The organism is Bifidobacterium sp. N5G01 (assembly GCF_002742425.1).
In the GTDB taxonomy this organism is placed as follows: Bacteria; Actinomycetota; Actinomycetes; order Actinomycetales; family Bifidobacteriaceae; genus Bifidobacterium; species Bifidobacterium hominis.
Window position 1 is genome coordinate 57,672 of sequence record NZ_NJNP01000002.1, and the last position, 230,686, is coordinate 288,357.

Genomic DNA, 230,686 nt, shown 5'->3' on the forward strand with positions numbered 1-230,686 from the left:
CTCGCATTCGGCGGCCCAGTTGTATACCAAAGATGCCGGGCAGACAATCAACGCTGGACCACTCCCCTTGCGAGCTTCCACCAGTGACAGCAATTGCACGGATTTTCCCAAACCCATTTCGTCGGCGAGAATGCCACCGAAGCCTTTGTCCCACAAGGTGGAAAGCCATTGGAAGCCTTCCACCTGGTATGGGCGCAGTACGTTTTTGAGGTTGCTGGGCACTTCGTATCGTTTCGGGTCGATGATTTTCACATCGTTGACATAGTCGACGAATGATTCGCTTTTGCCGTCGTCATCAACTTGAGCGTCCAAGAGGAACGCCTGATATCCGGGAATGGTGATTCTTCCGGAATCAAGCTGTTGCTCATTAAGGTCAAAATCTGCGGCAATCTGGTCAAGTTCATGCAGATCGGCATTCTTCAGATCAACGAACGTACCATCCTTGAATCGATGATAGCGGCGGTTCCTACGGTAGGAATTCAGCAACGCACCGACCTCGTTCATCGGCACTTCGTTGGCTATCGGCGAGATCTCAACCAGATTCGAGTCAATGGACAGTCCAACCTTCACTGTAGGGCTGCTTGGCATCATCATGCCGTCGAACGCGGCCGTGGAGAACACCTGCCCGACCGAGCGCAAGATATCCACGCCTTCGGTGAGCAAGAGCAAAATCGTCTGTTCATCTTCCTCACGAACCCGCGCCACGTCAATGGAACTCCATGTCGGGAAAAGCTGGCGAACCACCTGCACCGCGAATGATTCGCGAGCCGTATCTCGTTTGATGAGCGCCGCTTTCGACCGCGAATCCGGATTAATCACGCCTCGTAGTGCTTTAGCGGTCGGCACCAACTGGAACATGAAATCGCCGTATCGTGCCACAGCCTCACAGGTGATGCCCTGCAGATCACGGTCCAAGTAGAATTCAATCTGGCAGTCGACTCCCATCCGTTCGGCGACTTCCTGCGGAATATCGAAACCAATGCCCGCTTCGGTAAGTTTTGGCAGTATTGTTCGTGCGAACATGGGCCAGTCGTTTTCCGCGATGAACACACCATCGCTAACGTTCGACGCGCACAACGTCATCAACGCGTCCACTGCGGGAAGGATGCTGTCGGCGCAACGGAAGAGTACGCTCACTGGCATCATATGGGAATCCGTCGGAGTGCCGTTATGTTCGGCACTCATGAGGTACACGCCCCGCTGCCCAACAATCCGATCCGTGATGGTACGGTTCGACGTGATACGCACGCCCGACGAAGCGCCTTCCTTCACATATTCGGCGATGAACCGAAATTGCGGATTGCCATCGAATATGGCGATAGTATGCGATCTGGACTCCCCTGGCGTGGCCACTTCGACATAGTCCGGAGCGGCGTCATCCGTATAGGCGAAATCATTCGGAGTGAGCTGCCGCGCCCTCTCACGCCCCTCATGCTTGGGAGCTTCCAGCGGCCCACGTGCTATCAGCACGTCTTCGATGTAGTCCTGTTGCGGTTCCGCTTCGAACAGGTTCAGCAGATCGCACAATTCCCCATCGGTAAGCATGATTTCACGTTCGATACGCACGTCTGGCGCGTAATAGTAGTTGTTCTGCAGCTGTGCAGCGACACGTGATCCAACAACACCTTGCAGGAATCGGAACAGCTGCAGCGAGAACGGTTCGAGCATATCCGGAGTGTGGGTGAACGAGAGTTTCTGCCCGTATGACACGTATGCTTCGTCGTGCATGTCGGCTACGAATTTGGAAATGCTTTTGATGATATAACTTGCGTCGCCGCAGCCGATTTTCAACGTCAGGCTCCACAGCTCACGGTTCATGATCAGCGTGGGCTCCAGACGCACACTTCCCGGTTTCACTATGATGGAACCGCTCTTGCGTTTTGTTTTCGCGGCCCCTTGCGTAATGACGCCTCGTTGCTCGTCAGCGAGACGGCTTTTCGCGTCGACGATGCGCTTGAGCACGTCAAGCTGCGCGCTTTGACCGGTATTGTCATTCTTCGCATCCAGCGCACGCATATAGTCGGAGAGGATATGCGAGGTCACGCCACTTCGCTTGAATCCGCGGAACCGTTCGGGCTGGTCAAGAAACAGCAGCAGCATTGCGGCGACATGCTTGCACATGCCCGTATAGCGGCGCCTCCCAGCCGGCTCCGAATCGAACTCGTCATCGTCCTGCACATGACCGAACGTCGATCCTGACTCGAAATCATCATAATCGTCGACGTAATCGTATTCATCGTCATCATCGTCGAAACTGCGATAATTTGGATTGTTGCGGTAGCTGGGCGAATATGCCGACGAATACGTGCCATAACCGTGCTGCGAACCGTTGAACGCCGGGCACGAGCAATACCTGGCCAAGAAAAGCTCATCATGCAAATCGAGCGTGGCCTGCACTTCGTATCGGCTGGACGGTGAGGTGGTGCCCCGCATATTGGCATGCAGGGTGATGCGATCGGAATCGGAGTCGTTCAGGCAATGCAGATCCGACATTTTCGCACGCCACTGGTTGGCGATTCCACGGGCACGCTGCAATACAGGCTGACTGCATTCGCTGCGTAGTTCGTCGGAAAGCCATGGCAAAGTATCCGCCAACTGAACCCCAATCGTTCGCACATTTGTTCTTATGAAAGAGTATCAGCACAGCGGAACAGGAAAGCCGTGGCTGCAATCTCAGCCACGGCTTCGCTCCATACAGGTTATATCAGCGGCAACGCTTGGTGAGCGGCTGCCATGGATCGAGTTCCACCGGTTCGGCTTCCAGCAGCGCGAGGGTGGCGTCGTCACAATTCGATGATGTCCGTATTGTCCGGATTGCTGGCCGTGGGGTTGGTTGTCGGCTTATCGGTTGGATCCGCGTTGGCCGTGGAACCGACCGATAATACCGTTGCAGGCATGAGAACCGCTATAACCTGCGCAGCTGCGCAATATCATCGCGCAGCTGGTTGACGGTGTCCGTCAGTTCCCGCACATTGTGGCGCAACTGTTCCGTTTCCGATTCCGCCTCATCCGCGCGCTTGTCGGTCTCGTCACGAACACGGTCGACGATCCATGAAGCCAGCGTCGCGGTGACGATGCCAATCAGGGCAACGCCGGTTATCATCAGTCCGATGGCGATGCATCTTCCCTGCCATGTCACCGGGGACAAATCGCCATAGCCGACTGTGGTGACGGTCACGAACGACCACCATATCGCTTCACCGAAATCGGTGATGGAAGCGCCTGGAACCCCACGTTCCACATCCAATTCGGCAAGGGCGCCGATATACATCAGTAGTGTCACGCTGCAGCATGTGTACAGTGTGATGCGCCCACGCACCGCCATGCCACCGGTACGATTAAGCACGTTGAGCACTGCCACCAGACGCAGCAGTCTCAACGGCCTGAAGACGGGCAATGCGATGGACACCAGCATCAGCAGATTGTCTTTGAACCAAGTTTTCTTATCTTCTGCCAGCAGGATCGAAACGACGCAGTCGGCGATGAACACCATCCAGATGATGTTGATCACCATTTCACACAACAGGATATGCGTCCTCGCCAGAACTTCCCACGAATACGCGAACAGGAACACCAACGCCAATGCCGTCATAAACCATTCCGTCGCACGACGCCATTTATTCAATGTCATACCCTTTCCTTTCTTCCCGACTGCCATCATACGGGTCTCCCCGCACGCGCGACCGTCAGCTTTTGATGGGCATGCGATTGTCGAGCGACTGACCGTTGACGTAGCAGCGGACGTTGCCTAATGCAATGGAGATGATACTGCGTTCGGTGATCTCAAGATGGTTGCCTCCCGCCACATGTGGGGTGATGAGGCATTTCGGCTCGCACCACAGCGGTGAGTCGGCCGGCAGCGGCTCCGGTTCGGTCACATCGAGCGCGGCGCCATGGATTCGTCCTTCCGCGAGCGCGTCGGCAAGCGCCTGACTTTCAATGGCGTCGCCGCGGCCCGCGTTGATGATGATGGCGTCAGGTTTGAGAAATGCGATGCGTTCCGCATTGAGCAGGTGGTACGTTGTCGGAGTGGATGGTACGCACATGGCGATCACATCGGCGTATTGCAGCACGTCGTCGAGGGAATCGAAACCGACCATATAATCGACGCCCGGCGCTTCGACGGCGGGATTACGGCGAATGCCAATGGTTGTCATTCCGACGTTTTTGCAGAGTCGCGCGAAGTGTGATCCGATGTCGCCGGTTCCGATGATGAGCGCCGTTTTTCCGTTGGGGCTGATGGCGCGGCCCGCGTCCTGCCACATGGCGTTCGGGTTGCTTGCCGCGTAGATGTGCAGGTTCTTCATGATGGCCCACATCATGGCGAACATGTGTTCGGAGACGCTTTGCCCGTAGGCTCCGGTGGCATTGGTGAGCATGGATCCGGGCTGTAGGATGCCGGGTCGCTGGTATTTGTCGACGCCGGCGCTCCAAGTTTGAAGCCATTCGAGTTTGGGGCATTGCGCGCATTCCTCGGGCGCGATGTTGCCGATGACCGCGGTGGCTTTGGCTTTGAGTTCCTCCGGTACTGCGGCGGTCCAGCTCATGCTTCCCCGTTGGGTCGAATCGCCGACGAATTCCTGTGGTATGTCTTTCGCGGCACGTATGAATTGCGCACGTTCGGATTCGGTCAACGGCAGGCAGTTGACAATCAGTTTGCGGTCGTTCCATATTCCCATGCGTTTTACCCTATGGCAATCGTCGGATATAGGGTTTCACGTTGGGTTTTGGGTCAGACGCCGAGTTCGTCGGTGTCAAGGATGATGGTGACCGGACCGTCGTTGGCGAGCCGCACGCGCATGTGGGAGCCGAATCGTCCTTCTTTTACTTCGAGTCCTTGCGCGCGCAGGGCGTCGTTGAATCCGTGCCATGCTTGTTCGGCGTGCGCGGGCGCTCCGGCTTTCACGAAGCTTGGGCGGTTGCCTTTGCGCACGTCCGCGTATAGCGTGAATTGGGAGATGGACAGCACACTGCCGTTCACGTCGTGGATGGAACGGTTCATTTTGCCGTTCTCGTCTTCGAAGACGCGCAGGTTGGCGATTTTGCGGGCGAGCCGGTCGATTTGTTTCGCTCCGTCCGTGTCTTCCACTCCGACAAGCAGCACATAGCCGATGCCTATATGCTGTGGTTCGAATGTGGTGTCGACTTCTCCGCTTGTCTCGTCGACCACGTCGACGGATCCTTCGCTGACCTTCTGCAATACGATGCGCATATTCCGTCCCGTTCTTTTCAGCCGGCGTAGTCGACGATGGCCTGCGTGACCTGTTTCAGGTAGTCGAGTGACGTCTGCCAATCGTCCGGCACTTCGATGGAATGGTTGGCACCAGCGTACGTGCGCACATGGTCGGTGAGCAGATGCGCTTTGGCGTCATCGTAGTATGGGTCGGCGTCACCTGCGCAGATTAGCGGCATCGGGCTGCCGGCGGTTCCCGGCAGCGGCGCGGGAATGACCGACTTGTGCTTGTCGAATGGCGGCGGGTTGAGTACCGGGGTGAGCAGCACCACGCGCAATCCTAGTTTTGCGGAATGCGGATATGAGAGTGTGGAGAGCGATTTGGTGACGACCAGCAACTGCGGCTCCTCACCCGATTCGGCAGCATGTTCGAGCGCCGCCTTGTGCCATTCGTCGACCACGCGTTCCATGCAGGCGATCATTTCCGGAAACTCGACGCTTTCCGTCAGTTTCAGGTCGAGACGGTCCACGAACCATCCGTTGGCCGCAAGCGCCTGCGCTGCCCAGTATAGCAGCGGTCGGTCTACGGTGTATCCAATGCCCGGCATGATGAGCACGTGCTTGCCGGTTTCGGTGTTCTTCACACGGTTCTTACCCCATGGCGTGACCGCCGGTGTGACGTTTTTCGTTGTTGGTTGCGTGCCATTCTTGCCCATGCTGTGTTTGATTCGCCTTTTCGTGTGTTCCGTCCGTCTTGGCCGGTCGTTGTGGCCGGCGTCGTTTCCCATATTGCATGCTAGGCGGCGCCGGCTACAATCGTTTCCGTCAGTTCACCACGCATTGGTTGTTGTGGATTTTCGTGTCCATGTCGTTCGTTTCGGCGTCGTAGATGTTCCAGCTAGGTTTCCTCATCCCATATTTCATGACGGCCTCTTTTCGGATGACTACGTTCATTGTATGAAGCATTGAACACACAGCAGTCGAAACGGCCAAAACATCAGCCGAGCAGCTCATACACATTGCGCATGGCGAGCAGCCCGTCCGTCATCCACCGGTAGGCTTCCGTCATGTCACCGGAGAAATCCACATCACGACGCACTCAAAGATGCCAGTTTTTCTTGTCGGCTTCCGGCTCGTTCCACATCACCTCGCCCAGATTTGCCAGTATCCGTTCAACGGAATCCCTCATGGTGTAGAGCTTCGCGTACTGGAACGTGTCGGCGAAGTACAGGTCGACCGTAATATAGCCGCCACGGATATTCAGCGTCCCATCTGGGTGGCAGATTTCCGAACCCACGCCGAAACTTGTCCATGTGTCGCTGTTTGTCTTGCGGCCGGATGGATCGCCATACACGTCGATGAAGTCGGGCCGTGTTGCGGCATATTTGTACAACCCATTCCAGAAGCTGCGCCGCAGCGAGATATTACTGCCGACTTACCGCAATTCGTTCAAAGTTCTGCCGTCCGCGACTTTCCACACTGTCCACCCGTTGACCTGCTTATCCTCGCCGGTTTCGAGCATTCTGGCACGGCGAAACGCGCCGGATGGACTGTCGAATATCTCGCCGTTGGCCAAGCGGATGCGATGGTCTTCGGTTACGGTAGCCGTGGCGGTTACGCCAGCGTAACAGCTTTCCAGCACATCTCCGGCCGCGAGAACTCCGCGTTTGCACAAATCAGCGAAATCAACGGCATTCTGTTCACGTTCCCCCTGGTTCACGTCCCGATTGCGCAGAGTCTGCATAACCTCATTCCCCGCTGTGGGCCGTGCCCACACCTGCAATGCGAGATCGGCAAGTCGGGTGCCTCGCTGCGCGATCGCCTGTTCGTTCCATTGCGAAGCATCGTGCAGTTCCACGGAAATGGATAGGTATTCGCTATCGTATCCGCCGACCGCACGGTTCTTCTTCTGTTCGAACGTTCCGTCGGAAAGCTCCGAATTGTATGCGGTCAGTGTCAGATTACCCAGACTGTTCACCAATAGCGGGAATCGGTCGAGGTCTGCGAGCATATTGCACCATTCGGCGTGCGCCATGGCGTTCTGCGGCATGATGTGTTCGATGGTGTATTCGCTGAAGGACCGCGGATCCTTGGGGTGGTTATAGTTCTCCAAGCCGGCAAGCAAATACTTGCATCGCCAGGCCGGCCGGTACAGGTTCTCGCCGAGCAACGCCTGTCTGAATTCACTGTCAGTAGGCATGCGTGTAGCTTTGGCGGTCTCGGTGATGAGTAGTGCGGCGAAGGTTTCGGCCAAATCATCTTCAGCCGAATCAAGTCTGACGATCAGCGACGGAACGAGCTTGTTCAATCCGTTGCTGGATACCGAGCAGATCATTCTGCGGAACAGATACGATTCAAGATCCGCAAGCATGCGCAGCAGTCCATCACAACTTACGCGATCACGCTTCCATGCCGCGAACATGTACATAACCAACGGGTCCGTAACCGTGCTGACCAGTTTTTGAATTGATTCGAGACGGCGGTCCACGTTCATATCGCCGCTGCCAGCGGCGGCAACGCCTTTGATAGCGGCATAGTATTTGGCGTATTCCAGCATGTTCGCCAGAAGATTACGCGTGCGTTCCATGCGCAGCAAGGAACTGTCGGCCGCGAAACGTTTGAATTCCGCGTACATGACGCGGCCTTTGAGCACGGGCTTTTTCAATGTAACGACCATCCAGTCGTGCAGGAATGCATCGAATGAGAGGTTGCCGAGAACACGTTCCATGGGCAGCCAATAGTCTTCGTATAAGGTTTTCTGCTCGGCCATGGAGCACCCCATGAGCATGTAGTTGCGTACCAGGTCGGAAGTCTCCAGATCAAGCCCGGTGGAATTCATTGATTCGAATACCAGTTGCGGTTCGTCACGATCTTGGTCCAAGGTGACAGACACGACTTCGAGACGCTGCAGACCGTTCCACACCACGTTCGCATCATCGATTGCGGCGACCAGTGAACGGAACAGATCGAGGTTCGTTTCCAGCCGGGAACCCATATTGGCATGGTCCGGCCGATCTGGGGCGATCGCATGGTCGCACATGCTGTGCAGCACTTCCCTATCGTCGCCGGAAAGCGTCAGCTTGTAGCGGCCTTCGCCGGTTGCGTACTTGTCGACAATATAGCCACGGTCGATAAGCATGTCTGTGGAGAATCGCAGGTTCTCAGGGTGTTCGCGAGCATATTCGGCCAGTGCGATAAGCAGCAGAGTCACCGAGGTGAGGCGCTGCTGGCCGTCGATGAGCAGACACCGGCTGACACCATCCGGACCGATGCCGCCGTCCTGCATCCACACGATCGATCCGGTGAAATGCGTTCTCTCAGGATGCCTGCCAGCCGTTACGATGTCGGCCCACAATTGCCGGCACTGCGTCTCGCCCCATGAGTATCTGCGCTGATACACCGGAACCACGAACCGAAGCGAACCGGTCAATAAGTCCAGCAGGATTTTCTTTCCAGCGTCCATGGTGCTCCTCTTCCCTTACCTCACATGCGCCGAGACGCCAGTCAGCAGCACACCCTTTTTGGCACGTGTCATAGCCACATAAATGAGACTTCGTTCCTCCCTGTAGATGTCATTCAACGCAGCCGGATCGGCACCGGCAGATTGCAACGCGGGCTTCGGCGGGCATACACCATCGTTCACATCGACTACCACCACATAGTCGAATTCCAGACCTTTGACTCGATGCATGGTGGCGATGCGAATTCCTTGCCTTTGCCTGTTTTCTGCATCCCTATCAAGCCGGTACACGCCATACGGCAAGCCGTCATCAAGCGTCTTATACCACTGGTCGATGCAGTAGCGACTTCTTGCCACCACACACACATTACGCGGATCCACACGCCCGCCGTCGGACTCATCGCTGGCCGCGTCTTCCGCCGTGCCGCACAATCCATAAATCCATTCCCTAACGGCATCCATCTCATCTGACTGGGATGCAAACCGCAGCGCTTCGGGAACGGGACCGCTCATCAGCGACCGGCTGTCGCCGGTCGGGCTCTCCCCTCCGTCCAGGTCATCGAACGTTGTGGCCGGCGAAGCATCTCCGATGCCGCGAACAGCCGCAAACACCGAATCCGCGACATCGGCGCCGGAACTACGGAAAATGGAGTCGGCGGCGCTACGAATCTGTTCGGTGGTGCGATAATTGATCCGCAGTTTGCGGGCACGTCCCTGGATACGGATGCCGCATTTCGACAGCACCGCAGTATGACCGTAGATGCGCTGCTGTGCGTCGCCGACGATAAAGATATCGTTGTCTCCCTCATCCACCAGAGCACGAATCACACGGTATGCCGGCACAGAGAAATCCTGCCCTTCATCGACCACCACATGCGCATATTTCCTCGGCGCATCACCCTGCGTAAGCAACGACACGACGTTCTGCATGGCTGTGTCCACATCATATGCGTCGTTCGCCTGCATGATGCGCCGATACGTTTCCACAACTTTCCATACGACAAGCTTCTGGGCTCGGTTCAGTCTCGTGCCACGCCCCTTGCGTAGCACGCGCATGTAATCGGCAGCATTCCGTACCTGCTGCGGCACAATCACTTGGCTGAGCTCACTTTTGAAGAAAGAAACCGTGAGTTTCGGATCGTTCACGCCGATGGACGCGATAGCCTTACGCCACGCGGTGTCAAGATCGTTGCCATAGTCGGAGATACCGTCATACCAAATCTCACCGGAATAGCCATGCCCCGTCAGCAGATCTTTTACGAGCTTGTCGAGATTGACCACGTCGATGGTATTGAATTCGTCTGGCGTGCAGATGAGTTTCAGGTTCGATGCAATATCGGTGGCAAGATTACGCGAGTATGTGGTGAACAGCACTTTCTGACGGCTACCGCTTCTCAGCAGTCTTGCAGCGAGACGTTTCGCGCGATGCATGGCCACCACGGTCTTTCCCGTACCGGCACCGCCGAGCAGGCGGAACGGACCATGGTAATCATGTTCCACATAAAGACGCTGCGATGGATGCAGGAACACACGCCACTGTTCCAGCGGCGCATCCAGAATACGTTTGAGATCCGCTTCTCCCTGCACGACCACGAAAGACTGCTGCGATGCATAGCTTGACAGGGCGGCACGGAAGTCCTCCGGATCGGCCTCTTCACCAGATTCGATGGACGAGGCAGACATCTGCTGCTCCAGCCCCAGCCTGTCGCTGGTCTTGCCTTCGGTTTCATCGAGCAGTCCGAAGACCTCGGACTTGGGAAGTCCTTCAGCAACGAAGGTAAGGTACATGAAAGCATCCTTTGGGAGCCTGGCCCCCCACCGTTCAAACGCTTCCCACGTCTTTCTCGTGCACATGACTGGCACATACATGTCAGGTACGCCGAACCGGCGCATGTCATTATCTGTCAATGCCCGATAAGTGTCTGGAAGCGGACCGGTATGAGGTTCGGGAGCTTGCTGTGGCATCTGCGGCGTCTTGTCCGTCACAGCTGAAGTTGCAATAGCTGAAGCTATTCCGTGATTCGTGCCGGCATGGTCTTCCGTGGGCTGGGGAACAGATTCCGACGCAGCGGAATCTGATTGGGGCGCGTTTGCGGCAACGCTCCCCCATCCAACTTTGTTTTGGGAATCCTCATGCATCGCTGCGTCGATTTCCTCTTGAGGAGCCATATCGTACAGCTGGATGGCCCTCGTATTCGGGTTGACGCTGATTCGCTTTGTTTCCGCCCATTTGTAAGCGTCATCGTGGTCTCCAACGTACAGCAAAACGTACACGTTGCTGCTTTTCTGGAAAGCGATGATGGCGCGATATCGCTGGTCGATGCGCGCGGAATACAGTTTTTCGTCCGCCGCATTGGCGATTCGTTCCAGATTGATTCCGGATGATCGAGGATTCGCCTGGAATTTTGTCAGAAACGTCGTGGCATGTTTCTGCGCTTTCTTAGGCAGCTCGAGCAGGCTGCGCATGAGATCGCTGCCGAGTGCGACCACGGGTTTGTTCATCGTACGTATATCTGCCATCAGCGTTCCATGCCTTCCGTCAATGAAGCGAACACCTTGTCAAGGTCATCGTTATTTTCCGTAATGATAGTCCAGCCGCGCTTGACGAATTCGTCGGCGTTCTCTCGGTCGGATTGCAAGTCGTAGGACGGGAAAAACACGATCTTCCCATCCTCCCATGCGAGCTCTGACTGCGCAATGATTTCCTCGTTCTCGTCCAGCAGCTCATATCCGAGTGCATCCGGTGCCGGTATGTCAGACTCAATAAACCGTTTGACGACCTCCTTGGTTTCATCCGCGCAATACACGTAGGTCGGATCCGCCAGAATATCGTTCCATTCGGAATCATTGTCTTTCTGCAGATCAGGAGCGTTCCGCAGGCCGTTGCGAAGCGGCTCGTACATGGATTCGTCACGTAGCGCAGCATCACCGATAGCATGGAAGTATTCCGAGAATTGCATCACGTTCGCAAAATGCCAGAAGGCTGCCCACTGCGTTTTGAACGCCTCTGCCTCGTTCTCGTCCAAAGCATCCAACGGATTATAATCATCGTTCTTTGCTTTCGCGGCATCACGCTGAATGTCCGAGAACACCATGCCGACGTGGGGTTCGGTGGTCCGCATATCCTCTCCAATGCACAAACCGGATTGGAATTTCAGTCTCGTGCAGTTCGAAGGATTCCAGGACGAGCAAATCATGAATGTCGATTCGTTCTCGCCGTGCAACGCTTCATTCCGATGCAGCATATCCACGGCCTGAGGTTCAACGTTCTTGTTTCGCGGATTCAGAGCATAGCTCATTGCCAGCGCTTGGATGGCGAATATCCGTTCGGCATCCGGTTCCGCGAGATAATATTCCAGCATGGCCATTGCCGAAACTTCGCTGGGGTTGAATTCGTCAGTCCTCTTGCCAATCGTGCTCTTGTAAGCCACCGGAGACGGCATGGACTTGGGTGCCAGCATCGGATCGGCGAGCTGCGCCACATCCTTGCCCTGCACATATCCGATCACATCGTCATAATCCAAGGACCATATGCGATAGCCTGCCTGACGAAGCGCTTCCCTCTTCAGGGAATCCTGGGCGACGATGCCTGCATGGTATTGCAGGCCATCGGTGAAGATGGCAACCGGCTTCCTTCCGTCATGCTCAACCACGTCACCAGATTCATCGATATTGCTGACCGTCAGCACGAAATCAGGCTTGCAGGGAATCGCGACCCCATCGGCCGGCCCCAACGCGACTTGTGGCTCGACGCTCCACACGCTTCCGTTCACGGTGATGGAATATCCAGGTTTGCTATTGATGAATTCGTCCTTGACGATGGCACGACGTCCCTTGGCATCGTCGGATTCCGCGAAGGGATGGGCATGCATGCACCGGAGAGCTTCGATGAACTGCTGTTCGAGTCCACTGTCGAACAGTTTGTTCGTGTTGATCTTCGAAACGGTCTTCACACGACTGCGTTTGTTGGACGGGTCGAGGATGCCCGTGAGCATCGCCAGCGCGGTCTTACGGGAAATAAGTTTCAGGTCCTGGCTTTGTCTGTATGCATACAGGCATCTGTAGCACCCGTCGCCGCCGTTCTTTGCACATTCGCAATGCTTCATGACTTCCTTTGACCTGGAAAACACCTCGAACATCGTATCCGGATCGGACAGCTGCTTAAGATAGCCAGTTCCTCCGGGCACTGTGTCGTATAGTGCAAGATAGGTTTTGCGAAGTCCGGAGTTATCCGGCAACGGCTCGTTCATGAGTGTCGCCTGTAGATGTTCCACATTGCCGAAGCGTTCACGCAGCCCAAGCATCACTGCGGCGGTCAACGACTCCGCAGCACCATCCGCACCTTGGGCATCGGCAAGCCCTGGCACGAGCATACGCAGCGCTTCCGATTTGACCTCACGGTATAGGAACAGGCACGTACCGTTCCACTCCGATTGCTCCAACTGCTGTTCCTGCGCCTTCTTGCGTTCCGGACAGAAGTAGGCGTGCCGTGATTCGCGCTCGCCGAGCAACGCGCCGCATTTCAGGCACACGTTGAAACCGTTACGTATCTCCTTGCTACCGGCGATTTCCACCGAGGCTCCCCTATCAGAAACCTGTCCGAAGTTGATTTCACGGACTGTGCCCTGCGGCGTGTAGTCGAATCCGAAGTTCGTGATTCCCTTGAACTGCCATCCCGATTGGATGTCTGCCGGATCAATGTCCACCATCGTATTCTTCAGGAACTGGGTCTTGGGTCTGCTGTCGGAGGTGTCCTCAATCAGGCTTTCGCTGTAGGTCTCATCGGATATGACGGTGTCGATGCGCAGCATCGGCCTTTTCTGGCCGTTATCGGCCCACTGCATTGACCCACAGGAGGGACAGCTGGCGAGGTTCTCGGTGCTGGAGGCGGGTTCCGCGTGCGAGCAGTTCGGGCATAGGCGCCACATTGCCAGTTCGTCGTCGGCACCGCCTTTCGAACATAGCACACGGCTGATTTTGTATTTGCGTCCGCCCGCGAAGAACGTGTTTCCCGGCGCCAGTTCCGTGATGGCCGTGGCCGCCGGGCGCACGAAATCACGCGTGGCCTTCCCCCTGCGTTTCGTCTTGTCCTGCGCGGCAGGCTCGATTCCGTGTGCCGCATCGGACGGTTCCTTGTCCTCTTTGAGGATGGTGTGGAGGGTCACACCGGTTTCCGGGAACGCATAATTGGGCAGGATACCTTCGTCGGAAAGGTAGTTGAACGTGTTGGTGTTGAGAATGCTTGTGACGATGCGGCCAAGATTGTGAATCTCATCTTCGCATTCGCGCTGCTGCTCTTCGAACGATGAGTCGGAGGGCTTCTTCTTGAGCTCGTCGAGCAGCTGCCTCGCAGCGCTCTTCTGCGATTCCAGCGTTCTGACGGTATCGTTGGTTTTTTGGAACACATCGTAGACGCGTCTGGCCATGGTGCTGCCATCTTCCGTACCGCGTACGAATCCGTCGAGCTGCGTTCGGAGTTCCTCGGAGAATGAGAACATTCTTCCGAATCCGTCGAGCAGTTCGCCGGAATGTTGGCCTGTCCAGTTCAGGAAATTCACCGGGAACCCGCTGGAGCCGCTGCCGTTGACATTATCCAAACAGTTTTTCAATTTGTCGGGTACCACATCGGCCGGTTCGCTGCCGGCATCCAGCATGGCATGCACCCAACGATCCAATGCGTAGGCGGTGAGCTGACGCTCCAACACTGCGGTCGCGTCGAGGAAGATGTGCGGCGGGTTCACCGCGCCTCCAAGCATATCTTTCGGACGCTGGTAGAAGTACGTGTCGTGTTCCTTGGTATTGGCCACCGCCAGCACCAAGGAGTTGCCGTCACGTCGCCCTGCACGACCGGCACGTTGGATGTACTGGGCTTGGGTAGGCGGAATTGACGAGAGAATCACTGTGGAGAGGTCTCCGATATCGATGCCCATCTCCAGGGTCGGCGTACAGGCGAGCACGTTCACGTCGCCGGGCTTGCGATTCTTGCGCTTGAATTCCTCTTCGACCTTGGCACGGTCGTCGCCGTTGAGCAGTCCCGTGTGTTCGGCAGCGTGGATGCGATCGGCTGGCTCCCCGCAGTACAGTTTGCCATAGTAGCGCAATTCCAAGGCTTCGGCTTCGGGAGTGCCGGATACCAGTCTGCCCGGGCATTTGTGGATACGGCAACGTGCTCCGTTCCATGCGTCAAGGTTCTGTGTGGCGCACGAATAGCTCCGTCCACACGTGTCGCAGATCAGCTGCGTGACCTTGCCGCTGACCGTGCAGCCGGACTCGTTGAGCCCGTACACGGTGCGTTCCATTTTCATGCTTGGATAACGTTGCTGCGTGATGAATTCTGCTGCTATGCACTCTTCGAGCACGATTCTCAACAGCTCGTGGTGGATGTCGCCTTCAAGGGCGCCGTCGGTGAGGTACCGGTCGACGATCTGACGGTATGCCGGCGAATTCAGGGTATTGAAAACGCCTTTGCGCACTGGTTCCTTGTCCGACAGGAAATAGGGCATACCATCCGCGTACATGCCGGGCATCCATTTGATGTTCGTGTTGGAAAGCAGGAACTTGTTGCCGTCGTTTTGCAGGAACTGGTCATAGGTCACGTCGAAGAACGCGCCTTTCGTGCGCAGCTGGTCGAGGAACGCCACGATCAGCCGGAGCCAGTCGGTCTCCATGATGGAATTCTCGTGCAATCCGATCTCGTTATGGCAACGTTCCGCAACGGCCTGTGCCACACGTTTCAGGAGAATCTGGTCGAATGCTATTGCGGCGCAACCGGATTTCTCCAATGTGCGTCCGGTACGGGAGCGCATGCCGAATTCCAGCAGCGATTCCAGTCGGAGTCTGCGCTCGATCCAATCGAGCAGCTGACGCCGGCCGGGCCCTGCGGGATTGCCTTGCAATACGGCTTCGTATTCGCGCATCCATGTCATGTTCGGCGCGATGAATCGCACGATGTATTCGTTTTCGTCCGGATAGCGGCGATGGTAGTAGCTGTTCTGCTTGTTGAGATATTCGGCGAAGGAGACGCCTTCCTTGCACTCCTCGCGCATGTAGTCCATGGCGGAGTTGCGCAGGGCGAATCGCCAGGTGCGGGAGTTAAACACGCTGGCTCGGTAGGAGGCGTCCTGCACGCTGTCGGAGAACACGATGGCCTTGCTGTCGTCGTTGAAGGAGTCTCCGGAAAGTTGGGTGAGCATCACGCTGACCTGCGTGGTGGTTCTCACGCCGACCATGGCGATGTCCTGTTCGCTGCCGCAGAACGGACACTGATAGTGTTTGCGGTTGCCGGATACAAGCTCCATGCCCCTGGCGACCATGGGTATGCGTTGCTCTCCACATGCTGGGCATTCACGTTCCGTGGATTCGAAACGTCCTACGGCCTGTTCCTTCATGCATGCATTGCAGAACCAGACCATGGCTCCGTTGTCGGCATGACCGTCAAGAACATAATCCATGGTGCAGGGCTGCAGGGTCACCAACGCATTATCGGCATGGTAGGCGAAATACTCGTTGTAGAACGTTCGGGGGTCGCCCATGCTGATACCGCCGTCTTTGCCGGCGAGTCCGATCCATGCGGTTCCTCCGCAATCACGGCAGTTGATCACCGGCATGCGGGTCTTGAGGTCGTCTTTGGACAGTTCGACGACCGGACGGTAGTCGATGTTCCCTTCCTGCGAGGTGATGTTGGCGACCACGCGGCCGAGTTCCTTGACCCATAGTTGTACCTGTACGTTCAGGAATGGACGTGTGTGGCCTTCCGAACCGGTGCGCGCGTGGGAGACGAGTGCTATCAGCGCGTCCACGCAGGCCTTCTGTTGGCGTGGATGCAAGGCGTTGAACCTTGCATCCATGATGGCGAGTCTGTCCAGCAGTTTGCGATCGATTTGCTGGGGTTCGTCGCAGATGAACGAGGACAGGCTGGCCAGGAACCTTGAATGGCGGAGGGATTCGGCGAGCCGGATGCGTGCCTTATCTGTGGCGCTTGGCTCTGTGGGAGCTTCGTCAAGCCATGCTTGAGCCGCAAGGGCAAGATATTCGCTGGGGTCAACATCCTCTTCGAGTTCGATGAGCCGGTCAGCTTGCGCGGCAGTGGGCATGGTGTCGTCGTAGTCGCTGGTGACGAAGAATTCATCGACGCGAAGACGATTCTCGGTCACCACGGATTCCGGTGTGAACGTGGTGTTGAAGATTTGGCTGGCGTACGCGCAGATGTCGCGTACTGTCTCTTCGGTGCCCATGGTGGCCGACGTGCCGACGAAGCACATGTTGTCGCTGGTGGTGTTCAGCCTGTCGGTGAGCCTGCGCAGCAGGCAGGCTAGGTCGGTGCCCTGTGCGCCGTCGAAGGTGTGCAATTCGTCCACGACGAAGTATTTGAGCGTGTCCGGATCATTGCTGTCCCAGATCCGGGAGTCTTTGGGGCGTACCAGCAGGTAGTCGAGCATCTTGTAGTTGGTGAGCAGGATGTCCGGCGGGTTCTTGAGCAGTTCCTCATGACTGGTCACGATGTTGGTGGCGGTCATGGCATGATTGTCCTTGTCGCTGCCGCCTTGGCTCATCTGGCCCACATACATGCCCGCGGTCACGTTGTTGCGTAGTTCCGGACTGTCGTGGATGAGTTCGGCCAATCGTTTCGCCTGGTCGGTGGCGAGGGCGTTCATCGGGTAGACGAGGATGGCCTTGATGCCCTTGCGTCCAAGTCTACGCTGCCGGTAGCAGTAGTCGAGGATCGGGTACAGGAAACATTCGGTCTTGCCTGAGCCGGTGCCGGTGGCCACCAGTGTGGATTCGCCGGCGGCGATGCGTTTGAATGCGCGCATCTGGTGCGCGTATGGCCGGTACGAGGGGTGCAGGCATGGGAACGGGAATTCCGCGTGTTTGCCGACCACTCGGAACGGCAGTTTGACTGATACGAACGGCTCCTGGGAAAGCATGCCTTCCTGATGTGCGAGCCTGCGGATGGAGCCACGGAACGGCTTGTTGGTCATGGGGAACGTGGTCTCCACGTAATCGGCGAGTCCGGACTGGATGTGCCGTGCAAGCACCATGGGAATCATTTGGCATCTCCGTACTTCTGCGTGAAGAACTTCCACGCGGTTTTGTAATCCTCTACGCGATTGCATTTGTCGAACGGCGCCACATATTCGATGGTCCGCTCACGTGGACCACCCGGCTGGGTGTCGTCTGTGATGGTGCGAGTGAATACTTTGCCTGCAGGCGCGTTCTTGATTCTTTCGAAATCGGGACGGTCGAAGGTCAGCTTCCCGTACCCTTTTTTGGATGAGAAAGCCACGCGCCCGTTGGCGTCATACCATGTATCCGCTTCATACTGGTTAAGAACCATGAAGGTCAATCCGTAGATGTCAATGAGCTCGTCCAAGGTGATGCCGAGCGCCATGGATGCCAGTACGTCCAGCTCCACCAATGCCTGCCGGCGTTCGTAGTCCGTACGCAATGGCGTATGCCAGTCCCACTCGTCCGTCAATGAGGTGAACGTATCGGCGGTAAGTCGAGGATCATCCTTCGCCCAGCTCATGGACGTGTACGTCTCGTCCCAACAGGATTGCCACAAATTCGCATACGGCTTGGTCAGGCAATTGAGCAGCAGACCACGGAGACGGATCTCAGGATTGAGGACACTTGCCGGAACTGGTAAAGATTCCAGCACGGATCTGTTAATGTGTGGCTTTCCAGCGGAGCGTACGAAGAAATCGTAAGGCAAGGCGGCCTCCAGGCCGCTCATGAGCGCGAGCAACGCGTAGCGCTCTGGGTGCACACCATAGCCTGCTATGGTGTGCACCCAGGCTACGCCTGGGTGAACACAGGACGCCTGCAGTGTCCTTTCGCTGCTAAGCCCGACGTATTCGCGATTACAAAGCCTATAAACGGCATCAAATCGGCCAGCAGCACCGTCTTCTTGATTCGGATCGGCCATTTTTTGCACACGCGCCTCATATTCCGCATCCGTGCATGCCTGCGAGTATTTCACGCGAGGCATATAGTCTGCTGGAATGTCGGTCAGGTCAATCGGATCGTAATCTCGATTAGTTTGACATTTTTGGCGCGCCACTTGTAAAAGTGGATTCGTGACACCTATAAATGGGCTGGAGTAGATTAGCGCTTTCGTTGAGGTTGGGAAATGAATGTCATCCTTGATGGTGCCATCCTTACGGGAATTGGTCTCATCCCACATTGGAGAGTACGTGATTCCCTCGGAATGGTTACGCAATTTCTCCGGAGAAGAAGCCATTCTTTCCAATGCAGAAAGCAGCTCAATGGCATGAATTCCAACCATCGGAGTCTGCTTCCACCCATTCTCCTGTCCATTACCCACAAGCTTGGAGAACATGGACAGTTCATCCTTGGAGATAGAAACAACACGGCTCTTGTGCCCTCGCGTATTCCATTCGCCTAGTTCGTTTTTGACTCCGGGAACGGCTCCCGAGCCATCGGACGCATAGCATTCGTCGATGGTCTTGGGATCGTAGAGGTTCCAGATGGAATCAAAACGGGGAAGATTGTAATCCGTATTCGGATTCCGATACACGTTCAGACTGAATATAGTTTCGTTATGGACACCGGCGAAAAGTTTCCTTTCATTGATGAATTGGAAATGGTACCGAAGCCTGCGATACATCTGCTCGCGTAGTATGCCCGCTCTCGTGTCACCATACAGTTCGTCTGGATGCACAAACGCACTCACCCCGTCATGCTTGCGCGTGTAATCCCAAGCGTTCGGCAGGAAACAACGGAACAGGTTCGTCTGTTGGCCTTGCAGCAGCGGATAATTGCCGATGGCGTTGTAGAACGACATCTGACCGGCCGTTGAAACATATTCGCTGATGAATGCGTCATGCGTGCGCTGGTTCTTCAGCAATTCGGGTAGTTTCTTGTTCAAATCGGATGCGCTGATCGATTGGACCGCATACTTCGGATTCACGTCGGAAATGGCATTGGCCGCCTCCCACTGAAGCTTCACCCACGGCGGGTTGCCGACCATGAAGTCGAAGCCGCCGTCTTTGAACACGTCGGCAAATTCGAGCTCCCAATGGAAGAAACGCTGCTTCTTGGCAATTTTCTTCACCAAGCGAAGCCTTTGTGCGGGTTCCCCGTCGCCTTTGCATAGCTCGTTCAAATCCACGGCATGGTCATACATGTAATCGCGCTCGTGGCTGTCGTCCATGGCATCATCGAACGTAGGCTGACCGTTGTCCATCGATGTCAGCGTGAATCCTTCTTCCTGCGGGATCTCGCCGGTAAGGATCAGCGACATTTCCGTGAGGTACTGCGATCTTGTGGGGAGCAGGTTCGCTTGGTCGATGGGCCAGAACCACAGCGAGCACCAGTAGTCCATGGCAAGTTTCAAACGAGCGTATTCGCTGGCGTTCTCGGCCTTTTCCGAATGGTAGGCAATGCGAAGCATCTCATCTTTCTCGCGAATGGTGAGGTTGTTGCCACGGAAGTATTCATTTTCGATGCCGAGCGAGCCCTGCCCATGCTTCTGCTGGTTTTCCAAAGCCTTCGCGGTCTTTTTGGAGGCGTTCGCGTCAAACCCGTAGATAATCAGATCGTCTTGAGTCGCCTTTTCCAATTGCTGGCGCGCTTTGATCTGGCCGCGCCATAGTTCGTCGATGGTCTTTGACAACGACCTCATCAGGCCAATCTCCGTCTGGGAATAAGGCTTCTTGGCAAAATTCTTCTTCCAAGCCTTGATGGTTTCCAGATGTTCGGATTCGATGCTTTTGACGATTTTGTCGTCGTACTTGCACATGTCTGGGTCCCCGGTCAGGAACTGGTAGACGCGCTTGACGGACGACGAGCTCTGGTTGAACCCGATATGCTTGGGCTCGACCTCATACCAGTGACGGTTTTTGGTCGTGCTGGCCAGATCCGACTCAAGGTATCCGACGCGGCGGCCACCGATCAGTGAATTGCCGCATTGCAGCTGGGTGCCGAACCATGGCACGAAGGATCCTTCACAGATGGTGTTAAGCCATAGGGACACCTCTCCAAGTTCCACAGCCACGGGGTTCAGGTCGATGCCGTAGATGTTGTGGTCGGCGATGTACATCTTGACCTTCTGCAGTTCGGCCTGCCGGCGTTCCGCGGGAATCGCCGCCCGTTGGCCTTCCTCAGCGACCCGTTCCTTCTCCCTGCGGTTCAGGTACATGGTGGCCAGCTGGTTGATGGTCTCGTTCAGGAAGGTCGCGGAACCCATGGCCGGCTCGCAGATCTTCAGATCCAGAATGTCGGTAGCCTGGTGGATACGTGGCTCAATCTCCTTGAGCGCGTACTTCACCAGGCATTGCGCAAGACTGTCCGGCGTATAGAAGGAGGCCGACGTTTCACGCTCCCGGCCTGCAAGCCGGTAAATGAACGTGCCCGGCTCGTAGGTGCGCAATTCGCCGGCATGCGGGCTTTTGTCCGGGTAGCGAACGCGTTCGTCCTCCGAATAGTTGTCAAGTTCGCGTTCCGGCACGAAGTAGCCGACTTTCAAAGGGTCGTAGGAATCCTTGGCACGTTTGACCTCGTAGAGCTTCTCCTTGGCGATAAAACCACGGTATGACAGCAATGCCTCATACACGGCACCCATCTGGCTGATGCCAAGGGCCGCGTAAGAGATACGCTGCCTGCGCTTGACCCCCTTACCCGTCTTGGTGACGCTCATCAGGTCTATGATGCGCAGCATCACGCTGTCGCGGAGTGCGGCATGTTCAAATCAGCGCGGTCCGCTCCGGATCGAAAATGTGCGCTTTGAGCGGTGGCACCATGAACACCGCATTGATGGCTTCCTCGCCAGCCAGCCCCTTGAAATCCTCATCCGTCTTCGGGTAACCGTTGAACACCAGATCGTCGAGTCGGCGCAATGTGTCCGCTAGATAGGTGGAATCGCCAGCCTCATCCATGCGGCCACGCATCTGTTCCGCAATATCTCGCAAGCTGTCCAGCGAATAGCCGGTGCGGTAGATGTCGGATTTCATCGGCGCGTAGCCGAGCGACGGCTTCGCTTCGATGAACAGGAGGAACAGCAGACGGTACATGTATCGCAACGCCTGCACAGTCAGGTCGCCCGCGTCGATTTCGTCGATGCTCCGCCCCTTATTACAAGTCCAGTCGTGGATGACCTCATTACCAAGAATCTCCACACATTCACGTAACGCGGAACGCAGATTATCAGACACCTCAACCGCGTTCTTCGCAGACGTGTCATCAAACGTGTCAAGCAGACTGTCACCTTTGTTCGGGCAGAGACTATCACGACGCAACAGCACAGCCATCGCCGCATACACATGATCCTGATGGCGGCTGAAGATCTCGTCTAGGTCAAACAGCATGCATTTCTTGTCATTCCATTTACGGCGGTCGATCAACGCTATCTGATGCAACCCCATAAGAAGAATCCACCGTGCCGGCTCGTCGAAATCGGCAAGCAGCATACGTGCATATTCCTCACAGGAGGTGCCGTCCTTGCCAGAGCCGTCTTCGATGGGACTTTCCAGAACGCCTGCCTCCGCACTATCGGACAGGCTCACCAAAACTTGCAAGCGCGGAGCTCCATCGGAATCATTGACCTGATAGTAGACAGGAACAGACTTCCCTGAAATCCGGTCGGGCAATCCCTCGTCTTTGGCTTGATTCCCCTCCTGCGTATAGCCGAGTGCGGCGAGCATGCCGTCGATGAAATTCCGTACCCGTTCAGCTGGAAACAGATCGTTCTCGTTGTTGTTGATGACTTCGATGAACGACTGGCGCATGTCCTTCAGCAGTCGCGCTGGGCGTTTCTCAGGAGGAAGCTGTTTCCAAGGTGCGGAGGCATTCTTCACTTCATCCGGAAAATATTCCTTCATGTAGTACGGCGTGTAGAAGTCGTTGACCGCCTCGATGCCTGGGAATGTCTCGTTCAGTTCCTTCGCCATGGTCTCCCCCTTCTATTCCTTACCTACGAATGCGGCCGCAATGCGGATCACTGGTTCGCCGGAGGCGTCCAATGTGTCCTGAACCCAGTCGGCATATTGTTCGAGCATCCGATCAACCTGTTTTGTGTTTTCCTTGGTGTTTTTGCCTTGGGATTGCAACAGTGCCTTGCGTGCATGGGACCAATGCTCGATGCGGTCCATTTGCCGAGTCACTTCTTCATCTGCCTGCGCACGATATTGTTCACCGCAATCGCTGAGCATGCTCTTGCCGCGCGATACCGCATCCTCCAACAGCAGTTGTGCCGCATCTATCTGTTCAGAGCTGGCCGCGGAATCCTCTCGATTCACATAGCGACGTTCAGTAGTTCCCGGAATCAAGTTCCCACGATATCCGGTGATACGCCACACTTCCTCAAGTGGCAGCATGCCCATGCATTCGCCATTGAGATACCGTACACCGAACCATTCATCGATCACCGGGGATGCGTGCCTGTTGGCGACCATGCCGTTCATCAGCATAATCGTCTCATCCGCATGCAGATTTCCGTTGGTCACGCCAATAATCGGGGCCTCGTCACGTTGGTACAGCAGTGAGGAAGCCTTCAACCCGACCCATTCCGTGATTGGATTCAATTCCCACAGGTATTGGACCCGACTCCATGACTCGTCGTTGATACGGGCCAGCAGACCGTTGGCTTGGTCTTCGCAGTATTTCGCGTCATCACTCCATTCAGCGATGTTATCTCGCAACACCTGCGTGTTCGGCACACGTCTGCGCAGCCACGCGCGCAACGGGCTATCCCCTTGGAACTCCACCGCGAATCCATGAGCATCACGCAACTGACGTTTCGATTTAAGACCAGCCGACTGCCGGAACTCCTCGCAGGAGAGCCCCTCATCCACATACTCATAATCCGACATCAGCGTAGAGGAATCGACTATGCCGCCATCGTCGGCGCTCCCAGCCACGCTCTCCCCTGCGGACTCGTTTTCCTCAGTGCTCGTAGTATCGGAACCATCCAGCGTAGTGAGGTTGAAAAAACTCAATGGATCGAAAACATCGTCATCCACCACAGTCTCAACGTCTCCGGAACGTTCGTCCGAATGATCGATGTCCTCATCAGGAATACAAAGTCTGGCTGCGAAATTCTCCGCTGATTCGCCGGATTCAATCGCTTCGCGGGTGAAATTTTCCTCCTGATCGACGTCGAATTTACCCATGAGCAAGGACGGATCGCCGATATCCTTACGTGCCTGGTCTTCCTTCTGCTGCAGGATCTCGAGAATACGCGCGTCACCTTGAATCTTTGCATTACGCGAGTTAATCATCATGAAACGAATATCAGGCTGTTTACGCTGCCCATAACGGTCGATGCGTCCGTTACGCTGCTGGAATACCATCAACGACCATGGAGTGTCGAAATGGATGAGTCTGTGGCTCAGATAGTGCAGGTTCAGACCTTCAGAGGCCACGTCGGAGGCCACGAGAATACGTACAGACGAGGACTTCGTACCGAAATCCTCGACGATTTTCTGCTGTTCCACATCGCTCATGCCTCCATCCATGGAGACGATAGCCTTCTTCGGTAGTTTGAGATCCTGCCGCAAGTGCTCCTCGAGATAGTTCTTCGTCTCGATGCGTTCCGTGAAAATCACGATACGGTCGTCGGCGTCTTCACCGTTATGCCAACCGTAATCGGCACTGCGCAGAAGCTGCAGCAGTCTCTGGTATCGGGAAAACTGCATCGGGCCGATTTTCTCCAAAGCAGCTTTGAGCCCTTCAAGCCTGTCGATGTCTCCGATCTGATCGGACGCATCTTTTTTAGCAAGCCGCTTCACTCGCTCGTTGATGGTCTTGATGCACGCTGCCGGCGATGAAAACAGACTCTTCTCAAGCATCGTCTTGAACAGAAAGGAATTGCTTCTCTTCTGATGCATATCCATGACGAGTTTCATATCGGTCAAGTAATCGAACGCCTCTTCCTCGGCTGTGGTGGCCATGCATTTCTCCTGCGTCACCTTGCGCTCCGGGAAGCTGCCTGACACCTCGGCCATCACGTCCTTCTTGAAACGGCGGACGTACAGGTGTTCGACATCCTTCTTGTCGTACTGCTCCGGATCGGGCAGAGTGGTTGGGTCGAGCATGTTCATCAACGAGGCGAAACTGCGAGCGCGGCCGTCATGAGGCGTGGCGGACAGCATGATCAACGTATCGGAACGGGAGGCAAGGCGCTTGGCGAGCTTGGCGCGCTGTGCACTACGGCCGTTGACGGCACGGTCGGCGACATTCTGGGCCTCGTCGATCACGATGATGTCCCAATACGAGGCATCGAGTGCCGCGCCATATTGGATGTCCCGTTTCAACGTATCAATGGAGATGATCACCTTGTCGTAGTAGGAGAACGGGTTGGCGTTCGCAGGAATCTCGGAACGAATCTGCTGGATGCGCGAGGAGTCCAGACTAATCAGCGGAATAGTGAACCGTTCCCACATCTCCTTCTGGAACTGGACCATCATGCTTTTCGCTGTCACCACGAGAATACGACGTCCTTTGCGGCGTTTGATGAGTTCCGACATCAGGATACCGGCCTCCAAGGTCTTGCCAAGACCGACGGCGTCAGCGATGAGAATTCGCTGGCGCGGTTGGGCGAGCGCCTTCTTCGCCGGAACGAGCTGGTATGGCAGGGAGTCCATGGCAGCCTTGTTGCCGACATGAATCCTCGCATCGGTCGGCGCAGTGGCACGTAACAGACTCTCGATGAACAGATGCGATTTCGCAGCTCTTGCCGAGGTGTCGGGAATGAAACGCGTCTTCACCGGATCGACAGGTGTAATTGTGTCCAAATCATCAAGGAACGTGGCCGTCACATCCCGCACCAGAGCGGAGATGCCGGTGCACGAGACGGCGTGATTCCCGAGGCTGTTCGGCTCGACCTTATCCACGAGCCATTCCTGGCCGCGAACCAGAACCCTCATGCCCGGAGAGAGCAATTCTCGTTCCGAATGCGCGCCATGCTTCATCGCCATGTGCTCCCCCATATGCTCTTAATCCCAATGTTTTCGCATATATTGTATGCCATTAGGGGTGGAAACCTTCTGCTTTTCCGCATGAATGTTAGATACACGCATGTTTTCGTGCATTGATACTTGGAATCATCTACATCTTTCGATTATCACTTCCCGAATCCTCACCTCCCCATCGCAGCTTAATGCAACAAATGCGGATGCCGAACAAATCTACCGACAGAAGAGAGTAAATCATTTAATATAGCTACACTGGTACAACATGACCGAGCAGAGCAACGCAGCAACTGAAAGTGAGATACCGGAGCTTAAGCCTCTATACCCCCAATATGACGAATCGAGCCACTCACCCTATGTGAAGAGGCTTGAAAAGGCGTTGCAGGGCGAGGATACGAAGATACACAACATAGCTCTATCAGGCGTCTACGGTTCCGGAAAAAGCAGCATTCTTGAGAAAGTCGTTAAAGACCTTGAGGAAGAGCGCCCTCATACAACTAGGACAATCTCACTGGCGCCTTTAGCTGCACAGCTTAAGGAACAGGATGATAAGAAAAACGATTCCGTCTCGGATAAGGATAAGTCCACTTCGAAAGAACCATCCGGCGCTCCCCCAAAGTCTTCCAACAATTCATCCATAACCAATCTCATTCAAAAAGAGATCATTAAGCAACTTCTATATGGAACAGACCCCGAAAAGATTCCGGCATCACATTTCCATAAGATGAACGAAATCGGATTAGGAAAGCAGATACTTTCCTCTCTTGCTTTCGGCATGCTGTTACTGTTCATTCTTAATATCTATCAATGGCCTTACAGCTATATTCAAAAACCGTTGACATGGCTACCAATCCCAACAAGCATTACCAAAATTCTTGCTGAAATCGTCATAATTTGCCTGCTATCAATAGCAACGTTCGCGCTATTTCATTATTTCGGAACCCGCATCCATCTAGCCAAAATAGATGTCGGAACAGCAGGCATTACCCTGGGAGAGAACTCGGACTCTTATTTCGATCAGTATCTTGATGAGATCATATATATCTTTGAAAAGACAGGCATTCGAACTGTATTTTTTGAAGATCTTGACCGTTTTCAAGATGCTCAAATCTTTGATTCACTACGCGAGCTGAATCAGATCCTCAATAATGATCCAAAGCTGCAACACACAGAATCGCAACACAAAGAAAAGAATTCTCAGTCCAGTACACCTATACAGTTCGTATACGCTATTCATGACGCGATATTCAGCAATCAATACGTTTCGGCTGACGAACAGGTGAACAATAAGGAATCTCTAGCTCATTCCTTCTCCCGTGCAAAGTTCTTTGACCTTATCATTCCAGTGGTGCCATTCGTTTCGGCAAGCAACTCATACCAAATCGCACTAAAAACATTGAAAGATGTTCCTGATGCGAAAGACCCCCAAATGATTAACCTTCTTGAACTCGTTGCAGATACAATTCCCGATAAACGCACCTGGATTAATATTCGCAATGAGTTCATTGTCTATAGGGAACATCTATTTGATCAATCCCCAGAAAGAAGATTCACTTCTAAACTCGGTCTCGAAGAATCACATCTTCTTGCGTTCATCATATATAAAAATTGTTATCTTGATGATTCAGTAAAAATACATGATGGTAAGAGCAAACTCGATTATTTTTATAATAACGCTAGAGAGCTAGCAAAACAGAAACTACCTAATTTGATTTATCAAAACCACAAGTTGGAAAATCAAATCAGCAGATTTACAGATGAATCAAATGCTGAAAAACGCGCACTCGAACTTAAAGCAAAGCTCTGCCATTTTATGGCCCTAATAGCAGACACTACAGAAGACAACGAGGATTCACTGAGAGTAGGACTCAATGCGAATAATGCATCAGACGCTTCCACACCGCAGGCATGGAGAGAACTGACTGGATGTGAAGAAACAGATCAAGTTTATGTTGAGTATGATCATCGTTGGGCAAGAACAACTCGGCTAATCCCATACAGCCTGTTAAAGAGAGTCATAGACACCTCACTTGATATCGGTCAATGGGAAGAATCGTAAAAGATAAATCTTACGAACAAAAACGCCGACTTATCAAAAACGATCGAAGACCTACGTTCTGGCGATTGGGCCTTTATCCTCCAATTTGAAGAGTCACAAACTAAGGAATCACAGACATCTCTCGGCAAGAATTTTTACGCCCTGCTAGGCGGAAACACATCCCTGCTATACCGACTTATCTCTCATGGATGGATCGGTCAGGACTATATGCTCTATTCCACGATATATACAGATGAAGGTATAACTAAGAACGCGCTGAATTTTATTCTTCATCATATTGACGGCAATAATCCGGACTATCAATTCAAACTTGACGATAAGGACCCTGAAGATGTCCTTCGTCGGATTAGGCGTAAAGATAAGGCAATATTCCACCAACATCGAGTATTAAACATTGATTTGTTGCATTATATGCTTTCGCACTGCGATGATTCGGAGACCAACCAAGATACCGACCAAATTATCGAGATGCTGTCCCCGTTAGGCAATGAGACCGCTGAATTCGTTTCAGCATATCTGGATCGTCTTGCTGATGATGCCAATCCATTGCTCGTCAAGATGGCAAGCCACAGCCAGAACCTGCTTAGCTTCCTAGTCCAACGAGAAACAACAGACACCGACATGCTTTGCAATCAACTTGACGTGACGCTCCACCATCTATCGGGAAAAATCCAATACACCATAGATGGTAGTCTGGCCAATTTTCTACAGAATCATTGGCGAAGCATCCCAATCTTCAGGGATTCCGATATCGCCCCGACACTCATTGAACCTATAATCCAGATTCTCAACAATGGAAAAGTCAGAATAGACTCCCTCTCCGAGCTAGGTTATAAGGATTCGAATTCCGGATTGCGACACCCCTGTGTGGAACAGAACCTATACGTATTCTCAAGAAGCAATCTTGAAACCGCGTTGGACACCATAAGCCAGTCAGATAATAATCAGGATGATTCATATAGCGGCTGCGATAGACTTCCTGCACTCAACACGATTATGCATATCAGCAGAACAGTGTATGCGAATGTGCTTGGACATCTTGAGGAATATTTCGATCTTCTGGCAGACAATGAAAAGACATTGGATTGCCCGTCCGGCCAGAATATCGCTGATGACTTATTCCACATCCTTGACGATATTTGTCAACAGGCCGGGCAAGAAAAGAGTGCAGAAAACTTATCCATACACTGCTAGATAAATGCTCGCCGTCTGCTCGTCTTCCCCTTTTTGAGGATCGTTTTGACCATTTTGAGGATCGTTTTGACGTTTACGCGGCACTCATGGAAAACGATGCGGTTTGTTTCACTCCAATAAACTTACAGTTTGCCTTCAGCTGCGGCTTTGTCGGAGAAAACCACTCGTTAGCCGAATGGATTCAAAAACATGATTCTTTTGAACAGGACTCCGAAAGAAAAGAGCTTAATAAAGAATACCTTATCGACTGCATATTAAATCTTTCACCCACCATCTTGAATATCGCCAAGAAAATACAACTTCTCCAAGAACTCGAACTCGACCATCTTATTTCTATTCCATCCCTCGAATTGGATGAACAAGTCCTTGAAGAATGCCCCAAGATATATGCTCAGCTTCTCAAAAATAAGCTCATTGCTGATACTGCGAAATCATTCAATGCTCTAGATGGATTACCATGGCTCGTGCGGGAAGCTTGGATCAAGGAATCGCAGAAATTCGGCGACTATCTTGATGATGTAAAGCTCCACCCCAATGAGGCGTGCCATATCGTCTGCGCTGAGGATCCACAATTACAGAGATTCGCAGGAATTATTATGGACAATTTCCGCGAATACACGGAAGGAGCCGACGAGACAGAGCTTCTCAACGCATCCGCTGCGCTAATCAGGAAAGGAGAGACCATCGACGAAGCAACACGTCAGGATCTTGCCAAGCATGACGATGGATTAGACAATACCCGTTCCCTTCTCGATGCCGGACTTGAACGTCAGTCAGCAATCGCCATGTTTGCCGATGCTCTTGAATATGCGACTGCCCAGGATCAACCAGAAAATGAGATTGTTAAAAACATGAAACAATTTTTCCAAAAAGTCGGAGGCGACTATCTGAAATTCACTGATCCTAATAGCAAGTGCATCATCCTTCCAAACACTGCCGAAAATCGGCAGATTATCCAAACTCTATGCAATTGGAAGTATCAACTCATACCGCAGATCGAAAAAATCGATGAGAAAAATTTAATCAAGATTAGACGAGATCAAAAGCTCTGGAACGGATTCTTCAAGCAAGATAAGTAACCTTGCAGCCAATACTTGAGTCCATTAACCAATTAGACTACAAGTAATCTACTTGAGCGATGGGGCTGGGAGCAGCAGACAATTCAGCTGCCGCTCCCAGCCCCACCTTTTTCAGTCGCCTATCTCAATCGCATAAGTCGCGACTTCATCTTTCACTGCAAAGGAATCATCTACGCCACTGTTTCCTTTTTCATGAAGTTCCTGCTCATCAAAAGCCTCACCGCAGCAATCTGCCAGACGCCGAAGCACATCAATCTCTTGGCTTGTAATCTTGCCATCGACCGCTGCCATAACAGTACATGCACGATAAATCGGAGCAGCGTCACTAATTTGACTCAGCATGCTCCAGATTTTGGAATAATCCACTTCTACAGTGTTGCGTATTTCATCTAACGTCTTAGCTGAGACACCTGACTCGCTACTGATCAAAGTCAGATAATGAAACAATGTATATTCAGCCTCATCCGGCTGTGCACCATTTGCAGCAATAATCATCCAAGCGGCCCATAATAATTCATCCAAGCAATACTCCGAAGCATTCACCATGCGCTTTGCGGATTCAATCATCTTGGCCTCTTTGCGCATGATTTCACGGGCTTTATTTGCCGTTACCTTCGTCATCCAATAATTCACACCCGTAGACAGCGGTATGCTCACCACCGGAATTGAAATTTTGATGATATTGCGCTGCAATAAATACTTGCCGATAACCGGAAGGCTCTTGGCTGCGACGAGTCTGGGACCTGAAAAAATCGCTTTTACCACTGGTCGGGCCACAGCCGGGACCCCTTTTAGAACAGCATTACCGGCATCCTCTCCAACCTGTATGGCAAAAGCTATTCTGATCAGTTTCCACAAATCTTCAGGATCGTCCAAATCCAGTGGAACGCCATATAAAACTGCAATATCATATGCCAAACGAAGCTGCAGCTGAGAAGCATAAACTAAATCCACACCGAACGCAGTAAGACCAGCTGGCCCAGTAACAGGGGAAGCACCACCAGCTGATCCTAGGGTCGCAATAACAGCTGTGGAATACGCCGCTGCAGTCAAAGACCCCTCTATCCCCGCATATTTGGCCGCTAATTTTATTCGGGCTTGGACAATTGCATCAGGAGGAAGGTTGGGATATTTTCCCCTAAAATAGTCAGCATTCACCTTCTGGACATACTTATCAAGAGAGAAGGTCAGCAACTTCGCAAACCATTCTCCATTTTTGAATTCATCAATATTGATGCCCTTGACGAAATTCTTAATATCCGCAATTTGATTTTGAACCGCCTTACGTGTGTCCTTGTCACTTTTCGCTTCCTCAAACAGCGAATCATCGGAAGTCATAGAGCCAACCCTCTTCATTCGTATTTCTTTGTCTTCCCATCAAAGTGTAGCCTGTTCCACTTTCCATCCATTGAATCCGGGTTAGCCATGTTCTCCCTACTCTGATAAGACGCACTACGCTTAACGCCCATGGTATCTGCTCACTTACTTGTTCGATGGATGATATGCGAACAATGCGCATTTACCATAAGCCATGTTTTCTTCGCGAGCGCGAGGGACTTCCAGCAGATAGATTCTGCGTTCAAGTCAACGAATCAATCAAGGCCACTCGCGCATTTGCACGCATTTGCACGTATTTGCACGCACAAATGCGCGCACTCAGATCTTGATCACATACTTCGTCATTCGTACGGCATGTTCAATCACCAAGGAAACCAACGATGCTCCCATGAAACTCCTTGGCAGTAAAATGCACAACGAGATATTGAATCGGGGAATACGCAAGCTGCAATCGCGTCATTGTAATCCGAATCGCGTCGCAATCGCGTCATAATCGCGTCATCAAAATCCGAATCCCGTCATAATCCCGTCATGATCGGGTAGTGTCCGAAAAACATGGCTGTAATGAAAAGATTCCTCCAACACCATGAGCCAGCAGATGCCACACTGTTACGGCATGCTTCAAGTTACAATTAGCTCTTATGACTTCGACGGATAGAAGTGCAACGAAAACACTGGATGAACTTATGCAGCATCTGTGCGATAGCGGCATCGCGTGTTCTGGCGAATTGCAAAAAGAGAATTGAAAAACCGTCCTATCGACGTGCGGCATTCGTTTTCATGCTAGGTTAACAATTTAATTGCGGTGGAAGCCTTCGGGCGACACCTAGGAGGAGCCGATGCGTCGCCTTCTCCTTTTTAATATCTCCAACCCATCGGGGTTTTTCAGTCATCTATCTCAATCGCATGAATCGTGACTTCGTCGTCTTCCGAGGACTTAGCTTTTCTGAATTCCGGGCGGAGTTCCATACCGGTCTCATCGAACTCACCATTTAGATTGCGCACGAGCACATCGGCCAATCGACCACTCGAGTTCTTGGCCATGTTCTCCTCACTCTGATAAGACGCACTGTGTTTAATGCCCATGGTATCTGCTCCTTCATTCGTTCGATGGATGATATGCGGCATGTTCAAATCGCCAAAGAATGTACAGTCCTATCCAAGGCTACGTTTACGTCCTGAAATGCGGTGGGTCTCTTCTTCTCTGTAACAACGGTGGAGCATTCCTTGAGACACGCTCGAATCGGCCAAGCGAACCAACTATGCTATCGTAATTAATAACAGTAGCCTCCAAGCCTCTTAACAATGCTCAAATCCGGGGGCTCTTTTTTTATCAAGCCACGCAAGGATAAGTCATGACGAAGCAGCCAAAAACAATACAAGAGATGATGACGCTTCTAGTCGAAGAACGAGGCTTGGATATCACCGGATTCTCCGATTTCAGTACCGTCCTTCTTGATTGCAACTATTACAGATTGTCCGGCTACTTCCGAGCCTTTCAGATTGATCCTTCCCATGGCAATAATCGCTTTCGAAACGGAACACACATTAGAGATTTCATGATCCCCTATTTAATGGATGAACAGCTACGTCTACTCATCCTTCGTGGAACATCATCCTTAGAACAAACGCTTCGGGCTCATTTCGCTTACTACCTTGCTCAAAACGGAGGAGCCTACTCCTACACGGAACTCAGCTCATATAAGACAATCAAATATTCCGATGGCACCGAAGCCAGAGAAGTTCTAATTGAGAACATTCACAAATGGCTTGAACGTTCCAGCGAAGTATGCATTCGCCATTATCGGAATAACAACGAGCCTATTCCCATATGGGCGGCGGTCGAGGCGATGCCCTTTGACACTCTCTCAAAAATGATTTCATTGCATACCAACACAACAGCTGTTGACGAACTCAATCAGTCGCTTTCTCTAGGGAAAAATCGTCAACGTGCTGCGCAAATCATTCACAGCATGGTGTATCTACGCAACATTTGCTCGCACCATTGCCGTCTTTGGAACAGGGAGATTGTCCTTCCTCCCCCAGTCCTTGATGCCACAGCTGAGCGCTATGGCTCATATGCTTATGAAGACCGCTCCGTCTGGAAATCTCTTATTGTTCTCATGGATTTAATCGATGGAATAAAAAAGAATTCCACATATTCATCCATGCTTATAAAACAAGCTGAGTCGAATGATAACTATTTCTGGGGATTATGTCATCCTAAACGGTGGCATTAGACACAGCCACCTGACCAATATTTGTCAGCTCCCCGAATCTCATTGTCATGAGAAAGCCCAGTATCGAAGAAAATGATAAATATGACACACCTCAGATAATGCGGAACATCGGATTGGAGGTTATGGAATTGACGAATATCACACGCTGCATTTCAGCCAGTCTGTCCTGCAGTTCAGTGGTAATGTATCGTTTTTTCACCAAGTCGATCTCCCGACCAAAAGTCGATGCAAGATCATCACGCAAAGCCCACTCATCAATCATTGGATTGGCGGTGTCGTCAAACTGATAGATGAAATCGATATCCGAATCCGCATGTCCCTCCCCTCGAGCCATGGAACCGAACAGGTACAGTTCATTGACATGATGCCGCAGCGCGATAGGACGAGCAATCTCCGCTATCTGCTGAGGCGTGGTGTCCCGCGAAATCGCGTCAAGCGCATCCTGATAACGCCAGGTAAAAGCCTGTGTCGGATTCCCCCTCACCGCGCGAGACAGCACAGGAGCGGTCACGCCCATGGATTCCGCCACGCTTTTCTGTGAGAAACCTAATCGCTTGCGCTTTTCGTTAAGCTCATGTATTGTTCCCATACCGATATATTAGCTTACAAGCTAATTACCGTCTAGAGCGTCAAACAGGGACGAACTTTATCCGTAATAATCCTCATCGCAAGCCATTGGCAAAGACCGAGGCTTCTCGCTCACTTTCGAACCCATCTGATGAACATGCACCTGATTGGCGCCCCAGATATTCGTTAAAGGATACGACAAAACATACGCGGTGTATCAGCTGCGGAAACATCAGTTTTTGTTTTTTCACGGAATTCCTCTGATTAGCCTCCATCAGTATGCATGCCCCGCAATGCTTCAGCCCCTCACAGCCCCACATGCGCCGCATGATCGCGGGCCGTACTCTCCTCATCCAAACTGATGGGCGGGAAACCGCTCGGACTATTGCGCTTCCTGGTAAATCGATCTTGCCGCGTCGTGTAATTATTCACTGATATCTACCGGATAAATCAAGCCGGCCCAGCCCGTCTTCACTACTTGATTTTCGCTACTTGTCTTATTTGTGGCAGCCGAACGCTGAAATCCGAAGTATGAGCGTTGGAATTCCAACGCTCATACTCGCCATAATCGCCAAACAGTGCCACAAACAAGCCAACAAGCATTTTGGGGAAGGCTTTTCGCGTAATGTTGCGCTCTATCATTGATAAAGGCATCCAGCAATCGCATACCGTAAGGAACCACATGCGCTATTTCACTTCGGACACGCATTTCGGCCACCCTCTGATCACCGCACTGCGCGGATTCCTGAACAATGGCAGGCTCCGCGCCGAATACCGTGATGTCTGGCAGACGCAGGGGCGTGCCGCCGCGCACACATGGATCAAACAATATGTGCGCGACAATCAGACGTCATTCAAAGCAATCTGCGACATCACACGCCATGAGAACACCATCATCGGCAACATCAACGAGACCGTCGGGCGTGATGACGAGCTATGGATTCTCGGCGATCTCTCCTACCGTTGCACCGTCGAGCACACGCTCGACTGCCTGCGCCGCATCAACTGCCGCCATCTGCACCTGATCATCGGCAACCACGACCGCAACTTCCGTCTCCGATCCAATGACGCGCTATACGAGAACGTGTTCGAGACCATCGACGACTACCGTGAAATCGACATGGAACTTCCCGTCCTCGACGGAACCGGCAAGCCGACGGCCGCAACCACACGGCAGACCATAGGCATGAGCCACTTTCCCAGACTCTCGGCATTGGCCGAAGAACACGGCAACTGGCCGGAAAACTGGAACAAGTTCGCCGATGTGGCGCCTACCACCGAAGGTTGGCTGCTCTACGGCCACACGCATCAAGGCATTCCAGACGGCACCGATCCGCTCAGCGTGAACGTGGGGCTCGACGCATGGGATTTCAAGCCAGTCAGCGAACAACAGATCCTCGCCTGGCTTGCATCCCGATGCGCCGACCAATCAAAGTGAATTCCACCCTGAGCATGGATCCGGGCTGTAGAATGCCGGGTCGCTGGTATTTGTCGACGCCAGCACTCCAGGTTTGCAACCATTCGAGTTTGGGACACTGTCAGCATGTTCCCGGATCAACATTGCCGATGATGGCGGCGACTTGAGCTTTGAGCTCTTCGGGGATGATGGCCGTCCATGCCATGTTACCACGCTGCGCCGGATCGACTACGAATTCTTGCGGCACGCCTTTGGCTGCACGCATAAACTGCGCTTGTTCGGATGGCGCCAACGACAGGCAATTGACGATAAGTTGCGATTATTCTCGATCCCACCCATCCCACCTTAGGACAGACATGAGATAAGCCTTTCGCATGTGAGTGGCGAATAGATTCAGCCGAGTCTGACTTGACCCCGACTGAATCACATGTATGCGCCCGTCTGTTCAGGCAAGGGACTCGTACGCTTGCGCATCGACCGGTTCAAGCCATTCGTTGCCCATCGCGCCAGGGTCTCCTGCCGGAACCATGAACGCACGGCATGAGATTCGAATTCCACCCGAAGCACCACTGACGGCATCATGCGCAACAAGTATGATCAGGCGCAAGACCAAGACATGCCCATCGTCGAACGTGTGCTTGAAGTAGCCGAACACCACGGAGTGCCCATGGCTCAGGTTGCGCTTGCATGGCACTGGGCCAAGGGCGTGACCGTACCTATCTCGTGGGCTGTTCGCAGCCAGAACGCGTGGATGATGCCATCGCCGCGCTAGGCGTGCAGCTTACGGAAGATGACATAGCCCACATCGAAGAGCCGTATACCGCGCATGAGCTAGTCGGTCCGCTTTCCCGCCCAGGAGAGAAGGCCTTGGCCGGCACTTTGGCTCCCACACTCAAGGAAACCACTCGAAACTAGCTTCTCTTGACTCCGCGGGGTGGTATCTGCCCTTACGTATGGCAGATTTCACCCCGCATCCCCATGCATCTCGCCTATATATGGCAGGTCTTATAGATAAAAAGCGGGTTAGAGGGTACGAAACATACCCCCTAACCCGCTTTTGCTCCTATATATAAGGCAGATAGCATCGGACAGCCTCGTGAATCTGCCATATATACATATATAGCTGAGTTAGAGGTCGAGGCTCTCCACTCAAGAGGAGACTTCACCGGCCGAGGCGTTGGACGAGAGCCGTTGTCCTTCCTGCCAATCACCGGTGCCGACCATGGTCGCCAAGTCATCACCGCTGCTGTCCAGCGGTGATGACGCAGAAGTGGCGAATAGATGACTTTCTCGCCGGTGAAGTCATTGTCAGTCACAAAATGATTGACCGGCCATACGGCCCCGCCCCACCAGATCGGATACCCGATGAACTCAGTGATTCAATCACTCACCTTTCACAATGATAAGCAGAAATGTTCAGCAGCGCCCCTCGTACAGGAAGAAGGAAAGCGAACCGTCTTCCAAACCGCCCTGAGTAAAGGAATCCCTACGTATGGTACATTCCGCTTTACGCGTCAAACCACGGTAATCATAAAAACCGTAATCACAGGTAGTGTCAGTGAAGAGGAAATACTCGTTCATTCCAGCATCACGAAACACGTCAAGCATGTGGTTGAACAGCTTACGACCGACGCCCATGCCCCGCGCTTCCGGGGAAACCACAAACAACGTTATCTCAGCCTGATAGCTTTTGCCGGCATCTCGTTTCAACACTTCATCGACCTGCAAAATCGCAATCTGATCGGCAAGTCCTCGACGGCCATCCTTACTTGCCAACAAGGGCAACGCCAAGCAATTTCGCGTAATAGCATGACGTATCCTCTGCGCTGTGGTGACACGGGACCTCAACGATCCCAATACCACGCCAAGCACCCGACCATCACGTTCAGCGACCGTAGCCTCGGTGGTGCGGGAAAGAAAATCATGCATGTCGATGGCCGCGAGTCGATGCATATTACGCAAGTGAATCGCCTTGCGCAGCTTATACTTACGCAGCCCGCGCTCATCGTTCGGAACGTTCCCATTATCATCCGACTCATCATCCGCATACCAAGCTTGTCGAACAAGTTCTTCAAGCGCAGGAAAATCCGTGCGACGCATCGTCCGAAGCATAATTGTTTCTGAAGTCATGCTCCCCCATCCTAGCCGCAGCCATGCCAAAGCTCCGTTCCTGGATGGCATAATGCACATGGTATTGCGATAGCAGGAATGCGCAGGATTTGTTGGCATTGGCGTGTGACGCTTGGGGGTCTGGGGTCACGCGCTTAGGATGAGACAGGATTGCGTGCGACGCGCAATGAATGAGAGGTTCATATGGCAACGTTGGTTAGACGAATTGCGGGCGCGCTATGCATAGTGCTCGCCGCGGTATGTGTTTGTTACTCTTTCGCAGTGCGTAACACGCATTCCGGCACAGTATTCTGGATTGTCTGGCTAGCATTCGCGGCGCTGTTCGCCGTGCTTGGATTCGGAGTGCTCTTCCAATGGTGGGCGATGCTGCCAAGACTGGTCAGAGGTGTGGCGATCGCAGTCGCATGCGTCGGTCTGGTCGCATTCGGCACGGTGGAAGGTTGCATTGTCAGCAAAATGCATGCGCAAGGTGAACCAAATCTCGATTATGTGGTGGTGCTTGGAGCTCAGGTGCGCAAGTCCGGGCCAAGCCTTGTGCTTCGTTACCGTCTTGACAAGGCTATTGAGTATTTGGACGCGAACCCGAATACCACATGCATAGTCTCCGGTGGAAAGGGACCGAACGAGCCGTTCCCCGAAGCCCAAGGCATGGCTGATTATCTTAAAGAACATGGCATTGACGAGCAGCGCATTCTTGAAGAGCCGGATTCGAAGACCACTGAGGAAAACATTGTCAACAGCAAGAAGCTGATCAGTGACGATAATGCTTCCGTAGGGGTAATCACCAACAATTTCCACATGTTCCGCGCGTTGCAGATTGCCGACAAATATGGTTTGGACAACGCCCAAGGCATTGCGGCCGGTTCCCCTCAGGATATGCTTGTCAACAACATGGTTCGCGAGTTTTTTGCTGAGATTAAATTCCTGCTGTAACTCATGTTTCGGCAGTCTCTGTCTTGCCCTGTTTAAGGATGCCGAAACCGAATACGAAATAAATTGAGGGGTGGAATCCCATATGGATTTCACCCCTCAACGCTTTAGAAAGATGACTCTCGCGAGTCAGGCATTAAGCGAAGCTCACTCTTCGGAAGCAAGTTCGTCAGCCACAGCGGCGGCTGCGGAAGCAGCTTCAACGCTCTCGGCTTCTTCATCTTCAGCGGCTTCGCCAAGGAAGGCGCTCAGGTCCAGGGTTTCACCCTCGGACTTGAAGGTCACGGCACGCATGCCGGCGAGCAGGCCCTTGGAACGGCCGACTTCCTGCACTGCGGAGCCGAGCTGTCCGTTGCGCATGATGGCCTGGATGAAGGCGTTCGGATCCATGCCGTACTGCTGGGCGATGGAAGCGAGGAAGTTGAACACGTCGGCCTGGGAGACCTTGACATCCAGCTTCTCGGAGAGCACGTCGAGCACCATCTGGTCGCGCAGTTCCTTTTCGACAGTTTCTTCGGCTTCTGCCTTCTGCTCCTTGGTGGCGTTGGCCGGATCAGCGGTCACACCCTTGAGCTGCTGCTCAACCATTTCAGCCTTGACGCCCTTCGGCACCGGAATCTCCAGGCCTTCTTCGAGCTTTGCGATGAAAGCGTCGCGGGCTGCGGTAGCCTGACGGCCTTCGGCATCCTGGGAAGCGGCCTTCTTGAGATCTTCCTTCAGCTCGTCGAGGGTATCGAACTCAGATGCTTCGGAAGCGAAGTCATCGTCGAGCTCCGGCAGCTCTTCAGCCTTAACGGAGTTGACCTTGACCTTGATCTGAGCCTTCTCGCCCTCGTGGTCGCCAGCTTCCAGCGTGCCTTCGAAGGTGGTCTCTTCGCCGGCAGACAGGCCTTCGAGAGCCTCATCCAGACCGTCGAGCATGGTTTCGGAGCCGAGCTCGTAGCTCACGCCTTCCTGGGAGTCGACCACTTCACCGTTGATTTCGGCGGTCAGGTCGATGTTGGCGTAGTCGCCCTTGGCGGCCGGACGGTCCACACCCACGAGGGTGCCGAAACGCTGGCGCAGGGCTTCCAGACGGTTGTTGATGTCTTCGTCGGTGATTTCAGCCTTGGCGACCTCAATCTCCATGCCGTCGATTGCCGGCAGCTCGATGTCCGGGCGGCGCTCAACGGTGGCCACAAACTTCAGCTTGGTCTCGTCCTTAGCGGATTCCGGCACTTCCTGAACGTCGATTTCCGGCTGGGCCATCGGGTGGATGCCCTTTTCTTCGAGAGCCTTGGAGTACAGCTCCGGCACACCGTTGTTCACGGCTTCGCCAGCAACGGCACCGAAACCGATGCGCTGGTCGATAATCTTGCCGGGCACGTGGCCCTTACGGAAGCCAGGCACGTTCACCTGCTTGGCGATTTCCTTGCGAGCATTGTCGAGATACGGGTTGAACTCTTCCGGATCAACGGTGACGGTGAGCCTCACCTTGGTCGGCTCAAGATTCCTGACGCTGATTTTCACGCTTGCGCTCCTGAAAAATACGGTTCTTCACATTTCTGCCGTTAGGCAACCTCTACATAATAGCGCGACTCACGGACTCTGCAACCAGCGCGACCTGCCACGCCCTCGCGCCCTGTTCGGTGAGGAATTGCGCGACATCACGTTCCTGCGGCTCATCCGTCCAGCAGAGATTACGCAAATACTGCGGTTTGATGATGACGTCCGCAGGGGTACGCGTGTCTTCCGCTATCTGCGCCACCATCTTGCGTGCCTTGTCAAGCGTTGCGAGACGTTCCGGATAACGTTCCCTCCAGACTCGCGTCGCCCGTGGAGCGGACGTGGTCTGTGCTTCCTGATTTTGAGGATTGTTGTCTATGACCGGCCATTCGCTTTCCGGCAGATCAAGCGCCTGTTGGATTATTCTCTTCCACATGCTTGGCTTGATTTTGCGTTGGATGGGCGCGTAGCGTTCGAACATTTTCTCCTGTTCGGCACCGGCCTGGATGCGCACACGCTCGTTGATGGAACGAACCGCTCTGAATTGCGCCGCATTGTGCGGTTTGCGCTCCGCCACTTCAATGATGGTGCTGTCGGCAAGCAGCAATGTGGGTGCGATATCGTATTCGCGAGCCAGTTCGTCTCGTTTGAGCCACAGGGCTTTTGCCACGGCCAGAGCCTGGCGGTCCTTCATGATCTCGGTGATATGCGAGATGCGCAACCATGGGATGGGATGCTCTTTGCGCGGCGCGGTTCCTTCGCGCAGCGCGTAATCGAATTCTTCCTCGGCCCATTCGATCTTGCCTTGCTTTTGCAACTCGGCGCGCATGGTCGATTCGAGTTCGATCAGCAGTTCAACGTCCAGCGCCGCATAATTACGCCAGTCACGCGGCAATGGACGATATGACCAATCAGCTGCGGAATGCTCTTTCGCAAGCGTCAATCCCAGATAATGTTCGGTGACAGCGGCCAATCCGAAACGTTTGAGACCCAGCAGCCGCGCGGCGATTTCCGTATCAAACAAACGTTTCGGCTGCAATCCCAAATCAGCGAATCCCGGCAAATCCTGCAACGAATCATGCAGAATCCATACCGCGTCGCCTACGGCAGCATTGAAATCGTTCCAATTAACACCTTCGGCAACCAATGCCTGTGGGTCAAGCAAACCTATGCCGGCACCGTCCCTTTTGAACTGCACCAACCAATCGTCATGACCGTATCGGAAACCGGATGCTCGCTCCGCATCCGCAGCCAAAGACCCATGCGAAGACGCCAAAGCGCTACAGTACTCGCGAAACGCCGGTAGGGTGTCGATCACATCGGGCACGCCCTCACGCGGCTCGGCCTGCAACCTTGGCTCGTCAGTCAACGGAATAATCCTCCTCGGATTGCGTCATGGACCGGAGGAATTCCGCCCATGCACCCACCTGAGCGCCTGCGTCAAGACCTCCATCGGCATAGTCTAATGGCGTCCAAGACACACGAATCTCACACCCGGTTTCTGGAGCGTCGGACTGAGTGCCAAACGTCGTGCTTTTCGTGACTGTGACGGTTCCCGAAACATGTTCGACATCGTACGAGCCGACACGGTCCATCATCGCATCCCAATACATGGACGGTGTCAGACAATCGCCTTCGCCTCCAGACAACGGCAACGCGGCGAAAGCGACGCAACGCCAATGCGAATGCCAGTCATTTCGGTATTTATGCGAATACAACACCATGATCCAACCGGTGGAACGCGCCTCGTCGCATTGCATCTCAACTCCAATGCCGAAACTCGCCATGGCGCACGGCACTGGAATCTCACGATACGACACGCTTGGTAATCGAGGCATGCGTTCTACGGAAAGCACGGCGTCCCATACCTTGTCTGGCACGCCGGAGGGTCGAGTCAACATTGATTCAGGAGGGGCTGCGCAGGCGCACGATCCCCTACCTGTGGCACGCGCTTCGTTGGGCGTGCCTTGAGGAAAAGCATAGATGTCCGCCATGATTCAAGACTACGGCAGCGACACCGTTTCCATGGTATTTCACAGCATTTCGCCACGCGTCGAATGTGAAGATTTTTCCGCGTGGCGAACGCTGGTTCAACAGTTGCGCGAATATTCCTTTTTCGATCGCCGAGGCATTTTCAAACGACTGATTTGCCTGGGATCGTTGGCTGGAATATGCAAGGCTTCCCGTTTAGTAGACGGTGAAACCATGCGATTGGAATTGTTCCACTACACGCTGTTTCATTGCCGCGGACGGCCCTTTCTGATCTTCCAGCGGGTAGGGAATGCCAAGCATATGCCATTTTGGACGGCCCAGCTGGTGAAAACCGAGCACGTCGATATGTTCCACGGCGTCGCCGAACGATTCGCAGATCTTCGCCACGTTCTCAACGTTTTCCTCAGACGAGGTGAGCCCTGGCACGAGTACGAAACGCACCCAGATCTTCTTGCCTGCCTTGGCCAGTCGCTGTCCGAAATCGATTGTCGGCTGCAAAATGCCTCCGGTAACCTTCTTGTAAGTTTCCTCGTCACCGGACTTGACATCAAGCAGACACAGGTCGATATCGTCCACCATGTCGTCGGTATAGCTTGCGCCAAGGAATCCGGAAGTGTCGAGGCATGTGTGCACACCCATCTCCTTGGCCGCATGGAACACACGGGAAACGAATGCCGGTTGCATCATGGACTCGCCGCCTGAGAAGGTGATGCCGCCATGCGTCGCCTTGAAAAGGTCAGCATAACGTTCGATCTTTTTGACCATGGCTTCGTAGTAGACGGGTTTGCCATCACGCATTTTCCACGTGTCTGGATTCTGGCAGTACTGGCAACGCAATGGGCAGCCGCTCAGGAAAACAGTCATACGTGTCCCCGGACCGTCGACGGACGTGTTAATGTCCCAAGAATGCACAAAACCGATATCACCGCTTTTCAGCGCGTTGATGCGATCGCGACGATCCAACCCGATCGGCGATTCAAAGCCCGACAATCCTCCCATAAGCGTCTGGTTGACGTAGCTTTGCGATTCTCTGAGCATGTGCCTGGTTGTGGAGCGAAAATGTACGTTCTCAGACATCCGTGTCCTTTCGTTGTATCTCTCCAATGGGTTTCCCCATATTGTACAGGGAAAACAAGGGGCGAAGCCTTCACGCTCCGCCCCTTGCACTCTACCGCTTCACACGGTGCCGTTCAGTCTCAGTCGACGACGGCGCCCTGGTGGAACGTACGGGAGATCACGTCGAGCTGCTGCTCCTTGGTGAGCTTGACGAAGTTCACCGCGTAGCCGGAGACGCGCACGGTCAGGTGCGGGTACTTTTCCGGATGCTCGACGGCATCCTCGAGCTGTTCCTTGCGCAGCACGTTGATGTTGGCGTGGTACAGACCATGGCCATTGCCGGCGTCCAGAATGCCCACAAGGTTGCCGATGCGCTCATCCTCGTCGCGGCCCAAGCCATCAGGGGTAATGGTGTTGGTCAGCGAAATGCCGTCAAGAGCGTCGTTGTAGTCGATCTTGCCGACGGAGAACATGGACGGCAGCATGCCATGGGAGTCCATGCCGTTCTCCGGATTTGCACCCGGAGCATACGGGGTGCCCTTCTTGTGGCCGGACGGGAAGGCACCGGTGGCCTTGCCATATTCCACGTTGGAGGTGATGGTCAAGATGGACTGGGTCGGGACCGCTCCGCGGTACACCGGCAGGCGCTTGACCTGACCCATAACGGTGGAGACGACCCACTTGGCGATCTCGTCGGCACGATCATCATCGTTACCGTACAGCGGGAACTCACCCTCGGTGCGGTAGCCGACGATCAGATCGTCATCGGCGCCTTCAACGTACTCGTTCTCATGACCCGGCGTGGTCTTGGCGTCCTTGTTGTAGATCGGGTAAACCTTGGCATACTTGCATGCGGACAGGGAGTCGGCTGCGATGGACAGACCGGACATACCGCAACCGAGGGTACGGTACACTTCCTTGTCGTGCAGAGCCATCTCGATGGACTCATATGCATACTTATCGTGCATATAGTGGATGATGTTCAGAGCCATGACGTAGGTCTCGGACAGCCATTCGAGAGCCTTCTCATAGTTGGCCTTAACCTTCTCGTAATCCAAGGAGCCGTCGGCTTCCGGCTGAACCGGCTCGATAACACCCTTGTCGATGACCTGCATGCCCGTCATCTCGTCGCGGCCGCCGTTGATGGCGTACAACAGAGCCTTGGCGGAGTTCACACGAGCTGCGAAGAACTGCATCTGCTTGCCCACACGCATCGGGGAGACGCAGCATGCGATTGCAGCGTCATCGCCCCAGTGGGAGCGGATTTCCTTGTCAGACTCGTACTGGATTGCCGAGGTGTCGATGGAGATCTTGGCGCAGAAGCGCTTGTAGGCTTCCGGCAGCTTCGGATCCCAGAAGATGGTGATGTTCGGCTCCGGGCCAGGTCCAAGGTGCTCGAGAGTCAGGGTGTCGAGCAGACGGAAGGAGGTCTTGGTGACCAGCGTACGGCCATCATCGCCGAAGCCTGCGTCGGACCAAGTCGCCCAGTACGGATCGCCGGAGAAGATCGCGTCGTAATCCTTGGTACGCAGGAAGCGCACGATACGCAACTTCATGACCAGGTTGTCGATGATCTCCTGTGCGTCGGTCTCGGTGATCTTACCGGACTTCAGGTCACGCTCGAAGTACACGTCGAAGAAGGTGGAGACGCGGCCGAACGACATTGCGGCGCCATCCTGGCTCTTGACGGAAGCGAGGTAGCCCATGTAGGTCCACTGCACTGCTTCCTGAGCGGTCTGTGCCGGACGGGACAAGTCAAGACCATACTCGTTACCGAGGTTGATCAGCTGCTTCAGGGCCTTGATCTGCTCGTCATGCTCCTCGCGGAAGCGAATCCAGTGCTCGATCTCCGGCTCGGTGAAGTCGTTGCGATACGGCACGGAGTCCTTGTCACGCTGCTTGAACTTGATCAGGGTGTTCACACCATACAGTGCCACACGACGGTAATCGCCGATGATGCGGCCACGGCCGTAGGCATCCGGCAGGCCGGTGAGGATCTTGTTGTGGCGGGCAACCTTGATCTGCTTGGTGTACACGCCGAAGACGCCGTCATTGTGGGTCTTGCGGTACTTGGTGAAAATCTTCTTGATTTCCGGATCCGGCTCCTTGCCGGCTTCCTTGATGGCCTGCTCGACCATACGCCAACCGCCATTCGGCATCATGGCACGCTTGCAAGGAACGTCGGTCTGCAGACCGACAACCACATTGTCAACTTCCGGAGAATCGATGTAACCGGCGCCGAATGCGTCAATGCCAGCCGGGGTATGGGTGTCGACGTCGTAGACGCGCTGCTTGCGCTCTACTGCCAGATAGTTGTCATCAAGATACTGCCACAGGTGCTTGGTCTTCTCGGTGGCGTCAGCCAGGAAAGACTCATCGCCCTCATAAGGCGTATAGTTCTTCTGAATAAAGTCACGGACATCAATGTCCTTCTGCCAGTTGCCCTCAGCGAAGCCTTCCCAAGCCTTAGCCTGAAGCTCTTCCGGGGAGACTGCCGTCGCATCAACTGCTGCCATTTCCACTCCTTCTGGGTGTTGGTTTGGCGACGCATCGTTACGTCGTCGCTAGTTACCGATTCTAGCTGCATAAACCTGTATAGAACCTGAGTTTGAGAGGAAATAAAAGTGACATATGTCACAATTGCGAAGTATAAAAAAAATCGCGGTGCCGTAATCCAGACACCGCGATTTCATATATCGAATCAACTACTTTTCATCGGAAGACCAGCGTTTCCATTCGCGATCCTGTTCTTCCCATTTGATGTTGCGTTCCTGCACAATCTTCCATGCATCGAGCGCGTCTTCCCTGGTTTTGTATGGCCCCATACGATGGCTCGCCGGTGAGATCATACCCAGTTCAGGCTGTTCGGTGACCGTATTGAAATACCATTGCCTTTCCATATCACTCCTTACGAAGCACGTAACGAAACAATAGCTCGCCGCTGTTTTACTCGCGGAACGCGTTGGTGATCGGCAAGCGGCGATCACGACCGAACGCCAATGCCGTCACTTTCGGACCAAGCGGGTACTGACGTCGCTTCCACTCGGCGCGATCCACCAATCGCATAACCGTATCGACGGTGGTCTCATCGAAGCCGTCGGCCAGAAGATCCTCACGACCATGCGCATGTTCAATGTACATTGCCAACACCTGATCGAGCAGCTCATATTCCGGCAGCGAATCGGAGTCTTTCTGCCCCGGGCGAAGTTCGGCGGATGGAGCCTTTTCAATCGAATTGACGGGAATCATCACGCCGTCCGGCAACGGCGTTCCCGCAGACCCCTGCTCGTTGCCCACGATATGCAGTCCGCCAATGCCCATGCCTTCGGCGGCAGCCTTGTTGCGCCAGCGGGAGATCTCCCACACACGGGTCTTGAGCAGATCCTTGATCGGAGCGTATCCGCCGACCGCATCGCCGTAAATCGTGGAATAACCGCAGGCAAGCTCCGACTTGTTGCCCGTGGCGACAGCCAGAAGCCCCTTGGAATTCGAATATGCCATGACAATCACGCCGCGAATACGCGCCTGCAGGTTCTCAGCGGCCACACCTTCAAGATCGAGCTGCTTCTGGAAGGAGACGAACAGCGGTTCGATGGGCTGAATGTCGTAGTGCGCTCCAATATTCTTCGCCAGATCGGCGGCATCATCCTTCGAACCGTCAGACGAGTACATGCTCGGCATGGAAATGCCATACACGTTAGCTCCTCCCACGGCGTCCGCGGCCATGGCCGCCACCAATGCGGAGTCGATGCCGCCGGAAAGGCCAAGGCACACGCCCTTGAAATGGTTCTTGGCCATATAATCCTTCAAGCCAAGCACGCAGGCGGTGTACACCTCTTCGTCCGGATCGGGCTTGGCTGCGATAGATCCAGCTTTCTGGCGTTCGGCAGTGGTGTCGAGGTCGAAGAAGCTCAGATCCTCCATGAACATCGGCGAACGTTCCAGCAGCGTGCCATCGGCATCGACCACGAAGCTGCCACCGTCAAACACCAGATCGTCTTGGCCTCCTACCTGGTTGAGATAGATCATCGGCGCGTTCACTTCGGCCGCACGGCGTACCGCAAGGTCGATGCGGGTGTCGGTTTTGCCTTCCTCATACGGAGAACCGTTCATGGTAAGCAGCAAATCAATATGCTGCTCGGAAAGTTCTGCCACAGGGCCGCCATCCTGCCAGATATCCTCGCAAATAGCCACACCAATACGTGCGCCATCCACATCAAGCACCATGGACTTATCACCAGGACTGAAAATGCGGAATTCGTCAAACACACCGTAGTTGGGCAGGAAGTGCTTGTCATAGCCGGCCCAAACCACGCCATTATGCAATACAACAAGTCGATTACGCGGCTTAGACGTTTCACGATCAGTGCCGACCGTGCCAACCACCACAAACAGGTCGCCAAGCCCATCGGCAGCCAGTTCAGTAGCAAGCCAGTTGGCTTTGTTCCATGCGGCTTTGCGGAAGGTGGCCCGCAACGCGAGATCTTCAATCGGATAGCCAGTAAGCGTCATTTCAGGAAAAACCACGACTTGCGCATTGTTGTTGGCTGCAAGATGCGCATAACGCATGACCTTGTCTGCGTTGGAGTCAAGATCTCCCACACAAGTATCGATTTGGGCGAGGGCGAAGCGAATGTCTGTCATAGTTGACTAGTGTATTGCGATTTGCGTATCAGATATGCAAACGGCACGCATATGGCGAGAAAAACCACATGCGTGCCGAATGATCATCGTGCATATCGCATATATCTTCAGCTATCTTCGATCACAGGAGAATTGGGCCGAAGATCGACCAGCTTACGCAAGTTCGTTCAACACGGTAAACGCTGCGTTGGCATAGAATTCCACGCCCGCCTGCAAAGATTCGTCCAATCCCACGAAGTTCGGGCTGTGCCAGTCGGGGCATCCTTCCTCACCATTGGAGCCGATGAAGGCGAACACGGGCAACGCAACCTCGGTGTATTCGCAGAAGTCCTCCCCCGCCATCGACGGGTGGATCGGCTCAAGTTGCGCATATTCCCGCACGCCATCGGCCACGATCTTCGACAGTCCCTCGTCGGAGACCAGCGGATCCTGGAAATCGTCCCAGTCGATGTCGGCGGTGATCCCGTAGCCAGCTGCGATGGCGTTGACCTGTTCCTTGAAGCGTTCACCGACCATGATGCCGTCTGACTTGTGGAAGTAACGCACGGTACCTTGGAAACTTGCCTTGGCCGGCACCACATTCCATACATGACCGCCATGCAGTTCGGTGATGGAAAGCACCAATGGATGGAATGGCGACACATTACGGCTCACGATGGTCTGCAACGCGAGAATCATCGTGGCGAGCGCTTCGATAGGACCGGTGCCCTTGTGCGGGTAACCGGCATGCGTGCCCGTAGCGTGGAGCGTGACATGGAATTTCACGCATCCGGCCATCATGGGGTCAGGGCCGATGGCAATCTGCCCGGGCGCATAGTTGGGGTTGTTGTGCGCGCCGATGATGGCGGAGACATCGGCCAACAGTCCCGCGTCGATCATGGCGCGTGCGCCGGTGCCTGTTTCTTCGGACGGCTGGAACAGCAGTTTGATGGATCCCTTGATTTGTTTGCGGTGTTTGGCAAGCCAGAATGCCGCTCCCAGCAGATATGACATGTGCAGGTCGTGGCCGCAGCCGTGCATGACTCCATCGTTGACCGAGGAGAATGGCAATCCCGTGTCTTCCTGAATGGGAAGACCGTCGATGTCGGCGCGCAATGCGATGCGCGGTCCGGGTTGTTCTCCGCGGATCAGCCCGACCACACCCGATTCGAGCGGATTGTTCAGGATTTCGATGTCGTGCGCTCTGAGCAGTTGCTCAATGTAGGCGCTTGTTTTGAATTCCTTGAAGCTGCGCTCCGGATGTGAGTGCAGGTAATGGCGGATTTCGATGAGTTCCGGCGTGATTTCGACATGTTCAGTCATCTTGCGTGAATCCCCCTTGGTTGCTTCTCTCCATTAAGATTAAGCGGCTTTCACCGTTGCTGTCAGCGTTTCAGCAGGTGCTTCGCGATGGCATTGGCGACGCCCTGCACCACCTGAACAAGTACAATCATAATGATTACCGCCGTCCAAGTCACAGTCTGGTCGAATTTCTGGTATCCGTAGGCGATGGCGAAATTACCAAGACCGCCGCCGCCGATGTATCCGGCCATGGCCGACATGTCGAGCACGCCGATGAACAGGAACGCGTAGGCAAGAATCAGCGGCGCGAGCGCCTCCGGAATAAGCACGGTACGCACGATGGTGAATTTCGAGGCCCCCATGGCTCGTGCCGCTTCGATCACACCGGAGTCGACGGGAACCAGATTCTGTTCGACAAGCCTGGATGTGGCCATGGTGCACATGATGATCATCGGGAAGATCGCGGCGGCCGTGCCGATGGAGGTGCCGATGACTTTGATGGTCAACGGTTGCATGGCTGCGAGGAAGATGATGAACGGTATCGGTCGGATGATGTTCACGATCACGTCGAGGATGCGGTAAACGACCGCGTTTTCGAATAGGTTGCCAGGACGCGTTCCGTAGAGTACCACGCCGAGGACCAGTCCGAGAATACCGCCCACGATCATGGTGACGAGCACCATTTCCAAGGTTTGCCCGATGGATTCAAACAGGAGCGGTCGTAGTACCGTCCAGTCGCTACGGCTTGCGAGGGTTACGCCTTCAATTTGTGTCATGCCTGCTCCTGTCCGGCCTTGATAAGGGCCTGTTCATATGGTGTCGGCTGTGCCGCGGTACCGAAATCGACGATATCGCTGTTTTGCGCCAGTTCGTTCAGGAACGATTCGACATTGTCTCCGCCGAATTCGTAGGTGATCGCTCCGATGGCCACGCCGTTGACAGTGTCGATACCGCCGTACAGGAGGCTGCTTCGTACGCCGTGTTTGGCGATAAGTTGTGAGATGTTCTGCCCGGATGCCGCGATGACGGTACCGTCTTCACGCTCTTCGACGTCATGCTGTCGAATAAGCACTGTGACGATGTGTCCGAGATTTTCCTCATGCATGGTGTTGATGCGCGACTCTTCAGGAATACCACTGATGGCGGTGGAGATGAATCGTTTGGTCACCGGCTGTCGCGGGGCCGCGAACACGTCGTAAACGCTGCCGGATTCCACTACTTTGCCGGAGCTTATGACCGCCACACGGTTGGCGATCTGCTGCACGACGTTCATCTGGTGGGTGATGAGCACGATGGTGATGCCCATTTCCTTATTGACTCGTTTAAGCAGCGACAATACTTCCGTAGTGGTTTCCGGATCCAGAGCGCTGGTCGCCTCGTCGGCAAGCAGGATCTTAGGATTCGTGGCCAATGCCCTGGCGATGCCGACGCGCTGCTTCTGGCCGCCGGAAAGCTGCGACGGATATTTGTTCGCATGGTCGCTTAAGCCTACGAAGTCAAGCAATTGCGCCACGCGCTTGTCCTGATAATCCTTGCGCCAATGGTCGAGCTGCAACGGATAGGCGATGTTCTGCGCCACTGTTTTGGTGGAGAATAGGTTGAACTGCTGGAAGATCATGCCGATTTTCTGTCGAATCGGACGAAGCTTGGATTCGCTGAGCGACGACACTTCGGTGCCAAGTACCGTGACCGTACCCGATGTCGGCTTCTCCAAAGCATTTATCAGGCGCACCAATGTGGATTTGCCGGCTCCGGAATAGCCGATGATGCCGAAAATGTCACCTTCATTGATGGTGAGGCTCACATCGTCGACGGCGCGAGCAACGGTCGTGCCGCGTTTGCCGCCGTCAGTGCCGCTGCCACGCTGCCGGAACTCCTTGACCACATGGTCGAATGTGATGATCGGTGTGTGTTCTGTCATACTGCCGCTTTCATTAATGGTTTTTCAACCCTTGACCATACAACCACGCCTGACGTTGGTCGCACATACAGGAAAGCCCCCTCCTTGGAGGGAGCTTTCCGAAAAGGACTTACTCGGCGTCCTTGGCTTCCTGTTCGATCGTCTTCAGGTAATCCTGAAGTTCGGATGTGCTGAACTTGTCGGCCAGAACCGCAGTGCCGCCGGAATTCTCCTGCAGCTTGTCAAGCACGCTCGTGGTCTGGAAGATCTTAACGACCTTCTTGTAGACCTCGTTGTTCACGTCGGCCTTGCGAGTGGCAAAGATGTTGATGTACGGACGGGCTTCTTCGGATTCGGCGTCATCCTGGTAAATGGCGTCGGTGGCCTTCAAACCAGCGTCGGCGACATAATCATTGTTGATGACGCCTGCCGCGACCTGCGGGTCCTTCAGGGAGTTGGCGACCTGTTCGGCCTTCAGCGGGGTGACCTTGACCTTGGACTTGGATTCGTCGATGTCCTGCGGAGTGGAGAACGGCGTCCAATCGCCCTTCATCGTCACCAAGCCTGCAGCCTTGAGCACGCCGATGGCACGGGCCTGGTTGGTCTCGTCGTTCGGAATTGGGATGGTGCTGCCTTCAGGAATCTCGTCGACGCTCTTGTACTTGGTGGAATACACACCGAGCGGGTAGATTGCCACGCCGCCGATCGGCTGCAGATCCTTGTTGTTCTGCACATTGTAGTTGGCCAGATACAGTAGGTGCTGGAACTCGTTGAGGTCAAGCTCACCGGAGTCGACGGCCGGATTCTCGGAAGTGTAATCCTGGAAATCAACGATATCGACGTACAGGTTCTGCTTTTCGGCCTGCTTCTTGAATTCCACCCACTGCGGATCGGTGGCGCCCACCACACCGATCTTCACCGGGTTGGCCTCGGTTCCCTTTTCTGCGGTCTTGTCGGATCCGTTGAACGCACGAACTCCAAAGAACGCTCCGATCGCGACCAGTGCGACCACCACGACGGCGATGATGATGTTACGTACCGTGTGATTGACGCGGACCGGTTCTTCCGGCAATCCTGCCGGCTGCTGATTTGCTTCTGCCATGATGAATCCTCTCTTCTTCTTCCTCATTGCTTTGCATGGTTTCCAACGTGTCTGTGATGGACTACATGCCATCGCGTCGTGTCCAACCATACGCGACGCTTCCGCTGCGAGACGCCGAAACCTAAAAATTGCCTTATCGGAGTTCGTTATAGCGGGCGTTCAATCGCAATGATTCCAGCATTTTCATCAATCCTCCGGAATGCATGGAATCATGCACAATAGTGGCATGCACAGGTGTGTCGGCAATCATGTCCGCTCCCTACACTGAAACAAGCGAGCAATTACGAAATTGCATATTCGGAAGGTGTTTTCCATGACCGCAATCGACATCAAGGCTGCGTTTTTCGATATCGACGGAACGTTGACGAGCTTCACCACGCATGTTGTGCCGCAATCCACCATCGACGCATTGCGCGCGCTACAGGCCAATGGCGTCAAGATCTTCATCTGTACCGGCCGCCCTCCAGCACAGATGAGCGTTGTTCTCAATACCATTCCCGTTGATTTTGATGGCATTGTCGGGTTCAACGGACAATACTGCGTTGACGGCAGCGGATTTTTGGAAAAGCATGCGCTTGACGCAACCGATGTGGCCACGATCGTGCGTTGGCTGGATGAGCATGAAGACATCGTCGCCTGCATCGGCGAAGAGGATTACGTGTATTTCAACCACAGCAACGACCAGATGCGCCGCACATGGGCAAGCTTGGGCAAGACCGCACCGGACGTATTCTTTGACGATCCGCATGTACGCACGGCGGAACATGAGACGTTCCAGATGAGCCCCTACATCAGTCGTGACCAGGAAGCCGAGCTGTTGTCGCTGCTACCGAACACACGTGGCGTGCGCTGGCATCCTGATTTCGTTGATTTGATTCCCGCCGACGGAGGTAAGGATCGTGGCATTCAGCGTTTTCTCGACCATTATGGCTGGTCGAAGGAGCAGACGATTTCGTTCGGCGATGGCGGCAATGACGTGGATATGCTGCGCTTTACCGGCATCGGCGTGGCGATGGGCAACGCCACCGAAGAGCCGAAGGCGGTGGCCGATTACATTACCGATGACGTCGATCATAATGGCATTTGGAATGCTCTCAAGCATTTCGACATCATCTGACGATCTACCGTTGACCGTATTTCATTTCACTGCAGCAAGTAGATGCATGCGGCATCACAAGTTTCCCATCGCTCTGTCTCTGCAATAAAGCAATCGACCAACACTTCCAGATCATCGGAAGACGGCATTTCGGGCTGCGCTCAATGCGCAAATCCTCAAAGTCATGCAAATACTAGTTAACGCAATACTATTTGGTGGATTTTGTTCCCGATGTTTTTCGTATAGCACCCTAGGTCAACCCTTTTTGGTATTTTTTCATTGGATATGCCATACGATGGGATATCTTTTCGGAGAATATGAGATTATTAAGGAAAATATGGTCAACTACCATAAAGTGATTAATGCTGCAATCGCAACGCTTGCGACTTGCGCCATGTTGCTGCCGGTAGCGGGCAGCGCCAATGCTGATGAGCCCTCGAATACCGCCGCACTTGGTGCCGGCTATACCGCTACCAAGATTTCGCACCCCAATGCAGGGCTGGGCGAAGACGACGGCATCGTGAACGTCTTGAACGGCGAATCCACTGATGACCTCACGCAGGGTGAGGCTGAGCGTGGTCAGAACTATTCGTGGTCTTCGGTCGGTTATGGCGATTGGATGTACGTGGGCACCTGCTATTCCGCAATGGGTTCCACGCTGAAATACATGGCTAACACCATGGGCACCAAGTATGCCAGCATCAAGGCCGCTTTGGATGTTGCGTTCAACGGCGAGCTGTTCCTCGACAATGGCGAGAACCACAGCTTGCTGCTCAAGATCAACGTCAAGACCGGTGAAGTGAAGATCATCGTCAATGCGATTGGCGGAGAGCATGCGGTCAACGGCTATCGTGCAGCCGTTGAATTCCATGACAAGCTGTACTTTGCTGCCGCCGCAAAGGGTCAGCCGTACCTACTGGAAGTTGATCCGAACAGTGGTGATGCCACTGAAATCGTGTATCGTTCCGCTGCCATGACCACTGGTCTGAAGAAGGGCTACACTGCTGGTATCCGTGGTTTGACCGTGGTCAACAATCAGCTTATCGCCAGCATGATCACCGATAACGGTGCCACTATCGTGGCTTCTTCCAACCCGTCAGCAGGCCAGGATTCTTTCGCCACTATCGCTACCCAGACCGAGGGCCTGTACAACTATCCGGCATGCGCTGTGACTGACAACGTATTCGGTGGCTGCGTGTGGGATATGGTCGGATTCAAGGGTAACTTGTATGTCACCGTGGTGACCGGCAAGGGCAAGAACACCAAGCAGTCCTTCGCTTTGCTCCGTGGCACGCAGGATGCGAGCACCGGCAAGTGGACCTTCAAGCCGCTGGTCGGCAATCCGGCAGACGGCGCCAAGTACGAGTGGGGCTTCGGAGCGAGTCGTTCCGGCGCAGCCAACATGGTGGTATACAAGGGCCACCTGTACATCGGCGGCTACAACGATCCGATGAACGCTCTGCAGAAGGCCATGCAAATGGACTTCTCCGACCTGTACAAGGATCTGGAGAGCCCAGTCAACCTGTGGCGTATGGACGTTGACGAAGACGGCAACGAAAACTTCGAAATGCTCGCCGGCGAAGCCAACAACAAGTACTTCGGCGATTCCAAAGGCACCATCGATGGCAATACCATGCTGTCCGGCTTGGGCGACAGCGACGAGCAGAGCCGTCACCTGAACCAGTATGTGTGGCGTATGCAGTCCTACAACGGCAAGCTGTACGTCGGCACCTTCGACATCAGTGATCTTGCCTACCCGGCAACCCAATTCGCCAACGGCGACATTCTGAAGCGCACTCCGGAAGAGTGGCGGAAGCAGATCGAATACATCAAGATCTTCTTCGACTCTCTGAAGAAAAATGATCAGAACGGCACTTCCAATACTACAGACACGGACTCTCAGGAAGCAACCAAGCCTTCCGAGTCCGAATCTCAGGAAACCACCAAGCCGAGCGATGATGACATCATGCCGTTGAACGAAGGCGAAGCATCTGAGAGCGATCAAGCCGCACAGGCAGTTGAAGAAGCCGGCAAGACCGACGAAGTGGTTGCTGACGTGGCCACCATGCAGCAGCTGCTGGAAGACATGGGCGCTGATCTCAACTCCAAGCAGACCGACGTGGTCTCCCCTGACGGTGTCGCTCCGCAGGCCGCTGAAACCTACACGCTCGACGATCGTTACCAGTTCCTCGCATCCCTGCAGCGCCTGCTCGACCTGTACAACAAGAACAAGCAGTATCTGCCGGAATTCATTACCAACGAGCTCGATAAGTAGCTTACCGAAGAGAATCTGGAGAACTTCACCAACTTCGTGGGCGTGCTCAGCTACCTGCATTACTCCAACGATGAGACTCGTGGCTTTGACCTGATCGTCTCCTCCGATGGCACGAACTTCCAGACCATCAGCCGTAACGGTTTCGGTGACAACAACAACCATGGCCTGCGCGTGTTTGCCGTCACCGATTCCGGTCTGGCAATCGGTACTGCAAACCCGTACCATGGCACTCAGGTGTGGCTGCTGAATGATGGCGAAATCAAGAATGCTGAGCTGACGAATGGCGATGCATTCGACTACGACAAGTATGACAGCGATAAAAAGACCGCCAATGCCAACGGTCTGACCGTTGCCATCAACCCCAATGGCAATACCGTGGAAGACGTGCAGTACGACTACCAGTCGCTGACCGCCGGCACGGATTACACCGTGGCTGATGACGGTTCCATCGTGTTGAGCAGCGCATTCCTCAATGGTCGCGAAACCGGCAGCACCGGTTCTGTGGTGGTGTTCTACAACCAAGGTGCACGCGTGCGCTTCACTGTGGCCATCAAGGACAGCACGCCGAACGCACCGAAGAAGGATGACAACAAGCAGAACACGAAGCCTGCCGCGCACAAGAAGGCAAACACTGCCGACGTTGCCAACACCGGTTCCAACGTGATCGGCGTTGTTGTGGTGGTCGCCGTTCTGGTTGTTGCAGCAGGAGCATTGTTCGTGTTTAAGCGCAAACGTTCCTGAATTGCCAGAGCATGTTCTTAGGATTCATTCCTAAGTTCGTTCATAAATAAAATCCCGCATGATCCGGTCCGCCGGAACCATGCGGGATTTTTATTTTGCAGGAATCGCCCATCTCACGTCATGTCAAACTGCCATCACAAGCTGATTTCAATGTGCGATATGCAACCATGTGGAAGTTCCGATACGGGACCCATTGAAAATGGCACGCAATCCTACAAATAACAGATTCACCGCAAGCCACAGCAATGCCATACGCAGCGCGGAAGACGCCTGCATCGCATCGCATATCCAACCAATCGCAGCAAGACAGGGTACATATATTGCAGCTGTCGCCGTACACGTCAATGCAAGATAACGGTAATCCCCTGCCCCAATCAAAATGCCATCAACAGCCCACATCCAACCAGCCAACGGCAATGTCACGCCAACAACCATCATACCGATGGTGATCAGATGCTGAATCTCAGTAGACTGCGAAAACAGCGGGGACGCACACCATCCGGCAATCATCAAACCAATACCGATTACCGTTCCTCCGCATAATCCTGCCCTGCCAGCGATTCTCGTCAAACGCATGGCTTCATCCTCTTGACGGGCACCAATCTGCGCGGCAACCAACGTCTGACCGGCAATACCAATGGCATCAAGCATGTTCAACACGAAATTCCAACTGGAATTCACCACCTGATACGCAGCCAACACTTCCACGCCCATATGCGTAGCCAGCACCACATTCGCCACCAGGCATGCACGCAACGCAAGCGTGCGCAAGAACAACACCGCACCATCGCCAGCACTGTTCAACACTCCTGACAAACGCGGCCGTAAACGGGCACCTTCCGCACGAGTCCACAACATCGCAGGAACAATAAGCAACACTGCCATGAACCATTGCGAAATCAGCGTGGCCACTCCAGACCCAAACACACCCCAACCGAATCCGAGAATAAACAGCAAATCCAGCAATGTATTGAGTATCGCACCCAGCGTAGCAGCTACCAACGTGATGCGAACCTTCTGCAGTCCGCGGAAAATACCGTTGGCCGCATACACCAGCAACATGCCGGGAATACCGAACACCACGGCACGCACGTAGTCAACCGCATTGTGCAAGACGCTCCCCTGCGCCCCCATGGCCATGCACAACGGGCGTGCAATAACGAACAGCATCACAGACACCACCACGCCAATGATTCCAGCCAACCACAGGCCATCAATGCCTGCTTCCAAGCCTTCTCTCCGCTTGCCGGCGCCCAAAAGACGTCCCACCTGCGATGTGGTGCTATATGCAAGGAACACGCATAGCCCCACAACAGTGAGCACGATGGTTGACCCGACCGACAGACCGGCGAGCGCTTGCCCGCCAATATGCCCGACGATGGCGGTATCGATGAGTACGAATGCTGGTTCGGCGATAAGTTGCCCGAATGTTGGTATGGCTAGTGTGAGAATGGTGCCGATAGTGGTGCATGATGCGTTGTTTGCGGTATCTGTTTCGTGAGTATTCTGCGAAGTTGATGTGATCATAATCGTAAGCGTCTGGCGTGTTAGGAACTGCATGTGCAGTGTAAGGTCACGTGTTTCATCATCGCCGTTGATTGCTCAGATTTTGGCTATGTCTGTTTTGCGCTGTTGAGAATGTCGTTGAAGGTTTTTCGCTTATTGTCTGCATGAAAACATAGTCGAATCCGCCTCTACGGAGATGATGGATTCGACTATGTTGAAGTACAGATTGATTTCACCGTCAAGACCTTTGCGGCCGCGGCTCTCTGTGCCGTTCCCGCAATTAGGAGTAGCTATGCGGAACAAGCGTTTTTCCTGGAAACGCGCCTTCGTCTCTCTCGCCATTTCGCTCGTCGTCTGTCTGCCCCATCATCGTTGTCATGGCAATCGTAACGAAACAGGAGCTTCCCGAATTGTTCCTGAGATATCTCCCCGCCGAGACATCCGTACTGATCGTCCTCGCAGCAGCCATAGGATTCACGAACATGCGGAATACCTAAGTTCATCCCGCACCGGAGACCAGGTCAGGAACAGAAGTCAGTATCCGGCCTTGATGGCTGTGATGGTGAGCTCGCCGCGGTTAGTGTATCCGAGTGTGGTGAAGATCTCGGATATGTAGGAGCGCACGGTGGCTTCGCTCAGACCGAGCCGTTTGGCGATGGTCTTGTTCGGCAGCGCCTGGATGAGCAGATCAAACGTGGTGCGCAGATAGCCCGGAAGGCGTTCCACCCTCTCGCGGAAGGCGTCATATTTGGGATCGTTCTTCCCGGAGTTCAGATAGCTGTCGGCGAGGATACCGGTCGGGCGCGGTCCAAACACCGAGTATCCCGCGTGCGCTTGTCTAATCAGTTGGGCGAGTTGCGCGGAGGGGATGTCCTTGGTCAAGAACCCGCGCACGTTCAGAGCCAGCGACCTGGCGAGCGATTCCTCATGCTCGAACACGGTGAGCATCACCACCACGACCGACGGATACAGCCTTGCCATCTCCTTGGCAGCCGCCAGCCCGTCGAGGACGGGCATGTCCACGTCCAACAGGGCCACGTCCACGGCCCGTCTGGAAAGCTCGCGCAGAGCCATGCTGCCGTTCTCGGCGACGGCAACCACGTCGATGCCGTCTTGGCGGTCCAGCAGGCCTGCGAGCCCCTCACGGACGATCACGTCGTCGTCGGCAAAAGCAGGACGCGGATTGGTTCACTCATCAGCAGCCCCTTCCCCTTGGATTTTCGGATCCGGTATGGACGCGTTGACGATCCACCGTCCGGAACGCGAGACGAAGGACAACCGTCCTCCCTCGGACTCGATCCGCGACTTCAGGTTCGCAAGGCCGAAGCCTCCCGTTAGCGCGCCGTCCGAAGAGCTCCCGCTGATGTCGTTGGCCATCGTCAGCGACAGTCCCCCACCGTCGATCTCCGCGAACAGGTCTACCGTCGTCCCCCTCCGCGCGTATTTCAAAGCGTTCGCGGCGGTCTCGCTCACGAACAGTGATCCCGTGAGAATCGTCTGCCTCGAAATCTCGCCGTCGATGTCGCCCGGCATATGCGCATCCAACTCGAGTGCCCCTGATCGCAGCATCAGTCTGGATTCCTCCACGGCGGCCGCGAGACTCGGCGCTGCGGCGTCGAGGCTGAGTTCCGAGATCATAGGCCTGAGACGGCGTGAGGAATCGTGCGCGAGATCGGCTATCGGAGCGATCTCGCCGGACAGGTCCGGGTGCGCGGCGGCGAGGCTCTCCAATGAGATGGAGATGCGGGCGAGGTCCCTGGCAATCGTGTCGTGCAATCCGGCGGCGAGCTTGGCCCGGATGGATTCCACGGCCCTGACCGTCCCCATCCGGGATTCCTCCAGCTCCCGCCGGGACAGTTCGGCCCCGTCCATGAACTTCCTGACCGCGAAGCCGACGACAACCGCGACGGAGGACAGCAAAACATCGCTGGCCATGCGGGCAAGCACGCTCCCGTTCTGCCAGAACATCAGCAGAACGTAGCCAGCGAGTAGCAGCGCAGCCTGAGCCGTGCGGTGACGGATGATCCACACAGCTGCAACCAGAAATACGCCAAGCACAGGAAATGCAAGCGAAGAGCTAAACGCCCCCATCGCGGCGAACACGGCTACATACAGCAAATCCCCTGTGATACCCAGCCAAGGTGCCACGGACAATAGGGCACACAGCGCGGCAAGTATCAGAATGTCGTGAGTTCCCAGCGGAGCTGAAATCGCATGGAAGACGACCTCCAGAACCACGATAGACACCGACATAAACAGATATGACAGCCTAAACCCACGCGGATACGGACGCACGGCGTCCAAAAAAACGACGATGGTGATCTCATCATTGCTTCCTGCAGATATCCAAACTCGGGAATAACTTGCACAGCAGATTGTCGTAACCGAGCACGGTCGCACGGGAAGACGAGTCCTGGTCCGGTTGGATAACGGAGGCATCGGCGGCGGGCGCTGCAGTCCCCCACCCCAGCGCGCATGCCGTAAGCAACACCGCAATCCGATAAGCCATGGTCCTTCTTCTTCGCATAACCGTCCTCCATTCCCCTCAATCATGAATAAATGCCTTATTTACCAGATGCTACACGGCGAAAACATATTCCGACACCGACGAACATCAGGCTCGAATCCCGTCACCAGTCAGTGCCGAACTACCCATATTCCATGATTCACTAAAGATATCTCTGCATCACAGCGTTCGAGAGGAGATGCCATGGAAAAGGTACCACTCTTATTGGCTGCGGAACCACACCATGAGCAGCCGAAATCTCTTGATGCAAAACGATATCCCTCTACAAAATCAGTTCACTGTTTCGAATGGTATGCGATTTCCAAAACCGAAGTTGCAATCAGGGAAGGAATCATAATGGAAAAACAAGCATTGGCAACATTGGCGACGATCACAGCAATCAGCGTCGCAATCATCACCCCGACCTCCGCACTGGCAGACGGCATGAAATACAATCAGGCAGTATATGAGGAAATAGGGATGGATAGATCGGAAGTGATTGATTGGGTCCAGGATCCGAAGCGGAATGTATACGGGAAAACCGAGGATGAGACGATGCAATATCTCATTGCGTCGGCAAAGGAAGAACAAACGTCCAACATCCGAATGGATACAACAGCCGCACGCGGTTCATGGTCCAATCAATGGTTTGCTAAGGGAGGCTGGATTGCACGTAATGGCATGTGGTCGTTATCCTTACAACCCACTTGGTGGGCAGCAACGGCTACACCGACAAGATACTATTACGCAGAATCAGCATGGGCAACGGTCCCTCCCCAGTTTAGCTCGAGTCGTCATTGGACGGCCTATCCAACAGCTTCAAAAATGATGAAGGAACAATTCGACTGCCATGTCAGGTATGGCAATCTCAAAACACCGTATAACCTCGAACCATCCAGAACATCGATAAGCCAAATTACCTGCAACTGAAGTAAGGACGGAATCATGCGTAGCGAGTTCCCCGGTCTGTTGTATTGCACGGGTGCATTAATCGCAGTGGCCTCTTGGTCTCTTTTTATGTTCTCGAAAAAAGTTCATCGGGAAGGCCGAACGGTATCCATCCTGCGGCTGTCCGTCATTTGGATACCGTTCCTCGTGAGTTCGGCGCTGGCTCTCGCATCGTATCCGGTTTTTGAAATGTACTCAGGATCCATGGAGCCGGATGTTATCGATTTCTACAGTCAGCCGTTCATACGGCTACTGCCGGCAGCGACCTGCATAGTGAATCTGTGCGTATCGACATGCTGCTCCATGGCCCTTGTCAGCAAGCGCAGAAAAACCGAGCATCGAAACATCTGAATCACAGCGTTCGAGAGGAGATGCCATGGAAAAACCGCTGCTTCTGCTGGCCTTGGTGCCGCTGGCCGTCGGACTGGTCCTGATATCCGTCGCAATCGGATCCAAAAAACTGGGAAGACACGCAAAAGGACTCTTTTTGCGTGTTTTCTCGGCGCTCATGGTTATTGCCGGCGCGTTGATCATCGCGAGCCAACTCGCATGACATCTCACGTTGCGGCTCGGCTTCCCGGCTATCGGCCGCGGACATTCCACGGCTCTCTGCGTCATTACCGCAATCGCACCATCGCCGGTCTCAAGCCCATGAGACACTTGGAGCCATGACTACAGTTATCATGCACACCACTGAAGGCGACATCAAGATCGACCTGTTCGACGACAAGACCCCGGAAACCGTGGCCAACTTCCTCGGCCTCGCCACCGGCGAAAAGGAATGGGCCGACCCATTCACCGGCCAGCCGAGCCACAAGCCGTTCTACGATGGTCTGACCTTCCACCGCATCATCAAGGATTTCATGATTCAGGGCGGCTGCCCGCTGGGCACCGGCACCGGCGGTCCGGGTTACAACTTCGATGATGAAATCGTTCCTGGTCTGACCTTCGATCGCCCGTACCTGCTGGCCATGGCGAATGCCGGCCTGCGCCGCGGCATGGACGGCAAGATCCACGGCACCAACGGCTCCCAGTTCTTCATCACCACCGTGCCGACCGAATGGCTCAACGGCCATCACACCATCTTCGGCGAAGTCGCGGATGACGAGTCCAAGGCCGTTGTCGACAAGCTCGATTCCGTGGCAACCGATCGTTCCGACGCTCCGCTCGAGCCGGTCGGCATCACTTCCATCGAAGTGTTGAAGTAAGTTTCGCATCAACAAGCTTCATAGCAAAATAATGAAAAGCCCCTCACTTGAACCGCACCCCGATTGTTGGACTGAAGAAATTCAGATTCGATGATCGGAGGTGCGGTTCTTTCGTATGCGTGAGGATCGAAGGAGACGTTACGACGACGGGTTCCGCCGCGAGGCGCTGGAACTCATCAAGGCCGGAGCCGGCGGGAACACGCTCGCCAGACGGCTTGCCATACCGGTGTATACCGCGAGAAACTGGATCAGGCTGTACAGGTCCGGCGGCGAGGAGGCGGTCATGGGAGGCAACGGCAGCAGACGCTACGACTGGGAGACGAAGGTCGCAGCCGCGCGCGACCACGTCGAGAACGGCATGACCAAGACGGAGGTCATGGCGAAGTACGCGATCGCGAGCATCGCGCCGTTGGAACGCTGGTGCCGCGAGTACCGGGCGGGAGGCCCGGAGGCGCTCAGGCCGAGGCCCAAGGGCAGGCCCAGAGGCTCGAAATCCAAACCGAAACCCGAACCCACGCGCGAGCAGGAGCTCGCCGAACAGGTCGCCTATCTGAAGGCGAAGGTCGCGTACCTGGAAAAACTCCGGGCCCTGCGGGCGCAGAAGTCACGAGACGCGAGAGAAGCGCCGTCGTCCGACTGCTCGCAGGGCGGGGACACCGGCTCGACCACCTCCTCGAGATAGCCGGGCTGCCGCGATCCACGTACTACCATCACCTGTCGCGCCCGGCGCACGTGTCCAGGCCGGACGTGGAGCCGATGGTACGGGAGATATGGGAGCGCACCCCGAACGGGTGCGGCCACCGGCAGGTGCGCATGTGCCTGGTCCACGAGTTCGGCACGCGCATATCCGCCAAAACCGTGCTCGGGGTCATGCGCCGCATGGGACTGAGATGCGCCATCCGCTCCAGGAACCCGTGGAGGAGGTACAGCTCGTACAGGGGCGAGACGGGCGATCACGTGCATAACCTGCTCAAACGCGACTTCGACGCGGCCCGTCCGTTCTCCAAGCTCGGGACCGACGTCACCGAGTTCAAGGTCGCGGGCGGCAAGGCGTACCTCGCGCCCGTGTACGACATGGCCAGCAAGGAGATCGTCGCCTGGGACGTGAGCCGCAGTCCGGACCTCGGGCAGCAGAGGCGCCTGCTCGCCATGCTCGCGGAGCGCCTGCCCGCCGGCGCGGAGCCGATCCTGCACAGCGACATGGGATGGCAGTACCAGCACCAATGGTGGCGGGACGAGCTCGAACGCCTCGGCATCCGCCAGTCCATGAGCCGCAAGGGCAACTGCCTGGACAACGCCGCCACCGAGCAGGTCTTCGGCCACTTGAAGGACGAGTTCTACCGAGGCCGGGAGTTCGACTCGTACGAACAGTTCAAACGCGAACTGGACGCCTACATCATCCATTGGAACACCAGACGGCGCCAGATACGACTCGAGGGACACACCCCGGAGGAGTTCCGGAGCATGTCCCTCGCGGTCTAGGGCTGTATCCTAATTAACAACGTCCAACAAACGGGGCGCAGTTCAACTTGAGGGGCTTTTCATTATTTCCGAGAGGATCTGCAGCAGTTCAGATGAGTCTCACGACCGCACTGATTGTGTCAGATTTTACGCAAGCGTGGTTCGGCGGAATCCTTGGCACCGGTGATACGGTACACGTCGAACACGCCTTCGATCTTACGCACTGCGGCAAGCAAAGTGTTCAAATGCTGCGGATCAGCCATTTCAAAGCTGAACTGGCTGGTGGCCACACGATCGGTACCCGTGGAAATGGAGCCGGAAATAATGTTCACACCATGATCGGAAAGCACACGCGTCACATCACTCAGCAGATGCGGGCGATCAAGCGCCTCCACTTGAATCTTGACCATGAACACGCCCTTGGTGCTGGTCCACTGCACATCGACCACGCGTTCTGGCTGACGCTTCTGCAAGTCCAGCATGTTCTGGCAGTCCACACGATGCACGGATACGCCCTGATTGCGGGTGATGAAGCCAATAATCTGGTCTCCAGGCACCGGCATGCAGCATCGGGCAAGCTTGACCCAAATGTCTCCCACGCCTTTGACGGAAATACCCAGCGAGCTGGTGGTCTTCTTGGTGCGTTCCACCTGCTTGAGCGGCAGCGCCTCCTGTTCCACTTCTTCGTTCACTTCGTCGCTGCCCGCATCGCGAACCAAGTGCGAAATGACGTTCTGTGTGGAGATCTGCCCTTCACCGATTGCCACGAACACAGCCTCAGCATTGGCGAGATTCAACTCGTCAGCAATACCGACCAACGCTTCGGGAGTCAACAATGTTGCGATCGGAAGGTTGCGCTTGCGCATGGCTCGCGTCAGTTCATCGCGACCTTCTTCAATAGCTTCGGTACGACGTTCCTTGCTGAACCATTGGCGAATCTTGTTACGGGCTTTCGGGCTCTTCGCGAAGCTCAGCCAGTCACGAGACGGACCAGCTGATTCGGACTTCGACGTGAGCACTTCAACGGTGTCGCCGTTTTCAAGCTTGGTGTCGAGCGGCACCAAACGGCCGTTCACACGAGCACCCATGGTACGGTGACCGACTTCGGTATGCACCGCATAGGCGAAATCAATCGGTGTCGCCTCGGCAGGCAACGATACGATCTTGCCTTTCGGCGTGAACACGTAAACTTCGGAAGCACCCAGATCTTCCTTCAGAGAGCCCAGAAACTCGTTGGAATCCGGAGTCTCACTCGTCCAGGCGGCAAGCTGCTGAATCCACTTGAGATTGTCGGCTTCGCTCAACTCCTGATTCTCGCCACGCTTGCGATCGGACTTATCAGGCGAGCTCAACGCGCGACCGGCCTGACCGTTCTCCTTGTACTTCCAATGCGCGGCGATACCGAATTCCGCACGACGATGCATATCCCACGTGCGAATCTGAATCTCGACAGGCTTGCCGCCAGGGCCAACCACCGTGGTGTGCAAGCTCTGATACATGTTGAGTTTCGGCATGGCGATGTAATCCTTGAAACGACCTGGAACAGGGTTCCAACGCGCATGCACCGCACCCAACGCAGCATAACAATCCTGGATCGTATCGACGATGATGCGTACACCCACCAAATCGTAGATATTCGCAAAATCATGTCCGCGTACGATCATTTTCTGATAAATCGAGAAATAATCCTTCGGACGTCCCGTCACGTACGCCGAAATGTTCTGCTCGTCAAGATCTTCGTTAATCTCAGCAAGAATCTGCTTCAAATACACGTCTCGCTGGCCCGCACGACGTGCGACAAGCACCACGATTTCGTTATAGATTTTCGGATAGAGCACTTTGAAGCTGAGCTCTTCCAATTCGGTTTTGATGGCATTCATACCGAGACGATTGGCAAGTGGCGCATACACGTCGAGCGTTTCGTGCGCTTTCTTCTGTGCGCTCGGCGTTTTGACGTAACGCCACGTACGCGCGTTATGCACGCGATCGGCAAGTTTGACGACCAGCACACGCACATCCCGGCTCATCGCGACCACCATCTTGCGGATGGTTTCAGCCTGAGCGGAATCGCCGTATTCCATCTTGGAAAGCTTGGTGACGCCATCGACCAAACCTGTCACGGTATCGCCAAACTCGGCACGGCACTCGTCAAGCGTGTAGTCGGTGTCTTCGACCGTATCATGCAGTAGGCCCGCGGCCACAACCAGCGGCCCCATGCCAAGGTCCGCAAGAATCTGCGCCACAGCCAACGGATGGATGATGTACGGTTCGCCCGACTTGCGCCGTTGTGAAGAATGCTGCTTGACTGCACGCTCATAAGCACGTTCAAGAATGCTCATATCCTCATCGGGATGATGGTATTCGCACATCTTCAGAATCGGCTCAAGCGGATCAAGCGGATTCGTGCTGATCTCGCAGCCCAACATTCGGGCAGAACGAACCTCGTGTTCAATGTCTCCCATCGTCCACCTCCTCGCTCGCAATGCTCCCTATACTACCCGTGCATCACGGTATGTCCGAGGTATCCGACCGCGTGTTGCACGGCCAGATACCCCCGAAAACCATTGTGTCGCCAGCATTTGCGGATTCTTGGCACTTATGCCTCCGCATGCTCGGTTCAGGAAGCCACGCCGGTGGATCCGAAGCCACGCTCAGCACGGTCAGATCCGGGCAACGTCTCCGCTTCGATGAACCTAGCCTCGACATAACGCTGGATGACCAGCTGCGCGATGCGGTCCCCCGGGTGGAACGTCACGGTGTGTTCCGGATCAAGATTGATCAGAGGCACCTTGATTTCGCCACGGTAGCCCGCGTCAATGGTTCCAGGTGCGTTCAACACGGTAACGCCCTGTTTGACGGCAAGACCGGACCGTGGATGTACCAAGGCCACATAACCCGCTGGAAGCGCTATCGCCACTCCCGTAGGCACCAGCGCCCTCTGGAACGGCTTCAATGTGACTTCCTCGGTGGTACGCAAATCGGCGCCGGCATCCCCGGCATGGGCATAGTACAGTTCCGCCGGTTGGTCGGGATTCAGCGACTTTACTAGAACCTCGACGTTTTCCGGCTCGTTGTATGTTTCGTCGAACGCCATCAGGCAGCGCACTCCTGACACACCGGCTGGCCATCGTCAGTGGTGTATGCGAGCTGGCTGCGATGCTTCACCAGGAAGCATTCGGAACAGATGAACTCGTCCCCCTGCATAGGAATGACGGTCACCGAAGCGTCCTCGTTGCTGAGGTCTGCGCCCGGCAGCTCGTAATCCTCGGCGATGGCATTCTCGTCATCGTCCATGTCGTTGGAAGTGTTCTGGGAGCTCTTGCCCAAAGCCTGGAGCGACTCCTCGTCCTCGTCCTTGTTGCGCGGGGAATCATAATCCTGTGCCATCGAGATTCCTTTCGTCATCTATGGTGCTTATGCGCCATAGGATACATGACTTTTACCCCGCATAGGATACACGATTCGAAATACTCGTAAAATCCGACACGTGGGGCACAATAGAATAAACAGTAATTCTTGAAGGAAAGTGGTGTGTTGTGCCTGAGAATTTACTCGAGGAAGCGCGGTTCGATCATGTTAATGATGCCGGTGAACTCGTTTTTGTTTCAGGTGCCGGAAAGTTCTCTGTAAAGGTCGATGAAGCGCTTGAAAGAGCCGTTTTGGAAGCCAAGCAGATTCGTTCCGAAGTGCAGGGGAAACAGCAGACGCACACTCCGATCACCCTGCCGATTTCACAGATTCAGTCGTTGATTCGTGCCGGCGCCGATCCCGCGCGTGTTGCGGAAAGATATTCGTTGAGTGAAGCGCTCGTTCGGCGTTTCTCGGCTTCGGTCGAAACGGAGAAACAATATGCGATTGAGCAATTCCTCGCCGTTCCGGCACCGAAAGAAAGCCGTGTACGTACGCTTTCCGAACTGATTGAACGCACATTCGCGGCGGCGCGGGTGCGTTTGGAAGACGTGACTTGGAAGGCCACCAGACTTGGCTTGGAACCTTGGAAAATCAGCGCTCAGTTCGTTTCCTCCGGCCATACTGTCTGCGCGGAATGGTCGTGGAACATGCATGACAACGCCGTAAGCTGTTTGAATTCCGCTGCACGCAAGCTCATCGGGGAGCAAGACACACCGAAGGAAGGACACGCCGAGAAACACGCCGACGAGAATTTCCTCGCTTCGCTGAATCTTCCGGGAAATTCCGCCCGATCGGCACGAATCGAACAGACCGTATCGGCATGGAACACGCCTGAACCGTCCATGCCGGTGGCACGCCCTTCAGCGGCACCTTCCGTTCCAATCATGCCAATCGGCGCGCCTAACGAATTCGACACGCCGAACACATCGAGCATGACCGCCGACGTCCCGCCGTCAAGCCAACCGGAAAACACCATGACGACAACCGACGCCAATGCAACAGGCAATGCTCAGAACACCGTCGCGCCCACATCGGATACCGCTTCGAACACCGCAAACACGAATCAAACACCTGATCCGCACAGCCAAAACACCACCAAATCGAAGCGGCGCGCCGGACGTTCCGCCGTGCCAAGTTGGGATGAGATTCTGTTCGGCGACTGAGCCAAACCCTGCATGTTAGGCCACGTCGATCAGACAGGGGATATCGGACTCGAGCATGGTGAGCGAGCCATGCACGCTCGGCAGATGCATCGCCTTTTCCACCTGAGTACGGGAATCCACGATGGTGACGGCCTTCGTGGCCGATACGATCACATCACCAATCATCGGTTCGACGCGCGAGACCACAGGTCCGTACACACCCTCCGCAATCGCCTGCGATCGCGTACGCACTTGTGCCCGGTCTTCCAACACGTCACGCCACCGTGTGGCGATGTCTTCCGGGGCCTCGCCCTGTTCCGCATAGAGCATGACGCAACGCGGTTCACCGCCGACATGGGCGACGCCCTGCATGAGCCGCTGATCCTGTGCAATGTCAATCACGGATTCGGGATCAGTGGTGATCATACCGTGATCCGCCACAATCACAATCAATGTGCCTTTGGGCACGCTGCGGCGGAGAAGGCCGAGCTGAGCGTCAACACGCTCGTACGTGCCAATCCATTTGTCGGAATCCCAACCGTAATTATGCCCGACCTTATCGGTATCACGCAGATACAGGTACGTCAGTCCGGGATTTTTCGCCGCCTGAGCCGCGACTGCGACACGCTTGCGCGGATCATCGTTGGAAATGTAGTCACTGCCACGCAAGGCAGCCTGCGTCAACGCGGAAAACGCGAATTTCGGCAATCCAGAACTGGTCACACGAACACCTTGCGCGCTTAGCTGTTCAAACATGGTCGGCTGCTGCTGCAACTCAAGCGGAGGAACCGCATTTTTGAAGGAAATCAGCTGGCATATTTCACCGGTTTTCGGATTGAGCTGCGTATAGCCGGTCATACCCGTCATACCGGGGCATGTTCCCGTACCGAATGTAGACATGGCCGCGACGGTAGTGCTCGGCATGCATGTGGCGATGGGACGTTGATTGGCGGACTCGTTCATGAGGGACCGCAAGTAGGGCGCATGTCCCAGTCTCATGTTGAGGTTCCAGTAGCCGAGACCATCCACGAGCACCACGACCGCGGACGCCGCGTCCGGCAGTCCAAGCGCTTCCTGCAGACCTTTCGGGTCAGAATGAATGTCCGTTGGCATGGGGCAGCCAATGGCGTTGGAAACCGCAGGAAGTACTGACGACAGGTGCAACGCTCCCCCACGGGCCCCTTCAGATGGCATGTCATCTCCGTAGCATGCCGGTTCGGTCATGGTAAGCAGCTCTTCGTCGCTTGGCACTTCAACACTCATGACTCCTATTCAAGCACCGCGGTGGTACCGGCTGGTAACATTGCTAGGTTGATTACCATTACTTTTCCGTGAGGAGATTCACCGCATGGTGTCGCACCGCAAACCGGCAAAACCAGCCTTTGACCCGCGTACGGTCAAAGAGAACATCGTCGAAACACCGTTGAACGAGGAGATGAGCAAGTCCTTCCTCGAATACGCGTATTCGGTGATCTATGCCCGCGCATTGCCCGACGCCAGAGACGGTCTGAAGCCGGTGCAGCGCCGCATCATCTACCAGATGGGTCAGATGAACCTCAATCCGGATCGTCCGTACATGAAGTCGGCTCGTGTGGTCGGCGAGGTGATGGGTAAGCTTCACCCGCATGGCGACTCCGCCATCTATGAGGCAATGGTTCGTCTTGCGCAGCCGTTTGCGATGCGATTGCCGTTGGTGGATGGCCATGGTAACTTCGGTTCTCTTGACGACGGTCCTGCGGCCTCCCGTTACACTGAGGCGCGTATGGCCCAGGCTGCGCTTGGCATGAACGCGAATATCGCCGAAGATACAGTGGATTTCACACCGAACTACGACAACAAGCTGCAGGAGCCAACCGTTTTGCCTGCCGCGATTCCGAATCTGCTCGTCAATGGCGGTTCCGGCATCGCCGTTGGCATGGCCACGAATATGGCAACGCACAATCTGGGCGAAGTGGTTGACGCAGCCAAACATTTGATGCATCATCCTGACGCCACGTTGGAAGAGCTTATGCGCTATGTTCCAGGTCCGGACTGGCCGAGCGGTGGCGTGATTGTGGGACGTAAGGGCATTCGCGAGGCCTACGAGACCGGTCGTGGCGCGTTGACCACGCGTTCGGTGACGCATATTGAAAACGTAACCGCTCGCAAGAAGGCAATTGTCGTAACGGAACTGCCGTTCATGGTCGGCCCGGAACGTGTGTTGGAACGTATTTCCGAGGGTGTAAAGAATCGCAAGCTGGAGGGTATTTCCGGCGCAATCGACCTGACGGACCGCCATAACGGTACTCGTCTTGTCATTGAAATCAAAACCGGCTTCGACCCGAACGCCGTGCTTGCGCAACTGCTCAAGCACACGCCGCTGCAAGACAATTTCACCATCAATAACGTGGCGTTGGTCAACGGTCGCCCACACACCATGGGCTTGAAGGAAATGCTTCAGGTGTGGGTGGACCATCGTCGTGTGGTGATTCGCCGTCGTAGCAAATTCCGCAAAAAGAAGGCGCTGGAACGTCTGCATCTGGTCGAAGGCCTTCTGCTTGCGATGGTCGACATTGACGAAGTGATTCAGGTGATTCGCTCGTCTGACGATGCCGAAGCAGCAAAGACGAAGCTCATCAAGGTGTTTGATCTGGATGAGATTCAGGCACAGTACATTCTCGATTTGCGCTTGCGTCGCCTGACGAAAATGAGCCGCATCGAGCTTGAAGCGGAACGCGACGATTTGAAGCAACGTATCGAGGAGTTGGATCGCATTCTTGCCTCCTCTGAGGCTCTTGACGGCGTGGTGATCGCCGAAATGGACGAGGCTGTTGCCACGTATGGCACGCCACGTCGCACTGTGCTGTTGGATGAAGATGCTGACGGCGGGCTTGTGCCCGTTACGGCGCATGGCGATGATGGAGTATCCGCCTCCGCTGTGGCTGCGGCGCGCGCCGCAGCCACAGTGTCGTCAGCTGCCGCCGATGTCGCCGCCGCCGCGAAGGCCGCGAAAAAAGCCGGCGAAGACAATGCCGCAGCCATGGCTTTGCAGATTGATGACGAACCGTGCGCTGTGATGTTGTCAGCCACTGGTCTGATCGCACGTACCTCCGAAGACGCTTTAGAGCGTTGGGAGAATCGCTCTTCTGCCGACCAGCGTGTAAAGGATGATCAGATTATTTCGATCTTCCGCACGACCACGCGTTCTTCATATGGTTTGATCACATCTGCCGGCCGTCTGATTGTGGCGCATGTCGTGGAATTGCCGGTTGTGTCTGCAGATGGGCCGCTCCACGTGACTGGCGGCGTTCGCGCCGAAGAATTGATCGGTATGACGGAAAACACCGATCCAATTCGTGGTGAACGTGTAATCGCCGCGATCGCCATGCCATCCGCCGACGATTCCGGCGATAATGCCGTAGAGTCCACTCCTCTCGCGTTGGGTACGCGTAATGGTGTAGTCAAGCGTTGGAATCGTGAATCGCCCACCACCATGGATTCATGGAGTGTCATCGATTTGAAGGATGATGATGAAGTTCTGGCCGCCGCCGAGGCGCGTGACGAGGATCGGCTGGTGTTCGTATCCACCGACTCCTCCCTGCTGACGTTCGAGGCGAAGAACGTACGCCCGCAGGGACGCGCCGCCGGAGGCATGGCAGGCATTCGCCTGGCTGAAGGCTGCTCAGTGGCTGCGTTCGCTGTGGTTCCCGCCAGCAAGGTGGCATGGAATTATGAAGAAGGCGAGAATGGCCTGTTCTCCGCGTCTGGAGCTGTGGTGTTGACGATTGCAGGTGATTCCGAAGCGTTGCCGGGTACGGAGAATGGTTCCGCGAAGGTAACCCCGTTGGAAATGTATCCGACGAAGGGCCGCGGTACCGGTGGCGTTCGTTCGCAGCGCTTCCTCAAGGGACAGGATACGTTGATTCTCGCATTTGTGGGCACATACCCCGTACACGCTTCCACGCAGGGCGGTGCCGGCGTGGAATTGCCAAAGCCGGATATGCGTCGTGACGGTTCTGGTACGGAACTTTCCACGCCAATCGCCATTGTCGGCTAACCCATTGCAATATGACGTGCCCGCGTTTTGCGAAGTTTGGAATCGTTTAGGATTCCGTTCGTGGGACGCGGGCATTGTTGTCCTGCGTTTTCGTCCGCGCTGTCACTATGCATTAGCGATGATGATCTTTTTCAACAGTAAAGTTTCATGCCTTGCGGACTATCGACGAAACCTGCGGCGTAAAGGATTTGCCGGTATTCATTGCGTGCTTTCAATGATGTTCCGTTCATTTCGCTGAAGCTGATGCTGCCGCTGGGTTGGCGCTGCAATACATAGACAAGTTCGGCGCATGACGGTCTTAATATTGTTTCGTCTGCGGTGAAGCTGACAATTTTATGGCTTTTTGGCACGGAGAACAGTACCGGTTCGCCTTGTTTGAGCACAATGATGGAACCGGATCTGCGTGCTGGTTTGAGGTAATCCTGTTCTGGCCAGGCGATTGCGGAACCAGTGAGATTGGCGGGATCGGTCACGTCGAGCGCAACGCAGGATTGACTGTGCCATTGCGTGTCGCTGCGCAGCGCGTCGACGGTGTCTCGTTCCGCGAATTGTGCCGCGCCAAAACCTTTCACGAACATGCCTCGGACCAGTGTGCCATGTTCTTCCATTCGTTTGAGTACCGGATAGAGCGCTGAAAATCCTCCGGCAATCCGTTCCTTATCAACCAAAGGAGCGGCAATCACGCCGTATCGGTCCAGTAATGAGTCGATGAGCGCCAGCTCACGCTCCTCTACACTTGCCGTATGCGCCATGTCAATGCCGGTATCGCTGTTTTCGAGCATGCCCGGCTCGATAACACCGTCTAGTGGTTTGTTTGGCATAACGGTTCGCCCGTCGCCACAAGATACTGCGGACCATAATCCACTCAGCGCCAATGGTGTTGGAGGACGCATGGTGACGCGTCTACGCGCGGCACGACGGGGTGCGTGAACGGTTTTGCCTCCGTGCAGAAGCGCTCGTACTGGTGCGAACGAACTGTTCGTCATTTTCCCCTGCCATACCAGTGACCATAAGGCTTCTTCGAACTGCCGCTCGCCCCATGCCGGAAAGATGATTTCGCCCGTTTCGGGGTTCACCTGCGCTTCGGCATGCTCAAGCCAGATGGTTTTTGTCACGGCTGAAAGCAGTTGAATAGGAAACGCTCCGCCACCGCTTAACGCCGTTAACACGGCATCCGGCATGGTCAACGTTTCATTATCGTTCAGCTTATCCACCGCCGATTCAGGCTGGTTGAGCAGCAAGGAACCTGCTGGATAGAAGGCGATCTCACCAGCTTCTTTGGCGTTGGATCCACTTGCTTTCGAACCGACCCACACCACATCCGACGATGAGATGAGTTCGTCGAGCATACTAGGCTGATAGTCACGCACACGTGCCGGGAATACCATGGACTCCCATACCGAAGCGTTCAGGAACACGCCTTCCAACTGCTCGATGACACGCATCAGACCATCAACGCCTTCGTAGCGTTCACCTCCAACAGGGCCAACGCCCTGACGATTAAGCAGAAACGCCTGATAGACGCTCGAATCGACCGGTTTGACGGCCTTTCTGGCCTTGGCAAGAGACAATGCTCGAATACGCCGGAAAACATCCTTGTGGAGCCATTGCTGAATATCGTTCTTTTCGGAAGTCTCACCTGAATCAGTGAATCTTCCCTTGATGAGTTCTCCTCGGGCATCCAGTTCATCAAGCGCATGCACCGCCTGAGCCGCGTCAATGCCCAGTTCGGCAATCATCTTGTCAGCGGTGAATGGTCCATGCGTTTTGGCGTATCTTGTTACGCGCCCGCTGATATCTTCTTCGGCGAGATCATTCCAGAATGTTCGCCCAGCAAGCTCGCCCTCCACTTGTGTAATAGCTTCGGCGTCCAACAACGATGCCATATCCGTGCTTCCTAGAAGCCGTTCGAGCACTTCCAGATCCATGGACAGCAACTGCGTGCTTCGTTCGGCCTGCGGCACGTCATACTGGTACATCACCGATCCAACGAAACCAAACAGCATGTTCTCCGCGAACGGAGACGGCGTTTCGGTAACCGCTTCCGACAGCAGTATCGTTCCAGCATTCAACCCGTTCATAATCGTGTGCAATGCGGGAAGATCGTACACATCCTGCAGGCATTCGCGCGCGGTTTCCAGCAATAGGGGAAAATTCTTACGGGTACGGGCCGCATTCAATAGTTGTGCGGCCTTCAACCTCTGCTGCCATAGCGGCACACGCTTGCCTGGACGAGTGCGCGGCAGAAAAAGTGACCTGGCCGCGCATTCGCGGAATCGGGCCATATAGAGCACGCTTTCGCCAACCTGTGTCTCAACGATGCGCTGCAATTCGTCCACGTCGAACAGCAGAAGCTCACACATCGGCAAATCGCCATAACCGTCCGGCAATCGTAGAACGATGCCATCGTCGGCCGCATACACTTGACCATCGAAACCAAACCGCTGTTTGATTCGCGCGGTAATAGCCAACGCCCAAGGCTCATGCACGCGCCTACCGTATGGCGAATGGATGATAATGCGCCAATCCCCACCTTCATCCTGACAACGTTCCACCACGAGATCACGATCCGAAGGAATCACACCGGTCGCCTCACGTTGTTCGTCAAGCAGTTTGGCAAGATTGCTTATGGCATTGCGGTCAAGACCGTCCCGTTTCAAACGTTGTGTGGCCTCACGGTCAAACCGCACTTCCGATACAGTTTGGACCGTATTCTGATCACCATTCTTTTCTGGTTCATGTCTGTGCAACCTTTGGCTGAGTTCGCGTGTCAAACGCCCTTGTGCCAATCCGAAACCATAATCGCGCCCGTCCTGGTCCCCATGCCAAAATGGCAGGCGTGCGGTACGGCCCGGTGCGGGGACCACCACTACCCTGTCTCGTGTGATCTCTTGGATCTGCCAAGTCGAAGTCCCCAAGGTGATGATGTCTCCCACACGGGATTCGTATACCATTTCCTCGTCCAGCTCACCTACCCGCCGAGGGCCCGGACCGGAGCCTTCTTCTGGAAGCACCACCGTGTACATGCCACGGTCAGGTATGGTGCCGCCGCTGGTCACTGCCAAACGTTGCGCTCCTGGACGTGCGGAAATCAGTCCCGCTTCTTCGTTATATTGCAGCGGCGGTCGGAATGCGGAAAAGTCCTCACTGTTGTACGTGCCTGTCATCATGCCGATAACCGCATCGAACATGGACCGGTCGAGATCTCGGAAAGGCGCGGAACGACGCACGAGGTCGTACCAATCATTCGTGGGAAGATCTTCCATGGCCGCGGCCGCAACGGTCTGCTGTGCGAGCACATCCAGAGGATTGCGGGGCATGCGCAATGGTTCTATAGCCCCTTCCCGCATACATTCCATGCTGGCTGTTACGCCAATAATCTGCTGTCGGGTGACGGGGAAGAACAACGCATGCGAGACTCCCCCGACATTGTGGTCGGCACGGCCCACTCGCTGCAATCCCGATGCGATCGACAATGGGGCAGCCACCTGAATCACCAGATCCACAGAGCCCATATCGATGCCGAGTTCCAAGCTGGAAGTGGCCACCACACAACGCAACTGACCGCATTTCAACTGCTCTTCGATCCATTTGCGCCGATCTTTTGACACGGACCCGTGATGCGCCATGGCAATCACATTAACATCGTCATGCGATTCAACCAGCATGGTGGTGGACCCCACCACCGAATCGTAATGCCCGGCAAATTGCTCGCGGCCTTCCGGTGAGCCCAAGTCACGGTGCTCATTCAAATCGGTTGCTTCCGTGCCCTGTTTCGACTCCGCATACATATCGTTGAGCCGTGCAGTAAGCTTCTCTGCCAATCCACGCGAGTTGACGAACACCAATGTGGTTCGGTGCCGCAACACCTCATCGAGAATGGACCGTTCAAGAGCCGGCCATACCGAACCACCTGTAGCGCTGGTGTCAAGCATATTGCGCAACGGTACCACGGCCCTCAAATCCATAGCCGGAGCATCGCCGGGGTTCACCACCGTTACCGGTTGCGAACCTCCAAGGAACCGCGCTACTTCCTCAACGGGATTAACGGTTGCCGATAACCCTATGCGCTGCACTGGATGTCCGATCATATCGTCAAGGCGTTCAAGACTTAATGCGAGATGCGCGCCTCGCTTCGTACCTGCTACCGCATGCACCTCATCGACGATCACTGTTTCCACACCCACCAATATGCTGTTCGCTTTAGAGGTAAGCAGCAGGAATAATGATTCTGGCGTGGTGACGAGAATATCCGGCGGATGGCTGACGATTTTTCGACGTTGTTCAGGTGTGGAATCACCGCTGCGCATAGCCACTTCAACATCGGGAACGGGCAGCCCCATCGCCTCGCACTGTTGAGAAATTCCCTGCAATGGCAGTTCAAGATTCTTCGTCACATCGGCGCCAAGCGCCTTCAACGGCGAAATATACAGCACTTTGACGTTACGCTTCGTTTTCTTGCGGGAACCCTTCTTCACAGTTCTTCGTTCCGTATGGCTCTCGGTTGCCGCGGTTTCGCCATGAATGTCCACTCCTGCGGAACGCGCTCCGCCCGCCATAAGCCGGTCAAGAGCCGAAAGGAACGCACAGAGGGTTTTACCCGACCCAGTGGGCGCCACAACGAGCACGTTCCCGCCGGAATGGATGGCTGGCCACGCCTGCCGCTGGGCTTCGGTGGGCCGATTGAACGCATGTTTGAACCATGCTTTGGTCGGCTCTGAGAACAAGTTCAAACATTCGTACATACGTTCGATTATTGCATCACCGTGAGACGTCACTCACCTTCGCCATCAACCCATTCGAGCACATCTCCCGGTTGGCAATGCAATGTCTCACATATGGCATCAAGCGTGGAAAACCGTATTGCCTTGGCACGTCCGTTCTTCAACACCGAAACATTGACCGGCGTTATGCCTATAGCCTCCGCCAGTTCATTGACACTCATTTTTCTTTTGGCGAGCATCACATCAAGATTCACGCGAATGGCCATATCAAATCACCGCCGCCAATTCGTCACGCTGTTCGATGGCCTGCATCAGCAGCGAGCGCATCACCACCATCAACAGTTCGAACGCTGCGATCAGCAGAAGCGTTGCCGCACCGACCGCCAGCACGACGTATGGAAACATTTGCCAGTCGACCCCCACCGCAGCCATCAGAAAGCGCGAAGGCGACAACCAGATTTGACCAACCATCACAGCGAGCACCAGTACGCCTTCAATCCCCGCATATACGAGAATGTGATTCACCCAACGCGTGGCCTTACCGGAAAAGACATCGCGTTTTTCAACCAAGGTCAGCAATCTCCACAGCGGTACCAACGCGGACTCGAAGCAAGCGACAATCAGCACTGCGGCAACCGCATACAGCCAATGCATCGAGTCAGCGTCGGCATACTTGGAAGCAACGCCAGCGGATGCCGCAATCGCACTGACCTGCAGTCCGAGGCAGCATATTGCAATTATCACAATCAGCACACGCAATACGCCAATCACCATGGAACGTTTCGCCGCGGAATTCGACATAATATCCGTCTCCTTCAATCCAATAAACCTGAATATCGATAATAATCTATCGATATTCGATATGCAAATCTTGTGAAAGTATGTTAGTCGATATTTTTCTATCGTTTTTCGATATGTACGATGACATCCAACACACTCAAGGAAGGAATTTGTTATGACGGAACCAGCCAGCACTTCCCCATCACAATCTCAACAATCATCGTCATTACGAGAAATGCGAGAGACTCAAGAAACACCAAGAGCACAAGAAAACCAACCAACACAAGAATCATCCGCACATCAGGAGGAACAGCCTTTGTCGAAACCCAAAATCACGCAGGAAGAAATAGCGCAACGCCCCCTCGACAAACGCGCGGCCATCACCATTGGCGCTGCATTTCTCATCACTTTCGCATTCGACCGTCTGATCTGCAGCATACCTCCGACATGGCTTATCGGATATGAACTGCCGGTTTTCTGGATCATCTGTGCGCTTACCGTAACCGCGCTGCACTGGAAAACCGCACGAAAACAAGTTCTTGTTTGGCTTGCTTTAGGAAGCATCGTCGCCATTGGCGTGTGGAATATACTCGCTCAGTCGACCTGGTACTATTCGGGAAACGACGAATACGCGCTCACCACGCAATTCGTTCAACCGGCGTTGCTTATGCTGCACTGTCAGCTGGTCAACGGGCGTTACGATGTTCGTCGTCCACTTCAAGTTGTCTGGAATTGGTTTACCGGCTGGTTGCAGCAGCCGTTTATTCACATTCGCGATTTTGCGGAACCGTTTTCCGTCATATTCGCAAGATTCGCAGTCGCGTCGAGACAACGTTCAAAAGTGCGCGAAATCGGCATCGCGCTGCTGATTTCCATTCCATTGCTTTTGACGATCATACCGTTGCTTGTCGGCGCCGATCAAATAGTGCAATATGAGGTGTTGAACGTTCTCCGTGATTTCAATCCGATGGCGCTCATTCTTCACATCATGTTCATCGTATTGCCGTGGCCATTGCTGTTCTCTCTGCTCATCAGTATCGACACCGAACCCACTTCCACACCGCCGAAGCAACGTTTCTCCCTCAGTTCAATAACAGCGTTCGTGGTACTGGCCGTGACCCTGATGGTGTACGCGCTGTTTTGTGCCGTACAAGTCCGGTTCCTGTTCGCAGGATTGCTCACTGACGGTTCAATCGCACTGCCAGATGGATTGACCTATAGCGAATACGCACGCAGCGGATTCTTTCAACTGTTGGCAGTCACGGCCATTAATGTGACCTTGTTCGGCTTGGCGATCACTCTCGCACCACGCACACGCACGCTCAACATCACATTGGTCGCATTGCTGGCGTTAACAACCATTATTCTGACTTCAGCGGCACTTCGACTAGGGCTGTACATCAACGCATACGGTTTGACTTGGCTACGCTACCTTTCGGCATCATTCATCGCCTTGCTTGCCACTGTGATCCTGTTGTGTCTTATTCGTTTGAAAACACAACGACTGCCATTGACCGCGACCGTGGCCGTACTGTTTATCGTATGGTATGTGGCGCTCGGTTTCAGTAGCCCTAACCGTATATGCGAAATCTACAATGCTGCTCATGGCATCGCAGACGCAGTGGCGGCAACGCCCTATCAGCCGATGGTCTGACCAGCGCACTTTTTACGCAGGCTCTCGTGCATGATCACCATCAGCACCAGGAAAACCAACATGTACAGAGGGAACCACAGCACGCTGACATGCTGTGCGATCAAGCCGAATACCGGCGGCATGCACATCGAGCCGACGTATGCGCATGCCATCTGCATGCCGACGATTGCCTGTGATTTGTCTTCGCCAAAATATGCCGGCGTGGAATGAATGACGCACGGGTAAATCGGAGCGCAGCCGAGACCGATGACCATCAGCCCCATAATAGTGCCGATATTGTGCGGCAACGGCAATAACATGCTAACGATACCGGTCAGTACGAGCGCCTGGCCCAGACGAATCATGGTCGGATCGTCGAACTTCATGGTCAGAAAGCCACTCGCCAAGCGGCCTACGGTGATGCCGATGCAGAACAGGCTGGCCCACGTGGCGGCCGTGGTCTTATCAATGCCTTTGCCGAGCACCATGTAGCTACTGCCCCACAGCATGGCCGTGGATTCCAGCGCACAGTAGCAGAAGAACATCACCAGGATTTCTTTGGCGCCGCGAATGGCAAGCACGCCTCGCACACTAAGCGGTTTGCGAGTTTCATTATTGGCTGTTCCGTCGGATTCGCCGGAAACTTCGCCCGTCTTCACCTCGGAACGCTTCTTCCACAGTGGCAGGCTGAAAATAAGAACGGCGGTGAGCGCAACCTGCAGTATGGAGATGTAACGGTAGCCCCACGACCAGCCTTGGCCCGCACCCAAAGCGAATCCCATGATGTATGGGCCGGTCAATGCGCCGATGCCCCACATGGCGTGCAGCCAGCTCATATGACGGCTCTCGTAGTGAATGGCCACATAGTTGTTGAGGGCCGCATCAACTCCGCCAGCGCCCAAGCCGTACGGGATGGCAAGCAGAATCAGCACCCAATAGTTCGGAGCCACCGAAAAGCCAAACAACGCCAACGCCGTCAAAGCCACGGAAACCGCGGTGACTTTGCCCGCCCCAAAACGCAAGGTCATACGGTCGGAAAGCAGCGCGGAGACGATGGTTCCAGCGGAAATCGTCATGGAAATGCCGCCAGCCCAAGAGATGGGCGCACCCAAATCGACACTCATCGTCGGCCATGCGGCACCCAACACCGCATCCGGCAAACCAAGACTGATGAACGCCACATAAATCACGGCAAGCAAAAGATTGACCACGTCCTACTCCCTCTTAACTGATAGCTGCCGAAGACAATATCAGCCATTATTGTAAACATATCTATCTACCGATCGGTAACTGCTCAATTGCACTATTTACCGCAGAATCTTAAATCTTTACCGCGCGAAATCACATACCTCTTCGCTAAGAAAACGCCCTCCGCAACGTCTTTGACGCAGCGGAGGGCGAACCATCGAAAAGCACCAATCAGGTATCGATCTTGGAACGGTCGAAGTCATCGGCATTCTCAACAATGAATGCCTTTCGAGGAGGCACATCATCGCCCATCAGCAGACTGAAGATCTGACTGGCCTGTTCGGCATCTTCCATACGAATACGGCGCAGCATGCGCGTGCGTGGATCCATGGTGGTGTCAGCCAACTGATCGGCGTCCATCTCACCAAGACCCTTGTAACGCTGGATGTCCTCGTTGTAGCTGATGTGCTTCTTGTCAAGCTCAGCCAATTTTCCGGCAAGCTCATCATCGGAATACGTGTAGATGTACTCCCCCTTGCGAGCTCCGGTCAAGGCGATGCGATGCAATGGAGGCACAGCCGCATACACATGGCCATGCTCGATGAGCGGCCGCATGTAACGGTAGAACAAGGTGAGCAGCAGAATGCGGATATGCGCACCATCAACATCTGCATCGGTCATCATAATGACCTTGTTGTATCTTGCCTGCTCAATGTCGAAGCTTGCACCGGAGCCAGCACCGACCACCTGAATAATCGCCGCGCATTCCTTGTTCGACAACATCTGTGACAGCGACGCCTTCTGCACGTTAAGGATTTTGCCGCGAATCGGCAACAACGCCTGGAAGCCGGAGTTACGTGCGGCCTTGGCGGTACCAAGCGCGGAATCACCCTCCACGATGAACAGTTCGGCTACATCGTCATTACCCGGCTGGCAGTCAGACAGCTTCGGAGGCATGGACGCCGATTCGAGCGCGTTCTTGCGACGGGTCACCTCTTTGGTCTTACGCGCCTGAATGCGGGCATGCATTTCGCCGACGATCTTCTCAAGTACGCGACCGGACTGTTCCTTGTAGCCGCGCTTGGATCCGGTGATCATCTCACCGAACTGCTTGTCGGTCATTTTGCTGACGATCGGCTTGACCTGCGCGGTGCCAAGCACATCCTTGGTCTGGCCTTGGAACTGCGGTTCGGCGATACGCACGGTGATGACGGCCACAAGACCGGCCAGGATATCATCACGTTCGACCTTCATGTTGGAATCTTTGAGATTCACCTTGAGCTTGCGCGCATTGTCTTCAATGGCCTTACGAATCTGCTTGGTCATTCCTAACAAGAAGCCGTCCACATGCGTGCCGCCGCCGGGGGTCTCCACCACATTGACGAAACTGCGCATGGTGGTGTCGTAACCGTTGGTCCACCGCATGGCGATGTCAACGGCGCACTTTCTTGTGACCTTCTGCGCATGCAACTCGCCGCCGTCGCCAACGGCCTGGGTTTCTTCAACGTACGTGTCTTCGCCAGTAACGCGCCAAATGTCAGAAACGGCTTCACCCTTGGACAGGTAGTCCACGAAATCCCTCACGCCACCGGTATGGCAGAATTCCTCGATACGGGCGTGAGTATACTTCGATCCCTGAGGTTGTGCCGCAACATCGGTTTCCTCGATCTGCTCCGCAGCTTCCTCGTGCTCGGCAGCGTCATGTTCAGATTCATCGCTTTCGGCAATTTCCTGCGGTTCATCACCTGCAGCATTTGCAATATCGTCGACTTCCAGCATTTCGTCGACTGATTCATCGCCGGTTTCCGGAATATTCTCGTCGATGACGGTGATTTTCAATCCCGGCACCAGGAAGCTAGTTTGCCTGACACGGTCGATCAGCTGCTCGTAGCTGAATTCTGCGGTATCGTTGAAAATCTCCGGATCAGCCCAGTAACGGATGCGGGTACCGGTGGTCTTCGGACTGACCTTGCCAATGATCTCAAGTTCGGTCGGGCGGTTCTTGCGCGTGCGCCTGAACGGCGCATCCGGCGACGGATGCTCCGGATCGACGTCGGTATACACACCCGGGTGACCCTGATGGAACGACATGTGATGGGTTTTGCCATCACGATCCACTTCCACATCAAGCCTGGAGCTCAACGCGTTCACCACGGACGAGCCCACACCATGCAGGCCGCCAGAGGCGCCGTACGAAGAGTTGCCGAACTTCGCGCCGGCATGCAGCTTGGTCAGCACCACTTCCACGCCGGTAAGCTTAGTCTTCGGCTCAATGTCGACAGGGATACCTCGTCCGTTGTCGGCAACTTCCACGGAACCGTCGGAATGCAGCGTCACAACAATATGGTTACAGACACCAGCAAGGGCCTCATCGACGGAATTATCGATGATCTCCCATAAACAGTGCATCAAACCTTGGCTATCGGTGGTGCCGATATACATGCCTGGGCGCTTGCGCACCGCGTCAAGACCTTCAAGCACAGTAAGACTGCCTGCGCCGTAATTGTCCTTGTCCTTCGCCATTTCCCTCATTCCGACTTACTTATTCGCTTCGGTCTTTCAAAAACATAAAAACGTCTTGTAGACGTAAGAAGCCGAGAAATTCGACATTCCCGCCGGATTTCTCGACTTCATTCACATATGTATCGTCTGATCACTGATCAAGGAAGTCACGCAACGTCTGCGAACGAGACGGGTGGCGCAGCTTCGACATGGTCTTCGACTCGATCTGGCGAATACGCTCACGGGTAACACCATACACACGGCCGATGTCGTCGAGTGTCTTCGGCTGTCCGTCTTCCAAGCCGTAACGCATCTTGATCACACCGGCTTCACGCGGCGACAGCGTCTCAAGCACCTGCCTGAACTGCTCCTGCAACAGCGAGAAAGCAACCGCATCGGATGGTGCGATGGCGTCGGTATCTTCGATCAGATCGCCGAACTCGGAATCGCCGTCCTCGCCCAGTGGAGTATGCAGGGAGATAGGTTCACGACCGTACTTCTGCACTTCCTGCACCTTCTCGACCGGCATGTCAAGCTCGCGCGCAAGCTCATCCGGCGTAGGTTCACGACCAAGGTCCTGAAGCATCTGGCGCTGCACACGGGATAGCTTGTTGATCACTTCGACCATGTGCACAGGCACGCGAATGGTACGCGCCTGATCGGCCATGGCTCGGGTAATGGCCTGACGAATCCACCACGTGGCGTAGGTGGAGAACTTGAAGCCCTTCTTCCAATCGAACTTTTCGACAGCTCGAATCAAACCAAGGTTGCCTTCCTGAATCAAATCCAAGAACAGCATGCCACGTCCGGTGTAGCGCTTGGCCAGCGACACCACGAGTCGCAGGTTAGCCTCCAACAGGTGGTCCTTGGCGCGCCTGCCATCGTTTGCGGCCCACTTAAGCTCGCGCTTGCGCTTGAAATCCATCTGGTCGGATTCGGTGTCCAGCAGGTGCTGGGCATACAGACCAGCCTCAATACGCTCGGACAGGTCGACTTCCTGCTCCGCGTTCAGCAGGCTCACTCGACCGATCTGCTTCAGGTAATCCTTGACCGGATCGGCGGTCGCTCCTGCTGCGATCACACGACGCTTCGGATTGCCGGACGGAGTCAGATTCTCATCATCGTCATCGTCTCGCACCACGAAAGCGCCCTTTTCCTTGGGCTCTTCCGGCTTCTTGCGTTCTTCCTCATCCTCGTCGTCATCCTCCGGCTCGGATTCCTCGTCATCATCGAGATCGTCGTCACCATCCGAATCGACGTCCTCGAGATCGGCGTCGAAATCGTCAAGATCGGCGTCGTCTACCTGAGCGTCCTCATCGTCAAGTGCATCATCCTCGAGCGGCTCCTCCTTCTTGGCAGGGGCGCTCTTCTTCGCGGTAGTCTTGCGAGGGGTCTTCGTTGCGGTGGTTTTCTTCGCTGCGCTTTTCTTGGTGGAGGCCTTACGCGTAGCGGCTTTCTTCGTGGAGGTGGTCTTTTCGGTCAGATCAGCCTGTTCCATGCTTGCCGTCGTTTCCTTGGTGGCCAAACTTATCCTCCTATTGATCCTGCCAGAAGCGTATACCACAAGGACCCACTTCTGGCAAGGGCAAATCGTCAACTATGTGAGTAAACCATCTTGCAAGGACGATTATTCCCGCATAATGAGGCCTTCACGCGCAAGTCACGCCACTTTACGGCGTGTTGCCTTAGGTTTCCGATGTCCAGGCAGGCCCGATATGCCGTTCGACCGCCGAACATACGATCGCCGCCAGCGAACATTGATCATCTATCGCGAGCGCGCTGATGGCGGCTGCCATGGCGCCTTCCTGCCCCATCCACCACATGATGTAGCTGATTACGGCGAACGGCTGCGCCCGATATGGTTTGGGAATCATGTCGATGATGTCGAACAGCATGTTGATCGCTTGGTCGCAACGTTTCATATCGGGTCTGGCTGATGGGTCGCGGAATGAATCGCTGAGCAGCTGTTCCAAACGTTGCGCGTTGATGGACTGCTTGGGTCGTTCGGCGAAATCCATAAGGAACTCCCGACTGGCGCGTTGCTCGTCGACTATGGCGGAGATGAGGAACGCATCGCGTATGGACAGCATTTCGCCCATGCCCACTGTAATTCGTATGACCGTGTCCCTATCGAGGCTGCATTCGGTACGTGTCACGCCTACTCGCCATGGCTCGTCGTTCTCCACCGACGCCTGTTCGAGTGCGTCCATCCATATGAGGAACGCCTCCGATATGAGGGAGTGTACCGCTTTGCGCGTGCCATTCGATCGGCAATCTTGTTCGAATTGGTTGATGGTTTCTTTCATTTCCATTCCGGTGATGTGTACGGTCCTGTTGGCTGTCATTGTTCTGTCCTCCTTGGCATGATTGATCGGCTTCTCTGCGCGCCGCTTGTATGGCACTATGCCTGATGCGTCGAGGCGATGCGCTGTTTTTCGAGGCCTGTGGTCGGAGGATGGGTCTTTCGGCGTTTCGCAAAATGGTTTCGCTGCCACAACTATTGCAATCATTGAGATTTGGTCTTGTCGAATGCCTGTGGATAACTGTTGGTATGACTAGCTCCTCCGATTTGGAACAGATTGAATCACGCATTGTTTCGTTAGTGAAGGATTTTGCGTTCCCTCATGCGGACGATTCGATTGCCTCTTCCTGCAGGCCTATCGCAGACATGGTCGCCACGCAGGCGGTCACTTCGAGTGAGGGTGGCAAGCGGCTTCGCGCCTTGCTGACGTTGGATTCGTTCCGCGCGTTCGCTTCGAAGGATGTGCTGGAACGCGATTTCGATACGCTACTTGATTTGGCGTGTGCCGTGGAGGTTTTTCAGACCGGCGCCCTAGTGCATGATGACATCATCGATGATTCCGATCTGCGGCGAGGCAAGCCATCCGCGCATCGTGCGTTTTCCACCGATACGCATAGTGAGGCTATCGGTCATGGTTTGGGTATCATGCTCGGCGACATGTTGGCCACGGCGAGCGTGGATATCGCGGATAAGGCCGCATCCAAGCTTACTTATGGTTCCGATGTGGTTGCGGCGTTGCTTAATATGCATCGCGAGGTCGAGGTTGGCCAGATACTCGATTTGGCGGTGGAGCTCAACTCGTTGGACGATCCGAACGAACTGGTGGAGGCTTCGTTGAATGTATTCCGTTGGAAGACTGCCAGCTACACCACCATCGCCCCTTTGGAATTCGGCATGCTTGCCGCTGGTTTAAGCAAGGATGATGCTCGAAGGCACGCAGTGGCGGTCGGCTTGCCGCTCGGTTTGGCATTCCAACTTGCGGATGACCTTTTGGACGTTGTCGGATCAAGCAGGAATACCGGAAAACCTGTTGGCGGAGATATTCGCGAAGGCAAGCGTACCGTGCTTCTCGCCGATGCCATCAACGCTGCGGATGATGGGCAGCGACGTGAGCTTATCGACATGTGGGAAGCCGATTCGCGTTCCGAAACTCAAGTGCAACGCGCCATTGAACTGTTTGGACAGACGGGAGCCATCGCGCGATCCCGCAACAGAATCGCAGATCTGTGGCATGCGTCGAAATCAGCTATCGATGCGCTTGATCTTTCTGAGTATCGCAAATCGCCGCTCGTCGAGGCCTGCGCACGTTTCGTACCTGACATACGTGCAAATGCGTGACGAGATCCGCGTATCTTCTGACCAGTCTCCGGACAGGACGCACGGTCGTTGCATAATCCGCAAACATCTGCTTGTAGACTACAAATGAGAACACGTTCAGCGTGAAGCGTTTTGAAGAAGGAACCGCAGCAATCAACCATGAGTGAAGCTCCACATGCCCCCGAAGGTCAGGTCATCGAAGGCCGGTATCGGGTCGTCAGCAGAATCGCCGATGGCGGCATGGCCACGGTGTACCAGGCGGTAGACGAGCGCTTGGGGCGCACGGTCGCCATCAAAATCATGCATACGCAGCTGGCTCAGGGGCCGCACCGTGACCAATTCGTGGAGCGGTTCCACCGCGAGGCACGCTCCGCGGCCGCCATCGCCAACCCGCATATCGTGCAAGTGTATGACACCGGCGAATTCGACGGTCTTGACTACCTCGTCATGGAGTATGTTCACGGCGTGAATCTGCGCTACGAAATGAACCAGCAAGGCACGTTCAGCGTTCGTGAAACGTTGCGTATCATCGGCGAAACGTTGGATGGCCTTGCTTCCGCACACCGCGCGGGCGTGGTGCATCGCGACATCAAGCCGGAGAACATTCTGCTCAACAACCGCGGCCACGTGCAGATCACCGATTTCGGTTTGGCCAAAACGGTTTCACAGGCAACGCTTTCCTCCACTGGCGTTCTACTTGGAACGGCCGCATATCTGGCGCCGGAAATGATTGAGAAGAATCAGGCCACGCCTCAAGGCGACTTGTACTCAGTAGGCATCATGGCTTGGGAAATGCTCGCAGGCAAGGTGCCGTTCACTTCGGACAATCCGGTGACGTTGGTATTCAAGCATGTTCATGAGGATGTGCCAAGCATCGTTACCGCCTGTGAGGGCATCAATGCCCATGTGGCTGCATTCATCGCTCACCTCACGGCGCGCGCGGTCGAAGCACGCCCCGCAGACGCTTCCGCCGCATTGGCCGAGCTGCAGCGACTGCAATCCATGCTCGCGGTCAGCGATTGGCAGTATAAGCTTCCCGCGGCAAACGTCAACGTATCGCCCAATATCGCACAAGCGAAAGATGCCGTTGCTCCGATGAATGAGGGTAATCCGACCCCGCCCGCTCCCCCTGCTCCACCGACGCAACAATTCGACGATCGCACACGCAAGCTGGACAGGGTCAAACCGAACATGACGACCGTCATGCCGGTGCAACAGCAGAACGTTGATCCCGAGGCGACAACGCGCTTATCATTGCCGCCGGATGTAGACGCCAATGCCTCAGACGACGGCACGACGTCACAATCCCCTGTCGTGCAGAACGGCGATTACGGCAATGTGGGAAAGAACAAATCTTCGAAAAAGCATCATACGCCGCTTATCATCGCAGGTGTGGCTGCACTTCTTCTGGCATGCGGCGCAGGCGGCTGGGCATGGTGGTATTACCAAGGCCCCGGCAGTTATTGGACCATGCCTCAGCCGGATGGCATGTCGTGCAGTGATTCCGTGGCCTGCCCCATCACCGGTGTGAAATGGAGCGACTATGAAAGTCTGCTGAAGGTTTCCGATATCGAATACGAAGTGTCGGAAGAGTATAGCGATTCCGTAGCGGAAGGCGATATCATCTCCACCGATCCGGCGAATGTCGGCGATCGTGGCAGCAAGCGTCGCGGCCAGAAGGTCAAGGTCGTGGTTTCCAAGGGAGTCAGGCAGGCGACGGTTCCCTCCGATATTCTCGACGCGACCAGCGCATCCGGCAAGGATCCAATCAACGCACTGAAGAAGGCCGGATTCGATAATGTCGAGCAGACCGCCGCTTCCGATGACACGTATTCCATTGAGGTGCCGCAAGGGGCGTTGCTGTCGTTAAGCGTGGATCCCGGTGCCACATTGCCGCATAATACGACGATTACCGTTACCGTATCGCAGGGACCAAAGCCAGTCACCATGCCTGATATCGTCGGCAAGACGAAGGGTGAGGCGCAGCAGGCGATGAATAATCTCAAGCTCACCGCCAATTGGACGGAATCCTTCGACGACAAGATTCCACAAGGGCAGGTGATTTCCGCTTCCGTCAACAACGGTGATACGCTGCATTGGGGAGACAGCGTCGACGTGGTGGTCTCCAAAGGACCGGAAACCATAACCCTGCCGAATTATGTGGGGCAGAAAGCCTCTGACGCCAAAGCCGCGTTGGAGAAGCTTGGATTCACGGTTAAAGTGAGTTCGCAGCTCACGTTGGATTCCAACCAAGACAAGAAGGTCGCTTCGCAGGATCCGGTAGGCGGTACCGAAGTACGTATCCGAGACGAAAATGGAACCCCGACCACCATCACATTGAAAATGTATTCCTCACTGTTCTAAAACGTAAGGGAACCGCCGGATACGGCAACGTGCTTCCCTACAATAAAGTGAGCCCATCCGGTTTCTTGGATGGGCTCACTGATGGCGTTCCGCCTCCGCTTTCTAACCATCTTTGCGGTTGCGCGGCAACGACGAAATTCAGTCCTGCTTCGGTTGCTCTTCTGCTTTCTTGGTCGCCTTCAGCAGTTCCTTGACTTTCTGAGCGTATTCGTTCACGTATTCCTGACCGCTCATCTTCTGAATCTCCATGGTCACACGGTCGGTGAGCGAGCGCAGATCATCGTGCGTAATCTGATCCACCGGCTTTTTTTCGACCTCGATCGGCTTGCCGTAAATCACCGTGGTCTTGCCTTTGTCGGGAATGACCTGCCCTGGCTTCTGCAATTCTCGGGAGCCGATGATGGCGGTCGGAACAATCGGGCATCCGGTTTCGAATGCCAGACGCGCCGCACCGGTGTGGCCTTTATAGAGACGTCCATCAGGACTGCGGGTGCCTTCGATGTGGATGCCGAACAGGTGGCCGTCCTCAATGATTTCACGGGCATGGTTCAACGCGCCCAACGACTTGGAGCCACCGGAACGGTCCACGGGAAACACGCCAACGGATGTAAACCACCATTTCTTGAACTTGCCTTTGATGCCTTTACCTTCGAAATATTCGGCTTTGCCCATGAAATGAATCATGCGTGGGCTGGTCAGTGGCAACAGTGCATCGTCGATGACGGCAAGATGGTTGGCCGCAATGATGGCACCGCCTTCGCGAGGAATGTTTTCAAGCCCTTTTGCGGTCGGCCCCAAACGGTGGATGGCGATCGGTCCTAGGCCTTTAACGAAAAACCAGTAGAGCATTCTTCACGGTCCTCCCAGCGGATGGGCATCCGCTTGATTAAAGTTATCAGTATGACTGACCTCAACAATAGCAATGCCGATGAAGAACACCCAAATGCCGAGTCGCATGATGGAGGGAATGTTCCCTCCTCTGATGCGAACGATCTGGATGCCGCTTGGGCAGAGTTCGCCAGTTCCCATGCCGACGATTTGAAGGCCGTGGAGCACTCGCGAAGTGCGAAGCGTTTCGAGAAGCATGCGCAGCGACGCGAAAAAGAGGCGCTGCTATCGATTCAGGATCTAGATCAGGGCACATTCACCGACGATATGCCGCAAAATCGTGGACCACGCGATTTCACGGGTTCCAGCTGGTTGGACACCGATAGCATGATGGACCGTTATGGAGATGATTTCGTGCCTCCGAATCCTGAAATCGGGCATGTCAAGATATCGAAACTGGTGTTCTGGGTGCTTTTGGTCGTCGGTGTCGCTGGTATCATCGCTTCCGTGTTCATGCCTGCGTTGGCGGCGATTCTGGGGTCGATTTTCGGCTTGTGTGCATTGGTTGGCGCTGCAGGGCTTATTGTGCAGCACAAAGGACACTCGCAGACTCGCTTTGATGAGTTTGATGATGGCGCGAGGGTCTGATTCTGACCTTTTTTCAGCGAGTATTTTTCAGAACATCATAAGAATCCCGGTAACGAGATTTCCATATCGAAAGCCTCGCATCAGAAAAATGCGTGTGCGGCACCGGATATTTCGATGCCACACACGCATTTGCTATTCAGTTATTGGTAAATACCGATCAGAAAGTCTTGAATCAGGCATTTTTCTTCGACTGAGCGGTGGCGATCCATTGATTAAGCAACGCGGATGCCTTGCCGGAGTCGACGGTCTCTTCGGCGATGGCGTAGGCCGCTTTGAAACGATCGGCGAGGCTGGCTTCCGTTGGCACCAAATGTCCATCGGCGACAATCGCGGATGCCGCATTGAGCAGAGCGGTAGTGCGGAACGGCACGTCCTTGCCTGCGAGGAAGTCACGGAATAGTTGGGCATTAAGCTCCGGTTCACCACCCTTGAGGTCGGCAACGGTCACTTTGGCGAGACCGAGTTCAACGGTTGGATCAAATTCGTTTTCCGTGACCTTGCCGTCCTTGAACTCCCAGACGGACACCGGGCCAGTCGGAGCCATCTCATCCAAACCTTCGTTGGAGGTGTAGACCATACCGGTCTGACCGTTCGCCGCATATACTTCGGCCATAATCGGGCTCATCTTGCGATTGGCGCAACCGACCGCCATATGCTTCGGAGCGGCAGGATTAGTCAGCGGGCCCAGCACGTTGAACACGCAGGGCACTCCCAGAGCGGCACGAATCGGACCAACGAAGCGCATCGCCGGATGGAAGGTACGTGCGAAAGCAAAAGCGATGCCACACTCATTGCCAACTTGGGCAACCTGCTCCGGATCCAGATCAAGAGGCAGTCCCAACGCCTCGAAGCAATCGGCGGTGCCGCACTTGGAAGAGGCTGCGCGATTGCCATGCTTCACGACTTTCACTCCGGAGGCGGCAGCCACCACCGCACCCATGGAAGATAGGTTCACCGTTGCAGCACCGTCACCACCAGTGCCGACAATGTCAGTGGTCTCCCCCTCAATGTCGAGCTTGATGGCGTGGTCTATCATGGCTTTGGCCGCTCCGCGAACCTCGCCCGAGGTCAAGCCGAGCTGCTGCTGAGTTGCCAGGACCGCGCCAACGTCCGCCGGATTGGCGTTGCCGTTCATAAGGTCATCGACGAACCACTCGGATTCCTCGGCGCTTAGATGGTCCCCTCCGACCAGCTTAGTGAGGATCGACTTCCATGTGATTTCGTCCATGATGCCCTCCTTGACGCTTCGGCACGTCATATCGTTGTATGATGCCGCTTATTGTATCGGGTCTACGTTTCTTGGTTTTCCAACGTCCATATCACGAACAGATGATTACACAAACCGTCCCACTTATAAAATGCACAGACAATTCCGATATTGATCTCACGTATATCAGATGGCAAAAGAACGAATTAAAAAAGCGGTCTGCGAAAAATCCGCAGACCGCCTTCGCCATGCGCGAATCATCAACGCACTATCTCATGCGTCACTGCTCGTTCTGTCCGTGGCACATCTTGTACTTGCGACCGGAACCACACGGACACTGGGCGTTCTTGCCAGTTCCCGGGAAGGTACGGCCATCCGCCCATGGGGAGTGCAATTCCGCGCTCTTCGGACGCTTGTTGGCCGGAACTTTGCCTTCGGCGTGGCTGATCGGCTGCATGCCAACGATGCCAGGTTCGTTCTTCTGCTCGTCGGCCAGTTCGTCGATGACGGTCTTTTCGGACTCATCATCGGTTTCCGGCTCGGCAGGAGCAATTTCGCCGGTAGGTTCGGTCTCGCCTTCCAGTCCCATCACCGCTTCAGCCGCGTTCACGGCCTCATCCTCGTCGGATTCGGTATCGGTGTCTTCGGTGGTGGCGACACGATCGATATCGACATGGAACAGCAGCTGGATGGTCTCCTCCTTGATCGCTTCGATCATGGAGTTGTACATCTGGTAGCCTTCGCGCTGGTATTCGACCAGCGGATCGCGCTGGCCCATGCCACGCAGCCCGATACCATCCTTGAGATAATCCATCTCATACAGGTGTTCACGCCACTTGCGGTCAAGAACCGCGAGCACGACACGACGTTCCAGCTGACGCAGACCCTCTTCACCAAGCTTGCCTTCGAAGTCGATATACTGGTCCTTGGCGTCGGAAACGATAAGCTCCTGCAAGGCCACGACGGCCTTGTCTCCCTTGAGCTTGGAGACAGCATCCTTGGCTGCTTCCGGATCGACGGCAATCGGGTACACGGCGTTCAGAGCCTTGAACAGGCCTTCCCAATCCCAATCCTTCGGCTTGTCAGAGCCCTTGTTGGCGCCCTTGATGTAGCTCAATACCGTATCGTCGATGAACTTGAGGATATCCTCGTGGATGTCCTCGCCCTTCAGTACGGCCTGACGCTCGGCGTAGATGACGGTGCGCTGCTTGTTCATCACATCGTCGTACTTGAGCACGTTCTTACGGATTTCGAAGTTACGTGATTCCACGGCCTTCTGTGCGGTGCGCACGCCCTTGGAAACGCTCTTCGCCTCGATCGGCTCGCCTTCCGGCATGCCCTTGGCCATAACGCGGGCCACAAGCTGCGTGTTGAACAGACGCATCAGATCGTCTTCGAGCGACAGATAGAAACGGGACTCGCCCGGATCACCCTGACGTCCGGAACGGCCACGCAGCTGATTGTCGATACGGCGGGACTCGTGACGCTCGGTACCAAGCACGTACAGACCGCCGAGCTCGACGACCTCTTCATGCTCGTCCTTGACCTGCTCCTTGATTTCGGCCAAGGTGCCCGGCCAACGCTTTTCATACTCGTCCGGAGTGTCATCCGGAGAGTAACCTTCGGACTTGAGCTTCGCATCGGCGAGGAATTCGACGTTGCCGCCGAGCATGATATCGGTACCACGGCCTGCCATGTTGGTAGCCACGGTGACGGCGCCCTTACGGCCTGCGACGGCCACGACGGCGGCTTCCTTGTCATGCTGCTTCGCGTTCAGCACTTGGTGAGGAATGTTGGCAACGTCAAGCAGGGACGACACGATTTCAGAGGATTCCACGGAAGCGGTACCCAGCAGCACCGGCTGGCCCTTCTTGTGGCGCTTGGCCACATCACGCACGATGGCGGCCAGCTTCTCCTTCTTGGTACGGAAAATCAGATCGTCCTTGTCTTCGCGAATCATCGGCTTGTTGGTCGGAATCGGGAGCACGCCCAGCTTGTAGGTGCCCATGAACTCCGCGGCCTCGGTTTCTGCGGTACCGGTCATGCCCGACAGCTTGTCGTACATACGGAAGTAGTTCTGCAGGGTAATGGTGGCGAAGGTCTGGTTCTCAGCCTTGACTTCCACGTTTTCCTTGGCTTCGATGGCCTGATGCAGGCCCTCATTGTAGCGACGCCCCGGCAGGATACGGCCGGTGTGTTCGTCGACGATGAGCACCTCGCCGCCGGTCACCACGTAGTCGCGGTCGCGCAGGAACAGTTCCTTGGCCTTGATGGCGTTGTTCAGGTAGCCGATCAGCGCGGTGTTGTTCGGCTCGTACAGGTTGTCGATGCCGAGATAATCCTCGATCTTGTTGATGCCTGGATCAAGAATGCCGACAACCTTCTTTTTCTCGTCGACCTCATAATCCTCGTCGCGGGTGAGCTTGAGCACCAGACGTGCGAACTGGCGGTACCAACGGGTCACGTCGCCTTCGGCCGGACCGGAAATGATCAACGGGGTACGGGCCTCGTCGATGAGAATGGAGTCAACCTCATCGACGATGGCGAAGTGGTGGCCGCGCTGCACCAAATCGGACTTTTCCCACGCCATGTTGTCGCGCAGGTAGTCGAAACCGAACTCGTTGTTGGTGCCGTAGGTGATGTCGGCGTTGTACTGCTTGCGGCGCTCCGGCGGCTTCTGGTTGGTGATGATGCAGCCGGTGCTCATGCCAAGGAAGCGGTAGACACGGCCCATGAGTTCGGCCTGATAGCTTGCCAGATAGTCGTTGACGGTGACGACATGCACGCCTTGGCCGTCAAGCGCGTTCAGGTATGCCGGCAGGGTTGCCACAAGGGTCTTGCCTTCACCGGTCTTCATTTCGGCGATGTTGCCCCAGTGCAATGCCGCGCCGCCCATGAGCTGCACGTCGAAGTGACGCAGACCCAAGGTGCGCTTGGACGCCTCACGTACGGTGGCGAAGGCTTCCGGCATCAGCTTGTCGAGTGATTCGCCGTTGTCGAGACGCTGCTTGAACTTGGCGGTCTGTCCCTTAAGCTCCTCGTCGTTGAGCGCTGCGATCTCGTCCTCCAGCGCGTTGGTTGCCTGAGCGACGTGCTCAAGCTTCTTGATCTGTCGGCCTTCGCCCATTCGCAGGGCTTTGTCAACGATATCTACCACAATCACTCCCTTTGTGTATGTGAGTTACCTTGTCCGAGACTAGTCGCTATTTAGCGATTTTCGAAAAACATCGTCCATTTTACGTAATTTCCAGCGTGTTGCATCTTCCCGCCATTTAAAGCACCTTCTCAAACATGAAAAGAGGCTCGCACGTACGACGCGCGAGCCTCCGTTCGGTCAGATCATCTCCCTATCCAACCATGTTGCATGTCTTACTTTGCCACGTTCTCCGGGGTGTCGATCTCGAAGACGCCATAGCTCCAGCCGTGACGATGGTAGACAACGGACGGACGGCCGGTTTCCTTGTTCACGAACAGGAAGAAATCGTGTCCGATCAGTTCCATCTCATACAGTGCCTCATCGATGGTCATCGGCTCCGCGATATGCAGCTTGCGACGGATGACGATCGGAGTGTCGCCTACCTGGACCTCGACGGACTCGCCTGGACCAAGTTCGGCGGCGACGGCGTCGGCCGGGCTGTTGTTCGGCTCTTCGACCTCTTCCTCAGCGGTCTCCTCGACTTCCGGAGTCGGCTCGACGACGCCAAGATCAACCGGGACCGGATCGCTGTAGCCACGACGATGATCCTTGCGACGATCACGGGTGCGACGCAGACGGAGGGTCAGCTTGTCGAGAGCCATGTCCAAAGCGCTGAACTCGTCGGCGCTTGAAGCCTCGGCACGCACCACAGTACGACCGGCGATGACAGTGATTTCAACGCGCTTGGCAGTATCGGCCTGACGCGGATTGCCCTCATGCGACAGCACAATCTGAACACGCTGCGCATCCGGAGCGATAGCGGTCACACGATTCATCTTGCTTTCGACAACGTCACGGAACCTTTGCTTGATCTGCGTATGACGTCCGGTAACGACGATTTCCATGTGGACCTCCCTAGACTCAAGCGGTGTTACCCGCTATATACGGACCAAACAGCTGCTTCGCTGTTCGGTAGTCAACATTGTAGCCGCAACATTGTGATTTCACTGAAAAGTTGACGAAAGAATAATAAAGTTTTTTTGATTTTCCTTTCGTCCGTTTTCTTGCTATCATAGTGCGTTTGAGACCTCTTGATGGCCGCGACCGATCCGTCGGTTGAGGAACTTCCGGGCTCCATAGAGCACGATGGCGGATAACGTCCGCCCAGGGAGACCTGAGAGATAGCGCAGCAGAGAACAGACCGCCTATCGGTTTCGACCGGTAGGTAAGGGTGAAACGGCGGTGTAAGAGACCACCGGGCCACTGGTAACAGTCGGCCGCATGGCAAGCCTCATCGGGAGCAAGGCCAAGCAGAAGGCGTTTGAGGGCTGCTCGCCCGAAGCCTTCGGGTAGGCTGCTAGAGCCTGGCGGCAACGTCAGGTCGAGATGGATGGCCATCCGTGCCTAAGGCACGACAGAACCCGGGGTATAAGAGGTCTCACTCCCTTATCGCATCGACCGATCCCCGTGGCGAAACAGTGTTCAAAAACCGCATAGCCACTATGCGAATCAGCCGTTTCAGACGAACAATTCCTGTGCGATTTCCCGCAGAACTTCAGGATTATGGCCTTTCCTACCACCAGCACTCCAGAACCGTCTTTTACGCACCTCGACATCCAATCCAGCAGTTTTTCTCGCCGTCCGACGTCCCAGCTCCCATGCGGCCTCGGCGAACACGCCTTGGGATTCGGCCTCATCGCACACACGTTGCGCAAGCTGGCGGTCCACACCTTTGCGTTTGAGCTCCATAACCGCTCCCCTATGCCCCATCAGTCGTGATGCGCAGTACCGCACCGCGGACTGGGCGTACGCCTCGTCATCGATGAGACGAACCCGAATCAGTCTGGCAATCACATCGTCCACTATTTCGGGAGCGTACCCTTTGCCAACGAGTCGCTCCCTCACCGCACCTGACGGACGCGGCGCCGCATCAAGCAACCGGAGGGCGGCCTCCCTGCACGCATCCAGATTATTCGGATCGTCAGGGGTTCGCGACACGCCGACCACGACACGCCCTGCGTGTCGTGCGTGTCGCGCACGCTTCGGCGTGTCTTCTTCATCATTGCGCAAAACCTGTCCGCAGCCGGATTCGATTCGGTCGTCCTGCAGCCGCCCGCCGCAGGCAAGGGCAGGGCCCCCAGCCTCGGACGATACCGGCTGGAGGCCCTGCTGTTCAAGAAATTGCTCGGCACTGATCATACGTCATGCCTTGTCGGCGGTCTTGGAAGACCTTACCGCGCCCTTGGCCGTTTCCGGCTTGGCAGCAGATTTCGCCTTTTCCTCGCCCTTGGCATCCTTCGCCGACGCATCGTCACTATCCTCGGCGAATTGGTCGGTAGGCTCAATGAGGCCGAATTCGGCTTTCACCTTATTCTCGATCTCTTCAGTGAGCTCCGGGTTGTCTTTGAGGAACTGACGCACGTTCTCACGCCCCTGCCCCAGTTGATCGCCACCATACGTGAACCACGATCCAGACTTCTTCACGACATTGACCTGCAACGCCATGTCAAGTACAGATCCTTCTTTGGAAATCCCCTCGCCGTACAGCACGTCGAACTCAGCAGTCTTGAATGGTGGAGCCATCTTGTTCTTGACGACCTTGACCTTGGTGCGGTTGCCCACAGCCTCGTCGCCGTTCTTGATGGTCTGGATGCGACGAATATCCATGCGGACGGACGAGTAGAACTTCAATGCCTTGCCACCGGTGGTCGTTTCCGGATTGCCAAAGAACACGCCGATCTTCTCACGAAGCTGGTTGATGAAGATGGCCGTGGTGCCCGCCTGAGCCAAAGCGCCAGTCATCTTACGCAATGCCTGGCTCATCAGTCGCGCCTGCAAACCGACGTGGCTGTCGCCCATTTCACCTTCGATTTCGGCCTTCGGCACCAATGCCGCCACGGAATCGATGACGATCACGTCAAGCGCTCCAGAACGAATCAGCATATCCGCGATCTCCAGCGCCTGTTCGCCGTTATCGGGCTGGGAGACGATTAGCGAATCCGTGTCGACGCCAAGCTTGCGCGCATAGACAGGATCAAGCGCATGCTCCGCATCGATGAACGCGGCGACCCCACCGTTTTTCTGAGCATTGGCCACCACATGCAGCGCCAGCGTAGTCTTGCCGGAGGATTCCGGACCGTAGATCTCCACAATACGACCCTTCGGCAAACCTCCGATGCCCAATGCCATATCCAATGCCAGTGATCCGGTAGGAATCACCTCGACATCCTGCTCGGGACGATCGCCTAATCGCATGGCTGACCCCTTGCCGAAACTCTTCTCGACCTGCGCAAGCGCCGTATCAAGCGCGGCCTGACGACGCGGGTCGATGCCGTTCGCGGACTTGTTCTGTGCGGCTCCCTTTGCCGCGCTCGTCTGTGCCATGACTACTCCTTCTGCCGACTATGACGAATGGTGGCTTCACCGTAAGGCCACAGCATTCGTTCTTGCAAATCCAACGACCGTTGTGGTCGGAAGACATGCAATCCAACGAGTCATAAACCAACATTCCTTGGAAAATCAACATTCTCACGCGACTTGAGGAATTTGGAAACAGCCCGTTTATGTTGTTGTCTGTGGATAACTATATCCCAACATGCGAACATCTGTTCGAAAAGGTGTGTTGTATTCGAAAAAACTCAACGAACCGGCATGGGAGGCGCGTTATGATCTTTGCCCCAACGTTGGGAATCCGGGATGCCCATCTGGTCGCATAGCACATTCCAGACCACTCGAGGCTCCTCGCCCGCACTGAGCGCGTCGACCGCCGTCATACCGCCAAGGCGATCAAGTACCTGATCATGAGCCAACGATCGACCATAGCTACGTCCGAGCACTTCCTCAAGCAACTGCCAAAATTCACGTTCCTGCACGCGCCCCAGTGTACACAGACTTGATTTATATACGAAAAGAGAAACGCCCAGCGAACAATCGCCGGGCGTCATCATGTCATATTCCACAAATCAGACAGTCACGGAATCAAGATAGTCAGCCACCATGCGAAGCATCTGGGCTGTGGACAACCCCAAGGACTGCGCGATGGACGACAGTAGCTCAGAGCTGGCTTCCTTCTGCCCGCGTTCCACTTCGGAAAGGTACCCCAACGACACACCGGCCTTTTCGCTGACCTCACGAAGCGTCCTATGGTCTCGCGTGCGCAGGTCACGCAGCACATGACCGATGGCCTCGCGCAACGAAACCTCCTTGGCCTCATCAGACCGCTCCGGAGCATGCTGCACAGCATGCGTGCGTACACGCTCGGAGTCCTCTTCCTGCCACATTCGCGTCAACGCGGCCTGACGCTCGTCCTTGGCTTTCTTGGCCGCACGAGCACGGAGCACCTGCTGCTGCGCGAACATCACCGCACGCCTCTGAGCTGGTGTGAGTTCCCTGACACGAGCCCCGGCAGCCTGCGCGGTTGCGGGGGCCATAGCCTTGAGTTCCCTCTGTTCTTCGGTGAGTGTCATCGTTTCCATTCATCAGCCCCTTTTCGTGCGTACGTCTGTCCATTATGGTCAACACTCATCTTTGTAGATTATTCCTGTGAATCCACTGAAAGCTCCCTCAGTTTTTGCAGAATACAATGCACGACTCCACGCCGTACGCTTTCCCTATCTCCCTGCAGGCGCAGCTCGAAAGCCTCCGTTCGCCTGGAGCGAACAGATCCAAAACCGTCCGGCAGGGAACAGCCGACGTAGGCAAGTCCCGCAGGCTTGTCTCCGTCAGGTCCAGGACCTGCAACACCGGTGGTCGACAATCCGACGACACAATCGCCGTCCTCCCGCTGCCGGTACAGCCTCGCCGTTCCGAAAGCCATCTGGCGCGCCACTTCGGGATGGACAGCCCCCTCTCGGCGCAACAACTCGGCATCCACACCAAGAATCGACGCCTTGGCGCGAATGTCGTATGTCACGGCGGAGCCAAGAAACACTTTCGACGCCCCCGGCACACGCACGAAAGCATCGGCCAGCAAACCTCCCGTCAACGACTCGGCCGCCGCGATTTTGAAACGATTAGTTTCGCAATATGCAAGAACGGCCGCCGCCAATTCATCGCATTGCGATTGGTTGGCGGCAGCCGTCTGGTTCAAGGATTCAACCATGAATACCCTACTTGGTTTCTTTTCCGGTCTTGTCTGCGGGCTTCTTACGACCGCCGAAAGTATTAACCAGATACTCGCCGCCGGAATACAGGCAGAGAATCAGCGCAAGATAAATCAGCGCGTACGTGATGATGTAGTAGACGGTCATCCACATCGGGATGTCGTTAAACCCTTTCGGAGCCAAGCTCCACATCGGCAGCATCAACATAGCCAGACCGATGCACTGGCAGAGCGTCTTGTACTTGCCCGCCTGGGATGCGGCGATAACCTTGCCGCCCGTGTCGATCACGAAGAAGCGCATGATGGTGATACCGATCTCACGAATCAGGAACAGGGCGGTCACGACCCATCCCAGCACCGGATTACCGAATTCGTTGAAGATGGCGGCAACGATCAGTGTGCCACAGGTGAGCAGTTTGTCGGCGATCGGATCCATCAGCTTGCCAAGCTCAGTAACTTGGTCGTATTTGCGAGCCATCCAACCGTCAAGCTTATCGGTGCATGCCGCGATGATGAAGATGACCGCGGCAACCCAACGCATGGTGACGTTGTCCACGCCCCACGCGCCGGCTTTGGCGTACAGCACCAAAAACACGATGACCAAGATGATACGAGAGAAGGTGACAAGGTTCGGCGGCGCATTCCAGCCGTCAAGCAACGATGATTTGCGTTCTTCTTGCTTTTCCATACCGTTCACGTTACCCTGACACTTCTACTTGCTTACCAATTTGCGTTTCACACGGAGCGTTCCCCGATCACATCGCCTCTTCGGAATCCGCTGCCGAAGAAGCTGCCGAATTCAGCGACGAGGTCTCGCCTTTGATGAAGGCGAGCACCTGCGGCAGATCCTGGGGCTGCACCAACACCTCACGCGCCTTGGACCCTTCGGACGGCCCCACGATGCCACGCGACTCCAGCAGATCCATGAGACGTCCTGCCTTGGCGAATCCGACGCGCAGCTTGCGCTGCAACATGGACGTCGAGCCGAACTGCGATGTGACCACCAGTTCCGCCGCCTGCAACAGCACGTCCATATCGCCGCCGATGTCTTCATCCGGTTCGATGGCCTTCTTGTCGGCTTCCTTGGACATTTCCTCGATATCTTCGCGGTAATGTGGCTTGCGCTGAGTGCGCACGAACTCCACCGCACGACGGATTTCCGATTCGTCGACCCATGCGCCCTGCACGCGCAACGGTTTGGCCTGTCCCATCGGCAAGAACAGCGCATCGCCCTGACCGATCAGGGTTTCCGCCCCGGTGGAGTCGAGGATGACTCGAGAATCCGTGGCGGACGAGGTCGCGAAAGCAAGTCGTGAAGGAATATTCGCCTTGATCAGACCAGTGACCACATCAACCGACGGACGCTGGGTGGCGAGCACCAGATGCACACCTGCCGCTCGCGCCAGCTGCGTGATGCGCTGGATGGAGCTTTCCACATCGTTCTTGGCCACCATCATCAGATCGGCCATCTCGTCGACGACCACCAGAATGTATGGATATGGGGCGACCTTCCGTTTCGACCCGGCCGGCGCGTGCACTTTGCCTGCACGCACGGCCGCATTGAAATCCTTGATGTGACGGAATCCAAAGAATTCAAGATCGCTGTAGCGAGCATCCATCTCCTTGACCACCCATTCAAGCGCCTGCGCGGCCTTCTTCGGATCGGTGATGATCGGCGTGAGCAGATGCGGTATGCCCGCGTATGCCGACAATTCCACTCGTTTCGGATCAACCATGATCATGCGCACCTGGTCAGGCGTCGACCTCATAATCACAGATGTCAGCATGGAGTTAATGAAACTGGACTTACCGGAACCGGTGGCACCTGCCACCAGAAGATGCGGCATCTTGGTGAGGTCGGCCGTTACAAAATGACCTTCCACATCCTTGCCCACACCTGTGAGCATAGGGTTCGGATCATTCCTTGCCTTGTCCGAACGAAGCACGTCACCAAGCACCACGGTTTCACGATCGGTGTTCGGTATTTCGATGCCGATGGCAGACTTGCCCTCGATCACCGACAGGATGCGCACGTCGGAGCTGGCCACCGCATAGGCGATGTTCTTCTGCAGATTGGTGACCTTCTCCACTTTCACGCCAGGACCAAGCTCCACCTCGTACATGGTTACGGATGGACCGCGCAGGAAGCCGATGACTTTGGCATCGACGTTGAATTGCTGGAAGGTGACCGTAAGCGCACGAATCACACGATCGTTCTCCGGCGTGTGCACGGCGTGCGGCGCGCCTTGCTTCAGCATGCCGAGGTCAGGTAGATGGTATGGGCCTTCCGGAATCTCGTCGGATTCATCGGAAACGCCTTCTTCGCTCAAACCGCCATTCAGATCGTCTACGACCTCGTTGGTCGCCGCATCGACCATGACCTGCGTTCCGTTGGATGTGCCGTTCTCATCGATGACCGCCCACGGATCGTCCGCAGCCACGCCGATTGACTTGATTTCACTGGATGGCACCGCTCCAACCATCGCAGGGACGGTTTCTGGAATTTTCGGCATGGTGCCACTTGCAATTCCGATCGGATCTGACGAAAGGGAACGCGCCACAGGCATCTGAGTCATGACGACGGTTCCGCCAGAATCCTGAGCGGAATGTTCGCTGGATGAAATGCTGCGCGGCTGCGAAACACTCTGATATGGTTCGTCAAGCATGGTTTCCGCCGTTTCGCCATGTCGTTCGGCGGCATTGCGAAACGCCTCATCGCCGTCATAGTATTCGAGTCCGCCCTGAGCGCCCTGTTTCTTGGTTTTTGATGATATCAACTGCTTTAAGCGAGAAAACAGCATCGGTTTCTTCTCTTCGGCTGCCGCATCGTCGGTCCCATCATGCGCCGGCACTCCCTCGGCAAAGGACAGCGTGGTATCTCCGATGCGCACCTCATTCGGGAATTGCTCAGTCTCGTCATCGTCCGTCTTATTTGCACCGAAACCAAAACGGGACATCAACGCGCATATTTTGTCGGGAACCTCATCAACCCGCGTACGGGTGATCAGCAACAGCGAAAACAGAATGACGACCGCGAAAATAACGATGGCAAATGCTTTGGAAAGCCCCCATGCCAACGGGCAACCAAGCACGTAGCCGAGCAATCCTCCCGATTTCTGCAGCAGTGCCATATCGAAGCCTTGGATGTCGGACGCAAGCGCCGCGTCAAGTATGGAACAGACAGACCACAAGATCATGGACCATCCCGTCGCCATACGCGCATTGTCGCTTTTGCGCTGGGTTTTATGCATAAGGCTGAACACCACTAGCATTAGGAAAACCGGCAAAATGATGCTCATCAGGCCAAACAATCCGGAAGCCATGGCATGGAGCGCCCGGCCGAACGCACCTTGCACCCGGAACCATTCCGAGGCGCAGAACAGCACCGCGAGAATCACCAGAACAAAACATGTGATGTCGCGCCTGTACTTGGTCAAGACGCCCATCACTGGCGATGGTTCGACCGCGTCCATGACCTTGGTCTCGCCGGAACGGGCCTTGCCAGCGGATCTTTTGCCGCTGGATTTCGTGTTGGAAGATGCTGTTCGTGCCATAACGGTCATGATTTTACCCATGGGATGAACCATGACATGTCATTTCCTCGAATCGCACACATTTTCTAACTTAAGGCGGAGGGGAGGCATGATACTGCGAATGAAACCCCGTTGCCAATATGGCAGCGGGGTTTCATTTCAGGCGAGGTCTCCGAGATGATGCTGGGTGTAGGCGTCCGCCTGCACGTCTATGGCGTCGTAGGCGCCTGCATCGGCATGCTCGATGATGGCCATCGCATTGTCTAGCAGCGCCGGATTGAGCGCTTGGAGCCAGTGGATGCGCGGGTCACGGCCGAACCATCCCATCTGTTTGCGTGCCAGACGCTTCGTTTTCTGTGCGATGTCCATGAACGTGTCGTTCAGGTCACGCAACCCGTCCAAATAGTCGACGACCTGCTGGTAACCGAGCGCTTTGGCTGCGGTGATGCCCAGTTTGGGGCGTATGCGCTCCACTTCTTCGATGAATCCGCCTTCGAGCATCTGCTTGGTGCGAATGTCGATGCGACGGTCCAGTTCCTCCCGAGGCAGATCGAGACCGATTTGCACGGTAGGAATGACGTACCGATAGTGCGGAAGGCTTGCCGAATAGGGACGTCCCGTCACTTCGATGACTTCCAGCGCGCGGATGGTTCGTCTCGGATTGTGCGGGTCCATGCGCGCCGCCGCTTCGGGATCCTTGGCCTTCAGCTCGTCGAACAGCGCGCCCGCACCTTCGGCTTTCTCCCGTTCCTCAAGCGCCTTGCGTACTTGCGGGTCGGTGCCGGGGAAGGAGATGTCGTCGATAGCCGCCCGTGCGTACAGGCCGGAACCTCCAACAAGAATCGGACGCACTCCCCTGGCCTGTAGTTCGGCTATTTTCTCGCGGGCGAGCTCTTGGAACCGCGCCACGGACATGGCATCGTCCGGTTCGATGATATCGATGAGATGATGCCTGACCTGCGCCTGCTCCTCCGGGCTCGCTTTGGCCGTACCGATATCCATGCCCCGATACATCTGGTATGCGTCGGCGTTGATGATTTCCGCCTGTTCGCCTTTGCGCGCCAACGCTTTGGCGACGGCAATGCCCAACCCGGTTTTGCCGGATGCGGTTGGACCGACAATGGATACGACCTTACGCTGCAAGGCAGGATCGGCATCCCCTGTTTTGCCTGTTGTTTCAGAAGTCTCAGTGTCGAACGGCATAGGTCTGCCCCGCCTTCAAATCGGGATCGGCGATGAGATTGTGGCGCCCCGCATGGGTGATGGTGGCGGTCACGAAATCGCCTACCTGCGGCATTGGCTCGCCTTCGGGCACACCGACATGCACGAGCACGCCGGTTTTCTCGCGCCCGGTGACGCGATGGGTTGCGGCATCCTTCTTGCCGGATGCGCCGGTGACCATCACTTCGACGTCACGGCCTTCGAAGGTTTTGAGATTTTCTTCGGTGATTCGTTCCTGCAATGCCACGAGTCGTTCGAACCGGTCTTGGGCCACGTCGTGCGGCACCTGCTCCATTTCGGCGGCCGGAGTGCCTGGGCGCGGCGAATAGATGAAGGTGAATGCGGACGCGAATCTCGCCTCTTCCACCACGCGCAAGGTTTCCTGGAAGTCCTCTTCGGTTTCACCCGGGAAACCGACGATGATGTCGGTGGAAATCTGCGCATCCGGCATTGCCTCACGAATTTTTCGCAGAATGTCAAGGAACTTCGCGGAACGATACGACCGGCGCATGGCGCGCAGGATTCGGTCGGATCCGGACTGCAGCGGGAAGTGCAGCTGGTGCATGACATTGGGCGTTTCGGCCATGGCTGCGATTACGTCGTCGGTAAAGGCGGCGGGATGCGGCGAAGTGAATCGCACGCGCTCCAATCCTTCGATCTCACCGCATGCGCGTAATAGCTTGGAGAAGGCGAAACGGTCTCCGATGCCGTAACCGAACGAGTTCACGTTCTGGCCGAGCAGCGTGACTTCCTTGGCTCCTTCATCCACGCACTGGCGAATTTCGGCAAGAATGTCTCCCGGGCGACGATCATGTTCCTTGCCTCGGGTGGTAGGCACAATGCAGAATGTGCAGGTGTTGTTGCATCCGACGGAGATGGCCACCCAGCTTGACACCTTCGACGCACGGTCGGTGGGAAGCTGGCTTGGGAAGTAGTTGAGCTCCTCTTTGACCTTGACCTGGGCATGGCCTTCGATACGTGCCTGATCGAGCAGCTGCGGCAGTGAGCCGATGTTCTTCGTACCGAACACGGCATCGACCCACGGCGCCTTTTTGGCGATTTTCTCACGGTCGAGCTGTGCCATGCAGCCGCCGACGGCGATCTGCAGGTTCGGGCGCTGGCGCTTCATTTCGGCCCACAGGCCGATGGTACCGTACATGCGCTCCGCCGCGTTTTCTCGCACCGCGCACGTGTTCATGACGATGAGATCCACGTCATGGTCGAGGTATTGCCCCTCGGTGGCGGGCACGTAGCCGTCCGCTTCAAGCACGCCTGAGATACGTTCGGAATCGTGCACGTTCATCTGGCATCCGAGGGTGTGCACATAGAACACGCCTTTGCCTCTCGTGGCGGTGTCTTCTGCGGTAGGTTCCGCGAGTTTCGAGGCGCGCTCCGCCTCGGTCATCATGTCTTCGTTCATAGTGTTCCATGCTATCGGCAGGGATTCCCAGCACGCGCCGTACTGTGCTTGGCATGTTGAAGGATTGAAGGAATAACGTTTTTTCAGCGCTTTTCCAGTTTTCCACGCCCCTTTTGGGTACACTATGGAACCGTGATACTTGATAGACAGAGCCGCATCAATACCAGTGAACTGCAAGCGCGATTGAAATCGATAAATTTCGACGATGGTTCGTTGCCATCCAATCAGATCACCGAGTTCATCGATCAGATGCAGGTGTACGAGGGTGCGATGTATGAGATTAGCACCAAGTTGGAGATTCTTGATTCCGAATTCCAGGTACGTTTCTCCCACAATCCCATCCATCACATGGAACGCAGGCTGAAGTCCATCAATTCCATTCTCGGCAAGCTGGAACGTAAGGAGCTGCCGCTGACGGTGGAGTCGATCAAAGACAATCTGTTTGATGTGGCCGGCATTCGCGTGATCTGCAATTATCGCGATGACGTGTATTCAGTATCGAATTATCTGTCTGCCCAGAACGATATTCAGGTGTTGCGCGTGAAGGATTACATCAAGAATCCGAAGCAGAATGGTTACCGTTCGCTGCATGTGATTTACGCGGTGCCTGTTTTTCTGTCTTCCGGACCGCATTACACGCCTGTGGAGGTGCAGTTCCGCACTATCGCCATGGATTATTGGGCGAGTTTGGAGCACGCTCTGCGCTATAAGACGGATCTGCCCGACACGAAGCTGTCGGAGCATTCGCAAACGCTGCTTGATTGTGCGAGGAGTCTGCAGAATATCGAAACGCAGATGCAGAACATCCACCGCGACATTAATGGCGCGCCTCAGGCTGGCGAGGCCCCTAAGGCCGATTGACGTCCGCCTGCCTGCATTTGACCGCGTGCAGAAGCTGGTCGATGGGCAGCTGGGCAAGTATGGTGCCCGCGAAGATGAGCGCACAGCCGATATGGGCTCGGGTGGTCATGATCTCGCCAAGCAGGAGTGCGCCGCCGACCGCGGAGAAGAACGATTCGAGCGACATGATCACGGACGCTCTGGTCGGGGTCACAAGTTGTTGCCCTACGACCTGAAGCGTATAGGCTACGCCAGCGGAGCAGACGCCCGCGTAGACGATGGCGATCCAACTTTGCGCGGCACCGGCCCAGTCGATGGATCCTTCGATGATAGAGCCGATCCAACTGAGGATCGCGGTGGTGGTGATCTGCCCGAATGAAAGCAGGATGGGGTCCATGTCTCGCCCGAAGGTGTCTATGACGAGGATGTGCCCCGCGAAGAGGACCGCGGTGAACAGCAGCACCATGTCCGCCAGGGTGATGGATCCGAATCCGTCGGTGACGCACAGTAGGTAAAAGCCGATAACGGAGATGGCGACGCTGATGACGACGCTGAGGTGCACTCGTCGACGCAGTATGACGAAGGCAAGCAGCGGAGTCATGACGATGTATAGCGCGGTGATGAAGCCAGATCGTCCCGCCGATCCGGAGTAAAGGATGCCGTATTGTTGGACGGTGCTTGCGGTGAAAAGCACGATTCCGCAGATGATGCTGACCACGATGGGATTGCCGGTCCATTTCGGCATGGCGACGATTGCGCCGTTGCCGAGGGTGATGGACGGTTTTCCCTGGGTTTCACGGCGTTTACGCTCTTGTTCCGCTATGGTGCTGCGGCGAACCCAAAGCAACGGTATCAGCGAGATGGATCCGAGGGTGAATCGGGTGGCTCCGAAGAACAGCGGTGTTGTGGAGTCCATGCCTTGCACTTGCGACACGAATGCGAATCCCCAAATGAGGGCCGCCAGTACGAGGCATGCCATGCCGCCAATCTCTTTTCTCTGCATGAGCACCCACCGTAAAGCATGTCTTTGACCAACGGATAAAGCCTGGCCACATTCTGGTCAGGCTTTATCCGTTACGTTGACCGAGGAGCAATTCCGAGGACGCTCCGTCATTTGGATTTCAGTCGCGATTGCCAAGGAGTTGGAGAATATACATGAACATGTTCACGAAATCCAAATACAGATTCAGCGCGCAAAGGATGGAAACCTTCTTGACCATTTCGGGGCCTTGGGCGGAATACTGTTCAAGCATCGCGCGGGTGGCTTGGGCGTCGTAGACGGTCATACCAGCGAAAAGCAGAAGGCCGATGGCAGAGACGATCATGAGGGTGATGTTGCCGGGGGCGAAGATCATGAGAATCACTTCGGCGATGATGAGCACGATGAGACCGACGAAAAGGATGGGGCCGGCCTTGAGCATGTTGATCTTGGTGGTGCGTCCGAACATGGTGAGCGCGAAGAAGAAGCCGGCGCACAATGCGAGGGAAATGCCGATGGTGCCAAGATCGTAGGCCATGAAGATGGTGCTGAGGGTGAAGCCCATGAGCGCCGCATACACGTAGAACATGACGTATGCGGTGGAGACCTTCATTGTATGGATGCGCGCGCCAAGGTAGATGGCAAGCACGATTTCAATGATGGCGGGGGCGAAGATGCCGATGATGCCCGTGGTTTGGATGAGTGCCAGGTATGCGCCGCTCATTTGGGTGATGATGGCGACCACGGCGGTGGCGATCAAACCGAGGGTCATGTGCGTGTATGCGCTGTTGACGGAACTGCGTTCGGCCTGCTCGTAGGAATAGGTGGCCTGCACGTTGACCGCGGCGGTACCGTTGGGCGCGTAGGCGTATTGCGGCTGCGCATTGTACTGGTTGTACTGTTGGTTGTACTGGTATTGATTGTTGAAGCCGTTATTCTGGGCGTTGTTACCCTGGGGCTGCTGACCGAATGCCATAATCGCTCCTTTTTGCTCGATTGCGCATCACGATACGGCATTTTCCTGACGATTTCATGAATATTGGCTTAATCTCGTATTTTCTTCAGAGCCCGCATAGGTTTCGCGTTCGACACGAGGAGTGTGCCGGACGCGAAAGACTGGGACATGCCATGTCAGGTGGCGAACTTGTGCGTCACTTTGGCGGTGTCGAGTTCCTGACCGTTTTGGAAAACTTTCGGACCTTCCCCCGTCGACGTACCGGTACGCACCAGAATCTGGTGCACCATACCGATGATGGCGTGCGCTAGTTTCGTCTGTCTGGCGCAGGCATCTTTCGCGTCCCAACAGTATGCGCAGGATAGCGCACCTTATTTATGGATGATCCTATGCGCGCTCGTTGCGATTTCTTCGGGCTTGATCCTTCTGTCCCGCAATAGCCACCCGCAGGCAGTGTTCTGGACCGCATGCCTACTGGTGGTGCTCCCCTTCGATTCGCTGATCGTGCTTATGGCATTGACTCCGCTGCTCGCCAGGCGTCAGGATGTCAAGATGACGCTTCGTTCCGTATTGACCGCAGCGGCGGCGACCATCTGGTCCCAGGTGCGCGATGCGTTGCAGTCTGCCGAATTGACCCGCGATTCGCTGTTGCGGTTGATTGGTGACGTTCGCGCCGCGGGCATGCGGATCGACACGTGGATCGATATTCAGCAGTTGGGCCAGTTAGATGATTCCATCAGCATGATCGCGTATCGTGTGGCGCAGGAGGGGCTCACCATGAAGCGTTTTGTCAAGTGCTTTTTGAGTTATTGACGCAAATTATCGTGAAAGTGCGAAAGTGCAAAGTGCAAAGGGTCTGCGTTTTGCACTTTCAGCTTGCGGGTTCGGGGGGGCTACTCCTTCTTGATGAAGTTGTACCATTGAACCGCCCACGCGCCTTGCGCCTAAAACCGCGCTCATGTTGCGCTTGGCGTTCTGCACCGTTCTCTCGGATATTCCGGCTTCGGCTGCGGCTTTTACAATGTCCTCGCTGGCAAGCTCTTTCCCGTCTGCAAGCAGGTCAAGTATCAGCCTTTCAGCCTGTTCGGTTTTGGTGGCGCTGTTGCCGCCCGCGCCGGACAGCAGCTCGTCGGCGGTGATGTCATATTCGCCTACCCACGAAAAGACCGTTTCGGGGTCAAGACAGAACGCCATCGGCTTGCCCTCCGGCGCAAGAGAAGATTTGTCATGCACGATTACCCGGATATTCGGCTCACGCTTCACGCACCCGATCAGCAAGACGCTCCTTGCTGCGGCGCGAAAGTCGATAGAACCTAATCCCCGGTATGCGCTCTGCCCTCCGGCTGATTTGTTTAAGTGTCCAATAAGCACAACGGCGCACCCGGCACACTCCGCAACATCGGCAAGGCGGCGGAACATGGGGCGCACTTCGTTTGCCCGGTTCATGTCGGTTTTTTAGCCCATGTACGCTTGTATGGGGTCAAGGATAATCAGACGCGCCCCGTTCTGTATGATTGCTTTCTCTATGCGCTCGTCGGACAGGGTAAGCTCCCGTTTTGCTTCATCAATCACAAGCACCCGGTCAAGGTCTGCGGCAGCTTCTATCAAGCGGGGCTTGACGGTATCGCCCAAACCGTCCTCGGCGGTCTGATAAATCACTTGAAACGGCTGCATGGGCTTCATGCCCGGAAGCGTCCCGCCAGTGGTGCAGGCAGCGGCAAGGCGCAGCGCAAATGTGGTCTTTCCCTCGCCGGGGTTGCCCTGTACTATGGTTATTTTCCCAAAGGGGATATACGGTTTCCATAGCCATTCGACGGTCTGTGTGTCAATCTCGCTCATGCGGATAATCTCAACGATTTCCTCCTGCGGTGGCTCTTTCAAGCCGTAGACTGCTTCCCGCAAAAACTTTCCGTCTGTGATTTCCGCCCGGTGCTGCAACACCTCGTTCCAATCCTTGAAAAGAGGGATAAGCCGGTGGACGGCGCAGCCCTCCGGCATGAGCTTCACGAGGCGGCTACAAGCGTCGTTTCCGGCTTCGTCGCTGTCAAGGCAGAGATAAACGGTCTTGATGTCCGGCGGTTGGGCTGCGCCTTTTTCTCCTGTCAGCAGTTCAACGGCTTCGGTGAAGCTCTTGCCGAAAACTCCATGACAAAATCAACGGGGCCGCCGCCTTTGCTTTGGCTGTGGCGATACCATTTGTTTCCCCGGACGGTCAGGCTGTCGTGCCGCGTCCAGCGGTATTCCTGTCCGGCGCGGGTAAGCTGCTCGCCCTGTGATTGCAGGAACAAAACAAGGTCAGCTTAGTTCGCCCGGTCTATCTGTTCTTGGGTGTAATACATAAGTTTTGATACCTCGCTTTCTATGGTTGAATTGTTCATAGTTTTGATGTAGAACGAAACCGAAAAATCGGAAGTTAGTGAGGTGCCGGATTGTGAATGAAAGAGAAAGAATTATTCACTTATGGTTTGAAATGTGGCTTACAAAACAGGATTTAGGTATTGATAATATTTTTGCAGAAGATGTAATTTATACTGAAAGTTGGAGTCCAAAATATAATAACCGTCAAATCGTAAAGCACTGGTTTCAGGAATGGAATACTCGTGGCAAAGTCGTTGCTTGGGAAATCAAACAATTTTTCCACAAAGGAAATCAGACGATTGTGGAGTGGTATTTCAAAAATGAAATGAACAATGGGAGCATAGAGGAATTTGATGGAATTTCCCTGGTTGAATGGACAAAGGATAATAAAATAAAATCATTGAAAGAGTTTGGTTGCAATTTGAATAATTATAATCCTTATGAGCATAGTGACTTGCCCGAATTTAGGGACGAAAGAGCAAGTTGGTTTTAATATTAGGAATCAATAGCGTCCATTTTATCGGAAAACATTTAGGACGGACAGGCAAAGCAATGCGCGTAGACATGCGCTTGGAACGCCGGTGACGTTGCAGGTCAATGCGAATCCTTCACAAGGAGTGCATGTGCATGTCAGCAATCCGACGATATCGCAATCTCATCCCGATACGGCAAATCCAAGGAAGGGGGCTGGACTTCCCAGTTTGGCGGAACGTGTTCGGAGAGCTGGTGGAGCATGCCAATATGGTTTTGACCAACATAACGTCTTCCACCTTGATGTGCGACTACCATGGGTTGGGTGAGCACCGAGCGTAACCATGACGAGCAGCCGATCACCGTCGGCGTGATTGATGATGATCCGATGATCTGCCAGATGATGCGTTTGATTTTGGAGGATTATTCCTCCGGACGCATCAGCGCTGTGTTCACCTGCACCAGCAACAGACTCAGTCCCGACGTGACGAAGCACGCGCCATGCTCGACGCTTTGCCGGAGCGCGAACGTGAAGCGGTCATCCTCGCGGCCGAAGGATTCGCAAATGCAGAAATCAGTGAAAGAATGTTCATTTCCGAACGCACGGTCAAAGCGCATCTTTCATCAGCCGCAGACAAACTCTACATGGGCCGCGTGCAAATGGCCCGCCTAGTGGAACGCGCCAACCTGCCGCCACGACTATGACATCACACACTCGTACACTTGAACACAGAGCAACGCAACGAGGGGGAACGCCATGTCAATCAACGCAACGGAAAAACCATTAGGCAAGATTTTCACTTCGGATTACCGATTCGTCATCCCATCATTCCAACGCGCGTACACCTGGCAAACGGAAAACATCGCGCAACTGGTCACCGATCTGCAGGACGCATGCCACGATCCGGACACACCGTATTTCCTCGGATCGCTAATACTCGTCCATGATGGACAAACCAAATACCAGGTCATCGACGGACAACAACGCCTCATCTCACTTTCCATCATCATTTCCGTACTACGCGAACTGGAAGACGACCCCGAACTCATCGAAAGCCTCAACGACCTCATCGTCGAACCGGGAGACAAACTACGCGGCATCAAAGCCGAGCCACGCCTCAAACTACGCGAACGCGACACCAATTTCTTCCGCATGTACGTGCAGGAAGGCGATCTGGAAGGACTGTTCGACCTGCGCGACAACGACATCGAATCGCACGCGCAACGCAACATCGCCATCAACACCAGACAAGTATTCGACGAACTCGCGAAAATGCCAACCCAAGACCGCCGCGCATTCGCCTCATACCTCGTCAACGAAGTCACCCTCGTCATCGTAACCACCGACGACCTCGCCGGCGCACACCGCATCTTCGACGTCATGAACATGCGCGGAGTGCCCCTCACCGCATCCGACGTATTCAAAGCAAGAACCATCGCGGAAATCTCCCCAGCCGCACGCAACGCCTACGCCTCCCGATGGGACGACATCATGGACCCGCTCGGCGATGACGCACAAACACTCGAAGCGTTCTTCAGCGATATCCACCTCATCATCTCGCATAAAGCCGTCTGCACGCAACTGCTTGAGGAATTCCGCAAAGACGTGCTCAAACCGTACGTCAAGAAACAGAACGTCATCTCCTTCATCGACGATCTGCTAGCCCCCTACGCCAACGCCTGGCGCATCATCGACCATCCGACCGATGCCAACCTGCCAGATGACATCATTGGCCAACTCGTATCCCTCAACGACTACCAAACCACCGACTGGAAACCAGTAGCCATGTGGGCACTCGTCAACTCCATACGCAACCTCGGCAACCCCGACACACGCATATTCTCCGCTCCAGTCACACACGCGCCAACAGCCACACGCACCTCGAAAAAAGACCTCGAAGAACCACAGCTGCACGACCTCGAACGACTCCACGACGTACTCGCGGCCCTGGAACGCGCAACCGGTGTGGATAGTCTCAACAGACAAACCCCACTCAGCCGCCGCACACGCTCAGCCAGCACCATTCGCGACCTCGACAAAAACCACACCATCCAACAAATACGAGGACTGCTCATCACCGACGAAGACCGCCGCAGCGCGCTCGCCCACCTGCGTGGCGAGTTGCAGACCAGTCCCACCATGAAGAAACTGCTGCTGGTACGCGCCAACGAGCAGCGAGCCGGACATCGTATCATCCGTCCACGTAGCCTCAACGCGTTGCCGATCATGCCGGAGCAGGTGGCTTCCGATTCATCGTTCGCCGCATGGCCTGAGGCGACGCGCGACCATTGGACCAACCGCATCGGCAATCTTGCGCTCAGCCAGGCCAACGACAAGCAGATCGCAGAATTGGCCTCCTATGAGGACCGTCGTGACCGCATGCTGCTGTCATCGAGTTCAAAACGGTTCCCACTCACCGCGGAGCTGGCCGATATCGCGGACTGCACGCCTCAAACCTTGCAGTATCGACAGGATGAGACCGTTCGTCTGATCGCCGACTATTGGAATATCCGCTATGATGCCGAACGCAATGATCTGTCCACGCTCAGCGAGGAATCGTTGAGCGTTAAGAACACGTCCACCTCGCCGACGTCCAAACGTGTGTCCATCGCGCAGGTGCTCGCCGCTGGTCTGCTCATTCCCGGCGAGACGCTGGTGTGGGATCGGCCTCGCAAGGGCGAACGTTGGGTGGCAACCGTCACCGCGGAAGGCAAGCTGCGCATGGATAACGGCAACGAATATTCCACGCCAACCGCGGCCGCACGCGCCGTCGGCGGCAGTTCGGCGGGATTAACCGTATGGAAGCGCACGTCGAACGGCCAGAAGCTCAGCGACGTGTGGAAGGCCTATCGCCTACGCAAGCACTGAAACCGCTGTTCGTTTTGATGAGTTTGCCGTTTATCGACGTTTCCTATTGGCATGCGAGCCATTCGACCGCAAGTTTCGTACGATTCGTAATGTTCGTTTTCGCGAGAATATCACTGATACGATTGCGAACCGTGCCTTCGCTTAAAAACAGTTTCGCAGCGATCTCACGATTATCGTACCCCTCGGCGACCAGTTGCATCACGTCCCGCTCACGCTCAGTGAGATTCGCGAAACGACCGGAAAAACGATTTTCCCCGTTATCGCCAGCTTGCGAAACGTGACGCTGCGTCTGACTCGCTTTATTGACATGCAGTTTCCGCAACACCTGCGCCCCCATGACGACCTGCCCTGCCATCACCGACTGCACTGCGGGAATTACCGATGAGACATCCTGTTTGATCAAATAGCCTTTGGTGCCGATTTCCAACGCCTCAGCGATGTACGATTCGTCCGCGAATGTGGTAAGTATCAGGATTTTCGCATTCGGATGGGCGTCGATGATCTTGCGTGACGCGGCAAGACCGTCCATAACCGGCATTTGCACGTCAATCAGCAGCACGTCCGGATTATCTTCTTCATACTGCCCTACCGCGGTTTCGCCATCATAGGCCGTCCATGCAATATCGGCCGTGCCTGTCGCTTTGAGAATCGTGGACAGCGACGAGCATACGATTGGATCATCATCGACGATTGCGACTCGCATCATACGTTCTCCTTCGTTGTTGCGGACGCTGCCGCATCATCGTCCGTTTTGGGAATGGACATGAACACCCGCCACCCCTCATGATACGGGCCGCACACCGCGGTACCGCCGAGCGCCCGCGCACGCTCCTCGATATCCGCCAATCCAATGCCTGAAGCATCACGCATCGTCGCCGTACGCGCGGCATCATGGAACTGGCGAAAACGAGCGGAAGCCTCCCCCATCATACCGTTGATGTTTCCTTGGGAGCCATCGCTCCACAGGGCGCCATCATCCTGTATGCGCAGCTGCCATAACGCAGGAAAATCACGCAAGGTGATATCGACATTGCGCGCCATGCTATGGCGAATCGTATTGTTCAACGCCTCGCGAATTGTCGTGGCGAAACAGCGTGACACCGCAGCCGGAGCCGCATCGATGCCGTTGCTCAAGGTGACGTTCACTGTACTGGAATCGTCCAAACCATGCGCGGACGCCTCAATCTGCGCCACGAAATCCGTGCCTTCGTCTTTCAGATCATGCACCGCGCCCCGCACCAACGTCATCGCCTCGCCCACCGTGTCGTGAATCTGCGCGAACCCTTGAGCCGCCTGCTCCTGGCCAGAAACCTGAGCCACCACTTGAGCCGCTTCGGACTGCATGATGGCCCGGGTAAGCATATGGCCGACATTGTCATGAATCTCGCGCGCTATGCGTGTACGCTCCGCGAGCGTGGCCACACGAACCGATGCGGCGCGATCTTCCTCGCTTTCCGCCAATTGCGAGCGCAGTCGGCGGATCTGGTCACGTTTGGAATCCTGAAGCCGCTTGTTCTGCCGGGTGAGCGTGACATTGCGCGCGCACAACAGGCCAACCATGAATCCCAACACTATATGCAATGCCAGCAGTACGGCGATGAGTGCAGCTCCCATATCATCCGCATGCGCGCCTGCATTACGGCAACGGACCAAGGTCGCCACTACGGGAATGATCCACGCCCATCGTGCGATGACCGTCGTGATTTGCATCGCATCGTATTGTGGCATGCTCAGCAATTGCGAACGCACGCCGGCATGGTTCCGTCCCGCACGGGGTTGTTCGACGTTCTGCGATATGGCGGGCAGCATGGCCGCGTTGTATGCGGCGACCGGCATCATCGCGCCCCATGATGGCGTGAAGCATGCGCCGCAATCCAACATCAACAGTATGGCGATGGTCCATGCCGACGAGCGCGCGTATTCCCCTACCGAGGCACAGCATATGCCCAGCAACGCGCCGCATACCAGTTCAGCCGATACGTCTCCGACGATATACAGGTTTGCGATCAGCCCGAACGTGAGGAATATGGCTTGAAGCAATAATCGCCGCATGCCTTCCTCCATCGTCGACGCTTCTTGTGGTTATGTCTTACCAGCGTAGTGTACGTTGCCGCCGTTGCGGGCCATCCTTGCCACGAAGGTGACATTTGTCATCTTCCATATGGCTGTGTTGCGCCAGGTTTATGACCTCAGACACCATGTCGTCGCCGTTTGGTCGGAGACAATGGAATCATATCGTAAACGGCGGTTATCGCTGTTGGAACATGCGAGGTAAGGAGAGCCGATGAGCGAGCGTACGGAAAGGCAAACAGGTGAGAGCTCCAGCAGCGCGGTCAAGGTGTCGAAGCTGGTCAAACGGTATGGGGATATGCTGGCGCTTGACTATTTCGACCTTGACGTGCGTGAAGGTGAGATTTTCGGTTTGCTTGGACCGAACGGTTCCGGCAAGACCACAGCGATTAACTGCATTCTCGCATTGTTGACGTTCGATGAGGGCACGGTACGTGTGTTTGACGAACCGATTGGCCCGACTAGTTATGCGCTGAAACGCCGCATCGGCATTGTGCCGCAGAATGTGGCTGTGTTCAATGAGTTGACGGTTGAGGAGAATATCGATTATTTCTGCTCGCTGTATGTGCCTGACAGGGCACGCCGTCATGCGCTGGTTGAGGATGCGCTGGATTTTGTGGGCTTGCGCGATTACCGCAAGTTCCGTCCTTCGAAACTGTCGGGAGGTTTGCTTCGTCGATTGAACATCGCATGCGGTGTGGCGCATAAGCCGGATCTGATTTTCTTCGACGAGCCGACCGTTGCCGTCGACCCGCAGAGCCGCAATGCGATTCTGGAAGGCATTCAGCGGCTTAACCGCGAAGGCGCGACGGTGATTTACACGAGCCACTACATGGAGGAGGTCGAACAGATCTGCGACCGCATTCTCATCATGGATCATGGCAGGCATCTGGCATTGGGCACCGCCGACGAGTTGAAGAAGATGATCGACACCGGAGAACGTATCAGTGTGGAAACCGATGACTTGGGCGGTGCTCACGATGAGTCCGGCACAAGGAAGACGTTGGAAGAGTTGAGAGCGCTGCCATGTGTGGTCGGCGCCGATTATGACGGTCACGAATTGACGGTGCGTTGCCGCAGAGGCGACCACAATCTTCTTGACGTGCTGACGCTGCTGAAAACCAACGGAACGAATATCGGGCATCTTTCCTCTCGGCAGCCGACGCTGAACGACGTGTTCCTCGAGCTGACCGGCACCGCGTTGCGCGACTAGTGGAAACCATGATCTGAAAGGTTTGGCATTATGCTGCAGACACTGCTGGTCAATCTGAAACTTCATTTCAGGGAAAAGTCGTCACTGTTCTGGCTGTTCGCTTTTCCCATCATTCTGGCGACCATGTTCAACGGCATGTTCGGTAATATCGCAGAAAGTTACGAATTGCACACGATCGATGTCGTCGTGGTCGACAATGACGATTGGCGCGCCTCCTCTGGCGCGCAAACGTTGGTTGACGGCATTTCGTCCGGCTCCGACGGCGATCATGAAAAGGCCAATAGTGGTGATGGTGCCATGCCAAAGCTCATCACGGCCACGAAAACCAGCTCAGTGCAGGCCGCGAATCAGCTGCTTTCCGACGGGAAGGCGCAAGGCGCGCTATCCGTCGACGGCGAAGGGAAACTGCAGTTGGCCATTTCACAGGCCACGCAATCGTCCGTCACGGATGCGATGGCATCAAGCAGCGGCTTGGACATTTCCCTGACGGTATTGGGCAATATCGTGGACTTGTACAATCGCAACACCGACGTGGTGGTCAATGCCGTGCAGCATAATCCGTCGGCTTTGCTGGATGACGCATTCACCGGCAGTATCGGATCGTCAAGCGGGTTCACGAAAGAAATCCAGTTGACGAATTTCAAACCGAGCAGCACCGCACGCTACTATTACGCGCTGCTTGGCATGGTTGCGATGATGGCCATGAATCTCGCCGTGAACGCGGTGTCGATGGCGCAGGCGAATCTTTCGGCGCTTGGCATCCGACGTTCCGTCGCTCCCCTGCCGAAATTGCAGCAGTTACTTGCCGGTTTTCTTTCCAGCTGGATCTGCTCGTTCCTAAGTCTGACCGTGGACATGCTGTACATCCGTTTCGGTTGTCAGATCTCCCTTGGCGGCCGTGAATGGGCAGGTTTGTGCGCATGTTTGATGGCATCGTTCGCCACGAGCGCGTTTGGCACATTAATCGGCGCATTGCCGGGTATTCCCGCAGGCGCCAAGCAGGGATTGTGCACGGCTCTGGCTTGCATCCTTTCACTGTTTTCCGGTTTGTATGGTTCGTTCGCCATGGCTCTGAGCGATCAGATAGCGCAGCACGCGCCCATATTGAGCACATTGAATCCGGCACAGCAGGTAACGAACCTGTTCTACGACATTCTGTATTACGACAGTTTCCTGCCGTTCCTCACCACGGTGGGCGTGCTGGCTGCAATGAGCCTGGTCTGCCTTGCCGTGGCGACCGTTCTGCTGAGGAGGCAGCGTTATGAACACCTGTAAAGCTGCGATGCGCATTCTCAAGGCACGCAAATTATATGTGATCATCTACTTGGTGCTGATCGGCACGATGATGCTCTCCATCAGCTGGCAGATCATGCGAGGCTCCTCAGCTACCGGATCGTCGACGTATGAGCCGAAAGCAGCCCGTATCGCAGTGATCGACCGTGATAACAACGCTGAGCATGTGGCGGAATCATTGCGTTCCTATCTCGCCTTGGATGGTGAGATGGTCGGCATTGACGACGATTCCGTATCATTGCAGCAGGCTGTCGCATCGAATTATGTTGATTTGATTGCGATTGTGCCAAACGGTTTCGCCGAGCACTATTTGCAGTACGCTGACGGCGGCACGGATGTGCAGCCAACCATTGACACCGTGGTCAGCTATGCTTCCGGCGCTGGATCCCTGGCCCAGCTGGAAGTCAACGAATTCCTTTCTTTGACGCGTACCTCCTATCTTGGCCTGCCGCAATCGCAACGCGAACTCGGCACAGCCATGACAACGGTATTGGATATTGCCAACGACGATACGAAACAATCGCATATCGCTGTGGTGTCTTCGCCTTCCGAAGATGAAAGCATAGCCAAACCGGGTGCGTCGGCATTCGCGGGCACGATCAAAACCGGCCTGTATCCGTTGCTGCTGGTCATGCCGATATGCACGTTCCTGGTGGTCAGCACGTTCAACGACAGTGAGATCAGGCGCAGACTCTACTCGTCGTCCGCACACACGGTATCGTTGGAAGCGCCGCAAATGTTGACATGCGGAGCGTTCGGTCTGCTGGTATGCGTGGCCTACACTGCGGTAGCGTTCCTGCTGATGGTGTTGGCTGGAGTCTCCTTTGACGGGCTCACCGTCATGAATGGCGGACTGTCGTTCGTGTCGCTGCTGACTTACACGTTCATGGCGATCGCATGCGGCTTTCTACTGGGATCGGCAGGCTTCAACGAAATGGCGACGAATGGCTTCGTCAACGTGTTCGCCCTGCTGGTCATGTTCACCTCCGGCATGTCATTTCCTGTGGACATGATGCCGGATCCCATGATCACCATCGGTAAGCTGTTGCCCGGATGGTGGTTCTGCACATCAATCGATCAGGTGTTCGGCATTGGCACCGCAGCATCCACCGGCGTGAATATCGGCCTATGGGCATCATCCATTGGCTTGGTAGCACTGTTCGGAGTGACTTTTATCTGTCTTGGCCTCACTTTCGGACGCATCCGACGCACAAGGCCAACACTCGCCTCCCCCGCTACCACACAACTCGCCAAATAACATAGGCGATCACATATGTCTTCAGCATTGCACTGATCACGTACCCCGTCGGCCTACCGCAAAAACGCGTTTATCTGCGCATGCTTCTGCGGTAGGCCGATGGCGTAACATGCATATATCGTTGAAACACTCGCGCAAAAAACGACGAACGTGAGAATCCCACCCGCACCGCAATCTCCGCAACCGGCAATTGCGTGGTCGCCAGCAATTCAGCGCCAGCGCGAACGCGCACATCATTCACAAACTCAATTGGCGACTGCCCAACCATGTCGTGAAACAACACCGCGCATTGCGTGCGTCCCACACACCCCGCAGCAGCAATCTGCGCCAACGTAACCCGTTGATGATAATGCTGTTGCACATAATCAATCATGCTGCGCAGCGCGGCAATTTTCGCCTCATCAACGCCACCAACACGAGAACCATCCCCTTCTCGTTCCTCCGCAAACGCCGTCAATGCTCGTACCATGGCATAGAAACAACTCAGTACAGTCAACGATTCACTATCGGACCACAGCTTTCTATACAGCATGTCAACCGGTTCGGATGAAACGAATTCAGAAGAAACCGGACCAGACAACGCCGGATGTTCGTTGCATGTCGAACAGCCGAATTTCGCGCGATGGATTCGTCTGATGCCGTCAACCAACGCATTACCATATTCGCTGTCGGTATCGAACACGATATATGGCATTAATGAATCCGCCAGAATCGGCGCTATGAATCGTTCGTATACCGCATTGGGCGCGCCCATTCGCGTGGGATTGAGCAATGTGCATGAGAATTCACATTCCGCATTGTCTTTGGTGAAACCGTAATGCAGTTGTCGCGAGTTAACGAATATGCCTTGCCCCTCATCGAGGCGGATTGTTTCGCCATTCACGAAATACCACATATGGCCGCGCATAATGTAAGTGAATTCGAAATCGATATGCCAATGGCATTCCGCACGCATGTTCGGATATTGGCTCAATAACGAATGCTCGGTGAATGAGAAGAACATCGGAGCGTCGTATTGCACCATTTCCGCACCATTGGGCAAACGTCCCCATCCAGTGATCGGCATGCATACACAAGAAACGTTCAAACCGCCTGTTGCCGCGCTTTCTGCTTGCGTCACGGTCATGTCGCATGCTATATCATTCACCACTGTATTCCACCATTTCGGTAAATAATGCAAATTCTGGGAACGATAATACAGGCAGATACTGTGTTGCCGGGCAATCATGCCATTGAATGATATGCGTAAGACCATTATTGACCAGAAGGGGCGTGCGGCATGCTATCGCACGACTCATAACATAGGAGCATTACCATGGCAGATACTGCAAAGCAGCCAGCGGCAGATGAGTGGGAGCGCATGCTCTCCGGTGAACTGTATGTGGCCGATAGTCCACAACAGCATGACGCGAATATGCGCAAACGTCGCTTGGTGCAGGCCATCAACACATCCAAGTACGACGCGTTCAAGGAACGTGACGAGCTGTTTCACGAATTGTTCGGTGCCTTTGGAGAAGGCGGATTCGTAGAGCCACCGTTCAATTGCGATTATGGATGCAACACGTTCATCGGCAAGAATTTCTATGCCAATATGGATTGCATTTTCCTTGATGTGGCACGCATCACCATCGGCGACCGCGTTTTTTTCGGACCTCGCGTGGGCCTGTACACGCCGTATCATCCGATTGATGCGGCCGTACGTTCCTCTGGGCCGGAAGGTGCACGCCCGATCACCATCGGCAATGATGTCTGGTTCGGCGGCAATGTGGTGGTCGGCCCCGGCATTACCATCGGTGACGATGTGGTGATCGGCGCGGGATCGGTAGTGGTCAAGGATATTCCTTCGCATTCGGTGGCAGTCGGCAATCCATGTCACGTGATCCGTGAGATCACCGATGCCGACCGCGAATATTGGGAAGGCAAGGCAGCGGAATATCGCGCTTGGAAGGGTTCGATTCAGTAAATCGTTAGTTCACGCACCGCAATTTCACTCGGGTGCGGGCATTGGCTATCATCGACCGCACCCCATCAATGTATTTCTCGTACATTTCCTACACGCACCAACCATCCTCACATCATCATGCAATCTTCCATCACTTGGCGCGAGTTTCTTCGACAGACGTTGACGCTCGCCCTGCCCATCGCGTTTCAACAACTAATGCTGGCGCTGTCATCGTGCGCCGACACACTTATGCTGACGAACGTTGGTCAAAACGAGCTATCGGCAGTGTCTCTTGCCACGCAGTTCCAGTTCATTTTCAGTTTGTGTCTTGCCGCGCTCACGCTTGGCATGAGTATTCTGGTGGCCCAGTATTGGGGTGCGGGCAACACGAATGCCGTCGAACGCATATTGGCGTTCATCATGCTGTATGCCGGCGGATTGTCGCTGGTGTTTTTCGCATTGACGCTACTCATTCCGGAAACGTTGATGTCGATTATGACGAACGACATAACGCTGATTGCCATCGGCTCACAGTATTTGCGGGTTTCGTCGGTTTCGTACCTGTTCATCGGTTTGTCGCAGATGTATTTGTGTCTGATGAAGAATGTGGGTGCGGCGGTCACCGGAATGACGATAAGCACGGTTGGCGTGATCGTGCATGTTGCGCTGAACGCGGTGCTGATCTATGGTTGGTTCGGTTTACCTGCATTGGGTATTTTCGGCGCTGCGATTTCCACGGTGATTTCCCGTGCCATTGAACTGGTGTGGTCTGTGCTTGTAGCCAGCCGCAATGGTCGCACACGTTTGCGGTTGTCGATGATGCTGCATCCGGATGTGGCGTTGCAGAAGGATTTTTGGAAGTATAGTCTGCCCGTGCTGGGCAATGAGCTGGTTTGGGGTTGCGGTTTCACCATGTACACCGTGATTATGGGTCATCTTGGTACGGATGCGGTGGCGGCCAATTCCATTGCGAATATCGTCAAGGATCTGTTGGTCTGTTTGAGTCTTGGCCTTGGCAATGCGGGCGGCATTCTTGTCGGTAATCTGCTTGGCCGCAATGCTTTCGATCAGGCGAAGGTTATGGGCGATAGGCTCTGTGTACTGGTGGCGGCAGTTGGCGTTGGAACCGGCCTGTTGATTATCGCGGTACGTCCTTTGGCGTTGCAGTGGGCGGGATTGACGCCGCAGGCCACGCATTATCTGTCGGTTATGCTGTTCATCTGCGCCTATTATGCTGCATGCGGGTGCATGACGAATCTGACTATCGCCGGCATTTTCCCTGCCGGAGGCGATTCCCGGTTCGGACTTGTCTGCGATGCGATCGTTATGTGGCTGATTGTCGTACCGGTCGGTCTGTTGGCGGCTTTCGTGTGGAAGCTGCCGGTATTGGCGGTCTATGCTTTGCTGAATACCGATGAATGCCTCAAGATGATTCCTGCTTTGCTGCATTATCGGAAGTATCGTTGGGTCAACAATGTGACGCGACAAACCGATTCCGCCGCAGTATCAAACGCATGAACAATCCGACATCAACAAAGCCCGTGTCATACTGCATTGCGCAGTGCGACACGGGCTTTGTCACTTGCCGATCTCAATCATTTGATATTTATTTCATGAGATTGCGCAGCACATACTGAAGGATGCCTCCGTTGCGGTAGTAGTCGGCCTCACCTGGGGTGTCGATGCGCACGACCGCGTCAAATTCGGTTGTGGAGCCGTCGCTATGGGTGGCGGTGACACGCACAGTCTTCGGGGTGATGCCATTGTTGAGCTCTTCAACACCGGCGATATCGTACGTTTCGGTGCCATCAAGGCCGAGGCTCTCATAGGACTCGCCTGCGGGGAACTGCAGCGGCAGCACACCCATGCCAATCAGGTTCGAACGATGGATACGTTCGAAGCTTTCGGTGATGACGGCTTTGACGCCGAGCATGACGGTTCCCTTGGCAGCCCAGTCGCGGGAGGAACCGGTGCCGTATTCTTTGCCTGCGAGCACCACCAGCGGAACATCATGTTCGATGTAGTCGCGGGATGCTTCGAAGATCGTGGTCGGCTTCTGGTCAAGGAAATCGTAGGTGAAACCGCCCGGAGTGACCTCTTCCCCCACGGACGCGAGCAACTGGTTGCGCAGTCGGATATTGCCGAACGTGCCACGTACCATGACCTCATGATTGCCTCGACGGGAACCATAGGAGTTGAAGTTCTTCGGTTCGACGCCACGGTTGGTCAGGTACTTGCCAGCAGGACTGGAAGCCTTGAATGCGCCAGCCGGAGAAATATGATCGGTGGTCACGGAATCACCAAGCAGAGCAAGCACACGCGCACCATGAATATCCTCAACCGGATCAGGAGTAGCCTTCATGCCATCGAAGAACGTCTGCTTACGCACATAAGTGGAATCCTCATTCCATGCGAACAGTTCGCCTTCCGGAACGTCAAGTCCTTTCCAACGACGGTCGCCCTCGAACACGGAAGCGTAATCCTTCAGGAACATCTCACGGCTGACGGTACCGTCCACCACGGCGGCGACCTCGCTATTGGTCGGCCAGATATCCTTCAGATACACGTCGTTGCCATCGGAATCCTTGCCAAGCGGCTGGATTTCAAAATCGAAATCCATGGTGCCTGCGAGCGCATAGGCGATGACGAGCGGCGGGGATGCCAGGTAGTTCATCTTGACATCCGGGCTGATGCGGCCTTCGAAGTTGCGGTTGCCCGACAACACGGAAGTGACGGTCAGATCGTTGGCGTTGATGGCCTCGGAGATTTCCGGCAGCAGCGGGCCGGAGTTGCCGATGCAGGTGGCGCAGCCGAAACCGACCAGCTGGTAGCCGAGCGCATCGAGATCGTCTTGCAAGCCAGCCGCCTTAAGATAGTCGGCCACAACCTGAGAGCCCGGTGCGAGCGAGGTCTTGACCCACGGCTTGGGATTCAAACCCTTGGCATGCGCGTTGCGTGCAATCAGACCGGCTGCAATCATCACGGACGGATTGGACGTATTCGTGCACGAGGTGATGGAAGCAATCGCCACATCACCGTTGGTGATGTCGAAGTCGCCGCGGAAGTCGGTGGAAACGGCAACCGGCTCCTGCACGGTCTTGTCCGTTTCGTACGCGGGCAATGTTTCGGCGAATTTCGCTTTGGATTCAGACAGTTTGATGCGATCCTGCGGGCGCTTCGGTCCCGCGATCGACGGCACGACAGTACCGAGGTCGAGTTCCAGATATTCGGAATACTGCGGTTCGACGTAGTTCGGATCAGTGGTGTCGCCCCACAGCTTGTTCGCCTTGGCATACGCTTCGACCAACGCGATCTGTTCTTCGGAACGACCGGTCAAACGCAGATAGTCAAGCGTGACGCCGTCGATTGGGAAAATGCCGCAAGTCGAACCAAATTCCGGACCCATATTGCCGATGGTGGCACGGTTGGCCAGCGGAACGGAGGCGATGCCCTCGCCATAGAACTCCACGAATTTGCCGACTACACCATGCCGACGAAGCATGTCGGTGATGGTCAATACCACATCAGTGGCGGTGACGCCTTCAGGAATGGAACCGGTCAGCTTGAAACCAACGACACGCGGCACCAGCATGGAAATCGGCTGGCCAAGCATGGCCGCTTCGGCCTCAATGCCGCCAACGCCCCAGCCAAGTACGCCCAAACCATTGACGGTGGTGGTGTGCGAGTCGGTACCCACGCAGGAATCAAGATAGGCAAGAGTCTTGCCGCTGTTTTCTTCAACCTTGGTCATGATGACCTTGGCGAGATATTCGATATTGACCTGGTGGATGATGCCCGTTCCCGGCGGTACCACGCGGAAGTTCTTGAATGCCTGCTGACCCCAACGCAGGAACTGGTAACGTTCGCCGTTGCGCTGGTATTCGATGTCCATGTTCTGTTCGACCGCGTCGGCGATACCGTACTTGTCGATCTGTACGGAATGATCGATGACCATGTCGGACTGTACCTGCGGGTTGATGACTTCCGGGTCTCCCCCAAGATCCTTGACCGCGTCACGCATGGTGGCGAGATCCACGATGCAGGGCACGCCAGTGAAGTCCTGCATGACCACACGGGACGGGGTGAACTGGATCTCATGGCTCGGCTGTGCAGCCGGATTCCAATCCAACAGTGCCTTGACATGATCATCCGTGATGTTGGCGCCATCGATGTTACGTACCAGGTTCTCGGCGAGAACCTTCAACGAATACGGCAGATGATCGATGCCCGGCAGATCTGCGATGCGGTAATATTCATAATCCTTGCCGTCCACCTTCAAGGTGTCGAGCTGGTCGTCGCGCACAGACATGCTACCTCCGAGCTTCTTGGCTGTATAACACAGCTGATTATTCGTTGCCTACGATACAGTCAAGTTAATTCAGCTCTGGCGTGTCTTCTTAAAGTATGGGACAATACTCAGAATTTTCGGCACCAAACGCAAACACACCAAGAACACGAGCGCCGAAAGCACCATTGCCACCGTCGTCGCAGCCAGCATCTGCCCGGTCGGCACCACCAGCGCGAAGAAATTCGCCACCGGTTTTACGAGCACGCCCCCGAATCCAATTGCGGCAAAGGCCAATACCAATATGCCACGCCACGAATGCAGCGGCTTTGCCACCCGCGCAAGCACGAACACTCCCATCATGAGCAGAATAATCGCGTTGACGCCACGCAGCATCGCCAACTGCGCACCCGAATCTTGCACATTCCACTTCATGAATATCGGCAGCAGCCACGACGTGGACAAAATCGACAATCCGACCGCCACACCGCAGGGCACGGCAAAATGCAGCACGCGTTTCAGGAATCCTGGAATATAACGACGCGTGTTCGGAGCCAACGCAAGAATGAATGCCGGCATGCCAATCGTCAATCCACCCACATATGTGATGTGGCGAGGCAGATACGGGAATGGCATCTGCGTCAACACCACACCCAACGAAATCAGTGCGGAATACACGGTTTTCACGAGGAATAGGCTTGCCACACGTTCCATATTGGCCATAACCTGACGCCCTCGCGCCACCACATCGGGCAGATGTGAGAACTTCGAATCGACAAGCACCACCTGTGCCACGGCCTTGGTGGCGGGCGCAGCATTGCCCATCGCAATACCCAGATCGGCCTCTTTGATGGCGAGCGCGTCGTTCACGCCGTCGCCGGTCATCGCCACCACATGCTCACCCGCATGCAACGCCTCCACGATCGCCTTTTTCTGATCGGGCAGCACACGCCCAAGCACATCCACGTTTTCCAGTACTTGCGCCAGTTCCGTAATGTCGGCAGGCAACTCACGCGCGTCCATGAATCGTGGTTCATGTTCGCCGGTCAGATGCACTTTTCTTGCGATCGCGCCGACGGTTACAGGATTGTCGCCGGAGATAATGCGGCAACGCACGCCTTGTTCACGGAACCATGCAAGCGTTTCTTCGGCGTCGGCACGAATATGTTCGGAACTGCACACCAATGCGACAGGGCACGATGCCGGATTGAGTTTTGGATCGGTTTCGTAATCGTCGGGTGCCGCACCGTCGATTCGCGCGACCAGAAGCACACGGTTGCCGTCGTTGGCGAAATCATTGACTTGCCTGAGTATGTCGGCATGGTCGCCGTTGATTTGGGAAAGAATGACTTCCGGCGCACCCATCGTCCATACTGCATTGCCGTCATAGATCGAACTCCACTTGCGTGCCGACGAGAACGGTACTCGTGCCTCGACAGTGCCATCCGCAAATCCCTGTTCCCATAGTCCAGACAGAATCGCCTGTCCTGTACCGTTGGGCTGTCCTTCGTTCGATAGGTCGAATAGAGCCTGTTTGACGTCATGCTCATTCACGTTGCCGCACATAGTGCCGGAGCTTCGAATATCCAGCAATTCCACAGAATCAAGTCGGATGGTGCCGTCGGTGACAGTACCGGTTTTGTCAAGGTTCAGGCAATTCACACGAGCGAGAGTCTCCACGGATTCCAGCTCCTGCACCAGCGTGTTCTTACGTGCCAAACGAATGGCTGCGAGCGCGAAATTCAGCGAGGTGAGCAGCACCAGGCCTTCAGGGATCATACCGACCACACCGGCCACTGCGGAAATAACTGCGGAACGCCATTCACCGGTTGAGATGGCCGCATTCCAGCCGCCAACAGTGCGTACCTGCGACCAGATGAGCAGCACGCAGAGCGGCACCACAAGGAAGGTCATGAATTTCAGAATCGTATTGATGCCCTTGTTTAGGTCGGATACGGTTTTCTTGTAGACCTTTGCCTGTGCGGTAAGTTTGGCTGCGTAGCTGTGTTCCCCGGTGGCGGTGACTTTCACCAATGCCATGCCGGAGATGGCGGTGGATCCGGAGAAAATGTCGCAGCCTTCGCCTTTGCGTACGGTCCGTGATTCGCCGGTGAGCATGGATTCGTCCAGTTCCAGTCCCCAAGTGTGCACGATCTGTGCGTCCGCGGGTACCTGTTCGCCGGAGCGGATCCACATGAGATCACCGAGCACGATATCGTTGTGTGGTACTTCAACGTCTTTGCCGTCGCGATGCACAAGGTAATCGGAGGCCACCAGAATCGATAGTTTGTCAAGCGTACGTTTGGCTTTCAGTTCGGTGCAGATGCCGATGCCGGTATTGATGATGATGATCAGACCGAACACCGCGTCCTTCCACGAACCGGTGATCAGTACCATGACCATGGCGGCGAAAATGATGCCGTTGAACAGGGTGAACACGTTGGCTCGCACGATGTCGACAAGAGATCGCGAAGTCGATGCTTTGACTGTGTTATCCAGTCCGCTTTTTTTGAGGGCAATCACTTCGCCTTGTGTTAGCCCCGTCTCTTCGATGGGAGGCATTGTTCGACTTTCGCTCATAATTGCCAGACTACCGTCACAGTCCCGTTTTCTGGTCAACTTCTTGTGAAACACAGGTAAAAATCAGGGAATTTTCAGGGTACTCGCCGAGCACTGATTTGGCATCCATCTCACGTAGGCAAGGCACAGAGCCATGTCAGTGGTCGATTGTAGTCACCAGCATCTCACGGTCGTGGGGATCGTTGTTGGCTACGGCCACGACCGCATCGTCGAGCGGCGTCGCGTCGGACATGCGGTCGTTGATGGTCATGGTTGCCGCATAGAGTTTGTTGTCTTCCGGCACAGCGATAGGATCGAGAAGCGCCACTGGAACGCCCGCTTTTCTTGCGGTTTCCAAAGCATCAGTCCAGTTTTCGGCATTGGTTTTGTCCACGTCGATTCCTGCGATGACAATGAGGTCGGCCTTGCGTTGCGCCATGTCACGCACGCCTTGCTGCGCGGTGGATTGCGCGTCCACAGTGCCTGAGACGGTAATGTACACCGGCTTGAGCTTACCGGCTTTCATGGCATCCATTGCCATGGAATCGGCAGTGACATCATCCGATCCAATCATGGCGATGGACAGGCTGTCACGATCCTCCATGGAGTGCGCCACCGCGGTACCGGGAGATTGCGTATCCCCCACCGCGGCATTCGACGGCACGCAACCAGATAGCGACGCGCAAGGCAACGCAATCGCGGTCATTCCATAAAACGCACGACGTGCGAATAACGGCATGCTCACTGCTCGTGCTTTCTGAACAGCGCCACAGTCTCAACATGATGGGTCATGGGGTAAATGTCGAATGCGCGGATATCCGCCAATTCGTAGCCCAGCGACACGAGTGTGGCAGTATCTCTGGCGAGGCTTGCCGGATCGCATGCGATATAGACCACGCTTTTCGCTTCGGCTTCGGCAATCTGCCTGCACACTTTCGCACGAGCGCCGGCACGCGGCGGATCAAGCACCACCACATCGGGTTTGGCGAGATCATTGCGCACGTTGGCAAGTGTTTTCGCCACATCGCCCACACGTGCATCGACGTTGCCCAGATGAATGTGCCTCAAATTACGCTGCGCGTTCCTTACCGCGGTTTTGCCGCCTTCGACGCTCAACATGCGAGTGCGCTCCGCCGTCAGCGTAGCCAACGGCAGCGTGAACAGACCTGAACCGGAATACAAATCCCACAGGCATGCGGATTTGGCGCCGTCGAGCTCGCCGCGTACCAAATCAATCACATGGTTGGTCAAAGCGATCGGCGCATGCCTATGCATCTGCCAGAAACCGCCTGCATCCACGTTGTATTCGAATGCACGGCCGGCAACAGTCACCTTTTCCGTAAGCTCACGGCTTCCAGCAACCACCTCACCGTTCACAAGCACGGCGTAATTGTCTGGAATCGGCGCATTATCGCGAGGTTCCGGAACGGATAGACGAATCTGGGAACCCGGCTCGAAGCCACCCTCCCATACATGCTCACGCTCGGCCACTTCCAGCAACATACGGCTGGCCAACGGCATGGTATCAATCGGAACGCGCACATGCGTGCCCCGACGGCGCATCGACGGACGGCCATCTGCATCAGCGATCATCTCGATGCGAGTACGCCAATGCAGACCTTGCTCCGCATCGTCTTCCGGCATACGCTCAATGGGCACTTCCGTATCAACGTGGCCGAGTCTTGCCATCTGTTCCGCAACCGACGCGGCTTTCCACTTGAGTTGCCCGGCAAGCGACACATGCACCAGATCGGCGCCGCCGACGCCACCGCCCATGGCAAGGGGGCCTGCCAATGACCATATTGGATCAGTACGGTCTTCGCTCGCCTCGAGCACTTCCACCACTTCGCCCGTCCAGAAGCGATCCTCACGATCATGTGGCTCGTCCAATGCGACACGGACCAGTTCTCCGGGCAATGCGAATCGCACGAACACAACACGTCCGTCAATATGACCGACACAACGGCCTTGGTCGGCGTACCGTTCAATGCGGATGGTTGTTTCCATCAGTGCTCTTCCCTCATTTCGGTGGTTTGTGCTGCCTCAGCATCGTCTTCGGAAGCTTCCTGCACCATCTTATGCCGGTGCATTGGCGTCGCCACGATCAGATACGAGACCCAGATCGCGAGCGCCCAGAACGGAATGCCCATCAGCAGACGCGCCGTTCCCAGCCAGCCGACGTGATTGCCGAAATAGAGCGGCACCTGCACGATCAGACGCAGCGCGAACACCCCGATCCACATCGCGGTGATGATGGTATAGGCGCGATTGAGCGCCTTGTCACCTCGCCAATCGGCAAGCCAGGCACGAAAATGTTCGGTCGGTAACGTTCTGATGAACTCGATGACCAATCCTAAGCCAGGCACTCGGGCCAGCAGTGAAATCGTCAGCAGAATAACGTAAAAGGCGTTGGTCAGGAATCCGAACATGTAATAGTTACGTGCCTCGTGACTGTTCCATGCCCAAATCAGGCAGATACCTACTGCCAGCAAGCCTGATACCGCTCCCATGACGGACTGTCGTTGGCACAGGCGCACGATCACCTGCAGCACGGCCAACACTGCGGACACGCCGATGGTCAGTTGCAAATTGGACGTGATGACGAACAACACCACGAACACGACGCCCGGCAGCATTGATTCGATAACGCCTCTCGGACCGCCAATGGCGTCGATCACGGAAAAATCGTCAGTATTACCGGCATCGGCAAGCGCACCAAGACCGGTTCGTTTTTTTGCTTCGGTTTCAGCCATACGTATTAGTTATCGGTTCGAGCGGCTCAGCGCACTTCGGAGAACATCGGTCCACGAGACAGCGTGGTCTTGACCTCAACCTGCTGGTCGGAGTCGAATGGACCCTTCGGCTTGCCTGGAATCTCGGTCTTCTGCTCAGCCTCTTCCGCAGCGGCCTTCGCGGCCTTGCGTTCGGCCGGAGCGACCGGCGGATGCATGGGAATCAGGTCGCGCGGCGCCAACGGATCATCGCCTCGTTCCACCACAATATCGGCGAAGAACTGGTTCAACGCCTTTGCTTCCTCACCCTCAGGATCGGTGGCGGCCTTGCCGGAGAAGATGCCACGCAGCATCCAACGCGGACCGTCGACGCCTACGATGCGGGTAAGCACCTTGCGTCCACCCTTGACGGTGACCGGCAATGCCAGTTCGGTGCCGAACACACCTTCGACTTCTTTCGCGTCCTTGTTGGCTTCAATCAGGTCGGCGCGAACGTCATCCCACAATCCGAGCGTCTTCGGAGCCGCGAACGCTTCAATCTCCACGCTGGAGGAACCATAGGTGATGGTGGTGCCAAGAACCTGCTGAGTGGCACGGTTGGCTTTCACGCGCAATTCAATGCCCTTCAGGAACGGCAGATAATATGATCCCATATCGAGGTACTCGTCGTAATCAGGAACGTTCTCATCTTCCACGTCCCACGGACCATGCTTGTCACCGCGACCCTCGTATTCAGCGGAAGGCTTCGGAAGCGCCACGCCCTCCTGAGCTTCGTCAACATTTTCAGCTGCGTCGACAGCCTCTTCGTTTTCTTCGGCGGACGCTTCAAGAGCTTCCTCGCTCTGACGCTTCTTCTTACCGAATCCAAACAATCCCATGATGTTCCTCATTTCATAACGTTTGCAACCGTGACTAGCCTAGCACCCATGCTTAATATGGGCTGGGAATCGGGGTGTGATATTCCAATTCCCAGTCTGTGCACGGTAAACAGTGGCTTAAATGTCATACATAATGCTGAGCGGCGCATGATCGGACCAGCGCAGGTCGTAGGTCGGAGCCTTATCGATCACGAATCCGCAGGCCGTTTCCGCAAGTTCCGGTGTTGCGAACTGGTAGTCGATTCTCCAGCCGACATTGTTGTCGAATGCACGACCTCGCTGACTCCACCATGTGTACGGTCCCTGGATGTCTCCGGCGAGATCACGCATCACATCCACAAATTCCAGTTCTCCCAGCCATTTGTCGACATATGCGCGCTCTTCGGGGAGAAATCCGGCATGCGTTTCGTTGGCTTTGGCGTTTTTGATGTCGAGCGGCGTGTGCGCGATATTGAAATCACCGCACAGCACCGCTTGTTTCCCACCATGTGCAGCTTCATCGCGCAATTGCTCCATACGTACCAGCATGGTGTCGAGGAAACGGTATTTCTGCTTCATTTTTTCCGGATCATCGGTATTTCCCGCATGCACATACACGCAAACCACGGTAACGACATAGCCTTGCGGAGTTTGCACGTCCGCTTCGATCCAGCGTCCAGAATCAACATCCTCATCAAGTCCCGGCAAGCCATACCGCCGTTCGGCAACAGGCAATGCCGACAGTAGACCGACACCGGCACGCCCTTTGATGCGGCAGATCTCGTTCATGCGATGCAATTCACTTTGATCAGCGATACGGCCTGCAGTCGAATATTCAAAACCGAATTCGTCAAAGATGGGATCGATTTCGTTTTGCGGAGCACGTACTTCCTGCAGGCACCATACGTCGGGAGTGTTGCGACCCGCCCATTCCTCGATGCCTTTGCGTTTCGCCGCGCGGATTCCATTCACATTAGAGGTTGTGATAGTGATCGTCATAGCGTCCTAGAGTAGCCGGAATACAAGAAAAGCCTCCGGCAATGCCGAAGGCTTTATTTTGAGACATATCGGTCGGATCAGTCAAGACCGAGCTGCAGCTTGCCGCCGGGGATGGCGTCAAGCAGATCACGAGTGTACTGCTTTTGCGGATGCTCGAAGACCTCGTCAGTGGTGGCGTGCTCCACAAGCTTGCCGTGCTGCATCACCACGACCTCATCGGCAATCTGGCGCACAACCGCCAAATCGTGGGTGATGAACAGGTAGCTCAGGCCCTTTTCCGTCTGCAGGTCATTGAGCAATCGCAACACCTGGTCCTGTACCAGCACGTCCAAAGCGGATACGGCCTCGTCGCAGACGATCACGTCCGGATCGAGAGCCATGGCTCGTGCGATGGCGATGCGCTGTCGCTGACCACCGGAAAGCTCGTTCGGGTAACGGAAACGCACAGATCCCGGCAGTTCCACCATATCGAGCAACTCACGCACACGGGCAGCACGACTTTTCTTGTCTCCAATGCCGTGGATGCGCAGTGGTTCTTCGATGGAACGGTAAATGGAGTACATCGGGTCAAGCGAACCATACGGATTCTGGAACACCGGCTGCACGTGACGACGGAAGTCAAGCAATTCCTTGCCTTGGAAGCCGGAAATGTCCTTGCCTTCATAGGTGACGGTGCCTGAGGTCGGTTCAAGCAGCTTCAGCACCATGTTGGCCACCGTGGACTTGCCGGAACCGGATTCGCCCACAATCGCCAGCGTGGTACCCTTTTTGACGGAGAAGCTCACATCGTCAACGGCCTTGAACATCTCCTTCTTGCGCGGCAGCTTGAACTCGCGCGTCAGATGATTCACCGTGATGATGGATTCGCCGGTCTTCAGAGAATCCTCATTCACCTTGTGTTCCATCACACGGCTGGCATCGCCACCATGCTCCTTGACGGAGATGATGCGCTGCGAGGCCAACGACGGCGCTGCCGACACCAGTCGCTTGGTGTACGGATGCTGCGGATGCTGCAGTACTTCCAGAGATGGGCCAGACTCAACGACCTGTCCCTTGTACATGACCACGATGTGCTGCGCACGCTCAGCCGCCAAGCCCAAGTCATGGGTGATGAACAGCACTGCGGTTCCCAACGAATCGGTGAGCATCTGCAGGTGATCAAGGATCTTCTTCTGCACGGTCACATCAAGCGCGGAGGTCGGCTCGTCGGCGATCAGCAGTTCCGGACGGCATGCCAAGCCGATAGCGATGAGCGCACGCTGGCGCATACCACCGGAAAACTCGTGCGGATACTGGCGTGCACGAGTGGCGGCATCCGGCAGACCTGCCTCAGAAAGAAGACCTGCGATGCGGTCGTCCATGGTAGAGCCGATTACATACTTCTTGGCGATGTACCAAGCGTCATCCTCGGCCACGCCGGCCTTGATCAGGTCGTCGGCCACGCGCCAACGCGTTTCAGATCCCGGAACCCACTCCGACTCGAAGTATGCCACGGTCTTGTCGAAGTCGTCGCCGGTCTTGCCGATCTTGGACAGCGCTTCCTTCGCCGCGGACAACAGCTCCGGAAGATCCTTGGAGCCAAGGAAAGTCTCATCGTCGTTGTTTTTAAGCTCGACATCAGCATCGGCGAGAGCCTTCGACAGCGAGGAACGCTTCTCATGGGCGATATCCATATTGTTGGCGACCAGCGCCTCCTTCACCTGGGTGCCGATACGCCACACCGGGTTCAGGTTGCTCATCGGATCCTGCGGGACAAGACCCATCTTGTTGCCGCGCAACTTGTCGAAATCCCTCTGCTTGTAACCGGAGATTTCCTCGCCATCAAGCTTGATGGATCCTCCGACCACATGGCCTGTGCCTGGAAGCAGACCAAGCACTGCCATAGCGGACGTGGACTTGCCGGAGCCGGACTCACCAACGATAGCCACCCACTGACCCGGGTATACGCTGAAAGAGGAGTTGCGCACCGCATGTATCGGCCGGCCATCATCAGTGGTGAAGTCGACCTGGAGGTTCTTGACTTCCAGCAGCGGACCGTTGGCGCGTTGCATGGCCTCGAGCTTGTTTTCGGTATTCATTTCAGTCATCGAATATCCCTCACTTACACTCACGCACGGCTCTTCGGATCAAGCGCATCCTTCACAGCGTCGCCCATCATGATGAAGGCAAGCACAGTGATGGCAAGCGCCGCGGACGGGTAGAACAGCACCATCGGATCTGTACGCAGAATGGACTGCGCGTTGGAGATGTCGCCACCCCAGCTGACGGTAGTGGTCGGCAGACCCAGACCAAGGAAGCTCAACGTTGCTTCCAACACGATGTAGGTAGCCAGAGACGTTGTGCCCACCACAATGATCGGTGCCAAGGAATTCGGCAGAATGTGGCGGAACAGGTTACGCCATGGCGTTGAGCCAAGTGCGGTGGAAGCCGTATTGAACTCCAGATTCTTGGCTTCCATAACAGCGCCTCGCGCAATTCGCGCAACAGATGTCCAGCCGAACAACGTCATGACCAGAATAATCTTCCAAATGGAACCGTTGGTCTTGAACATCTGCAGCACCACGATGGCACCAAGCAAAATCGGCAAAGCCAGGAAAATATCGGTCAAACGGCTGAGAATGCCGTCAACCCAGCCTCCGAAGAAGCCGCTCAATGCACCGATCAGCGTGCCCAACAGCACCACCAGCACCGTAGCGAACACGCCGACGCTCAGCGAGGTACGAGTACCATACACCACGCGAGAGTACACGTCGCATCCTTGCAGATCGAATCCGAAAGGATGTCCCTTCGAAGCCGATTCCAAGGAGTTCTCAAGCGTGCAGTAATTCGGATTCTGCTTGGTCATCACTCCTGGGAACAGCGCCACGAAGATAATGAACACAATAAGCACAGCGGAGATGATGAACATCGGGTTCTTGCGCAGGGTACGCCATGCGTCAGCCCAAAGGCTTGAAGCCGGTACGGACTCGTCGACCGAGTCAACGTCCTTAAGCGGCGTCTCCTCAAGAGGAGCAACATATCGTTCCTGTCCCGGAAGTGCGTGGGAAAGATTCGTTTCGTTCATATCAGTCATTGTTCAATCCTCCCAACTCACGCGTAGCGGATTCGCGGATCAAGCGCCGCATAGAGCATATCGACCAGCAGGTTGCACACTGCGAAAATCAACATAAGCAGAGTCACAATGGACACCACCAGGTTGCCTTCGCCCTTGAGGATGCTTTGATAAGTCAGGTAACCAATGCCGTGCACATTGAAGATGGTTTCGGAAATCATGGCACCGCCCATCAGTGCGCCAAGATCCTGACCAAGGTAAGTGACGACAGGAATCATGGAGTTACGCAAAACGTGACGATTCATGACCGACCTATTGCTCATGCCTTTGGCGCGTGCGGTGCGCACATAGTCAAGCGCGATATTGGAGGAAATCTCCGAACGACTCAATCTGATGATATATGCCATAGACACAGATCCAAGCACTATTGCCGGCATCAGTAGATCGATGAATCCTGGATTGGCGCCGGCCGTAACTGGAAGCAGACGCAACTTCACGCCTAGGAAATACTGGGCAAGGAAGCCCGTGACAAAGGTCGGGACGGAGATGAGCAGCAGAGAGATGATCAGGATCACGGTATCGCACCACTTGCCCTTGTTCAGACCGGAAATCGCGCCGAAGATCACGCCGAATACGGCTTCGAACACGAAAGCCATCAGTGCGAGCTTGATAGTGACCGGGAATGCACGTCCGATCTGGTCGATGACCAGCTGGCCGGAGAAGGTCTTGCCAAAATCAAGAGTCAGCGCATTTTTCAGGAACAGCAAATACTGTACGATGAACGGTTTATCCAGATTGTATTCGGCACGAATCTGCGCAGCGACGGCCTCATTGACCGGCTTATCGCCAAACATCGCCTTAACCGGGTCGCCCGGCAATGCGAACACCAGGGCGTACACCAAAAGCGTCGTGCCGAGAACCACAGGGATCATCTGCAGAATGCGTCGCAGAAGATATCTGCCCATTGGTTTCTCCTTTTATTGCTTATTCATTGTCAACCTTTTCAGATTATTACTCATAATCATCGGGGAAGGTTAACGATTTACCCCGCAAGTTTTGTGGCAACACACAACAAACTGCTTTATATTGCAGTTTCATGGGAATCAGCTGGGAAAAATGCATTGGTTGCCGGCATCTATCCCTGACGCCTCTTGGCCACACTGATCTCACCCTAAAAAACGGTGCGTATTACATGGAAAGGAAGGAACGGATATGATCCGTCCCTTCCTTCAATTGGCTCAGCGAGATTCACTCACGAAGATCGGCTCACTTGCCGGACTTGGTCATGTTCTCGTAGACCGGCAGGTTCTGCCAGTTCATTTCGAAACCGGAAACGCCGGTAGCAGCCACACCGTAGGCGTTGGCGTAGTACAGCGGAACGGCCGGGAGATCGTTCAACAGAATCTCCTGAGCCTGCTGGTACAGCTTGTTGGCCTCGTCGGTGGTCTGAGCGGCAGCGGCCTTGGAGCACAGATCGTCGAACGCCGAACTCTTGTAATCGCCATCGTTGGAACCATTGCCATCAGCAGCGGAGGAAGCGAAGTTGGCCACCAGATAGTTTTCGGCGGACGGATAATCCGGCTGCCAGCCGCTACGGAATGCGCCCTGCACCTTGCGATCGGACACGGCGGTACGGTAATCGTTGAAGGTCGGGTACGGGTTGGTGGCAGCCACTTCGGAACCAAGCGTGTTGTTGATGGAGTTCACCACAGCGGTGTAGGTGGTCTCGTGGCCACCGTCAGCGTTGTAGGCGAAGGTAAGCTTGTCGTCGGAAGTCCACGGGCTGATGGCGTTGGCCTTCTCCCAGAGTTCCTTGGCCTTCTTCTCGTTGTACTTCAGATTCTCGCTACCCTTGAGAGAGTCGGAATAGCCCGGGGTCAGAGGAGAGGTGAAGTCGACGGCCGGAGTACCGGTGCCGTTGAGCACCTTGTCGCAGATGTTCTCGCGGTTGATGGCCATGGAGATGGCCTGACGACGCAGGGTGCCTTCCTCGGTACCAGCCTCGAAGTGCTTCAGGCTGGACGGAATGGTGAACTGCTGGATGACGGAACCGGCCTTGTTGTAGGCCTGTACGGTCTCATCGGTTTCGAAGGTCTTGGTGGCGGAGGCCGGCACGGACTCCATCACGTCGAGGGCACCGGACTGGATGTCGGCGTAGGCGGCGTCATCCTTGGTGTAAACCTTGAAGGTCACGCCGTCGTTCTTCGGGGTGCGGTTGCCCTTGTAGTCAGGGTTCTTCACGAGCACGATCTCGTTGTCGTGATCCCAGGACTGGAACTTGTACGGACCATTGCCGACCGGAGCCTCACCGAAGGCATCCGTGTCCTTGTAGAAGGATTCCGGCAGCGGAGCGAATGCGGAATAGCCCACCTTGATGGCGAACACGGAATCGGACTGGTTCAGGTCGACGGTGAACTCGTGATCGTTGACGATCTTCAGACCTTCAAGCTGCTCGTCACCCTTGAGGTTGTCGGTGTTCTGCAGCGCGTCATAGCCCTTGATGGTGGAGAAGAAGGAGGAGCCGACCATGCCATTCTTGGCGTTGGCCACGTAGCTCCAAGCCTTGGTGAAGGACTCGGCGGTCACATCGGTGCCGTCAGTGAACTTCCAACCATCCTTGAGCTTGATGTCGTACTGGGTGGCGTCATCGTTAGCCTCAATGGACTCAGCCACTTCGTTGGAAGCATTGCCCTGGGCGTCGAAGGAAATCAGGCGGGAGAACAGCAGATCAACCGGTTTGCCACCACCGGTCTCGTTAGTGTTGCCCGGAATGAGCGGGTGCTGCGGTTCGGAATTGTATGCGGTGATGATGTTGGCACCTTCAGCGGCGGTATCGCTGCCGTTGGAAGAGCCACAGCCGCTCAGCAGCATACCAAAAGCGCATGCGGCGGCAGCGAAAGCCAATGCTTTCTTCTTCATATAATCATTCTCCTATTCGATATCACATCGGGATTGTCCTCCCGCAAATGGAAACGAGCCGACCTACTCACCGACGCATCTCTATTTGGCGATAGTGCACTATTCTTGCTCAATTGACGGACAACCTTCCCGTGAAACCAAAAAACGCATACCGTTCCTTAACGATATGACGGCGGAAAACATACGTTTTCCGCCGTCATATCGAACAATGTATCCGAAGAATAAGTCAGCTCTTCGAAATCTCGTTATACATCGGAACATTCTGCCAGTTCATGACGAAGTTCTTCACGCCGGATGCTGCAACGCCATTGGCATTGGAGTAATACAGCGGAACGGCCGGGAGGTCGTTCAACAGAATCTCCTGAGCCTGCTGGTACAGCTTGTTGGCCTCGTCGGTGGTCTGAGCGGCAGCGGCCTTGGAGCACAGATCGTCGAACGCCGAATTCTTGTAATCGCCATCGTTGGAACCATTGCCATCGGCAGCGGAGGAGGAATACAGCTGGTACAGGTAATTTTCAGGAGACGGATAATCCGGCTGCCAGCCGGTACGGAACGCGCCGGTCATCTTACGGTCGGTAACGTCGTTTCGGAATTCCTGGAAGGTCGGCACCGGGTTGGTGGTCACGTCGATACCAAGCGTGTTCTTCACGGAATTCACCACGGCTTCAAAAATCGGCTTGGCTCCGCCGTCTGCGTTATAGGAGAACGTAAGCTTGTCGTCGGAAGTCCACGGGCTGATGGCGTTGGCCTTCTCCCAGAGTTCCTTGGCCTTCTTTTTGTTGTATTTCAGATTCTCGTTGCCCTTGAGCGAATCGGAGTAGCCCGGAGTCTTCGGAGACGTGAATTCGACTGCCGGAGTTCCCAAACCATTCAGCACCTTGTCGCAGATGGCCTGACGGTCGATGGACATGGACAATGCCTGTCGACGCAACTGGCCTTCTTCAGTGGATGTCTTCCAATGTTCAAGATCCGACGGAATGGTGAACGTCTGAATCACGGAACCGGCCTTGTTGTATGGCACCACGGAGGAATCGGATTCGAAGGTCTTGCTGTCGGCGGACGGCACGGTATCCATCACATCAAGGTTGCCGGCCTGAACATCGGCATAGGCCGCGTTGGCGTCCGTGTAGATCTTGAACGTCACACCGTCGTTATTCACCTTGCGATTGCCCTTGTAGTCGGGATTCTTGACCAGCTTGATTTCCTTGTCATGATCCCAGGAACTGAACTTGTACGGGCCATCGGAAACCGGCGACTCTCCGAAGGCCTTCGGATCCTTGTAGAAGGATTCTGGCAGCGGATAGAATCCCGAGTAACCCAGCTTGATGGAGAACGCGGAATCCGGCTGGCTCAGGTCGACGGTGAACTCGTGATCGTTGACGATCTTCAGACCTTCAAGCTGCTCGTCACCCTTGAGGTTGTCGGTGTTCTGCAGCGCGTCATAGCCCTTGATGCTGGAGAAGAAGGAGGAGCACAGCTGCGCGTTCTTCGCATTGGCCGTATAGCTCCAAGCCTTGGTGAAGGACTCGGCGGTCACATCGGTGCCGTCAGTGAACTTCCAACCATCCTTGAGCTTGATGTCGTACTGGGTGGCGTCATCATTGGCAGTAATGGAGTCGGCCACTTCATTCTTGGCCTTGCCATCCTTATCGAAAGACACCAATCCGGCGAACATCAGATCGATAGGACGACCACCGCCGGTTTCATTGGTGTTGCCCGGAATCAAGCTATTCTGCGGTTCGGAGTCAAATGCCGTAATGACATTCGACCCTTTAGCCGCGTCCCCAGATGTGGAAGATCCACAGCCGCCCAGCGCCATGCCAAGCACACAGGCCGCCGCCGCAACGGCAAACACCTTGCTTTTCCTCACATTCATTATGTTTCCCTTCATTATTTTGATTACCGGTCGGTATCGTTTCCCCGTACCAGCTCCACCTAGTAAATACACCCTAAATCAAGAAGAAACACCAATTTCTGTTACAGGAATGTAACGAAATATCCATGGACCGCGTCTACGCACGGGGAAAAGCCTGACCGTATCGGGCTTTCAGCTGTTCGATGGAGACATGCGTGTACCGTTGCGTGGTCTTCAGCGAGGAATGTCCCAAGAGCTCCTGCACCTCACGCAAATCCGCTCCCCCGTCAAGCATATGCGTGGCGGCACTGTGCCGCAGAGCATGAGGGCTAATGTCGGGAACGCCGGCATCACGCGCGCATGCGTGCACCACACGACGTACCATCCGCTGATCAATGCGTTTGCCTTGCATTCCAAGAAACAGCGCTGCCGCGGACTGCTCCCCCACCAACAGGGGACGCCCATCATCCAGCCAACGACATATCGCTTTTTGCGCCGGAGCACCAAATGGCATGACTCGTTGTTTGTTGCCTTTGCCGGTCACTTTGACCGTTCGATTGGAAAAGACCACATCCGGCACATCGAGTCCCACCAGTTCAGCCACACGCATGCCCGTCGCATACAGCAGTTCCAGCATTGCGGCGTCACGCAGCTCAATGGCCTGCTGCTTCATGGTCCGCTCCTTCGAATGAGACGTTTCACCCTCCTCATCCACGCGTTCCATCAGTTGTTCGGCCTGTGATTCGCTGAGCACCTCCGGCAACGTATCGGGTATCTTCGGGGTCATGAGCACACAAGCCGGATCCGACATCGTCACGCCATGCTCATGCGTCCACGCGAAAAAACCACGTACCGCCACGGTTTTTCGGGCCATGCTGCTTCTCGCATGGTTTTTCGATGATTCTGCCATCCACATGCGAAGATCTTCGATGGTCACCTCGTTAAGATCCCTGCATCCAAGCCGTTCCAAGGCAAGCAGACATTCTTCGACATCACCTCGGTATGCCTTCCGCGTGTTTTCACTCAATCCACGGTTAGCTTTCAGATATGTATCGAATGCCTCTGCACTCTCATCGAACAGCATGCCGATCAGCCTTTCCCGAGCTCAACAGCAAGCCCGAATCCATGAATTTCTCTCCATTATGTGTCCATTCTCCGATAGAAACCGCAATCCCGACACAACTTGAAAGGAGACCAACTATGCTATCCAGTAGCGTTCGCTTAGCGAATCCGTCGATAATCGTCTATTCGAAGGGGAGATTATGCCGATTCCAAACGAAATTCCAGCAGGCGCGCGCATTGTGGTGCGCACATGCGAAGGTGTTGATCCAAAGGACCAGCGCATGAAATTCCGCGATTATGTCGGTCACGTGCGTTCTTGGGACGGGCAGACACTGGAAATGACGCGCGATGCGGCAGCCAACGGTTCGCGTCCGGAGCAACGTGTCAGCATTCCCGCCGACACCGTCGTCACCATCAAACCGGTTCCGGAACGTTCCATGACCAGGCCGCGCCCATAGCGCGTCATACTGAGGAACGCACCTGTGCCATGGCTTGACGGTAGCCGTTGAATCGCACAATATGCTCTCCCCTGCGTGCCGAATCCAGCAGCATCTTCTGCCAACCGGTCTCAGGGATTGACAGTTCGGCCGTTTCGCAACGTTCTGCGAAATCAGGTTCTTTGGCGAGAGCCTTGTATTCACGGAATGGCTGTCCCTGTACGAAGAAACGCGCCATTTCCTTATCATCGCCCGCAGTAGGCGCGCCCTGCTGCGCGGTCATGCCATGCAACACATTGGCCATAAGCGTCAAGCGATTGGCCATGTTACGCAATAACGCTTCAACGTTGGCCGCGTCCTCTTCCACCATTGCACGGGTACGGTTCGGATCGGTCAGTGCAACACGGGTCATATCTCGCCACGAGCCGGCGGCGAGCGCTGCCGCGATGTTTCGATCGGGATTGGCCACCAGCTCGTTGATCATGGCCGTGGAAATGACGTGTGGCATGTGAGAGATCAGTGCCGCGCAACGATCGTGGGTCGCATCGTCGAGTACGATGAGACGATTCGCGCAATGGTCGACGATCATTGTCGCAACGGCGCGGAAACGCTGGTATTCAGTGTTTCCATCCACGGTAATGGCCCAAAGAGCACCGTCGTAAAGCGTTGGATCCGACGATTCCCAACCGGAAAGTTCATTGCCGGCCATGGGGTGCGCCCCCACATAGCAGTGTTCCAGACCTGCGGCCCTGACCTGCTCCCTGACCATTCCCTTGACGCTGCCTACATCGGTGAGCGTGGTGACACTTGGATCGATCAGCGGTTTGAGTGCACCCAGAATTTGCGGCATGGCTTTAAGCGGATTGCATAGCACAAGCACGTCAGGTTTTGCATCAGTAAGCACAGCCAGCGTGGGCACGCATCGTATGCCGTCCGCCTCCGCGGTTTCATATGGCCGATCGTTATGGTTCCATGCGACGACCTCGCAGCCCGCATTGACGAGCCTGCGCGCCAGAGACCCCCCAATAAGTCCGAGACCCACGATTGCGATACGTTGCTTCACCACATCAGCTCCTTTTTGGCCGTTTCACTGTCCTGCCAATCGTTTAGCAGATGCTGTTCGTCAAGACGTACGCCTCCCTGGGGCAGCATCCATGAGGTGACTGGAGGATTAGGGCGTTCTCTACGCGGATATACGGCCAGAGTTTTGGCCCAGTCACCATGTTCTGCGATTTCGACCAGAGCATCGTGGAAACGTTGCTCCCACGGTGCCGCATCGAACGTCGCAATAAAACTGTAGGTGCCTGTGCGTCCTTTGATTGGCCGTGAGATGAAGCTTGTCATGTTGAGTCCCGCGTCGCGGAATACGTCCAGCAGGTTCGCAAGTACGCCGGGGCCGGTGACGAGCGGGATAAGCGTCAACACGGATTCGTATTCCATACCGGCTTGGGAACGTGGCTGTTCCAACAGTTTCTTTGCTTCTCCGCGCGGGGCGAGCACAAGGAAATCAGTTTGCGCGCCTTGATAATCCTGCACGGCGGTGCCGATGCGTGTGACGTTGTAGAGTTCACCGCAGACACTTGGCCCAAAGGCTATTTCGTTCGCTTTAATGTCTCGACATGCGGCGGCGTTGGATGGTGCTGGAACCGGCTGCAAACGGTGTTCCGCGATAAAACGTTTGCATTGCGCGAGTCCGTGCGAATGCGCGGTGGCCACGGTGGCATTTTTCGGATCGGATCCCGAACGCACGTACGCGTCAAAAGTAACATCGACGCCCACACGCGCGAATCCGGCCAGGTCTTTGGCGTCGATCAGCGCGTCCAAGTTCGGTACCACGAAGCCTTCGACATTGTTTTCCCATGCCACGACGCCCCAGCCCTCACCCTGCTGCACGGCTTCGAGAATCTGCGGTACATCGTCCAAAGCCATCAATTCGAACCCTTCAGGTTCGAGATGGGCCAGCTCCTGCGATGCATTGACCGCAGCCTGATGGGTGAAGGTGCCTTGCGGCCCCAGATAGAACAGCTTTCGTGCGCTCATTCAACCCCATTTCTTGTCTTGATGTTTCCATGCACCTTATCTCATTGACATGGAATCAGCCGCCAATCATTTCACTGGTTGGGCGATGCCAGACGTTTCGGGCCCTCTCGTTTGGGTGTCGGCAACAAACGCATCATCATGCGTCTTCTTGCGCGGAGGCGTGACGAACCAACATTTCGGTAATACCAGCATCACGATCGGAATGAGCACGACTCCGTATAGCCAAAAATATCCCGCTTGTGCACTGAAGAACGGCATGGGATCGTCTCCGCCGAATCCAACGGGAATCATGGCATCTCCGCCAGGACCATACCCAGCCATCACTGTCCAGACCACCAGAGAAGAGCTAATCAGATGCAACGCGAGGCCTGAAACGCCGTCACGCGATCGAGCGGACCATGTTGAGATGATCACCATGAGATAGGCGATCAGCAATCCGTAGGGAACGTTCATGGATGCCCCCATACGGTGAGACATGGTTCCTACCATGCCAACTACGATTCCAGAAGCAAGATCGATCAGGAATCGTCCCCATATCGGCAGGCGGTACGACCATGGCATCAATCGCGCATCAGCCACCATCCGTTGATTGGATTCATCCGTATCATGCGATTGCTTCATCTGTTGCGTCATATCTCCACTATCTCTCGCTAACCTGAAAAGAAAAAGAGACACGTGAGAACACGTATCTCTTTTCGTAAAAGCAACGCGAAAATCACTTGTTATTTTGAGCGTTGTCCTGCTGAGCCGTCAAACGGAAAGCCCAGCGGGCTCACCGTAGGCGAAGTGAGCAAGCACACTACCGTGCTTGCGAAGCCGACAGAACAACGCGAAAATCACTTGTTATTTTGAGCGTTATTCTGTCGGCGCTGCTTTGCGCGCCACTTATACCAGTCCTCACGGCTGAGAATGATCTTGCGCACGCGGATGGATTCCGGGGTGACTTCCACGCACTCGTCCTCGTTGGCGAAGTCCAAAGACTCCTCGAGGCTCATCTTGATCGGCGGAGTCAGAGTTTCAAGCACATCCGCGGTAGAGGAACGCATATTGGTCATATGCTTGGCCAATGTGATGTTCACATCAAGCTCGTCCGGCTTATTGTTCACGCCGACGACCTGACCCTCGTACACCGGAGACTGCGGCTCAACAAAGAAGTTGCCGCGCGCCTGCAGACGCTGCATGGCGTACGGGGTGGCGATACCCTTACGATCGCAGACCATGGAGCCGTTCTGGCGCGTCACAATCTGACCGGCCCACGGAGCGTAGCCGGCGGAGATGGAGGATGCGATGCCGGTGCCGCGGGTGGCGGACAGCAGCGCGGTACGGAAGCCAATCAGGCCACGGGACGGCACGGTGAACTGCAGACGGACCCAACCGGTGCCGTGGTTGGTCATGTTCTCCATACGGCCCTTACGGTCGGCAAGCAGCTGAGTGACGGTGCCCATGTACTCTTCCGGAACGTCGATGGTGGTGTTTTCCATCGGCTCGTTGATCACGCCGTCGATGGTCTTGGTGACCACCTGCGGACGGCCGACGGTCAACTCATAGCCTTCGCGACGCATCTGCTCGGCAAGCACGGCCAGCGCAAGTTCACCACGACCCTGAACCTCCCAAGCATCCGGACGCTCGGTCGGCAGCACCTTGATGGACACGTTGCCGATGAGCTCGCGGTCGAGGCGATCCTTGATCATGCGGGCGGTAAGCTTGTGGTCTTTGCCTTCAGTGCCTGCAAGCGGGGAATCGTTGATACCGAAGGTCATGGAGATGGCCGGGTCATCAACGTGAATCAGCGGCAGCGGACGCGGATCAGACGGGTCGACGATGGTCTCGCCGATCATGATGTCGTTCACACCTGCGACTGCGACGATGTCGCCAGGGCCTGCGGAATCGACCGGAGTACGCTCAAGGCCCTGCGTACGCAACAGTTCGGAAACACGGAAGTTTTCAATGGAACCGTCCACACGGGACAGTCCGTAGGTCTTACCCTTCTCAAGGGTGCCATTGTAGATGCGCACCAAGCCGAGTCGTCCAAGGAAGTCGGAGGAATCGATGTTGGCGACGTGTGCCTGAAGAGGAGCGCCTTCCTCATATTCCGGAGCCGGAATGTTCTTGATGATGGCCTCGAACAACGGTTCGAGATCTTCATTGTCTGGCAGACCGCCATTTTCCGGCTGGTTTTCGGAAGCATAGCCAGCCTTTGCCGCACAGTAAATGACCGGAAGGTCGAACAGTGCGTCTTCATCGAGGTCGATGCCTTCCTCGATAACATCCTGGGCCAAGCCGAGCAACAGGTCGGAGGATTCACCCACGACTTCTTCAATACGGGCGTCCGGACGATCGGTCTTATTCACGCACAGGATAACCGGCAGTTTGGCTTCCAGAGCCTTGCGCAGCACGAAGCGGGTCTGCGGCAGCGGGCCTTCGGAAGCGTCGACAAGGAGCACAACGCCGTCCACCATGGAGATACCGCGCTCGACCTCACCACCGAAATCGGCGTGGCCAGGGGTGTCGATGATGTTCAGGGTGATGCCTTCCGGATGCCCGTACTTGGCTGCCAGCGGACCGGTGTACTGCACAGCGGTGTTCTTGGCGAGAATGGTAATGCCCTTCTCACGCTCCAGATCATTGGAATCCATCACACGATCCGGAACTTCCTCACGCTCGTTGAACACGTGGGACTGTGCCAGCATGGCATTTACCAGCGTGGTCTTGCCATGATCGACGTGTGCCACAATCGCTACATTTCGAATATCGCCGCGAACCGCCATCGAAACCTCTCTTAGTATTACTGTTCTTGTTGCGTAATGTTCGGTACGTGATTGATTATCTGCACTTACACATAAACCGAGCCAATACTAGCGAGGTAATGCGACAGCGTCCGTGTGGGTGAGTAAACGGCAGGATTCCTCAATGGCCGCAGCAACGCGGTTGATCTGTTCGGACGTAAGCGGCGTGCGGAAGGTCATACGCAACGCCGATTTCGCAACCGGCGCGGTGAATCCCATGGCCAACAGCGTTGCGGGCGCCTCATGGCGGCCAAGCGCGCACGCCGAACCGGATGAGCAGGCGATGCCACGCGCATCCAGATCGACCAGCAGAGCCTCGCCCGACAGGCCGGGGAACACGAACGACGCGTGACCGGGAAGCCTGCGTTTCGGGTCACCGGTCACCTGCGCCCTCGGTTCGACGCGCAGCACGGCATCCATCAGCCTGTCGCGCGATTCGGTCAACGCCTGATATTGCCCGGCCATGCGCGTGTTCGATTCATGCAACGCGATGGCGAGCGCCACGGCACCGGCCACGTTTTGCGTGCCGGATCGCAATCCCCGCTCCTGCCCGCCGCCGGACAGCACCGGTTCGGCCGGCGTGCGACCGCGCAGCAGCAAGGCGCCGAGCCCTTTCGGGGTGCCGAACTTATGCCCGGATACGCTCAGCGCGTCCACATCCCAGTCGCGCATACGAATCGGGATCTGTCCGGCCGCCTGCACTGCGTCGACATGTATGGGTACGCCGTGGGCGTGCGCGATGTGCGCGATCTCATCGACGGGTTCGATGGTGCCGACCTCGTTGTTGGCGAGCATGACGGACACCAGCAGCGTACGGTTGGTCAGGGCGAGCGTACTTCCACTCCCCTGCCCGGCCATTTCGTGTTCGCCGTTGTCGATGCCGGTCATATCGCCTTGCGCGAGTTCACGCTCCAACGCCGCCATATCGATATGGGCCTGTTCGTCGACGGGGATGCGTACGACTTCCACGCCGAACCAGCGTTCCATCCAAGCTGCCGACTGCAGTACGGCAGGATGTTCAATCGCGGAGACGATGATACGCGGTTTCACCGATTCGCCGTACTTGTCGCGCAACATGCGCATCCGGGCCATGCCGATGCCTTTGACGGCGAGATTGTCGGATTCAGTGCCACCCGAAGTGAAGATCACATCATCCGGACGTGCCCCCAAATCGGCGACCAGCGAGGCGCGGGCCGCGTCGAGCGCACGCGCCGCGGTTTTGCCCGGCTGATGCACGCTCAGCGGATTCGCGTATGCCTCGGTGAGGAACGGCATCATCGCTTCAATTACATCGCGTGACACCGGTTCGGTGGACGCCGCGTCCAAATACAGTTCGTCCCCTGCTCCGTTCCTGCTCATCGCACCCAATCCAATCCCAAGTCGATGCTGCGCACGCTGTGCGTCAACGCGCCCACGGAGATCACGTCCACGCCCGTGGACGCCACTTCGGGTACGCGTTCCACCGTCATGGTGCCGCTGGTTTCCACAATCGCACGGCCATCGATCATATCCACGCCGGCGCGCGTATCCTCCAGCGTGAAATTGTCGAGCATGATGGTGTCTGCGCCGCCGTCGAGCGCCGCCGGAATCTGTTCGAGCCGGTCGACTTCCACCTCGATATGCGTGGTATGCCCCACCTGTTCGCGGATATGCCTGATCGCGCCGGCCATGTCGATGCCTTGTTCGGCAAGCGCGGCCAAGTGGTTGTCCTTGACCATCACCGCGTCGGACAGCCCGTACCTGTGGTTGTGCCCACCGCCGCAGACGACCGCGTATTTCTCGAACGGACGCAGTCCGGGCGTGGTTTTGCGCGTGTCGACGATGCGCGTGGCGGCGTAGGTGCGCGGGACGCGATACCCGGGCAGGGTTCTCGCCTGATCGGCCGCGGCCACGAACGTGTCGGTCATGGTGGCGATGCCGCACATGCGCTGGGTGAAGTTCAATGCCACGCGTTCCGCGGTGAGCAGGTCACGCACCGGGCCGCTCACGGTGGCGAGCATCCGCCCCGGTTCGAAACGCTCACCATCGGCGATTGCCGGCGTGACCACGATTTCGGGATTCTGCATCTTGAATGCCGCGGCAAACACGTCGACGCCGCTCATCACGCCACGCTCGCGGGCGACGAGACGCACCTCTCCCCATGCCTGCAGCGGAATCGTAGTGGCGCAAGTGATGTCGCCGTTGGGCGCATCCTCTTCAAGGGCGGCCTCCACGGCCTTGCGGATGACCTGACGGGTCAGCATGACGTTCCTTTCAGACGGTAGGCGATGGAATGCGCGATGGTCGGATTGACCGTCGCATAGTCGGTGCGGGTGTGCGCGCCACGCGATTCGCAACGGTTCAGCGCGGCGACGGCCTCGACGTATCCGACGGTGAGCAGATTACGGTTCTCCAGCACGGCGATGCAATCGGCATACGAACCAGCACCTGACATGCCGGGTACCGCGGCGTTCGCTCCGGCGAGCGCGTCGGCAAGATCCGTCACCGCAGCGGCAAGCCCGTCATGGTCGCGCAGCACACCGACATGCTTCCACATCTCGTCCTCGATGTGCTTGCGGCCCCATACGCCCGTGTTCGCGTTGCCATCATCATGGCTGGGCATGTCCAGCACCATCGGCTCTTGGGCGACCGGCAGGCTTGCAATCGCACTGTTGTTAAGAGTTTGCGGCTGCCATACGGCATCGTCCGTATCACGCACCGCGGCGAGTCCCGCGCGGTATCCGTAAACGAGTCCTTCAAGCAGTGAGTTGGAGGCGAGACGGTTCGCACCTTGCACGCCGGTTCGCGCACATTCGCCCGCGGCATACAGGCCGGGGATGCTGGACCGTCCGAACAGGTCGGTGCGGATGCCGCCCATCCAGTAATGCGCGGCTGGGGCGACCGGAATCGGCTCCTTGCTCCAGTCGAAGCCGAGGGAGCGCGTGTATGCGTCGATGGTCGGGAACCGGTGACGTAGGAACGCCGCCAAATCAGGGTTCTCTTTGGCCATGGGTGAAACGTCAAGCATGACCGGCTTGCCGCCCTGCGCCTGCATGGTGCGGAAGTTGGCACGTGCCACCACGTCGCGCGGTGCGAGTTCGGCCTTGTGGTCCACGTCGGTCATGAACCGGTGCCCATGCTCGTCGAGCAGTATCGCGCCTTCTCCTCGGACGGCTTCGGAGACGAGGAAGTGTTCGCCAATAGCCATGGCCGTGGGGTGGAACTGATAGAACTCAAGATCGGCGACCTGCGCTCCGGCACGCAGTGCGGCGGCCAGTCCATCGCCGGTGGCCACGGCGGGATTGGTGGTGTACGGGTAGAGTCGGCCCGCACCGCCCGTGGCGAGGATCACGCGCGTCGCGTCGATTGTGCGGGATTCGGCTTCGCCGTCCACGCCCCGCACGATGAGCCGCACGCCGGAGACATGCCCGTCGCGCACAATCAGATCGTTCAGGAACGCGTGCTCAAGCACGTGGATGCGCCGATTCTCACGAACCATGGCGCTCACATCGAGTTCGAGCACCTTGCCGGTGGCGTCCCCTCCGGCGTGCACCACGCGGGAACGGCAGTGCGCGGCTTCGAGCCCGCGCAGCACCGAACCGTCCTCGCCGCGATCCACATGCCATCCGGCGGCGATGAGTTCGCGCACGCGGCGCGCCCCCTCATCGGTGAGCACGTCCACTGCGGTGCGGTCGCATAGGCCATGCCCTGCGGCCATGGTGTCCCCGGCATGCAGCTGCGGGTTGTCGTCGCTGAAGATGGCACATGCCACGCCACCTTGGGCATGGTAGGTGTTGGACTCCACGAATTCATCCTTGCAGACGAGCAGCACGTCATCCGAGGAGTTGTTCCCGGCGATGTTCGCGTTCCCGTATGTGGTGAGGCCTTCCGCGCCTACGCGCTTGTCCCCCGCGGCCGCGAGCGCCGCGGACAGTCCGGCGATGCCGGCGCCGATCACGACGATCACGGGTGCACCTCCAGCATGCGCTGCAGGGCGATTTTGGCGTCGCGGGCTGTGGCGTCGTCCACGGTGATGCGGTTGACGATATTGCCTTGTTCGATGTTTTCCAACGCCCAGGCGAGGTATGCCGGGTGGATGCGGTACATGGTGGAGCACGGGCAGACCACGGGGTCGAGGCAGAACACGGTCTTGTCGGGGTATTGCGCGGCGAGACGGTTCACGAGGTTGATTTCAGTGCCGACAGCCACGGCGGATCCGGACGGGGCGTTGGCGATTTCCTTGACGATGTAGGCGGTGGAACCGGTGCCGTCCGCCGCATCGACCACGTCCATCGCACATTCGGGGTGCACGATGACCTTCACGCCGGGGTATGCCTTGCGGGCCCGTTCGATTTGTTCGACGGTGAAACGCTGATGCACGGAGCAGAACCCCTTCCATAGGATCATCTTGGCATTGGCGTACACGGACGGGTCTTCGGCGCCGCCGGCGGGCTTGAACGGATCCCATAGTGGCATTTCTTCCAGCGGGATGCCCATGGCGCGGGCGGTGTTGCGGCCCAAATGCTGATCGGGGAAGAACAGGACGCGCTTGCCGCGGGCGAATGCCCATTCGAGTACGGCGTGCGCGTTGGATGAGGTGCATACGATGCCGCCGTTGCGTCCGCAGAACGCCTTCAGCGCGGCGGACGAGTTCATGTAGGTAACGGGCACGATCTGCTGGCGACCATCTGAACCGGGCTGGGTGCCGCAGATTTCGCCGAGCTGCTGCCAGCATTCCTCGACCTGGTCGATGTTGGCCATGTCGGCCATGGAGCAGCCGGCGGAGAGATTCGGCAGGGTCACGGTCTGTTCGGGCGTGGAGAGAATGTCGGAGGTTTCGGCCATGAAATGCACGCCGCAGAAGACGATATGGTCGGCGTCGGGACGTTCGGTGGCGTTCTTGGCGAGTTGGAAGGAGTCGCCCACGAAGTCGGCATGGCAGATGATTTCATCGCGCTGGTAGAAGTGGCCGAGGATCAGCAGTTTCTTGCCAAGGCGGGATTTGGCTGCGCGGATGCGTTCCTGCAGTTCCTCGTCGGAGGCGTTACGGTATTCCTCCGGGAGCACCTGCTGTCTGGGGGCGTTGCTCGGCAGCGGGTCGAACATGGATGCGCCGGGTCCGTAGCTCGGCTTGGTGGTGTCGAAATGCCATGGATCCTGGGTGAGTCCGGCGTCGCAGGTGCTTTGTGCGCCGAGCTTGGCGATGATTTCGTCGACGGACGGCGAGGAGAGTGTTGCAGTCATGCTGCGTTCCTTTCATATGGTGTGTTCACGATGATGCCGACATGGCGCTGTGATGTGCCGATGCCGAAAGATTTCCGATGTGGCTCGCCGTGCCCTGTCACGACGGCATGAGCGCGGATAGCGCGTCGTCGGCAAGGGTTTCCGGTTTGCCGTGTTCCACCGTTGTGGGAAACGTGAATTCGGCGCGTGGCTCGCCGTCATGCCGGTACCGGTATATGGCCGCTGGGCGGCTGCGCCCCACGTGGAGTTTCCTGCCAGTATCTTCCAAATGTCCGGATGCGAGCATTTTTCTGCGGAAGTTCGCCAGGTCGATCGGCTGGCCGGTGACAGCCTCGTATACGTCGTGCAGCTGGCTGAGGGTAAATTCCTCGCCGACGAGTTTGGTGGCGATGTCGGGGTATTCGAATTTGCTGCGCGAGCGCCACAGGGCGTAGTCGATGATGCGTCGATGGTCGAAGGCGAGATCCGGCAGATCGTCGACCGGGAACCATTTGACGTTGTCCTTTTCGGCGAAATCCTTGGTTTCGGCTTCGCCGACGAGCGCCCAATACACGATGGAGACCATGGGAAGCCCACCGCTCGACCGTGAGGGGTCGCCGAACGTGTACAGCTGTTCGAGATATTTCGGATGCAGTTCGGTGGTGGATTCCAGAGCCTTGAACGCCGATTCCTCCAGGGAATGTCCTACACGCAGGTCACCGCCCGGTAACGCCCAGGAACCCATGAAGGGTTGTCTGACGCGGCGGACCAGCGGCAGCCATAGACGGCTGCTTCCGTTGGCCGCGCTGTCGCCATGCGGGCCGAGCGCGAGAATCACCACGGAGATGCCGATGCTCGGTTGCGCCAAACGCCTTTCCGAGACATTTCCGATGCCCATGGCCGTTCCTTTCACGGCAGGGTATTTCCCTGCTATGAGACATAGCGTAACACCATTTATAGTCAAGCCGACCATAAATGGTGTCATCATGGAATCATCGACTTCCCGCAGCCGGCCCACCGGGCATCAACACCTCTTGGCATACCCGAACAACTGGCTTTGCAGAACGAACGCACCCGCCATCACGGCAGCCGTCGCCATTGCCTGTTTACGCCGTTCCGAGGCATTTCCCATGATCCTTGCGACTTCACTCCTTCAAATTCCCGTCAATACGAATTGTTTCGAAATCACAACGTATCACTTATAGTCAATGTGACTATAAGTTGGGTGTTCCACCAATCAATCATCACAATTCAGCACACATCCAGCCAACGAAAAAGGCCCCGCAAGGGAGCCTTGAACATCTATGCGATAACGCCTTGGAAAATCAGCTCCCGGGCAACCTCACGGTATTCCTTCGCCGTCTTGTGATTCGGCGCATAGATGGTAATCGGCGCAGCAGCGACCGTTGAATCCGGCAACTTGATGGATCGCGAGATCACCGAGTGGAAGACCTTGCCTTGAAACGCCTCATAAATGCGCTGCAACACCTCATCGCAATGCAGAGTATGCGTGAACATGGTGACGAGCACTCCATACACTTCCAGACTCGGATTGATACGGGACTGCACCTTTTCTATGGATTGCATCAGCAAAGCCACGCCACGCAACGCAAAGAACTCGGCAGCCACAGGGATGATCACGCCATCCGCCGCGGTCAGCGCATTCACCGTGAGCAAGCCCAACGAAGGCTGGCAATCAATGATGATCACGTCATATTCATCCTTGACCTGTCGCAGCACGCCAGCCAGCACCTGTTCACGTCCAACTTCGGTGACCAGCTGCACCTCGGCGGCCGATAGATCGATATTGGCCGGCATGATGTCGAGGTTCTCGAAATCGGTATGTTGAATCACGGTATGTACATCCATGCGCGGATTGAACAGTGCCGTGTACACCGTATCTTCCACGGCATTGGCGTTGATGCCCAGTCCCACCGTGGAAGCACCCTGCGGGTCGAAATCGACGATAAGCACACGACGACCGTACTGGCTCAACGCACCGGCGATATTGATGGAACTGGTGGTCTTGCCAACGCCACCTTTCTGGTTGCACATGGCGATGACCCTCGCCGGACCGTGCGTCTGCAGCGGTTCCGGAGCGGGAAACGTCTCATAATCTCGTCCAAGCAAATCCGTAGGCATACCGTTTACCTTACCAACATCCTTGTGTCAACTTTCACTGTAATCCATGCTAGTCCATTGCCGCCGTTCAAAACGGCAGCAACACCATCATCTGGCGCGGGGGTGAGACGTCAGATACGTTTCAATCAGGTTTTCGGGACTGACGTGCGTGTATATCTGTGTGGTGGTGACGCTTGCATGTCCAAGCAGCTCCTGCACGGTACGTACATCAGCGCCGCCTTGAATAAGATGCGTGGCGAAAGAATGACGCAACGTATGAGGATGCAACGGCTTGTCGATGTGCGCGCGTTCCCCCGCAACCCTTATGATCTCCCAAACCGACTGTCTCGACAATCTTCTTCCGCGCTTGTTGAGAAACAGGGCGCGACGCTCTTGAGGACCTTTCGACTTCGACTCCAGTATTGGGCGTCCCGAACGCACATACCGGCTGATCGCCTCGCATGCGTAGCTGCCGACAGGAACCAAACGTTGTTTTGAACCTTTGCCCATCAGTTTGGCGATTCTGGCTTCCGTATCGACGTCATCAAGATTCGCCCCGCATGCCTCCGACACTCGCGCGCCGGTCGCATACATGAATTCAAGCAGCGCCTTGTCTCGAAGCATCACAGGATCATCCGGGACCTCCAACGAAGCGTCGCCAGGAGCTCTGTTCTGGGAAACGGGAATCGCTTCCAATAATCTGGCGACCTCATCAATAGCCAGCACATCAGGAAGGGTGTTTGCACCTTTGGGAGCCTTCACCTGCGCGGATACATCGTCGGCGACGCTATGTTCGTTCACTGCGAAACGATGAAACGCGTGGATGCTGGCCAACCGGCGGGCCTTGCTTCGGGCAGATTCCCCGGATTCGTCAAGAAAAGCGACGTAGTTCTCCACATCCTGCGTCGTCACGGACGTAATGTCATTAATACCATGATCGGCAAGCCACTGCCGATATTTTTTCAGATCGGCGCCATATGCCGATACCGTTGCTTTTGACAATCCTCTTTCAACATCGATGTGTGCAAGAAACTGTCTGATCATCCGCTCGAAATCGTTCATCACCCTCCTTCCGCCGAAGGTTGCCCGTTTGCATCGTATACCGCCGTTGCCATGGCTATGAGATGGATGGTTTCCGATGCGCAATGCAAGAACCCCCGCCCATTGCTGGAGCGAGGGTTCCCATCAGTCACGCTGAATCAGCGAAGAAGCTCAGGCTTCCTTCGGAGCGTTCACATCAGCCGGAAGAGCAGCCTTGGCCTGCTCAACGATGGCCTTGAAGGTCTCCGGATCGGAGATGGCCAGCTCGGCGAGAGCGCGACGATCCAGCTCAATGCCAGCGAGGTGCAGGCCCTGGATGAAACGGTTGTAAGTGATGCCCTCTGCGCGGACAGCAGCGTTGATGCGCTGGATCCACAGCTTGCGGAAGTCACCCTTGCGAGCCTTGCGGTCGCGGAAGTTGTAGGTAAAGGAGTGAAGCAGCTGCTCCTTGGCCTTACGGTACAGACGGGAGCGCTGGCCACGGTAGCCGGAAGCCCTCTCGAGAACGACGCGACGCTTCTTGTGGGCGTTTACTGCGCGCTTGACACGTGCCATATTTAATTCCTCAGCTTTCTATTAAGTCTTCTTATTGGCTCTCGCTATGCTCAGCGACCGAGCAGCTTCTTCATGTTCTTGCTCTGGGAAGTAGCCAGAACGCCGTCGGCCTTCAGTGCGCGACGCTTACGAGCGGACTTGTGCTCGAGGTTGTGGCGCATTGCGGAGCCAGCGTGCATCAGCTTGCCGGAACCGGTCACGCGGACGCGCTTGGAAGCGGCGGAATTAGTTTTCATCTTCGGCATTGCTGCCCTCCTTGTTTGTTACTTCGTTTCGGAAGTCTTCGGTTTGTCGGACGTCACTGCGGCCTTAGCTTCGGCTGCTGCCTGAGCCTGGGCTTCCTGCTTGGCCGCCAAGCGTGCGGCCTGACGAGCCTGACGTTCGGCACGGGACTGATCACCACGACGACGCTGCTCGGACTGGGTGTGGACCTTCTTGCCCTTCGGTGCGAGCGTCATGATGATGTTGCGGCCCTCCTGCTTCGGAGCGAATTCGACAGTGCCGTATTCCTCCACTTCGCTAGCAAGACGCTGCAGCAGCTCGACGCCACCAATTGGACGGGACTGCTCGCGACCGCGCAGCATGATGGTGACCTTGACCTTGTCTCCGCCATTCAGGAAGCGCACAACATGGCCCTTCTTGACTTCGAAGTCGTGGTCGTCGATCTTCAGACGGAAGCGAATTTCCTTGATTTCCGCAGTGCTCTGGTTACGACGTGCCTCGCGAGCCTTGATCTTCTCGTTGTACTTGTACTTGCCGTAATCGATGAGCTTGGCAACCGGAGGCTTCGCGTTGGGCGCCACCTCGACGAGATCGAGGTTCGCTTCCTTTGCCAGGTTCAGTGCGACGGAAGTCGCGATGACTCCCACCTGTTCGCCGTTCGGGCCGATCAGACGCACCTGGGAGACGCGAATCTCGTCGTTAATGCGTGGTTCGTCGCTGATGATGACTCCAATCCTCATGTTCCATTCAACGGAATGCTCCCAGATTGGCAGTTCTTCAACGTCTCAAAAGTTCATGGCACGCCAGACGCACCCATAAGGGCACGCTGAAGAACGTTCCGATACGATCTTCACTTCACTGTTTCAACACAGTGGCAAGGCATTAAGCCTGAACCCGAGGCCCTGAAAGGCTTCCAGGTGGGTATATCCCGCTTTCTTGATTTCTCAAGCCTTGTAGATAATACCACACACCACGACCACCGCGTGTCGTATTTACAAGCCCAGCTAAAACGCACCTTACAGCTACGCCGATCCGCATACTACACTGACCTTGTATGACAAATAATTCCAATACTTGCGTGATTTTCGCGGCAGGTGAATATTACGGAGAAACACCAATAGTTCCGGCGAACTCGTTCGTCATCGCCGCGGACGGCGGGCTCGATCATGCCCGCGCCCTTGACGTAACGCCCGACGTGGTAGTAGGTGATTTCGATTCGATCACGGGCAAACGCCCCACACCAGACGAGCGCACCGTCGAGCTGCCACCGGAAAAAGACGATCCGGATCTGCTATCCGCCCTCAAAATCGGATGGTTTCACGGTGCAAGGCTTTTCCATATCTATGGTGCACTCGGAGGACGAATCGACCATACGATATCCAACATCCAATTGATGGCATTGCTCGCCAATCATGGCGCCATCGGTTTTCTGCATGGCAATGATTCCATTGTGACGGCGATATGCGATGGAGATCTCGACTTCGCAGCAAACGATGTCAAACCGGGTCGCATGATCTCCGTCTTCTCGCATTCCGACACTTCCGTCGGCGTTTGCGAAAAAGGATTGAAATACAAGTTAAGCGACGTACTCATGACCAGCACCAAGGTCAACGGAGTCAGTAACGAGTTCCGGCATGGCCTGCCCGCGCATGTCGGAGTTACCCAGGGCACGCTCATCGTGACATTCCCAGCCGAGGCTCCTCTGCCGCAGGTCTCCTGGCATCATGCGTTCAAGGGCGATCTCGGCCCATTGGACACCCAAATCTCGTCTGCGCTTGTCGAATGCGGCCTGAAACCACATGCAGCGTGAGCGCTCACAGAAAATACGACGTTTTCTGAAACACACGCGCGAATGCGTTGCCTTAAGTACAGGTGACGCACTAAAGTGGGTGACGTTGGTAAACAATGGCTTCTGTGTGCCCAGCACACGTGTGGCCTACCCTAAAGGGAGAATTACATGACAGTTAAGATTGGTATCAACGGCTTTGGTCGTATCGGTCGTCTGGCTTTCCGCCGCATATTCGAGCTGCAGGCTCGTGGCGGCCAGGCCGGTGACATTGAGGTCGCTGCAATCAACGATCTGACCACCCCGTCCATGCTGGCCTACCTGCTGAAGTACGACAGCACCCACGGCACCTTCCGTCATGACGATGGCACCCCGGTTGAGGTCACCTCCACCGAAGACTCCATCGTGGTTGATGGCAAGGAATACAAGGTTTACGCCGAGAAGGATGCCAACAACATCCCGTGGGTCAAGAACGATGGCGTTGAGTTCGTGCTCGAGTGCACCGGCTTCTACACCTCCGCTGAGAAGTCCCAGGCTCACATCAACGCTGGCGCCAAGAAGGTCCTGATCTCCGCTCCGGCAAAGGACGAGACCACCCCGACCGTCGTCTTCGGTGTGAACCAGGACATCCTGAAGGCTTCTGACGTGATCGTGTCCGCCGGCTCCTGCACCACCAACTCCATGGCCGCTATGGTCAAGCTGCTGGACGAGAACTGGGGCATCAAGGCTGGCTTCATGACCACCATCCACGCCTACACCGGCACCCAGATGATCCTTGACGGCCCGCGCTTCCCGAAGGCTCGCAACAACCGCGCCGCCGCAATCAACACCATTCCTCACTCCACCGGTGCTGCCAAGGCCATCGGCAAGGTCGTTCCGTCCGTGAACGGCAAGCTGCAGGGCCACGCCCAGCGTATCCAGGTTCCGGATGGCTCCGTCACCGAGCTGACCACCGTCCTGAACAAGGAAGTCACCGCTGACGAGATCAACGCCGCATTCAAGGCCGCCTTCTCCTCCACCGACTTCTACGGCTACAACGAGGATGGCATCGTGTCTTCCGACATCATCGGCGACACCCACGGTGGCGTGTTCGATCCGACCCAGACCGACGTCAACACCGTTGACGGCGTGACCATGGCTCGTACCGTTTCTTGGTACGACAACGAGTACGGCTTCACCTGCAACATGGTGCGCACCCTGCTGTACTTCGCCGAGATCTCCGAGTGAATCAATAGCGGAACAATCCGCACGATTCTAAGTAGAACTTAGTGTAAGGGCTTTCGCTTCACGGCGGAAGCCCTTTTGTTAACCGACGCAAATACGTACCGATACAAATACGTTTTAGAGTAAAGCAACATGGGCAAGAAAAAGCATGAAAAGGGAGCCGGTTCAACACCGGCAACAGTGCAACTCGAACAAGCGGGAATCCCATTCAAGACTTACGAATATGCACATTCAAACGACCATATGGATGACGGCTATGGGGTCGAAGCCGCCACCAAACTTGGCTTTGACGAGCACCAGGTATTCAAAACGCTTATGGCCGATACCGGCTCCGAACGCGTAGTAGGCGTAGTTCCAGTAAGCGGACACATGGATCTGAAGGCGTTGGCCGCAGCGGTCGGAGCCAAAAAAGCCGCCATGGCCGACCCAAAGGTCGCCATGCGCGAATCCGGATATGTGGTTGGAGGCATCTCACCGCTCGGCCAACGCACACATCACAAAACCGTGCTCGACGAAAGCGCTTTGCAATATAGCGAAATACTGCTGTCGGGAGGCAAACGCGGCTTCTCAATCGGTGTCAATCCTAACGATCTGCTCAAAGTGCTTGACGGCGTAGCCGCGCCTATCGGCACTTGGTAAAGTACTCGACGATCGTAAGGTCCAATCAGCAGACCGGTTTCTTGCGAAGTTCACTGGGAAGCACGAAATGCATGTTTTCCTTGATGGTTTCAATGGTGGTCACATCATTGAAACCTTGACTTTGCAGCGATTCGATCACGCCTGACACCAATTCGTCAGGTACAGATGCGCCCGACGAGATTCCCACGGATTCAACCCCCTCGAACCATGCGGGATCAAGCTCGGACGCATCATCCACGCGGTAAGCCTTTCCGCAAGCACCATCAAGTACACCGTCAAAACGCGTGTTCAGTCCCTCCTGCGCAACCTCCATCAAGCGTACAGAATTCGACGAATTCGCCGAACCGACGATCACCACGCAATCCGACTGCTCGGCAACGAGTTTGACCGCGGCCTGACGATTCGACGTGGCATAGCAGATATCGGAATTCGGAGGCATCTCAATCCATGGGAACCGCTCTTTCAACGCGGTGATAGTGCCTGCCGTCTCATCCACGCTCAGCGTGGTCTGCGAAAGCAGCACCAACTTCGTGTCCGAAGAAAAATTCAGCGAATCAACATCCGACTCATGCTCAATCAGATGCACATGTTCCGGAGATTCGCCGACCACGCCAACAGCCTCATCATGACCCTTATGCCCGATGTAGATGATTTCGTAGCCTTCTTTGACGAAACGCAACACCTCACGATGCACCTTGCTCACCAAGGGGCATGTGGCATCAACAATATGCATGCCCCGAGCCGCGGCCTCAGCCTTCACTGCAGGAGACACGCCGTGCGCAGAGAAGACAATCGGAATTCCTGCGGAAGCCGCGGAATCGGGAATCTCAGCCAATTCCTGCACGAATACTGCACCTTGAGCCGACAATTCTTCGACGACATGCTTGTTGTGCACAATCTGACGACGAACATACACCGGCGGCAGATCGTCATTCCGAGATGGATTGGCAGCCTTGAGAATCGTCTGCACAGTCAGAATCGCCCTGTCTACGCCCGCACAAAAGCCACGGGGATCCGCCAGTACGATGCGTTTGGTCATGATGGCCGCCTTTCGTCACTTCGTGAAAACCTCATCAATACTAAGACATGGACGGCACGCCGAAGAAGCTGCATCGTCATACGGCGTAAAACAGGTAGACTGTGGTGTTGGTGGTAACAATACCGTTACCGGAACCTATCCAACGGCACTATGGAGTGACTATGACCTGCATCAACCTGCCTGCCCGCACCGGACAGCAATTCTCCATCTCCCATGGCGACTATGAAGCCGTCATCACCGAACTTGGCGCAACTATGCGCAAACTGACCTATAAGGGCGAGGATCTGACCGTCGCCCTTGGCCCTGATGATCTGGTAACCTGCTGCCACGGCCAGATTCTCATTCCGTTCCCGAACCGTATCAAGGGCGGCGAGTACACGTTCGAAGGTAAAACCTATTCGCTGCCAATCGACGAGCATGACCGCAACACCGCCATCCACGGCTACGGCTACCGCTCGTTCTGGAAGCTGATCTCGCTTGCCGAAGACGCAGTCACCCTCGCCTGGCGCTCCCCCAACATGGTCGGTTACCCGTTTGACCTGTATGTCACCGCCACCTACAGCCTCGCCGCTGACGGCATGCACTTGACCGTCAGCGCCTACAACAATGGCAACGCAAACGCGCCGTGGGCTTTGGCCATTCACCCGTGGCTCGCCAACAGCCTTAACGGCTATGGAGACGAAATCGACGAGCACAACGCCAAATGCAGCCTCACGCTGCCGGCTCGAACGCACGTCACCGTAGACGAGAACCTCATTCCGACCGGCACCGAGCCGGTTGACGGCACCAAATACGATCTGCGCGAAGACACTCTGCTTACCGAACAGCCGTTCGACGATGCATGGACCGATCTGGAACATGCCGAAGACGGTTCCGTCACGGCAGTGTTCACCCGTGCCGACGGCAAGAAGGTCCGTGTTGGCGGCGATGAAACCATTACTTCGTTCCAGGTGTGCACAGGCACGAAGTTCCCCGCATCCCAGCATCCCGCCGGCGTTGCAGTGGAACCGCAGACCGCTTATGCCAACGCGTTCAACACGGGTAACGACCTGATTGTGATCAAGCCGGGCGAAACCACCAGCACGTCGCTGTTCCTCGGTATGGCCGAGTGATCTGATCGTCTGAATCAACCGACCTCGTTCACATCAAGGTCCACGGATAAGCCGAAATGGTCATGTATCGAACACAGGATTTGTCAAACGTCTTGCTTGTGTGCGATAATCCCGAAGGCTTGTTAATCGTAAGTAAAGGAGTCCATCATGGGCATGCGCGGACGTAAGCGCAAGGATCGTCGTAAGAAGGCCGCCAATCACGGCAAGCGTCCAAACGCCTGATCCCTGCCAGCGTGAATAACGCTACAGAACATTGAAAACCCCGCCGAATCACCATTGATTCGCGGGGTTTTCTCATATCTCCTTTCAGTCTGTCACAAGTCCGTCGTGCCAACTGCCACTGCCGATACCAATGCCACTGTCAAACGGCATGCACGAGCTCACTCGCCACAGCAATGGTCGAGTGTGGCTTCAAGACGGTCAATCAGACTCTGCGGGGCGTGTTGCGGACGCAGATACGCGCGCATGGCCGCGATCAATGCCCTTTCATGCTCGTCGCAGCAACGTTCGGGGTCGAAACAATCACCGGAGGCGCTAACGCGCACGCTGGTATGCGTAACCCGGGTCACAACAGTGCCGTCCTCGCTGGTGGTGACAGTGGTGATATGCCGTTCGATCGATTCACTCATGCTCTGCCCTTCCCCGCCGTGGCATAGCCACGTTCCTTCGCATAGTTGGCAAGTTCTCGTTTCAACTGCGTACGCGCGCGATTGAGACGGCTCATCACCGTACCGATTTTCACACCCTGCTCGTCAGCTACCTGCTGGTATGACTTGCCGTCGATCGCAGCGTCGATGAACACCTGACGGCGTTCCGGCGAAAGCTTGGCGAGCGCCGCCATGATTTCTTCAGGCGCGTAAGCGTCCAAATATTCCTGTTCCGCTGATTTAAGCTCTTCCGGTGAATGCCCAGAAGCCGAATAGATGTCCCAATCGTCGTATTCGCCGGTGGAATCGTTGGCCCGCTGTGGTCTGCGCTTGGCTTTGGCGTATTGATTGAAGTAGGCGTTGCGCTCGATGGTCGTCATCCATGCGGCGAAGTTCGTTCCCTCTTGGAAGGAGTCGAATGCCTTGAATCCTCGTTCGAAAGTATCCTGCACCAAATCTTGGGCGTCGTCGGGATCGTTGGTCAGCTTCATCGCCTGCCGGTACAACGCATCAACCACAGGCATGGCAAGTTTTTCAAAACGCGCCCTTTTGCTTGCCATGGTTTCCGTTCGTACTTCAGTCACAGCTTCATTGTAATCACATCGACTTCCACATGCCATGCACATAGCTGACGGTAGAATGGCTGTTCGGTATCCGAAGAACAGGGAGAACACGAAACATGGCTTTGACTCTGGCATCTGCAGCGCGTCTGCTCAGCGAGTACGGATTGCTGCGCGAAATCATCCAAGGAGACGCCTGGACGCTTGACGTGCAGACCATCAACGGATTCGACAAGCCGTTCGGTTCAATCACCTACGACACCAGGCAGGTCGTATCTGGCACACTCCTGTGCTGCAAAGGCCGTTTCAAAGCGGAATATCTCAATGGCATCGATGATCGTGGTCTTGCCGCATACGTTGCGGAAAACGACTTCTCCGCAACAACAACGGCCCCTGGACTCATTGTGAACGACGCGCGCAAGGCCATGAGCCTACTGTCCGCCGCGTTCTACGGCCATCCGCAGAATCAACTGAAAGTCGTCGGCATTACCGGTACCAAGGGGAAAACCACCACCGCCTATCTCACCCAGGCCATGCTCAACGGCTGCTCCGGAGGAAAATGCGCACTATTCTCCTCCGTCGACAATTGCCTTGACGGACATACCTATGTCGAATCCGACCTGACCACTCCGGAATCCATGGATGCGTTCCGTATGATGCGCGAGGCTGTTGACAATGGCATGGAATACCTGGTCATGGAGGTTTCGTCGCAGGCGTACAAAGTCGACCGTGTTTTCGGACTCACCTTCGACGTCGCCGCATTCCTCAATATCAGCCCGGACCATATCAGCCCCATTGAGCATCCGACATTCGAGGATTACTTCCACTGCAAACGTCAGATCGTAAAGAATTGCCGTTCCCTGGTTCTCGGCACGGCATGCGCACACGCCGATCTTATTCGTCAGGATGCTGCAATCGCCGATATTCCCGTCGCCACGTTCGCTCTTGGCGAAGCATCGGCCGCAGATGTGACCGCGTGGCCGAAATCCGCCGACCATAGTAGATTCGCCATTGCGCTGGAAGGTGAACAGATTGGCTCTCTCAGCCTGCAATTGGATGGCGATTTCAATTATGCGAACGCCGCCGCGGCCATTGCCATTGCGCATGCCGTTGGATTCGATTTCCACGAAACCGCCGCGAAGGAAGCGCTGCGCAATATGGAACCGGTACGTATCGCCGGTCGTATGGAGCATTTCCACGATACGAAATCGAATACCATCGCCATTGTCGATTACGCGCACAATTATGCTTCCGTAACGGCGTTGCTCGACTATGTTGACCAACGTTACGGCAAGGACGATCCTGAAGTCACGCTGGTCACTGGATCCGCAGGCAATAAAGCGTATGACCGCAGATCAGAAATCGTCAGGGCCGCGCAGAATCGCATCGACCATCTGATTCTCACCTTCGAAGACACGGATGATGAGCCTGTGGAACGCGTCTGCCAAGACATGCTTGACAGTGTCACCAATCCTGATCTGGATGCGAGAATCATTCTCGACCGTACGGAAGCAGTGGAATCGACCGTAGCAATCGATCGTAAGAATCCCAACCGCCTCCATATCATCCTCATCATCGGCAAAGGCAACGAGCGCTGGTTCAAAGACCACGGCAAGCATGTTCCCTTCGAAGGCGACGACCACATTGTGGAACGTATTTTTGAACTTGCCTGACCTGCGGCAACAGCCGACCAACATCGAGTAATCACCAACCATAAGGAACAATCCAACAATCATGATCACTCTTGAATTCACCGACGCAGCCACCATGGAGCAGCAGGCTGTGCAGGCGGGTCTTACCCTGCCCATCGAACAGACCGCAGTGTGGGCCAAATATCAGAACACCATTGACGGACGTACGCCGTGGGGTGCGTATGTGGTGAAGCAGGACGACGCCCCAATCGCATTCATCTCATTCATAGATTACGAAACCCATGGCTACCACTATTTGAGGTCCGTTCATGGTCCGGCTTGGCTTGACAAGCCTTCCGCACAGCTGGAAAAGCAGGTTCGTGACCTGCTTGTTGAGGATGTACGCAAGCGCGATAAAAACGTTGTGTTCCTGCGTATCGATTTATGGGATTTCGAAGGCTCGTTCCCGGTGCTTTCCACCGTTCCTTACAACGAGACCGTGTATGTGGACATCACCGGTGGTGATGAGGCAGTTCTTGCACGCATGAAGAAGCGTGGCCGCCGCGACGTACGTAAGGCGTTGAGGGAGAGTCCTGCCGCTTGCGCCGATGAGACCGCGCAGGCGATGGCTGATTTCTCCGAATACTACGAGGTCATGGTTGATACCGCCCGCCGTGATAGCTTCTCCCCCGCCCCGATGAGCGACTACGTCGATATGATCAGCAATCTTGGTCCTGATCATGCTCGCGTATTCGCGGCACGTATCGACGGCAAGGTCGTGGCATGGTCCATCGTCACCATCAATGGCGATCACGCGGTCTATTACTATGCGTGCATGCGCACGGAAATCATGAGCCAGCATGTTCCTGACAAGCTGATTTACGTTATATGCTGCGCGCTTGGAGAGCAGGGCTGCACTGTTCTCGATTTGATGGGCATCGGCAACGATTTCGCCCCTTCGCTCAAGAGCCTGAATGGGTTCAAAACGAAATTCTCAGAGAACATCGTACAGATTTCCGCAGGTCGCGATATCCCAGTCAAGAAAGCGTTCTACCGTTCGCTCACATTGCTGCAGTCGCTGCGTCGCAAACTGCGCAAGTAGTGATCGCACTGCACAATAGATAGTGCAAATATCATAACAAGAAGGATGCCGCGAAACCAGTTCGCTGCATCCTTTTTGTATTGCTTATGGACTGTTTACGAATGCATCGCCGATTGCAAGGATCTCAAGCGACGATGCACCATTCACATGCGTATATGCGATTACCGCACGCCATCGGAAGATGCATCATCCGCACGTTCAGTATCGGCAGCATCTTCGGAAACGTCAGTATCTTCATTTTCAGCAAGATCAGGACCGACACTGCCGAAATCGTTGATATCGAAATCAGGATTGGCGTCGGATTCGAAATCGAGATCCGCCTCGTCCTGATCCTTACGCGGCTCCGGCTCAACAGCCTCCTGGAAGACACGTTCCGACTTCGGCTTCTTCAAATCGGGATTGACTTTCTCTTCCAGCATGAGACGCGCATCGCCAGCCGTAGTGAAGCTACCGCAAATCAGCACACCGTGACCATAGCCAACGCCAAGCTCATCATCGGCGTCAACCATATTAACAGCCTCCTGAATGGCGTCCGGCAGTTCAGGAACACACGTAACCCTTTCCGCCCCAAACACGCGCTCGGCAATCTTTTTCAGATCTTCCGCAGGCATCACACGATCACGCCACGAATTCTCCGTAACGATCACATGGCTCAATAGCGGTTCAAGCACGCCCAAATACTCTTCGACCTGCTTGTCTCCCATCATGGCGATCACGCCAACGAGCTGCTGGAAATCGTAATTTTCCTCGATAGCGGCGCGCAACGATTCCGCAGCATTCACATTATGACCGCCGTCCAAAATAATGGTGGGAGACGTACGGATCTGCTCGATGCGGCCTGGAATCTTCACCGTGCTCAACGCCTCGGCCACAAGATCGCCATCGAGCGCACCGTTGACGGGAATCACCACTTCCGCCGCACACAGGGCCGCGAGCGCATTATGCGCCTGATGTTCGCCGAATTTGGCGACCGGCACTTCCGCGTATGTGCCATTCGGCGTACGCAAGGTCACAACCTGACCGCCGACTGCCGGAATGCGGGTCACGACTTCCGCTTCGATGCCGTCCCTCACCAGATTGGCATGGTTCTGCTTCGCCGCTTCTTCAATGATCGGCATGACGGCCTCTTCATGCGGTTGACGCCCAATGACCGCAGTGCAGCCAGGCTTGATAATGCCGACCTTTTCGGAAGCGATCTGTTCCACGGTATTGCCAAGCCATGCCATATGGTCCATATCGACCGGTCCAATAATGGCCGCATCGGCATCAAGCACGTTGGTGGCGTCCCAGCGGCCGCCCATGCCAACTTCAACGATGGCCACATCGACCGGAGCGTCGGCGAACTTCCAGATGGCCATGGCGGTGAGCACTTCGAAGAAGCTCATTTTCGGCTTGTCGAGTTCTTCCATCTTCATGTCGACCATGGCTACAAGGTCCTTGATCTGATCCCAGGTATCAACGAAATCGTCGTCGGAAAGCTGCTGCCCGTCGATGGCGATGCGCTCGTTGACATGTTCAAGATGCGGTGACGTGTACAAACCGGTCCGCATGCCGTAGGCACGGCAGATCGCCTCGGCCATGCGCGCGGTAGACCCTTTGCCGTTGGTTCCGGTGATGTGAATCACACGGAACGACTGTTCGGGATGTCCCATGATGTCGAGGATCATCTTCATGCGTTGCAGGTCAAGATTGGTAGTATTGCGCTCTGATGGGCGGCTCATGATGTCGCGTTCGACGTCGATCATGCTTTCATTGTTGCGATTCGGATGTTCGAATGACATATTCTTTCGAATTCCTCCCCTACCTTGGAATTACTCACTCAATCTCCCTTATTCTATGTGCTTGCATGAACGTTGCGCGGCACAAAAAGTTATAGGATGGTTTGCGGTAATTGCGTAAGCATGGATAACAATATTCAGGAGATGTGATGAACGAAGTCATTACCGATAAAGACAAGGAGTATGAAGCCATGGAGCAGTCCAGCGCCCCCGGCCCCGATCAGGCGATGAGCGACCGTGTGAACAATCGTTCGCTGCGCCCGCGTTCCGAGGCGTTCAAGGAGTTCATGACCACCGGTTGGGATGATAATGAGCCGACTATTGAACCGTTGGAATCTTCCCATTACATTCAGGCTCGTCTTGACACGCTGGGTAAGGCTTTTCCCGGAGAGCGCATTGTAATTCCGGCCGGTCAGCCGAAGGTGCGCAACAACGACTGCGATTATGCGTTCCGTCCGGATACGACGTTTTCGTATTACACCGGTTTGGGTGAAGACTACGAGGCCGGTGCAGTACTGGTGTTGAATCCGGTTGATCCTGATTCTCCGGAGGCTGCGGCCGGCAAGACGCATGTGCCGGAATTGTTTGTGGCTCCGCGTGCGAACCATTACACGCAGGACTTTTTCATGGATGCCCATTATGGAGAATATTGGGTTGGACCTCGTGCCGGATTGCAGGAGATGACTGCAATGACCGGTATTGAGACCAATGACATTGCACAGCTGGCTGATGCATTGAGCAAGGATGTCGGTTCTGAGGCTGGTGCCGTGCGTGTGCGTGTGATTCGCGAGGCTGATCCGCAGATCACCGAAATGGTGGAGGATATTCGCGAGGCAAACGGCTTCGCCGATCCGGATGGCAATACCAATGCCGATGACAAGCTTCATGAGTTTGCCGCCGAGGCTCGCATGTGCAAGGACGAATATGAAATTCGTGAGATGCGCAAGGCCGTTGCCGCAACCAAGCATGGTTTCGACAATATTCTGCGCAAGCTGCCGTCATCGCTCGACAAGCCTCGTTCGGAACGTATGCTGGAAGGCGCGTTCAATGCCATTTCCCGCGAGGAAGGCAATGAGGTCGGCTACGATACGATTATCGCTTCCGGCGCTCATGCGCCGATTCTGCATTGGATGCGTAACACCGGTACCGTGGAGTCCGGCGATCTGCTGCTGATTGATGCCGGCGTGGAAGTCAATAGCTTGTATACGGCCGATATCACGCGCACGTTCCCGACCAACGGCAAGTTCACCGATTTCCAGAAGAAGCTGTATCAGGCGGTTTTGGATTCTCAGCAGGCAGGCTTCGAAGCCGCCAAGCCGGGTGCCACGTATTCCGACATTCATCATGCGTGCATGCGTGTGATCGCCGAGCGTCTGCATGATTGGGGTATTCTTCCGGTCGATGTCGAGGAGTCGCTTTCTCCGGAAGGACAGCAGCATCGCCGTTGGCTCGCCTGTGGTGTGGCCCATCATCTTGGTTTGGATGTGCATGATTGCGCTCAGGCACGTTATGAGTCGTATCAGGGTGCCGCGATTCGTCCTGGCATGATTTTCACGATTGAGCCGGGTCTGTATTTCCGTGAGGATGATCTGTTGATTCCACCGGAGTATCGCGGCATCGGCATTCGCATTGAAGATGATGTGCTGATGACTGAGGATGGTCCGGAATGGATTTCCGCCGGCATTCCGAAGCAGATCGATGAGGTCGAAGAGTGGATGGCCAACATGGCTGCCGAAGGCGCAAAGGCCTGATATGCCAACGCCTGAATTCATTCTCGAGTTACGCAAGAAAGTCGGTCATGATCTCCTGTGGCTGATGGGCGTCTCCGGCTATGTCGAAGACGAGCAGGGTCGCGTGCTGCTCGGCAGACGTTCCGATACCGGGGAATGGGCCATGGTATATGGCATCAATGAGCCTGGCGAGGAACCTGCCGACACGGTGGCGCGTGAGGTCAAGGAAGAAACGGGCGTGGATGTTATCGTCACCGACTTGGTGTCGGTGAAGTCCTCACGCAGGGTGCTTACCTATGCGAACGGCGACAACACCATGTACATGGATCACCTGTTCGTGTGCAAGCCAGATCCGAATGGCAATGCCGAACCGTTCGTAGGTGACGAGGAAAGCCTCAACGTGGGCTGGTTTTCCCCCGACGACCTGCCTCAGCCCTTAGCCGACACCACAGTGGAACGCATGGGCTACGTGCGCGAGTACCTTAAGAACAGGGCAAACGGAGACGCACACGCACAGTTCTCCTTCAACGGCACGATTCGCTGAACACAGTCACAATTGAATATATAAACTAAGAGCTGGTGTGACGATCATGAACCGTCACACCAGCTCTTGTGTATGTCAGGAAGCCGCGAAACTCACTCCGGAATCAAATTCCTTTGGCGAGCAATTCGTGCAGCTGGGCGCGATGTTCTCGCTGTTCACGCGGATCAGGCACCGGCAGCGATGCCAACAACTTCTGCGTGTAGGGATTCTGCGGGTTATTCATAACCTGATCGGCATCACCATGTTCCACAATCTCACCCTTATGCATCACCATAATGCGATCGGCCAGCATATCGACCACAGCAAGATCATGGGTGATGAACAGGCATGCGAAACCTATTTCCGCCTGCAGTTTCTTGAACAGTTCCAACACCTTCGCCTGTACCGACACATCCAATGCAGAAGTCGGCTCGTCGGCGATAAGCAGGCTTGGCTTAAGCGCCAGTGCTCGCGCCAAGGAGGCACGCTGACGCTGACCGCCGGAAAGCTCGTGCGGGAATCGGTTCATATACGCGCGCGGCAACTGCACCATTTCGAGCAGATCTCCCACATAGTCGCTCGCATCCGACACAGACGAGTACTTTTTATGCACAATCAGCGGTTCTGCCACATTCTCCGCGATTGTCATCAGCGGATTGAATGAGCTACCCGGGTCTTGGAACACAAAGCCAATATCAGCACGCTTGGGTTTGAACTGACGTTCCTTGACACCGTTCATTTCTACACCCAACACATTCAGGGAGCCACCGGACACCTTCTGCAAGCCCGCGATGGCACGACCAGTAGTGGATTTGCCTGAACCGGATTCGCCGACCAATCCCAGCACTTCAGAACGGCGAATAGTGAAATCAATGCCATTGACCGCCTTGAAATCAGGCTGCGTCAAATGCCCCGGATAGGTGATAGTCAGTCCCTTGGCCTCGACGGCAATGGGTTGGTCATGCCAATCCTTGCTGCGTTCAATCACCTTGCCCTGCTCATCACGAACGACCAGTTTCTGCCCGATACGCGGCACAGCTGCGAGCAACCGCTTGGTGTAATCGTCTTTTGGCGAGTAGAAGATCTGTTCGACGCTGCCCTGCTCGACCACATGACCTCGATACATGACCACCACTTCATCGGCGATATCGGCGATCACACCCATATTATGAGTAATAATCAGCACGGAAGCGCCGAATTCGTCGCGGGCAAGACGCAACAAGTCAAGGATTTCGGCCTGCACAGTCACGTCGAGTGCAGTAGTCGGTTCATCAGCCAGAATCAGACCTGGATTGAGCACCAACGCCATGGCGATGACGATACGCTGTTTTTGGCCGCCTGAGAACTGATGCGGATAGTAGTCAATTCGAGTTTCGGCATCAGGAATACCTACTTTTTTGAGGATATCCACGGACTTGGCACGAAGCTCCTTCTTGTCTTTCATGCCGTGAGCGCGAAGTCCCTCTTCGATTTGCCATCCGATGGTATACACCGGATTAAGTACCGAATTAGGTTCCTGGAACACCATGGCCGCTTCCGATCCGCGCATACGGCGCAGATCTTCTCCGGAAAGGGACAGCACGTCAAGCTGCTCATTGCCTTCACGGTTCGACAGATAAATCACGCCGGAAGTGGTTGCCGTCTCCGGCAACAGCTTGATAATCGAACGCGCGGTCACGGATTTTCCGGAACCTGATTCGCCAACCACACCTACCACGGTTTTGCGTGGGATGGTGAAGTTGATTTTGTCGATGGCTTTGATGGATCCTGCGTCGGTCATAAAGGAGACGCTCAGATCCTTGACTTGCGCAAGATTGGTTTGTTCGTCACTCATTGCGTCACTCTTCTTCCTTGGAGCCCCATTCGGAGGCGGTAAATGACGGGTCGCGATCCGTAACGGTCACTGGCTGATCGCTGGCTCCCATTGGATTCTTGGCGGCCTCGAGCTCGGCTACGACCTCGTTGCGAACGCCCGGCTTCTGGGTGGGATCAACCGAAGTATCTTCGATGGATCCAACCACCTCACCAGCGGATTTGCGTGCACGCAGACGCGGGTCGGCAAGGTCATTGAGGGATTCGCCCACCAAGGTGATGCCCAGAACAATCAATACGATGGCGATACCCGGGAACACTGCGGTCCACCAAATGCCTGCGGTGACGTCCGACACGGAACGATTCAGATCGTAACCCCATTCAGCGGCTGCGGTAGGCTCGATGCCGAATCCGAGGAAGCCCAATCCTGCAAGAGTCAGAATCGCTTCGGACGAGTTCAACGTCAGAATAACCGGTAACGTTCTGGTGGAGTTCTTAAGAAGGTGCTTGGTCATGATGCGCCATGTCGACGCGCCCACCACGCGAGCGGAATCAACGTAAGCGGATTCCTTGATGCGAATGACTTCGGATCGAATGGTACGGAAATACTGCGGAATATAAACCACGGTGATGGAGATACCCGACGCGAAAATGCCACTCCACAGACCAGACTGACCGCCGGAAATCATAATGGCCATCAGAATCGCAAGCAGCAGCGAGGGGAAAGAATAGATGGCGTCGGCGATCATGACAAGCACACGATCCACCCAGCCACCGAAATATCCGGAAACCAAACCGAGCAATACACCCGCGAAAATAGAAAGCAGCACAGCGATCACAATCGCAATGACAGCAGTACGAGAGCCCCAAATCACACGGCTGAACACGTCATAACCACCTGCGGTGGTACCCCAAATATGTTCGGATGAGGGTGCTGACTGAGCTGGGAATGAAACTCCATTGGCATCTTTGAGCTGCGCATAGCCGTACGGCGCAATCACGGGCGCAAACAAGGCCACGAGCAGGAAGAACGCAGTAAGCGACAGGCCGGTAATCAGCATGCCTTTCTGCCAGCCGACCGCTACGTGAAGCTCCTTGATGATCGGAATCTTGGTCCAGAACGGAGCTTTCCTGCTGATTTTGAGATCGTTCAGACGAGTGTCACCCGGGACGGTGACGTTATTTGCTGATGCAGTCATATCAGTACCTCACTCTCGGATCCACCAACGCGGCGATAACGTCAACGATGAAGTTGACGACGGCCACGATGATGGCGATCAGAATCACAATGCCCTGCACAGCTACGAAGTCACGCGCCTTCAGATATTGGGACAACATGAATCCGAGTCCCTTCCATTCGAAGGTGGTTTCGGTAAGCACCGCGCCGGCGAGCATCAATGCGATCTGCATGCCCATAACGGTGATGATTGGAATAAGAGCCGGCCTCCATGCGTGCTTGCTGATCAGACGCTTTTCGGAGACGCCACGCGAACGCGCAGCCTCGACGTAGCCGGAATTGTAGGTGGAAATCACATTGGTACGTACCAAACGAATAAACACGCCTGCGGTGAGCAATCCCAACGCCAGTGCAGGAAGTACGGCGTGACTCAACACGTCGGTAAGCACGCTCATATCACCCAGCTGCAGTGCATCGATAATGTAGAAGCCGGTCGGAGAGACGAGTCGGCTGAACTGCATTTCCGAAGACAACGAGCATCGACCGGATGCCGGCAACACGTTCAGCCAAATGGCGAAAATGAGTTTGAGGACCAATCCCAAGAAGAACACGGGGGTGGCATAGCACAGAATGGCAAAGGTTCGAATGCCCGCATCGGCAGCGTGATCGCGTCTGCACGCAGCTACACGACCTAAGCCGATACCTACAATCAAAGCAACAATGAGCGATAGGAGCGCCAATTCGAAAGTCGCTGATCCGTAATGAACAAGAATGCTGATAACCGGCTGATTATCAGTCAATGTAGTGCCGAGATCCCCATGGAGCAAACCCCCAAGGTAATCGATATATTGCACAATAAGAGGACGGTCGTAGCCGGCCGCATGAACACGCTTTTGCAACTCGTCAGGGGTAAGACGACCACCCAATGCCGCAGAAATAGGATCACCTGTAGCTCGCATCACAAAAAACACGACGGTGACGAGAATGAAAACGGTTGGAATAATGAGCAGGAATCGAGTCAGGACAAAACGGAAAAATCCGCCTGACAAATGATTCTTTTTGGCTTGTTTCGGCTTCGCCTCCTGAGAGACGGCCGGAGCTGCTGTGTCTGACACACGATGCTCCTTGATAAGAAGCCTGTACGGCTTTGATTTACAACAATATCGAATCACTGCGCCGTTTCAGGCAGATAATTCGGGAAATGGGGACCTCCGGCCATAGACCGGGGATCCCCAGTGGTTTTCTATGCAGACTGCGGCAGGTTATGCCGCACATCCGCACACATCACGCCTTGGTGACAGATGCGAAACGGAAACGGAAGGAAGCGTCGAGCACAACACCCTTCACGTTGGTGCCGGTAACTGCAACCTGCGCACCCTGCAGCAGCGGGATGGTGGACAGGTCTTCGGTTTCAAGGGTCTGAATCTTCTTGAGCAGATCCTCACGGGCGCTTTCGTCGGTTTCACCAGCCTGCTCCATAATCAAATTGTTGATTTCGGAGTTGGAGTAAGCGTTGTTCACGAAGTTGCCGTCACGGAAGAACGGAGACAGATAGTTATCCGGGTCGGAGTAATCCGGGAACCAGCCGAGCTGGTAGACCGGGTAGGATCCATCAGAATCCTCGGTAACAACACGGTCTTTGTTGTACTGAGTCCATTCGGTGGACTGCAGGTCGACCTTGAACAGACCACCCTCCTCGAGCTGGGCCTTAAGAGCCGCATACTCGTCGGCGGAAGAGGATCCATAGTGGTCCGGATTGTACTGCAGCTTGAGCTCAACCGGGGTGGAAACGCCTGCGTCCTCAAGAACCTTCTTGGCCTTGTCGGCGCTCGGCTTGCCACTGCCATCACCATACGTGGTCTTGAAGGTGTCTTCGTGACCAGCCAAACCGTCCGGAATGTAGGAGTACATCGGGGTGTACGTGTCCTTATAGACCTTGGTAGCCAACTCCTCGCGGTCGATGAGGTTAGCGACGGCCTGACGCACAGCCTTGGCCTTGTCGGCATTCGGCTCGTCGGACTTGGTGCCGTACGGCTGGATGTTGAAGTTGAAGACCAGGAAGCGTTCCTCACCGCCCGGACCCTTGACGACCTTGACCTTGGAGTCCTTAGACAGATCATCGATGTCGGTCGGAGTCAGAGAACGGTAGGCCACGTCGACCTGTCCCTGCTGCACGGCCATCTTCAGGTTGGAAGAATCGGCAAAGTACTTGACCTGAACAGTGCTGTTCTTGGCTGGGGTCAGACCCTGATAAGAGTCGTTCTTGGAGTAGCCTGCAACCTCATTGGCCTTGTAAGAGGTCAGAATGTAAGGACCGGCGAAAGCCTTCTTCTTGATGATGGTGTCAGCATCAGTGAGCTTGTCAGCGGAGAAGACCTCTTCGTCGACAATCGGACCGGCCGGGCTGGAAAGCACCTGCTTGAGGGTCACATCGTTCTTGACTTTGGAATGGAACACCACAGTGGTGTCATCCGGCGTATCGATGGATTCGATGTTGGCCAGCAACGAACTCGGACCATTCTCATCGTTGATCGTGTTGACACGGTCGAAGGAGAACTTGACATCAGACGAAGTCAGGTCGTGACCATTGGCGAACTTCAGGCCAGACTTGATCTTAACAGTGAACTCAGTGCCGTCGTCACTCCAAGTACCGTCATCCGCAGCGATGTCCGGAGACAGTTCAGAAGTGTTGTAGTCCTGCGCATACAGGAACGGGAACACATTGATTTGAACGGCATAGGAACCGTTGTCATAGGAGCCGGCAGGGTCAACGCTAGTAACCTTGTCTGTGGTGCCGACGGTAATGACATCCGCATTTCCCGATGCGGAACCGCTATCTTTTACTCCGCCGCATGCCGCGAGCGAGGCCAGCGCGGCAACCGAAACAGCTGCAGCGATAATCTTCTTGTGATTCACTATGGAATCCTTTCTCTTCCTGCTGTCGTAATTGGCACTCCAAAACGACGTGCCACAAGGGTAGGGCACACTTTGTTAGCGGAACATTTCACGGAAGCTCATTTTGCGACGTCACCCTTTCTCGATCTAACAAAAACTCAGCAATCACAACGGTTTTGCAGTTAATATTTTTCTGAAAAGTGTGTGTCAAATAATGAGACAGCCAATCCCATATTGAGAATCGACGGTCCTTGTGACACGCCGAAAGACGGAACTTGCATCAACTAATTAACGGCGTTAATATATCAACTAGTTCAACGAGGGTCCATGCACTGTCGCAGGGAGGTGTCATGAGTAGTTACAGCGCTCAGCAATCATCGATTTCAGAAAACAATCGTTCCAGGATTTTGCAATACCTCTACCACAACGGCATCAGCTCACGTGCGCAGATCGCCAAAGCCATCGGACTTACGCCCGCGGCCATCACGAAAATCACCGCGAAACTGCTATTCAGAAACGTCATCGAAGAAACCGGAGATATGGAAGGCGATAAGAACCGCCGTTCCATCGGACTGAACCTCAATTGCGCGAAATACCATGTCGTAGGAGTGAAATTCGCACGAAGCCTGGTTCAGATCGCAGTGTTCGATCTGAAATGCAACCGCATCTCGCTTACCGATCTGCCGACCGTCGACGAAAAGAACATTCCAGAAACGGTGGAACAGATCCGCTCCACCGTGCGCCAGCTCATTGCCGACGATCCAAGCATCGTGGCGGTCGGCATGGCCGTTCCCGGTCCATATTTAGTGGAGGAAGGCCACACCGCGCTCGTCTCATCCATGCAGGGTTGGAGGCGAGTCAACTTCATCAAGGAATTCAGCGAAGCCTTCAATGTGCCCGTATTCGTGGAGCAGGACGCACGCGCAGGCGCCCTGGCACAGTTCCTGTTCAACCCGGAGCTGTCCGAAGGATCCCTCGCCTACTATCTGCTTGGCGAAGGCATTGGCCTCGGCATCATCGATAACGGTTCAATCTATTACGGGGCGCATGGCACGGCCACCGAAATCGGCCACATCTCCGTCGACGTCAACGGCAAACCCTGCGATTGCGGCAATGTCGGGTGCCTGGAACGCTACTGCTCGGCCAATGCGATCCACGAGCGACTCAACGAGCAGCCAAGCATTGTCTCAGGATGCGAAACCATGACCCACGCACAGGCATGCACTGCACTGTTCGCCAAGGTTTCCGCGGGAGACAAGGCAGCCACGGAACTGACTTCCGAAGTCGCACGATATATCGGTTATGGCGCGGTCAACATCATCAACGCCTTCAATCCGACGCATATCGTGTTGGGAGACATCATTTCCCAAGCAGGCCAACCCCTGCTCGACGAAGTCAAGAAAGTCGTTCGTGAGCGCACCATTCCCGAAGTCGGGAACGATACCGAAATCACTCTGTCCAGCCTTCCAACGGACGCCACCGTCACTGGCGCCGCAGCCGTGGCCATCACCAGTTTTCTAGAACATCCTTCGATGTTCTTTGACGTCGCATAGCACGCCACAACCAAAGAAAGGAACACCATGTCCAAGCCAATCGTCATCTCTCTCGGCGAAATCCTATGGGATATGCTCCCCACCGGCAAGCGCGCCGGCGGCGCGCCCGTCAATTTCGCATATCATGCATCCCAGAATGGCGCGGAAAGCTTCGCCATCAGCGCGGTCGGCAACGACGAGCTGGGCAATGAGCTGCTTGCAGACGCCCACAAGGCCGGCATCAACACGCTGGTGCAGGTCAACGAATACCCGACCGGCACGGTTGATGTGGCTCTGACCAACGGCATTCCGGAATACACCATCGTCGAAAACGTGGCCTGGGATCACATCAAGCTCACCGACGAGCTCGTCGAAGCCGTGTCCAAGGCCGACGCCGTCTGCTTCGGCACCCTCGGCCTGCGCTCCCCCGAATCCCACGACACCATCGTCGAACTGCTCAAGCACACCAAGGAAAGCGCACTGAAGTTCTTCGACATCAACCTGCGCGCCAACTTCTACTCCAATGAGCTCATCGAAGAGCTGCTCGACTACGCGAACATCTTCAAGATCAACGACGAAGAGCTGATCATGATGCGCGACATGTTCTCCATTCCTAAGTGCAATGACGAAGAGGCATGTAAGTGGTTCATCGACCGCTTCAACCTCGAGTACATCATTCTGACCGGCGGCGCCACGTTCAGCACCATCACTGCCAAGAATGGCGAAGTCTCCACCCTGCTGACCCCGCATGTCGAGGTTGCAGATACCGTCGGTGCCGGCGATTCCTTCTCCGGATCCTTCACCGGCAAGCTGCTGACCGGCGCTCCGCTCAAGGAAGCCCATCGTGCCGCCGTGAACACCGCGGCCTACGTGTGCACCAAGGAAGGCGGCTGGCCGACCTACCCGGCGGAAGGCGTTCCGGATTATCTCGCCGAAGCCGGTAAATAATCCTAGTTTTCCCTTTCATCATCACCAACGAGGCCATGTCTGTTATCATGGCCTCGTTTTTCATCCTCATATTCAATCCGCAATTTGCGCAATCCCGATTGCCACGGCATACGCACCTCAACGAAGAAGATGCTCTGAACGAACCCTACACCACCATGAATGCCGTTTCGCAATCCGATATTCCACAGTCATCCTCCGATTTCATGCAGCGCATCACCGACCTGTATGGATTATTTCGATATTCGGGTCAGGCAGTAAGCCCATGTTTAGACTTCGCTCGCAGCGCAAGAAAAGCGGCATATAATTTGCGATTATTGACATTCCGTGATATCTTGAAAAGTCCGGTCTTGCATCGGGTGCTTGATAATTCAAGATTGGGGATGATCGGTTTCGACGGTGACCTGTTCGTCGCAGGGAAGCGTGCCGAGAACGTAGGGTCCACTCGTGGATGCCCCCTACAAAAGAATAAGTGCTAAATCTAACCGCACTGAGTTCGCTCTCGCTGCCTGAGCTTCGCGCCAGGATTAACCAGTGAGCAGCCGCTCCGTTCACTCCTTCTCGTCTTTGGGAGGATGTTGAGCGTCGTTAAGAAGACTTGCTTTGTCGGCTGAGCCACAGGGCCGGCAAGGGACTTTTACTGTAGATATGCTCGCCATCAGTTGTCTGCGATATCGATGGGGGCAGAAAAACCGCCGCACGGCCAGCAGACTACGCACGTAGAAGACTGAGGGTTCGGTTATCGGACCGGGGTTCAATTCCCCGCATCTCCACGTATTGAAAGCCGCCAGAGATGGCGGCTTTTCTTTTATTTCCAACGGTTTTCAAAGATCCTTGAGTTTACTGTAAACCACCCCCGCCATACCGGATATTCAAAAAATATTGACGCAATATTGTCGAAAGCCCCCTTCTTGTCTTGCTTGATCTCACATACCCAGCCCCATTACAAATCGCATATAATCCCAGCTTCAAATTCCGCGTGTCGACTTGCATTAACCGCTTAAGTGATTAACATAGTTAATACTTCAACCTAGTTATCACGTCACAGCAGACGATGTCAAGGAAGGACTTGATCGATGACCTGCACTTACTCTCCCGAAGCCTACGTATTCGGCTCCGAAGAAAACCATAGCCTGCTCAATGCGGAAACCAACGAGCTCCTGCACTTCGGCCACAACTTCCCCGTCCCGCAGGGTGGCTCCTATTGGCTGGACGACACCGGCAATCCAGATCTGACCCAAAGCATCCACACGTGGATCACCTGCCGTATGGCACATGTGTATTCCTTGGGATTCCTGTATGGCGAGCCAGGCGCAGTCGAACTGGTCGACAAGGCCATCGCCGGTCTGCGCGGTCCACTGCATGACGATGAGAACGGCGGATGGTATCCGTCCATTTCCGCAGACGGCTCCACACATGAAGCAGGCAAGGTCTGTTACGCTCACGCTTTCGTGATTCTTGCCGCCACTTCCGCCAAGCTCATCGGCCGTCCGGGCGCTGACGAGCTGCTCGAAGAGGCTCTGGCAACTTACGACAAGCATTTCTGGGATGATGAGATCGGCTTAGCCGTCGATACTTGGAACACGGAATTCACCGAGCTTGACTCCTACCGTGGCATCAACGCCAACATGCACACCACCGAAGCGTTCCTCGCCGTCGCCGATGTTACCGACAACGAGGAATACCGCGAGCGTGCGGGCCGTATCATCGACCATGTGGTCGGCTGGGCGTCCAACAACAGCTGGCGCATTCCAGAGCATTTCACCGCCGACTGGCAGCCGGACCTCGAATGCAACCATGACAAGCCGGATGACCAGTTCAAGCCGTACGGAGCAACCCCAGGCCATGGCATTGAATGGGCTCGTCTCATCACCCAGTATGCGCTGAGCTCCAAGCAGCGTTCCGAAAAAGGCAAGCAGCAGCTTATCGAGGCAGCCGAAAACCTGTTCGCCCAAGCACTTTCCGACGCATGGAACGCCGAAGGCACCATTGGCTTGGCCTACACCACCGATTGGAACGGCAAGCCCGTCGTCACCGACCGTATGCATTGGACCCTCGCCGAATCCGTGAACACCTCCGCCACGCTGGCCACCGTCACCGGCAAGCAGGTGTACAAGGACTGGTATGCGACCTTCTGGAAGTACATCGACGAATACCTGATCGACCACGAGAATGGTTCCTGGTTCCACCAGCTGAACAAGGACAACGAGGTCATCGGCACCGTCTGGCCAGGCAAGTCCGACCTATACCACGCCACGCAGTGCACGCTAATCCCGCGTCTCGATCCGGCGGTTTCCGTCGCTCCGGCGCTGAAAGCCAATCCGAACGCCTGACGGCACGCAATAATAAGCTCCCCCCTTTTTTTCTCTCTTCTTTTCTCTCCTCCTATTTGCGAAGAACCCCGGTCACGGCAAAGCGACCGGGGTTCTTCGCATACCAAACCAGACTACTCAACGTATGCAATTCCCCTAATTTCCCATGTCTTCACCACTATTTGATGATCGGGCGTAGAGGCGCGGACACGTCGACGTTGTGTTTGTCTCCGATCACATTTGGATCGTTGATGATCTTGTCGACAACGGCTTTCTTCAACTTAAGATCGGAAGAGTCACCCCATACGATCACACGGTCTCCCCCATTGATTTCCGTGGTGATGGAATCCTGGGTTTCAGCCGTCACCTTGGTAATGGAGTTACGTATAGATTCAGGAAGCGAGCTCAAAATCTTCAGTGCCTCTTTAATGGAGCGGTGGCTCAGACTCGTCTCGACATCCTTCACTTCGATGACGGGAATTCCATCCACGGAGGCACCGCTGACGGAATTCAATATACGGCCCTTGCTATCGACCGCGGTCATACTGTCTTCACCTGTTTTAAGCATCGCAGCCGGCTTCTGCGCTTTGATGGTCACTTCAAGGGAATTAGGAAGTTGCTTCTTGGATTGCGCGGTGGTGACTCCCGGTATTTCCTTGATTTTCTTCTCCACATCATTGTTTGATACCAGCAGAATCGATTTGCCGGCCTGCTGACCGGCAATATCCAATACTTGCGACTCGCTCACCCATTCGTTGGCTCCGACAACGGAAATATTGCCAGCTTCAAGACGAAACACCGATGAGAAGAAAAACAACCATATCAGCGCCACCACGACGGCCGCAACCGCGGCCGACACGAAAGCTCGCATCGCTACAACACGTGCATTCGCCTTACGTCGTTCTTTCAACCGCGCTTTGAAATCAACCACTTTCGGACGGGTGACCACCCCCAAAGTGCCAGTGGTTTCCTCCAGCGTCTTCGCAACGAAATCCTCACCCGCAAGATTGCGCGCATCCACGAAGTCACCTGACCGGGAGCGACTTGCCTTGTTCTTGCCTCCGTGCGCCATTTTGGCTTCCGCCTGCGCATGGCTCACTGAAGAAGACGAACGTCCCGCTCCTCCGGCAATGGAACGACCATTCGGCTGAGACTGAGCCGGGGAGTCGGAATGTTTCCGGCTTTGAATGCTCCTGCCGCGCAACGCATGATTTTCAGACGTCGTTTCAGAACCATCCGACCCCGTACCGGAGCTGACGACCCTTCGCGCCATCAGCCCTCACAATCCCAGCGATGAGCCTGCAGCGCGTGCAATATCACCTCGTCCATCTGCGTGATATCACCCGCGCCAACGGTGAAGATGACATCACCATGATGGGCGCGCATCACCATCATCTGCGCCGCGGTATGCATGTCTTCCACACCACGGATCCAATCCTCGGCAGGCGTATGGTCGAGCTTAAGAGCCTCATCCACAATGGTGGCCGGGCCGACCGTCGGATAATCCTCCTGCTTTTCACGTGCAGGGAAAATGCCAGTGACGATCACATCATCCGCCTTGGCCAGCGCCTCCGCGAATGCTTCCGCGAAGAACTTGGTGCGGGAGAACAAGTGCGGCTGGAAAATCACACGAATCGCCGATTGCGGATATTTACGGCGGGCAGCATCCAGCAAAGCCGAAATCTCAGTGGGATGATGCGCGTAATCGTCAACGACGGTCACCTGGCTGACGGTGCCGCGTACTTGGAAGCGACGGGCTGCGCCGAGGAACGACGTGGCCGCTTCAGCGGCCTTCTCAATGTCGACTCCCAGCAATGCTGCCGCGATAATCGCCGCAGAAGCATTGCGCGCATTGTGAATGCCTGGAACGGCGAGCGTCACGGGAACCATACGTTCCTGTTCGCCCAGCAGTCCCGCAGGCACATGCAAGGTGAAATGTTCGGCGCCGCTTTGCGCGCTTTCACTTTCCGATTCGATATGTACGAATGCCGCACCGTTCAGATCACCCAACGAAGCCGCATCCTGCGTCGCATACACGACCGTATGTGCTGCCGCAGACGCATCAAGAGCGCGCAACACAGCCAGATTCCCTTCGTCGTCACCGCACATCACCACCGATTTGATGGCGTGCTGAACATGGTTCACGAAAGCCGCCCGATAGTTTTCCTGCGTTCCATAATGGTCAAGATGGTCAGCTTCGGAATTGGTGACAATCGCGATTTCCGGATGATATTTGGCAAAGCTTCCATCGGATTCGTCGGCTTCCGCCACAAGCACATCGCCTTGGCCTGCATGGCCTCCGTCAAGTATCACGCCATCCTTGCCTTGGATGGATCCGCCAATGGCATAACTTGGATCAGCCAGATTTCCCTCACCGGCATGGGTGAGAATATGGGCGAGCATGGAACTGGTTGTGGTTTTGCCATGGGCTCCCGCAACCGTTACCGCACGTTTCGTATTCATCAGCAACGAAAGAATGTCGCTGCGGTGCACGATGCGTTCGCCCGCCGCATGCGCTGCGACGATTTCCGGATTGTCAGGCTTGATGGCACTGGAAAAAACAATAGTTTGTTTGCCTTCGACGTTTTCCTCGCGCTGCCCGAATTCGACGGCAATGCCAAGCCCCTGCAAACGATCGGTTTTGGCGCTGGGCTCGCGATCCGAGCCATCCACCTCCACACCCTGCTCGTGCAGCATCTCGGCAAGTACGCTCATGCCCGCTCCTCCGATGCCGATGAAATGGGTGACCCCCAAATCGTTCACGCCTTCCTGCTGGCTGAATGACACATGGGTTGGATCAAGAATAATGGTACCGGCCTCACGCTGGTTGTCAGTCACGACTGCTCCTCTTGCATATTATGTTTAGCTTGTTCCATTATGGTCTCACCCATGGTCTCGTACTTGGTCGATCATGGGTGAGATTCGGAACGCGACTTCAAATGCGACGGACACACCTGCCGCCGCTACGGCTTACCTTTCGTCAATCATGGAAAGTACACGCTTGGCCATGACTTCGGCGGCATCTCGAATACCATATTTCCAAGCGTTATCGCCATACCTGGCAAGCGCATCCGAATCGGCTAGCAGATTCGGCACATGACGTTTGACCCATTCGGCAGTGAAGTCAGCGTCCGCCACCATCAGGCCACCTTCCGCATCGACGACCGGCTGAGCGTTGAAACGCTGCTCGCCGTTGCCGATCGGTAATGGAACATAAATCGCAGGAAGTCCCAAAGCAGTCAATTCCGAAACGGTGCCCGCTCCGGAACGGCAGATAATCAGATCGGCACAAGCGAACGCAAGGTCGATACGTTCCAAGTAAGGCGCGACTCGATAATCACCGTCGTTGGCATGCTCTGGTCCAAGCTCACCAAGCACCTGCTCTCCGGCACTCACCGACACCAACGAACGCACCTCATCGTCTTTGCCTTTTCCCGTCAGGTGAATCACCTGCGCATGTTCCAGCAATTCCTTGGCGGAAGCCGCCACCGCACGATTCACGTTCACAGCACCCAACGATCCTCCGGTCACCACCACCAGAGGACGGTTCGGATCGACTCCCAGCTGCGCTGCAGCCGTTTGCCTTGTGGCTGCACGGTCATGTTCCATACCTTCGGCTATTGCCGCAATTTCAGCACGCAACGGCAATCCCACACGTTCGGCTTCAACACCCTTGCGTGGTTTCAAACCGGTTTGCGCGTACGCGGTGCCGATCATGGACGCCCAGCGTGCACCCAGCTTGTTGGCCATGCCGGCACGGGCGTTCTGCTCATGCATCGCAATCGGAATGCCCATCTTGTGCGCAGCCGCATACACGGGAGCCGACGTGTATCCACCGAATCCGACGACCACCTGCGCCTCGTGTCGGGTGAGAATATCACGTACCTTGGCCGTTTCAGCCTTCCACTGCGCAGGAAACTTCAATGCCGCCATATTGGGTCTACGGGGGAAGGGCACCTTTTCAATGGTTTCCAGCTCGAAGCCCGCTTGCGGAACCAACTCGTGTTCCAGACCGACTGCAGTGCCCACCACCGCAATATCGGCATCCGGCTCAAGCTCGCGAATCACATGTGCCACGGCGAGCAGAGGATTGACATGACCTGCCGTACCACCGCCGGCTAGAACGATATGCTTCTGATTGCTCATAATGTACGAGCTTAGCCCCACGGTATCCCGGCACACCATGCGCCATACCGATGCTCACAAGGATACTCACATTTCATCTACGTTTGATTACCGCCGCATGCGACAGCACCCCGCAGGCAACAGTGGCTTTTCAGACTCTCTGAATCTCCGCTTGGATCTGCGGCTGCTGTTTCATCATGCTGATGGTCACGCCCGCAGCGCCCAAACACAGAATCAACGACGAACCACCGGCCGACACGAAAGGCAAAGGCACACCCATAACAGGGAACAGCCCCACCACGACACCAATGTTCACAAACGCCTGGCCGACGATCCACACGGTAATATTGGCCAGCACCAAAGTGATATATCTGTCATGCGCTTGGATAGCCACCACCAGCATGCACCATCCAAGCACAAGGAACAGCAGAATCACCAACGAAGCGCCGACGAAACCCGTTTCCTCACCAATGATGGCGAAAATGAAATCGTTGTGCGCTTCCGGAAGATATCCCCATTTTTCTCCGGAATTGCCGATCCCAACGCCCAGCAAGCCTCCGGAAGCCATGGCGTATTTGCCATGCACCACCTGATAGCAGACACCCTCCATATCAGCTGCGGAACAAGTCTGATATGTAGCCATGACGCGGTTAAGTCGGTTCGGACTGCTGATAACAAGACCGCCGACCAAAGCCAGACCGCCACATGCCACAATAGCCAGCCATTTGCCAGGAAAATTTCCCAGCAACAACGCGGTTCCCGCAATCGCAAAGAGAATCATGGCCGTACCAAGATCCTTGCCGCCCATAACCAACAGCAATGCAAGACCAAGCCACGTAATCAACCTGCGATATGCATTGACCGGCCCCACCTTACTTACCCGCTTCTGCGCGCTAATCAGCTCCCGAGGCAGCCATACGCATAGCGCAAGCTTGACGACCTCAGCCGGCTGGAAGGTAAATCCAAAAAGACCAATCCAACCTTTATTACCCTGAGCATCAACACCTAACGGCGTAAATGTCAACGATTGCAAGAACAAGGCGACGAGCAGAAAAGCGAAACTGACCCTTCTGATAAGCTCCGCCGGAACCATCATGCAGGCCACGCCCACAATAAGTCCGAGAACGCAGAATGCGCCCTGCTTAATCGCTTGTGACCATGGAGATTGGTCATTGGCAATCATATACACCGAAGAGCTGGAAAACACCATGATCACACCGAAAATGGTGAGGATAACCACAGAGACCCTAAACCCGTGAAAACACCAAATCGGATTAAGCATGCTTCGCAGACCGACATAACCACGAAAATCGTCGACCCGTTCTTCAGCAGCAGCCTGCCTCTTCTGACGGGTACCGTCACTCTGCTTGGTTTTAGGCTTCTCCATGCTCATTCACCCAACGCTGAGCCTGCTGCGCGAACTGGTTTCCACGATCGGCATACGACTTGAACTGATCCATGGACGCACAGGCAGGCGCCATCAGCACCACATCGCCGGATTGGGCATATTCACCCGCAGCATCGACGGCCCGTTCCATAATGACGTCATTATTCGCCGGATCGATGATGGTCAACGGAATGTCGGGAGCACTCGCTGCGAACGCGTCCAAGATGGGCTGCTGATCTTTGCCGATGACGACCGCGGCTTTGATGGTGTGCGACTGTTCTGCCACCAACTGTTCGAAACGGCTGCCCTTGGCCAATCCGCCAGCGATCCACACCACGGATTTGTCTGCAAAACTATTGAGCGATGCCTTGGCTGCATGTGCATTGGTCGCCTTGGAATCATCCACGAAACGAATGCTGCCCCCATCTGGCGTGGTGGCGGTGGCGACAGTCTGAATGCGATGCCCGCCTGGCGTGAATTGTTCCAGAGATGCGATGGCTTTCTCTTTGTCTGCGCCAAGCCCCAGCACCAGCGCCAATGCGGTCAACGCATCAGCAAGCAAATGCGGGTACACCGTGCCATCAGGCTCAGTCAGATGCGTAAACTCAGACACCTTGGCGACCTGCTCTGGCATTCCAAGCTCGCCACCTGCGATGCCAGACATATCGACGATCCAACCGTCCTTCACGCCGATCTGACCATCTTGCGGCTCAGACAGAGTGAATCCGACCTTGCGGCAGCCTTCCGCCGTCTCGGCTGCGAACGCCAGCCTGGTCACACGCTCGTCATCGGCGTTATATACCAAAGCCTTCTTGACGCGGTGGAAGACCTTCGCCTTATCTGCCGCATAATTTTCAATGCCGCCATGCCAGTCAAGATGATCATCCGCGATATTGGTAATCGCAGCGCAATCCAAAGCCAGCGAATCGGTGAAATGCAACTGGAAGGAACTCAGCTCAACGCATAGCACATCATTTGCCGGATCGACCACGGCATGGGATACCGCCTTGCCGATGTTGCCGACAGCCGGTGCCGTCAGGTCACAAGCCGTCAGCATTTCCGAAGTCATTTCCGTAGTGGAGGTTTTGCCGTTGGTGCCGGTGATGCCGATCCATTGTGCTGGTTCGCCGGTGGAATCGCAATTCACTCGCAGCTGCCAAGCAAGCTCAACCTCGCTCATCACAGGAATGCCACGACGCTGCGCCTCAAGAATAAACGGAGTCCTCGGATTGAACACCGGCGAAGTCATAACCAAATCAACATGATCCCAGTCGATGCGATCAAAGGAGTGCAAATCAGCATCGGGCTTCTTTTCATCCACGCCAAGCACTTTTTCGGCGCGGGACCCCAACACTTCCATCATGCTTTGGCCAGAAACTCCAAGACCCGCCACAATCACGGTCTTACCGCTCATATCCATATCCATCATCCTTCGATTGTCGGCACCTCATATGCCTTGATATTCCTTACAGATCACAGTCATGTTGCAGCCGTTCACATATCAGCGGAACGCAACAGCCGTCACAGACCGGAACGGGAGACCCAATCGCCGTAGAAAATCACCAACGCAATTAACACGAACAGCAATTCAATCATCCAGAAGCGAATTACAACCTTGACTTCCGTCCACCCCTTCAATTCGAAGTGATGATGGATCGGAGCCATCTTGAACACACGCTTGCGAGTCATCTTGAAATAGCCGACCTGAATAACGTCGCTCATGGTTTCAATCACAAACAGGCCGCCAAGGATAATCGCCAAGAATTCCGTATGTGTGGCGATTGACATGGCCGCAAACAAGCCGCCAAGCGCCAGAGAACCGGTATCTCCCATGAAAATGGATGCTGGATTGGAGTTGTACCACAGGAATCCGAAGCACGCCATCGCCGCGCAGGCCGCGATGATGGTCAGATCAAGAGGATCGGACACCGCGTAGGCGAAGCCTTCATGTCCCAAACCCTTGAGGTGGTAGAACTCCCAAAAAGTGATCACCGCATATCCCATGAATGCGATCATCGAAGAACCAGCAGCCAATCCGTCAAGACCATCGGTCAGGTTGATGGCATTGGTCCATGCGGTCATCAGGAAGTTCACCCAGATCACGAACAACACGATGGCCACGGCTTTGCCTGCGAACTCGAAACTGAAAAACGGCTCTTCAATGAAGCTCATGCCGGCCTGCGCGCTGGGGAAGCCGGAATTCGTCGGCAGAATCAACGCCAGCACCGCATAGATGGTGGCGAGAATGAACTGGCCGATGAATTTGCCTTTGACCGTCAGGCCTTCGCTCTGCTTTTTGCGAACCTTCGCGAAATCATCGATGAATCCCAGCATACCCATCGATAGCATGGCGAACAGCACCAGCAGCGCCGACCATGACGGCACCTCTCCCCTGGTGATGAAGCGATACAGTGCCGACGAGCCCCAACCCAACACAACCGCCAGATTGATGACCACGCCACCCAACGTAGGCGTGCCACGCTTGACCAGATGGGACTTCGGACCATCTTGGCGTATGTACTGCCCGTAATTAAGCTTGTGTACCAAACGAATCAGCAGCGGTGTTCCCACAATCGTTACGACCAGCGACACCACAATTCCGATGATGAGCGAAATCACCTGATGTTCTCCGTTTCAGTCAGACATTCTTCAGATAACGTCGATTATTCAAATCTTGCCAAATGCTTTTGTTCTATTGTGCAGCCAGGGCCTGCCAACGTTCGGCCAGAGCGCTCAAGCCGGAAGCGTGGGAACCTTTAAGCAGCACCACGGCACCTGGATGTTCGATGGCGAGTCGCGTCACAAGACGATCGGCCTCATCGATATCGTGAACCCAATCGACGTGAGAAGCGTCTCCCGCCGAGGATGCGCCGTCCGCCATGGCACCTGCCAGAGCGTCCAGGGAAGCATCGGATGCACTGCCAACCGTCAGCAGCGCATCAACCCCGCCTTCCAACGCATACCGGCCGATGCCAACATGCAAATCCTTTTCATCCGGACCGAGCTCAAGCATGGCGCCCAACACCGCAACACGGAATGGCTGGCTTTCGGAACCAGCCTTCCAACGCAGCAATCCGTCAAGACCGGCTTTCATGGAATCAGGATTGGCGTTGAATGAATCATCGATCAGCGTGAATGACGTTTCCTGCTTGTTCACGATGGAAACAGCCATGCGATGGGGACTGATGGCCGTCACATCCGACAATGCGGATGCGACATCGCCAATCGACATGCCCAAACGCATCGCCACTGAAGCGGCGGCAAGCGCATTCATGACATTATGCTGACCGCAGATGTCCAAGGTGACTTCGGCATGCTCGCCATCACCGTTTTCTAAAGTGAAGGACGGATGATCCAACTCGTCGCAACGCACATGCTGAGCGGTGATCGCAGGATTGCCACCTTCACCATTCGGAAGTCCGAACCACATCACATCGCCCGGCGCGAAGGCGCTCATCGCAGCCACATGCTCGTCGTTCGCATTCAGCACGGAAAGACCGCCGGGAACGAGGCCATGAATGATTTCCGACTTGGCCTGCGCGATGCGTTCCGCAGAGCCGAATTCGCCCAAATGAGCGACACCGACTTTCAGCACAACCGCGATGTCCGGCGGTACCAGCGACGTCAGATTGGCGATTTCCCCAACATGGTTGGCGCCCATTTCCGCTACCAAAAAACGAGTTTCGGCATTTACTTTGAGCGAGGTCAGGGGCAGGCCGATTTCGTTATTGAACGATCCGACCGGCGCAACTGTTGGTCCCATATGAGACAGCAACGCCTTCATAAGATCCTTGGTGGTGGTCTTGCCGACGGAACCGGTGATGCCGACCACCGTAAACGGAGTCCCTAGCGCGCGACGGCGCTCGATATTGTGCTTGGCCAATGCCCCCAAGGCCAACACCGTATCCTCCACCACAATCTGAGGCACACCGGCGTCGGCGATCTCATGGTCGACTATTGCGGCAACGGCACCTTGAGCGCCCACGTGCGGCACGTAATCGTGACCGTCCACACGCTCTCCGGCAATCGCTACGAAAACCGAACCTTCAACGATCTGCCGTGAATCGGTGAATGCGCTGGTGGCCACCGGCGTATTCACTGCCGCAGTGCCGGCAATCAGCCGTCCCTGAACTGCCTGGGCGATCTCCTCCAAGCTCATTGGCATCATGGTCAGGCTGCTCACTGTGATTTCTCCTCTGTGTTGCTGTTCCGTTTACTGTTCATGTTGTTTACGATTATCGTGTGTGTGCTTTACGTATCCGTTCTGATTGAAACTAGTTCAGATCTCGGGATACGCGCAACGCGCTTTTGATATTGGCCTTGCGTACACCCGCCGCAAGCACCATCGATATGGACAGCGACAATGCGCTGCTGTTCGTCTGCCCGTATGCCACTGCCGCTTGCGATGCGAGCACATCGGATTCCTGCGTACGGACGGCGATATGGGTCCGCTTTCCGACGGTACATCCGAATCGCGCAACCGATTTGACGATCTCGGCTTCGCCTAGACCATTGTCATCGCAACCAAGCACATCGACACTTACCGACTGCAATGCATCGTCTTTCAATGTCTCCTCGCTCAAAGCGAGAATCACAGCAGCAGCACCGTCTTCAGCGCACACAGCCATCGTACGCTGCACGTCAAGAATCGACAATGGATAGTTCAGATCGAGATATCGTTCCAACGATTGCGAGTTGCCCGAGCTGATCACACCAACCGGATTACCAAGCATATGCAGGAAATCAGCAAGATCCCTCACTCCCTGGTCCACCGCCTGCGCATCGTTTCCCGCCACGGCGAACACCGCCAACGAATCGGACGGGCTACCCGCCAATTCGCTGGCAAGCCTACCCAACTGCTGTGCGGTCGGCTCGGCATAGATCACAGGAATCTGTATGCCTTCCGTCTTACCACGCAACGCATGAGGTACCACCGCACCATATGCGCCAAGCGCCTGAGCCTGACGCAACTGTTGCTCATCCACCGGTGCGGACGGCATGAACAACGATCCCGGCCGCACCGAATCGATATCGTCTGCAATGGACGTGATCGTCACTTCAGTGGCAAACGTAGGATCCAAGTCAAAGCCATATCTGCTGGCAAGCAGACCCAATGTCATTCGTCTGTTCATGGACTCACTGACCGCGCTCATCTTTCCGCCCTCCGTTCTTCATACTCGCATACTCACCAAGTTACTGGAATAGCATCAGTTCGCGGACTTGACGCCGGCACTTCATACTTCTGCATAAGGAATTCACCAATCTCCGCGGTAACCGGACCTGCCGTCAGACCACCAAAAACGCCTTGCGGATACTTCAGAACCACCGTGACGACAAAGCGAGGATTGTCTGCGGGAATAATCGCCGAATAATCACTGATAATTGACGACAGTCTGCCATCGGCACCAGCGACTTCCGCCGTACCGGATTTTGCTGCGACACGATAACCATCCACCTTGATGAACTGGGAGTAATGGTCGGACACGGATTCCATGGCGTTCATCACCTGAGAGGCCACCTGCTCGTCAATCACGCGCGTCACCTCACCCTCGGGCTTTTGCTCTTCGGAATGTCCCTCGGCATCGCTGATCGTCTTGATGATGCGCTGCGGCTTCTTAACACCCTTATTGGCGATCACGGCAACCGCATTCGTCAGCTGAAGCGCATCGGTCGTGTAAGCCTGGCCGAACAACACGGTGTTCTGGGTTCGCAGATCCCATTGATCGGCCGAATATAGCAAACCATCCGATTCGCCAGGAAGCCCGAGCCCATTGTCTTGGCCGACACCGAATTTTCTGATGAAATCGTATCGCTGCTCGTTAGACATCTTCTCCCCTGCGATGATCATGCCAACGTTCGACGATTGCTCGAGAATGCCCGCAAGGGTCCAGTGTTCGTCACCGTGAGTGGTCGCATCGCTGTAGGTCTGCCCGTTCACCGTGATATGGTCCGGCACAGTGAATTTGTCTGACGCCTGATGCAATCCAAGCTGGATCATGCCCGACATTGTGAAGACCTTGCCAATGGAACCAGGCTCAAACGTTTCTCTGACGGCCCTGGAAACCGTCATCTTCGCCTGATCACTGCCGGCTTCGATCTCGTCACTGTCGGCAAGCGCGAGAATATCCCCCGTTTGAGTGTCCTGCACCACGGCAATTCCCCATGGCGAACTGTATTTCTCGCAGCTTTCTCTCAGTACTTTTTCGACATACCACTGCACGTCGTGGTCGATGGTCAGTGTGATGTCGGATCCATTGACCGCATCTTTTGATTCGGTCATGGTTCCTGGGATTTCGACGCCGTTGTTGCCTTGTTGGTAGACCTGGTATCCATCTTCGCCGGTCAGCGTCTTGTTTTCCATTTGTTCGATACCGGCGACGCCTTTGCCTTCGCCATCGACGCCTCCCAGCAACGCTCCCATCAAGGTTCCGTTGGAATAGATACGTTCGTTGCTGAGTTCCGCATAGACGATACCGTCCAAATTGAGCTTGGAGATTTTGCGTTTAACCGCCGGCGTCACGTCTTTCTTCAGTACCGCGTATTGACCTGTTCCCGAGAGCATGGCACCCAATTCGGTAGCATCCATGTCCAGTACCGGGGCGAGCAGCCTGGCCACGGCCGCGGCTCCTGTGGCACCTACCGGTTTGCCGTTGATCTGGTGGCAGATGTCTCCGGTCTGTTTGGTGCACGTTATCGGCGTGAAGGCCTGCGCCCCCTCGGGATTGCCGATGATGGTGTATCGTTCCACGCTCTGTGCGAGGATAGAACCGTTCGTGTCCATGATTTTTCCGCGGCTCGCCTTTAATGTCACTGTGATGGTTCTGCTTTGCGCCGCGGCTTGCGCCATGCTTTTGCCGTTGATCAGCTGAACGTTGGCCAATTGGATAAGGCATGCCGTGCCCATCAGCGCCAGAAGGACGCCGATGGCCATGGTTTTTGTGAGCAGCTTCTTATGGAAACGCGTGTACGTACTGCGAAAAGGATTCACTGAGCGTCGTCTCCGCTTGGCTGATAGCCGTTCAGATCAATCGTCAAGGCACCTTTTTGAGGCACCATACCCATTTCCTCGGCTTTGCTTGGTAGCGAGGCCTCAAGCTCGTCGAGCTTGGTCTGGTCATCTCCCACGTCTTGCGTCAAACGGATGATGTTCGACTCGATCCTGTTCGCGTCGAAGGAATCCTGCACCATTTGGGTGCGTAGCATCAAGGATCCCACAAGGCAGATTCCAAGGAAAATGACAGCAATGACCAAATGCAGCAACGGGGTGCTTCTGGTGCGAGTCCATGTGATGAGCTGTTTGAATCCTCGCTTGACACCATTGCCTTCGGCACGCGTTCCTTTGACGACATGCAATTCAGGGCGAGTGGTGCCTACAGTTTCGGTTTGGTCCCGGCGTCCTGCGGGAGCCGCGTTTGATGCGATCGTTCTTGGTGCGGCCACGTTCAGCCCCTCCTTCCTTGCCGTTTCATGCTTGCGTAGTCATTGCCCTGGTCGAATCGTTTTCGCCAGCGTTCGGGAATTGGCCTGGTCAGTTCCACTGCACGCAATCGTACGGAAGCCGACCTCGGATTCATGGCGATTTCCTCCTCGTCGGCTTTAATGGCGCCTCGCGTGAGTTCCTTGAAGAACGGCATCATATCCGGCGGAACCACCGGCATGTCCGCAGGTACGTCAGCTTTCAGACCTTGGTTCATGAATGTTTTGACGGTTTTGTCTTCCAGCGAATGGTACGACTCCACCACCAAACGCCCTCCCACCACGAGACGGTTGGCGATCTGGGGCAATGTTCCCGCCAATTTGTCAAGCTCACCGTTGACTTCGATGCGCAACGCTTGGAACACTCGTTTGGCAGGATTTCCTGCAGGACGGTGCGCCTGCGGCACAACCTCATCCACAAGACGGTTAAGCTGCCCTGATGTGGTCAACGGCTCGATCTCACGCCTACGCACGATCGCACGGGCGATCTGCTTGGAGAAGCGTTCCTCACCATACGTACGGAAAATGCGTGCCAGATCGGCAAACGAATATTCGGCAAGCACCTGCTCAGCGGTCAATGGCTGGGTCACGTCCATACGCATATCCAAAGGCGCATCGTGGGAATACGAGAATCCCCGCTCCGTCTCATCAATCTGCAGACTTGACAATCCCAAATCCATGAACACGGCGTTCACTTGATCGATTTCCTGATCATCAAGCACTTGCGCAAAATCGTCGAACGCGGCATGCACAGGTATGAAGCGATCGGCAAGGCCTTCCATCTGCATTCGCTGTGTGGCAAGCGCAAGCGCCTCGGTGTCTCGGTCGATGCCGATCAGGCAAGCATGCGGGCTCGCTTTAAGGAATGCCGTGGAATGCCCGGCCAAGCCAAGCGTGCAATCCACGGCGATCGACCCTGGCTTCGCCAATGCAGGCGCCACCAGATCCACGCAGTCACGCAGCAACACTGGCTGATGAATCGTTGTCACATCTGTCATCAGAATTCCACCGCCGGTAATACGTCATCGGCAATATCGGAATACCCCTGCTCCTTTTCGGCGAGATATTCCTCCCATGCCTGCTTATTCCAAATCTCCGCTCGGGTTCCCACACCAATCACCACAATGTCGCTTCCCAACTTCGCGTAATCGCGCAACATCTGCGGCACGAGCACACGTCCTTGCTTGTCCGGCTCCTGGTCAACAGCACCGGAAAGGAATACGCGCAAATAGTCGCGCGCGGCCTTATTGCCCATGGATGTGCGCTGAATCTGCAACGTGATCCGGCGAAATTCCGATTGGGGCAGCAGGTAAACACAACGCTCCTGACCTCGGGCCATCACCATGCCCGGTCCCAATTGACTGCGAAATTTCACAGGCAGTGCCATGCGTCCTTTGGCGTCGATTTTTGGAGTGTATGTTCCCAGCAACAATGGCGGCAATCCCACCATCATGTTGCCTGCCTGCATTGCATCGTCCTCGGAGAATGGTGTGGTTTCAACACTTTGAACCATCACCACACCTCCTTATCCGACACACATGAACACCTCAGGCCCGAGACTCTTTCCCACTTTACCCCACAGGTCACCATAAATCCCCACGTAAATGGAAAAAATCAGCAAATAAAAGTACGTTTCTCCCCACAATGAACAAACTCCGTCGAAATTCACTCATCATCCTGCCTTAGAAACATCGCTTTTCGTTTGACAATAATGTTTTCGTAGAAGCCTCGGGGTACATTGGAGTGCCTAAGTTTTGTGAGGAAGGGATTGTAGATGTCGAGTTATTCCGCCCAGTTGCGTGAAGAACAACAGGCCGTCAGCCGCGCGTATGGACGCTTGGACGACCTACGGGCTCAAGCTCGCGCCCGTCTCGACACCGTGCGGGCAGCGGGCTCGCACGGTTCGCCCACGCAACGCACCGAACGCGACTCCTTCGCCACCATGTACGAGGACCGTCTCACCCAGTTGCGTGCGGTCGAGGACCGTCTGGTGTTCGGCAGGCTCGATGATGTTCACGGCACGCACCGGTACATCGGTCGTATCGGATTGTCCGACGAGCACCATGAGCCGATCCTCACCGATTGGCGAGCCGACGCGGCACGCCCGTTCTATGAGGCGACGCCTTCGCACCATGGCGATATCGTAATGCGTCGCCATATCACGCTGAGTTTCCGTGAAGTGGTCGGTGTCGAAGATGAGGTGCTCGATGTGCATTCCGACCAAGTAGGTCAAGCGTCCTCTGACGGCACGCTAACCGGTGAAGGCGCGCTGCTTGCATCATTGAACGCCAAACGCACCGGCAAGATGACCGACATCGTGGCCACCATCCAAGCCGAACAGGACCGTATCATCCGCGCAGACCTCAATCAGGCCGTGGTGGTACAGGGCGGTCCGGGTACCGGCAAAACCGCCGTTGCCCTGCATCGCGCCGCATATCTGCTCTACACGCATCGAAGAATGCTCGAACGTTCCGGCGTGCTGGTGGTTGGCCCGAGCTCCACGTTCCTGCATTACATCGACCAGGTGCTTCCCTCCCTTGGTGAGACCGGAGTGGTCAGCCGCACCATCGCCGATCTCATTCCCGGCGTAATCGCGACAGCGCATGACAATCCGTTCGCAGCAAAACTCAAGGGCGACCGACGCATGGCCAAGGCCATCGCCAACGCCGTCGCAGCAAGGGAACGCATTCCTTCGCAATTGCCGTCGATTCGTATCAACGGATTCACTGTGCCCATCGTGCGCACGGATATTGAACAGGCCATCACCGATGCCAAACGCACGCGACAGCAGCACAACAAAGCACGCGAAACCTTCGTGCACAGCATGCTGATCGCCATGCGCAACCGTTATGTGGACAAACTTGATTACGAACCGGAACAAGCCGAGTTGACGGATGTGATGCAGCAGCTGCGCATGAACGACGCACTGCGTAAGACGTTGAATCTCGCCTGGCTGCCGATGACCGGCGAATGGCTGGTCGACCAATTGTTCTGCAAGCCGCAGCAGCTTCGCCGTTTCGCACCTTGGCTTGAGGAACGAGACATCGAAGCGCTGACGCGCCCGAAGGGATCGCCGTTCACAGTCAGCGACGTTCCCTTGTTGGATGAGGCCATGGAGCTGCTTGGCCCCGACCCGAAGGCGGTCGCCCGTCAAAAGGCGTTGGACGCCAAACGCGCCGAAGAAGAGCAATTCGCACAAGACACGTTGGCACAGGCTGGCATCGGGTCCGGCATCGTTACCTCGCAAATGCTGGTGGACAATATCAATGGTATGGACGCCGAACTCACCGCGCAGCGAGCCGCCTCGGACCGCGAATGGACGTATGGCCATATCGTCGTCGATGAGGCTCAGGAGCTCACCGCCATGGATTGGCGTATGCTCATCCGCCGTTGCCCATCGCGTTCGTTTACCATTGTGGGCGACGTAGCGCAAACGTCCGCGTTAGGCGGCACTCGTTCGTGGCGACGCATGATGGATCCTCTATTCGGCCCCCGCAATTGGCAGCTCAACGAATTGACGATCAACTACCGTAATCCAAAGGAAGTGTCGCAACTCGCCTGCGATTTCGCGGCCGCCGAAGGTTTGTACATCTCCACCGTCAATGCGGTTCGCGGCGTGCCTGATTCGGTCAAGCGTCTCACCTTGGCCGATGAAAGTCTGATTTTCGACGCCGTGGCGCAGCAGACCGTCGATCTGGTTCGTTCGTACATATCCGCCGACGGCACTGGACGTGTGGCCATCATTGCGCCTGATGATATGGTCAAGTCACTGCGTAGGCGCGTGTACGAACAGTTGCGTGAAACATTGCCGACAAAGGAATTCGACCGTCTTGATGCGCAAAGCTCCTGGGATGAGCAGGTGACCGTCTGCTCCACCCAAATGGTAAAGGGACTGGAGTATGACGCGGTGATGGTGGTACAGCCGGGAATCATCGAGGAGAACGCTCCTTCGCGCATTGTGGCAGCCGCCGATCTGTATGTCGCCATGACCAGACCGACGCAACGCCTGCTTATAGTCCGGACAAATGCTGACGAAAAACTGCTCAAGCTATAAGGTAGGAATCATGCCTAAAGCATTGTTACTTGAAAACATTCATCCCGACGCGGCGCAGTCGCTGCGTGACCACGGCTTCGAAGTCGAGTGCCTCAAGGGCGCTCTCAACGAAGACGAACTCATCGACGCTCTGGAGGGCGTTGACCTCCTGGGTATCCGATCCAAAACCAGCGTGACCCGCAAGGTCATCGATGCCCGTCCGACGCTCACCGCGGTCGGATGCTTCTGCATAGGCACCAATCAGGTCGATCTTGACTATGCGGGCAAGCATGGCATCGCCGTGTTCAATGCCCCATATTCGAACACCCGTTCCGTGGTGGAACTGGTCATCGGCGATATCATCTGCCTGATGCGCCGCATTCCCGCGCACACCCATCACATGAAGCATGGCATGTGGGATAAGTCCGCTTCCGGCTCCCATGAAGTGCGAGGCAAGACGCTCGGCATCATCGGCTACGGCAATATCGGTTCCCAGCTTTCCGTTATCGCCGAGGCGCTTGGCATGCGTGTGGTGTTCTACGACATCGAAGAGAAGCTTGCCATGGGCAATGCTCACCGTTGCTCCACACTGAACGAGTTGCTTGAGCAGTCCGATGTGGTCACCTTGCATGTCGATGGCCGCAAGTCCAATACCGGTTTCTTCGGTGAGGACCAGTTCTCCCATATGAAGCAGGATTCGATTTTCATCAATCTGTCCCGCGGTTTCGTGGCGGATTTGGACGCGTTGAAGAAGCACTTGGATTCCGGTCATATTTCAGGCGCTGCGGTGGATGTGTTCCCTGTCGAGCCGAAGAAAAGCGGCGATGAATTCCTGACGAGCCTTTCGGATGAAGACAATATGATTCTGACCCCGCATATTGGCGGCTCCACGCTTGAAGCGCAGAAATCCATCGGCCAGTTCGTTTCACAGCGTCTTGAGGATTATTGGTTCAAAGGTTCCACGATGTTGTCGGTTGATCTTCCGCAGATCACCTTGTCCGATATCCGTTCGAACTTCCGTATCGCGCATCTTCATGCGAATCTGCCTGGCGTCCTCGCCAAGGTGAACCACGTGCTTGGCGAAGAGAACATCAATATCGCAGCCCAGGCGCTTGGCACCGAAGGTGAAATCGGCTATGTGGTCACTGATGTGGCGCAGCGCCCGAGCCAGAAGGCTTTGGACGAGCTTGCAGCCATTGAAGGCACGATTCGTATGCGTGTAATCAGCTGACGGTCTGCAATACGACATACGTCAATACGGCATAAATGCATTGTGGGGGTTCCAGCCTAAGCGGCTGGAACCCCCACAATGCATAAATCGTCATGTCATGCCGTAATCGCCCAACTTCTGCGTCACTTAGTCCATCCTTAACGAGACAACGCATTGCCACACGTTTCGATAGCGACTATCAAACTACTTCAGCGCGTCAGCTTTCAGCTCATTGATAGCGTTCTGAAAATCCCCAAGATTCTCAAAGTTCTGATACACACTGGCGAAACGCATGTAAGCAACCTCGTCAAGATCACGCAACGGTTTCAAAATGGCTTTGCCGACCTCATCAGACTTGACCTGGGCAAGACCTCGAGCACGAAGGTCCTCTTCAACCTGCTGCCCGAGCGCCTTCAAATCGTCTTCCTTGATCGGGCGACCCTGGCATGCTTTTCGAACGCCGGAAATCACCTTGTTCCTATCGAACTGTTCGACGTTGCCGGAACGCTTCACCACCAACAGCATGGTGGTCTCCAGCGTAGTGAAACGCTTGGAACATTTCGGGCACTCTCGCCTACGGCGAATGGAGTGGCCGTCATCGCTGATGCGGGTATCGACCACCTTGGTATCTGGATTCTGACAAAAAGGGCAATGCATGATGTCAAGAATAGCCTGAGCCATTGAACTAGGACAATCCCACGTGAGTTACACCTCGTCAGGAACGATAAGCCTTTGCCCACTCTTAACGAAACAGAATCCAGATTATTCAAGCGCGACAGCTCGTTTACCGCACACGAATCATCACGCCGCCCCTTCTCAAACAGCTGTTCTATCGAACGCACGTTCTGCACATAGCACATATGTTCGATAATTGCAAACACACCTCGAACAGATGTTTGATTTTCTCAGCGTTTCACGTTATGCTTATCTGAGACTGAAAGGAGCCCACCGTGAGCACCGTCCCATTCACACCCAAAAAGGATGCTGCGCATCCGGACGAGAGCACGCTGACCGATCGTCAGCGCAAGGTGCTTGGCGCCATCAAAAAGCATCTGGCTGAACAAGGTTTCGCCCCTTCGTTCCGCGAAATAGGCGAAGCTGCAGGGCTGAAAAGTCCGTCATCCGTCAAACACCAGCTGCAGGTACTTGACGAAAAGGGTTTTATTCGCATGAATGCGAACAAGGGCAGGGCGATTGAAGTCGTAAGCTTTGACGATGAATCCTCGTCAGGCAAGGTGGCACAGGTCATTCCATTTCCAAGCCAATCAAATTCCAGCGGTTCCATCATGGCCTCACGAGATGTTCCTTTGGTGGGGCGCATCGCCGCGGGAGTGCCCATCACCGCCGAACAGCATGTGGATGATGTGATGCGATTGCCCGAACGACTCACCGGTACCGGAAATCTGTTCATGCTTGAGGTGCACGGCGATTCCATGATCGACGCGGCCATTTGCGACGGCGATTTTGTGGTGGTACGCGAGCAAAACACCGCGGAGAACGGGGATATTGTGGCAGCACTGCTCGACGACGAGGCCACGGTGAAGACGTTCCGCAAGGATCATGGTCATGTCTGGCTCATTCCGCACAATCCCGCTTACTCCCCCATTGATGGCACGCATGCTGAGATCATGGGCAAGGTGGTCACCGTGCTCCGCAAAATCTGAGGCATAAGGATCACCTTGTCCTTTACGCAACCGCGCTCTTGGATGTGAGTCAAACGTTTGATTTTCATGTCCAAGAGCGCGGTTTTTCATGACACAGCAGGCTTCCCGTTGGTCAAGAATGCATTTCGGATTTGCTCGCCGAACTGTATCCCTCCGGTTCAAGCTGGAAGGTAGTGTGTGGCACCGACACGGGGAAATGTTCACGTAGGCAATCCTGTAGTTGGGCGAGTATTTCCGCGGCCTCCTTCATGGTGAGGTCTCGTTCGACCACGACATGTGCCATGAGGATCGGCATGCCGGTGGATACGGTGCTGGCGTGAAGGTCGTGCACGGCGATAACATGTGGCACTTGTTCCAAATGCGTCCTTACTTCGTCAAGGTCAAGTCCGTTGGGTGTTTCTTCCAAGAGCACGCGAACCGCGGTGCGCAGGAGTTTGATGGCGCGTGGAATCATCATGAGCGCGATGATGCCGCCTGCAACCGCGTCAAAGCCGGACCAGCCGGTGCAGATGAGTACGATTGCCGATACGATTACGGCTACGGATCCCAAGGCATCGTTCATGACTTCGAGGAACGCCGCTTTCATGTTCATGTTATCTTCGCTTTGCGATGCGAGGATGAAGATTGATCCGATGTTGGCAGCGAGGCCGAGTATGCCCATGAAGAGCAACAGTCGCACGTCGTTTATTTCGTCAGCAGACCCTCCGAAGAGTCTCATGCCTGCTTCCACGAGCGCGTAGATGCCGACGATGAGGAGTATGAGGGCTCCGACTGCCGCGGTGAGCACTTCGAGCCGTGCCCATCCCCAAGTGCGTTTGTTGCTGGGTTTGCGTCGCATCAGCATTGCGGTGACGGTTGATGCGATGAGTACGGACATGTCGGTGAGCATATGGCCTGCATCCACGAGCAGTGCCAATGATCCGGTGATGATTGCGCTGGCGACTTCCGCTATGAATACCGTCGAGGTGAGCCCCAGTGACATCATGAGTCGTTTTTGATGTTCCGCTCCTGCGTTCGCTGTTGTTCCGTGCGAGTGGTCGTGTGCCATGTATGGAATCCTTCAACCTAATTGATTGAGGAACTTATTGAAATTGTTTCTCAATACCATTTTCATTGCTTGTAAAACGCAAGAAACCCCAGCCAAAGGCTGGGGTTTCCGTTATTTCTGCTTGCAGTCTAGCGACTCATCATCCGTCTGTCAATACCCAAGTCAAACAAAAAACGTGGCAACGTGTGCGACGGCAAGGCGCATATGACGAAGACATACAAAAGTACGTCAAAATCCATGTAACGCAGCTGGCACTCCGTTACCGCGTTTTCTATCAGAAGCCGAATTGGGCGGCAGTTTCCTTCAGCGTCTCTGCAGAGCGCTTAAGGGCTGCGAGCTCGCGGTCAGACACCGGGGTGTTGATGGCGGTGTTGACGCCGGAGCGGTTGAGGAGGGTCGGCACGGACATGCAGACATCGGAGATGCCGTGGAAGTCGTGGAGCATGGAGCTCACCGGCAGGATACGGTTGGAATCGCGCATGACGGCTTCGATGATGTCGACGCCGGACATGCCGATGGCGTAGTTGGTTGCGCCCTTGCCGTTGATGATCTTGTAGGCGGCGTTCTTGACGTCCTGGTGGATCTGCTCACGGACTTCGGCGTCGAGCGGGGCGTGGCCCGGCAGCGGAGTCCAGTCGCACATCGGAACGCCACCGATGGTGGCGGAGGCCCACAGCGGCACTTCGGAGTCGCCGTGTTCGCCGGCGATGTAGGCATGCACGTTCTTGACGTTGACGCCGGTCTGCTGGGCGATCAGGAAGCGCAAGCGTGCGGAGTCCAGGTTGGTGCCGGAGCCGAAGACCTGGTTTGCCGGCAGGCCGGAGATCTTCTGGGCAACATGGGTTGCGATGTCGACCGGGTTGGTGATGAGCATGTAGATGGCGTTCGGAGCAACCTTCACGAGGCCTGGAATGATGGCCTTGAGGATGTTGATGGTGGCACCGACCAGTTCAAGGCGGGACTGGCCCGGCTTCTGACGCGGACCTGCGGTGATGACGATCATATCGGCATCGCGGCAGATTTCCGGATCGTCGGCGCCTGCGATGGACACGGTCGGGAAGAAGCTGGAGCCGTGCTGCATGTCGAGCACTTCGGCTTCGACGCGCTCCTTGGCAATGTCTTCGAGCACGATCTCACGTGCGACGCCACGCTGAGCGGCAGCGAAAGCGAGAGTGGAGCCGACTGCGCCGGCACCGATGATAGCGAGCTTTGTGGGCTTGATTGGTGAATCCACCATGTGCTTACCTCTCTTATAAGAAAAGAATGTCCCGCTAGTAGCAGGTTTTCTCTTAGAACTTCATCTTTACTCTATCCATACAGCATGACGTTTTGACATGCCGTAACACGACTTGCAAGCACTGAAAAAGTGATTTGCCTCACAAAGTATGTGAACGCTCACAAACGCTGTGTCCGTTGCGTTGCACTGTTTCGCAAGGTTTTCAGTCGATTGACTGTTCCACGATTTGCGCAGCCAAATGATCGTCCACTTCCGCTGCGAGCATCATGCCGTCGTCACGGTATTCGACGTTGATCACTTTGCCGTATTCACGTACGCGCGACACCAATGAACCGGCAGTGTATGGCAGCAACGCCTCGACATGCACATTCGGCATCGGCAGCATGGACTCCACCTGCATACGCAGCTCATCGACACCTTCGCCGGAAAACGCCGACACGATGTACGCTTCCGGCATCAACGCCTCGATACGCTCGCGTGCAGCCTCATCCATACGGTCGGCCTTGTTGAACACGATGATCGTGGGAATGGTTTCAACGCCATCGATGTCGGCAAGCACATCGTCGACCGCATCGATTTGCGAGAATGGATCCGGATGCGACCCGTCCACCACATGCACAATCAGATCGGCTTCGGCGACCTCCTCCAACGTGGACTTGAACGCTTCAATCAGCTGCGTAGGCAGGCGACGCACGAACCCGACAGTATCGACGTACGCATATTGACGTCCATCTTTGGCGCGCGCCCTGCGCACTGCGGTGTCCAGTGTGGCGAACAACGCATTCTCCACCAGTTCCGCGGAACCGGTCAGCCGATTTGTCAACGACGATTTGCCCGCATTCGTATATCCCACCACGGCAACGGTCGGCAATCCGAAACGACGGCGAGCGCCACGTTTGACGTCACGCGCGGGAGCCATCTGTTCGATCTGTTTGCGGAGTTTGGCGATTCGACTGCGAATCACGCGGCGGTCCATTTCGATTTTCGTTTCGCCTGGTCCTCGCGAGCCGATGCCTGCGTCGCCTGCGGCTCGGCCGCCTGCCTGTCGCGACAGTGATCCACCCCAGCCTCGCAGTCGTGGCAGCATGTACTGGAGTTGCGCCAGTTCCACTTGGGCTTTGCCTTCGCGTGAGGTTGCGTGTTGGGCGAAAATGTCAAGGATCACGGCGGTGCGGTCGACGACTTTTACTTTGGTGGCGTCTTCCAAGGCGCGGCGTTGACTTGGCGGCAGGTCATCGTCCACAACGATGGTGTCGGCTTCCTCTTGCGCCACGATTCCGGCGAGTTCGCGGGCTTTGCCGGAGCCAACGTATGTAGCTGCGTCCGGCTTGATACGATGCTGCAGCAGGCCGTCGCATACCACGGCGCCGGCGGTTTCGGCAAGCGCGGCAAGTTCTCGCAATGATTCTTCGGCCTGTGCCTGTGTGGTTTCACGGCTTGACCATACGCCGACGAGCACGACGCGTTCAAGGCGGACTTTTCGGTATTCAACTTCGGTGACGTCTTGCATTTCGCCGAGTCCGGACACATGCTTCAACGCATTGCGGGATTCTCGTTCCTGCCATTGTTCGTCATGGGATTCGTTGAAATGGTTTTCGCCGTTGGTATCAAGCAGCACTTCGGACTGGTCTGCGAGCACGCCTGACACGTCGTTGGCACTCATGCTATGCTCGATGTCGTTTTCTTGGCTCAATGGCACCTCTCACGGTTAAACTATGGTGTCTTTATTATCATCATTCTCTAGAGACATGGGTATCGGGCATTCGCCACGTGGATGAGCGTGGCTTGCGTGATACCGGAGGCGAGCGTTTGCAAGGAGTGGGTATGGCACAGGCCGAACAGTATTTCGCGGCTGATCCGCAGTCGAAGGATGTACGTAAGAGGCTGCATGTTGTGTTGCGAGGCAACGAGGCCGATGTTGAGGTTTCCAATGGCGTGTTTTCCGGCAATCGCGTGGATTTGGGAACGTCCGTGCTGCTTCGTCAGGCTCCGGAGCCTCCTGAGGAGGGTACGTTCCTTGATCTGGGTTGCGGTTGGGGTCCGATTGCGTTGACACTTGGTTTTGCTTCGCCGAAGGCTGATATTTGGGCGTTGGACGTGAATGAACGCGCGTTGGATCTGACGCGTCGCAATGCCGAGCTCAATGGTGTGGGGAACATTCGTGCGGTCACCGCCGATGAGATTCCTTCGGATGTGACGTTTGACTTGATTTGGTCGAATCCGCCGATTCGTGTCGGCAAGGATGTGCTGCATAAGCTGCTGATGACATGGCTGCCGCGTCTGAATGCGGGTGGTGCCGCCTATTTGGTGGTGCAGAAGAATCTGGGGTCGGATTCGTTGATTCCGTGGCTTGCCACGCAGCTTGGCGATGGTTATGAGGTAAGTAAATACGCGAGTTCGAAGGGCTTCCGCGTTATCGAGGTTATGAAGGCATGAAATTCGAATATCCTTCCCAACTGCCGGTTTCTGCTGCGCGCGGCGATATTGCCGAGGCGGTGAAGTCGAGCCAGGTGGTGATTGTTTCCGGTCAGACTGGTTCCGGTAAGACCACGCAGCTGCCGAAGATTCTGTTGGAATTGGGTCGCGGATCGCATGGCAGGCAGATCGTGCACACGCAGCCGCGTAGGCTGGCCGCGCGTACCGTAGCCGAACGTATCGCCGCGGAGATGGGCGTGCGTCTGGGTGACGAGGTCGGCTATCAGGTGCGTTTCACCGATGAAAGTTCGCCGAAGACTCGTCTTCGTGTGGTGACGGACGGTATTCTGCTGGCGCAGATTCAACGTGATCCGAAGCTGATGCAATACGATACGATCGTTATTGACGAAGCGCATGAACGTAGTCTCAATATTGATTTTCTTCTTGGATATTTGACTGCACTGTTGCCGAAACGTCGTGATCTGAAATTGGTGATCACGTCGGCGACGATTGATTCGGTGAAGTTCCAAGAGCATTTCGAACATGCTTTGCATACGAAAGTACCGGTTATCGAGGTTTCTGGGCGCACCTACCCCGTGCAGGTCGTGTATGAGCCGTTGGGTACCGCTCCCGCGTTGATGCGTTCCGTGCCTGGTTTTGAAACTGGCGCGATGCCGGGCGATGCTGACTATGAAGCATTGTCTGCCGCCCCCGATGCGAAGGATTCTCGCGAGCCGAATGTTGATATGCCGACGGCTGTGGCACGCGCCTGTGCCGAATTGGTGATTCATTCGAGTCATGACCGTGGACCGCGCGATATTCTCGTGTTCGCTTCCGGCGAGCGCGATATTCATGATTTTGAGAATGCGTTGCGTCATCATTATGGCCCGCGTGCTGTTGATATGCGTCGTCCTGATGCGATTGAGATTGTGCCCTTGTTCGCACGATTGTCTGCCAAGGAGCAGCATCGTGTGTTTGAGCCGCATGATCATCAGCGTATTGTGATCGCTACGAATGTGGCTGAAACGTCGTTGACGGTACCGGGCATTCGTTATGTGGTTGATCCTGGTACCGCCCGTATTTCGCGTTATTCGAAGAGTGCGAAGGTACAGAGGCTTCCGGTTGAGCCGATCAGTCAGGCGAGTGCGAATCAGCGTTCGGGCCGTTGCGGCCGTATTGCCGATGGTATTGCGATTCGCTTGTATTCTCGTGAGGATTTTGAGACGCGTCCGGAGTTCACGGAGCCTGAGATTCTGCGCACGTCGTTGGGTGCGGTTGTGTTGCATATGCTATCGGTGGGTGTGGCTCGTACCGCGCAGGATGTTACGGATTTCGGCTTTATCGATCCGCCTGATATGAAGGCGGTGTCTGATGGTTTCAATGAGTTGACCGAATTGAAGGCTGTGGCGCGTAAGCATGGCGAGGTTGTGCTGACGCACACGGGCCGTATGCTCGCGCGCATTCCGATCGACGTGCGTTTGGGCCGTATGGTTATCGAGGCTGCAAAGTCGACTACGCCGAACACGTTGGCCGCGGTGCTGGTGGTGGTAGCGTTTCTGAGTTTGCAGGATCCTCGCGAGCGCCCGGATGAGAATCGTGAGGAGGCCGACCGTATTCATAACCGGTATGCCGATTCGTCCAGTGATTTTCTGACCGCGTTGAACTTGTGGGATCGTGTGTTTCAGGCTGACGGTGAGCCCAGTAATTCCGCGCTTCGTAAGATTTGCAAGACTGAATATTTGAGTTGGCTGCGCATTCGTCAGTGGAAGGATCTGGTCACGCAGTTGCGTGAGATGTGCAAGGAATTCAAGTTCAAGGTTGGTGATCCGATTCCGGTTTCACGTCCACCGCTTGAGATTCGTCAGCTTCCGTTGAACCAGCAGGCTGCGCATTCGCTGTGTTGTTCGTGGGATGCGCAGGGTATTCATACGTCGATGCTTTCGGGCTTGTTGTCGATGATGGGCATGCAGATCGTGCGCGAGCCGAAGGCGTCTGATTTCGCTGGTTTGAAGGGTGCCGCCCGTGCACGTGCCATGAAACGTGCGCAGAAGATGGCGAAGAATGATTATCAGGGTGCGCGTGGCACGCATTTCGCGTTGTTCCCGGCTTCCGCGGTTGCCAAGTCGACGCCGCAATGGGTGATGAGCACGGAGTTGGTGGAGACGAGCCGCTTGTGGGCGCGATATTCCGCCGAGATCGATCCGGCTTGGGCTGAACCGTTGGCGGGTTCGTTGACGCGAACCACGTATGCGGATCCGCATTGGTCTGGTTCGCGTGGTTCCGCGGTGGCGAGCGCGAAAGTGCTGTTGTATGGTCTGCCGATCGTGCAGAATCGTACGGTGCAGTGGGGTCGTATCAACCCGCTGGAGGCCCGTGATTTTCTGATTCGTCAGGGTTTGGTCGAAGGAGATATTCAGCAGCGGTTCTCGTATGACGATTTCATTGCGAAGAATCGTGACGTGCTGGAGGATGCCGCAGACGATGCGAGTCGTACACGTCAAATGGCGCAGACAGTCAGCGACGAGGACCTGTTCGATTTCTATAATTCGGTGATTCCCAATACTGTCACGTCGGTTGCCGATCTTGCGAAATGGTGGAAGTCGAAGCATGACGAGCAGCCGGATTTGTTGGATTTTGATCCGGAAAAGGTGGAGCGTCTTGCTGATGCCGAGTCGGTGTCGTTGGCTGACTATCCAGATCATTGGCATACGTTGGGCACGGACGGCTCCCCTATCGATTTGCGGTTGAGTTATGTGTATGACCCGCATGATCCGCATGATGGCGTGACTGTGCATGTGCCGTTGAAGGTGTTGTCTCGTTTGACACCGGAGCAGTTCACGTGGAATGTTCCCGGATTGTTGGATGAGTTGATTGTCGGCATGATCAAGTCGTTGCCGAAGACGCTGCGTGTGCAGTTTGTTCCCGCTCCTGATACGGCTCGTAAGATTCGTGCGTGGATTGATGAGAGATATCCGGATCTGCCTGGTTCTGGTAGCCAGCAGAAACCGAATCTTGCTCCTGCCAATGCGGAGGGTGTGAGCACGTGGCCGGATTTGCCGCATGTGTTTACGCAGGCGGCCATCAGCATTGTCGGCGCGCAGATTCACCCTGAAGTGTTGACTGGTGAATTGTGGAGCAAGCTCACACCGTATTTGCGCGTGACGTTCTCGGTGGAGCAGCAGTTGCCTCCGAGTCGTAAGAGTCAGCATGGCAGGCGGCATGCGCGAGGTCCGGTCAAGGTGCTTGGCACGGGCAAATCGTTGGTGGAGTTGCAGCGCAAGTTTGCGGAGCAGGCCGAGGCTTCCGCACGCCAGATGGTGAAGAAGCAGGCGGAGAATGCCGGAAACCAAGGCAAGCTTGTGGAGCAGGCCAATCTGCTGCATAAGGCTGGTGCCACTACTGAAGCCCGTTCCACCATGCTGTGGCGCGGTGCGCTTGATGTTTTGCGTATGCCCAGCGAACGTATTTCGTCGCGTTGGTTGGGTGCGGAGGCGTTGATGTTGGCGTCCGCACCATATCAGTCCACGAAGGATCTTACTGAGGATCTGCAGTTGGCTGCGGTGAAGCGTTTGCTGCCGAATGTTGATGAATTGCCGGATGATGAGGCGTTGGCGAATGCGGTGCTTGATGTGCGTGAAGTGTTCGAAGATACCGTGTATGCGGTTGCGCATGATGTGATTGCTATTTTGAAGCGGTATGCGGAGGTTGATAAGGCCGTGTCAGGCAAGGCTGATCTGCCGATGTTGAGCGTTTTGCAGTCGATTCGTGAGCATATCGCCACGCTGGTGTATCCGGGATTCATTGGCAAGACCCCTCCGGATGCGTTGGCGTCGATTGAACGGTATCTGCATGCCGACGTGCTTCGTTTGGGTAAGGCGAAGAACGACAAGAATCGTGATGTGCGTTGGGCTTGGGAAGCTGATGAGGCCAAGCAGTTGGCTGACAAGGCCATGGCGAAGGCCGAGCGTGAGCCTGCAGGCCCGCGTCATGAGGCGTTGATGAAGCAGGCGGTCACCGCACGTTGGATGCTTGAGGAATTCTACGTATCACTGTGGGCGCAGGAACTCGGCACGCCGAAGCCGATCAGCCTGCAGCGCATCAAGAAAGCGTTGAGCTAACGCATATCATCTTTCGCATTCCATTGCCGTCGATACTTGCAGTTTTCCAGTATCGACGGCAATGGAACCTAATGAAATCATCCTCAATCGAACCATGGTTAGCGATGTTTAGCGTTGCTTGAAGAAACAGAACAACTGCGTTTCACGTATCGTTATACCGACGAGCACGCTTGATACCATCACTCCAGCGAATATCGCACATGACGTGCGCATCGCCCCCAACCATACGGTCATCACATCGGCACTGCTCATACGAACGCAATACGCGCCCAGCAGCGCGGCCGAAGAGACACACGCCAAACCGCTCCAAATCAACGTTTCCATAGTGATTTCCAGCAATTGCGCACCTTTGGACTGCCCTGAATGCAACGCACCAGCATATTCCAATCTACGATGACGTACGCTGAACGCGCCGAACATCAGCCCCACAGCCAATCCCAGCCACGGCATCCAACGGGTCATACGCTGCCCGTACGAAACCTGCGCATCGTAATGCGAATCGAAACTCTTATTCACCTGCGTCACGCCGGCATTGGATGACGACCCCGACGCGACCAGCGTGGAATATAACAAATCCCCCGTCTGCCCGCTTTGCGGCCACTGTCTGACCCAACATTCGTCGAATGTGCCATTCGACGCGGATACAGGCACAAGGAACGCGTAGGCGAATCGCGTGTCACGACTATCGTTCGGCCAATCAAACACGCCTGCGACGCTCATCGTTCCCTGTTCGGTCTGCATTACGCTGCCTTTGGTGAGACCAAAATCCTCGGCCACGTCGGTAGATACCCACACGCCGGACACATCGGACTTCGTGCTCCCGGCGATCATCCTGATCATGCCGGGCGTCACTTCATACGACGATATATCCTTGCCAGGCGTGGCAAGCGGTACAATCTGTTGACCAGCACGCATCGCACCGGCCAAGGTGCTCATCACACCGCCGCCAGCGTTGGCGAGCCTGTCGCATGCGGCTCCGTCCACCGTTCCCCCGACGATGGCGTTAACGTCGGCATAGGCGTTGATACGTTGTACCGCCTCGGTTTCGAGCCCCACCACATTGACAGCCTCATATCCGCCGAGCAATGTAGACGCAAACAATACCGCTGCGAACATGAGCATCGCATGACTCACTCCCGCGCCAATATTGCGTAACGCTTCGGAAAGTACCGATCGTAATCGCATAATCGTCTACTCGCAGGTGAGATTGTCAAGTCCGCTGCCGATTTCCACATTGGAGATCGAAGCGATGTCTTCGCTGTTGGCTTGCACGAGGCTCACGCCAAGTTCGCCTCCCACGATCGACACTTTCACGGGAGTGTTGCCATGGTTGTTGGATTTGGGCACGATGCAGCCGGTTGAACCGTTGATGCCGAATACCGCGCCGGCGGGAACTCGCAGCACTCGCATCCGTTCGCTCAAGGCCAGAGTGGCGTCCAATCCCGCTTTTTTGGATTCCACATCCACGGATTGGTAGCTGTCGTTCGCTTCGACTTGTTGCAGGAACCCGGCATCCGTGATTTCAGTGGCATGAGCTGGCAATGTTCCCGTAATGCCGAATATCGTCAACGAACGGTCCTGCGCGGATGCAGTGCCGTTTTTGATGGTGAGTTTCGTCAATGATCCGGGGATTTTGCCGATTGCGGTGCCGCCCGTCACCATGGATCCGGCGGTTGCGTTCCACTCGGCAACTGCGACTTCGTGTTCGGGAATCCACAATGTGTCGGCCAATGACAATGATCCGTCCGACGTATTACCGTTGTCGGCCATCAACTGCTTCCACCCGTCCGATGTGGCCCACCCGTAGGTATCCGATCCGGGAACGCTGTTGTAGCCAAGTAAGTTGAGTTCATTATTCAGGGCGAGCACATCGCCGCCGGTGTCTCCGGTCTTCAGACCGCGATACAAGGGGGTTGCGGTGTTCAACGCCACTACCGTGCGATCGTTCACCTGGTAGGCGCCTTTGCCTGAGATCAAGCCGTCGCCGGACCAGTCCGCGGTGACCATGCCACTCGCATTGCCGGAAAGATCACGGTCACTGGAAATGGTGGGCACCACAGTAACCTGCTGCATGCCCGCGTATTCCTGTACGCTGGCGGGAGCCACAGCCTTTTCCCCCGCCGAACTGAGCAATGCCGGAGTGCGGTCAGGCAGCCACAATGCGCAGGATCCGACCGCAATACAAGCTGCCGTGACAGCCGCCAGCAGAGTCCAAGTCACAGCAGTGCACTTCGAACGCTTACCGCCCGTCCTTTGTTTCATTCCGAATCGTCGCGTCATACTCACATATACCCATTCACTCACAGCCAACAAGCACCATCAGCGAACACATCACCATGATTCCCCTGGAATCACTTACCTTCTCACCACAACTGTTCCGTATCGTCGGTCGCATATCCCACGTTGTAGCCGTTCGACACAAGGCAACTGCGCACTTGCAGGTTCTGCATGTCAAACGAAGTGTTGCCATCCGTTCCGGAAAACTCCTTGTTGAACCGGCTTACGGTATAGTCCTTCGGCACGAACGAGTCTCTATGCAAACAATCGACCACGGCTTGCGCTTGATCGGCATACAGATTCGGATTGCCTACGATAATGCCGTACACATCTTGCACATCTGCAACATACTCATCGCCGCATTCCGTGGAATCATCGGAATATCGGGATTCCTGAATGGTCGTTCCCTGTTTGTGTCCAGCTTCGGCATAGAGTCCACTCGGATATTTGATGAGTTTGATTTCCTTATATCCTTTGTCGATCATGCATTGCCGGTAATCGGACCAGGCTTTCTCATAATCCGACGTTGAAATCTCACCCGTACTCTTGACTTTGTCCAATATCGTTTTCTGCGATTCAGCGATATTACCTTGCGATTCCCGCTGTTCAATCCATTCACTCAACGACGCCGCCAACTTCTGTCCGCTGGTTGACCCCTGCTGTGCAGCTCCCGACTGCGCAGCAGAAGACGAAGCTTCAACTTCCTCACCTTTTTGTCCATCTACGATAGACGCGCAAGACATCAATGACAACGTCAAGCCAACTACGCTAATTAGAGGAATAATCCGAAATCGATGCGGCATCTGCCATCAGCCCCACACTCTGGCGCTATCAGTATGATTGCTCGCGCGTGCGGTATGTTCCAGGCCGAACATGCTGCTGGTTGATGAGCCGACCGCCCAGTTGGATACGCGTACATCGCATTCCGTAAGCCATGTGCTCGGCAATCTGGCCGGTCAGGGCATGATCGTGCTGGTAGCAACCCATGATCCGGACACGCGGAACGCATGCGACCGCGTAATCGACCTAGCCGACTACGCTCCGCAAGTCGGCGGATCTACTGCCCAACTCGCCAACATCGCAGTCCCCTAATCGTTTTCCGCAATCTCAACGAATGGCAGATAAAAACTTCTATAACTTTGCCGCTTTCAAAAACCGGTCGTTCAAACCACAACCAAATGCCATCAGGCTTGCTGTTTGGCGTAGAAATCGCGTTCTCGAGCTACGAACGGAAGCAGCAGGGTTGTGGTGCCAACCGCACACAGTAGGAAGATCGCGCCCACAGGGCCAAGCCACATCAATCCCAAATGGGTGTTGACCAGTCCGCCAACCGCGGAGCCGACCGCAATGCCGATATTGAACGACATGGAATTGAGCGACGCGGCCAGATTCAACGATCCCGGATGCGACTGCGAGGCAACATCCATATACAGCACCTGCGAGGCGGAATTCTGCAGATACATGAACATGCCAAGCACCACCAGCAGCAACGCACCATACACAGGCACCCAATGCGCTACGATCAACGATGCCATAAGCACGGCGTGCGCGCAGTAGATCGGACGAATATGCGTCAGCGGTTCCACTCCCCTGCCACGGTCGGCAAGCTTGCCGCCATACAGGTTGCTCCACAGGCAGGCCGCGCCGAAAATCACCAGGCCGACGCTTAAATACTGTTCGGGAACATGCACTTCGTCTCGCATGATCGGCGTCAGATACGTGTAGAACACGTAAGTTGCCGCCGCGCCAAACACCACGTCAAGCACGCCCAGCTGAATACGACGGTCGAAAAACAGGCGGAATTGCGGCAGAAAACCAATCTTCACAATATGGCTGTTGCGCGGCAGCACCATCACCATGAGCACAATAAGCGCCACCGTAAGCACGTTCACCAAATGGAACGCCCAACGCCAGCCGAACGTGTTCGCAACCCACGTGCCAACCGGCACACCCACCACGGATGCGATGGAGAAGCCGGAGAACACCCATGCGATGAACTTCGTGCGGTACTGTTCAGTTGTTACATCGGGCGCGTACGTCATGGCGATAGCCACCAGCGTGCCAGATACCAATGCGATAAGGATTCGCGCCACCACGAGCACGCCATAATTCGGCGCGAACGCGCACAACACGTTGCCAATAAGGAACACCCCAACCAGCGTCAGATGCGTGGCAAAACGCGGAAAACGAGCCGACAACGCCGATCCGAGCGGCGTGACCGGCGCATACACGAACGCGAACAGCGACACAAGATTGCCGACCGTCACCTCCGACACCTTCAAACCGGCCGCGATATCCGGCAGAATGCCAACGACAATGAACTCGCTCATACCCAACATGAAACTCAGCGAGATCAGCACAATCACAGGCAGATTGAAAAACCGTTCCTTCGCCACATCACTCTTAGCCATACTCTTCTCCTCCATGACCCCTCACGCTCCCCACGCCTTGCCAGACTCACATTTTCCTTGAATCTTCTCACGTCAATCGTTTGACGAATCAATCGTCAAACAAACGATAAGCCAAACGCGATACAATGATGCGCGATGACACGCAAAACAACCACCACAGCAAAAAACAACCGCAAACCCAAGAAAAACAACCAGCCAAGCTTCGCCAAACTCCGTAACGTCTGGAAAAAAGCAAACACCAAAAAGCGCATCCTCATAGTCGGCGAAACAACCGTAGCCATTATCGCCGCGCTCGCGTTGATCATTGGATTGGTGCGATTCATCGGTTGGCGTGTGCAAGTGGACGAAGCGGTCGCCTCGCAGGAACAATTGCAGACGAAATACGATTTCAATCCGGGCAACATCATTTCAGATGGTCTGTTCTTTAACGGGAACGCGCTGAGCGAGCAGCAGGTGAACGCCATCATCGAAGAGCAGGGCGCCGCATGCAACGGCGAGAAATGCTTGAAATCCATGACGTTTAGCACCGAATCGCAGCCTGCCAACGAATACTGCGAAGCATATGAGGGAAGGTCGAACGAAAGCGCCGCGGCGATCATCTACAAGTCGGGAAAGGCGTGCGGCATCAGTCAAAAAGTGTTGCTCACCGTGCTGCAAAAGGAACAGCATCTGCTTACCGCCACCGATCCAAGCGACTTCCAATTCAAGTCGGCCATGGGATTAAGCTGCCCGGACGACGCGAACTGTGACCCGGAATATGCAGGTTTCTTCAAACAGGTGTATGGCGCGGCAAAACGCTACCAGTATTACGTGCAACATGAGGATCGCTACGGATACCATGCGGGCACGCTCAACTATATTCAATACAATCCGGACGCCAGCTGCGGTGGCAGCAACGTGTACATCGAAAACAAGGCGACCGCACTGCTGTACATTTACACGCCTTATCAGCCGAATGCAGCCGCATTGGATGCGGGAGTCGGCGAAGGCGACGCCTGTTCGACTTACGGCAATCGTAATTTCGCAATCATCTACAATTCGATGTTCGGCTCTCCTCGAAGCTAATCAGCAATTGTAGATACGTAAATACAAATTTTCAGGCATACGAAAACCCGCTGTGTGATCATTTTCGATCACTACAGCGGGTTTTTGATATGCGATTTTCGATTATGGGAAACCGTTACAGCCTCGGCAAGTACTTCTTCAGTTCGAACGGAGTGACCTGCTTGCGATACTCCTCCCATTCCTGACGCTTGTTGCGCAGGAAGTATTCGAACGCGTGCTCGCCGAGCACGCTGGCCACGAAGTCGGACTTCTCCATAACCTTCAACGCCTCGTCAAGAGACTCCGGCAGCGGCTGGATGCCCATGGCCTGCCGTTCCGCATCAGTAAGCTCCCAGACGTCATCGCTGGTCGGCTCGCCCAACTGCATCTGCTTGTCGATGCCATCGAGCCCCGCGGCCAAAAGCACGGAGTATGCGAGGTACGGATTGGCGACCGGATCGAGCGCACGGAATTCCATGCGGGCGGAATTGCCCTTGCCTGGCTTGTACTGCGGAATACGCAGCAACGCGGAACGGTTGTTGTGTCCCCAGCAGATGTAGCTTGGAGCCTCATTGCCGCCCCACAAGCGCTTGTAGGAGTTGACATACTGGTCGGTGACGGCGCAGATTTCAGCCGCATGGTACAGAATGCCGGCGGCGAACTGGCGTGCGGTGACGGACATGTTGAATTCCTGACCCGCCTCATAGAACGCGTTGGAGTCACCTTCGAACAGGCTTAAATGCGTATGCATGCCGGAGCCCGGAGCGTCGGAAAGCGGTTTCGGCATGAAGCTGGCATGAATGCCGCGCTCCAGCGAAATCTCCTTGACGACGGTGCGGAAGGTCATGATGTTGTCGGCCGTGGTAAGCGCGTCCGCATAACGCAGATCGATCTCGTTCTGGCCTGGACCCGCCTCATGGTGCGAGTATTCCACCGAGATGCCCATCTGTTCGAGCATGTTGACGGTGGCACGGCGGAAGTCCATGCCAGGGCTGCGCGGCACATGATCGAAATAGCCGCCCTCGTCAATCGGAGTCGGCGTCTGGGACCAATCATCCTGCCTTTCGAACAGATAGAATTCGATTTCCGGATGCACGTAGAAGGTGAAGCCCTTTTCCTTGGCTTTCGACAGAGCCTGCTTCAGCACATGCCGCGGATCGCCCAACGACGGCTCGCCATCAGGGGTAAGCACGTCGCAGAACATGCGCGCGGTGCCCTGCGGGCCGCCACGCCACGGCAAAATCTGGAATGTCGACGGATCGGGTTTGACGATCATATCGTCTTCGGACACACGGGTGAGGCCTTCCACCGCGGAACCGTCGAATCCGAGCCCTTCCTCGAACGCAGCTTCCAATTCAGCCGGTGCGATAGCCACGGACTTCAATGTTCCCAACACATCCGTGAACCACAAACGAATGAAGCGCACGTCGCGTTCTTCGACTGTGCGCAAAGCAAACTCTTGCTGTTTATCCATAGTGCCCCATCGTTCCATGCGCATGTTACGAAAGTCGTTAACACGCGCCGCAATACGACGAGACCGTCCACGTTGTAGACGGTCCTATCATCATTGGCTTGTCGAACAATGTTCAGCGTGCGACTTCAAGAGCCTCTTCCAAGGTGAAAGCGCATGCGTACAGCGACTTGCCGAGAATGGCGGAGTCCACGCCCAAATCGGCGAGCTCCTTGATGGCACGCAGGTCATCGAGCTTGGAAATACCGCCGGACGCGGTGACCTTCGCATCAGTACGTTCCGCGACTTCACGCAGCAGGTCGATGTTCGGGCCGCTCATCATGCCGTCGCGGGCCACATCGGTGACCACGTAACGGGAGCAGCCGACGGAATCCAGAAACGCCATGGTTTCGAACAGGTCGCCGCCTTCCTTCACCCATCCGCGTGCCGCGAGGGTGTGGCCGCGCACATCGAGGCCGACTGCCACGCGATCACCGTACTTCTTGATGACGGAAGCGGTCCAATCCGGATTCTCAAGAGCGGCCGTGCCAATGTTCACACGGGCTGCTCCTGCTTCCAAGGCCGCATCGAGCGATGCATCGTCGCGTACACCGCCGGACATTTCAATATTGACCTTGTCGCCCAGTTCCTTGACGATGGCACGCAGCTGGTCACGGTTGTTGCCCGTGCCGAACGCGGCGTCAAGATCGACCAGGTGAATCCATTCCGCACCGGACTCAGCCCACGTGCGAGCGGCCTCCAACGGCGAACCGTAGTCGGTTTCCGAACCGGATTCACCCTGACGCAGGCGAACGGCCTTACCATCACGAACATCGACGGCGGGAAGCAATGTCAAAGACATGTCTGTACCTCTCTGTGATCAACCGATCGCCATTACATGGCAATCGCAAGTATGTGCATCAAATAAGCGTGCATCAATCGTATATATGAAGTCAACGTCGAAACAGGCGATGACGATCTCATATCATCAGAACGTCGCAATCCAATTGCGCAGCAGCTGCGAGCCCGCTTCGGCGGACTTTTCGGGGTGGAACTGCGTGGCGAACAGCGGACCACGCTCGTAGGCCGCCACGAAACGGCTGCGTCCGTACGTGCACCAGGTCACGCGCTCCTCGGCGTCACCGAAATCAAGCTGGTCGCCGGACATGTCGGCAGGAGCGGCGTTCATCGCGGCGAAGGAATGTACGAAGTAGAAACGTTCACCTTCCACACCCTTCATGAGCACGGAACCTTCCGGTGCCTCGACGGTGTCCCATCCCATGTGCGGCACCACATCGGCGTCAAGCAGTTCCACGTCGCCCTTGATCAGACCAAGGCCCGGAGTGCCGGCGCCGTGTTCCATACCACGTTCGAACATGATCTGTTCGCCCACGCACACACCGAGCACCGGTCGCCCGGCACGCAGACGATCTTTGATCACGGTGTCTCCGCCCACCGACTTGAGACCTTCCATGCATGCACCGAAAGCGCCCACGCCGGGCACTACCAGACCGTCGGCTTCCAAGGCCTGCCGATGGTCGGAAGTGAGGGTCACGTCAAGGTTGAGATTGGCCAGCGCACGAACCATGGAACGCACGTTGCCGAAACCATAATCGAAAACCACCACGGATGTCATGGGCGTTCTCCTTCTTGTGTCATTCGTTGTTCTATGGCGTGAGTCGTCTTGTGTCGCGTAACGCATGTTCGGCAGGATGACTCACGTTTGCCGTCGTTAACTGATGCTTGATGCGCCGCGTCCGAACCGCGTATGCTCGGCGATAATGCTCATCGCTGCATCCCGATCGAGGTCGGCGGAATCGAAAATGGTCATATCCGCCTGTTCCAGCGCGTTCATATCGGTGATGCCAAGCATGAGATCTTCAACGAACGGCGCAGTGGAGGTGAATAGCACCGGCGGAGCGAAGGTTTTGCCCGCCTTGCCTTCCACGTACATCGTCGCTTCGAGCTTGTCCGCACGGTTGACGGCAAGAATCGCGGGCATGCCGGCAACGACGATCGTCATGTCTTTGACCGCCGCTTCCGGACCGTCTCCGTCGAGATTGCGCAGCACCGCGACAGCACCTTGCGCCGATCCGATGCATTGTGCGGAAATATCGGACAATTCGCAGAATGCCGCCAGCAATCGTGGCGAGGTCAGTCTGGTGATGATCACAGCCACTTTCGCACGATTGCCAAGCAGTCCCTGCAGCTCGTCTTCGAATTTCAACGAATCCTCAGCCGCGTTGAGCATGTCGTCGATTCCCGAGGATTCGGAGGATTCCGCATCATCGGAAGCTTCGGAGGAATCGAGAGCTTTAGATGGCGGATTGTCCGTCCGCTCATTCTTGCTTGCCTCGGCATCTTTGAATTCCTGCTCGAAGCCGGACATAGCCGCTTCCAATTCCTCTTCGCTGAAATGCATGCCGTTAGCGTTGGGATCGCCGAAATCGTTGGATTCGTCGAATCCTTGGAAATCGTCGAAATCGTTATTTCGATCGTCGCTCATCACAGAGCGCCCTTCGTGCTCGGAATACCATCGACACGTGGATCCGGCTCGATGGCGAAACGCAGCGCACGCGCCAAGGCCTTGAACTCGGCTTCGGCGATGTGGTGCGGATCACGGCCAGAGATCACCTGCAGATGCAGGCAGATTCCGGCATGCATGGCGATGGATTCCATAACGTGACGCACGAGGGAGCCAGTGAAATGGCCGCCGATCATGCAGTATTCGAAGCCTTCCGGCTCTCCGGTGCACACGCAGTACGGGCGTCCGGAAATATCGACCACAGCCTTGGCGAGCGCCTCATCCAACGGCACGGTGGCGTCGGCAAAACGACAGATGCCACGCTTGTCACCCAACGCCTGTTTCAACGCCTCGCCGAATACGATGGCAATGTCTTCGACGGTGTGGTGCGCGTCGATGTCGGTGTCACCGGTGGCTTTGATAGTCAGGTCGATCAGTGAATGCTTGCCGAGTGCCGTCATCATATGGTTGTAGAACGGCACCGAAGTGTCGATGTCGGTTTTGCCTGTGCCGTCGAGATTCAGGCTCAGTTCGACTTTGGATTCGCTGGTTTCACGAACGATGGTTGCGGTACGCGCCATGTTGCGACTCCTTTTGAAAATGCTCGATCCTGCTTTGGTGCAGTTTTTACGTATGTATTTCAGTCCTGTTCCACAATACGCAGCACTTCGACCAATGCTTCGCGGAAACGCGCCATTTCCTCGTCGGTGCCCATGCATACGCGCATCCAGCCGTCAGGGCCGACGGTGCGGATGAGCACGCCACGCTTGAGCAGTTCGTCGAAGATGCGGCTGCGATCGTCGAAATGACCGCCAAACAGGATGAAGTTGGACTGTGTTTCGGCCACTTCGAGCGGCTGTCCCTTGTAGGTTTGTTCCTTGAGCCACGCTGCGGTCTGATTGCGAATGTCACGCAGGTGTGCCACACGGCTGAGCTGCTCGTCGGTATGTTCGAATGCGGCAAGCGCGGCTGCCTGGGTGACGGCCGACAGGTGGTACGGCATGCGCACGATGCGCACGCAGTCGATGATGCCCTTGTTGGCGGCCAGATAGCCGACTCGTGCGCCTGCGAAGGCGAACGCCTTGCTCATGGTTCGGCTCACGGCGAGATTCTCATACTCGTCGATGAGTTCGAGCGCGGTGGGCGTGCCCGGATCACGGAATTCGATGTAGGCTTCGTCCACTACGACCACCGGATGCACGCCCTCGGCGGCACCTTCGACTTCAGCGGTTTTGGCGGCGTCGAGCACACGCTTGAGATCGTCCATCTTCAGCGGGGTGCCGGTCGGATTGTTCGGGCTGGTGAGCACGATCATGGCCGGCTTGACGTCTTCGATCGCTTTGATGGTGGCGTCGACGTTCAGTGAGAAATCCTCGTTGCGGTGCGCAAGCTTCCACGTGGTGAACGTGTCGCGAGCATATTCCGGATACATCGAATACGTCGGATCGCAACCGAGCGCAATGCGCCCTGGACCGCCGAAAGCCTGGAACAGCTGCAGCATGATCTCGTTGGACCCGTTGGCGCCCCACAGCTGGTCGACTTCCATCTTAACGCCGGACTCGCGTTCGAGATAGTCGCAGAACGCCTGACGCAACGCGATATGCTCACGATCCGGGTAACGGTTGAGCGACGGGGCGATCTCCTTGACTCGCTGCGCGATGGTTTCGACCACTGCCGGTTCCGGCGCATACGGGTTCTCGTTGACGTTGAGGCATACAGGCACGTCCAATTGCGGCGCACCGTACGGCTCTTCGCCGATCAGATCGTTACGCAGCGGGAGATATGCCGGAATGGCGTTGCTGGAAGTCTCACTCATCGAAGGCCTGCCTGCTCTTCCTGTTCCTTGATGGTTTCCTTGTTGTACGGATCGTCGATGAAGCGGCTCAGCACGCTTTCGCCGTGTGCCGGCAGATCTTCCGAAACGGCGAAGGCGTTCACGCGAGCAGCGAGGGTCTTCAGGCCCTGCTCGTCGTATTCGATGACTTCGACCGGCTTCATGAAGGTGTGCACGCCCAGGCCGGAGGCGAAACGTGCAGTGCCGGAGGTCGGCAGCACATGGTTGGAGCCGGACATGTAGTCGCCCAGCGGCACCGGAGAATACGGGCCACGGAAGACGGCACCGGCGTTGCGGATCTTGGCGATCACGGCATCCGGGTCGGAGGTCTGGACCTCAAGGTGTTCGGCGGCATACGCGTTGGCCGCGTCGATGGACTGTTCGATGCCATCGGTGAGGATGATGCCGGACTGACGACCACGCAGCGACGTGTTCACACGCTCGGAATGCTCGGTGCGAGGCACGCGGTACTTGAGATCCTCCTGCACCTGTTCGGCGATCTCTTCGCTGTCGGTGATGAGCACGGAACCGGCGAGTTCGTCATGCTCGGCTTGGCCGATCAGATCGGCGGCCAGCCAGCTCGGATTGGCGCCCTTGTCTGCGATGATGGCGATTTCGGTCGGTCCTGCCACGGCGTCGATGCCGACAATGCCCGACACCATACGCTTGGCGGTAGCGACGAAAATGTTGCCAGGACCGGTGATCTTGTCGACCGGATCGCACAGGATCTCACCGTCCTGCGGTTCGGAACCCTTGGCACCGTAGGCGAACATGGCCACGGCCTGAGCGCCGCCGACCGCATACACTTCATCAACGCCAAGAATGGCGCAGGTGGCGAGAATGGTCTTGTCAGGCAGACCATCGGCATTGTTACGGCTCGGCGGGGTTGCGATGGCGAGAGATTCCACGCCGGCGGCCTGTGCCGGAACCACGTTCATGATAACGGAGCTTGGGTAGACAGCCTTGCCTCCAGGCACATACAGACCGACACGCTGCACCGGAATCCAACGTTCGGAAACGCGGGCACCCTCAGCCAGATCGGTGTGGAACGGTGCCGGCACCTGGGAAGCGGACACGGCGCGGGAACGACGCACGGACTCTTCGATGGCGGCACGCACTTCCGGATCCAACTCGTCGACGGCGGCCTTCATGGCTTCCACCGGCACGCGCAGATTCTCCGGACGGATATGGTCGAATTTCTCCGCGAAGTCACGCAGGGCCGCAGCACCGCGGGCCTTCACATCGTCAAGAATGGGCTGCACGAGATCGGTCGCCTCGTTGGTGCCCATCTCGGCGCGGGGCATAGCCTCCAGCATTTCAGCTCGGGTCAACTTCTTGCCGCGCAGGTCAATGATTCGCATATAGTTTTCTTCGCTCATAACGCCCCATGGTAACAACGTAATGTCACGAGAACGCCTGCACGTCTCAAGTTCAGCCGCATAGTGAGATATTCGGCTGAACTTTCGGCATCATCCCCACGACCGGTCAGCCCAAAGGCAGAGAACTGGGACCGAAAAGGATTTTGATTTCAGCGAACAGACTCGTGTCGCGGCGCACGCGGAAACGGTCGCCGAACGTCAGTACCTTGGCGTTGCCCTTATCGTCCATCAATGCGAGCTTCACTTCGCAGGGTCCAGGATGATTCGAGAGAATCTGCCCCAACTGCTGCACATGCGATTGGTCAAGCGCGATCGGCGGCAGCATAATCGTCACCGGCTTCTCATCTTGCGCCTCCAACGTCGGCACGTTGAATTCCGTGGCACGCATGCTCACCGTCTCATCGCGTTTTTCGACCTGTCCACGGATCTGCACCACCGTATCGACTGCCAGTTCGGGAGCGGCGGCCTCGTATACCTTGCCGAAGAACATGCACTGGATGGAGCTTTCCAAATCCTCAATCGTCACAATCGCCCAAGGATTACCCTTCTTCGACACGCGACGATCCACATTCGTGATCAAGCCCGCCACCGTCACCTGCTGACCGTCAGGCATATTTGCGGCACGATCAATCAGATGCGCGATCGACATTTCACACAACGACGCCAGAATCGACTGCATGCCGCTCAACGGATGGTCGGACACATACAAACCAAGCATTTCACGCTCGAAATTCAACTTGGTTTTCTTATCCCACTCCTCCACGTCAGGCACGTTCACCATGGCATCACCCATGCCGGCATCATCTTCGCCGGAATCCTCCAAATCGGCGAACAAATCAAACTGGCCCTCAGCCTGCTTACGCTTCAAACCGACCACCGAATTGATCGCAGCCTCATGAATCGTAAACAACGCACGACGGTTCGGATCAATCGAATCAAACGCACCGGCCTTGATCAACGATTCAACCAATCGACGATTCAATGCCTCCATCGGCACACGCTTGATGAAATCAGGGAAATTCACATACTTGCCATGACTGCCGTCACGTTCCTTGACGATCGCATCAACCGCAGCCTTGCCAACGTTACGAATGGCGCCAAGACCAAAACGCACCACATCGCCAACAGCGGAATACTCATACACCGACTCGTTCACATCAGGCGACAACACCTGAATGCCCATGCGGCGAGCCTCACCCAAATACAACGCGGTCTTATCTTTGTTCGTGCTCGCACCCTGCAGCAAAGCCGCCATGAACTCCACCGGATAGTGCGTCTTCAAATACGCGGTCCAATACGAAATCAAACCGTATGCGGCCGAATGCGCCTTATTGAACGCGTAGCCTGAGAACGGCACCAAAATATCCCACACGGCCTGAGCCGCCTCCTGAGAATACCCATGCTCCTTCATGCCCGCGAAGAACGGCACCTTCTCCTTGGCCAGTACCTCAGGCTTCTTCTTACCCATCGCTCGACGAAGCACATCTGCCTTGCCCAACGAATAACCAGCCAAAATACGCGCAGCCGACTGTACCTGCTCCTGGTACACAATCAGACCATACGTCTCATCAAGCACCTCCTTCAGCGGCTCAGCCACCTCAGGATGAATCGGCGTGATCTTCTGCAAACCATTCTTACGCTTCGCATAATTCGTATGCGAATCCATATCCATCGGACCAGGACGATACAACGCGATCAATGCGGAAATATCGTTGAAGTTATTCGGCTTCAACGTTTTCAGCAACGAACGCATACCATCGGAATCCAACTGGAACACACCAAGCGTGTCACCTCGCGACAACAGATCGTACGTGGCACGGTCATCCAACGGAATCTTCGTATGGTCGATACGCTCCTTGCCATTCGCCTCGATATTATTCAACGTATCGCGAATAACCGTTAAGTTGGAAAGACCAAGAAAATCCATCTTGACCAAACCAAGCGTTTCACACGTATGATATTCCAACGTGGTCGTAACCGTACCATCGGTACGTTCCAGCAGCGGCGACGTATTCGAAATCGGCTCGCTACCCATGATCGTGGCGCACGCATGCACGCCGGTCTGACGAATCAACCCCTCAATACCCATCGCCTCATCCGTAACACGCTTCGCATCCGGATCGGAATCATACAATTCACGGAATTCACGAGCCTCCGCATAACGTTTCGACGTCGGCTCGAAAATATCGCGCAACGGAATATCCTTGCCACCCGTCTGCGCCGGCGGCAACGCCTTGGTGATACGCTCGCCCATGGAGAATTCGTAGCCCATGATTCGCGCGGAATCCTTCAGCGCCTGCTTGGTTTTGATGGTGCCATAGATCACACATTGCGCGACCTTGTCTCGACCGTACTTGTCGCCGACGTAATCAAGCACTCGGCCGCGGCCATCCGGATCGAAATCGACGTCGATATCAGGTAGTGACACACGTTCCGGATTAAGGAATCGTTCGAAGATCAGACCATGTTTAATCGGGTCGAGTTCGGTGATGCCCATGGCGTACGCCACCATGGCTCCTGCCGCGGATCCACGGCCCGGCCCCACCATCACGCCATGCGATTTGGCCCAGTTGATGTAGTCGGCCACCACGAGGAAGTATCCGCAGAACTGCATCTGGCAGATCACACCGCATTCGTAATCGGCCTGCTTAAGCACTTCGATCGGCGGATGACCGTCATAGCGCTGTTCCAAGCCTTCCTCGACTTTTCGCAGGAACAGCGAGGTCTCGTCCCAGCCTTCCGGGCAGTCGAATTGCGGCATGAACGCGCCGTCCTCATGATCGTCGAACATGACATTGCAGCGTTCGGCGATTTCCAACGTGTTGTCACACGCTTCGGGAATGTCTTTGAACAGTTCGCGCATTTCTTCGGCAGATTTCAGGTAGTAGCCGGTTCCGTCGAATTTGAATCGTCCCGGCTCGTCCAACGTGGAACCCGAGTTGATGCACAGCATGGCGTCCTGCGAGCCCGCGTCTTCGGCACGCACGTAATGCGAATCGTTGGTGGCAAGCAGCGGCGCGTTCAGTTTTTTCGCAATGTCCAGCAGACCGTCGGTCACTTGCTTTTCGATTTTCAGACCGTGGTCCATGAATTCGATATAAAAATTGTCGCGTCCGAAAATATCCTGTAATTCCCCTGCAGCACGCAATGCTTCGTCGAATTGGCCGAGCAGCAGTCGCGTTTGGATGATTCCTGACGGGCATCCGGAAGATGCGATGATGCCTTTGGAATATTTGGCAAGGATTTCCTTATCCATTCGAGGGTATCGCATGACACGTCCCTCAAGATTTGCGTCGGTGGACGCTTTCATAAGATTGACGAGGCCTTCGTCGGTTTCGGCCCACATCGTAAGGTGGGTGATCAGGCCGCCGCCGGATACGTCGTTAGGGTTGCGCCGGCGATGCTGCGGATCGATATCGGGATTCCAGTTGGTGTCCCAGCTGACGCGGGTTTGGTCCTGTCGCGCGGTTTCCGGCGTCACATACGCTTCGATGCCGATGATCGGTTTGACGCCCTCTTTGACCGCGGTGCTCCACATTTCGTATGCACCATGCATGTTGCCATGGTCGGTGATGCCGACGGCGGGCATATTGAGTTCTTTGGCACGCTTGACCAGATCCGGAATTTTCGATGCGCCGTCAAGCAGCGAATAATGCGTGTGATTATGCAGTTGTACGAAATTTCCGGAAGTAGCCATGCGTTCCAATCTACCGGTGATTGGTGACGTGCGCTCACGCTTCGGGCTTGTCTTGTGTGTCGTGTCTGTCGCGCATCACATCAAGCGCATGCTCCAGATCAGCTGGGTAATGTGATTTCACCGTAGTCCAGACACGGGTTCGCGGATGGCGGAATTCGAGTTGCATCGCGTGCAGCCACTGCCGTTCCAGTCCTAACGTTTCGCTCAGTTGCGGATTGGCGCCATACATGGCGTCTCCGGCAAGCGGATGCCCGATGGATGAGAAATGCACGCGAATCTGATGCGTACGCCCGGTTTCAAGGTTCACGGAAACTAGTGTCGCCTCACCGAAACGTTCCATCACATCCCAATGGGTAATGGCCTCTTTGCCGGCAGGAGTCACGCAAAAACGAAAATCGGAGACTTTGGCGCGACCGATCGGTGCTTCGATGGTTGCTTTGTTTTCCTTGAGATTGCCTTGCACGAGCGCATGATAGGTTTTTACGACTTCATGTTCGGCGAATTGTCTGCGCATTTCCACATAGGCGAGATCGGACTTGCATACGAGCATCAATCCGGATGTGCCCACGTCGAGGCGGGATACGATGCCTTGACGCCCTGCAGCGCCATAAGAAGTGATGTGCACTCCCCTGTCGAGCAGACTGCCGAGCACCGTCGGACCGGTCCAGCCGACGGAAGCATGAGCCGCCACACCCACCGGTTTGTCAACCACCACCACATCGTCGTCTTCATAGACCACGGCCATATCATGCGCGATCGGTTCAGGATCGGTTCGTTCCTCGACGATATCGAATTCCACGGTTTCGCCTGATTGCAGAGTCGACGATTTGGAAATGTCACGGCCAAGTACACGCGCCTGCCCGCTTTCGATGAGTTCCGCTGCCTTGGCACGGGAAATGCCCAGCATTTTGGCAACGGCGACATCGAAACGTTTGCCGACAAGCGCGTCGGGTGCGGGAACAAGACGGCTCATGTGCTCTTCTCTCCAGCCGTCCGTTCCATCTGTTCCTTGTTCCGTTCGTCAAGTTCCTTCTGACTGAACGGTTCTCCTACGAGCAGCAATGCAACTGCGGCAACGCCCGCCACCATCAGGAAAATGTCAGCAACATTGCCGACCGACCATCCGTAGTTGAGGAAGTCGACGACTTTGCCGTTGAGGAAACCTTCGGCATATGCAACGCGGTCGATGAGATTGCCTAACGCTCCGGCGAATGCAAGAGCGAACACCACCGTCCATTTCATGGAAATGGTACGGATCTCCAGTACCACCAGCGCCACGCAAGCCACAATGGCAAGCAGGGAAATCAACCACGTCATGTTGGATCCCATACCCAAGGACGCGCCCGGATTATGCACCAACGTGAATGAAAGCATTCCCGGAACCACACGTACCGTATGCCCGTCGGCAAGCGCCGACTGCGCCCATGCCTTGGTGATCTGATCAAGTACCAGCGCCGCAACGGCGATACACGCAAAGACGGCCACGCGAGTGCGCAGCCGTCTTTGATCATTTGTCATGATGTCAGACACAGCCTAATCTCAGTCGTTCTGGGAATCCTGATCATAGTTGTTCGTGTCGGACACCTGCGACACGAGCTGTCCGAGGAATTCGGTAAGACGCGCGCGGTATTCGGTTTCGAACTGCTTGAGGCCCTGAATGTTACCTTCGATGACCTTGGTCTGCGCTTCGAGATTGTCGCGGACCTGCTGAGCATAATCGTCGGCTGCGGTACGGGTCTTCGAATCGTAGTCGAAGGCACGCTTCTGCACTTCGGACTCGTACTCGTCGGCTTCGTTGTGCTTCGTGGAGAAGTAGGTATCGCCATCCTGGGTCTTCTGTACAAGGTAGGCATCGCCCTCCTGAGTCTTCTGATCCAGATAAGCATCACCATCCTGGGTCTTCTGCGCAAGATAAGCATCGCCTTCCTGGGTCTTCTGATCCAAGTAGGCGTTACCCTCCTGAGTGCGCTGTGCTAGGTAGTCATCGCCTTCTTGGGCACGCTTGGCCAAGTACGCGTCGCCTTCCTGAGTCTTCTGGTTCAGGTAACCATCAGCCTTGGCACGGGTGTCGGCCGAATACTGATCAGCATCGGAACGGGTGCTTTCGGAATAGTTGTCAGCCTCGAAACGAGTACGGTTGGAGTAGTCGTTGGCATTGCCGATGAGCTCATCGTACTTGCGCTGGGACTCGTCGGTAATTTCCTTGGCCTTGGCCTTGCCCTTGTCGACATACTGGTCGTGCAGCTGCATGGCCAAGGTCAGCATGGCGGTGGCGCGCTCCGGCTCCGTATTAGCGGTGGCTGCGGCTCCTGCGATCTTCTGCAGGCTTCCGGTTTCGGTGCTCGGCTCGACCTTGGCGACCTGCTCGCGCAGCTGGGCTTCACGCTGCTGCGATTCCTGCAGCTGCTGTGCAAGCTGCTGAATCTGCGCGGCCTGCTGCTGGGCACGCTCATCCTGCTGCTGGGACTGTGCCGCATGCTGCTGCGTGAGCTGCTGAGCTTGGGCGACCTGCTCCTGAGCCTCTTCAAGCCTTGCATTGAGCTGCTGGATCTCAGCCGCCTGCTGCTGGGCCACCACAACCTGCTGCTGGGCGGAAGCCAGCTGACGGGACAGGTCTTCGGTCTGCGCACGGAATGCGTCGCGCTCATGCTGCATGGAGGTCAGCTGTTCGCCCAAATCCGCCTGGCCGGCAGCTTCAGCCGACTGCGCGGTGAGCTGGTCAACCTGTGCGGACAGACGATCCACCTGATCCTTGAGCTGTTCGTTCTGAGCCGACAGAGCACGGTTGCTTTCCTCAGCCTCGGTAAGCTTGGCTGCTGCGACCTGAGCTGCCTGAGCTGCCTGATCACCAGCGCCGGCTGCCTGCTCGGAGGCGGACTTCAATGTCGCGTTCTCCTGCTGCAGGGACTGAACCTGAGCGCTGAGCTCGGAAATCTTGGAGTTGAGCCCCGCAACATCCGGGCCGAGGGCCTGAGTGGCCTGGCCGCTGGCGACTGCCTGCTTGCCTAGAGCCTCCACCGTCTCGGTTACCTGATCGAGAAAATCGTCGACTTCGTCGACGTCATACCCCTCTTTCAACCTTACGGTCCGGAAAGTATGCTCTCTGATATCTTTCGGCGTCAACAGAGCCATAAATCTTACACCTCGCTTTGGGCTTGATGCCTTGCTGTTGTTGCTTTCATTTGTTGACTCTAGCACGGAACCACCGATTTTTTGCGAAAAATCGGCATTTGACATGCATTAAATGAGGAAATCAATAACAATGAGAATGAAATAAAGAACGATGAATGCCACATCGAAATAAATAGGACCCATTGGAATAGGGCGGATATATTGGCGTAGCCAGCGCAGTGGAGGCTCTGTCAACTGGTAAACCGCGTCAATCAGCGACGACGCCAACCCCCGTGGACGCCATGCCGACGCCAACACAGCTATCCAATCGAGAATCATGCGAATGAACAGCACCAGAATGTAGGCATTCACCAGAAAGTGAACGACGCTACCGATCAAAGTCAAAATCATGGAGCACCACCATAGCAACAGAACATAACAAAGCCCCCATCACGAGTGATGGAGGCTTTACGCAGTCTGATTTCGCAATGGCTTTCGTCTGCGTCAGTCGGCGAACAAATCGTGCGACGAGCTATTCACCTGCGGTTCCTCAACCTTGATATTCACTTGAGCTGGGCTAAGCAGGAACACACGCGGAGTGACACGTTCGATGGAGCC

The 230,686-nt window shown here is 55.5% G+C and carries 182 protein-coding genes, 2 other RNA genes and 2 pseudogenes (2 of these 186 only partly in view); 55 read left to right on the forward strand and 131 right to left on the reverse strand.

Going from position 1 to position 230,686, the window contains the following annotated elements; translation table 11 throughout:
- The 13 genes from CE168_RS03940 to CE168_RS03995 form a co-directional block, all read right to left on the reverse strand.
- A protein-coding gene (locus tag CE168_RS03940) for a DEAD/DEAH box helicase (protein WP_236824337.1) crosses the window boundary here: on the reverse strand, nt 1-2,493 show its 5' portion. It extends 1,227 nt beyond the left edge of the window; 2,493 of the gene's 3,720 nt are visible here — the first part of the coding sequence; the start codon lies at nt 2,491-2,493; the stop codon falls past the left edge of the window.
- Between the two features lie 412 nt (nt 2,494-2,905).
- Nucleotides 2,906-3,631: a potassium channel family protein gene (locus tag CE168_RS03950; RefSeq protein ID WP_033524046.1), complete on the reverse strand. Its 726-nt coding sequence runs from the start codon at nt 3,629-3,631 to the stop codon at nt 2,906-2,908.
- A gap of 55 nt (nt 3,632-3,686) precedes the next feature.
- Nucleotides 3,687-4,679, reverse strand: a complete 993-nt coding sequence (locus CE168_RS03955) for a D-2-hydroxyacid dehydrogenase (RefSeq protein WP_099571221.1) — start codon at nt 4,677-4,679, stop codon at nt 3,687-3,689.
- A gap of 53 nt (nt 4,680-4,732) precedes the next feature.
- Nucleotides 4,733-5,212 carry a D-aminoacyl-tRNA deacylase gene (gene dtd, locus CE168_RS03960; protein WP_099571222.1) on the reverse strand — a complete coding sequence of 160 codons (480 nt, stop codon included), beginning with the start codon at nt 5,210-5,212 and terminating at the stop codon, nt 4,733-4,735.
- Between the two features lie 17 nt (nt 5,213-5,229).
- Complete coding sequence (locus tag CE168_RS03965) at nt 5,230-5,889, reverse strand: hypothetical protein (RefSeq protein ID WP_442861941.1); 660 nt, start codon at nt 5,887-5,889, stop codon at nt 5,230-5,232.
- Nucleotides 5,890-5,998: 109 nt separating this feature from the next.
- Nucleotides 5,999-6,127, reverse strand: a complete 129-nt coding sequence (locus CE168_RS09240) for a hypothetical protein (protein WP_270542191.1) — start codon at nt 6,125-6,127, stop codon at nt 5,999-6,001.
- Nucleotides 6,128-6,272: 145 nt separating this feature from the next.
- Complete coding sequence (locus tag CE168_RS09115; protein ID WP_236824309.1) at nt 6,273-6,470, reverse strand: hypothetical protein; 198 nt, start codon at nt 6,468-6,470, stop codon at nt 6,273-6,275.
- 138 nt (nt 6,471-6,608) lie between these two features.
- On the reverse strand, nt 6,609-8,636 hold the full coding sequence (locus CE168_RS03970) for a GmrSD restriction endonuclease domain-containing protein (RefSeq protein WP_236824310.1): 2,028 nt from the start codon (nt 8,634-8,636) through the stop codon (nt 6,609-6,611).
- Nucleotides 8,637-8,651: 15 nt separating this feature from the next.
- Entirely contained in the window at nt 8,652-11,153 is a 2,502-nt protein-coding gene (locus CE168_RS03975) for a UvrD-helicase domain-containing protein (RefSeq protein ID WP_099571224.1), read from the reverse strand.
- Nucleotides 11,153-17,683, reverse strand: a complete 6,531-nt coding sequence (locus tag CE168_RS03980; protein WP_180753695.1) for a DEAD/DEAH box helicase — start codon at nt 17,681-17,683, stop codon at nt 11,153-11,155. The genes CE168_RS03975 and CE168_RS03980 overlap by 1 nt, the downstream gene beginning before the upstream one ends.
- Nucleotides 17,680-21,294, reverse strand: coding sequence for an Eco57I restriction-modification methylase domain-containing protein (locus tag CE168_RS03985; RefSeq protein ID WP_143433387.1), 3,615 nt, complete (start codon nt 21,292-21,294; stop codon nt 17,680-17,682). The genes CE168_RS03980 and CE168_RS03985 overlap by 4 nt, the downstream gene beginning before the upstream one ends.
- Nucleotides 21,295-21,340: 46 nt before the next feature.
- Nucleotides 21,341-22,543: a hypothetical protein gene (locus CE168_RS03990; RefSeq protein WP_099571227.1), complete on the reverse strand. Its 1,203-nt coding sequence runs from the start codon at nt 22,541-22,543 to the stop codon at nt 21,341-21,343.
- A 12-nt stretch (nt 22,544-22,555) separates the two neighbouring features.
- Complete coding sequence (locus CE168_RS03995; protein WP_201797049.1) at nt 22,556-25,570, reverse strand: DEAD/DEAH box helicase; 3,015 nt, start codon at nt 25,568-25,570, stop codon at nt 22,556-22,558.
- A gap of 259 nt (nt 25,571-25,829) precedes the next feature.
- Here CE168_RS03995 and CE168_RS04000 point away from each other — a divergent pair, with 259 nt between their 5' ends.
- The 3 genes from CE168_RS04000 (at nt 25,830) to CE168_RS04010 (ending at nt 29,896) form a co-directional block, all read left to right on the forward strand.
- Nucleotides 25,830-27,623: a YobI family P-loop NTPase gene (locus tag CE168_RS04000; protein ID WP_099571229.1), complete on the forward strand. Its 1,794-nt coding sequence runs from the start codon at nt 25,830-25,832 to the stop codon at nt 27,621-27,623.
- Nucleotides 27,624-27,830: 207 nt separating this feature from the next.
- Nucleotides 27,831-28,817: a hypothetical protein gene (locus CE168_RS04005; protein ID WP_099571230.1), complete on the forward strand. Its 987-nt coding sequence runs from the start codon at nt 27,831-27,833 to the stop codon at nt 28,815-28,817.
- Nucleotides 28,818-28,903: 86 nt separating this feature from the next.
- Nucleotides 28,904-29,896, forward strand: a complete 993-nt coding sequence (locus CE168_RS04010; protein WP_099571231.1) for a hypothetical protein — start codon at nt 28,904-28,906, stop codon at nt 29,894-29,896.
- A gap of 111 nt (nt 29,897-30,007) precedes the next feature.
- On the opposite strand, the gene CE168_RS04015 is transcribed toward CE168_RS04010, so the two are convergent.
- Nucleotides 30,008-31,234, reverse strand: a complete 1,227-nt coding sequence (locus tag CE168_RS04015) for a hypothetical protein (protein WP_143433389.1) — start codon at nt 31,232-31,234, stop codon at nt 30,008-30,010.
- Nucleotides 31,235-32,119: 885 nt separating this feature from the next.
- The gene (locus CE168_RS04020; protein WP_080788621.1) at nt 32,120-32,320 is read right to left on the reverse strand and encodes a hypothetical protein; all 201 of its coding nucleotides are present in this window, start codon (nt 32,318-32,320) and stop codon (nt 32,120-32,122) included.
- Between the two features lie 269 nt (nt 32,321-32,589).
- Here CE168_RS04020 and CE168_RS04025 point away from each other — a divergent pair, with 269 nt between their 5' ends.
- Complete coding sequence (locus CE168_RS04025) at nt 32,590-33,474, forward strand: Abi family protein (protein ID WP_099571233.1); 885 nt, start codon at nt 32,590-32,592, stop codon at nt 33,472-33,474.
- A gap of 91 nt (nt 33,475-33,565) precedes the next feature.
- Here the strand turns inward: CE168_RS04025 and CE168_RS04030 are convergent, their stop codons facing one another.
- Nucleotides 33,566-34,063, reverse strand: a complete 498-nt coding sequence (locus tag CE168_RS04030) for a nucleotidyltransferase domain-containing protein (RefSeq protein ID WP_099571234.1) — start codon at nt 34,061-34,063, stop codon at nt 33,566-33,568.
- 660 nt (nt 34,064-34,723) lie between these two features.
- On the opposite strand from CE168_RS04030, the gene CE168_RS04035 reads away from it, so the two are divergent.
- Nucleotides 34,724-35,479, forward strand: coding sequence for a metallophosphoesterase (locus CE168_RS04035; RefSeq protein ID WP_236824311.1), 756 nt, complete (start codon nt 34,724-34,726; stop codon nt 35,477-35,479).
- A gap of 100 nt (nt 35,480-35,579) precedes the next feature.
- On the opposite strand, the gene CE168_RS09120 is transcribed toward CE168_RS04035, so the two are convergent.
- The gene (locus tag CE168_RS09120; protein WP_236824312.1) at nt 35,580-35,723 is read right to left on the reverse strand and encodes a hypothetical protein; all 144 of its coding nucleotides are present in this window, start codon (nt 35,721-35,723) and stop codon (nt 35,580-35,582) included.
- A 315-nt stretch (nt 35,724-36,038) separates the two neighbouring features.
- Between CE168_RS09120 and CE168_RS09130 the strand changes: the two genes are divergently transcribed.
- Both CE168_RS09130 and CE168_RS09135 read left to right on the forward strand, forming a co-directional pair.
- Nucleotides 36,039-36,230, forward strand: coding sequence for a hypothetical protein (locus CE168_RS09130; protein ID WP_278669314.1), 192 nt, complete (start codon nt 36,039-36,041; stop codon nt 36,228-36,230).
- Nucleotides 36,146-36,373, forward strand: coding sequence for a hypothetical protein (locus CE168_RS09135; protein WP_315984377.1), 228 nt, complete (start codon nt 36,146-36,148; stop codon nt 36,371-36,373). The genes CE168_RS09130 and CE168_RS09135 overlap by 85 nt, the downstream gene beginning before the upstream one ends.
- A gap of 501 nt (nt 36,374-36,874) precedes the next feature.
- Here the strand turns inward: CE168_RS09135 and CE168_RS04055 are convergent.
- Entirely contained in the window at nt 36,875-37,588 is a 714-nt protein-coding gene (locus CE168_RS04055) for a GNAT family N-acetyltransferase (RefSeq protein ID WP_099571236.1), read from the reverse strand.
- A gap of 183 nt (nt 37,589-37,771) precedes the next feature.
- Between CE168_RS04055 and CE168_RS04060 the strand changes: the two genes are divergently transcribed.
- Nucleotides 37,772-38,521, forward strand: a complete 750-nt coding sequence (locus tag CE168_RS04060) for an ElyC/SanA/YdcF family protein (protein ID WP_099571237.1) — start codon at nt 37,772-37,774, stop codon at nt 38,519-38,521.
- Nucleotides 38,522-38,665: 144 nt separating this feature from the next.
- Here CE168_RS04060 and tig read toward each other — a convergent pair whose 3' ends face one another.
- The 11 genes from tig to CE168_RS04120 all read right to left on the reverse strand — a co-directional run bounded on the left by tig (nt 38,666) and on the right by CE168_RS04120 (nt 51,978).
- A complete protein-coding gene (tig, locus tag CE168_RS04065; protein WP_099571238.1) occupies nt 38,666-40,027 on the reverse strand; it encodes a trigger factor in 1,362 nt (453 codons plus the stop codon).
- A 52-nt stretch (nt 40,028-40,079) separates the two neighbouring features.
- On the reverse strand, nt 40,080-41,372 hold the full coding sequence (locus tag CE168_RS04070) for an HRDC domain-containing protein (protein WP_180753696.1): 1,293 nt from the start codon (nt 41,370-41,372) through the stop codon (nt 40,080-40,082).
- Nucleotides 41,365-41,997, reverse strand: coding sequence for a DUF3000 family protein (locus CE168_RS04075; RefSeq protein ID WP_180753697.1), 633 nt, complete (start codon nt 41,995-41,997; stop codon nt 41,365-41,367). Before CE168_RS04075 ends, CE168_RS04070 begins: the two co-directional genes overlap by 8 nt.
- Nucleotides 41,998-42,190: 193 nt before the next feature.
- Nucleotides 42,191-43,072, reverse strand: a complete 882-nt coding sequence (pflA, locus tag CE168_RS04085) for a pyruvate formate-lyase-activating protein (protein ID WP_099571242.1) — start codon at nt 43,070-43,072, stop codon at nt 42,191-42,193.
- Between the two features lie 119 nt (nt 43,073-43,191).
- Nucleotides 43,192-45,567 carry a formate C-acetyltransferase gene (pflB, locus tag CE168_RS04090; protein WP_099571243.1) on the reverse strand — a complete coding sequence of 792 codons (2,376 nt, stop codon included), beginning with the start codon at nt 45,565-45,567 and terminating at the stop codon, nt 43,192-43,194.
- Nucleotides 45,568-45,756: 189 nt separating this feature from the next.
- A complete protein-coding gene (locus tag CE168_RS04095; protein WP_099571244.1) occupies nt 45,757-45,951 on the reverse strand; it encodes a hypothetical protein in 195 nt (64 codons plus the stop codon).
- 46 nt (nt 45,952-45,997) lie between these two features.
- Nucleotides 45,998-47,695: an NAD+ synthase gene (locus CE168_RS04100; RefSeq protein WP_099571245.1), complete on the reverse strand. Its 1,698-nt coding sequence runs from the start codon at nt 47,693-47,695 to the stop codon at nt 45,998-46,000.
- A gap of 153 nt (nt 47,696-47,848) precedes the next feature.
- A complete protein-coding gene (locus CE168_RS04105) occupies nt 47,849-48,997 on the reverse strand; it encodes a M20 metallopeptidase family protein (protein ID WP_099571246.1) in 1,149 nt (382 codons plus the stop codon).
- A 62-nt stretch (nt 48,998-49,059) separates the two neighbouring features.
- Nucleotides 49,060-49,752, reverse strand: coding sequence for a methionine ABC transporter permease (locus tag CE168_RS04110; protein ID WP_055063478.1), 693 nt, complete (start codon nt 49,750-49,752; stop codon nt 49,060-49,062).
- Entirely contained in the window at nt 49,749-50,897 is a 1,149-nt protein-coding gene (locus CE168_RS04115; protein ID WP_055063479.1) for a methionine ABC transporter ATP-binding protein, read from the reverse strand. The genes CE168_RS04110 and CE168_RS04115 overlap by 4 nt, the downstream gene beginning before the upstream one ends.
- Before the next feature lie 109 nt (nt 50,898-51,006).
- Nucleotides 51,007-51,978, reverse strand: coding sequence for a MetQ/NlpA family ABC transporter substrate-binding protein (locus CE168_RS04120; RefSeq protein WP_099571247.1), 972 nt, complete (start codon nt 51,976-51,978; stop codon nt 51,007-51,009).
- Between the two features lie 313 nt (nt 51,979-52,291).
- Between CE168_RS04120 and CE168_RS04125 the strand changes: the two genes are divergently transcribed.
- The 3 genes from CE168_RS04125 (at nt 52,292) to CE168_RS09140 (ending at nt 56,090) form a co-directional block, all read left to right on the forward strand.
- Entirely contained in the window at nt 52,292-53,095 is an 804-nt protein-coding gene (locus tag CE168_RS04125; protein WP_065439831.1) for a Cof-type HAD-IIB family hydrolase, read from the forward strand.
- A gap of 316 nt (nt 53,096-53,411) precedes the next feature.
- Complete coding sequence (locus CE168_RS04130) at nt 53,412-55,349, forward strand: hypothetical protein (protein ID WP_236824314.1); 1,938 nt, start codon at nt 53,412-53,414, stop codon at nt 55,347-55,349.
- 36 nt (nt 55,350-55,385) lie between these two features.
- Nucleotides 55,386-56,090 carry a X2-like carbohydrate binding domain-containing protein gene (locus CE168_RS09140; RefSeq protein ID WP_236824315.1) on the forward strand — a complete coding sequence of 235 codons (705 nt, stop codon included), beginning with the start codon at nt 55,386-55,388 and terminating at the stop codon, nt 56,088-56,090.
- A 147-nt stretch (nt 56,091-56,237) separates the two neighbouring features.
- Here CE168_RS09140 and CE168_RS04135 read toward each other — a convergent pair whose 3' ends face one another.
- From CE168_RS04135 to CE168_RS04150, 3 genes are all read right to left on the reverse strand, one after another.
- Nucleotides 56,238-57,617 (reverse strand): MATE family efflux transporter, encoded by a 1,380-nt coding sequence (locus CE168_RS04135; RefSeq protein ID WP_099571491.1) that lies wholly within the window; start codon nt 57,615-57,617, stop codon nt 56,238-56,240.
- Nucleotides 57,618-58,130: 513 nt separating this feature from the next.
- Nucleotides 58,131-58,751 (reverse strand): response regulator, encoded by a 621-nt coding sequence (locus CE168_RS04145; protein WP_099571249.1) that lies wholly within the window; start codon nt 58,749-58,751, stop codon nt 58,131-58,133.
- Between the two features lie 33 nt (nt 58,752-58,784).
- Nucleotides 58,785-59,849, reverse strand: a complete 1,065-nt coding sequence (locus CE168_RS04150) for a sensor histidine kinase (protein ID WP_143433391.1) — start codon at nt 59,847-59,849, stop codon at nt 58,785-58,787.
- A gap of 457 nt (nt 59,850-60,306) precedes the next feature.
- Here CE168_RS04150 and CE168_RS04160 point away from each other — a divergent pair, with 457 nt between their 5' ends.
- From CE168_RS04160 to CE168_RS04180, 6 genes are all read left to right on the forward strand, one after another.
- The gene (locus CE168_RS04160) at nt 60,307-61,032 is read left to right on the forward strand and encodes a DUF2599 domain-containing protein (RefSeq protein WP_099571251.1); all 726 of its coding nucleotides are present in this window, start codon (nt 60,307-60,309) and stop codon (nt 61,030-61,032) included.
- Nucleotides 61,033-61,047: 15 nt separating this feature from the next.
- Entirely contained in the window at nt 61,048-61,401 is a 354-nt protein-coding gene (locus CE168_RS04165; protein WP_065447231.1) for a hypothetical protein, read from the forward strand.
- Between the two features lie 25 nt (nt 61,402-61,426).
- Nucleotides 61,427-61,603, forward strand: a complete 177-nt coding sequence (locus CE168_RS09005; protein ID WP_171842430.1) for a hypothetical protein — start codon at nt 61,427-61,429, stop codon at nt 61,601-61,603.
- 115 nt (nt 61,604-61,718) lie between these two features.
- The gene (locus CE168_RS04170) at nt 61,719-62,258 is read left to right on the forward strand and encodes a peptidylprolyl isomerase (RefSeq protein WP_099571252.1); all 540 of its coding nucleotides are present in this window, start codon (nt 61,719-61,721) and stop codon (nt 62,256-62,258) included.
- A 115-nt stretch (nt 62,259-62,373) separates the two neighbouring features.
- Nucleotides 62,374-62,940 carry a helix-turn-helix domain-containing protein gene (locus CE168_RS04175; RefSeq protein WP_065439487.1) on the forward strand — a complete coding sequence of 189 codons (567 nt, stop codon included), beginning with the start codon at nt 62,374-62,376 and terminating at the stop codon, nt 62,938-62,940.
- The gene (locus tag CE168_RS04180) at nt 62,895-63,740 is read left to right on the forward strand and encodes an IS3 family transposase (RefSeq protein ID WP_081291877.1); all 846 of its coding nucleotides are present in this window, start codon (nt 62,895-62,897) and stop codon (nt 63,738-63,740) included. The genes CE168_RS04175 and CE168_RS04180 overlap by 46 nt, the downstream gene beginning before the upstream one ends.
- Before the next feature lie 119 nt (nt 63,741-63,859).
- Here the strand turns inward: CE168_RS04180 and CE168_RS04185 are convergent, their stop codons facing one another.
- The 3 genes from CE168_RS04185 to CE168_RS04195 all read right to left on the reverse strand — a co-directional run bounded on the left by CE168_RS04185 (nt 63,860) and on the right by CE168_RS04195 (nt 67,106).
- A complete protein-coding gene (locus tag CE168_RS04185; RefSeq protein WP_099571253.1) occupies nt 63,860-66,181 on the reverse strand; it encodes a RelA/SpoT family protein in 2,322 nt (773 codons plus the stop codon).
- Nucleotides 66,182-66,336: 155 nt separating this feature from the next.
- Nucleotides 66,337-66,813, reverse strand: coding sequence for a dUTP diphosphatase (gene dut, locus CE168_RS04190; protein WP_065447216.1), 477 nt, complete (start codon nt 66,811-66,813; stop codon nt 66,337-66,339).
- Nucleotides 66,813-67,106 (reverse strand): DUF4193 domain-containing protein, encoded by a 294-nt coding sequence (locus CE168_RS04195; RefSeq protein ID WP_022245122.1) that lies wholly within the window; start codon nt 67,104-67,106, stop codon nt 66,813-66,815. Before CE168_RS04195 ends, dut begins: the two co-directional genes overlap by 1 nt.
- A gap of 149 nt (nt 67,107-67,255) precedes the next feature.
- Between CE168_RS04195 and sepH the strand changes: the two genes are divergently transcribed.
- Nucleotides 67,256-68,293 carry a septation protein SepH gene (gene sepH, locus CE168_RS04200; RefSeq protein ID WP_065447215.1) on the forward strand — a complete coding sequence of 346 codons (1,038 nt, stop codon included), beginning with the start codon at nt 67,256-67,258 and terminating at the stop codon, nt 68,291-68,293.
- Nucleotides 68,294-68,308: 15 nt separating this feature from the next.
- Here the strand turns inward: sepH and CE168_RS04205 are convergent, their stop codons facing one another.
- Nucleotides 68,309-69,535 carry an alkaline phosphatase family protein gene (locus tag CE168_RS04205; protein ID WP_180753698.1) on the reverse strand — a complete coding sequence of 409 codons (1,227 nt, stop codon included), beginning with the start codon at nt 69,533-69,535 and terminating at the stop codon, nt 68,309-68,311.
- Between the two features lie 85 nt (nt 69,536-69,620).
- Here CE168_RS04205 and CE168_RS04210 point away from each other — a divergent pair, with 85 nt between their 5' ends.
- Nucleotides 69,621-72,308, forward strand: coding sequence for a DNA gyrase/topoisomerase IV subunit A (locus CE168_RS04210; protein ID WP_099571255.1), 2,688 nt, complete (start codon nt 69,621-69,623; stop codon nt 72,306-72,308).
- Nucleotides 72,309-72,439: 131 nt separating this feature from the next.
- Here the strand turns inward: CE168_RS04210 and CE168_RS04215 are convergent, their stop codons facing one another.
- From CE168_RS04215 to CE168_RS04225, 3 genes are read right to left on the reverse strand one after another with little or no spacing between them, the layout of a single operon-like run.
- Nucleotides 72,440-77,053 (reverse strand): DEAD/DEAH box helicase, encoded by a 4,614-nt coding sequence (locus tag CE168_RS04215; RefSeq protein WP_180753699.1) that lies wholly within the window; start codon nt 77,051-77,053, stop codon nt 72,440-72,442.
- 29 nt (nt 77,054-77,082) lie between these two features.
- The gene (locus CE168_RS04220; protein ID WP_099571257.1) at nt 77,083-77,298 is read right to left on the reverse strand and encodes a helix-turn-helix domain-containing protein; all 216 of its coding nucleotides are present in this window, start codon (nt 77,296-77,298) and stop codon (nt 77,083-77,085) included.
- Nucleotide 77,299: 1 nt separating this feature from the next.
- Entirely contained in the window at nt 77,300-77,833 is a 534-nt protein-coding gene (locus CE168_RS04225) for a DUF2975 domain-containing protein (RefSeq protein WP_099571258.1), read from the reverse strand.
- A gap of 154 nt (nt 77,834-77,987) precedes the next feature.
- Between CE168_RS04225 and CE168_RS04230 the strand changes: the two genes are divergently transcribed.
- Entirely contained in the window at nt 77,988-79,466 is a 1,479-nt protein-coding gene (locus CE168_RS04230; protein ID WP_236824316.1) for a DUF4153 domain-containing protein, read from the forward strand.
- Here the strand turns inward: CE168_RS04230 and CE168_RS04235 are convergent.
- The 4 genes from CE168_RS04235 to CE168_RS04250 all read right to left on the reverse strand — a co-directional run bounded on the left by CE168_RS04235 (nt 79,451) and on the right by CE168_RS04250 (nt 85,480).
- Nucleotides 79,451-80,656 carry an MFS transporter gene (locus CE168_RS04235; RefSeq protein WP_099571260.1) on the reverse strand — a complete coding sequence of 402 codons (1,206 nt, stop codon included), beginning with the start codon at nt 80,654-80,656 and terminating at the stop codon, nt 79,451-79,453. The two genes, CE168_RS04230 and CE168_RS04235, sit on opposite strands and share 16 nt — an antisense overlap.
- A 208-nt stretch (nt 80,657-80,864) precedes the next feature.
- On the reverse strand, nt 80,865-83,165 hold the full coding sequence (locus tag CE168_RS04240; protein ID WP_099571261.1) for a DNA gyrase/topoisomerase IV subunit B: 2,301 nt from the start codon (nt 83,163-83,165) through the stop codon (nt 80,865-80,867).
- A 121-nt stretch (nt 83,166-83,286) separates the two neighbouring features.
- Nucleotides 83,287-84,633 (reverse strand): RNA polymerase sigma factor, encoded by a 1,347-nt coding sequence (locus CE168_RS04245; RefSeq protein ID WP_236824317.1) that lies wholly within the window; start codon nt 84,631-84,633, stop codon nt 83,287-83,289.
- Nucleotides 84,634-84,820: 187 nt separating this feature from the next.
- Nucleotides 84,821-85,480 carry a DUF4192 domain-containing protein gene (locus CE168_RS04250; protein ID WP_236824318.1) on the reverse strand — a complete coding sequence of 220 codons (660 nt, stop codon included), beginning with the start codon at nt 85,478-85,480 and terminating at the stop codon, nt 84,821-84,823.
- A gap of 206 nt (nt 85,481-85,686) precedes the next feature.
- On the opposite strand from CE168_RS04250, the gene CE168_RS04255 reads away from it, so the two are divergent.
- Together CE168_RS04255 and CE168_RS04260 are read left to right on the forward strand one after the other, a co-directional pair.
- Nucleotides 85,687-86,775 carry a polyprenyl synthetase family protein gene (locus CE168_RS04255; RefSeq protein WP_099571263.1) on the forward strand — a complete coding sequence of 363 codons (1,089 nt, stop codon included), beginning with the start codon at nt 85,687-85,689 and terminating at the stop codon, nt 86,773-86,775.
- Nucleotides 86,776-86,913: 138 nt separating this feature from the next.
- Entirely contained in the window at nt 86,914-89,118 is a 2,205-nt protein-coding gene (locus CE168_RS04260) for a Stk1 family PASTA domain-containing Ser/Thr kinase (RefSeq protein WP_099571264.1), read from the forward strand.
- Nucleotides 89,119-89,256: 138 nt separating this feature from the next.
- Here the strand turns inward: CE168_RS04260 and CE168_RS04265 are convergent, their stop codons facing one another.
- Nucleotides 89,257-89,967, reverse strand: coding sequence for a lysophospholipid acyltransferase family protein (locus tag CE168_RS04265; RefSeq protein WP_099571265.1), 711 nt, complete (start codon nt 89,965-89,967; stop codon nt 89,257-89,259).
- Between the two features lie 51 nt (nt 89,968-90,018).
- Here CE168_RS04265 and CE168_RS04270 point away from each other — a divergent pair, with 51 nt between their 5' ends.
- On the forward strand, nt 90,019-90,594 hold the full coding sequence (locus CE168_RS04270; RefSeq protein ID WP_099571493.1) for a hypothetical protein: 576 nt from the start codon (nt 90,019-90,021) through the stop codon (nt 90,592-90,594).
- Between the two features lie 172 nt (nt 90,595-90,766).
- Here CE168_RS04270 and trpD read toward each other — a convergent pair whose 3' ends face one another.
- The 3 genes from trpD to hpf form a co-directional block, all read right to left on the reverse strand.
- The gene (trpD, locus tag CE168_RS04275; RefSeq protein WP_099571266.1) at nt 90,767-91,822 is read right to left on the reverse strand and encodes an anthranilate phosphoribosyltransferase; all 1,056 of its coding nucleotides are present in this window, start codon (nt 91,820-91,822) and stop codon (nt 90,767-90,769) included.
- A 259-nt stretch (nt 91,823-92,081) separates the two neighbouring features.
- Entirely contained in the window at nt 92,082-94,958 is a 2,877-nt protein-coding gene (secA, locus tag CE168_RS04280) for a preprotein translocase subunit SecA (protein WP_099571267.1), read from the reverse strand.
- Nucleotides 94,959-95,170: 212 nt separating this feature from the next.
- Entirely contained in the window at nt 95,171-95,842 is a 672-nt protein-coding gene (gene hpf / locus CE168_RS04285) for a ribosome hibernation-promoting factor, HPF/YfiA family (protein ID WP_099571268.1), read from the reverse strand.
- A 177-nt stretch (nt 95,843-96,019) separates the two neighbouring features.
- Between hpf and rnpB the strand changes: the two genes are divergently transcribed.
- Nucleotides 96,020-96,382, forward strand: an RNA gene (rnpB, locus tag CE168_RS04290) — RNase P RNA component class A.
- A gap of 73 nt (nt 96,383-96,455) precedes the next feature.
- On the opposite strand, the gene CE168_RS04295 is transcribed toward rnpB, so the two are convergent.
- The 9 genes from CE168_RS04295 to miaB form a co-directional block, all read right to left on the reverse strand.
- Complete coding sequence (locus tag CE168_RS04295) at nt 96,456-97,136, reverse strand: regulatory protein RecX (RefSeq protein WP_099571269.1); 681 nt, start codon at nt 97,134-97,136, stop codon at nt 96,456-96,458.
- Nucleotides 97,137-97,139: 3 nt separating this feature from the next.
- A complete protein-coding gene (gene recA, locus CE168_RS04300) occupies nt 97,140-98,321 on the reverse strand; it encodes a recombinase RecA (RefSeq protein ID WP_099571270.1) in 1,182 nt (393 codons plus the stop codon).
- A 254-nt stretch (nt 98,322-98,575) separates the two neighbouring features.
- Nucleotides 98,576-98,809, reverse strand: a complete 234-nt coding sequence (locus CE168_RS04305) for a DUF3046 domain-containing protein (protein ID WP_180753391.1) — start codon at nt 98,807-98,809, stop codon at nt 98,576-98,578.
- A 90-nt stretch (nt 98,810-98,899) separates the two neighbouring features.
- Nucleotides 98,900-99,412 (reverse strand): helix-turn-helix domain-containing protein, encoded by a 513-nt coding sequence (locus tag CE168_RS04310; RefSeq protein ID WP_099571271.1) that lies wholly within the window; start codon nt 99,410-99,412, stop codon nt 98,900-98,902.
- Between the two features lie 59 nt (nt 99,413-99,471).
- A complete protein-coding gene (locus CE168_RS04315; protein WP_099571272.1) occupies nt 99,472-100,038 on the reverse strand; it encodes a CinA family protein in 567 nt (188 codons plus the stop codon).
- Between the two features lie 7 nt (nt 100,039-100,045).
- On the reverse strand, nt 100,046-100,726 hold the full coding sequence (gene pgsA / locus CE168_RS04320) for a CDP-diacylglycerol--glycerol-3-phosphate 3-phosphatidyltransferase (RefSeq protein ID WP_099571273.1): 681 nt from the start codon (nt 100,724-100,726) through the stop codon (nt 100,046-100,048).
- A 67-nt stretch (nt 100,727-100,793) separates the two neighbouring features.
- The gene (locus CE168_RS04325; protein WP_099571495.1) at nt 100,794-103,592 is read right to left on the reverse strand and encodes an FtsK/SpoIIIE family DNA translocase; all 2,799 of its coding nucleotides are present in this window, start codon (nt 103,590-103,592) and stop codon (nt 100,794-100,796) included.
- Between the two features lie 138 nt (nt 103,593-103,730).
- Nucleotides 103,731-104,714 (reverse strand): tRNA (adenosine(37)-N6)-dimethylallyltransferase MiaA, encoded by a 984-nt coding sequence (gene miaA, locus CE168_RS04330; protein WP_099571497.1) that lies wholly within the window; start codon nt 104,712-104,714, stop codon nt 103,731-103,733.
- A 43-nt stretch (nt 104,715-104,757) separates the two neighbouring features.
- Nucleotides 104,758-106,212, reverse strand: coding sequence for a tRNA (N6-isopentenyl adenosine(37)-C2)-methylthiotransferase MiaB (miaB, locus tag CE168_RS04335; protein WP_180753701.1), 1,455 nt, complete (start codon nt 106,210-106,212; stop codon nt 104,758-104,760).
- Between the two features lie 132 nt (nt 106,213-106,344).
- Between miaB and CE168_RS04340 the strand changes: the two genes are divergently transcribed.
- Entirely contained in the window at nt 106,345-107,073 is a 729-nt protein-coding gene (locus tag CE168_RS04340) for a GTP pyrophosphokinase (protein ID WP_099571274.1), read from the forward strand.
- Here the strand turns inward: CE168_RS04340 and CE168_RS04345 are convergent.
- Nucleotides 107,060-108,055 (reverse strand): DMT family transporter, encoded by a 996-nt coding sequence (locus CE168_RS04345; protein WP_099571275.1) that lies wholly within the window; start codon nt 108,053-108,055, stop codon nt 107,060-107,062. The genes CE168_RS04340 and CE168_RS04345 overlap by 14 nt on opposite strands.
- A gap of 118 nt (nt 108,056-108,173) precedes the next feature.
- Nucleotides 108,174-109,007, reverse strand: coding sequence for a Bax inhibitor-1/YccA family protein (locus CE168_RS04350; RefSeq protein ID WP_099571276.1), 834 nt, complete (start codon nt 109,005-109,007; stop codon nt 108,174-108,176).
- Between the two features lie 276 nt (nt 109,008-109,283).
- Here CE168_RS04350 and CE168_RS04355 point away from each other — a divergent pair, with 276 nt between their 5' ends.
- Entirely contained in the window at nt 109,284-109,799 is a 516-nt protein-coding gene (locus CE168_RS04355) for a hypothetical protein (protein WP_180753702.1), read from the forward strand.
- Nucleotides 109,800-109,805: 6 nt separating this feature from the next.
- On the opposite strand, the gene CE168_RS09320 is transcribed toward CE168_RS04355, so the two are convergent.
- Together CE168_RS09320 and CE168_RS09325 are read right to left on the reverse strand one after the other, a co-directional pair.
- Nucleotides 109,806-110,432, reverse strand: a complete 627-nt coding sequence (locus CE168_RS09320; RefSeq protein ID WP_236824319.1) for a hypothetical protein — start codon at nt 110,430-110,432, stop codon at nt 109,806-109,808.
- Between the two features lie 9 nt (nt 110,433-110,441).
- Nucleotides 110,442-111,095 (reverse strand): AAA family ATPase, encoded by a 654-nt coding sequence (locus CE168_RS09325; RefSeq protein WP_427277851.1) that lies wholly within the window; start codon nt 111,093-111,095, stop codon nt 110,442-110,444.
- 322 nt (nt 111,096-111,417) lie between these two features.
- Between CE168_RS09325 and CE168_RS04365 the strand changes: the two genes are divergently transcribed.
- From CE168_RS04365 to CE168_RS04380, 3 genes and pseudogenes are all read left to right on the forward strand, one after another.
- A complete protein-coding gene (locus CE168_RS04365; protein WP_099571277.1) occupies nt 111,418-111,837 on the forward strand; it encodes a nuclear transport factor 2 family protein in 420 nt (139 codons plus the stop codon).
- A gap of 446 nt (nt 111,838-112,283) precedes the next feature.
- A pseudogene (locus tag CE168_RS09330) lies at nt 112,284-112,520 on the forward strand (response regulator transcription factor); the annotation flags it as partial.
- Between the two features lie 52 nt (nt 112,521-112,572).
- Entirely contained in the window at nt 112,573-114,684 is a 2,112-nt protein-coding gene (locus CE168_RS04380) for a GmrSD restriction endonuclease domain-containing protein (protein WP_099571278.1), read from the forward strand.
- 43 nt (nt 114,685-114,727) lie between these two features.
- Here CE168_RS04380 and CE168_RS04385 read toward each other — a convergent pair whose 3' ends face one another.
- Nucleotides 114,728-115,387 carry a response regulator transcription factor gene (locus CE168_RS04385; RefSeq protein ID WP_099571498.1) on the reverse strand — a complete coding sequence of 220 codons (660 nt, stop codon included), beginning with the start codon at nt 115,385-115,387 and terminating at the stop codon, nt 114,728-114,730.
- On the reverse strand, nt 115,387-116,736 hold the full coding sequence (locus CE168_RS04390; RefSeq protein WP_099571499.1) for a sensor histidine kinase: 1,350 nt from the start codon (nt 116,734-116,736) through the stop codon (nt 115,387-115,389). The genes CE168_RS04385 and CE168_RS04390 overlap by 1 nt, the downstream gene beginning before the upstream one ends.
- A gap of 232 nt (nt 116,737-116,968) precedes the next feature.
- Between CE168_RS04390 and CE168_RS04395 the strand changes: the two genes are divergently transcribed.
- The 3 genes from CE168_RS04395 to CE168_RS04405 are packed head-to-tail and all read left to right on the forward strand — an operon-like array spanning nt 116,969 to nt 120,518.
- Entirely contained in the window at nt 116,969-117,967 is a 999-nt protein-coding gene (locus CE168_RS04395) for an ABC transporter ATP-binding protein (RefSeq protein ID WP_099571279.1), read from the forward strand.
- A gap of 30 nt (nt 117,968-117,997) precedes the next feature.
- Nucleotides 117,998-119,242 (forward strand): ABC transporter permease, encoded by a 1,245-nt coding sequence (locus CE168_RS04400; RefSeq protein WP_099571280.1) that lies wholly within the window; start codon nt 117,998-118,000, stop codon nt 119,240-119,242.
- Nucleotides 119,229-120,518: an ABC transporter permease gene (locus tag CE168_RS04405; protein ID WP_099571281.1), complete on the forward strand. Its 1,290-nt coding sequence runs from the start codon at nt 119,229-119,231 to the stop codon at nt 120,516-120,518. Before CE168_RS04400 ends, CE168_RS04405 begins: the two co-directional genes overlap by 14 nt.
- A 70-nt stretch (nt 120,519-120,588) precedes the next feature.
- On the opposite strand, the gene CE168_RS04410 is transcribed toward CE168_RS04405, so the two are convergent.
- Nucleotides 120,589-121,644 (reverse strand): AraC family transcriptional regulator, encoded by a 1,056-nt coding sequence (locus CE168_RS04410; RefSeq protein WP_236824321.1) that lies wholly within the window; start codon nt 121,642-121,644, stop codon nt 120,589-120,591.
- A 189-nt stretch (nt 121,645-121,833) separates the two neighbouring features.
- On the opposite strand from CE168_RS04410, the gene CE168_RS04415 reads away from it, so the two are divergent.
- Both CE168_RS04415 and CE168_RS04420 read left to right on the forward strand, forming a co-directional pair.
- The gene (locus tag CE168_RS04415; RefSeq protein WP_099571282.1) at nt 121,834-122,481 is read left to right on the forward strand and encodes a sugar O-acetyltransferase; all 648 of its coding nucleotides are present in this window, start codon (nt 121,834-121,836) and stop codon (nt 122,479-122,481) included.
- 117 nt (nt 122,482-122,598) lie between these two features.
- Entirely contained in the window at nt 122,599-123,978 is a 1,380-nt protein-coding gene (locus CE168_RS04420) for an MATE family efflux transporter (protein ID WP_099571283.1), read from the forward strand.
- Nucleotides 123,979-124,066: 88 nt separating this feature from the next.
- On the opposite strand, the gene acnA is transcribed toward CE168_RS04420, so the two are convergent.
- From acnA to CE168_RS04485, 13 genes are all read right to left on the reverse strand, one after another.
- Nucleotides 124,067-126,769 carry an aconitate hydratase AcnA gene (acnA, locus tag CE168_RS04425; RefSeq protein WP_099571284.1) on the reverse strand — a complete coding sequence of 901 codons (2,703 nt, stop codon included), beginning with the start codon at nt 126,767-126,769 and terminating at the stop codon, nt 124,067-124,069.
- A 69-nt stretch (nt 126,770-126,838) separates the two neighbouring features.
- Complete coding sequence (locus CE168_RS04430; RefSeq protein ID WP_099571285.1) at nt 126,839-129,325, reverse strand: HAD-IC family P-type ATPase; 2,487 nt, start codon at nt 129,323-129,325, stop codon at nt 126,839-126,841.
- A gap of 136 nt (nt 129,326-129,461) precedes the next feature.
- Nucleotides 129,462-130,043, reverse strand: a complete 582-nt coding sequence (locus CE168_RS04435; RefSeq protein WP_099571286.1) for a sugar ABC transporter substrate-binding protein — start codon at nt 130,041-130,043, stop codon at nt 129,462-129,464.
- A gap of 2 nt (nt 130,044-130,045) precedes the next feature.
- A complete protein-coding gene (locus CE168_RS04440; RefSeq protein ID WP_099571287.1) occupies nt 130,046-131,311 on the reverse strand; it encodes a class I SAM-dependent RNA methyltransferase in 1,266 nt (421 codons plus the stop codon).
- The gene (locus CE168_RS04445; RefSeq protein ID WP_099571288.1) at nt 131,311-132,057 is read right to left on the reverse strand and encodes a DUF3159 domain-containing protein; all 747 of its coding nucleotides are present in this window, start codon (nt 132,055-132,057) and stop codon (nt 131,311-131,313) included. The genes CE168_RS04440 and CE168_RS04445 overlap by 1 nt, the downstream gene beginning before the upstream one ends.
- Nucleotides 132,058-132,083: 26 nt before the next feature.
- Nucleotides 132,084-132,914, reverse strand: a complete 831-nt coding sequence (locus tag CE168_RS04450) for a DUF3710 domain-containing protein (protein WP_180753393.1) — start codon at nt 132,912-132,914, stop codon at nt 132,084-132,086.
- Nucleotides 132,915-133,031: 117 nt separating this feature from the next.
- Nucleotides 133,032-133,892: an exodeoxyribonuclease III gene (locus tag CE168_RS04455; protein ID WP_099571290.1), complete on the reverse strand. Its 861-nt coding sequence runs from the start codon at nt 133,890-133,892 to the stop codon at nt 133,032-133,034.
- Between the two features lie 77 nt (nt 133,893-133,969).
- The gene (locus CE168_RS04460) at nt 133,970-135,979 is read right to left on the reverse strand and encodes a dipeptide ABC transporter ATP-binding protein (protein ID WP_099571291.1); all 2,010 of its coding nucleotides are present in this window, start codon (nt 135,977-135,979) and stop codon (nt 133,970-133,972) included.
- Nucleotides 135,980-135,999: 20 nt separating this feature from the next.
- Nucleotides 136,000-136,965 carry an ABC transporter permease gene (locus CE168_RS04465; RefSeq protein ID WP_099571292.1) on the reverse strand — a complete coding sequence of 322 codons (966 nt, stop codon included), beginning with the start codon at nt 136,963-136,965 and terminating at the stop codon, nt 136,000-136,002.
- Nucleotides 136,966-136,982: 17 nt separating this feature from the next.
- Nucleotides 136,983-137,909: an ABC transporter permease gene (locus CE168_RS04470; RefSeq protein WP_099571293.1), complete on the reverse strand. Its 927-nt coding sequence runs from the start codon at nt 137,907-137,909 to the stop codon at nt 136,983-136,985.
- Nucleotides 137,910-138,210: 301 nt separating this feature from the next.
- Nucleotides 138,211-139,863, reverse strand: a complete 1,653-nt coding sequence (locus CE168_RS04475; protein ID WP_099571294.1) for a peptide ABC transporter substrate-binding protein — start codon at nt 139,861-139,863, stop codon at nt 138,211-138,213.
- Between the two features lie 226 nt (nt 139,864-140,089).
- A complete protein-coding gene (locus CE168_RS04480) occupies nt 140,090-141,739 on the reverse strand; it encodes a peptide ABC transporter substrate-binding protein (protein ID WP_099571295.1) in 1,650 nt (549 codons plus the stop codon).
- 136 nt (nt 141,740-141,875) lie between these two features.
- Nucleotides 141,876-142,802, reverse strand: coding sequence for a tyrosine recombinase XerC (locus CE168_RS04485; RefSeq protein WP_099571296.1), 927 nt, complete (start codon nt 142,800-142,802; stop codon nt 141,876-141,878).
- Nucleotides 142,803-142,980: 178 nt separating this feature from the next.
- On the opposite strand from CE168_RS04485, the gene CE168_RS04490 reads away from it, so the two are divergent.
- Nucleotides 142,981-143,238, forward strand: coding sequence for a DUF6725 family protein (locus CE168_RS04490; RefSeq protein WP_099571297.1), 258 nt, complete (start codon nt 142,981-142,983; stop codon nt 143,236-143,238).
- 4 nt (nt 143,239-143,242) lie between these two features.
- On the opposite strand, the gene CE168_RS04495 is transcribed toward CE168_RS04490, so the two are convergent.
- The 14 genes from CE168_RS04495 to infC form a co-directional block, all read right to left on the reverse strand.
- Complete coding sequence (locus CE168_RS04495; RefSeq protein WP_180753719.1) at nt 143,243-144,280, reverse strand: prephenate dehydrogenase; 1,038 nt, start codon at nt 144,278-144,280, stop codon at nt 143,243-143,245.
- Nucleotides 144,277-145,257 carry a prephenate dehydratase domain-containing protein gene (locus tag CE168_RS04500; RefSeq protein WP_099571299.1) on the reverse strand — a complete coding sequence of 327 codons (981 nt, stop codon included), beginning with the start codon at nt 145,255-145,257 and terminating at the stop codon, nt 144,277-144,279. The genes CE168_RS04495 and CE168_RS04500 overlap by 4 nt, the downstream gene beginning before the upstream one ends.
- A gap of 66 nt (nt 145,258-145,323) precedes the next feature.
- A complete protein-coding gene (locus tag CE168_RS04505; protein WP_099571300.1) occupies nt 145,324-145,890 on the reverse strand; it encodes a hypothetical protein in 567 nt (188 codons plus the stop codon).
- A gap of 203 nt (nt 145,891-146,093) precedes the next feature.
- Nucleotides 146,094-148,025, reverse strand: a complete 1,932-nt coding sequence (typA, locus tag CE168_RS04510; protein WP_099571301.1) for a translational GTPase TypA — start codon at nt 148,023-148,025, stop codon at nt 146,094-146,096.
- Between the two features lie 87 nt (nt 148,026-148,112).
- Nucleotides 148,113-149,402, reverse strand: coding sequence for a cysteine desulfurase family protein (locus tag CE168_RS04515; RefSeq protein ID WP_099571302.1), 1,290 nt, complete (start codon nt 149,400-149,402; stop codon nt 148,113-148,115).
- Nucleotides 149,399-150,286 (reverse strand): carboxylating nicotinate-nucleotide diphosphorylase, encoded by an 888-nt coding sequence (gene nadC, locus CE168_RS04520; RefSeq protein ID WP_099571303.1) that lies wholly within the window; start codon nt 150,284-150,286, stop codon nt 149,399-149,401. The genes CE168_RS04515 and nadC overlap by 4 nt, the downstream gene beginning before the upstream one ends.
- Nucleotides 150,280-151,881: an L-aspartate oxidase gene (locus CE168_RS04525; RefSeq protein WP_427348916.1), complete on the reverse strand. Its 1,602-nt coding sequence runs from the start codon at nt 151,879-151,881 to the stop codon at nt 150,280-150,282. Before CE168_RS04525 ends, nadC begins: the two co-directional genes overlap by 7 nt.
- A gap of 104 nt (nt 151,882-151,985) precedes the next feature.
- Nucleotides 151,986-153,266: a quinolinate synthase NadA gene (gene nadA, locus CE168_RS04530; protein WP_099571305.1), complete on the reverse strand. Its 1,281-nt coding sequence runs from the start codon at nt 153,264-153,266 to the stop codon at nt 151,986-151,988.
- Between the two features lie 97 nt (nt 153,267-153,363).
- Nucleotides 153,364-154,143: an NUDIX hydrolase gene (locus tag CE168_RS04535; RefSeq protein ID WP_099571306.1), complete on the reverse strand. Its 780-nt coding sequence runs from the start codon at nt 154,141-154,143 to the stop codon at nt 153,364-153,366.
- A gap of 404 nt (nt 154,144-154,547) precedes the next feature.
- Nucleotides 154,548-155,387 (reverse strand): ParA family protein, encoded by an 840-nt coding sequence (locus CE168_RS04540; RefSeq protein ID WP_099571307.1) that lies wholly within the window; start codon nt 155,385-155,387, stop codon nt 154,548-154,550.
- Between the two features lie 87 nt (nt 155,388-155,474).
- Nucleotides 155,475-156,428 carry a site-specific tyrosine recombinase XerD gene (xerD, locus tag CE168_RS04545; RefSeq protein WP_099571308.1) on the reverse strand — a complete coding sequence of 318 codons (954 nt, stop codon included), beginning with the start codon at nt 156,426-156,428 and terminating at the stop codon, nt 155,475-155,477.
- A 150-nt stretch (nt 156,429-156,578) separates the two neighbouring features.
- Nucleotides 156,579-156,962 (reverse strand): 50S ribosomal protein L20, encoded by a 384-nt coding sequence (gene rplT, locus CE168_RS04550; RefSeq protein ID WP_003834366.1) that lies wholly within the window; start codon nt 156,960-156,962, stop codon nt 156,579-156,581.
- Between the two features lie 50 nt (nt 156,963-157,012).
- Nucleotides 157,013-157,207 carry a 50S ribosomal protein L35 gene (gene rpmI / locus CE168_RS04555; RefSeq protein ID WP_003834365.1) on the reverse strand — a complete coding sequence of 65 codons (195 nt, stop codon included), beginning with the start codon at nt 157,205-157,207 and terminating at the stop codon, nt 157,013-157,015.
- A gap of 18 nt (nt 157,208-157,225) precedes the next feature.
- A complete protein-coding gene (gene infC / locus CE168_RS04560) occupies nt 157,226-157,924 on the reverse strand; it encodes a translation initiation factor IF-3 (protein WP_004220560.1) in 699 nt (232 codons plus the stop codon).
- A gap of 314 nt (nt 157,925-158,238) precedes the next feature.
- Between infC and CE168_RS04565 the strand changes: the two genes are divergently transcribed.
- The 3 genes from CE168_RS04565 (at nt 158,239) to ybaK (ending at nt 160,833) form a co-directional block, all read left to right on the forward strand.
- The gene (locus CE168_RS04565; protein ID WP_099571309.1) at nt 158,239-158,994 is read left to right on the forward strand and encodes a thiamine diphosphokinase; all 756 of its coding nucleotides are present in this window, start codon (nt 158,239-158,241) and stop codon (nt 158,992-158,994) included.
- Nucleotides 158,995-159,141: 147 nt separating this feature from the next.
- Nucleotides 159,142-160,197 (forward strand): type I glyceraldehyde-3-phosphate dehydrogenase, encoded by a 1,056-nt coding sequence (gene gap / locus CE168_RS04570; protein WP_099571310.1) that lies wholly within the window; start codon nt 159,142-159,144, stop codon nt 160,195-160,197.
- Between the two features lie 129 nt (nt 160,198-160,326).
- On the forward strand, nt 160,327-160,833 hold the full coding sequence (ybaK, locus tag CE168_RS04575) for a Cys-tRNA(Pro) deacylase (protein WP_099571311.1): 507 nt from the start codon (nt 160,327-160,329) through the stop codon (nt 160,831-160,833).
- A 25-nt stretch (nt 160,834-160,858) separates the two neighbouring features.
- On the opposite strand, the gene CE168_RS04580 is transcribed toward ybaK, so the two are convergent.
- A complete protein-coding gene (locus CE168_RS04580; RefSeq protein WP_099571312.1) occupies nt 160,859-161,872 on the reverse strand; it encodes a 4-hydroxy-3-methylbut-2-enyl diphosphate reductase in 1,014 nt (337 codons plus the stop codon).
- Nucleotides 161,873-162,033: 161 nt separating this feature from the next.
- On the opposite strand from CE168_RS04580, the gene CE168_RS04585 reads away from it, so the two are divergent.
- Nucleotides 162,034-162,984 carry an aldose 1-epimerase family protein gene (locus CE168_RS04585; protein WP_099571313.1) on the forward strand — a complete coding sequence of 317 codons (951 nt, stop codon included), beginning with the start codon at nt 162,034-162,036 and terminating at the stop codon, nt 162,982-162,984.
- A 147-nt stretch (nt 162,985-163,131) separates the two neighbouring features.
- Nucleotides 163,132-163,206, forward strand: coding sequence for a 50S ribosomal protein bL37 (locus CE168_RS09335; protein ID WP_003817083.1), 75 nt, complete (start codon nt 163,132-163,134; stop codon nt 163,204-163,206).
- Nucleotides 163,207-163,364: 158 nt separating this feature from the next.
- Here the strand turns inward: CE168_RS09335 and CE168_RS04595 are convergent, their stop codons facing one another.
- Nucleotides 163,365-163,613, reverse strand: coding sequence for a hypothetical protein (locus tag CE168_RS04595; RefSeq protein ID WP_039198904.1), 249 nt, complete (start codon nt 163,611-163,613; stop codon nt 163,365-163,367).
- On the reverse strand, nt 163,610-164,251 hold the full coding sequence (locus CE168_RS04600; RefSeq protein WP_081995949.1) for a sigma-70 family RNA polymerase sigma factor: 642 nt from the start codon (nt 164,249-164,251) through the stop codon (nt 163,610-163,612). The genes CE168_RS04595 and CE168_RS04600 overlap by 4 nt, the downstream gene beginning before the upstream one ends.
- Nucleotides 164,252-164,310: 59 nt before the next feature.
- Here CE168_RS04600 and CE168_RS04605 point away from each other — a divergent pair, with 59 nt between their 5' ends.
- A complete protein-coding gene (locus tag CE168_RS04605) occupies nt 164,311-165,864 on the forward strand; it encodes a UDP-N-acetylmuramoyl-L-alanyl-D-glutamate--2,6-diaminopimelate ligase (protein WP_099571314.1) in 1,554 nt (517 codons plus the stop codon).
- A 61-nt stretch (nt 165,865-165,925) separates the two neighbouring features.
- A complete protein-coding gene (locus CE168_RS04610) occupies nt 165,926-166,924 on the forward strand; it encodes a lipid II:glycine glycyltransferase FemX (RefSeq protein WP_099571315.1) in 999 nt (332 codons plus the stop codon).
- A 161-nt stretch (nt 166,925-167,085) separates the two neighbouring features.
- On the opposite strand, the gene CE168_RS04615 is transcribed toward CE168_RS04610, so the two are convergent.
- The gene (locus tag CE168_RS04615) at nt 167,086-168,705 is read right to left on the reverse strand and encodes a bifunctional folylpolyglutamate synthase/dihydrofolate synthase (RefSeq protein WP_236824323.1); all 1,620 of its coding nucleotides are present in this window, start codon (nt 168,703-168,705) and stop codon (nt 167,086-167,088) included.
- Nucleotides 168,706-168,851: 146 nt separating this feature from the next.
- On the opposite strand from CE168_RS04615, the gene CE168_RS04620 reads away from it, so the two are divergent.
- The gene (locus tag CE168_RS04620; protein WP_099571316.1) at nt 168,852-170,453 is read left to right on the forward strand and encodes an aminopeptidase P family protein; all 1,602 of its coding nucleotides are present in this window, start codon (nt 168,852-168,854) and stop codon (nt 170,451-170,453) included.
- A gap of 1 nt (nt 170,454) precedes the next feature.
- Entirely contained in the window at nt 170,455-170,976 is a 522-nt protein-coding gene (locus CE168_RS04625) for an NUDIX hydrolase (RefSeq protein ID WP_099571317.1), read from the forward strand.
- Between the two features lie 103 nt (nt 170,977-171,079).
- On the opposite strand, the gene CE168_RS04630 is transcribed toward CE168_RS04625, so the two are convergent.
- The 4 genes from CE168_RS04630 to CE168_RS04645 form a co-directional block, all read right to left on the reverse strand.
- On the reverse strand, nt 171,080-172,789 hold the full coding sequence (locus CE168_RS04630) for a dipeptide ABC transporter ATP-binding protein (protein WP_099571318.1): 1,710 nt from the start codon (nt 172,787-172,789) through the stop codon (nt 171,080-171,082).
- A gap of 4 nt (nt 172,790-172,793) precedes the next feature.
- Complete coding sequence (locus tag CE168_RS04635; protein ID WP_099571319.1) at nt 172,794-173,966, reverse strand: ABC transporter permease; 1,173 nt, start codon at nt 173,964-173,966, stop codon at nt 172,794-172,796.
- Between the two features lies 1 nt (nt 173,967).
- The gene (locus tag CE168_RS04640; RefSeq protein ID WP_099571320.1) at nt 173,968-175,059 is read right to left on the reverse strand and encodes an ABC transporter permease; all 1,092 of its coding nucleotides are present in this window, start codon (nt 175,057-175,059) and stop codon (nt 173,968-173,970) included.
- A gap of 169 nt (nt 175,060-175,228) precedes the next feature.
- Complete coding sequence (locus CE168_RS04645; protein ID WP_099571321.1) at nt 175,229-176,860, reverse strand: ABC transporter substrate-binding protein; 1,632 nt, start codon at nt 176,858-176,860, stop codon at nt 175,229-175,231.
- Nucleotides 176,861-177,189: 329 nt separating this feature from the next.
- On the opposite strand from CE168_RS04645, the gene CE168_RS04650 reads away from it, so the two are divergent.
- From CE168_RS04650 to CE168_RS04665, 4 genes are all read left to right on the forward strand, one after another.
- Nucleotides 177,190-178,392, forward strand: a complete 1,203-nt coding sequence (locus CE168_RS04650; RefSeq protein WP_099571322.1) for an ROK family transcriptional regulator — start codon at nt 177,190-177,192, stop codon at nt 178,390-178,392.
- A 27-nt stretch (nt 178,393-178,419) separates the two neighbouring features.
- Entirely contained in the window at nt 178,420-179,319 is a 900-nt protein-coding gene (locus CE168_RS04655; RefSeq protein WP_004220608.1) for a carbohydrate kinase family protein, read from the forward strand.
- A gap of 376 nt (nt 179,320-179,695) precedes the next feature.
- Nucleotides 179,696-180,092, forward strand: a transfer-messenger RNA (tmRNA) gene (gene ssrA / locus CE168_RS04660).
- A 300-nt stretch (nt 180,093-180,392) separates the two neighbouring features.
- Nucleotides 180,393-181,649, forward strand: a complete 1,257-nt coding sequence (locus CE168_RS04665; protein ID WP_099571323.1) for an AGE family epimerase/isomerase — start codon at nt 180,393-180,395, stop codon at nt 181,647-181,649.
- A gap of 157 nt (nt 181,650-181,806) precedes the next feature.
- On the opposite strand, the gene CE168_RS04670 is transcribed toward CE168_RS04665, so the two are convergent.
- From CE168_RS04670 to mraZ, 12 genes are all read right to left on the reverse strand, one after another.
- A complete protein-coding gene (locus CE168_RS04670) occupies nt 181,807-182,901 on the reverse strand; it encodes a cell division protein FtsQ/DivIB (RefSeq protein WP_442861942.1) in 1,095 nt (364 codons plus the stop codon).
- Complete coding sequence (murC, locus tag CE168_RS04675; RefSeq protein WP_004220617.1) at nt 182,901-184,466, reverse strand: UDP-N-acetylmuramate--L-alanine ligase; 1,566 nt, start codon at nt 184,464-184,466, stop codon at nt 182,901-182,903. Before murC ends, CE168_RS04670 begins: the two co-directional genes overlap by 1 nt.
- Before the next feature lie 132 nt (nt 184,467-184,598).
- Complete coding sequence (gene murG / locus CE168_RS04680; protein ID WP_033524071.1) at nt 184,599-185,774, reverse strand: undecaprenyldiphospho-muramoylpentapeptide beta-N-acetylglucosaminyltransferase; 1,176 nt, start codon at nt 185,772-185,774, stop codon at nt 184,599-184,601.
- A gap of 130 nt (nt 185,775-185,904) precedes the next feature.
- Complete coding sequence (locus tag CE168_RS04685; protein ID WP_004220622.1) at nt 185,905-187,146, reverse strand: peptidoglycan glycosyltransferase FtsW; 1,242 nt, start codon at nt 187,144-187,146, stop codon at nt 185,905-185,907.
- A complete protein-coding gene (murD, locus tag CE168_RS04690; protein WP_180753407.1) occupies nt 187,127-188,566 on the reverse strand; it encodes a UDP-N-acetylmuramoyl-L-alanine--D-glutamate ligase in 1,440 nt (479 codons plus the stop codon). Before murD ends, CE168_RS04685 begins: the two co-directional genes overlap by 20 nt.
- Nucleotides 188,567-188,661: 95 nt before the next feature.
- Nucleotides 188,662-189,759 carry a phospho-N-acetylmuramoyl-pentapeptide-transferase gene (gene mraY, locus CE168_RS04695; protein ID WP_099571324.1) on the reverse strand — a complete coding sequence of 366 codons (1,098 nt, stop codon included), beginning with the start codon at nt 189,757-189,759 and terminating at the stop codon, nt 188,662-188,664.
- Between the two features lie 73 nt (nt 189,760-189,832).
- Complete coding sequence (locus CE168_RS04700) at nt 189,833-191,308, reverse strand: UDP-N-acetylmuramoyl-tripeptide--D-alanyl-D-alanine ligase (RefSeq protein ID WP_099571505.1); 1,476 nt, start codon at nt 191,306-191,308, stop codon at nt 189,833-189,835.
- A gap of 106 nt (nt 191,309-191,414) precedes the next feature.
- Complete coding sequence (locus CE168_RS04705) at nt 191,415-192,293, reverse strand: hypothetical protein (RefSeq protein WP_022245007.1); 879 nt, start codon at nt 192,291-192,293, stop codon at nt 191,415-191,417.
- Between the two features lie 32 nt (nt 192,294-192,325).
- On the reverse strand, nt 192,326-194,071 hold the full coding sequence (locus CE168_RS04710; protein WP_099571325.1) for a peptidoglycan D,D-transpeptidase FtsI family protein: 1,746 nt from the start codon (nt 194,069-194,071) through the stop codon (nt 192,326-192,328).
- 53 nt (nt 194,072-194,124) lie between these two features.
- Nucleotides 194,125-194,580 (reverse strand): hypothetical protein, encoded by a 456-nt coding sequence (locus tag CE168_RS04715; RefSeq protein WP_099571326.1) that lies wholly within the window; start codon nt 194,578-194,580, stop codon nt 194,125-194,127.
- A 2-nt stretch (nt 194,581-194,582) separates the two neighbouring features.
- On the reverse strand, nt 194,583-195,614 hold the full coding sequence (gene rsmH, locus CE168_RS04720) for a 16S rRNA (cytosine(1402)-N(4))-methyltransferase RsmH (RefSeq protein ID WP_099571327.1): 1,032 nt from the start codon (nt 195,612-195,614) through the stop codon (nt 194,583-194,585).
- Complete coding sequence (gene mraZ / locus CE168_RS04725) at nt 195,614-196,084, reverse strand: division/cell wall cluster transcriptional repressor MraZ (RefSeq protein WP_430796974.1); 471 nt, start codon at nt 196,082-196,084, stop codon at nt 195,614-195,616. Before mraZ ends, rsmH begins: the two co-directional genes overlap by 1 nt.
- Nucleotides 196,085-196,390: 306 nt before the next feature.
- Between mraZ and CE168_RS04730 the strand changes: the two genes are divergently transcribed.
- Together CE168_RS04730 and serA are read left to right on the forward strand one after the other, a co-directional pair.
- Nucleotides 196,391-198,670, forward strand: a complete 2,280-nt coding sequence (locus CE168_RS04730) for a HelD family protein (RefSeq protein WP_099571329.1) — start codon at nt 196,391-196,393, stop codon at nt 198,668-198,670.
- Nucleotides 198,671-198,680: 10 nt separating this feature from the next.
- A complete protein-coding gene (gene serA, locus CE168_RS04735) occupies nt 198,681-199,880 on the forward strand; it encodes a phosphoglycerate dehydrogenase (RefSeq protein ID WP_099571330.1) in 1,200 nt (399 codons plus the stop codon).
- 183 nt (nt 199,881-200,063) lie between these two features.
- Here the strand turns inward: serA and nrdR are convergent, their stop codons facing one another.
- Nucleotides 200,064-200,516 (reverse strand): transcriptional regulator NrdR, encoded by a 453-nt coding sequence (gene nrdR, locus CE168_RS04740; protein ID WP_033500596.1) that lies wholly within the window; start codon nt 200,514-200,516, stop codon nt 200,064-200,066.
- 293 nt (nt 200,517-200,809) lie between these two features.
- Between nrdR and lexA the strand changes: the two genes are divergently transcribed.
- Nucleotides 200,810-201,523: a transcriptional repressor LexA gene (lexA, locus tag CE168_RS04745; RefSeq protein WP_099571331.1), complete on the forward strand. Its 714-nt coding sequence runs from the start codon at nt 200,810-200,812 to the stop codon at nt 201,521-201,523.
- 112 nt (nt 201,524-201,635) lie between these two features.
- Here the strand turns inward: lexA and CE168_RS04750 are convergent, their stop codons facing one another.
- The 3 genes from CE168_RS04750 to hflX all read right to left on the reverse strand — a co-directional run bounded on the left by CE168_RS04750 (nt 201,636) and on the right by hflX (nt 205,471).
- A complete protein-coding gene (locus tag CE168_RS04750; RefSeq protein ID WP_099571332.1) occupies nt 201,636-202,571 on the reverse strand; it encodes a cation diffusion facilitator family transporter in 936 nt (311 codons plus the stop codon).
- A gap of 274 nt (nt 202,572-202,845) precedes the next feature.
- The gene (locus CE168_RS04755; protein ID WP_099571333.1) at nt 202,846-203,808 is read right to left on the reverse strand and encodes an L-lactate dehydrogenase; all 963 of its coding nucleotides are present in this window, start codon (nt 203,806-203,808) and stop codon (nt 202,846-202,848) included.
- Nucleotides 203,809-204,010: 202 nt separating this feature from the next.
- The gene (gene hflX / locus CE168_RS04760; protein WP_099571334.1) at nt 204,011-205,471 is read right to left on the reverse strand and encodes a GTPase HflX; all 1,461 of its coding nucleotides are present in this window, start codon (nt 205,469-205,471) and stop codon (nt 204,011-204,013) included.
- Between the two features lie 161 nt (nt 205,472-205,632).
- Here hflX and CE168_RS04765 point away from each other — a divergent pair, with 161 nt between their 5' ends.
- The gene (locus tag CE168_RS04765) at nt 205,633-206,244 is read left to right on the forward strand and encodes a class I SAM-dependent methyltransferase (RefSeq protein ID WP_180753395.1); all 612 of its coding nucleotides are present in this window, start codon (nt 205,633-205,635) and stop codon (nt 206,242-206,244) included.
- Nucleotides 206,241-210,341: an ATP-dependent RNA helicase HrpA gene (gene hrpA / locus CE168_RS04770; protein ID WP_099571336.1), complete on the forward strand. Its 4,101-nt coding sequence runs from the start codon at nt 206,241-206,243 to the stop codon at nt 210,339-210,341. The genes CE168_RS04765 and hrpA overlap by 4 nt, the downstream gene beginning before the upstream one ends.
- 108 nt (nt 210,342-210,449) lie before the next feature.
- Here the strand turns inward: hrpA and CE168_RS04775 are convergent, their stop codons facing one another.
- From CE168_RS04775 to CE168_RS09010, 3 genes are all read right to left on the reverse strand, one after another.
- Entirely contained in the window at nt 210,450-211,526 is a 1,077-nt protein-coding gene (locus CE168_RS04775; RefSeq protein ID WP_099571337.1) for a hypothetical protein, read from the reverse strand.
- Nucleotides 211,527-211,532: 6 nt separating this feature from the next.
- Complete coding sequence (locus CE168_RS04780) at nt 211,533-212,561, reverse strand: hypothetical protein (RefSeq protein WP_236824324.1); 1,029 nt, start codon at nt 212,559-212,561, stop codon at nt 211,533-211,535.
- A 143-nt stretch (nt 212,562-212,704) separates the two neighbouring features.
- A complete protein-coding gene (locus CE168_RS09010) occupies nt 212,705-213,361 on the reverse strand; it encodes a hypothetical protein (protein ID WP_180753703.1) in 657 nt (218 codons plus the stop codon).
- Between the two features lie 97 nt (nt 213,362-213,458).
- On the opposite strand from CE168_RS09010, the pseudogene CE168_RS04790 reads away from it, so the two are divergent.
- Nucleotides 213,459-213,710: pseudogene (locus CE168_RS04790) on the forward strand (ABC transporter ATP-binding protein); the annotation flags it as partial.
- Nucleotides 213,711-213,802: 92 nt separating this feature from the next.
- Here the strand turns inward: CE168_RS04790 and CE168_RS04795 are convergent.
- Nucleotides 213,803-215,029 carry an MFS transporter gene (locus CE168_RS04795; protein ID WP_099571339.1) on the reverse strand — a complete coding sequence of 409 codons (1,227 nt, stop codon included), beginning with the start codon at nt 215,027-215,029 and terminating at the stop codon, nt 213,803-213,805.
- A 135-nt stretch (nt 215,030-215,164) separates the two neighbouring features.
- On the opposite strand from CE168_RS04795, the gene CE168_RS04800 reads away from it, so the two are divergent.
- The gene (locus CE168_RS04800; RefSeq protein WP_099571340.1) at nt 215,165-216,094 is read left to right on the forward strand and encodes a hemagglutinin; all 930 of its coding nucleotides are present in this window, start codon (nt 215,165-215,167) and stop codon (nt 216,092-216,094) included.
- A gap of 115 nt (nt 216,095-216,209) precedes the next feature.
- Here CE168_RS04800 and glnA read toward each other — a convergent pair whose 3' ends face one another.
- The 13 genes from glnA to CE168_RS04865 form a co-directional block, all read right to left on the reverse strand.
- Nucleotides 216,210-217,547: a type I glutamate--ammonia ligase gene (glnA, locus tag CE168_RS04805; RefSeq protein ID WP_099571341.1), complete on the reverse strand. Its 1,338-nt coding sequence runs from the start codon at nt 217,545-217,547 to the stop codon at nt 216,210-216,212.
- 112 nt (nt 217,548-217,659) lie between these two features.
- Nucleotides 217,660-218,385, reverse strand: a complete 726-nt coding sequence (priA, locus tag CE168_RS04810; RefSeq protein ID WP_099571342.1) for a bifunctional 1-(5-phosphoribosyl)-5-((5-phosphoribosylamino)methylideneamino)imidazole-4-carboxamide isomerase/phosphoribosylanthranilate isomerase PriA — start codon at nt 218,383-218,385, stop codon at nt 217,660-217,662.
- 126 nt (nt 218,386-218,511) lie between these two features.
- The gene (gene hisH, locus CE168_RS04815; RefSeq protein WP_099571343.1) at nt 218,512-219,159 is read right to left on the reverse strand and encodes an imidazole glycerol phosphate synthase subunit HisH; all 648 of its coding nucleotides are present in this window, start codon (nt 219,157-219,159) and stop codon (nt 218,512-218,514) included.
- Between the two features lie 96 nt (nt 219,160-219,255).
- A complete protein-coding gene (locus tag CE168_RS04820) occupies nt 219,256-220,029 on the reverse strand; it encodes a hypothetical protein (RefSeq protein ID WP_099571344.1) in 774 nt (257 codons plus the stop codon).
- Complete coding sequence (hisB, locus tag CE168_RS04825) at nt 220,029-220,628, reverse strand: imidazoleglycerol-phosphate dehydratase HisB (RefSeq protein WP_099571345.1); 600 nt, start codon at nt 220,626-220,628, stop codon at nt 220,029-220,031. The genes CE168_RS04820 and hisB overlap by 1 nt, the downstream gene beginning before the upstream one ends.
- A gap of 59 nt (nt 220,629-220,687) precedes the next feature.
- Nucleotides 220,688-221,863 carry a histidinol-phosphate transaminase gene (locus CE168_RS04830; RefSeq protein ID WP_099571346.1) on the reverse strand — a complete coding sequence of 392 codons (1,176 nt, stop codon included), beginning with the start codon at nt 221,861-221,863 and terminating at the stop codon, nt 220,688-220,690.
- Nucleotides 221,860-223,242: a histidinol dehydrogenase gene (hisD, locus tag CE168_RS04835; protein ID WP_180753720.1), complete on the reverse strand. Its 1,383-nt coding sequence runs from the start codon at nt 223,240-223,242 to the stop codon at nt 221,860-221,862. The genes CE168_RS04830 and hisD overlap by 4 nt, the downstream gene beginning before the upstream one ends.
- Nucleotides 223,243-223,366: 124 nt before the next feature.
- Nucleotides 223,367-226,957, reverse strand: coding sequence for a DNA polymerase III subunit alpha (dnaE, locus tag CE168_RS04840; protein WP_099571348.1), 3,591 nt, complete (start codon nt 226,955-226,957; stop codon nt 223,367-223,369).
- 34 nt (nt 226,958-226,991) lie between these two features.
- The gene (locus tag CE168_RS04845) at nt 226,992-227,930 is read right to left on the reverse strand and encodes an RluA family pseudouridine synthase (protein WP_099571349.1); all 939 of its coding nucleotides are present in this window, start codon (nt 227,928-227,930) and stop codon (nt 226,992-226,994) included.
- Nucleotides 227,927-228,475 (reverse strand): signal peptidase II, encoded by a 549-nt coding sequence (locus CE168_RS04850; RefSeq protein WP_099571507.1) that lies wholly within the window; start codon nt 228,473-228,475, stop codon nt 227,927-227,929. Before CE168_RS04850 ends, CE168_RS04845 begins: the two co-directional genes overlap by 4 nt.
- A 21-nt stretch (nt 228,476-228,496) precedes the next feature.
- Nucleotides 228,497-230,089 (reverse strand): DivIVA domain-containing protein, encoded by a 1,593-nt coding sequence (locus CE168_RS04855; RefSeq protein ID WP_099571350.1) that lies wholly within the window; start codon nt 230,087-230,089, stop codon nt 228,497-228,499.
- Between the two features lie 108 nt (nt 230,090-230,197).
- Nucleotides 230,198-230,479 (reverse strand): YggT family protein, encoded by a 282-nt coding sequence (locus CE168_RS04860; RefSeq protein ID WP_099571351.1) that lies wholly within the window; start codon nt 230,477-230,479, stop codon nt 230,198-230,200.
- A 93-nt stretch (nt 230,480-230,572) separates the two neighbouring features.
- Nucleotides 230,573-230,686 carry the 3' end of a cell division protein SepF gene (locus CE168_RS04865; protein WP_099571352.1) on the reverse strand. Its footprint extends 366 nt past the window's final position, so only the last 114 of its 480 coding nucleotides appear in the window; the start codon falls outside the window, past its right edge — the gene reads right to left on this strand; its stop codon occupies nt 230,573-230,575.

What these genes read in the sequence shown, in the direction of transcription:
- CE168_RS03950 (WP_033524046.1), bottom strand. Translation starts at nt 3,631, where the DNA reads ATGACATTGAATAAATGGCGTCGTGCGACGGAATGGTTTATGACGGCA.
- CE168_RS03955 (WP_099571221.1), bottom strand. Translation starts at nt 4,679, where the DNA reads ATGGGAATATGGAACGACCGCAAACTGATTGTCAACTGCCTGCCGTTG.
- dtd (WP_099571222.1), bottom strand. Translation starts at nt 5,212, where the DNA reads ATGCGCATCGTATTGCAGAAGGTCAGCGAAGGATCCGTCGACGTGGTC.
- CE168_RS03965 (WP_442861941.1), bottom strand. Translation starts at nt 5,889, where the DNA reads ATGGGCAAGAATGGCACGCAACCAACAACGAAAAACGTCACACCGGCG.
- CE168_RS09240 (WP_270542191.1), bottom strand. Translation starts at nt 6,127, where the DNA reads ATGAACGTAGTCATCCGAAAAGAGGCCGTCATGAAATATGGGATGAGG.
- CE168_RS03970 (WP_236824310.1), bottom strand. Translation starts at nt 8,636, where the DNA reads ATGGACGCTGGAAAGAAAATCCTGCTGGACTTATTGACCGGTTCGCTT.
- CE168_RS03975 (WP_099571224.1), bottom strand. Translation starts at nt 11,153, where the DNA reads ATGGCAGATATACGTACGATGAACAAACCCGTGGTCGCACTCGGCAGC.
- CE168_RS03980 (WP_180753695.1), bottom strand. Translation starts at nt 17,683, where the DNA reads ATGATTCCCATGGTGCTTGCACGGCACATCCAGTCCGGACTCGCCGAT.
- CE168_RS03985 (WP_143433387.1), bottom strand. Translation starts at nt 21,294, where the DNA reads ATGAGCGTCACCAAGACGGGTAAGGGGGTCAAGCGCAGGCAGCGTATC.
- CE168_RS03990 (WP_099571227.1), bottom strand. Translation starts at nt 22,543, where the DNA reads ATGGCGAAGGAACTGAACGAGACATTCCCAGGCATCGAGGCGGTCAAC.
- CE168_RS03995 (WP_201797049.1), bottom strand. Translation starts at nt 25,570, where the DNA reads ATGGCGATGAAGCATGGCGCGCATTCGGAACGAGAATTGCTCTCTCCG.
- CE168_RS04000 (WP_099571229.1), top strand. Translation starts at nt 25,830, where the DNA reads ATGACCGAGCAGAGCAACGCAGCAACTGAAAGTGAGATACCGGAGCTT.
- CE168_RS04005 (WP_099571230.1), top strand. Translation starts at nt 27,831, where the DNA reads ATGCTCTATTCCACGATATATACAGATGAAGGTATAACTAAGAACGCG.
- CE168_RS04010 (WP_099571231.1), top strand. Translation starts at nt 28,904, where the DNA reads ATGGAAAACGATGCGGTTTGTTTCACTCCAATAAACTTACAGTTTGCC.
- CE168_RS04015 (WP_143433389.1), bottom strand. Translation starts at nt 31,234, where the DNA reads ATGACTTCCGATGATTCGCTGTTTGAGGAAGCGAAAAGTGACAAGGAC.
- CE168_RS04020 (WP_080788621.1), bottom strand. Translation starts at nt 32,320, where the DNA reads ATGGGCATTAAACACAGTGCGTCTTATCAGAGTGAGGAGAACATGGCC.
- CE168_RS04025 (WP_099571233.1), top strand. Translation starts at nt 32,590, where the DNA reads ATGACGAAGCAGCCAAAAACAATACAAGAGATGATGACGCTTCTAGTC.
- CE168_RS04030 (WP_099571234.1), bottom strand. Translation starts at nt 34,063, where the DNA reads ATGGGAACAATACATGAGCTTAACGAAAAGCGCAAGCGATTAGGTTTC.
- CE168_RS04035 (WP_236824311.1), top strand. Translation starts at nt 34,724, where the DNA reads ATGCGCTATTTCACTTCGGACACGCATTTCGGCCACCCTCTGATCACC.
- CE168_RS09120 (WP_236824312.1), bottom strand. Translation starts at nt 35,723, where the DNA reads ATGCGTGCAGCCAAAGGCGTGCCGCAAGAATTCGTAGTCGATCCGGCG.
- CE168_RS09130 (WP_278669314.1), top strand. Translation starts at nt 36,039, where the DNA reads ATGCGCAACAAGTATGATCAGGCGCAAGACCAAGACATGCCCATCGTC.
- CE168_RS09135 (WP_315984377.1), top strand. Translation starts at nt 36,146, where the DNA reads ATGGCACTGGGCCAAGGGCGTGACCGTACCTATCTCGTGGGCTGTTCG.
- CE168_RS04055 (WP_099571236.1), bottom strand. Translation starts at nt 37,588, where the DNA reads ATGACTTCAGAAACAATTATGCTTCGGACGATGCGTCGCACGGATTTT.
- CE168_RS04060 (WP_099571237.1), top strand. Translation starts at nt 37,772, where the DNA reads ATGGCAACGTTGGTTAGACGAATTGCGGGCGCGCTATGCATAGTGCTC.
- CE168_RS04075 (WP_180753697.1), bottom strand. Translation starts at nt 41,997, where the DNA reads ATGGCGGACATCTATGCTTTTCCTCAAGGCACGCCCAACGAAGCGCGT.
- pflA (WP_099571242.1), bottom strand. Translation starts at nt 43,072, where the DNA reads ATGTCTGAGAACGTACATTTTCGCTCCACAACCAGGCACATGCTCAGA.
- pflB (WP_099571243.1), bottom strand. Translation starts at nt 45,567, where the DNA reads ATGGCAGCAGTTGATGCGACGGCAGTCTCCCCGGAAGAGCTTCAGGCT.
- CE168_RS04095 (WP_099571244.1), bottom strand. Translation starts at nt 45,951, where the DNA reads ATGGAAAGGCAATGGTATTTCAATACGGTCACCGAACAGCCTGAACTG.
- CE168_RS04100 (WP_099571245.1), bottom strand. Translation starts at nt 47,695, where the DNA reads ATGACAGACATTCGCTTCGCCCTCGCCCAAATCGATACTTGTGTGGGA.
- CE168_RS04105 (WP_099571246.1), bottom strand. Translation starts at nt 48,997, where the DNA reads ATGACTGAACATGTCGAAATCACGCCGGAACTCATCGAAATCCGCCAT.
- CE168_RS04110 (WP_055063478.1), bottom strand. Translation starts at nt 49,752, where the DNA reads ATGACACAAATTGAAGGCGTAACCCTCGCAAGCCGTAGCGACTGGACG.
- CE168_RS04115 (WP_055063479.1), bottom strand. Translation starts at nt 50,897, where the DNA reads ATGACAGAACACACACCGATCATCACATTCGACCATGTGGTCAAGGAG.
- CE168_RS04120 (WP_099571247.1), bottom strand. Translation starts at nt 51,978, where the DNA reads ATGGCAGAAGCAAATCAGCAGCCGGCAGGATTGCCGGAAGAACCGGTC.
- CE168_RS04125 (WP_065439831.1), top strand. Translation starts at nt 52,292, where the DNA reads ATGACCGCAATCGACATCAAGGCTGCGTTTTTCGATATCGACGGAACG.
- CE168_RS04130 (WP_236824314.1), top strand. Translation starts at nt 53,412, where the DNA reads ATGGTCAACTACCATAAAGTGATTAATGCTGCAATCGCAACGCTTGCG.
- CE168_RS04135 (WP_099571491.1), bottom strand. Translation starts at nt 57,617, where the DNA reads ATGATCACATCAACTTCGCAGAATACTCACGAAACAGATACCGCAAAC.
- CE168_RS04150 (WP_143433391.1), bottom strand. Translation starts at nt 59,849, where the DNA reads ATGTCGGTGTCTATCGTGGTTCTGGAGGTCGTCTTCCATGCGATTTCA.
- CE168_RS04160 (WP_099571251.1), top strand. Translation starts at nt 60,307, where the DNA reads ATGGAAAAGGTACCACTCTTATTGGCTGCGGAACCACACCATGAGCAG.
- CE168_RS04165 (WP_065447231.1), top strand. Translation starts at nt 61,048, where the DNA reads ATGCGTAGCGAGTTCCCCGGTCTGTTGTATTGCACGGGTGCATTAATC.
- CE168_RS09005 (WP_171842430.1), top strand. Translation starts at nt 61,427, where the DNA reads ATGGAAAAACCGCTGCTTCTGCTGGCCTTGGTGCCGCTGGCCGTCGGA.
- CE168_RS04170 (WP_099571252.1), top strand. Translation starts at nt 61,719, where the DNA reads ATGACTACAGTTATCATGCACACCACTGAAGGCGACATCAAGATCGAC.
- CE168_RS04175 (WP_065439487.1), top strand. Translation starts at nt 62,374, where the DNA reads ATGCGTGAGGATCGAAGGAGACGTTACGACGACGGGTTCCGCCGCGAG.
- CE168_RS04185 (WP_099571253.1), bottom strand. Translation starts at nt 66,181, where the DNA reads ATGGGAGACATTGAACACGAGGTTCGTTCTGCCCGAATGTTGGGCTGC.
- dut (WP_065447216.1), bottom strand. Translation starts at nt 66,813, where the DNA reads ATGGCGTTCGACGAAACATACAACGAGCCGGAAAACGTCGAGGTTCTA.
- CE168_RS04195 (WP_022245122.1), bottom strand. Translation starts at nt 67,106, where the DNA reads ATGGCACAGGATTATGATTCCCCGCGCAACAAGGACGAGGACGAGGAG.
- CE168_RS04205 (WP_180753698.1), bottom strand. Translation starts at nt 69,535, where the DNA reads ATGAGTGTTGAAGTGCCAAGCGACGAAGAGCTGCTTACCATGACCGAA.
- CE168_RS04210 (WP_099571255.1), top strand. Translation starts at nt 69,621, where the DNA reads ATGGTGTCGCACCGCAAACCGGCAAAACCAGCCTTTGACCCGCGTACG.
- CE168_RS04215 (WP_180753699.1), bottom strand. Translation starts at nt 77,053, where the DNA reads ATGTACGAATGTTTGAACTTGTTCTCAGAGCCGACCAAAGCATGGTTC.
- CE168_RS04220 (WP_099571257.1), bottom strand. Translation starts at nt 77,298, where the DNA reads ATGGCCATTCGCGTGAATCTTGATGTGATGCTCGCCAAAAGAAAAATG.
- CE168_RS04225 (WP_099571258.1), bottom strand. Translation starts at nt 77,833, where the DNA reads ATGTCGAATTCCGCGGCGAAACGTTCCATGGTGATTGGCGTATTGCGT.
- CE168_RS04230 (WP_236824316.1), top strand. Translation starts at nt 77,988, where the DNA reads ATGACGGAACCAGCCAGCACTTCCCCATCACAATCTCAACAATCATCG.
- CE168_RS04240 (WP_099571261.1), bottom strand. Translation starts at nt 83,165, where the DNA reads ATGAGGGAAATGGCGAAGGACAAGGACAATTACGGCGCAGGCAGTCTT.
- CE168_RS04245 (WP_236824317.1), bottom strand. Translation starts at nt 84,633, where the DNA reads ATGGAACAGGCTGATCTGACCGAAAAGACCACCTCCACGAAGAAAGCC.
- CE168_RS04250 (WP_236824318.1), bottom strand. Translation starts at nt 85,480, where the DNA reads ATGACAGCCAACAGGACCGTACACATCACCGGAATGGAAATGAAAGAA.
- CE168_RS04255 (WP_099571263.1), top strand. Translation starts at nt 85,687, where the DNA reads ATGACTAGCTCCTCCGATTTGGAACAGATTGAATCACGCATTGTTTCG.
- CE168_RS04260 (WP_099571264.1), top strand. Translation starts at nt 86,914, where the DNA reads ATGAGTGAAGCTCCACATGCCCCCGAAGGTCAGGTCATCGAAGGCCGG.
- CE168_RS04265 (WP_099571265.1), bottom strand. Translation starts at nt 89,967, where the DNA reads ATGCTCTACTGGTTTTTCGTTAAAGGCCTAGGACCGATCGCCATCCAC.
- CE168_RS04270 (WP_099571493.1), top strand. Translation starts at nt 90,019, where the DNA reads ATGACTGACCTCAACAATAGCAATGCCGATGAAGAACACCCAAATGCC.
- trpD (WP_099571266.1), bottom strand. Translation starts at nt 91,822, where the DNA reads ATGGACGAAATCACATGGAAGTCGATCCTCACTAAGCTGGTCGGAGGG.
- hpf (WP_099571268.1), bottom strand. Translation starts at nt 95,842, where the DNA reads ATGGAAATCGTCGTTACCGGACGTCATACGCAGATCAAGCAAAGGTTC.
- CE168_RS04295 (WP_099571269.1), bottom strand. Translation starts at nt 97,136, where the DNA reads ATGATCAGTGCCGAGCAATTTCTTGAACAGCAGGGCCTCCAGCCGGTA.
- recA (WP_099571270.1), bottom strand. Translation starts at nt 98,321, where the DNA reads ATGGCACAGACGAGCGCGGCAAAGGGAGCCGCACAGAACAAGTCCGCG.
- CE168_RS04310 (WP_099571271.1), bottom strand. Translation starts at nt 99,412, where the DNA reads ATGGAAACGATGACACTCACCGAAGAACAGAGGGAACTCAAGGCTATG.
- CE168_RS04315 (WP_099571272.1), bottom strand. Translation starts at nt 100,038, where the DNA reads ATGGTTGAATCCTTGAACCAGACGGCTGCCGCCAACCAATCGCAATGC.
- pgsA (WP_099571273.1), bottom strand. Translation starts at nt 100,726, where the DNA reads ATGGAAAAGCAAGAAGAACGCAAATCATCGTTGCTTGACGGCTGGAAT.
- CE168_RS04325 (WP_099571495.1), bottom strand. Translation starts at nt 103,592, where the DNA reads ATGGCACGAACAGCATCTTCCAACACGAAATCCAGCGGCAAAAGATCC.
- miaB (WP_180753701.1), bottom strand. Translation starts at nt 106,212, where the DNA reads ATGAACGAAGACATGATGACCGAGGCGGAGCGCGCCTCGAAACTCGCG.
- CE168_RS04345 (WP_099571275.1), bottom strand. Translation starts at nt 108,055, where the DNA reads ATGCAGAGAAAAGAGATTGGCGGCATGGCATGCCTCGTACTGGCGGCC.
- CE168_RS04350 (WP_099571276.1), bottom strand. Translation starts at nt 109,007, where the DNA reads ATGGCATTCGGTCAGCAGCCCCAGGGTAACAACGCCCAGAATAACGGC.
- CE168_RS04355 (WP_180753702.1), top strand. Translation starts at nt 109,284, where the DNA reads ATGGCGTGCGCTAGTTTCGTCTGTCTGGCGCAGGCATCTTTCGCGTCC.
- CE168_RS09320 (WP_236824319.1), bottom strand. Translation starts at nt 110,432, where the DNA reads ATGAACCGGGCAAACGAAGTGCGCCCCATGTTCCGCCGCCTTGCCGAT.
- CE168_RS04380 (WP_099571278.1), top strand. Translation starts at nt 112,573, where the DNA reads ATGTCAATCAACGCAACGGAAAAACCATTAGGCAAGATTTTCACTTCG.
- CE168_RS04385 (WP_099571498.1), bottom strand. Translation starts at nt 115,387, where the DNA reads ATGCGAGTCGCAATCGTCGATGATGATCCAATCGTATGCTCGTCGCTG.
- CE168_RS04390 (WP_099571499.1), bottom strand. Translation starts at nt 116,736, where the DNA reads ATGCGGCGATTATTGCTTCAAGCCATATTCCTCACGTTCGGGCTGATC.
- CE168_RS04395 (WP_099571279.1), top strand. Translation starts at nt 116,969, where the DNA reads ATGAGCGAGCGTACGGAAAGGCAAACAGGTGAGAGCTCCAGCAGCGCG.
- CE168_RS04400 (WP_099571280.1), top strand. Translation starts at nt 117,998, where the DNA reads ATGCTGCAGACACTGCTGGTCAATCTGAAACTTCATTTCAGGGAAAAG.
- CE168_RS04405 (WP_099571281.1), top strand. Translation starts at nt 119,229, where the DNA reads ATGAACACCTGTAAAGCTGCGATGCGCATTCTCAAGGCACGCAAATTA.
- CE168_RS04410 (WP_236824321.1), bottom strand. Translation starts at nt 121,644, where the DNA reads ATGACCGTGACGCAAGCAGAAAGCGCGGCAACAGGCGGTTTGAACGTT.
- CE168_RS04415 (WP_099571282.1), top strand. Translation starts at nt 121,834, where the DNA reads ATGGCAGATACTGCAAAGCAGCCAGCGGCAGATGAGTGGGAGCGCATG.
- CE168_RS04420 (WP_099571283.1), top strand. Translation starts at nt 122,599, where the DNA reads ATGCAATCTTCCATCACTTGGCGCGAGTTTCTTCGACAGACGTTGACG.
- acnA (WP_099571284.1), bottom strand. Translation starts at nt 126,769, where the DNA reads ATGTCTGTGCGCGACGACCAGCTCGACACCTTGAAGGTGGACGGCAAG.
- CE168_RS04430 (WP_099571285.1), bottom strand. Translation starts at nt 129,325, where the DNA reads ATGAGCGAAAGTCGAACAATGCCTCCCATCGAAGAGACGGGGCTAACA.
- CE168_RS04435 (WP_099571286.1), bottom strand. Translation starts at nt 130,043, where the DNA reads ATGCCGTTATTCGCACGTCGTGCGTTTTATGGAATGACCGCGATTGCG.
- CE168_RS04440 (WP_099571287.1), bottom strand. Translation starts at nt 131,311, where the DNA reads ATGGAAACAACCATCCGCATTGAACGGTACGCCGACCAAGGCCGTTGT.
- CE168_RS04445 (WP_099571288.1), bottom strand. Translation starts at nt 132,057, where the DNA reads ATGGCTGAAACCGAAGCAAAAAAACGAACCGGTCTTGGTGCGCTTGCC.
- CE168_RS04450 (WP_180753393.1), bottom strand. Translation starts at nt 132,914, where the DNA reads ATGGGATTGTTTGGATTCGGTAAGAAGAAGCGTCAGAGCGAGGAAGCT.
- CE168_RS04455 (WP_099571290.1), bottom strand. Translation starts at nt 133,892, where the DNA reads ATGACGATCACTATCACAACCTCTAATGTGAATGGAATCCGCGCGGCG.
- CE168_RS04460 (WP_099571291.1), bottom strand. Translation starts at nt 135,979, where the DNA reads ATGACTGAAATGAATACCGAAAACAAGCTCGAGGCCATGCAACGCGCC.
- CE168_RS04465 (WP_099571292.1), bottom strand. Translation starts at nt 136,965, where the DNA reads ATGACTGATATGAACGAAACGAATCTTTCCCACGCACTTCCGGGACAG.
- CE168_RS04470 (WP_099571293.1), bottom strand. Translation starts at nt 137,909, where the DNA reads ATGGGCAGATATCTTCTGCGACGCATTCTGCAGATGATCCCTGTGGTT.
- CE168_RS04475 (WP_099571294.1), bottom strand. Translation starts at nt 139,863, where the DNA reads ATGAAGAAGAAAGCATTGGCTTTCGCTGCCGCCGCATGCGCTTTTGGT.
- CE168_RS04480 (WP_099571295.1), bottom strand. Translation starts at nt 141,739, where the DNA reads ATGAATGTGAGGAAAAGCAAGGTGTTTGCCGTTGCGGCGGCGGCCTGT.
- CE168_RS04485 (WP_099571296.1), bottom strand. Translation starts at nt 142,802, where the DNA reads ATGCTGTTCGATGAGAGTGCAGAGGCATTCGATACATATCTGAAAGCT.
- CE168_RS04490 (WP_099571297.1), top strand. Translation starts at nt 142,981, where the DNA reads ATGCCGATTCCAAACGAAATTCCAGCAGGCGCGCGCATTGTGGTGCGC.
- CE168_RS04500 (WP_099571299.1), bottom strand. Translation starts at nt 145,257, where the DNA reads ATGAGCGCACGAAAGCTGTTCTATCTGGGGCCGCAAGGCACCTTCACC.
- CE168_RS04505 (WP_099571300.1), bottom strand. Translation starts at nt 145,890, where the DNA reads ATGACGCAACAGATGAAGCAATCGCATGATACGGATGAATCCAATCAA.
- typA (WP_099571301.1), bottom strand. Translation starts at nt 148,025, where the DNA reads ATGGCGGTTCGCGGCGATATTCGAAATGTAGCGATTGTGGCACACGTC.
- CE168_RS04515 (WP_099571302.1), bottom strand. Translation starts at nt 149,402, where the DNA reads ATGAGCAGGAACGGAGCAGGGGACGAACTGTATTTGGACGCGGCGTCC.
- nadC (WP_099571303.1), bottom strand. Translation starts at nt 150,286, where the DNA reads ATGCTGACCCGTCAGGTCATCCGCAAGGCCGTGGAGGCCGCCCTTGAA.
- nadA (WP_099571305.1), bottom strand. Translation starts at nt 153,266, where the DNA reads ATGACTGCAACACTCTCCTCGCCGTCCGTCGACGAAATCATCGCCAAG.
- CE168_RS04535 (WP_099571306.1), bottom strand. Translation starts at nt 154,143, where the DNA reads ATGGGCATCGGAAATGTCTCGGAAAGGCGTTTGGCGCAACCGAGCATC.
- CE168_RS04540 (WP_099571307.1), bottom strand. Translation starts at nt 155,387, where the DNA reads ATGCCTACGGATTTGCTTGGACGAGATTATGAGACGTTTCCCGCTCCG.
- xerD (WP_099571308.1), bottom strand. Translation starts at nt 156,428, where the DNA reads ATGAACGATTTCGAGCGGATGATCAGACAGTTTCTTGCACACATCGAT.
- rplT (WP_003834366.1), bottom strand. Translation starts at nt 156,962, where the DNA reads ATGGCACGTGTCAAGCGCGCAGTAAACGCCCACAAGAAGCGTCGCGTC.
- rpmI (WP_003834365.1), bottom strand. Translation starts at nt 157,207, where the DNA reads ATGCCGAAGATGAAAACTAATTCCGCCGCTTCCAAGCGCGTCCGCGTG.
- infC (WP_004220560.1), bottom strand. Translation starts at nt 157,924, where the DNA reads ATGAGGATTGGAGTCATCATCAGCGACGAACCACGCATTAACGACGAG.
- CE168_RS04565 (WP_099571309.1), top strand. Translation starts at nt 158,239, where the DNA reads ATGACAAATAATTCCAATACTTGCGTGATTTTCGCGGCAGGTGAATAT.
- gap (WP_099571310.1), top strand. Translation starts at nt 159,142, where the DNA reads ATGACAGTTAAGATTGGTATCAACGGCTTTGGTCGTATCGGTCGTCTG.
- ybaK (WP_099571311.1), top strand. Translation starts at nt 160,327, where the DNA reads ATGGGCAAGAAAAAGCATGAAAAGGGAGCCGGTTCAACACCGGCAACA.
- CE168_RS04580 (WP_099571312.1), bottom strand. Translation starts at nt 161,872, where the DNA reads ATGACCAAACGCATCGTACTGGCGGATCCCCGTGGCTTTTGTGCGGGC.
- CE168_RS04585 (WP_099571313.1), top strand. Translation starts at nt 162,034, where the DNA reads ATGACCTGCATCAACCTGCCTGCCCGCACCGGACAGCAATTCTCCATC.
- CE168_RS04595 (WP_039198904.1), bottom strand. Translation starts at nt 163,613, where the DNA reads ATGAGTGAATCGATCGAACGGCATATCACCACTGTCACCACCAGCGAG.
- CE168_RS04600 (WP_081995949.1), bottom strand. Translation starts at nt 164,251, where the DNA reads ATGGCATGTGGAAGTCGATGTGATTACAATGAAGCTGTGACTGAAGTA.
- CE168_RS04605 (WP_099571314.1), top strand. Translation starts at nt 164,311, where the DNA reads ATGGCTTTGACTCTGGCATCTGCAGCGCGTCTGCTCAGCGAGTACGGA.
- CE168_RS04610 (WP_099571315.1), top strand. Translation starts at nt 165,926, where the DNA reads ATGATCACTCTTGAATTCACCGACGCAGCCACCATGGAGCAGCAGGCT.
- CE168_RS04615 (WP_236824323.1), bottom strand. Translation starts at nt 168,705, where the DNA reads ATGTCATTCGAACATCCGAATCGCAACAATGAAAGCATGATCGACGTC.
- CE168_RS04620 (WP_099571316.1), top strand. Translation starts at nt 168,852, where the DNA reads ATGAACGAAGTCATTACCGATAAAGACAAGGAGTATGAAGCCATGGAG.
- CE168_RS04625 (WP_099571317.1), top strand. Translation starts at nt 170,455, where the DNA reads ATGCCAACGCCTGAATTCATTCTCGAGTTACGCAAGAAAGTCGGTCAT.
- CE168_RS04630 (WP_099571318.1), bottom strand. Translation starts at nt 172,789, where the DNA reads ATGAGTGACGAACAAACCAATCTTGCGCAAGTCAAGGATCTGAGCGTC.
- CE168_RS04635 (WP_099571319.1), bottom strand. Translation starts at nt 173,966, where the DNA reads ATGACTGCATCAGCAAATAACGTCACCGTCCCGGGTGACACTCGTCTG.
- CE168_RS04650 (WP_099571322.1), top strand. Translation starts at nt 177,190, where the DNA reads ATGAGTAGTTACAGCGCTCAGCAATCATCGATTTCAGAAAACAATCGT.
- CE168_RS04655 (WP_004220608.1), top strand. Translation starts at nt 178,420, where the DNA reads ATGTCCAAGCCAATCGTCATCTCTCTCGGCGAAATCCTATGGGATATG.
- CE168_RS04665 (WP_099571323.1), top strand. Translation starts at nt 180,393, where the DNA reads ATGACCTGCACTTACTCTCCCGAAGCCTACGTATTCGGCTCCGAAGAA.
- CE168_RS04670 (WP_442861942.1), bottom strand. Translation starts at nt 182,901, where the DNA reads ATGGCGCGAAGGGTCGTCAGCTCCGGTACGGGGTCGGATGGTTCTGAA.
- murG (WP_033524071.1), bottom strand. Translation starts at nt 185,774, where the DNA reads ATGAGCAATCAGAAGCATATCGTTCTAGCCGGCGGTGGTACGGCAGGT.
- CE168_RS04685 (WP_004220622.1), bottom strand. Translation starts at nt 187,146, where the DNA reads ATGAGCATGGAGAAGCCTAAAACCAAGCAGAGTGACGGTACCCGTCAG.
- murD (WP_180753407.1), bottom strand. Translation starts at nt 188,566, where the DNA reads ATGGATATGGATATGAGCGGTAAGACCGTGATTGTGGCGGGTCTTGGA.
- CE168_RS04700 (WP_099571505.1), bottom strand. Translation starts at nt 191,308, where the DNA reads ATGATGCCAATGAGCTTGGAGGAGATCGCCCAGGCAGTTCAGGGACGG.
- CE168_RS04705 (WP_022245007.1), bottom strand. Translation starts at nt 192,293, where the DNA reads ATGAGCGCGGTCAGTGAGTCCATGAACAGACGAATGACATTGGGTCTG.
- CE168_RS04710 (WP_099571325.1), bottom strand. Translation starts at nt 194,071, where the DNA reads ATGGCCATCGGCGTCCTTCTGGCGCTGATGGGCACGGCATGCCTTATC.
- rsmH (WP_099571327.1), bottom strand. Translation starts at nt 195,614, where the DNA reads ATGACAGATGTGACAACGATTCATCAGCCAGTGTTGCTGCGTGACTGC.
- mraZ (WP_430796974.1), bottom strand. Translation starts at nt 196,084, where the DNA reads ATGCAGGCAGGCAACATGATGGTGGGATTGCCGCCATTGTTGCTGGGA.
- CE168_RS04730 (WP_099571329.1), top strand. Translation starts at nt 196,391, where the DNA reads ATGTCGAGTTATTCCGCCCAGTTGCGTGAAGAACAACAGGCCGTCAGC.
- serA (WP_099571330.1), top strand. Translation starts at nt 198,681, where the DNA reads ATGCCTAAAGCATTGTTACTTGAAAACATTCATCCCGACGCGGCGCAG.
- nrdR (WP_033500596.1), bottom strand. Translation starts at nt 200,516, where the DNA reads ATGCATTGCCCTTTTTGTCAGAATCCAGATACCAAGGTGGTCGATACC.
- CE168_RS04750 (WP_099571332.1), bottom strand. Translation starts at nt 202,571, where the DNA reads ATGGCACACGACCACTCGCACGGAACAACAGCGAACGCAGGAGCGGAA.
- CE168_RS04755 (WP_099571333.1), bottom strand. Translation starts at nt 203,808, where the DNA reads ATGGTGGATTCACCAATCAAGCCCACAAAGCTCGCTATCATCGGTGCC.
- hflX (WP_099571334.1), bottom strand. Translation starts at nt 205,471, where the DNA reads ATGAGTGCCAACGACGTGTCAGGCGTGCTCGCAGACCAGTCCGAAGTG.
- CE168_RS04765 (WP_180753395.1), top strand. Translation starts at nt 205,633, where the DNA reads ATGGCACAGGCCGAACAGTATTTCGCGGCTGATCCGCAGTCGAAGGAT.
- hrpA (WP_099571336.1), top strand. Translation starts at nt 206,241, where the DNA reads ATGAAATTCGAATATCCTTCCCAACTGCCGGTTTCTGCTGCGCGCGGC.
- CE168_RS04775 (WP_099571337.1), bottom strand. Translation starts at nt 211,526, where the DNA reads ATGCGATTACGATCGGTACTTTCCGAAGCGTTACGCAATATTGGCGCG.
- CE168_RS09010 (WP_180753703.1), bottom strand. Translation starts at nt 213,361, where the DNA reads ATGTCTTGCGCGTCTATCGTAGATGGACAAAAAGGTGAGGAAGTTGAA.
- CE168_RS04795 (WP_099571339.1), bottom strand. Translation starts at nt 215,029, where the DNA reads ATGGCTAAGAGTGATGTGGCGAAGGAACGGTTTTTCAATCTGCCTGTG.
- CE168_RS04800 (WP_099571340.1), top strand. Translation starts at nt 215,165, where the DNA reads ATGACACGCAAAACAACCACCACAGCAAAAAACAACCGCAAACCCAAG.
- glnA (WP_099571341.1), bottom strand. Translation starts at nt 217,547, where the DNA reads ATGGATAAACAGCAAGAGTTTGCTTTGCGCACAGTCGAAGAACGCGAC.
- priA (WP_099571342.1), bottom strand. Translation starts at nt 218,385, where the DNA reads ATGTCTTTGACATTGCTTCCCGCCGTCGATGTTCGTGATGGTAAGGCC.
- hisH (WP_099571343.1), bottom strand. Translation starts at nt 219,159, where the DNA reads ATGACATCCGTGGTGGTTTTCGATTATGGTTTCGGCAACGTGCGTTCC.
- CE168_RS04820 (WP_099571344.1), bottom strand. Translation starts at nt 220,029, where the DNA reads ATGAGCGACGATCGAAATAACGATTTCGACGATTTCCAAGGATTCGAC.
- hisB (WP_099571345.1), bottom strand. Translation starts at nt 220,628, where the DNA reads ATGGCGCGTACCGCAACCATCGTTCGTGAAACCAGCGAATCCAAAGTC.
- CE168_RS04830 (WP_099571346.1), bottom strand. Translation starts at nt 221,863, where the DNA reads ATGAGTGAGACTTCCAGCAACGCCATTCCGGCATATCTCCCGCTGCGT.
- hisD (WP_180753720.1), bottom strand. Translation starts at nt 223,242, where the DNA reads ATGCGAATCATTGACCTGCGCGGCAAGAAGTTGACCCGAGCTGAAATG.
- dnaE (WP_099571348.1), bottom strand. Translation starts at nt 226,957, where the DNA reads ATGGCTACTTCCGGAAATTTCGTACAACTGCATAATCACACGCATTAT.
- CE168_RS04845 (WP_099571349.1), bottom strand. Translation starts at nt 227,930, where the DNA reads ATGAGCCGTCTTGTTCCCGCACCCGACGCGCTTGTCGGCAAACGTTTC.
- CE168_RS04850 (WP_099571507.1), bottom strand. Translation starts at nt 228,475, where the DNA reads ATGACAAATGATCAAAGACGGCTGCGCACTCGCGTGGCCGTCTTTGCG.
- CE168_RS04855 (WP_099571350.1), bottom strand. Translation starts at nt 230,089, where the DNA reads ATGGCTCTGTTGACGCCGAAAGATATCAGAGAGCATACTTTCCGGACC.
- CE168_RS04860 (WP_099571351.1), bottom strand. Translation starts at nt 230,479, where the DNA reads ATGATTTTGACTTTGATCGGTAGCGTCGTTCACTTTCTGGTGAATGCC.